This is a genomic window from Trinickia mobilis (assembly GCF_017315705.1).
GTDB lineage: Bacteria > Pseudomonadota > Gammaproteobacteria > Burkholderiales > Burkholderiaceae > Trinickia_A > Trinickia_A mobilis.
Map to the genome: position 1 here is coordinate 288,358 of NZ_JAFLRF010000002.1, position 191,190 is coordinate 479,547.

General features: G+C 61.9%; 171 protein-coding genes and 7 pseudogenes (1 of these 178 only partly in view). 104 read left to right on the forward strand and 74 right to left on the reverse strand.

Annotated elements, in window-relative coordinates; translation table 11 throughout:
* The 4 genes from J3489_RS04145 to J3489_RS04160 all read right to left on the reverse strand — a co-directional run.
* Window positions 1-283 carry the 5' portion of a cupin domain-containing protein gene (locus J3489_RS04145; protein WP_206996428.1) on the reverse strand. Its footprint begins 149 nt before the window's first position, so only the first 283 of its 432 coding nucleotides appear in the window; its start codon is at window positions 281-283; the stop codon falls past the left edge of the window.
* Window positions 284-493: 210 nt separating this feature from the next.
* Entirely contained in the window at window positions 494-874 is a 381-nt protein-coding gene (locus J3489_RS04150) for a BON domain-containing protein (protein ID WP_206996429.1), read from the reverse strand.
* A gap of 152 nt (window positions 875-1,026) precedes the next feature.
* On the reverse strand, window positions 1,027-1,329 hold the full coding sequence (locus tag J3489_RS04155) for a Dabb family protein (protein WP_206996430.1): 303 nt from the start codon (window positions 1,327-1,329) through the stop codon (window positions 1,027-1,029).
* A 326-nt stretch (window positions 1,330-1,655) separates the two neighbouring features.
* Window positions 1,656-2,807: a porin gene (locus J3489_RS04160; RefSeq protein WP_206996431.1), complete on the reverse strand. Its 1,152-nt coding sequence runs from the start codon at window positions 2,805-2,807 to the stop codon at window positions 1,656-1,658.
* Between the two features lie 275 nt (window positions 2,808-3,082).
* Here J3489_RS04160 and J3489_RS04165 point away from each other — a divergent pair, with 275 nt between their 5' ends.
* The 7 genes from J3489_RS04165 to J3489_RS38530 all read left to right on the forward strand — a co-directional run bounded on the left by J3489_RS04165 (window position 3,083) and on the right by J3489_RS38530 (window position 9,938).
* Window positions 3,083-3,637, forward strand: coding sequence for a bacteriohemerythrin (locus J3489_RS04165; protein WP_242539760.1), 555 nt, complete (start codon window positions 3,083-3,085; stop codon window positions 3,635-3,637).
* Window positions 3,638-3,667: 30 nt separating this feature from the next.
* Window positions 3,668-4,660, forward strand: coding sequence for a PDR/VanB family oxidoreductase (locus J3489_RS04170; protein WP_206996432.1), 993 nt, complete (start codon window positions 3,668-3,670; stop codon window positions 4,658-4,660).
* Between the two features lie 45 nt (window positions 4,661-4,705).
* Window positions 4,706-6,007, forward strand: a complete 1,302-nt coding sequence (locus J3489_RS04175) for a Rieske 2Fe-2S domain-containing protein (RefSeq protein WP_206996433.1) — start codon at window positions 4,706-4,708, stop codon at window positions 6,005-6,007.
* Window positions 6,008-6,031: 24 nt separating this feature from the next.
* Window positions 6,032-7,300 (forward strand): Rieske 2Fe-2S domain-containing protein, encoded by a 1,269-nt coding sequence (locus J3489_RS04180; protein WP_206996434.1) that lies wholly within the window; start codon window positions 6,032-6,034, stop codon window positions 7,298-7,300.
* A gap of 10 nt (window positions 7,301-7,310) precedes the next feature.
* Window positions 7,311-8,138: an SDR family NAD(P)-dependent oxidoreductase gene (locus J3489_RS04185; RefSeq protein ID WP_206996435.1), complete on the forward strand. Its 828-nt coding sequence runs from the start codon at window positions 7,311-7,313 to the stop codon at window positions 8,136-8,138.
* A 5-nt stretch (window positions 8,139-8,143) separates the two neighbouring features.
* Window positions 8,144-9,091, forward strand: a complete 948-nt coding sequence (locus J3489_RS04190) for an alpha/beta hydrolase (RefSeq protein WP_242539761.1) — start codon at window positions 8,144-8,146, stop codon at window positions 9,089-9,091.
* Window positions 9,092-9,158: 67 nt separating this feature from the next.
* Complete coding sequence (locus J3489_RS38530) at window positions 9,159-9,938, forward strand: MarR family winged helix-turn-helix transcriptional regulator (protein WP_309491326.1); 780 nt, start codon at window positions 9,159-9,161, stop codon at window positions 9,936-9,938.
* A gap of 128 nt (window positions 9,939-10,066) precedes the next feature.
* On the opposite strand, the gene J3489_RS04200 is transcribed toward J3489_RS38530, so the two are convergent.
* The 4 genes from J3489_RS04200 to J3489_RS04215 form a co-directional block, all read right to left on the reverse strand.
* Complete coding sequence (locus J3489_RS04200) at window positions 10,067-10,489, reverse strand: DoxX family protein (protein WP_206996436.1); 423 nt, start codon at window positions 10,487-10,489, stop codon at window positions 10,067-10,069.
* Window positions 10,490-10,537: 48 nt separating this feature from the next.
* Entirely contained in the window at window positions 10,538-11,236 is a 699-nt protein-coding gene (locus tag J3489_RS04205; protein WP_206996437.1) for a pirin family protein, read from the reverse strand.
* Window positions 11,237-11,591: 355 nt separating this feature from the next.
* Complete coding sequence (locus J3489_RS04210; protein WP_206996438.1) at window positions 11,592-11,894, reverse strand: DUF4148 domain-containing protein; 303 nt, start codon at window positions 11,892-11,894, stop codon at window positions 11,592-11,594.
* 268 nt (window positions 11,895-12,162) lie between these two features.
* Entirely contained in the window at window positions 12,163-13,128 is a 966-nt protein-coding gene (locus J3489_RS04215) for a LysR family transcriptional regulator (RefSeq protein ID WP_206996439.1), read from the reverse strand.
* A 132-nt stretch (window positions 13,129-13,260) separates the two neighbouring features.
* Here J3489_RS04215 and J3489_RS04220 point away from each other — a divergent pair, with 132 nt between their 5' ends.
* The 3 genes from J3489_RS04220 (at window position 13,261) to J3489_RS04230 (ending at window position 16,109) form a co-directional block, all read left to right on the forward strand.
* The gene (locus tag J3489_RS04220; RefSeq protein ID WP_206996440.1) at window positions 13,261-14,145 is read left to right on the forward strand and encodes an intradiol ring-cleavage dioxygenase; all 885 of its coding nucleotides are present in this window, start codon (window positions 13,261-13,263) and stop codon (window positions 14,143-14,145) included.
* 98 nt (window positions 14,146-14,243) lie between these two features.
* On the forward strand, window positions 14,244-15,311 hold the full coding sequence (locus J3489_RS04225; RefSeq protein WP_206996441.1) for a maleylacetate reductase: 1,068 nt from the start codon (window positions 14,244-14,246) through the stop codon (window positions 15,309-15,311).
* Window positions 15,312-15,422: 111 nt separating this feature from the next.
* On the forward strand, window positions 15,423-16,109 hold the full coding sequence (locus J3489_RS04230; RefSeq protein ID WP_206996442.1) for a TetR/AcrR family transcriptional regulator: 687 nt from the start codon (window positions 15,423-15,425) through the stop codon (window positions 16,107-16,109).
* Here the strand turns inward: J3489_RS04230 and J3489_RS04235 are convergent.
* The 8 genes from J3489_RS04235 to J3489_RS04270 form a co-directional block, all read right to left on the reverse strand.
* Window positions 16,102-17,049, reverse strand: coding sequence for a hydroxymethylglutaryl-CoA lyase (locus tag J3489_RS04235; RefSeq protein ID WP_206996443.1), 948 nt, complete (start codon window positions 17,047-17,049; stop codon window positions 16,102-16,104). The two genes, J3489_RS04230 and J3489_RS04235, sit on opposite strands and share 8 nt — an antisense overlap.
* Window positions 17,050-17,137: 88 nt before the next feature.
* On the reverse strand, window positions 17,138-18,892 hold the full coding sequence (locus J3489_RS04240; RefSeq protein WP_206996444.1) for an FAD-dependent oxidoreductase: 1,755 nt from the start codon (window positions 18,890-18,892) through the stop codon (window positions 17,138-17,140).
* Window positions 18,893-19,014: 122 nt separating this feature from the next.
* Window positions 19,015-20,736, reverse strand: coding sequence for an AMP-binding protein (locus J3489_RS04245; RefSeq protein WP_206996445.1), 1,722 nt, complete (start codon window positions 20,734-20,736; stop codon window positions 19,015-19,017).
* 93 nt (window positions 20,737-20,829) lie between these two features.
* Window positions 20,830-21,618, reverse strand: coding sequence for an enoyl-CoA hydratase/isomerase family protein (locus J3489_RS04250; RefSeq protein ID WP_206996607.1), 789 nt, complete (start codon window positions 21,616-21,618; stop codon window positions 20,830-20,832).
* 65 nt (window positions 21,619-21,683) lie between these two features.
* Window positions 21,684-23,423 (reverse strand): CocE/NonD family hydrolase, encoded by a 1,740-nt coding sequence (locus J3489_RS04255; protein WP_206996446.1) that lies wholly within the window; start codon window positions 23,421-23,423, stop codon window positions 21,684-21,686.
* A gap of 225 nt (window positions 23,424-23,648) precedes the next feature.
* Window positions 23,649-25,064, reverse strand: a complete 1,416-nt coding sequence (locus J3489_RS04260; protein WP_206996447.1) for an MFS transporter — start codon at window positions 25,062-25,064, stop codon at window positions 23,649-23,651.
* Between the two features lie 214 nt (window positions 25,065-25,278).
* Window positions 25,279-26,373: a porin gene (locus J3489_RS04265; protein WP_206996448.1), complete on the reverse strand. Its 1,095-nt coding sequence runs from the start codon at window positions 26,371-26,373 to the stop codon at window positions 25,279-25,281.
* 401 nt (window positions 26,374-26,774) lie between these two features.
* Window positions 26,775-27,563, reverse strand: coding sequence for an enoyl-CoA hydratase/isomerase family protein (locus J3489_RS04270; RefSeq protein ID WP_206996449.1), 789 nt, complete (start codon window positions 27,561-27,563; stop codon window positions 26,775-26,777).
* A gap of 448 nt (window positions 27,564-28,011) precedes the next feature.
* Here J3489_RS04270 and J3489_RS04275 point away from each other — a divergent pair, with 448 nt between their 5' ends.
* A complete protein-coding gene (locus J3489_RS04275; protein WP_206996450.1) occupies window positions 28,012-28,776 on the forward strand; it encodes a TetR/AcrR family transcriptional regulator in 765 nt (254 codons plus the stop codon).
* 130 nt (window positions 28,777-28,906) lie between these two features.
* Here the strand turns inward: J3489_RS04275 and J3489_RS04280 are convergent, their stop codons facing one another.
* On the reverse strand, window positions 28,907-29,650 hold the full coding sequence (locus J3489_RS04280) for an SDR family NAD(P)-dependent oxidoreductase (protein WP_206996451.1): 744 nt from the start codon (window positions 29,648-29,650) through the stop codon (window positions 28,907-28,909).
* 359 nt (window positions 29,651-30,009) lie between these two features.
* Between J3489_RS04280 and J3489_RS04285 the strand changes: the two genes are divergently transcribed.
* The 4 genes from J3489_RS04285 (at window position 30,010) to J3489_RS04300 (ending at window position 34,123) form a co-directional block, all read left to right on the forward strand.
* Window positions 30,010-30,882, forward strand: coding sequence for an ABC transporter substrate-binding protein (locus J3489_RS04285; protein ID WP_206996452.1), 873 nt, complete (start codon window positions 30,010-30,012; stop codon window positions 30,880-30,882).
* Window positions 30,883-30,969: 87 nt separating this feature from the next.
* On the forward strand, window positions 30,970-32,499 hold the full coding sequence (locus J3489_RS04290) for an amino acid ABC transporter permease/ATP-binding protein (RefSeq protein ID WP_206996453.1): 1,530 nt from the start codon (window positions 30,970-30,972) through the stop codon (window positions 32,497-32,499).
* A gap of 8 nt (window positions 32,500-32,507) precedes the next feature.
* Window positions 32,508-33,191, forward strand: coding sequence for a GntR family transcriptional regulator (locus J3489_RS04295; RefSeq protein WP_242539762.1), 684 nt, complete (start codon window positions 32,508-32,510; stop codon window positions 33,189-33,191).
* A 77-nt stretch (window positions 33,192-33,268) separates the two neighbouring features.
* Window positions 33,269-34,123: an urea carboxylase-associated family protein gene (locus tag J3489_RS04300; RefSeq protein ID WP_206996454.1), complete on the forward strand. Its 855-nt coding sequence runs from the start codon at window positions 33,269-33,271 to the stop codon at window positions 34,121-34,123.
* 136 nt (window positions 34,124-34,259) lie between these two features.
* Here the strand turns inward: J3489_RS04300 and J3489_RS04305 are convergent, their stop codons facing one another.
* The 5 genes from J3489_RS04305 to J3489_RS04325 are packed head-to-tail and all read right to left on the reverse strand — an operon-like array spanning window position 34,260 to window position 38,244.
* Window positions 34,260-35,042, reverse strand: coding sequence for an amino acid ABC transporter ATP-binding protein (locus J3489_RS04305; protein ID WP_206996609.1), 783 nt, complete (start codon window positions 35,040-35,042; stop codon window positions 34,260-34,262).
* A 14-nt stretch (window positions 35,043-35,056) separates the two neighbouring features.
* Complete coding sequence (locus tag J3489_RS04310; protein ID WP_206996455.1) at window positions 35,057-36,016, reverse strand: agmatinase; 960 nt, start codon at window positions 36,014-36,016, stop codon at window positions 35,057-35,059.
* A 32-nt stretch (window positions 36,017-36,048) separates the two neighbouring features.
* On the reverse strand, window positions 36,049-36,711 hold the full coding sequence (locus J3489_RS04315) for an amino acid ABC transporter permease (RefSeq protein ID WP_206996456.1): 663 nt from the start codon (window positions 36,709-36,711) through the stop codon (window positions 36,049-36,051).
* A complete protein-coding gene (locus J3489_RS04320; RefSeq protein ID WP_206996457.1) occupies window positions 36,701-37,381 on the reverse strand; it encodes an amino acid ABC transporter permease in 681 nt (226 codons plus the stop codon). Before J3489_RS04320 ends, J3489_RS04315 begins: the two co-directional genes overlap by 11 nt.
* Before the next feature lie 8 nt (window positions 37,382-37,389).
* Complete coding sequence (locus J3489_RS04325) at window positions 37,390-38,244, reverse strand: transporter substrate-binding domain-containing protein (RefSeq protein WP_206996458.1); 855 nt, start codon at window positions 38,242-38,244, stop codon at window positions 37,390-37,392.
* A 109-nt stretch (window positions 38,245-38,353) separates the two neighbouring features.
* Here J3489_RS04325 and J3489_RS04330 point away from each other — a divergent pair, with 109 nt between their 5' ends.
* Entirely contained in the window at window positions 38,354-39,247 is an 894-nt protein-coding gene (locus J3489_RS04330; RefSeq protein ID WP_206996459.1) for a LysR family transcriptional regulator, read from the forward strand.
* 16 nt (window positions 39,248-39,263) lie between these two features.
* Here the strand turns inward: J3489_RS04330 and J3489_RS04335 are convergent, their stop codons facing one another.
* Complete coding sequence (locus tag J3489_RS04335) at window positions 39,264-40,313, reverse strand: type II asparaginase (protein WP_242539763.1); 1,050 nt, start codon at window positions 40,311-40,313, stop codon at window positions 39,264-39,266.
* Window positions 40,314-40,552: 239 nt separating this feature from the next.
* Window positions 40,553-40,795: a hypothetical protein gene (locus tag J3489_RS04340; protein ID WP_206996460.1), complete on the reverse strand. Its 243-nt coding sequence runs from the start codon at window positions 40,793-40,795 to the stop codon at window positions 40,553-40,555.
* A 434-nt stretch (window positions 40,796-41,229) separates the two neighbouring features.
* Between J3489_RS04340 and J3489_RS04345 the strand changes: the two genes are divergently transcribed.
* Entirely contained in the window at window positions 41,230-41,679 is a 450-nt protein-coding gene (locus J3489_RS04345) for an ester cyclase (protein WP_206996461.1), read from the forward strand.
* 649 nt (window positions 41,680-42,328) lie between these two features.
* Window positions 42,329-42,898, forward strand: a complete 570-nt coding sequence (locus J3489_RS04350; RefSeq protein WP_206996462.1) for a hypothetical protein — start codon at window positions 42,329-42,331, stop codon at window positions 42,896-42,898.
* Window positions 42,899-43,074: 176 nt separating this feature from the next.
* Here the strand turns inward: J3489_RS04350 and J3489_RS04355 are convergent, their stop codons facing one another.
* Window positions 43,075-43,470, reverse strand: a complete 396-nt coding sequence (locus tag J3489_RS04355; RefSeq protein ID WP_206996463.1) for a hypothetical protein — start codon at window positions 43,468-43,470, stop codon at window positions 43,075-43,077.
* Between the two features lie 300 nt (window positions 43,471-43,770).
* Here J3489_RS04355 and J3489_RS04360 point away from each other — a divergent pair, with 300 nt between their 5' ends.
* The 9 genes from J3489_RS04360 to J3489_RS04400 all read left to right on the forward strand — a co-directional run bounded on the left by J3489_RS04360 (window position 43,771) and on the right by J3489_RS04400 (window position 53,882).
* Window positions 43,771-46,170: a bifunctional salicylyl-CoA 5-hydroxylase/oxidoreductase gene (locus J3489_RS04360; protein ID WP_206996464.1), complete on the forward strand. Its 2,400-nt coding sequence runs from the start codon at window positions 43,771-43,773 to the stop codon at window positions 46,168-46,170.
* Window positions 46,167-46,961 carry an SDR family NAD(P)-dependent oxidoreductase gene (locus J3489_RS04365; protein WP_206996465.1) on the forward strand — a complete coding sequence of 265 codons (795 nt, stop codon included), beginning with the start codon at window positions 46,167-46,169 and terminating at the stop codon, window positions 46,959-46,961. The genes J3489_RS04360 and J3489_RS04365 overlap by 4 nt, the downstream gene beginning before the upstream one ends.
* Complete coding sequence (locus tag J3489_RS04370) at window positions 46,958-47,521, forward strand: MarR family winged helix-turn-helix transcriptional regulator (protein WP_309491327.1); 564 nt, start codon at window positions 46,958-46,960, stop codon at window positions 47,519-47,521. Before J3489_RS04365 ends, J3489_RS04370 begins: the two co-directional genes overlap by 4 nt.
* Window positions 47,522-47,566: 45 nt before the next feature.
* Window positions 47,567-48,418, forward strand: a complete 852-nt coding sequence (locus tag J3489_RS04375; protein ID WP_206996466.1) for an enoyl-CoA hydratase family protein — start codon at window positions 47,567-47,569, stop codon at window positions 48,416-48,418.
* Between the two features lies 1 nt (window position 48,419).
* A complete protein-coding gene (locus J3489_RS04380) occupies window positions 48,420-49,625 on the forward strand; it encodes an acyl-CoA dehydrogenase family protein (RefSeq protein ID WP_206996467.1) in 1,206 nt (401 codons plus the stop codon).
* Window positions 49,622-50,086 (forward strand): acyl-CoA thioesterase, encoded by a 465-nt coding sequence (locus J3489_RS04385; RefSeq protein ID WP_206996468.1) that lies wholly within the window; start codon window positions 49,622-49,624, stop codon window positions 50,084-50,086. Before J3489_RS04380 ends, J3489_RS04385 begins: the two co-directional genes overlap by 4 nt.
* Window positions 50,083-50,478, forward strand: coding sequence for a RidA family protein (locus tag J3489_RS04390; protein ID WP_206996469.1), 396 nt, complete (start codon window positions 50,083-50,085; stop codon window positions 50,476-50,478). Before J3489_RS04385 ends, J3489_RS04390 begins: the two co-directional genes overlap by 4 nt.
* 33 nt (window positions 50,479-50,511) lie before the next feature.
* Window positions 50,512-52,149 carry an AMP-binding protein gene (locus J3489_RS04395; protein WP_206996470.1) on the forward strand — a complete coding sequence of 546 codons (1,638 nt, stop codon included), beginning with the start codon at window positions 50,512-50,514 and terminating at the stop codon, window positions 52,147-52,149.
* 725 nt (window positions 52,150-52,874) lie between these two features.
* Complete coding sequence (locus J3489_RS04400; RefSeq protein WP_206996471.1) at window positions 52,875-53,882, forward strand: hypothetical protein; 1,008 nt, start codon at window positions 52,875-52,877, stop codon at window positions 53,880-53,882.
* Between the two features lie 50 nt (window positions 53,883-53,932).
* On the opposite strand, the gene J3489_RS04405 is transcribed toward J3489_RS04400, so the two are convergent.
* Complete coding sequence (locus J3489_RS04405; protein ID WP_206996472.1) at window positions 53,933-54,676, reverse strand: LytR/AlgR family response regulator transcription factor; 744 nt, start codon at window positions 54,674-54,676, stop codon at window positions 53,933-53,935.
* Window positions 54,661-55,737 (reverse strand): sensor histidine kinase, encoded by a 1,077-nt coding sequence (locus tag J3489_RS04410; protein ID WP_309491329.1) that lies wholly within the window; start codon window positions 55,735-55,737, stop codon window positions 54,661-54,663. The genes J3489_RS04405 and J3489_RS04410 overlap by 16 nt, the downstream gene beginning before the upstream one ends.
* Window positions 55,738-56,195: 458 nt before the next feature.
* Here J3489_RS04410 and J3489_RS04415 point away from each other — a divergent pair, with 458 nt between their 5' ends.
* A complete protein-coding gene (locus J3489_RS04415; RefSeq protein ID WP_206996474.1) occupies window positions 56,196-56,708 on the forward strand; it encodes a hypothetical protein in 513 nt (170 codons plus the stop codon).
* 89 nt (window positions 56,709-56,797) lie between these two features.
* On the opposite strand, the pseudogene J3489_RS04420 reads toward J3489_RS04415, so the two are convergent.
* The 5 genes and pseudogenes from J3489_RS04420 to J3489_RS04440 all read right to left on the reverse strand — a co-directional run.
* Window positions 56,798-57,051, reverse strand: a pseudogene (locus J3489_RS04420) (DDE-type integrase/transposase/recombinase); the annotation flags it as partial.
* 1,399 nt (window positions 57,052-58,450) lie between these two features.
* Window positions 58,451-58,972, reverse strand: coding sequence for a DUF3331 domain-containing protein (locus J3489_RS04425; protein WP_206996475.1), 522 nt, complete (start codon window positions 58,970-58,972; stop codon window positions 58,451-58,453).
* 157 nt (window positions 58,973-59,129) lie between these two features.
* On the reverse strand, window positions 59,130-59,378 hold the full coding sequence (locus J3489_RS04430; RefSeq protein ID WP_206996476.1) for a hypothetical protein: 249 nt from the start codon (window positions 59,376-59,378) through the stop codon (window positions 59,130-59,132).
* A gap of 30 nt (window positions 59,379-59,408) precedes the next feature.
* Entirely contained in the window at window positions 59,409-64,565 is a 5,157-nt protein-coding gene (locus J3489_RS04435; RefSeq protein WP_206996477.1) for a trifunctional serine/threonine-protein kinase/ATP-binding protein/sensor histidine kinase, read from the reverse strand.
* A 675-nt stretch (window positions 64,566-65,240) separates the two neighbouring features.
* Window positions 65,241-65,798 (reverse strand): response regulator transcription factor, encoded by a 558-nt coding sequence (locus tag J3489_RS04440; protein WP_309491330.1) that lies wholly within the window; start codon window positions 65,796-65,798, stop codon window positions 65,241-65,243.
* Window positions 65,799-66,715: 917 nt separating this feature from the next.
* Between J3489_RS04440 and grxC the strand changes: the two genes are divergently transcribed.
* The 3 genes from grxC (at window position 66,716) to J3489_RS04455 (ending at window position 69,425) form a co-directional block, all read left to right on the forward strand.
* The gene (gene grxC, locus J3489_RS04445; RefSeq protein ID WP_206996479.1) at window positions 66,716-66,982 is read left to right on the forward strand and encodes a glutaredoxin 3; all 267 of its coding nucleotides are present in this window, start codon (window positions 66,716-66,718) and stop codon (window positions 66,980-66,982) included.
* 601 nt (window positions 66,983-67,583) lie between these two features.
* Window positions 67,584-68,489, forward strand: coding sequence for a LysR family transcriptional regulator (locus tag J3489_RS04450; protein ID WP_206996480.1), 906 nt, complete (start codon window positions 67,584-67,586; stop codon window positions 68,487-68,489).
* A 267-nt stretch (window positions 68,490-68,756) separates the two neighbouring features.
* Window positions 68,757-69,425, forward strand: coding sequence for a response regulator transcription factor (locus tag J3489_RS04455; protein WP_206996481.1), 669 nt, complete (start codon window positions 68,757-68,759; stop codon window positions 69,423-69,425).
* A gap of 119 nt (window positions 69,426-69,544) precedes the next feature.
* Here J3489_RS04455 and J3489_RS04460 read toward each other — a convergent pair whose 3' ends face one another.
* Entirely contained in the window at window positions 69,545-69,919 is a 375-nt protein-coding gene (locus J3489_RS04460) for a VOC family protein (RefSeq protein WP_206996482.1), read from the reverse strand.
* A 203-nt stretch (window positions 69,920-70,122) separates the two neighbouring features.
* On the opposite strand from J3489_RS04460, the gene J3489_RS04465 reads away from it, so the two are divergent.
* The 4 genes from J3489_RS04465 (at window position 70,123) to J3489_RS04480 (ending at window position 72,325) form a co-directional block, all read left to right on the forward strand.
* On the forward strand, window positions 70,123-70,716 hold the full coding sequence (locus tag J3489_RS04465) for a phospholipase D family nuclease (RefSeq protein WP_206996483.1): 594 nt from the start codon (window positions 70,123-70,125) through the stop codon (window positions 70,714-70,716).
* A gap of 109 nt (window positions 70,717-70,825) precedes the next feature.
* On the forward strand, window positions 70,826-71,590 hold the full coding sequence (locus tag J3489_RS04470; RefSeq protein ID WP_206996484.1) for a DUF169 domain-containing protein: 765 nt from the start codon (window positions 70,826-70,828) through the stop codon (window positions 71,588-71,590).
* Between the two features lie 184 nt (window positions 71,591-71,774).
* Window positions 71,775-72,125 carry a hypothetical protein gene (locus tag J3489_RS04475; RefSeq protein ID WP_206996485.1) on the forward strand — a complete coding sequence of 117 codons (351 nt, stop codon included), beginning with the start codon at window positions 71,775-71,777 and terminating at the stop codon, window positions 72,123-72,125.
* On the forward strand, window positions 72,125-72,325 hold the full coding sequence (locus tag J3489_RS04480; protein ID WP_206996486.1) for a hypothetical protein: 201 nt from the start codon (window positions 72,125-72,127) through the stop codon (window positions 72,323-72,325). Before J3489_RS04475 ends, J3489_RS04480 begins: the two co-directional genes overlap by 1 nt.
* A gap of 64 nt (window positions 72,326-72,389) precedes the next feature.
* Here J3489_RS04480 and J3489_RS04485 read toward each other — a convergent pair whose 3' ends face one another.
* The 7 genes from J3489_RS04485 to J3489_RS04515 all read right to left on the reverse strand — a co-directional run bounded on the left by J3489_RS04485 (window position 72,390) and on the right by J3489_RS04515 (window position 79,463).
* A complete protein-coding gene (locus tag J3489_RS04485) occupies window positions 72,390-72,899 on the reverse strand; it encodes a DUF1697 domain-containing protein (protein ID WP_206996487.1) in 510 nt (169 codons plus the stop codon).
* Between the two features lie 152 nt (window positions 72,900-73,051).
* A complete protein-coding gene (locus tag J3489_RS04490) occupies window positions 73,052-74,551 on the reverse strand; it encodes an efflux transporter outer membrane subunit (RefSeq protein ID WP_206996612.1) in 1,500 nt (499 codons plus the stop codon).
* 82 nt (window positions 74,552-74,633) lie between these two features.
* The gene (locus tag J3489_RS04495; protein WP_206996613.1) at window positions 74,634-76,217 is read right to left on the reverse strand and encodes a DHA2 family efflux MFS transporter permease subunit; all 1,584 of its coding nucleotides are present in this window, start codon (window positions 76,215-76,217) and stop codon (window positions 74,634-74,636) included.
* A 243-nt stretch (window positions 76,218-76,460) separates the two neighbouring features.
* Window positions 76,461-77,564 (reverse strand): HlyD family secretion protein, encoded by a 1,104-nt coding sequence (locus J3489_RS04500; RefSeq protein ID WP_206996488.1) that lies wholly within the window; start codon window positions 77,562-77,564, stop codon window positions 76,461-76,463.
* 87 nt (window positions 77,565-77,651) lie between these two features.
* Complete coding sequence (locus J3489_RS04505) at window positions 77,652-78,068, reverse strand: MarR family winged helix-turn-helix transcriptional regulator (RefSeq protein ID WP_206996489.1); 417 nt, start codon at window positions 78,066-78,068, stop codon at window positions 77,652-77,654.
* Between the two features lie 99 nt (window positions 78,069-78,167).
* Window positions 78,168-78,590, reverse strand: a complete 423-nt coding sequence (locus J3489_RS04510) for a MarR family winged helix-turn-helix transcriptional regulator (protein ID WP_206996490.1) — start codon at window positions 78,588-78,590, stop codon at window positions 78,168-78,170.
* 135 nt (window positions 78,591-78,725) lie between these two features.
* Window positions 78,726-79,463: a Crp/Fnr family transcriptional regulator gene (locus J3489_RS04515; RefSeq protein ID WP_206996491.1), complete on the reverse strand. Its 738-nt coding sequence runs from the start codon at window positions 79,461-79,463 to the stop codon at window positions 78,726-78,728.
* Window positions 79,464-79,666: 203 nt separating this feature from the next.
* On the opposite strand from J3489_RS04515, the gene J3489_RS04520 reads away from it, so the two are divergent.
* Window positions 79,667-80,212: an Mpo1 family 2-hydroxy fatty acid dioxygenase gene (locus J3489_RS04520; RefSeq protein WP_206996492.1), complete on the forward strand. Its 546-nt coding sequence runs from the start codon at window positions 79,667-79,669 to the stop codon at window positions 80,210-80,212.
* A gap of 150 nt (window positions 80,213-80,362) precedes the next feature.
* Here the strand turns inward: J3489_RS04520 and J3489_RS04525 are convergent, their stop codons facing one another.
* The 4 genes from J3489_RS04525 to J3489_RS04540 form a co-directional block, all read right to left on the reverse strand.
* Window positions 80,363-80,659 (reverse strand): DUF6587 family protein, encoded by a 297-nt coding sequence (locus tag J3489_RS04525; protein WP_206996493.1) that lies wholly within the window; start codon window positions 80,657-80,659, stop codon window positions 80,363-80,365.
* On the reverse strand, window positions 80,656-82,509 hold the full coding sequence (gene feoB, locus J3489_RS04530) for a ferrous iron transporter B (RefSeq protein ID WP_206996494.1): 1,854 nt from the start codon (window positions 82,507-82,509) through the stop codon (window positions 80,656-80,658). The genes J3489_RS04525 and feoB overlap by 4 nt, the downstream gene beginning before the upstream one ends.
* The gene (locus J3489_RS04535) at window positions 82,506-82,751 is read right to left on the reverse strand and encodes a FeoA family protein (RefSeq protein WP_206996495.1); all 246 of its coding nucleotides are present in this window, start codon (window positions 82,749-82,751) and stop codon (window positions 82,506-82,508) included. Before J3489_RS04535 ends, feoB begins: the two co-directional genes overlap by 4 nt.
* Window positions 82,752-82,870: 119 nt before the next feature.
* Window positions 82,871-83,167 (reverse strand): acylphosphatase, encoded by a 297-nt coding sequence (locus J3489_RS04540; RefSeq protein WP_206996496.1) that lies wholly within the window; start codon window positions 83,165-83,167, stop codon window positions 82,871-82,873.
* A 268-nt stretch (window positions 83,168-83,435) separates the two neighbouring features.
* On the opposite strand from J3489_RS04540, the gene J3489_RS04545 reads away from it, so the two are divergent.
* The 3 genes from J3489_RS04545 to J3489_RS04555 all read left to right on the forward strand — a co-directional run bounded on the left by J3489_RS04545 (window position 83,436) and on the right by J3489_RS04555 (window position 88,397).
* Window positions 83,436-86,588 (forward strand): sensor domain-containing protein, encoded by a 3,153-nt coding sequence (locus J3489_RS04545; protein ID WP_206996497.1) that lies wholly within the window; start codon window positions 83,436-83,438, stop codon window positions 86,586-86,588.
* A gap of 135 nt (window positions 86,589-86,723) precedes the next feature.
* Window positions 86,724-87,731 (forward strand): hopanoid-associated sugar epimerase, encoded by a 1,008-nt coding sequence (gene hpnA, locus J3489_RS04550; protein ID WP_206996498.1) that lies wholly within the window; start codon window positions 86,724-86,726, stop codon window positions 87,729-87,731.
* A gap of 162 nt (window positions 87,732-87,893) precedes the next feature.
* Window positions 87,894-88,397 (forward strand): hypothetical protein, encoded by a 504-nt coding sequence (locus J3489_RS04555; RefSeq protein WP_206996499.1) that lies wholly within the window; start codon window positions 87,894-87,896, stop codon window positions 88,395-88,397.
* A gap of 73 nt (window positions 88,398-88,470) precedes the next feature.
* On the opposite strand, the gene J3489_RS04560 is transcribed toward J3489_RS04555, so the two are convergent.
* A complete protein-coding gene (locus J3489_RS04560; RefSeq protein WP_206996500.1) occupies window positions 88,471-89,643 on the reverse strand; it encodes a glycosyltransferase in 1,173 nt (390 codons plus the stop codon).
* The gene (gene hpnC, locus J3489_RS04565) at window positions 89,640-90,506 is read right to left on the reverse strand and encodes a squalene synthase HpnC (protein WP_206996501.1); all 867 of its coding nucleotides are present in this window, start codon (window positions 90,504-90,506) and stop codon (window positions 89,640-89,642) included. Before hpnC ends, J3489_RS04560 begins: the two co-directional genes overlap by 4 nt.
* A gap of 268 nt (window positions 90,507-90,774) precedes the next feature.
* Here hpnC and ispH point away from each other — a divergent pair, with 268 nt between their 5' ends.
* The 3 genes from ispH (at window position 90,775) to pepE (ending at window position 93,723) form a co-directional block, all read left to right on the forward strand.
* Window positions 90,775-91,719 (forward strand): 4-hydroxy-3-methylbut-2-enyl diphosphate reductase, encoded by a 945-nt coding sequence (gene ispH, locus J3489_RS04570; protein ID WP_206996502.1) that lies wholly within the window; start codon window positions 90,775-90,777, stop codon window positions 91,717-91,719.
* A gap of 10 nt (window positions 91,720-91,729) precedes the next feature.
* Window positions 91,730-92,881, forward strand: a complete 1,152-nt coding sequence (gene hpnH / locus J3489_RS04575) for an adenosyl-hopene transferase HpnH (protein ID WP_206996503.1) — start codon at window positions 91,730-91,732, stop codon at window positions 92,879-92,881.
* A gap of 86 nt (window positions 92,882-92,967) precedes the next feature.
* Window positions 92,968-93,723, forward strand: coding sequence for a dipeptidase PepE (pepE, locus tag J3489_RS04580; RefSeq protein WP_206996504.1), 756 nt, complete (start codon window positions 92,968-92,970; stop codon window positions 93,721-93,723).
* Window positions 93,724-93,784: 61 nt separating this feature from the next.
* Here pepE and J3489_RS04585 read toward each other — a convergent pair whose 3' ends face one another.
* Entirely contained in the window at window positions 93,785-94,393 is a 609-nt protein-coding gene (locus tag J3489_RS04585) for an MlaC/ttg2D family ABC transporter substrate-binding protein (RefSeq protein ID WP_206996505.1), read from the reverse strand.
* Window positions 94,394-94,628: 235 nt separating this feature from the next.
* On the opposite strand from J3489_RS04585, the gene hpnN reads away from it, so the two are divergent.
* Both hpnN and J3489_RS04595 read left to right on the forward strand, forming a co-directional pair.
* Entirely contained in the window at window positions 94,629-97,256 is a 2,628-nt protein-coding gene (hpnN, locus tag J3489_RS04590; RefSeq protein ID WP_206996506.1) for a hopanoid transporter HpnN, read from the forward strand.
* Complete coding sequence (locus J3489_RS04595) at window positions 97,253-98,059, forward strand: MlaA family lipoprotein (protein WP_206996507.1); 807 nt, start codon at window positions 97,253-97,255, stop codon at window positions 98,057-98,059. Before hpnN ends, J3489_RS04595 begins: the two co-directional genes overlap by 4 nt.
* Before the next feature lie 28 nt (window positions 98,060-98,087).
* On the opposite strand, the gene J3489_RS04600 is transcribed toward J3489_RS04595, so the two are convergent.
* The 7 genes from J3489_RS04600 to J3489_RS04630 form a co-directional block, all read right to left on the reverse strand.
* Window positions 98,088-98,777, reverse strand: coding sequence for a phosphorylase (locus tag J3489_RS04600; RefSeq protein ID WP_206996614.1), 690 nt, complete (start codon window positions 98,775-98,777; stop codon window positions 98,088-98,090).
* A gap of 50 nt (window positions 98,778-98,827) precedes the next feature.
* On the reverse strand, window positions 98,828-100,870 hold the full coding sequence (gene shc, locus J3489_RS04605; protein WP_206996508.1) for a squalene--hopene cyclase: 2,043 nt from the start codon (window positions 100,868-100,870) through the stop codon (window positions 98,828-98,830).
* Window positions 100,867-102,195: a hydroxysqualene dehydroxylase HpnE gene (gene hpnE / locus J3489_RS04610; RefSeq protein WP_206996509.1), complete on the reverse strand. Its 1,329-nt coding sequence runs from the start codon at window positions 102,193-102,195 to the stop codon at window positions 100,867-100,869. Before hpnE ends, shc begins: the two co-directional genes overlap by 4 nt.
* A complete protein-coding gene (hpnD, locus tag J3489_RS04615; RefSeq protein ID WP_206996510.1) occupies window positions 102,195-103,043 on the reverse strand; it encodes a presqualene diphosphate synthase HpnD in 849 nt (282 codons plus the stop codon). The genes hpnE and hpnD overlap by 1 nt, the downstream gene beginning before the upstream one ends.
* 181 nt (window positions 103,044-103,224) lie before the next feature.
* Window positions 103,225-104,166, reverse strand: a complete 942-nt coding sequence (locus J3489_RS04620; RefSeq protein WP_206996511.1) for a sensor domain-containing diguanylate cyclase — start codon at window positions 104,164-104,166, stop codon at window positions 103,225-103,227.
* Window positions 104,163-104,786 (reverse strand): chemotaxis protein CheC, encoded by a 624-nt coding sequence (locus J3489_RS04625; protein WP_206996512.1) that lies wholly within the window; start codon window positions 104,784-104,786, stop codon window positions 104,163-104,165. The genes J3489_RS04620 and J3489_RS04625 overlap by 4 nt, the downstream gene beginning before the upstream one ends.
* Window positions 104,779-105,147, reverse strand: coding sequence for a response regulator (locus J3489_RS04630; protein ID WP_206996513.1), 369 nt, complete (start codon window positions 105,145-105,147; stop codon window positions 104,779-104,781). Before J3489_RS04630 ends, J3489_RS04625 begins: the two co-directional genes overlap by 8 nt.
* A gap of 522 nt (window positions 105,148-105,669) precedes the next feature.
* On the opposite strand from J3489_RS04630, the gene J3489_RS04635 reads away from it, so the two are divergent.
* The gene (locus J3489_RS04635) at window positions 105,670-107,916 is read left to right on the forward strand and encodes a hybrid sensor histidine kinase/response regulator family protein (protein ID WP_206996514.1); all 2,247 of its coding nucleotides are present in this window, start codon (window positions 105,670-105,672) and stop codon (window positions 107,914-107,916) included.
* Window positions 107,917-108,178: 262 nt separating this feature from the next.
* Complete coding sequence (locus tag J3489_RS04640) at window positions 108,179-109,192, forward strand: hypothetical protein (protein WP_206996515.1); 1,014 nt, start codon at window positions 108,179-108,181, stop codon at window positions 109,190-109,192.
* 122 nt (window positions 109,193-109,314) lie between these two features.
* On the opposite strand, the gene J3489_RS04645 is transcribed toward J3489_RS04640, so the two are convergent.
* Window positions 109,315-109,869 (reverse strand): NADPH-dependent FMN reductase, encoded by a 555-nt coding sequence (locus J3489_RS04645; protein ID WP_206996516.1) that lies wholly within the window; start codon window positions 109,867-109,869, stop codon window positions 109,315-109,317.
* A gap of 359 nt (window positions 109,870-110,228) precedes the next feature.
* Here J3489_RS04645 and bufA1 point away from each other — a divergent pair, with 359 nt between their 5' ends.
* From bufA1 to J3489_RS04675, 6 genes are all read left to right on the forward strand, one after another.
* Window positions 110,229-110,495 carry a BufA1 family periplasmic bufferin-type metallophore gene (gene bufA1 / locus J3489_RS38735; protein WP_206996517.1) on the forward strand — a complete coding sequence of 89 codons (267 nt, stop codon included), beginning with the start codon at window positions 110,229-110,231 and terminating at the stop codon, window positions 110,493-110,495.
* A 159-nt stretch (window positions 110,496-110,654) separates the two neighbouring features.
* A complete protein-coding gene (gene bufB, locus J3489_RS04655; RefSeq protein WP_206996518.1) occupies window positions 110,655-111,512 on the forward strand; it encodes an MNIO family bufferin maturase in 858 nt (285 codons plus the stop codon).
* Complete coding sequence (locus J3489_RS04660; protein ID WP_206996519.1) at window positions 111,512-112,261, forward strand: HvfC/BufC N-terminal domain-containing protein; 750 nt, start codon at window positions 111,512-111,514, stop codon at window positions 112,259-112,261. Before bufB ends, J3489_RS04660 begins: the two co-directional genes overlap by 1 nt.
* A 165-nt stretch (window positions 112,262-112,426) precedes the next feature.
* Complete coding sequence (locus tag J3489_RS04665; protein ID WP_206996520.1) at window positions 112,427-112,717, forward strand: DoxX family protein; 291 nt, start codon at window positions 112,427-112,429, stop codon at window positions 112,715-112,717.
* The gene (locus J3489_RS04670) at window positions 112,714-113,325 is read left to right on the forward strand and encodes an RNA polymerase factor sigma-70 (RefSeq protein ID WP_206996521.1); all 612 of its coding nucleotides are present in this window, start codon (window positions 112,714-112,716) and stop codon (window positions 113,323-113,325) included. The genes J3489_RS04665 and J3489_RS04670 overlap by 4 nt, the downstream gene beginning before the upstream one ends.
* Window positions 113,312-113,515, forward strand: a complete 204-nt coding sequence (locus J3489_RS04675; RefSeq protein ID WP_206996522.1) for a zf-HC2 domain-containing protein — start codon at window positions 113,312-113,314, stop codon at window positions 113,513-113,515. The genes J3489_RS04670 and J3489_RS04675 overlap by 14 nt, the downstream gene beginning before the upstream one ends.
* A 47-nt stretch (window positions 113,516-113,562) precedes the next feature.
* On the opposite strand, the gene J3489_RS38270 is transcribed toward J3489_RS04675, so the two are convergent.
* From J3489_RS38270 to J3489_RS04685, 3 genes are all read right to left on the reverse strand, one after another.
* Window positions 113,563-113,682: a GntT/GntP/DsdX family permease gene (locus tag J3489_RS38270; protein WP_309491331.1), complete on the reverse strand. Its 120-nt coding sequence runs from the start codon at window positions 113,680-113,682 to the stop codon at window positions 113,563-113,565.
* Between the two features lie 61 nt (window positions 113,683-113,743).
* Window positions 113,744-113,947 (reverse strand): GntT/GntP/DsdX family permease, encoded by a 204-nt coding sequence (locus tag J3489_RS37390; protein ID WP_242539765.1) that lies wholly within the window; start codon window positions 113,945-113,947, stop codon window positions 113,744-113,746.
* Window positions 113,948-114,167: 220 nt separating this feature from the next.
* Window positions 114,168-114,524, reverse strand: coding sequence for an arsenate reductase family protein (locus J3489_RS04685; RefSeq protein ID WP_206996615.1), 357 nt, complete (start codon window positions 114,522-114,524; stop codon window positions 114,168-114,170).
* Window positions 114,525-115,718: 1,194 nt separating this feature from the next.
* Here J3489_RS04685 and parA point away from each other — a divergent pair.
* Both parA and J3489_RS04695 read left to right on the forward strand, forming a co-directional pair.
* Window positions 115,719-116,381: a ParA family partition ATPase gene (gene parA, locus J3489_RS04690; RefSeq protein WP_206996523.1), complete on the forward strand. Its 663-nt coding sequence runs from the start codon at window positions 115,719-115,721 to the stop codon at window positions 116,379-116,381.
* A 24-nt stretch (window positions 116,382-116,405) separates the two neighbouring features.
* Window positions 116,406-117,467 carry a ParB/RepB/Spo0J family partition protein gene (locus tag J3489_RS04695; RefSeq protein ID WP_206996524.1) on the forward strand — a complete coding sequence of 354 codons (1,062 nt, stop codon included), beginning with the start codon at window positions 116,406-116,408 and terminating at the stop codon, window positions 117,465-117,467.
* Between the two features lie 52 nt (window positions 117,468-117,519).
* Here the strand turns inward: J3489_RS04695 and J3489_RS04700 are convergent, their stop codons facing one another.
* Entirely contained in the window at window positions 117,520-118,869 is a 1,350-nt protein-coding gene (locus tag J3489_RS04700) for a replication initiation protein (RefSeq protein WP_206996525.1), read from the reverse strand.
* A gap of 2,228 nt (window positions 118,870-121,097) precedes the next feature.
* Between J3489_RS04700 and J3489_RS04705 the strand changes: the two genes are divergently transcribed.
* Window positions 121,098-122,282, forward strand: coding sequence for a DNA-binding protein (locus tag J3489_RS04705; RefSeq protein ID WP_206996526.1), 1,185 nt, complete (start codon window positions 121,098-121,100; stop codon window positions 122,280-122,282).
* A gap of 165 nt (window positions 122,283-122,447) precedes the next feature.
* Here the strand turns inward: J3489_RS04705 and J3489_RS04710 are convergent, their stop codons facing one another.
* The 3 genes from J3489_RS04710 to J3489_RS04720 all read right to left on the reverse strand — a co-directional run bounded on the left by J3489_RS04710 (window position 122,448) and on the right by J3489_RS04720 (window position 124,853).
* Window positions 122,448-123,467: a tyrosine-type recombinase/integrase gene (locus J3489_RS04710; RefSeq protein ID WP_206996527.1), complete on the reverse strand. Its 1,020-nt coding sequence runs from the start codon at window positions 123,465-123,467 to the stop codon at window positions 122,448-122,450.
* Window positions 123,468-123,548: 81 nt separating this feature from the next.
* On the reverse strand, window positions 123,549-123,944 hold the full coding sequence (locus J3489_RS04715) for a DUF2471 family protein (RefSeq protein WP_206996528.1): 396 nt from the start codon (window positions 123,942-123,944) through the stop codon (window positions 123,549-123,551).
* 291 nt (window positions 123,945-124,235) lie between these two features.
* Window positions 124,236-124,853, reverse strand: a complete 618-nt coding sequence (locus tag J3489_RS04720; RefSeq protein WP_206996529.1) for a helix-turn-helix domain-containing protein — start codon at window positions 124,851-124,853, stop codon at window positions 124,236-124,238.
* 160 nt (window positions 124,854-125,013) lie between these two features.
* Here J3489_RS04720 and J3489_RS04725 point away from each other — a divergent pair, with 160 nt between their 5' ends.
* From J3489_RS04725 to J3489_RS04735, 3 genes are all read left to right on the forward strand, one after another.
* The gene (locus J3489_RS04725; RefSeq protein ID WP_206996530.1) at window positions 125,014-126,213 is read left to right on the forward strand and encodes a glycine C-acetyltransferase; all 1,200 of its coding nucleotides are present in this window, start codon (window positions 125,014-125,016) and stop codon (window positions 126,211-126,213) included.
* Between the two features lie 11 nt (window positions 126,214-126,224).
* Window positions 126,225-127,253 (forward strand): L-threonine 3-dehydrogenase, encoded by a 1,029-nt coding sequence (tdh, locus tag J3489_RS04730; protein ID WP_206996531.1) that lies wholly within the window; start codon window positions 126,225-126,227, stop codon window positions 127,251-127,253.
* A gap of 159 nt (window positions 127,254-127,412) precedes the next feature.
* On the forward strand, window positions 127,413-127,889 hold the full coding sequence (locus tag J3489_RS04735; protein ID WP_206996532.1) for a VOC family protein: 477 nt from the start codon (window positions 127,413-127,415) through the stop codon (window positions 127,887-127,889).
* A gap of 122 nt (window positions 127,890-128,011) precedes the next feature.
* Here J3489_RS04735 and J3489_RS04740 read toward each other — a convergent pair whose 3' ends face one another.
* Window positions 128,012-128,674, reverse strand: a complete 663-nt coding sequence (locus tag J3489_RS04740) for a YceI family protein (protein WP_206996533.1) — start codon at window positions 128,672-128,674, stop codon at window positions 128,012-128,014.
* Between the two features lie 163 nt (window positions 128,675-128,837).
* On the opposite strand from J3489_RS04740, the gene J3489_RS04745 reads away from it, so the two are divergent.
* From J3489_RS04745 to J3489_RS38275, 11 genes are all read left to right on the forward strand, one after another.
* A complete protein-coding gene (locus J3489_RS04745; protein WP_206996534.1) occupies window positions 128,838-129,479 on the forward strand; it encodes a TetR/AcrR family transcriptional regulator in 642 nt (213 codons plus the stop codon).
* Between the two features lie 20 nt (window positions 129,480-129,499).
* Window positions 129,500-129,979: a nuclear transport factor 2 family protein gene (locus tag J3489_RS04750; protein ID WP_206996535.1), complete on the forward strand. Its 480-nt coding sequence runs from the start codon at window positions 129,500-129,502 to the stop codon at window positions 129,977-129,979.
* 169 nt (window positions 129,980-130,148) lie between these two features.
* Window positions 130,149-130,616, forward strand: coding sequence for a hypothetical protein (locus J3489_RS04755; protein WP_206996536.1), 468 nt, complete (start codon window positions 130,149-130,151; stop codon window positions 130,614-130,616).
* Between the two features lie 396 nt (window positions 130,617-131,012).
* Entirely contained in the window at window positions 131,013-131,894 is an 882-nt protein-coding gene (locus J3489_RS04760) for a hypothetical protein (protein WP_206996537.1), read from the forward strand.
* Window positions 131,895-131,999: 105 nt separating this feature from the next.
* Window positions 132,000-132,389, forward strand: a complete 390-nt coding sequence (locus J3489_RS04765; RefSeq protein ID WP_206996538.1) for a helix-turn-helix domain-containing protein — start codon at window positions 132,000-132,002, stop codon at window positions 132,387-132,389.
* A gap of 472 nt (window positions 132,390-132,861) precedes the next feature.
* Window positions 132,862-134,058: a PIN domain-containing protein gene (locus J3489_RS04770; RefSeq protein WP_206996539.1), complete on the forward strand. Its 1,197-nt coding sequence runs from the start codon at window positions 132,862-132,864 to the stop codon at window positions 134,056-134,058.
* Window positions 134,059-134,095: 37 nt separating this feature from the next.
* On the forward strand, window positions 134,096-134,611 hold the full coding sequence (locus J3489_RS04775; protein ID WP_206996540.1) for a hypothetical protein: 516 nt from the start codon (window positions 134,096-134,098) through the stop codon (window positions 134,609-134,611).
* A 715-nt stretch (window positions 134,612-135,326) separates the two neighbouring features.
* The gene (locus J3489_RS04780; RefSeq protein WP_206996541.1) at window positions 135,327-135,524 is read left to right on the forward strand and encodes a hypothetical protein; all 198 of its coding nucleotides are present in this window, start codon (window positions 135,327-135,329) and stop codon (window positions 135,522-135,524) included.
* Between the two features lie 242 nt (window positions 135,525-135,766).
* Window positions 135,767-136,336 carry a phasin family protein gene (locus tag J3489_RS04785; protein ID WP_206996542.1) on the forward strand — a complete coding sequence of 190 codons (570 nt, stop codon included), beginning with the start codon at window positions 135,767-135,769 and terminating at the stop codon, window positions 136,334-136,336.
* A 170-nt stretch (window positions 136,337-136,506) separates the two neighbouring features.
* On the forward strand, window positions 136,507-137,250 hold the full coding sequence (phbB, locus tag J3489_RS04790) for an acetoacetyl-CoA reductase (protein ID WP_206996543.1): 744 nt from the start codon (window positions 136,507-136,509) through the stop codon (window positions 137,248-137,250).
* A 28-nt stretch (window positions 137,251-137,278) separates the two neighbouring features.
* Window positions 137,279-137,404, forward strand: coding sequence for a hypothetical protein (locus tag J3489_RS38275; RefSeq protein WP_255554921.1), 126 nt, complete (start codon window positions 137,279-137,281; stop codon window positions 137,402-137,404).
* Window positions 137,405-137,681: 277 nt separating this feature from the next.
* On the opposite strand, the gene J3489_RS04795 is transcribed toward J3489_RS38275, so the two are convergent.
* Window positions 137,682-137,960 carry a hypothetical protein gene (locus J3489_RS04795; protein WP_206996544.1) on the reverse strand — a complete coding sequence of 93 codons (279 nt, stop codon included), beginning with the start codon at window positions 137,958-137,960 and terminating at the stop codon, window positions 137,682-137,684.
* A 602-nt stretch (window positions 137,961-138,562) separates the two neighbouring features.
* On the opposite strand from J3489_RS04795, the gene J3489_RS04800 reads away from it, so the two are divergent.
* A complete protein-coding gene (locus tag J3489_RS04800) occupies window positions 138,563-139,000 on the forward strand; it encodes a ribbon-helix-helix domain-containing protein (RefSeq protein WP_206996545.1) in 438 nt (145 codons plus the stop codon).
* Between the two features lie 31 nt (window positions 139,001-139,031).
* Window positions 139,032-140,163: pseudogene (locus J3489_RS04805) on the forward strand (extracellular catalytic domain type 1 short-chain-length polyhydroxyalkanoate depolymerase); the annotation flags it as partial.
* Between the two features lie 19 nt (window positions 140,164-140,182).
* Here the strand turns inward: J3489_RS04805 and J3489_RS04810 are convergent.
* Window positions 140,183-141,781: a SagB/ThcOx family dehydrogenase gene (locus J3489_RS04810; RefSeq protein ID WP_206996546.1), complete on the reverse strand. Its 1,599-nt coding sequence runs from the start codon at window positions 141,779-141,781 to the stop codon at window positions 140,183-140,185.
* Window positions 141,782-141,861: 80 nt separating this feature from the next.
* Window positions 141,862-142,176: pseudogene (locus J3489_RS04815) on the reverse strand (hypothetical protein); the annotation flags it as partial.
* 586 nt (window positions 142,177-142,762) lie between these two features.
* Here J3489_RS04815 and J3489_RS04820 point away from each other — a divergent pair.
* Window positions 142,763-142,939, forward strand: coding sequence for a hypothetical protein (locus J3489_RS04820; protein WP_206996547.1), 177 nt, complete (start codon window positions 142,763-142,765; stop codon window positions 142,937-142,939).
* A gap of 414 nt (window positions 142,940-143,353) precedes the next feature.
* Here J3489_RS04820 and J3489_RS04825 read toward each other — a convergent pair whose 3' ends face one another.
* From J3489_RS04825 to J3489_RS04835, 3 genes and pseudogenes are all read right to left on the reverse strand, one after another.
* A complete protein-coding gene (locus J3489_RS04825; protein ID WP_206996548.1) occupies window positions 143,354-143,509 on the reverse strand; it encodes a hypothetical protein in 156 nt (51 codons plus the stop codon).
* Between the two features lie 654 nt (window positions 143,510-144,163).
* A complete protein-coding gene (locus tag J3489_RS04830) occupies window positions 144,164-144,523 on the reverse strand; it encodes a hypothetical protein (protein ID WP_242539766.1) in 360 nt (119 codons plus the stop codon).
* Window positions 144,483-146,227: pseudogene (locus J3489_RS04835) on the reverse strand (methyl-accepting chemotaxis protein). The gene J3489_RS04830 and the pseudogene J3489_RS04835 overlap by 41 nt, the downstream one beginning before the upstream one ends.
* Before the next feature lie 652 nt (window positions 146,228-146,879).
* Between J3489_RS04835 and J3489_RS04840 the strand changes: the two are divergent.
* Complete coding sequence (locus tag J3489_RS04840) at window positions 146,880-147,794, forward strand: helix-turn-helix domain-containing protein (protein ID WP_206996549.1); 915 nt, start codon at window positions 146,880-146,882, stop codon at window positions 147,792-147,794.
* Between the two features lie 266 nt (window positions 147,795-148,060).
* On the opposite strand, the gene J3489_RS04845 is transcribed toward J3489_RS04840, so the two are convergent.
* Window positions 148,061-149,137 carry an AI-2E family transporter gene (locus J3489_RS04845; RefSeq protein ID WP_206996618.1) on the reverse strand — a complete coding sequence of 359 codons (1,077 nt, stop codon included), beginning with the start codon at window positions 149,135-149,137 and terminating at the stop codon, window positions 148,061-148,063.
* Between the two features lie 990 nt (window positions 149,138-150,127).
* Between J3489_RS04845 and J3489_RS04850 the strand changes: the two genes are divergently transcribed.
* Both J3489_RS04850 and J3489_RS04855 read left to right on the forward strand, forming a co-directional pair.
* Window positions 150,128-150,886, forward strand: a complete 759-nt coding sequence (locus J3489_RS04850; RefSeq protein ID WP_206996550.1) for a TetR/AcrR family transcriptional regulator — start codon at window positions 150,128-150,130, stop codon at window positions 150,884-150,886.
* 20 nt (window positions 150,887-150,906) lie between these two features.
* A complete protein-coding gene (locus tag J3489_RS04855) occupies window positions 150,907-151,107 on the forward strand; it encodes a cupin domain-containing protein (protein ID WP_206996551.1) in 201 nt (66 codons plus the stop codon).
* 93 nt (window positions 151,108-151,200) lie between these two features.
* On the opposite strand, the gene J3489_RS04860 is transcribed toward J3489_RS04855, so the two are convergent.
* On the reverse strand, window positions 151,201-151,965 hold the full coding sequence (locus tag J3489_RS04860; protein ID WP_206996552.1) for a TetR/AcrR family transcriptional regulator: 765 nt from the start codon (window positions 151,963-151,965) through the stop codon (window positions 151,201-151,203).
* A gap of 552 nt (window positions 151,966-152,517) precedes the next feature.
* Between J3489_RS04860 and J3489_RS04865 the strand changes: the two genes are divergently transcribed.
* From J3489_RS04865 to J3489_RS04880, 4 genes are all read left to right on the forward strand, one after another.
* Complete coding sequence (locus tag J3489_RS04865) at window positions 152,518-153,612, forward strand: efflux RND transporter periplasmic adaptor subunit (RefSeq protein WP_206996553.1); 1,095 nt, start codon at window positions 152,518-152,520, stop codon at window positions 153,610-153,612.
* Window positions 153,609-156,782: an efflux RND transporter permease subunit gene (locus tag J3489_RS04870; protein WP_206996554.1), complete on the forward strand. Its 3,174-nt coding sequence runs from the start codon at window positions 153,609-153,611 to the stop codon at window positions 156,780-156,782. Before J3489_RS04865 ends, J3489_RS04870 begins: the two co-directional genes overlap by 4 nt.
* 2 nt (window positions 156,783-156,784) lie before the next feature.
* Window positions 156,785-158,254 carry an efflux transporter outer membrane subunit gene (locus J3489_RS04875; protein ID WP_206996555.1) on the forward strand — a complete coding sequence of 490 codons (1,470 nt, stop codon included), beginning with the start codon at window positions 156,785-156,787 and terminating at the stop codon, window positions 158,252-158,254.
* A gap of 425 nt (window positions 158,255-158,679) precedes the next feature.
* On the forward strand, window positions 158,680-159,003 hold the full coding sequence (locus tag J3489_RS04880; RefSeq protein WP_206996556.1) for a hypothetical protein: 324 nt from the start codon (window positions 158,680-158,682) through the stop codon (window positions 159,001-159,003).
* A 72-nt stretch (window positions 159,004-159,075) separates the two neighbouring features.
* On the opposite strand, the gene J3489_RS04885 is transcribed toward J3489_RS04880, so the two are convergent.
* Window positions 159,076-159,831 carry a TetR/AcrR family transcriptional regulator gene (locus tag J3489_RS04885; protein WP_206996557.1) on the reverse strand — a complete coding sequence of 252 codons (756 nt, stop codon included), beginning with the start codon at window positions 159,829-159,831 and terminating at the stop codon, window positions 159,076-159,078.
* Between the two features lie 206 nt (window positions 159,832-160,037).
* On the opposite strand from J3489_RS04885, the gene J3489_RS04890 reads away from it, so the two are divergent.
* The 13 genes and pseudogenes from J3489_RS04890 to J3489_RS04950 form a co-directional block, all read left to right on the forward strand.
* Entirely contained in the window at window positions 160,038-161,660 is a 1,623-nt protein-coding gene (locus J3489_RS04890; RefSeq protein ID WP_309491337.1) for a bifunctional 3-(3-hydroxy-phenyl)propionate/3-hydroxycinnamic acid hydroxylase, read from the forward strand.
* Between the two features lie 12 nt (window positions 161,661-161,672).
* Complete coding sequence (locus J3489_RS04895) at window positions 161,673-162,743, forward strand: VOC family protein (RefSeq protein WP_206996559.1); 1,071 nt, start codon at window positions 161,673-161,675, stop codon at window positions 162,741-162,743.
* Window positions 162,744-162,780: 37 nt separating this feature from the next.
* Window positions 162,781-163,737, forward strand: a complete 957-nt coding sequence (locus J3489_RS04900) for a fumarylacetoacetate hydrolase family protein (RefSeq protein ID WP_206996560.1) — start codon at window positions 162,781-162,783, stop codon at window positions 163,735-163,737.
* Window positions 163,734-165,710 carry an acyl-CoA synthetase gene (locus J3489_RS04905; RefSeq protein ID WP_206996561.1) on the forward strand — a complete coding sequence of 659 codons (1,977 nt, stop codon included), beginning with the start codon at window positions 163,734-163,736 and terminating at the stop codon, window positions 165,708-165,710. The genes J3489_RS04900 and J3489_RS04905 overlap by 4 nt, the downstream gene beginning before the upstream one ends.
* Window positions 165,711-166,159: 449 nt before the next feature.
* Window positions 166,160-166,900, forward strand: coding sequence for an OmpW/AlkL family protein (locus tag J3489_RS04910; RefSeq protein WP_206996562.1), 741 nt, complete (start codon window positions 166,160-166,162; stop codon window positions 166,898-166,900).
* A 155-nt stretch (window positions 166,901-167,055) separates the two neighbouring features.
* Complete coding sequence (locus J3489_RS04915; protein ID WP_206996563.1) at window positions 167,056-170,034, forward strand: molybdopterin-dependent oxidoreductase; 2,979 nt, start codon at window positions 167,056-167,058, stop codon at window positions 170,032-170,034.
* A gap of 10 nt (window positions 170,035-170,044) precedes the next feature.
* Window positions 170,045-170,908, forward strand: coding sequence for a 4Fe-4S dicluster domain-containing protein (locus J3489_RS04920; protein ID WP_206996564.1), 864 nt, complete (start codon window positions 170,045-170,047; stop codon window positions 170,906-170,908).
* 2 nt (window positions 170,909-170,910) lie between these two features.
* Window positions 170,911-171,954 (forward strand): alcohol dehydrogenase catalytic domain-containing protein, encoded by a 1,044-nt coding sequence (locus J3489_RS04925; RefSeq protein WP_206996565.1) that lies wholly within the window; start codon window positions 170,911-170,913, stop codon window positions 171,952-171,954.
* Window positions 171,955-172,349: 395 nt separating this feature from the next.
* On the forward strand, window positions 172,350-172,757 hold the full coding sequence (locus tag J3489_RS04930) for a hypothetical protein (RefSeq protein ID WP_206996566.1): 408 nt from the start codon (window positions 172,350-172,352) through the stop codon (window positions 172,755-172,757).
* Window positions 172,758-172,915: 158 nt separating this feature from the next.
* Window positions 172,916-173,515: pseudogene (locus tag J3489_RS04935) on the forward strand (TetR/AcrR family transcriptional regulator); the annotation flags it as partial.
* 263 nt (window positions 173,516-173,778) lie between these two features.
* The gene (locus tag J3489_RS04940) at window positions 173,779-173,982 is read left to right on the forward strand and encodes a hypothetical protein (RefSeq protein ID WP_206996568.1); all 204 of its coding nucleotides are present in this window, start codon (window positions 173,779-173,781) and stop codon (window positions 173,980-173,982) included.
* 118 nt (window positions 173,983-174,100) lie between these two features.
* Window positions 174,101-174,949, forward strand: coding sequence for an enoyl-CoA hydratase-related protein (locus tag J3489_RS04945; protein ID WP_206996569.1), 849 nt, complete (start codon window positions 174,101-174,103; stop codon window positions 174,947-174,949).
* Window positions 174,950-175,136: 187 nt separating this feature from the next.
* Window positions 175,137-175,364, forward strand: a pseudogene (locus J3489_RS04950) (IS5/IS1182 family transposase); the annotation flags it as partial.
* Between the two features lie 1,203 nt (window positions 175,365-176,567).
* Here J3489_RS04950 and J3489_RS04955 read toward each other — a convergent pair.
* Both J3489_RS04955 and J3489_RS04960 read right to left on the reverse strand, forming a co-directional pair.
* The gene (locus J3489_RS04955) at window positions 176,568-176,816 is read right to left on the reverse strand and encodes a hypothetical protein (RefSeq protein ID WP_206996570.1); all 249 of its coding nucleotides are present in this window, start codon (window positions 176,814-176,816) and stop codon (window positions 176,568-176,570) included.
* 219 nt (window positions 176,817-177,035) lie between these two features.
* Entirely contained in the window at window positions 177,036-177,425 is a 390-nt protein-coding gene (locus J3489_RS04960; protein ID WP_206996571.1) for an HAD family hydrolase, read from the reverse strand.
* Window positions 177,426-177,670: 245 nt separating this feature from the next.
* On the opposite strand from J3489_RS04960, the gene J3489_RS04965 reads away from it, so the two are divergent.
* The 12 genes and pseudogenes from J3489_RS04965 to J3489_RS37395 all read left to right on the forward strand — a co-directional run.
* Entirely contained in the window at window positions 177,671-178,390 is a 720-nt protein-coding gene (locus J3489_RS04965) for a GntR family transcriptional regulator (RefSeq protein ID WP_206996572.1), read from the forward strand.
* Between the two features lie 271 nt (window positions 178,391-178,661).
* Window positions 178,662-180,404 carry an oxalyl-CoA decarboxylase gene (gene oxc, locus J3489_RS04970; RefSeq protein ID WP_206996573.1) on the forward strand — a complete coding sequence of 581 codons (1,743 nt, stop codon included), beginning with the start codon at window positions 178,662-178,664 and terminating at the stop codon, window positions 180,402-180,404.
* 25 nt (window positions 180,405-180,429) lie between these two features.
* Window positions 180,430-181,680, forward strand: coding sequence for a formyl-CoA transferase (gene frc, locus J3489_RS04975; protein WP_206996574.1), 1,251 nt, complete (start codon window positions 180,430-180,432; stop codon window positions 181,678-181,680).
* Window positions 181,681-181,802: 122 nt separating this feature from the next.
* Window positions 181,803-182,237: a PAS domain S-box protein gene (locus J3489_RS04980; protein WP_206996619.1), complete on the forward strand. Its 435-nt coding sequence runs from the start codon at window positions 181,803-181,805 to the stop codon at window positions 182,235-182,237.
* 93 nt (window positions 182,238-182,330) lie between these two features.
* Window positions 182,331-182,585, forward strand: coding sequence for a hypothetical protein (locus tag J3489_RS04985; RefSeq protein ID WP_242539767.1), 255 nt, complete (start codon window positions 182,331-182,333; stop codon window positions 182,583-182,585).
* A 106-nt stretch (window positions 182,586-182,691) separates the two neighbouring features.
* Window positions 182,692-183,939, forward strand: coding sequence for a formyl-CoA transferase (gene frc / locus J3489_RS04990; RefSeq protein WP_206996575.1), 1,248 nt, complete (start codon window positions 182,692-182,694; stop codon window positions 183,937-183,939).
* A gap of 113 nt (window positions 183,940-184,052) precedes the next feature.
* Window positions 184,053-184,832 carry a fumarylacetoacetate hydrolase family protein gene (locus J3489_RS04995; RefSeq protein WP_206996576.1) on the forward strand — a complete coding sequence of 260 codons (780 nt, stop codon included), beginning with the start codon at window positions 184,053-184,055 and terminating at the stop codon, window positions 184,830-184,832.
* 1 nt (window position 184,833) lies between these two features.
* The gene (locus J3489_RS05000) at window positions 184,834-186,426 is read left to right on the forward strand and encodes a Re/Si-specific NAD(P)(+) transhydrogenase subunit alpha (protein WP_206996577.1); all 1,593 of its coding nucleotides are present in this window, start codon (window positions 184,834-184,836) and stop codon (window positions 186,424-186,426) included.
* A 9-nt stretch (window positions 186,427-186,435) separates the two neighbouring features.
* Window positions 186,436-187,827 (forward strand): Re/Si-specific NAD(P)(+) transhydrogenase subunit beta, encoded by a 1,392-nt coding sequence (pntB, locus tag J3489_RS05005; protein ID WP_206996578.1) that lies wholly within the window; start codon window positions 186,436-186,438, stop codon window positions 187,825-187,827.
* A gap of 120 nt (window positions 187,828-187,947) precedes the next feature.
* Entirely contained in the window at window positions 187,948-189,360 is a 1,413-nt protein-coding gene (gene pyk, locus J3489_RS05010; protein ID WP_206996579.1) for a pyruvate kinase, read from the forward strand.
* 279 nt (window positions 189,361-189,639) lie between these two features.
* Window positions 189,640-190,965 carry an oxalate/formate MFS antiporter gene (gene oxlT, locus J3489_RS05015; RefSeq protein WP_309491333.1) on the forward strand — a complete coding sequence of 442 codons (1,326 nt, stop codon included), beginning with the start codon at window positions 189,640-189,642 and terminating at the stop codon, window positions 190,963-190,965.
* An 86-nt stretch (window positions 190,966-191,051) separates the two neighbouring features.
* Window positions 191,052-191,190: pseudogene (locus J3489_RS37395) on the forward strand (formate dehydrogenase); the annotation flags it as partial.

Sequence of the window (191,190 nt, forward strand, 5' to 3'; positions counted from 1 at the left end):
CGACGGATTCGCCATCCAGCAGCAACTCGAGTTCACCTGCGAGACAAATCACGTAGTCGATCGAGTCGGTGCGATGAAGACTATGCGGTTGGTTTCCTGGTTCGAACTCCACCACACTGAAGCGCGTTCCTTGCTCCGGCGGCGAGACCCCGAGATTCTGCTCGCCGGCATCACGGGCGCCCATGAAATCCGCCGGCGTTTCATTCGTCGCCCATATCAACGTTGCAGCGGTTTTCTCGGACGGATATTTGCAGTTCGATGCATTGCCGTCACGCCATACCATCTCTTATCCATGTCCATGACGCAATGGTCCGGGTCGAACCATATATCACGTCGCGGCAGCAGCGTGGTGCTACCGCGACGCACTTCCTGAATCCCTTCCCCGACCGTGCGAATTGATACGCCCGGAAGATCCATCACTGCGTCAAAGAACACAGGGTGGATGAAATGCGCGTGAATATCGACTTTCATTTCAAAGTAAAGCTGGAACCCGTCAAAGCTGCGGTCGCAGCACTATTTTGCTGGTGACCGACTTGACGCCCGGCACCTTGCCGGCGGCTTCCGTTGCAATGTGTTCCTGGTCTTGGTTATCGATAAAACCGCCCAGAATCACGTCACCCGTTCGCGAGTTCGCAAAAACCGCGATGTCCGCACCTGCCAAGCCCTTCGTCTTGTTCAACGCCTGGTGCACTTTCTTCGCAAACAAGCGGTTCGCGGCGCGCTCGGCTTTCTTCGAGACGCCAGGCTGAGACGCTTCACTAGCCACTGTGGCGCCGTTTTGCGCAGCCGCGTTGGACGCCGGTTCTTGAGCAAGAGCAACCGTTGACAGCCATCCCGCTAACGCCCACAACACCGCTTTATATGTCGTTCTCATTGGCTCACCATGGTGTTTCAAAGGTTAAGGTCGTTCGGCGCACGCACCGGATCATCTTTCAGTGCACACGGCCGACTCCGATGTCGTACACGCCCCGTCGCCGGGGCCCCATCGTCTACTGCTAAAGATGCAAACCACAAACCGAGGCGTGCTCAGCCGGCAACGTAGTCAACCTGGTGACGTGCCTCTCGCATGCCGGAAAGGGCCGCGCGAACCCGAAGGTGTTCCGGGTGGTTCGCATACGCGTCGAGGGCAGCGCGTGATTCGAAATCCGCCACCAGGACGACGTCGCACGCGTAGTCGGCCTCGCTGACATCGAGCCCCACATCGAGCCCCAACAAGCCGGGAATCAGGCCTCGAAGACGCTCGAACTCCTTTTTGACGCACATGGCCGTTTCACGACGCTCGCTTGCTGTTTGGCCCGCAACACGCCACATCACGATGTGCCTGATCATTGCTCTGCCTCATGAAGTGGATTCAAAACGAAGTCGTAGTCGAGGGAGGAGTATTCCGTTTCCGGGTCGTCGCGCGTCCCGTTTCCTGCGCGTCGAATCCAATCTGCAGTCAGGCTCGACCTCACCCCGAACCATGTTTTGCACGGCTTCACCTCCGCCAGCACGCCATCGCTTTATATTTTCCGACCGCCAAATTTTATCGTTTACGATAGATGCCTGAGCCACGAAGAAAAATGCGCTCATGGAAAAAGTGATTTCCGCTCGGTGGAAGAATGGACTAAAAGCCTTCCAGGCCATGCGCCTGGCACGGGTTCATGTCGTGCCGTTTAGAACTGGTGGCGAATACCCACCATTGCACCGGTTTGATTCGCACCGGGCAATGGCGTCGAAGCGGGTGGGATCACGCCGCCGTCAATCGTGAACGCCCCGTTGCGCTGGTTGAACACACGCCCTGCGGTGACGTACACCGAGGAACGCTTGGACAACCAGTAACTCGCGCGTGCTGCGATCAAGGAGGCTCCCGCGGAGCTACCGCCGTTCACGGATATATGGCCGAACTGGGCGTCAAGGGCGATTTCCGGAGTGGGCCAATAGGTCCCGCCAATCCACCAATAATTGCTGGTCGCGTCGAATAGGGTCGGCGTCTGCTCCCCGTGATTGATTCGATGAAGGAACCCCGCACCGATAGTCGAGGCGCCAAACTTCACATAGCCGTCGAAGACGGCACGGGTATCGGTTTGCGAACTGCTGGGCAGAGGCGAGCCGGGCCCGCCACCGCCGTAGTTGCGGTCGATGGCGGTCGCTACGCCCCACGTCGCGGCCTCATACTTCACCATGGCGGACATCGCCTTGCAGGCCCGCCAGTCCGTCGGCGATTGGCCGGCGCAACCTCCGGCGACCGGATCATCCACCGCGTCACGCCCGAGCGAATACGTCACGCCCACGGTCAGCCCTGATGACGTGAAGCTATAGGCGATCGCGTTGTCGACTCGCGGTTGGGCCAGGTATGGGTCCAGATCGCCGGCGGCGTAGATATTCGGCCCCATCGTGTCGCCCGGTAACGCCCAGAAGATCTGCGAATATTGCCGGCCGACGGATAACGTCCCCCACCGTCCCGAAAGCCCGACATAGGCCTGCCTGCCAAACAAACGACCACCTTGATTCAGCGTGCCCTGTGCCGGGGCGAAACCCGACTCCAATACAAAAACCGTGCTAAGACCACCACCCAGGTCCTCCTTGCCACGGAAGCCCCACCTTGAAGGGATGGATCCCGTGAGCGACGGCATGCGGACTACGCTGGCGTTCTTCGGACCGACGTTTGTCACATACTCGACACCGGTATCGATGATCCCATACAGGGTGACGGAGCTCTGCGCCTGCGATGCGCTCGACGCACATGCCGCAAGCGACGAGAGCCCCCAACAAACCACCCGACGCCGTGCGAAACCACCCCTGGACCGATTCAACCGTACGCCCATTCTCCTGTCTCCATTTTGGTTATTACCTTCCACAGAAGATAAGTATTAAATATCTTCCACGTCAAACGAATTGAGTTCAGGAGTTACCCGTAGCCGGGACGTCGGTGCCGCGCTTCTTCAAGTTCCAGCTTGATTTTCTGCCTGATTCTGCAAACTGATCTCGCGTCTCATTCAGATCGGCGTTTGCCCTACCTCGACAACCTTCACGCCAAACATTATCTTCGCAGGAAGATGTTATGTTTCGACGTGTCAACTGAGTAGGAATTGGAAGACAGATGAGTAATTTGGAAGATCACCGGATCATGAACGGCCTCGCTCCGGCGCCGTGGCCGGGCCCGGCTGCCGGGTCATCCATGGCGGAGTCGGCGGAACAAGCCAGGGCACAGGATCGTGTGCCCGCTGGCTTCGCCTGGCACGACGACTACGTCCTTGGCCATGGGACGATGGACGAGACCCACCACGAGTTTGTCGCGTGCGTACACACGCTGCTGACTACGGAAGACCCCAATCTTGGGATCGCACTCGAAGCGTTTGCCGAGCATGCGCGTCGCCACTTTGGCGACGAGGACGCCGCGATGCGCGAGACTGCCTACGGTTCAGCGGGCTGCCATATCGAGGAGCACGCTGCCGTGCTCCGCTCGCTCGACGAGGTACGCGCCCTGCTGGCCGAGGGGCGAACGGAGGTCGTCCGCTCCTTTGCCCGAGCGCTGGTGGATTGGTTTCCCGAGCATGTGCGGGTGATGGACCAAAGTCTCGCGCGCTGGCTCGTTCAGCGGCAACTGGGTGCCTCGCCGGTCGTCATCCGGCGTCGACTTCCGATCGCAGCCTGACTCGCTCTCCCGTGTACGCACCTGCCCCCTATGGAAGACCAATCGAATCCCATGAACAACCTGCTGCAAGTCAAAGTCGCCGCCAAGATCTGGCTGGCTGACGACATTGCCGGCTACGAGCTCACGCCGTTGTCGGATAGCACGCTGCCTGCCTTCGAAGCCGGTGCGCACATCGACCTGCACGTGCCCGGGGGGCCCGTGCGTCAGTATTCCTTGCATGACTTGCCGGGCGAACCGTCGTGCTACCGGATCGGCGTGCTGCGTGATCCCGAATCCCGAGGGGGCTCCATCAAGCTTATCGAGAACGTGCACGCGGGAGACACGCTCACGATCAGCGCCCCGCGCAACCACTTTGCCCTGCACAACGGTCAAAGGGACCGCTCGATTCTGTTCGCGGGCGGCATCGGCATCACGCCCATCCTCTGCATGGCGCAGCAACTCGCGCGCGAGCACCGCCCATTCGAGCTGCACTATTGCGGACGCACCCTGTCTCGCATGGCATTCATCGACCGTCTGCAACAAGCGCAATCCGGCGACGAGTCGCAAGTGCACGTGCACGTCGACAATGGGACTTCGGGCCAGCAACTCGATGCCCGCTCCGCGATCGGTGCGCCGGCATCCGACAAGCATCTGTACGTGTGCGGGCCTGCCGGCTTCATGAATCACATCCTGCAGACTGCGCGCGAGATGGGTTGGGACGAAGGACACCTGCATCGCGAATATTTCGCTGCAGCGCCACTCGAGTCTTCGGAGGACGAGCGCTTCGAAATCGAGATACGTAGCAGTGGCGAGGTCATCGAGGTCGCCGACGGCCAAAGCGCCGCGCACGCCTTGCTCGATGCCGGGTTCGATCTGCCGCTGTCCTGCGAGCAGGGTGTCTGCGGCACCTGCATGACGAAGGTGGTGGCCGGTGTGCCCGACCATCGCGACCTTTATCTGACGGACGACGAGCACGCACGCAACGATTGCTTCATGCCGTGCTGCTCGCGTGCCAAGACTTCCCGGCTGGTGCTCGATCTTTGATGCCGTCTGTCACTTACCGCCAAACACTGTAGCGAGGGGATCAACATGTTGACCAAGCAAGACAACGAACTGATGTGCCGTATCGGAGCGGGGACGGCCATGGGCGACGCGATGCGCCGTTTCTGGCTGCCCGTGATCCAGTCGTCGGACATGCCGCAGGCGAATGGAGAACCGCGGACGATCGAACTGTTGGGAGAACGGTTTGTCGTGTGGCGCGACCAGCAGGGCCGGCCTGGCCTCTACGCAGAAGGCTGCCTGCACCGGGGGGCGTCCATGCAGCTGGCCCGCTCCGAGGGCGATGGCCTGCGCTGCATCTACCACGGCTGGAAGTTTGCAGTGGACGGGACGGTCCTGGAAACACCGAACGTCGAGGATCCGAAATTCAAGGAGCGCATCAAGGGCCGAACCTATCCGGTGCGGGAAGCGGGGGGCCTCCTCTGGGCTTATCTGGGCCCACAGGGTGACGCGCCGCCCTTCCCGCACTGGGCCTTCATGGACCAGCCGGACGCGCACCGCATCAACGCCTGCGCAGTTCTCAACGCCAATTTTATTCAGGTGATCGAAGGTCTGGTCGACTCCTCGCATTTGACCGTGCTTCATAGTTCCGCACTGGCCAGGACCCATGACTCCAATCTCGACTATGCGAAGAAGACGTCGCATATGCAATTCGACGCGGCGCCCAAGATCGAAGCCGACGAGACGGACTTTGGCTTCCACTATGTCGCAATCCGCCAGACCGGGGGCAAGCGCATCGCTCGAGTCACGGCATTCATCACACCCTGCTTTATCGCCAATGCGAACGGAGATATTTGGCTCGCGATCGTCCCGGTCAACGACGAGCGCTGCAACCTGTATCACGTATGGTGGGATGCCGACAAGCGCGTCGGCGAAGAGCCGTTGCGCAGCGAGCAGCTTGTGTTTGTGGGCCTCGATGAGCCGACGCTGCGCAAGTACGGCATGACGGCCGACACCTGTGACTCGCCGGCGGCCATGTCCGTTGCCAATGGCTTCCGCCAGGACCGCGCGCAGCAGAGAGGCGGCCACTTCACCGGCTTCGACAGCATCACGCAGGAAGACGCCGCGTGCAGCGTTTCGAGCGGCGCGATCCGCGACCGATCGCAGGAGATGCTGTGCCCCGCGGATATCGCGATCAGCCGCCTGCATCGCAGCCTGTTGGCGTGCGCCCGGGCGATACGCGACCAGCGCGACATGCCGGCGCTGCGCGCGGAAGTGGGCCGAGCCATCGGCATCTCCGCCGAGATCGGCCTGGATGAGGACTGGCGCACCCTGGTTCCGCACCATCGAATCGTTTCGTCCCATGGCGCACGTGCAGAACGCAGCCGATAACGAAAGTCAAGTAAGGAGTGTTAAATGTTGAGCCGCGAAGATAACGAGATTCTGAGCCGTGTCGGCCCGGGTACGCCGGGCGGCACCTTGATGCGACGCTTCTGGCACCCGGTGTGCACGTCGGCCCAGTTGCCCCATCCGGACTGCGCGCCACTACGCGTACGCCTGCTCGGCGAACACTATGTGGCGTTCCGGGATACGAAGGGCCATGTCGGGTTTTTGGAAGAGCTGTGCATGCACCGGGGAGCGTCGCTTGCACTTGGACGGGTCGAAGAAGGCGGCATCCGATGCCTCTATCACGGTTGGAAGTTCAGCGCGTCCGGCACCGTGATGGAAACGCCGAACCATGCCGACCCCAAGTATGCCGCGCGCCTGAAGGCGCCCGCCTTTCCCGTGCGCGAGGAAGGCGGCATCGTCTGGGCGTACGTGGGCCCGCCCGAACTGCTCCCCGCGTTTTCGCGCTACGCGTTCATGGATGCCGAGCCGGGCCACCGCGTCGTCCTGCGCATCAACGTCGCCTGCAACTACTTGCAGCTGGTCGAGGGCGGAGAAGACAGCTCGCATGTCGGCGTGCTGCATACCAACATGGCGCGCCCGGGCTGGAAGGATAACGAGTTCACTCGCAACTCGGACGCGGTCAATCCCGCCGCGCTGGCTTCCAACGACCTGGAGCCGGTACTGAAGATCGAGGATACGGCGTTCGGCTTCCACTATGTCGCGTTGCGTAAGACGGACGACCCGCAGCTCCGCAATGCGCGCGTGGTCCCGTTCATCGTGCCCTATGGCCGCATCATCCCCGCCCCTGCCTTCCTGTTTACCGTCCTCGAAGTTCCCGAAGACGACACGCACACGAGCACCTACATCGTCGTGCACGGCAACGCGCCGGTCGCCGAAGAGAAGATCATCGAGCTGCTGGGACTGGACGATCCACGGTACTACGACCGCAAAACCAGCACCTTTTCGGCGAGCTGGCTGGACACGTTCGGTCAGAGCCGCGAGTTGATGAAGGAGAATTGGACCGGCTTGCGCGGCGTCGAAGTGGAGGACGCCGCGATCGGGCTTTCCCAGGGGCCCCTCTACGACCGTTCGCGCGAGCACCTGGTGCCCGCCGACCAGGCGGTCGTGCGCGTGCGCCGCGTGCTCCTGGAATCGATCAAGCGGGTCATGGAGAACAAGCAGCCGGCTGCGCTCGGCCTCGACCTGCGCGGCGTGAGCGCCTGCGACAGACCGCTCGAAGAGGGTGCCGCCTGGCAGGATCTGCTGCCGTCGCATCGCCAAGCGGCGCTAGCCTGAGGAGGAACACATGACCACCCATCACATCAGCAACACCCTTCCGGACTACTTGTCCCTGTTGCGGCTCGACGGCCGTGGCTTTGTGGTGCTGGGCGCCGGCCAGGGCATCGGCGAGCAAACCGTCCATGCGCTCGCGCAAGCGGGTGCCCGCGTGCTTTGCGTCGACAAGGAGGAACCACTCGCTCGAAACATCGCCGAAGCCGCGGGCGGCATCCCGTGCGCCGCCGACGCGACATCGCGCGCCGACATGCAGCGCGTGTTCGATACGGCGCGCGAGCACTTCGGACGCGTCCATGGGGTCGTCGACATTATCGGCGTGGCGGGCATCAAGCCGCTGTCGGCCGTCGACGATGCCTCGTGGGACCAGCAGTTCGACATCGTGGTGCGCCATGCCTACCTGGCCATTCAGATCGGCGGCGAGATGATGAAGGCCGATGGCGGCGGCACCTTCGCCTTCGTCGGCTCGCTCGCCGGCGATCGCGCGATACCGAATGAGGTCGCGTATGCATCGTCGAAGGCAGCATTGCACCATCTGGTGCGTTGCGCGGGAGCCGAGTATGCCCGCCACAACGTGCGCATCAACGCCGTGTCGCCGGGTTTCGTCCGCACGCCGCGGCTGCGCCAGCGCCTGGACGAAGCGACCTGGGCGGCCATCGATGGCGCGATCCCGATCGGACGTGCCGCGACCCCGGCGGACATCGCGGGCCACCTGCTATTCCTGGCCTCCGACCTGAGTGCCCATATGGCCGGCGAAATCATCAACGTCGATGGCGGCATCGGCGTGCTCGCAGCCATTCCCAACCTCACGTTCGCACCGTCAGCGACGCCGACCCCCTGAGTCCGATGAAGCCTTCTTCTCCCCCAAATCAGACCCACCCATCGCTTCGGGAAATCGCCGCGGCTGCCGCGGTAAAGCCAAGCCTGGCAGAGGTGAGCCCCGAGCAAGCGCGCGCCGGCATCGCCGCGCGCACGGCCGCCCGGGCGCCCGGCCCCCGTATCGACCAGGTCTTCGACCTCGTCGTGCCCGGCCCTCGCGGCGCAATCCCCGTGCGCATCTATCACCCCGCTGGCGCCGCCGGGGTGACGATGGCCTTCCACGGCGGCGGCTGGTTAATGGGCAACCTCGACAGCTTCGATGCGGTGTGCCGGCATCTGGCCAACGACTCCGGACTGGCGGTGGTCAGTGTCGACTATCGGCTGGCGCCCGAGCACCCCTTCCCCGCGGCACTGGACGACGTGTGGGCAGCGACCTGCTGGACCGCCGAGCACGGCCATGAGCACGGGCTTCCGTCCGCGCGCCTGGCCGTGTTCGGCGAATCGGCCGGCGGCAATCTTGCCGCAGTGGCATGCCTGCTCGCACGCGAGTACGGCGGGCCGCGCATCCTCGCCCAGGCACTCGTCTATCCGGCTACCGATGCTCGGCAACAAGGGGAGTCGCTGTCCACCTATGCAGAAGGCTTCATGCAGCGCAAGGCCGACGTCGAGCACGCCTTCCGCACGTATGCCATCGATCATGGTGTGACGCCGTCGACATGGAAGCTCTCGCCGTTCCTCGCCGATCACCATGCGGGCCTGCCCCCGGCCATCGTGATCACCGCCGAGTGCGATGCCCTGCGCGACGATGGCGAAGCCTATGCCCGGAAACTGGCCGAAGCGGGCGTCCCCGTGACGTGCGTGCGCTACCTCGGCATGCTGCATACCTTTTACGGCATGCGCGGCCAAGTCGATGCCGCGGCACTCGCCCAGCGCCAGTTAGCCGACATGTTGCGCACCGCGGTGCAGGCCGCCTAGCCGCATCGAAGAGGCGCCCGCAGCCGAGCGGGCCCTGCCCATTCTCACCGAAGCAATACGGCGCGCCGTGCAACGGCGCGCCGCCATCGCGTTGGAGAATTTACGTACAATAAATAGTGCACGGTTGTATGGGAGCCCATTCCGATCGGCCGGGATCGCACGTTCTTCCAAGGAAGCCATCGAGATGAGCAGCGCCGCGAAGCAACCCGCGTCTAACCGAACCCGCAAGAATGCAGTGCTGGAGCAGCCGGAGCCCGTCAGGAAATCGAATCTTCGTAGCAGCAGCCACATCGAGTTCATTACGCTGCAGTGGCAGCATGAACACAGCGAGCTCGATCTCTCCAACTTCCTGCTCGCAATCTATATGATGCGGATCGGCACGCTCGTGGAACAGGCGTTCGACAAAATGTGCCAGGGCCTATGCGGTATCAGCGGGTCGGACATGCGAGTGCTGCTGGCACTGCGCCGCGGCGGCCACCCGTATGCGAAGCGCCCGACAGACTTGTATCGAGCGTTGCTCGTGACCTCCGGCGCGATCACCAAGAAGATCGACCGGCTCGCGAGCCTCGGCATGGTGGAACGCCAGCCTGACCCGAGTCACGGCGGCGGGTTCATCGTCCACCTGACCAAGAAAGGCCTCGACATTGTCGAGAAGGCGATCGTGAAGCTCGCCGAGGAATCGTCGATCGCGCCTGCGATGGCGCACTTTTCAGAAGCGGAACGCGCCGCCGGCAATGCGTTCTGTCTGCGGACACTGGCGTTGATGGAAGAATTGGTACTGCCGGGTCTCGAAGAGCCCGACGACACCTCGTCGAAGCCTCGCATCAAAGGCACACGGCGCAAATGAATATGCAGAACGTCCAGGTGGGTGATGCCTCCAACTGCCCGCCCCTCCGCTTGCGCTCAGCGTGCACCCGGAGGGTCCGATGACGAAACGGAGGGCGTTGCCGCCGACGACACTATCGCGTCGCTGCCTTAGCGCGCATCCAGAGACGGCACGTGCGAACCGCCCCGTCCGGACCGCGCGTCCAGGCTGAACGCGCCCGCACCGAAATAGGCGATCTGCAGGAGGCCACCAGCCATCATCACGTTCTTGAGGAAGTGGATCATCTGGTTTTGATCTGCGAAGTTGTGGTGAAAGAAAATCGCAGTGACCACGCAGAACACCGCCATCGCCAGCGACACGAAACGCGCCCTGTAGCCCGACAGCAGCAGCAGGCCGCCGCCCAGTTCGGTCAGCACGGCAACCATGAACGCGAGCGGCGGCACGGGCAGGCCCATGGCCGCGATATAGCCGACCGTCGCAGCGTACGATCCGAGCTTGCCCAGCCCGCTCATGACAAACGGCGCCCCGATCATGATGCGACCCAACAGCGGAAGAAATTTGAAACGTTCCATTACGTTCTCCTGAAATGAATTTGCGTAGGTGGAATGCGAAAAAGGGAATTAGCCGGCGTCCACCATCACCAGCTCAGAATCTTCAAGGGCCGAAATCTGCGCCGCAGCGACTTTCGTGATCGCCACGCCGTCTAGCGGCCCAATGGGCTCGCCATTCACTTCGATGCGTCCCGAGGCCGCGACGAGATAGGCACGACGCGCTGGACTCAACTCGTGCCGAACGCTTTCGCCTGCCTTTAGCATTGCGCCAAGCACACGCGCATTGGCGCGGATGGGAAGCGCATCTTCATCGCCGGCGAACCCGCTGGCAAGGACTACGAAGCGACCCGACCGGTCGCTTTTGGGAAACGGCTTGGTATCCCACGCGGGTTCACCACCGGCTTCACGAGGTAGCAGCCAGATCTGGTAAACCTTGAGCGGCAGCTCGCCCCGGTTGAACTCGGCGTGGCGTATGCCCTTGCCGGCGCTCATGACCTGGACATCGCCTGCGTGGATCGTGCCCTCGGATCCCAAGGTGTCTCGATGCCCGAGCAGGCCCTGGCGCACATAGGTGATGATCTCCATGTCACGGTGCCCGTGCATGGGGAAACCGCTGCCAACGGCGATCTCGTCGTCGTTCCAGACAATCAGGGGACCCAACGCGGCGTGCGCGGCATTGCCGCCGGCGCTGACCGCGAAATGGTATTTCGCGCGCAGCCAGCCGAGTTCCGCACTATCCAATGATTCCCAACGCCTGTGTGTGAGCATGTCCGCCTCCGTTTCCCGTCCCCGCCAATGCGACGTTTGTCACCTGTGCGATCGACCGAATTCGGCGCTGGTGCGGGCAATGAGACGAATGCTATATTCGCAACGAATTCCCGCATATCTCCTGAATTGAAACGCATCGTTGCCGCTGATAGAACGTTCAGAAGACCTCACGGCGATGACCAATGGCGATACCGTGGACAAGCTGAGCAGCCGCTGCTGGCTGGATACGCCAGTGGTTTTTAACAGCTGAGCAGCGGCTCTGGCCGCGCCGGGATTCCCGCTCCGCACGGATGCGGGCAGGAAATGCGCGGTCGCAGAGCGGGCAGTTCGGGATCTGCGGTTCGACTGCCGCAGTTCAGTGCACGGCGGGGAGTGACTGGCTCGGGGTGCGTCCGGATTGGGACGATGCGTCGGATTGGCCGCCATAACTCACTTCGGCGGCTTGAGCCATAGCGCGTTGCGCGCTGACTTTTGCCTCGGCAGCCTGAAGATTTTCCGGATAGTTAATCCACTCGTGGGGGTCGTAGCCGGCTTTCTCGAGTTCCGCCAGCTCGGCACGCACCTCCGCGCGGCTGACCTGCGGACTGGACTGGCCGAACGATACGACCGGCGCTGAAATGACGGCAGCAACGATGACCGCCCTCGTGATCGACTTCATGCTCATTCTCACTGAAATTGTTGTCAACGGCGCCACGAACCCACTTTTGGCCACGGCGGGACGCAGTGTAAGAGAGCAAGATACCAGGGCAAACCCCTAGCCTGATTGATTCACCGTTGCACCACTGCAACAATCGACACGCGACTTACCCGGCCACTCCGGCGCTCTACCCGACTCGCACACACCGGGTTACACAGCATGCCTGGTGGCGATCGAGAGCGTCGCCATCGCGGTGGAGGACACCGTTCCTGCTGTGCGCCGTCCGTCGTCAGCGAGCCTGGCTTCCCTGGGCGGTTCGTGCGGTGAAGGCATTTTTCGGCACTGCGTTCCAGCGATTCTCCAGATCCAGTTTCCTGACATGCTCGCTCAACGCATCGGCAAATACCCGAATCTTCGCAGGCTGGTTCCGACGGCTCTGGTATGCGAGGTTGATCGTCAGCGGCGGTAGCTCCCAGTCGCCCAACAGCGGCATCAGCCGGCCAGCGACGATATCGTCGTGCACGATGTAGAGCGGCTGAACCACAATTCCCAAGCCCGCACGGCCCGCTGCGCAAATCACCTGCCCCTCGTTCGACTCCAGCACCGCGCGGATTGGAATGTTGCGTCGCTCGCGGCCTCGCTTGAATTGCAGTAAATAGGGGTCCGCCGCGTGGCTATAAACGAGCACATTCTGATTTGCGATGTCTTCCGGCGTCTCCGGCACGCCATGCTGCGCAAGATACGCCGGCGACGCGGCCAGCACGCGGCGCGTATGCGCCAGCCGCCGCACGGTAATGCCCGAATCCGCCTCATGTTCGCGCGTGCGAATCGCGCAATCGATGCCTGCTTCAATAAAATTCGGGTAACGGTTCGCTGCTGTAATTTGCACCGACAGCTCAGGATACTGTTGCCTGAATTCCGGCAGCCACGGCGCGATATGCAGGACCGCGAATGACACCGAGCTCGTCACGCGCAGCACGCCCTTTGGGCGCCACGCCATGTCGCTGACAGCGGTATCCGCTTCCGCGATGTCCGCGAGGATTGACGCGCAGCGCCGCTGATACTCGCGTCCTGCATCCGTGAGCCATAGTCGGCGCGTGGTCCGCTCGACCAGACGTGCTCCTAATCGGTCTTCGAGCGCGCTCAACATGCGGCTCGCCGCTGCGTTTGAAATACCCAGGCGTTCCGCTGCCTTGGACAGACTGCCGAGGTCGGCCGTCAACGCAAAAAACTCCATCTGCATGTAGCGATCCATGCGACGATTCTTCCGCTCAGTGGAAATATGTTTTCACTATAGCGCATATTTTTCCTTCTCGAACGCCGCTAGAGTGCCCACATGGCCGCTCCTCCGGAGTGAAGTCAGCAAGCAGGAACTCGGAGAGAGATCATGCGCAACATCAGCGAAGACACCATCACCCAGGCAGTGCTTGCAGCGATGTCTGGCAGTAAAAATGACAGGCTGCGCACTGTAATGACCAGCCTTGTCCAACATTTGCATTCCTTCGCACGAGAGGTCAAGCTGACCGAGAGCGAGTGGCTGTACGCGATCAACTTCCTCACCGATGTCGGCCATATCACTGACGATAGACGTCAGGAGTTCATACTCTTGTCGGATACGCTCGGCCTATCGATGCTGACCACCACGCAGAACAACCGCAAGCCGCCCGAATGCACGGAGGCGACGGTACTGGGTCCGTTCTTTGTCGAAGGGGCACCCGAATTCCAGAACGGCGAAGACATATCCAATGGTGCGGCAGGCTTGCCGTGCTTTGTCGCTGGCCAAGTTCGCGGTCTTGATGGCGAACCATTGCCGGGCGCGACGATCGAGGTCTGGCAATCGGACGAACATGGCTACTACGACGTGCAGTATGCCGACCCGCAGCAAACCGAAATGGAACATCAGGCCCGCGGCCGCCTGCGCACGCTTCCTGACGGACGCTTTCACTTTCGCTCGATTCTCCCCGAGGCTTATCCAATCCCGCACGACGGTCCGGTGGGACGGATGCTCGACGCGCTCGGACGACATCCTTGGCGCCCAGCGCACTTGCATTTCTGGATCAACGCGGCCGGGTACCAGCCCTTGATCACGCATGTTTTCCGCAACGGAGACAAGTACCTCGACTCGGACGCCGTCTTCGGCGTGCGCTCAACCTTGGTATCGGACTGGATCGAGCACCCCCCGGGCGCGGCACCGGATGGTACGCAGATGGGCACGCCGTTTTACACGCTTGACTATGACTTCGTCCTCAATCCCGTCGGGCATACGCCATGACCCGGCGCGTCGAAATTTGCGCTCGAGGCTAAGACGCCGGCCTTGACTGAGCCAGCCAATCAGCGTTTTGCTCGATCAACCCGTCTTCGAGGTCCACCGTGTCCACATCTGACTTTGTCTTTAACGGTCGCGCCACGCGTGTTGTATTTGGTAATGGATCACGCAGCTATCTTGAACGCGAATTGCTGGCGCTGGGCGCGCAGCGCGCGTTAGTTCTGTGCAGCCCGGAACAGCGTACGCTCGGCGCAACGGTCGCCGAGCAGTTGGGGAGCCGCTCTGCGGGCCTGTTCGATCGTGCTGTCATGCACGTACCGCTCGAGTTGGCGGTCGAAGCGCGAACGGCCGCCGTTTCGTCGGGCGCCGATTGCATAGTCGCCGTCGGTGGCGGATCGGCGATCGGCCTTGCCAAGGCGATCGCACTTGAGTCGAGCCTGCCCATTCTCGCCGTGCCCACCACTTACGCGGGCAGCGAAATGACACCCATATACGGGCTGACAGAAGCGGGCCTGAAACGGACTGGAACCGATATTCGCGTTCTGCCCAAGACGGTCATCTACGATCCGGACCTGACGCTGACCCTGCCTGTCGGCATGTCGGTCACAAGCGGCATCAACGCCATTGCGCACGCGGCGGAAGGCTTGTATTCACGCGACGCCAATCCGCTTACGAGCCTGATGGCGGAAGAGGGCATCACGGCGCTCGCGCGCAGCTTACCCAACATCGTTGCAAATCCGAACGACCCGTCCGGGCGCGCCGATGCGCTATACGGATCCTGGCTGTGCGGTGCGGTGCTCGGAAGCGTCGGCATGGCGCTGCATCACAAGCTCTGTCATACGCTTGGCGGCAGTTTCAATCTGCCGCACGCGCCGACCCATACCATCGTGCTGCCGCACGCACTGGCGTACAACGCCGAGGCTGCACCTGACGCGATGAAACGCATCGCGAAAGCAGTGGGACATGAAAACGCCGCGCAAGGTCTGTTCGAGCTCGCGCGTGAAAACGGCGCGCCCATTGCGTTGAAAGAAATCGGCATGCGCGAAGACCAGCTGGACCAAGCCGCCGATCTCTCGTGCAGCAATGCGTACTGGAATCCCCGGCCGCTGGAACGCGACGCGATTCGTGCGTTGCTGCAACGGGCATTCGAAGGGAGTGCGCCAAAGCCGTGAATCTGAAAGTTCACGGCCATTCTGCAGGTAAGCGATCCGCTGGCTGCGATATGGCCAGATATGCTAATGTGCATAGAGCTATCTACTCGTGTGTCGCAACAGAATCACGGCATGGCGCAACGTATCTTCACCGCTGCAAAATCCGTCCGGACACGTCGCCCGGCGGAGCTGAAGCGTGCCGAGCAGCAGCGAGCACAGGAAACCCGTTCAGCAATATTAGACGCCGCGTTGGCGGAATTCGCGTCCAAACGTTTCGATGCTGCAAGCATTCGCAGCATTGCAGACCGGATTGGTTTGCAGCATCCGCTAATCACATATCATTTCCGATCCAAAGAGATCCTTTGGCGGGCCGTTGCCGAATATGTATTCGAGCGCGTCCGTCTGGAACGCGATGCCAACCTGTCGGGCTCGAGTTCGGCAAGTGCAGTCGATCGGCTCAAATTGGCTTATCGAGCGCTATTCCGTTTCACTGTAGAGTATCCTCAGTTTCATCGTTTCATGCTTCAAGAATCGCTAAGCTACAGTCCGCGGTTGCAATGGATCGCAGATACGATTCTTAAGCCGCTGATAGATTGGCTCTTGCCGCAAATCCGCGCCGCTCAAGACGAGCAGGCTTTGCCGAGGGTCGAACCTATCGTCTTTCACTACATGTTGATCAGTCTGACGTCGACGCTATCGGGCTTTGGCCCTGAAATCTCGGCGACCAGCAATCTTTCGCCGTCCGATCCGGCGTTGGCCGATGCCTGGTGGCGTACCGTCGAGCAGCTCGTGTTTGAGAAATTTCCGGCAATCAGTTGATGGACTTGCGCGCCATCAGCGCCTTACCTGCACGCGCGCCGTTTTCCTTGCCCATTTTCCGACTCACCCACTCACCTGTCGATACGATTGCGTCGAGGTCGATTCCGGTTTCGATACCCAAGCCGTCCAGGAGGTACAGCAGATCTTCGGTGGCGACGTTACCGGTGGCACCTTTCGCATAAGGGCAGCCGCCGAGTCCGGCGACGGACGAATGGAAAACCGACATTCCAACCTGCAGTGCGCCAACGATATTTGCCAGTGCTTGGCCGTAGGTATCGTGAAAGTGGCCGGCCAGACGCTCCAACGGAAATACCCTCGAAGCGTCTTCGATAACGCGTTGGACATGTGTCATCGTACCTACGCCGATCGTATCGGCCATGTCGATTTCATCACACCCGAGGTCACGGAAGCGCCCTACCATATCGACGACGGCATCAACCGGCACCTGCCCTTGGTACGGACATCCGAACGAGCAGGAGACGCTACCGCGCAAACGCAGTCCCGCTTCCTTCGCCAACTGCGCCACCGGAGCGAAGCGTTTGACCGATTCGTCGACGGAGCAATTGATGTTGCGCATGGAAAAGGCTTCGCTTGCCGCACCGAAGATGACGACCTCGTCCACTTTGCTCTCTATGGCGGCTTCGAGCCCTCTCATGTTAGGCGTGAGCGCGGCATATGAGACACCCTGCACTCGCTCGATTCCCTCCATCACAGCGGCACCGTCCGCCATTTGCGGAACCCATTTTGGCGAAACGAAGGAGGCCGCTTCGATTCGCTTGACGCCCGCGCCAATGAGCCGATTGATGAGTTCAATCTTGACCTCGGTTGGCACAAGTTTGCCTTCGGCCTGAAGACCGTCTCTAGGTCCCACCTCGACAATTTGTACCCGCTGCGGAAAGCCACCCGCCCCACCCGGCGCTCGCGCTGTTAGCTCCTTCACTTTTCTCTCCCATTCCGTGCCTTAGGAACATAAGTCAACCTGTGTATTCGGCGTCTCGCGGACCGGCGCAAGACGCAGTCAACAGCACCTATTTTGCGAGCACGCTCCGCATGATGCGGCGAAGCTCGGCCGCCGGATCAGCCGCCACTTTGAAGCTCCGCCAAGCCACATGATGGTCCGGGCGGGTCAGCACGCAGCCACTGTCGCTGATCTCCCGTACGCGAGCCCAGTCGCCGGTATGGTCCGCGTACTTCTGTCGCGGGCCAATGACGTGCACGTCGATTCCGACTCCAAGTTCCTCGCCGACCTGTGCGGCGGCCTCAGCCCATGCCTCGCCTCCGAGCCCGGTGAAAAGAGTGAACCGTCCATGCCCGGCGAGGTCCAGCGTCGATTGCTGCCGTCCCCGTTTGTCGAACACCCAGGCGTGCGGCAATCGAGCGCCTGGCCACGTCGTCGACTGGTAATACAGTTCGGGGTCGCGCTCGAAGGCCGGTTCAGCTTGACCGTCCGTGACAATTGCACTCGAGCGATAGCGTTGATTCATCTCGACCCCATGAGCGTCAAGTTCATATCGCTTGAACGCCAATGCCTCGCGAATTTCCTCCCGTTGCTTTTCCGCGGCCGCAGTCGCTTGGCTGCGAGCATGCATGTTGGACTGCATGACCTCCGCATCGGTTGTTTCGTCAATCCCAAGCGCACGATAGAGCGGCGCGAATTCGGCAATCGATTGATTGGCGCGGTTGACGATCTGCTTCGCGATCGGGGCGCGCTCCATCGAATAGCTATCGAGCAGCGCTTCACCCGCTTTCCCTTTGATCACCGCTGCGAGTTTCCAAGCAAGATTGAACGCGTCCTGGATGGAAGTATTGGAGCCCAGCCCGCCGGACGGCGGGTGCCGGTGCGCGGCGTCGCCCATGCAGAAAACTCGCCCGTCTTGCATGCGAGTGGCATACATGTTGTTGACGGTCCACGTGTTCGCCCCTAGCAATTGGATCTCGAGATCCGGCTTGCCGACCAACTGACGCGCTATTTCGGTGGCCTTGGCCTCATCGACGACCGGAGTCGGTTCGTTGATGTCATAGCCCCAGACGATCAACCATTCGTTCCACGGCCGCACCATCCGTATCAGGCCCATCCCGATACCGCCGACTTCCGCGCCCGGCTGCATGATCGGGTAGAGCACCGCAGGACGATGCGCGACAAATTCAGAGAGGTCGGCGCGGAACCAGATGTTCATCGAGCCGCGCACACCCATCTTCCCTTCGAAAGGCAGCCCCGCGTTCTTTGCCACCCTGGAGTTCCCGCCATCCGCGCCGACCAGGTACTTTGATCGGACCGTGAACTCCTCTCCGCTCAATCGGTCGCGGCATAGCGTGATCACGCCGTCGTCCGTCTGCGTGTGGCTCAGGTATTCCGTACTCATCCGCGCCTCGGTGCCACGTGCGCAAGCCGTCTTGAATAGGAGCGGCTCCATGAACGTCTGCGGCAAATCGTTCATCTTTGTGGGACTCGCCAATCGGCGCTCCGCTCTCGACGTGGGATGCAAGCCCCAACTGGGCGCCCGGCCGATCTCCTCGCCCGTCAGACTTTCGCAGAAAACCGTTCCGCCCATGAGATCCTCATCGGTCGCGTGCAGGTAAGCCTCCTGCTCCACTTCCCGGCCGAGATCGCGAAGAACCTCCATCGTTCGCTGGTTCGTGATATGTGCCCGCGGCGTGTTGGCCAGCCAACGGTACATGTTGACGACCATATTCTCAACGCCGTAGGTCGAGAGCAACGCGGCACAGGCGGAGCCCGCCGGCCCCGTTCCCACGATGAGCACGTCTGTAGTAATTTCTGCCATTTCGAATCTCCTGATATCAAAACCTCGTCATCCGATGACATTCGCATTTTGATACGGATAACTAATTACATTGAAAGCCGGAACAGCCTTATCCAAGAATCTGCGCGGCTGTCATGCACCTATCATGCGGTCTTTTTCTCGCTCAAATTCAGAAAACGAATCATCTCCTCGCGCATCGCGAATTTCTGCACCTTCCCCGTGACGGTCAAGGGCATTTCATCGACAAAGCGAACATACCTAGGCACTTTGTAATGAGCGATTTGTCCCCGGCAAAAATCGCGGATGTCTTCCTCGCTGGCATACTCGCCTTGACGAAGCACTATCCACGCACACAGCTCCTCCCCGGTTTTCTCGTCGGGTACGCCGAATACCTGAACATTTTGAATTTTCGGGTGCCTGAACAGATACTCCTCTATCTCGCGAGGATAGATGTTCTCGCCACCGCGAATCACCATGTCCTTGAGTCTGCCGACAATATTGCAATAGCCGTCGGCGTCGATCGTTGCAAGGTCGCCCGTATGCATCCATCCATCAATGATGCTTTCACGTGTCCTCTCCTCATCTTCCCAATACCCCAGCATCACGGAGTATCCTTTCGTGCAGAGTTCTCCGGTTGCGCCGACGGGCACGGTATTGCCAAGGGGATCGACGATCTTCACTTCCAGGTGAGGTTGAATCCGCCCGACGGTGGTCGTGCGCTTATCGAGCGGGTCCGTGGTTGCGCTCTGAAACGAAACCGGGCTGGTCTCCGTCATTCCATACGCAATGGTGACCTCCTGCATGTGCATTTTGGCCAGCACTTGCCTCATGGTCTCGATGGGGCACGGCGAACCGGCCATAATGCCGGTGCGGAGACTGCTTAGGTCAAACGCAGCAAATTCCGGATGCTCCAGCTCGGCGATAAACATCGTCGGCACTCCGTGAAGCGCCGTGCAGCGCTCTTGTGCGATTGACGCAAGGGTCGCGCCGGCATCGAATCCCTCGCTTGGGAAGACCATCTGCGCTCCGACCGATACGCAGGCGAGGACGCCGAGAACCATTCCGAAGCAGTGGTAGAGCGGGACGGGGATGCAGAGCGAATCGACTTCGGACAGCTTCATCGCCATCGCCACAAAACGCCCGTTATTGACGATGTTTCGATGCGTCAGCGTGGCGCCCTTCGGGCTGCCGGTCGTGCCGCTCGTGAACTGAATGTTGATTGGATCGTGAGCGGACAGCACGATCGTCGTTTGACCTTCGTCGCGCAGGATCGCCTCGCCCTTCAGCATCACGGCGGAGAATGGCATCACGCCCCGTATGCCCGGATCACCGACGGATATCACGGTACGGAGTTCCGGCAGGCGCGCGCAATGCAGATCGCCGGCTTGCTGCGCCGCGAGCTCTGGGGCGATGTCTAGCAGCATCGAAATGTATTTCGACGTTTTGAATTGCTCGGCCGTCACGAGCGCTTTGCATCCCACCTTGCGCAAGGCATATTCGAGTTCTGAAACCCGGTAGGCGGGATTGATGTTGACCAACACCGCACCGATGCGTGCCGTGGCGAACTGCGTGAGCAGCCATTCGAATCGATTGGGCGACCAGATTCCGACGCGGTCGCCTTTTGCTATGCCTAATGACAAGAGGCCCGCGGCAAATCGATCGACGCGTTCGTCAAATTCCTTCCATGTCCAGCGCACGCCCTGTTCGCGGAACACCACGGCTTGCCGCTCGGGAAAACGTTGCGCTGTATCTCTTAGAAACTGGCCGATCGTGGATTCGCTCAATGGAACATCCGACGCACCGCGAACGTATGCAACGCCGCCGGCAGGTGCGGTAAGCTCAAGGGAATCGGGTAAGGTTTGCATAAAGCCATTCTCCAACGCTGCTGCGGATTCCTAGTCAGGAGTGCGATGAACCAAGGTCACGTCGCTGTTGTAGCCGCCACCGGAAGCGTCCAGCTACTTGCCGTAAAACACGAGATCACCAGGCTCCTGGTCGTGATCGAACGCTTCGGCCGTATTGGCAAAACCCCGCGTGGCGTCTTCCGTCTTGTACAAGCCCATGCAAACATCCAGCATGGCGACGTCGGCACCCGCCACACCGCCGCTTGACCACGTCTTGAGCAGGGTGCGCGTCGCCGCATACGAAAGCGTCGGGCCATCCGAAAGTCGCATCACCAGTTCCTTGGCGACATCTTCGAGCTCGCCCGGATCGGCAACGTGAGTGGCAATCCCGAGCTCCCCGGCCACGCTGCCCGGAATCGGTTCACCCAGCATGGCGAAGCGTGAGGCGCGACCACGCCCCACGCGCTCAGCCAGCCGCTGCAGCGCGCCGGCGATGGGTAGCATCGCGGTGGTCACCTCGACGCATCGGAAGACCGTATCCGTCGCCGCCACGATGAAGTCGCAACTCAATGCGAGTTCGAGGCCGCCGCCGAATGCCAAGCCCTGCACCACCGCCACCGTCGGAACACGCAGGGCCTCGATCGCGCGATACGACGTATTGATTTCCGCAACGAACGTGCGGAACCAGTTCAGGTCCTTTCCTGGCCATTCGCGAACCTCGCCACCGAGACTGAAATGCGGCCCCTCTGCGCGAACGACCAGCACCCGGATATCGCTTTCGCTAGCCTCGTGAACCGCCTCCCGAAGGCATTGGGCAAAACGCAGGTCAAGCCGGTTGTAGGGCGGATTCGCCAGTACGATATTCCCGACCTTGCCTTCGCGCTCAAAACGTATGCTTTTCATTTGCAAACCTCATGTTGTCGGTCAAATTCACCGGGCGCCCACGGCGCCCTTCAAGGATCCGCAATTCAGGATGGCTCCCCATTCAACGGAATGATGGGAAGCAGCAAATGTGAAGGGCGGTCGGCGTCGCGGTAAATTTTGTGAGTGACCGTATTGCTACTGCATACGTGATACGGAATGTACTCGACGTCGGTCATCGCACCGGTTCCCGTGGGCACGTCAAGACTGCAGATCTCGACACAGATTCGATGACCGGCCTTGAACTGGTTGGCCGTCGCCAACACTTGGATTTCATACTTGACAACCTCCCCCGGCGTGACCGGTTCGATCGAATCCTTCGTCAGCTTGTAGAAGGGTTCCGCAGGCTTGGAGCGGTCAGGATCCGTTGCTCGGTACGAGGCTTTCAGCCAGCCGCGGGTCAGTTCACGTTCGGGCAACGTCTCCGGAACGCTCCGTTCACCGACGCGCGCGGTAACGACCGACACGTCCGGACCCACGTCCTTGAGTACGACGATCCAGTTCGTGTCCGCCTGGTCGATCTCGGCGTAGAGCGTGAGCGAGATCGGACCCGCCACCAAGACGTCCTGGGGGAGCGGATCAGTCATGTAGCGCAGGCGCTCAACCTTGGCCGTCTTCTTGAGCGGCATTTGCGTAAAGACATCCGGCTCCCGCTGCGCATTGCCGACCTCAGCCGACGGTCGAGGCGCGTCCGTGGAAAGCCGCTCCCAACCGCCGAGGTAGTACTTGGCCCATTGCGTCTCGGGCAAGGGCCAGTCGCTACCCGTGCGCCATTCGTTGGCGCCCATGACCCAGTAACGGACCGGGGGCTCATCCATGATGCCGGTGTCGACACCCTTGAGCCAGTAGTCGTACCAGCGAATGACCTCGTCGTGGTACTGGTGGAACGGTCGCTCCAGATGCGCCGGACCGGTAAAAATCAGCTTGCGCGGCTGCTTGACGTTTCCGAAGTAGTGCTGGGCACCAAGCCAATGCAATTTGTATGTGTACGCATAGGCACCGGATCCCGTATAGAACGGCACCTTGATCGACTTGAAGATTTCTTCGGCTCGTTCGACGGTCCCGTCCGGCTCCCAAGGGTTCGTCATGATGTGGTACATCACCCACGTTCGCTGACCCTTCTGCGTCAGAATGTTGTAGAGGTTGATGTACATCTTGTAATCGGGATTGCGCATGGCCGCGCGCCAGAGCGCCTCCTGCTCGTCGGGTAGCGGCCCCGGCACACTGCGTGACTCATGCACGGTGCTGAAAACGTCAAGCAAGTAAGGGAACGTATGGATGACGCCGCCAGGATTGAAATCCCGAAACCCGAACATGCCTCCGTATGCGCTACAGGCGTCGTAAGGGAAGATCGCCTTGAGCGCCGGATGCCCCTGCGCGGCCGCGCGCCATTGTTCCCCGGCAAAACCCGAAATGCCGACCATCCCGACTTTGCCGTCCGACCACGGCTGTTGCGTGATCCACTCGATCATGTCGTAATGATCGGTGTTCTCCTCGCCATAGTGACCTTCCGACTTGGCCGACCCTCGCGGCTGCGCAATGACGTGTACATAGCCGTTAGCAACAAAGCGGCGAGTGTCACCGGCTTCCACCGGCCCGAACCACAGCGGAGCATGCGCGGGTTGCGGAGGCAACACGTCGGCAATATCCGGGCCCTGAAGATCCTTGTTGTGCAGAGCCGAAGCATAGAGCACCGGATACTTTCCCTTCCCCTCAGGTCGATAGACGTCGACCGCGAGACGAGTGCCATCCCGCATCGCTACGATGACGTCGCGTTCTTCAATCATGTCCCCTCCAATTTCATTGGTACGTTCGGCTTCAACGGGCGGCCGCCGCTGCATTCGAAGGCGGCCCATACTTTCGGATGTCGGACTTCGCGCTTGCCGTTTGGCGATGTCCGCGATCATTCAGGTTCTGCAAGTTACTATACTTCACGTCCGTAAAGTATGCAAGACGAACAACGCCCAATAGCAGAATCCCGCCGCCGTGACACGTTTCGTCGACGACTTGACTCAGCCGCCTGGCCCGCTCGTGGTGCTATTCGATAACGTCCTGTCATGGGCCGATACCGTATCGATGATTTCCACGCGTTCGCTCGGCAACCGCGGTTGTGCCGAGAGAACGCGTGCCATGACGACCATGCAAGCGCTGGCTATCACGAGCGGTATCGACAACAACGCGCATACAAGCACATAGGGGTAGCCTGATATGACTATCAGACCAATCAACGACGACCCGATGATTGAACCGAGCCGTCCAATTGCAACCGTCCATCCTCCGCCGGATGCACGAAGCGCTGTCGGATAGAAGATGCCTGGAATCGTATTGACACAGGTCAGCGGGCCACCGATGGCCAACCCGGCCAGGAAAACCACGTTCGCGTGCCACGATGCGGTCTCGGACAGACCCAGGCCTATGACAAGCAATGAACCTGCGCCGAATGCGCCGCAAATGACCGAGGCTACGTTATAGCGGCGCACGAGGAATGCGAAAAGTACCGAACCGCCAAGAGCGCCGAATTGGAACATCGACGATACTTGTGAAGCCTCATGCATCGACAGGCCGACTTGCTTCAAATGCGTCGGCAACCAGCTTCCAACCAGAAAGAAGACCAAATACCCCGCAAATTCCGCGATCCAAGTCAGTACGGTTCCCAGCCGATATTCCTTTCCGAGGAGCGCCAGGCTTCCTCTCTTCGAACCGCCTGGTGCCGCAATGACAAAATGCAAATCGGAACAATCGAACGCCGGGAATATTTTGGCCACGACTCGCTGGACAGCTGCGTTGGTCTTACGGCTCGCTACCATGTAGAGCGGCGACTCGGGTACTTGCCATATAAATAGGCCCGCGACGCAAAGCGGCAGTACGCCACTCAATACCAGCATTCCCCTCCAACCTAAGACGCCTATTGCAAACGAAGTGACGAAACCAGCTGCAGCAGCGCCGAAGAGAAACCCGCAAAATATCGAGGCGAGCATAGCGGAGCGGGAGCGGTCCGGGCTATATTCAGCGACAAGCGACGAGGTTGCCGGCATCGCTGCGCCAACACCCAGACCGGTGATAAAACGCAACAAAACGAGCTGCACTAGTGATTGCGCCTCGCTGGATGCGAGAGCCGCTATGCCAAACCATGCGATCGCCGTAATGCCCACCGCCCTGCGACCCACACGATCGGCCATCGTCCCACCCACGATCGACCCGACCAACAATCCGGACAACCCTAAAGCGACCAAAGGCGCCAGCGCTGCGGGAGGAAGTTGCCAATCGTGACTGACGACAGGCGCAATAAACGCCATGACGATCGTATCGAACCCCTCGATCGCGATCGCCGCAAAGCAGACGAAAAACACCATCCACTGCTTCTTCCCCATCGGAGAATCATTGAGAAATTGGCGTATGTCGCGACGAATGTAGCCTGTGCGTTCCATTAGGTTTCCTTGAAGCTGGCGAGGCGGGGTTTCAATGGAAATTCAATTCAGGTTGCTTCTGCCTCGCGGCCGAGATCCGAAGCACCTCATCAACCATGTTTGGTTCGCGTATCCGAGAGGCAGCCGCAGTGAGAGTGACGTTGTCGCCTGAAACGATCACGACGCGCCACCCGTCTCTCCGGGCTTTCCAGCCCAAGCGAACCTCCTGACTTCGTTAAAAGCGATGACGAAGCCCGACGCGCAAGAGACCTTGAGATTGCCCGTTTGACGGACTCGTCACATACGTCATTTGCGCTTGCGTCGCCGAACCTGCGGCCTTCATCAATTGAGCGGCGAAGTAGACGTCCGTTCGCTTGGACAGGTAGTAGTCCGCAAAGAGACCGAGCGCGCGGTAGATCGGGGTTGCACCGGTTGCGTCGACCTTGCCATGTGTGTACACGTACACGATGCCGGCCAGAATGTCGGGCCTGATCAAGTAACCAAAGTTGGCCTCATAGTTGTCAAAGCGAACGTCATTGCCTAAGAAGGCGTTCTTGAAGCGCGTGGAGGTATATTCAAGGCCGATCGTCGCGTTGCCTAGTTTGTATTGTCCGCCGACGCCTGCGAGCGTCTGGCTCTGTGCGTTGGGCACATAGGCAGCAAACGTGACCGCGTTGGGCGCAACGCTGTTGAACACGGCAGCAAAAGGATTCTTGATATACGTATAGGCGGCGGCGACATACACCGGTCCGCCGGCGTAAGTGACGCCAACCGATTTGACGCTATTCGTGGAAAATTGGCCCGCCTGTCCGCCAAAGCTATACAGTCCGGCGAACGAGAATCCTGCCACTGGGGGACTGACGTATTTGACGGCGTTGTTGATACGGTTGGTCCCTGCGGTGTTATCGATGTCGCCGGCATGAGCGAAGTAGACCGACCAGTTCAATCCGGCATTGATTTTCGACAGCAAATCAGCCATCTCTTCGTACTGACGCCCAAGTGTCAGCGCCCCATAGTTGCTTGTGATGCCGACGTACGCCTGCCGACCAAAAAGGGCTCCGTTATTGCCGACGTTGCCTGTGGATGGATCAAAACCGTCTTCCAGCACGAAAACGGCTTTCATGCCACCACCGAGATCCTCTGAACCCCGAAGTCCCCATCTCGAGATCGACGCTCCGCCGCTCTGAAGTTGCCAATTCGAGGCTCCCTTCTGATTGGTGGTGTAGGTGATGCCTTCGTCAACTATTCCATACAAGGTCACGCTGCTTTGCGCATATGCGGAAGCGGATGAGACGCAAAGCAATGCGATGGCGCACGACAATCCCTTCATCTCCAATCTCCTGACCTTTTAGTTCTGCTTGCGATTGAACATCGCTGATAGTTGTATGAAGAAGCTTTATATTTTCCGATCGTACAGCTTTAGTTTAGAAAAAACCTTTCCGCACGTAAAGGATTATGAGACTGGGACTATCCCTATGAGGCGGAGTCTTGCGATCTAACCGCTGCCACGCCAGACGTGATCGAGAAAGTCAAGGGAAGGGGGGAAAGAGCCGGGAGGGTGCTGTGGCAGTGGTGCGGGTTGCGAATGCCCGTCTCATCCAGGTTTCGATAGGAATCCAACAGCGCTTTTGGGTCGGCAGCGCAACCATGACGAGGCCGTCTTTGACAAAAGGCGTTCGGCAGTTGGCCCATTTGCCGATTCCTTGGTCCGGTCAAACGGGGGGTTCGCCTTTAAGTTGACGAGTTTCTTGGCGAACCCGATCGTCCAACGAACCCGGCGACTCGCTGATAAAACGCTTCCGTCGAGGCGCATCTCAAGAACGCCTGCTTTTCATTCTCGAGATGTCGCTCAAGTCCGTCCTCCGATGCCATGCCAACGAGCGATTTCATCTCGCTGACCGCCGACGGCGGCAAGTCCATTACATTCCGTGCCATAGCGAGGGTGGCTTCTTCCAGCGAAGCTGGATCAGCAACACATTGCACAAGTCCCAATGAACTCGCTTCTTCTGCATTCAACGAATCGCTCACCAGCAGAAGTTGCAGGGCGCGCGCCGCCCCCAGGCGGCGCGCCAAATGGAAAGAAAGTCCCCCGTCGGTCGAGGTCCCGAGCTTGCCGTATCCGACGACAAAGCGAGCCGCACGTGACGCTACGACCAGATCGCACGCCATTGCCAACGAGAAACCTGCGCCTGCCGCAGCCCCCTGCACGCTCGCGATCACAGGAATCGGCAGACGCCGTAGCGTCAGAATGACAGCGTTGAGCGCACTGATTAGTGCTTCGAGAAAGCCATCGGATCTTTGCAGCCCATCCAGGATCTGAACGAGATTTCCACCGGCCGAAAATATTCGGCCCGTGGCTCGCAAAACGACCGCGCGATACTTCTCGCGCGCCTCAATGTCGCTGAGAGCTCTCAACATGCCATCGCAGAACTCCAGGTCGATCGCGTTTGCCTGCGCTTCGTTTCCCAAGGTGATGACGGCGAGATCGTCACGGGAGGTTAAGGTGATGTTGTTCTGCATTTGGCGACGCCTGCATTCACGAAATTCAGATGGTAGAACTCAGCTCTCTTCAGGTGCGATTCGGCGCCTAGGTCACGGTGCGCTTGACGCCTCGAATTTAGTGATCGATTAATTAGTCGCCGGACCCAGGTGCTACGTTGCGGTCTTCCTCGCACCAGCCGAACCATTATACTTTACCGCCGTTCAATTTAAAAGGCGTGATGCGGCTACCTCGCTTGCCTGTTTGGGAACACTCCCGCATGGCCGCGACCCCTCAGCGCCTTACCCGGCTTATCATCGGATGAATTAGCACGCCTATTCCGTTGTATTATACTTTTGTATAGTTTTTTGCCGCCACGCCCGCGACGCGGGCATTCAATACAGCTCGCCGAAACCGGTATCGAATGCCGTCTTGCCAAGCCCCCGAGCGGGCGCGCTCCGGCAACGAAATTCCTATTCGAGAAGCCAAATGGTGCAACGTACAGTTTCCAGCAAAAACTCCGGCAGCAAGGGTCGTCCGACAGAACTCCGACGCGCGGAGCAGCAGCGCGCGCAGGAAACGCGGGCTGCGATCTTGAACGCCGCGCTCACGGAATTCGCCGCGAAGGGCTTTGAGGCTGCAAGCATCCGCAGTATCGCGGACCGAGTCGGATTGCAGCACCCGCTCATCACTTACCATTACCGCTCCAAAGATGTTCTATGGCAGGCGGTGGCTGAATATGTTTTCGAACGTATCCGTCACGAGTGGGACGCTTATCTGGCGGATACGCCCCCTAGCAGCGCTGCAGAGCGTGTACGAGTGGTGTACAGGGGCCTGTTTAGATTCACGGTCGACTATCCTGAGTTTCATCGCTTCATGCTTCAGGAATTCCTCGGATATAGCCCGAGGCTGCAGTGGCTCGCGGACACGGTGCTCAAGCCGCTGATCAATTGGCTGCTGCCACAGATTCGTGCCGCACAAGATGAAGGCGCGTTGCCCCAAGGCGAGCCCATCATCTTCCACTATCTGTTGATCAGTCTGACGTCGACCCTTTCCGGCTTCGGCCCGGAGATGCAGGCGACCGCCAATGTTTCCCCGTCGGATCCCGCCGTGGTGGATGCCTACTGGCGAACTGTTGAGGAACTCGTCTTCAACAAGCAGACGTCCTCCAGCCGGTCCGAAGAGGCCGAATCGCGTTCGAGTCATGTCGAGAGGCGGCCGCGCGTGTCGGGTCGTTCGAAGAGCGACAGCTAAATCGGCAGGCGCTTCTGCCGACGCACGTGAGCCCTGGCCTCTCTTAAAAGGACATGTCCTTGACCGCTGGTCAGCGATAAAGCCAGAACAGTAACCCTGACCGCGCGGCGCGCGGTCGAGGCGCTCCCGTTCAAAAGGGCTCCTTGAAGGGCCGCAGATCGATCTCATGCGTCCACGCTGACGGATGCTGCAAGTGAATCTGCCAATACGCCTCGGCAATTGCATCGACGTTGAGCAGCCCGTTTTCGCCGCGCTCGGCGGACGCTTGCGGACGCGCACTGCGCAGGCGCTCGCCGTCGATCCCGCCGTCGATCACCACATGCGCGACATGCAGCCCGTGCGGCCCGAACTCGCGCGCCATGCTTTGCGCGATCATGCGCAGTCCCGCTTTTGCCGCTGCAAAATGCGCGAAGCCGGGCTTGCCGCGCAGGCTCGCTGACGCACCCGTGAAGATCACCGTGCCGCGACCGAGCGGTCCAAGACGCCGCGCCGCTTCGCGTCCGGCGATAAAGCCGCCTACGGGCCCCGAGCGCAGAAATTCCTGCAACTGTTCCGCGTTCAAATCGAGAAAAGGAATGCGCCGGTTGTTGCCGACGTTGTAGACGACGAGCGACGGGGCATCGATGCTGTCCTCGGATGGAGACATCGCACTGTCGAAGAGCCGCACGATATCCGCTTCCGACGTGCCGTCCATCGCGAACGATTCCGCCGAGCCGCCGCGGTCCGCGATGGTTTTCGTCACCGCGTCGAGCTTGGCCTGCGTGCGGCCCGCAACATACACGTGATATCCGTTCGCCGCGAACTTTCTGCACAACGCCCCGCCCAGTCCGAGCTCGGCACCCACGCCGATCACCACTGCGCTATTCCGCTTCATCGCGTTTCTCCGTTGTCTGTGCGCGCGTCGCAGCGCGCCAAGTTGAGATCGTCGCGTGATTATAGGCATCGACCGCGAGCGGCTGCTCGCACGCTGCCCAATTGCGATTCGGACCGCGGCTGTACGATTTTCGCGGTGGCGAGACGGTCAAACGTCCGTGTGGGAGCGCGAGCCGACTGTCGGGCATCGCGCGGGCGTTTTTGCCTCTATCAACAGTCCCGCCGATCCCTGACTTCCCTTCGTTCTCGTATCGCGCGCCGCGTCGTGGCACAAAAAAGCGCTTGCATTCCGGATATTGTTCAACAATAGTTTGCTCATTGTTCAACAATCAATCAGCGCAACAAGACGAGCGAGACCCTATGAAAGCCCTCACATTTCCGAAGTCGGCCCTCAAGGGCCTTTCGCACACGATGAAGATCGCCGTCGCGATCGCACCCATATTCGCGGCGACGCACGTGGACATTGCCGCCGCGGCGGGGACGGTCGCGGCCGAGCGCCTGCAGATCGGCGCCGATCTGACCTATCCGCCGTACGACTATCTGGACAACGGGACGCCCGCCGGCTTCGATCCCGCCTTCATGAATAAGCTGTCGGCACATCTGAAGCTCAAGCCGTCGTTCGTCGATACGCGCTTTGCGAATCTGATTCTCGGTGTCGACGCGAATCGCTTCGATGTGATCGCGTCCGCGCTGTATGTGACACCTGAGCGCGCGAAGCAGATCGACTTTCTGCCTTACCTGAAGACGGGCGGTTCGCTACTTGCGCTCAGCGGCACGGGCTTCGCTCCGAAGACGCCGGAAGACCTGTGCGGCAAGCGGGTCAGTTCGATCAAGGGCGCGTCGTGGATTCCGAAACTCAACGACGTGTCGAACAAGGTGTGCGTCCCGGCCGGGCGCGGTGCGATCGATGTGCGCGAGTTCGAGACCTCGCCGGAAGCAGCTCAGGCCGTGCTGTCGCATGCCGTCGATGCGCAATTCGAGGATTCCGCCGTCGCCCAGATTACAGCAACCCGACTAGGCGGACGTGTGGAGATCACGTCGACGGCGCCGCTCTATCCCGTGGTGATCGGTCTTGGTGTGAAGAAAGGCAACGACGTGCTGCTGTCGCAGTTGAAGACGGCGCTGGCATCGATGAAGTCGTCAGGCGAGTATGCGGCCCTGCTCAAGCAATATAACGTCGCAGAACCGACGGGCAGTGACGTCGCGCTCGCGCTAGGCAGCACGCAGAAATAACGTCCCGTTTCCGTACTGTCCGGCGGGCCGTTACGGCCCGCTTCGCCACGCGTGCTTTGCATCGCAGCGCGCGGGAAGGGGAACCCCATGTTGTTCGATTGGCATTACGCGGCGTCGCTGCTCGTCGACGCTGCATTCTGGAAGGCCGCGTGGCTCGTCGTCGAATTGAGCGTGGCGACGTGGCTGATCGGTATCGTCGCCGGATTCGTGCTTGCGCTCGGCAAGCAGTCGGCGTTCGTGCCGTTGCGCGCCGCGTGCGGCGGGTATATCTGGCTGTTTCGCAGCTTGCCGCTGCTGGTGCTGTTGATTTTCGTCTACAACTTGCCGCAGGTGTTGCCCTGGTCGAGTGGCGTGCTGTCCGATCCGTTCTGGGCAGGGCTGATCGCGTTGTCGATCAGCGAAACCGCGTATATCGCCGAGATTCATCGCGGCGGCCTGCTCGCGCTCAACAAAGGGCAGCTCGAAGCGGGCAAAGCGCTCGGCATCGGATTTGTCGGGCTGCAGCGCCTGATCGTGTTGCCGCAGGCATTTCGCGTCGCGCTGCCGTCGCTGATCAATGAGTACATCACGATCGTCAAGCTGACGTCGCTGGTGTCGGTGATCTCGCTGGCTGAAATCCTGCTCGTGGGCGAGCGGCTCTACACTCAGAACTTCAAGGTGCTGGAGACGATGCTAGCGGTGTCGTTCTATTACGTGCTGATCATCACGGTGTTCGGCCATCTGTTGAAGATGCTCGAAAAGCGCCTCGACGTGACGCGCCGCAAGCACGCCGTGATGATCGACGTCGCGGTACCGCCGGCGCAAGCATCGAATGGCGTTGCGAACGCCGCCAGCGCAACAGGTGACGCGCGAAGCGACGCTCGCGCACTCGAAGCGGTCGGCGTTCGCAAGCGCTATGGCCACCACGAAGTGCTCAAGGGCATCGATCTGAACGTGAGGGCCGGCGAAGTCGTGTCGATCATCGGGCCGTCGGGGTCCGGCAAGACGTCGCTGATCCGCACGCTGAACGGCCTCGAAACGCTCGACGACGGCGAAGTGCGCCTGCACGGCCGCGCGTTCCTGCATTCCGCGCATCGCGGCCACGGCAAGGCGCCGCGCGGCGACTACCTGCGCGGCATTCTCGACATCGGCATGGTGTTTCAGAATTTCAATCTGTTTCCGCACAAGACGGTACTGCAGAACGTGACGCTCGCGCCGCGCTATCACAGGCGCCTGACGGGCAGCGCGCTCGACGAGTCCGGCATGCAGCTGCTGGCGAAGGTCGGCATGGCGGCGCATGCGCACAAGTATCCGCATCAGCTGTCGGGGGGCCAGCAGCAGCGCGTGGCGATCGCGCGCGCACTTGCGATGCAGCCTTCGATCGTGTTGTTCGACGAGCCGACCTCCGCGCTCGATCCGGAACTCGTGCAGGAAGTGCTGAAAGTGATCGAACAGCTCGCGCGCGACGGAATGACGATGATCATCGTCACGCACGAAATCCAGTTCGCGTTTCGCATTTCGGACCGGGTGGTTTTCATGGAAGGCGGTACGATCCTCAGCGATGGTCCTCCACTCGAACTGGCGAATCAGAAGACCTCGCGCATCGCCCGTTTTCTCAAAGACGTCCACATCGCCTGAGCCGACGAATGACAACAGCACACATGCCCGCCAGTTCCACGCCTGCCGCGACAGCCGTCGAGACCGACCAGTCCGTGACCGACCGCATCCTGACGACGATCCGCGACGAGATCATCGAGGGCAAGCTGCTGCCCGGCACGGCGCTCGTCGAAAACGATCTGACGCAATTGCACAACGTGTCGCGCAACACGCTGCGCGAGGCGTTGCGGCTGCTGTGCCGTGAAGGGCTGGCGGTGCACTACCGGCACCGCGGTGTGGTCGTGCGCACGCTGACGCGCCACGACGTGCGGGATATCTACCGCGTGCGGCGCACGCTTGAGCTGCAGGCGCTGGCGCGCGAAACGCCCATCGAAGCGGACGAACTCGCGTTGATGTGCGAAGCGATCCAGTGCGCGCACGAGGCTGTCGAACGTGAAGACTGGCGCGCCGTCGGCACGTGCAGCCTGCTGTTTCACCGGCATATCGTGCGCCTTTTGCACAGCGCGCTGTTCGATGCGTTCTTCACGACGATCCTCGCGCAGCTGCGGCTCGTGTTTGCGTCCGCGCCCGACGAAAAGCGCTTTCAGAAACCGTGGATCGCGAAAGACCAGCGCATTTTCGCACTGATCGAGCGCGGCAGTTTCGACAAGGCGCAAGCGGCGCTCGCCGACTATCTGACGGAGTCGGAACAGGCGATGCTCGATTATCTGTGACACATCCCGCGGCCGGCCGCATCGACGGAAACGACTAGCGTGTGGGCGCGTCGGCCGCATCATCAAGGAGCGATCTCATGTTGAATTACCCAGCCGCTTACCAATCGACCAAGGGTTCCGCGCTCGATGTCGACAAGGCATTCTATGGACGCATCGCGGCCGAGCACGATGGCCGCGAACTGATCGAGTCGATCGTGATTCCGATCCGCTCGGGGCAGGCGTGGACAGTGCCCGCCGGACATGTCTTCCGTATCGTGACGATCGAAGGGCCGCAGGTCGCGGACGTGAACATGTGGAACCTGCACAATCCGCGCGAGCGGATGTGGGCGTCGCGCACGCGCCAGCTGCAAGCCGCGCACGTCAGCACGTTCGACCGCCTCTGGTCGACGCTGCCGTTCCTTCGTCCGATGGTGACGATCACGGACGACAGTCTCGCCGGTTACGGCATCGACGAACACGGCGGGCGGGTTCACGATCTGCTCGGCACGCGGTGCGACCCGTACGTGAACCGGATGCTGACGGGCGAAGACTTCCACTTCCATTGCCATTCGAATCTCACGCGTGCGATTGCGCCGTACGGCCTGACCGAGTACGACGTACACGACGTGCTCAACGTTTTCCAGTGCACGGGTCTGAATCTCGACGACAAGTACTTCATGAAGGCCTGTCCGGCGAAGAAGGGCGATTATCTGGAATTCTTCGCGGAGATCGATTTGCTTTGCGCGCTGTCGACGTGCCCGGGCGGCGATCTCTCGTTGCCGATGTGGGGCCCCGATGCGCGCGACCCGCTGGAAGTGTGCCGACCGCTCGGCGTGGAGATCTATCGGCTTGCGCCGCGTCTGCTGGAAGGGTGGTCGCAGCCGTCCGTGGCGGCGTACAAGGGGCTGCACGGAGCGACGGTACAGAAGCCGGAATGGGTTCAAGCTGAGTGAATCCTTAACTGGAAACGTATCGGCGGTGGCGATACGAAAGACGCCGGCAGGCATCGTCTAAACGGCAGCTTGCCGGTAAGCCGCGGACCCATGCCCACGTGCGGGCGATAAGTGCTCGGCGGCCGTCAATTACCCGTCAATGAGAGAATATTTTCGATAAGAACAGTTGGGCTCGCTCCGATGAACGTCCACCAAAGAAATGATCGACGGAACTATCCTCGACAATAGCGCCCGCTTCCATGAAGATCACCCGATCGGCGACACGTCTGGCGAATCCCATCTCGTGCGTCACCACCATCATGGTCATGCCGTCGTTTGCCAGTTCGCCCATCACGTCCAGTACTTCGTTGATCATTTCCGGATCCAGCGCCGAGGTCGGCTCATCGAACAGCATGACGACGGGATCCATGCACAGCGATCGCGCGATCGCTACACGCTGCTGTTGCCCGCCCGACAACATCCCCGGATATTTGTCGGCGTGGGCACGCAAACCGACTCGATCCAGCAGCGCCAACCCCCTCGCCGCGGCGTCATCCCGTTGTCGCCCCAACACCGCGGTTTGCGCCAGCATCAGATTCCTGACGATCGACAGATGCGGAAATAATTCGAAATGCTGGAAGACCATCCCTACGCGCGCGCGAAGGCTCGGCAGGTCGGTTCTTGAGTTGCCTACCGAGACTCCGTTCACGAGGATTTCGCCATTCTGAAACGCCTCCAGTCCGTTGACGGTCTTGATCAAGGTCGACTTGCCAGAGCCCGACGGCCCACAGACCACGACGGTTTCACCCTCGTTGATCCGAGTCGAGCATGCGGACAGAACCTGATGCTTGCCATACCATTTGCTGACCGCACGGATCTCAATAGTCGGCCGTGACAAGACCGTCGCGGATGTGGGCGGCACTCCGGCGGTGCTCGCCATGGCCTGTGCGTCATTCATCGGTCAAAGTAGCCGGCCTTGATGGCGGCCCCAATCAGATTGAGAACCAGGCGTCCCGCGGTCACACAAGTGAGTTTGCTTGCATTGTCCTTGGACGGCTGGATCTCGACGATGTCCATGCCCACGACGCGGCCTTTCCTGACCAGGCCATGAATAAGCTGCCGCGCTTGCACAAACGTAACACCGCCGGGCGCCGGTCCGTCTACCGCTGGCATGATCGTGGGGTCGAGCCCATCCGCGTCAATCGTCAAATAGTAATTGCCGCCGTCCGGAATACGACTGAGAATCGCGTTCATACCAACCTCATGCAACTCGTACGCGGTGACGAGTTCGGCTCCATACCGGCGGGCCGCCTCCAGATCTTCAGGGCGTCCGCTGCCCTGCGCGCGCAGGCCAATCTGGATGATGCGCTCAACGTGCGCCATCTCGGAGGCACGCCGGATCGGGCTTGACAGGCCATCCTTGATGCCATTCACCTCGTCGCGCCAGTCCAGATGAGCGTCTATGTGGACCAACGTGACCGGCGTCTTGCTGTCAAAGGCGCGCAGTATCGGTGTGGTTATGCCATGATCGCCGCCCAGCACAATCGGAAGCGCGCCGCCCTTAAGAATCTGGCGCACGGCGAGTTCCCCACGTCGATAGTGGTCACCCGGCCGGGTAACGTCGGGCATCACGTTGCCGCAATCGACGAACCGGATGTCGGAGCGTCCCTGAAGCATCGGGCCGTCGATATCGAAGTCGTAGTGGCTTGGCGCGCGCACGATCCGGTCGGTAACCGCGCGGATTGCCTGCGGCGCGTTGGTCTGGTCGTTGGTAAACGCCTTCGCTGTATAAGGCGATCCGAACGGCATGCCAAGAATGGCGATGTCCGCCTTCAGATTTTCCAGATCGGTGTCCAGATCGGAATATAGCAACGTAGCGTGTCCGACGGGCGGTGCAACGGTCAGTGGTTCCATTGATACTCCAGTGTAAAAGTAGCGATAAACGGTCAGCGATGACTCCAACGCCTAACGCGTAGCTCTATGAATTGCCCGCAGGCGTCAATAAGTACGCTGCATCCCCAATAAATCAGTGCCGTGGTGCCCAAGACTTCGACGTAGGCAAAAGTATCAGCGGTCAATAAATTGCTTTGATAGGTCAGCTCCGGCAGACTCATGACCGAAAAGATCGATGAGTCCTTGAACATCATGATGGCCAGGCTGGTAGCGGGTGGCGTAACAAAGCCGAAGATCTGCGGCACGACAACGTGGAGCTGCACCTGCCAGCCGCGCATGCCAAGCGACTGGGCAGCACGGACCTGCCCCCTTGGAACGCTTTTGAAAGCCGCGCGCAGGATTTCGCAAAAATACCCACCGGTGTAGAAGACCGTCGTACCGATCGCCACAGCAAAAGCGGACGCATGAATCCCGAGTTTCGGCAAACCAAAAAACGACAGGTAGACAACAATCAGGAACGGTATGTTTCGCACGAGGTCGACATAACCCAATGCAACACTTCGTAGCCACCAGGTTTTCGAATCAGCCATGTATGCGGCCACCGTGCCCGCCAGTGCCCCGAGCGGAACGCCGATCGCACTGACCGTTGCGCTAACCTTCAGGCCGCGCAATAGGACAGGTACGGCCTCGCTTACGACATTGAGATCAATGGACATTGGGCAATACTCGGGAAATTCTCCGTTCGAACATGCGTGACACCGACGATGCACAAAACAGGATGATGAAATAGACAACTGCTGTGGCAGCAAATACCTGCAACGGCAAATCGCTTTGCAAAGTCGCGTTCCGTGCGACTGTTGCAAGCTCGGTTACCGCAATGATCGAAAGCAGGGATGACGCTTTCAGCAGCACCGTGAACTCGCTCGTGAGCGGTGGGACAGCTCGATAGAACACCTGCGGAAGCAGGACATAACGCCAGATTTGCAAGGTACGCATACCCAGCGCTGACGCCGCAGCACGCTGACCGTCTGGTATGGTGCCCAGCGCGCCGCGAAGAATCTCGCAAATGTATGCAGCGGTATTCAGTGACAGCGCCAGGATGCCAGCTGCGGCCGGCGTTATCGATAAGCCGATCAGCGTCGGCAAAACGTAGTAGGCAATCAGCAACTGGATGAGCAACGGCGTACCGCGAATCGCGCTCACGTACAACATCACGAGCGCGCTCCCGACGCGACCGGTCCCCACTCGCACGGCCAGCAGCATGACGCCGAAAGCCAGGCCGAGCAGAAATGCGACGCAGCTGGTATAGAGGGTGGTGCCGGCACCTTGGAGCAAACCGTCGAAAAGAGGCTTCAACGCACCGTGCGCGGTCAGGATTTCAATCATCGACGACCTCACAACGCTCCTTGGGGAAGATAGCCCGAAGCCGGCAGATCCATTGCTTCTCCGAACCACTTCTTCTGCAGTTCCGCGAGCTTGCCGTTCGCGCGCATCTCATCGAGGGTGCTGTTCACGAACGTGAGGATTTCCTTGTCGTTGGGGTTCACGACCCAAGCCAGCAGCTTAGGCTGACCGATTTCCCCGATGACCTTGAATTTACCTGGCTGCTTGCGCATCGCCACAGCCAGTACGTTCGACGGCACGACGCCGACATCCAGCGTTCCATTTTCCAGTGCCGTTTCTACATCAGGATAGGACTGCAGCAACTTGACGTTGGCATAGCCCTTTCCTTTCTTGGCCTTCAACACCTGTTCATAATCGTTGACCATCGGCTGCGCCGACGACCCCATCTGGGTTCCAACTATCTTGCCGGCGATATCCTCCGGTTTGGCGATCGATTGATTGCTGCTGCTCACAACGATAAGCGAATGCACAACGCCGATCGGCCGGGTAAACGCGAAGCGCTTCGCGCGTTCTTCAGTAATGCCGACACTCGTTGCAACCAGATCGAATTTATGAGTCAACAAACCCGGTAGGAGACCCTGGAAAGGCAGATTGAGCTGATTCAGGCGCACGCCAAGTTTGCGAACCATATACTCCAGAATGTCGTGCCCGTAGCCGACGACCTTGCTGTCCTCGACAAACTCATACGGCTCATAGGCAGCCTCGGTCCCCACGGTCAACATACCTCTTGCTTTGATATCGGCGAGGGTTCCACCTTCCGCGAGAGCCAATTGAGGCGCGAATCCAGCGATTGCAGCAATAACCAGCGTAGTTTTGATGAAGGTGCGTCGCAGAGAGGCAGCCATGGTTTGTCTCCGTTTATCGTGTGGTGATACCAATTTAGTGGGTCAAATTGGTTGTGAAAACTGATTTTTTTAGTGATATGGTGGCGAAAAACGAGACCTTTTCATCGTCATGACCAAACTGGATTTTTCCGAGCGGGACCTTCGATCATTGCGTATCTTTTGCGCCGTTGCACGGGCAGGCGGCTTTGCTGCTGCGGAACATCAACTCAATATGTCCAAAGCCTCGATCAGCCGCCACATCCGGGAAGTCGAGGAGCGGCTTGGCGTGCGCCTGTGCGATCGGGGCCCGGCCGGCTTCGAACTGACGACAGCGGGTCACGTCGCCCTCGAGGTTGCTTCGAAGGCGCTCAAATCGCTCGAATGCATCAAACCGGAAATCGACGCGGTGCGCGGAGTTCTCTCGGGCACGCTCGTCATTGGTATGGTCGAACAGATCGTGACGCACGAAGGATGCCGGATTCCGGAAGCGTTAACCGAATTGAAACGCCGGGCACCGAACATTCGTCCGGAGATCAACGTGATGACGTTCAGTCAGTTGAATCAGGCGCTACGTGAGCGAAGCGTCGAGGTGGTCATTCGGGGCATGTACAAGAAGGAGCGTGCGTTCAACTATTTGCCGCTTTTTGTCGAGGTTCAGCGTGTCTACTCCATGGCGCATTTGGTCGGGGAAAAAACGTCGTCGCCGGTGACGTTGGTCTACCGGCCGCACCCGTTTGTGGAAGATACGCTGACTCTCGACGGGTTTGAGCGAGGACCGGACGCCACCGGCCTAGAAGCGATTGCGTTGTTGATCTCGACGGGTCACTACGCCGGCTTGTTACCGGAGCACTATGCGGACCTTGTGACGCATCGCTATCCACTCAAGGTCATCCCCGGGACGCCTGTCTACCGCAATGAGATATGTGCGATAACGGAAGCGTCCCGTCCGATGACGCGCAATGTCGAGTTGTTTCTTGAAGTGCTAAGGGATCTCGCTGAGCCAAAGCGCGGCACGCGCAGGTAACAGGACTCCGCATCACTCAATAGGTATCGAAATACGCCTGTATCGCGCGGAAATCGCTGGTCCGGGTCAAGGCAAGCATCAGCAGGATGCGGGCCTTCTGTGGATTGAGGGAATTAGCGGCGACCATATGAAGCATCTCGTCGTCCGCCAGTGATGTCACCACGCCCTGAGCGACCCGGGTCGAGCGCACGAACCTCACGTCATGATGAAGCGCAGAACGTGCGCCCGCTCTGGCAGTTCGGGACAGGCTTCCGTTTCCAGTCGCCGCCAGCACGATTCCCCGAACGCCTGCGCGAATCGCAGCATCGTATAAATGCGTTCCCGCATTCTGGTGATCGTAGATGATATCGACCAGAGGTAAGTCATCGCCGACCCCCTGAATCGGAAATTCAGTCGCCTGCGTGTGGATACCCGTTGGCATATTGTAGAAATGGATTTTACCGCCCGCTATCTCACCGATACAGCCCTGCTCAAATGATCGGAACGCGTCGGTCGCCGTCGTGCTGGTTTTGCTGACATAGCGTGCTGCGCCGATTCTGTCGTTCAATACGACCAGTACGCCCTTTCCTGCAGCTTGTGCCGAAGTGGCCACGCGAACCGCGTTATACAGGTTAAGTGGTCCGTCGGCGCTGAGCGCGGTGGAAGGCCGCATGGCACCGACAACGACGATCGGCTTGGAACGCTTGATGGTGAGATTCAGGAAGTACGCAGTTTCTTCCAGCGTATCGGTGCCATGAGTGAGAACGACACCCTCTACGTCCGGCTGGGACAAAACGGCGTCAACGCGTCTCGCAATTGTCAGGAGCATCGCGTTGTCAATGTCGTGGCTGTCAACGCTGACCACCTGTTCGGCGCGAAGCTCAGCAATCCTACGAACTTGCGGCACAGCGTTCAGAATCGCGTCGATATCGCCAGTCAACTTATAGTCGTGCAACTGGGTGGCACTGGCCGCCGTCGAAGCGATTGTGCCGCCAGTACCAAGGATCGCAATATGAGGCAACCTTTTGGCGCCGACGCCGACTCCGTTGGCGCCCATTTTTGATTGCTCCCCAGTGTCGATTTCCATTGGCTCGTCTCCGTTACGATCTGTGTAGTGACTAGATGCGCCGCAATTATATGCTGCGTGATTCCTCCGCCAATGACCGGCAGGATTGCGTCGCGCTGCACCCGAAGGTCCGTAATCTTGGCGGGGCCGGCGTTCGAATGTCCGTGTGGAGGCGCAGGCCAGCGGCTGTAGATGGCCTGCGTGGGCCTGCTGGTAATCGGCCGTACGCGACCCGTTTGAGTCGCTCAGAAGCGCGTGCCTTACTGACCGCTCCGGCGGAGGCGTGAGACGCTCGCCGACGGCCCATCGGCCCCGCACTCCTTCACAGAAATGTCGGCAACTACGCCTGCCACCTGGGAAGGAAACTCTGTTTCGACAGACTCGATGGCAGCGGCGAGCCCGGTCGCCAGCCTGGCATGGTGTTCGAACAAGGCTTTAAGTTCAGGACGCAATCCGTCGCCGCGTTGGGCTGCGAGCGCATGAAGCGAGAGAAACGGCAACATGGTTGGACTCCAGTCAATGAAGGACAGGCGCGCCCTACGCCGATAACCGAACTGGCGACCGGTCGCCCGCGAGATACATGGGATTCGAGCGCACCATTCTTCGTCCGTCGACCTCGTCTACTGTGCGATCGCATGGACAAGATATGGCAGCGAGTCGGTGCCGGCGCTCCGATTCTTGCTGCCTAATTGCTGTGAACACAAGGTAGCGCTTAACGCAAACGGCTATGCCGTCTTGTCGTCCTTACTTAATCCGGCGAGATGCACTACAGCCGAATCGACACGTGTAGTGACCATCGTCGCCATCAGCCGCCCGTTGGTTTATCGAGTATTCCAGCAAGAAACGGGGGGCGGCGGAATGCTTGCACCAATATTGTTCATGCAGAGGGAAGCGATTGCGTTTCCCTCTCTCAATCACAGTCAATGAGGAATTCACCATGTCCAAGGAAGATGACAACAAGGCCGTCGTGGGCCGCTGGTTCACTGATTTTTGGGGCAAGACATGCAACCTCGACATCGTCGATGAGCTTGCTGCTCCCGACATGCTGCTTCAATACTCGCTGCACGAACCGCGCCGTGGCCGCGAGGACATCAAGGCATTCATGACCGATTTCCGCGAAGCGTTTCCGGACCTCAATTTCTGGGGCGCCGCTGATCTTATCGCCGAGGGGGACTATGTAGTTGGCCGCTGGGAGGGTGGCGGCACACATACCGGTCCGGCATTCAACGATTTCCTCATTGGATCGTTACCGGCTGCAACCGGCCGGAAAATGCGCTTCACCGGCACGACCGTGCTACGGCTCAAAGACGGCAAGATAGTTGAAGAAATCGGGCTGGACGACGGTGTGACCGCGCTGCAACAACTTGGACTCATCAACGCAGCGTGATCGAAGGCGCAGCGCTTCCGCAGTCACGCGACGCTGTGCGCATCCAACACCCCAACAGGCCGGGTGCACCCCGGCCTGTTCTACGGACATGGAGCTAACCGTGAAGGTCGGTCTTTGGGGCAAAGAGGGGTCGTTCTAAGCGACAATGTCGACCGTCGCCTCCTGTTCAGGGTTATTCGACGCCTGCTCTCATTTACAGGTAGGCGAGAGCGCATGATTCGCACCGCGCGATTCTGAACGCGCCTGTCATTTTGTCCGAAATCTACCTGGCACCTGCGAAGATCGTGGATTACACTATTTTTTGCTATGCGACCTTAATGCGTGGCTGACTCACGAAGTCACAATTGCGCGGACTTTCGTGCACCTCTTCTGCGCGTGTCTGCCGACGCCAAGCGAACAATAACTGCTTGGTGAAGCGTTTCGCAGTTCATTGCTTGGCCCGCACCTCGGCTTTCTCGCCCACACTCCAGAACACTCGGCCGCACTGACGGCCATTCGTTCTCTCATTGCTTCCTCCGCAAACGGCGGCAGCCAGGATTCACTGCGGCCTTTTTGAATGTCATTTTGAATTGGGTGCCCAATCCAGCCAGGCAATAGACCCCTGCGCGCCGTGATGTTAAGCGCCCGATTCGCTGGCAAGGAGATGACCGTGAAGATCAAGCATTTAAGCATTGCGTCGGCAACAGCCGTTGCACTTCTCTCGCTCAGTGGTGCCGCGCAGGCCGGCGGCCTTTGCTCGAACGCAACGCTAAGGGGACCGTTTGAGTTTATCGGTCACGGAGAGATTCTTGGATTGATAGGTGCCGATGGTAAGGTGCATTCGTACGCCGCAACGTCGATCCTCGATGACGTCGCCCTGGTGACGTTCGACGGTATGGGCCATTTCTCACGCACCGACTTCGGGGTTATCGGCGGGCTGCCGAAAGGGGGGCAGATTACATTCAATCCGAACCAGATCGGCACCTACACGGTGAACTCCGATTGCACCGGCACCATGAAAACCGTCTATACCGCCGGCGGAGCCGTGCCGGCCGGCGTCGAGACCGATCTGAACATCGTCGTCGCTGCCGACGGGACACTCATCGAATCCGTTGTCTACAGGGCGGTCACCGTGTCAGGCGAGAGCGCGGACGGCACAGTAAAGTGTCCGACGTATTGCGAGCAAGGTGTGCAAGAAAGCTTTGAGGGGAAAAAGGTCCTGGTCTACGGCTTCCGTTAGCGGAGTCCCGGATGGGCTCACGCTCGCTAAGGCGCTTGCCATGAGTGGCGCTGAGCCCGGCCTTGGGCGCAGGTTTTCGGTCCTTTAATTCCCGCGTGACTGGCGAGCCCTACCTGCTGTGGCGTGCGGTGGACAAGCATGGCGCCGAACTCGACATCCAGGCGCAAACGTTACGCCTAGCGCCGCGCGTCGGCGTCGAGCGCGCGTTCGGCCGCTTCGCCGATAAGGCCGTGGTAATACAGATGCACGCCGATCGCGAGCGAATCGTTGCGGATTTCATGGAATGCCTTCCACGCCTTTAGCGGCTCCTTGAACAACAAGTAATGCGCTTCCTGAGCGATCAGGCCGGCGACTTCGTGCAGACCGTGTCCATGCAGCACGTCGACGAGCGCGTCGAGGCTACGGTGCGTGCGCGCATCGGTGCGCGGATAAAGCATGTGCAACACAGCGACGTTCTGCGCCGACAGCGCCGCAGACAACGCGACGACAATGTCTTGATGGTTGAGGGCGGTGACGATGCTGTCCTCGGCCTGGTTCTGGTTCGGGAACAGCGTTTCAAGCGACGCGTTCATGTGCACACTCCTGCTTTTCCGATCTGGATAAAAAAGCCCGCCGCAGAACGGCGGGCAGGGACGACTATGTGTTTTGCAGGGGAAGCAATTCACGACACCAGTATCTCAGACGAAACGCGCTCGCGCTGCATTGGCGAAAGCAAAACATTGTTGCGCTTCCCGCGCTGCTTTTTGATTCGGCTGGCAACCGCTCCCCATTTGCGATTCCCTGTCTAATCGCTGACAGGCCTTTTCCAATATTTACTTGACACCTAAAATATCAACGACTAAATTAAGTCCAACACCACGCAAGGAGCGAGCATGCGCATCGTCTGCATCGGGGGCGGTCCGGCCGGGCTGTATTTCGGGTTGTTGATGAAGCTGCAGAATCCGGCGCATGACGTATCGGTCATCGAGCGCAACCGCCCGTACGACACGTTCGGCTGGGGCGTCGTGTTCTCCGACCAGACGCTCGGCAACCTGCGCGCCGCCGACGCCAAGAGCGCCGACATGATTCTCGACGCGTTCAATCACTGGGACGACATCGAGATCAACTTTCGCGGCCACAAGGTGCGCTCGTCCGGCCACGGCTTTTGCGGCATCGGCCGCAAGCGTCTCTTGAATATCCTGCAGGCGCGTTGCGAAGCGCTCGGCGTGAAGCTCGTCTTCGAAACCACTGTGACGGACGACGACGCCTACGACGCCGACCTGATCGTCGCCTGCGACGGCGCCAACAGCGCAATCCGCCAGAAATACGCGGCAACCTATCAGCCGGAGGTCGACCTGCGCGACTGCCGCTTCGTGTGGCTCGGCACGAACAAGCTGTTCGACGCCTTCACGTTCGCATTTGAAAAGACCGAATGGGGGTGGTTTCAGGCGCACGCATACCGCTTCGACGATCAAACCTCGACCTTCATCGTCGAAACGCCGGAGCGCGTGTGGCGTGCCGCCGGCCTCGACACGATGAGCAAGGAAGACAGCATCGCGTTTTGCGAGCGGCTCTTCGCGAAGTATCTCGACGGGCATCCTCTGATGTCGAACGCAGCGCATCTGCGTGGTTCGTCGCAATGGATCCGCTTTCCTCGCGTCGTCAACCGGCAATGGGTGCATCGCAAGCCGCGTATCAGCGGCCCGCAGGGCGCTGACGGCGGCACCACGCCTGTCGTATTGATGGGCGATGCTGCGCATACCGCGCATTTCTCGATCGGCTCCGGCACCAAACTCGCGCTCGAAGACGCGATCGAGCTCGCGACCAGCATCGCCGCACATCCCGGCCATCTCGATGCCGCGCTCGATCACTACACCGACGTGCGCAGCGTCGACGTGCTGCGCATCCAAAACGCCGCGCGCAATTCGACGGAGTGGTTCGAGCATGTCGAACGCTATGCATCGTTCGAACCGGAGCAATTCGCGTACTCGCTGCTGACTCGTTCGCAGCGCATCTCGCACGAAAACCTGCGCACGCGCGACGCGCACTATCTGTCGTCGTTCGAGAATTGGCTCGCGTCGCGCGCCGCCGGCGCAAGGCACGACGCGCGCCGCGCCGCGCGTTCGATTCCGCCGATGTTCACGCCGTTCACGCTGCGCGGCGTCACGCTCAAAAACCGCGTGGTGGTGTCGCCGATGGCACAGTATTCTGCGGTCGACGGCATCGCCGGCGACTATCACCTGATGCACCTCGGCGCGCGCGCAATGGGCGGTGCCGCACTCGTCATGACGGAGATGACCTGCGTGTCGCCGCAAGCGCGCATCACGCCGGGATGCCCCGGCATGTATGCGTCCGAGCATCTGCACGCATGGCGCAGGATCGTCGACTTCGTGCACGCGAACTCCGACGCGAAGATCGGCATGCAGTTGGGCCACGCAGGCGCGAAGGCATCGACCCGCGTGAGCTGGGAAGGCATCGATCAGCCGCTCCCCGAAGGCAACTGGCCGCTCGTGTCCGCGTCGCCGCAACAATATCTGAAAGACGTCAGCCAATGGTCGCGCGAGGCGGGCGGCGCAGAACTGCGCGAAATCGAGCAGCAATTCATCCGCGCCGCGGAAATGGCCGAAGAAGCGGGCTTCGACTGGCTCGAATTGCACTGTGCGCATGGCTACTTCCTGTCGAGCTTTCTCTCGCCGCTCACGAATCGTCGCACCGACGAATACGGCGGTTCGCTCGCAAATCGACTGCGTTACCCGCTCGAAGTGTTCGCGGCGATCCGCAAAGTCTGGCCGCAGCACAAGCCGATTTCGGTGCGGATTTCCGCGCACGATTGGGTCGACGGCGGCACGACGCCCGACGACGCGGTCGAGATCGCGCGCGCCTTCAAGGCGGCGGGCGCCGACATGATCGACGTGTCCTCGGGCCAGGTCAGCAAGGAAGAAAAGCCCGTGTTCGGGCGCATGTTCCAAACGCCGTTTTCCGATCGCATCCGCAACGAGGCCGGCATCGCGACGATTGCGGTCGGCGCGATTTCCGAAGCCGATCACGTCAACAGCATCATCGCGGCGGGCCGCGCCGACTTGTGCGCGATCGCGCGGCCGCATCTGGCAAATCCGGCGTGGACGCTCACCGAAGCGGCCAAGATCGGCTACTTCGACGTCGCGTGGCCGAAGCAATACGCCGCGGCGAAGTCGCAGCTCGAACGCAACTTCGAACGCGAGCGCGCCATGGCCGAGCAGAACGCGCGCGCGACGCCGCTCGAACGTGCGCAGCGCGCGGAGGAATTGGTATGAACTCCCCCCACGCTCACTATCGTTCGCTGGAAAGCAAACACGCCGTCGTCACGGGCGGCGGCAGCGGCATCGGCGCGGCGACGGCCGAAGCGCTCTTGCGCGCGGGCGCCCGCGTCACGCTGATGGGCCGCGACGCTGCCCGGCTCGACGCGCAACGCGCGCGTCTTGCCGAGTTCGGTGAAGTTGCGTGCGTCAGCGTCGATGTCACGCAAGCGGTGTCGGTTGCGGATGCGTTCGCCGCGGCGAGCAAAACGTCCGGCAGCGTCGACGTGCTCGTCAACAATGCAGGGCAGGCGAAAGCCGCGCCGTTCGCGAAGACCGACATGGCATTGTGGCAGCGGATGCTCGACGTCAACCTGACCGGCGTGTTTCTGTGCACGCAAGCCGTGCTGCCCACGATGATCGAGCAGCGTGACGGCCGCATCGTCAACGTCGCAAGCACGGCGGGACAGATCGGCTATCCGTACGTCGCCGCCTATTGCGCGGCGAAGCACGGCGTGATCGGCCTCACGCGCTCGCTCGCGCTCGAAGTCGCGGCGAAAGGCGTGACCGTCAACGCGGTCTGCCCCGGCTATACCGAAACCGAATTGCTGCGCGAATCGCTCGATCAAATCATCGCGAAGACTGGCCGGAGCGTTGAGCAAGCACGCGCGTCGCTCGTGCAAGGCAACCCGCAGCAGCGCTTCGTCACGCCAGGCGAAGTCGCGCATGCGGTGCTGTGGCTTTGCCAGCCCGAATCCGCATCGATCACCGGCCAGTCGATATCTGTCTCAGGCGGAGAAGTCACGTGACCAACCACACCAACGCGACCGCAAAGAAGAAAACCGGCACGCCCGCAAGCGACGTTCGCAACGGCACGCCGAAGCCGGCCGACAACGTCGTCGATCTCGAGATGAGCACCGGCGCCGACAGCCACATGGGCCTTCGCCTCTGGCTGCGGATGCTGACGACGACCAACCTCGTGCAAGCCGAATTGCGCCGGCGGCTGCGCGCCGAATTCGATACCACGCTGCCGCGCTTCGATCTGATGGCGCAGCTCGAGCGCCATCCCGAAGGCCTGAAGATGAGCGAGATCTCGCGCCGCCTGATGGTGACGGGCGGCAACGTGACCGGCATTACCGATCAATTGGAAAAGGAAGGGCTCGTCGCGCGCGATGCCGATCCGAACGATCGCCGCGCGTTCAGCGTGCGCTTCACGCCGGCGGGACGCGAGCTGTTCGACCGGATGGCGGTCGCGCACGAGCAATGGGTCGTCGAGCTGTTCGGCGGCCTCGGCCTCGACGAGAAATCGAAGATGCATCAGCGCCTCGGCAAGCTGAAGAAACATCTGATCGACAACCTGAAGAGCTGAATCGCGAGCTTCGTTGCGTTCACAACGAAGCCGCTTGGAGAAACCATGACAGCATCCACCGCAGATGGCCTCTTTGCGGGCAATCGCACGACGCTCGCTCAATATGAAGCGCGTCACTTCGGCTGGTCGGTGCGCGATCGCGTCGCGACCATCACGCTGAATCGCCCCGAGCGCAAGAACCCGCTCACGTTCGAATCGTATGCGGAGCTGCGCGACCTGTTTCGACAGCTCGCCTACGCGACCGATATCAAAGCCGTCGTGATTCACGGCGCGGGCGAGAACTTCTGCTCCGGCGGCGACGTGCACGAAATCATCGGCCCGCTGATCGGCTTGCCGATGCCCGAACTGCTGATGTTCACGCGCATGACGGGCGACCTCGTCAAGGCGATGCGCCATTGTCCGCAGCCGATCATCGCGGCAGTCGACGGCGTTTGCGCCGGCGCCGGCGCGATCGTCGCGATGGCTTCCGACATGCGCTACGGAACCGCGCGCAGCAAGCTCGCGTTCCTCTTTACGCGCGTCGGCCTGGCGGGCTGCGATATGGGCGCGTGCGCGATCTTGCCGCGCATCATCGGTCAGGGCCGCGCCTCCGAGCTGCTGTTCACGGGACGCTCGGCGAGCGGCGAGGAAGGCTACGCGTGGGGGTTCTACAACCGCTTGTGCGAGCCGTCCGAATTGGTTGCTCACGCAACCAAAATCGCCGCGGACATCGCTGCCGGCCCGACGTTCGCACACGGCGTCACGAAGAAAATGCTGCATCAGGAATGGAACATGGGCGTCGACGAAGCGATCGAGGCCGAAGCGCAGGCGCAGGCGATCTGCATGGCGACGCACGATTTCGAGCGCGCGTATCGCGCGTTTGCAGCGAAGACGCGTCCTGTGTTCGAGGGAAACTGACATGGGCACGAACGACCCTTCCTCCAACGCGCTCGACTGGCCGTTCTTCGAAGAGCGCCATCGCGCACTGGCCGCGGATCTCGATGCTTGGGCCGTCAAGCATCTGTCGCACGTCCCGCACGATCCGGCATCGGTCGACGACGCCTGCCGCCACCTCGTGCGCGAACTCGGCGCGGCCGGGTGGCTGCGCTACGGCATCGGCGGCAGAGCCTACGGCGGCCACGGCGACACGATCGATACGCGCGCCGTCTGCCTGCTGCGCGAAACGCTCGCCAAACATTCGGGCCTCGCCGACTTCGCGCTCGCCATGCAAGGTCTCGGCTCGGGGGCGATCTCGCTCGCCGGCACCGGCGAACAGAAGCGCCGTTATCTTCCGCGCGTCGCGAACGGCACCGCGATTGCGGCGTTCGCGCTCTCCGAACCCGATGCAGGCTCCGACGTCGCCGCGATAGCGCTCGCCGCGCGCGCCGACGGCGACGCCTACGTGCTCGACGGCGAAAAGACCTGGATCTCGAACGGCGGCATCGCCGATTTCTACGTCGTCTTCGCGCGCACCGGCGAAGCGTCCGGCGCGCGCGGCATCACGGCATTCATCGTCGACGCCGACACGCCGGGCCTCACGATCGCCGAACGGATCGACGTGATCGCACCCCATCCGCTCGCACGCCTGAAGTTCGAAGGCGCGCGCGTGCCGAAGAGCCAGATGCTCGGCGTGCCGGCCGAAGGTTTCAAGCTCGCGATGCGCACGCTCGATATTTTCCGCACGTCGGTCGCGGCAGCGTCGCTCGGCTTTGCGCGGCGCGCGATGCATGAAGCGCTTGCGCGCGCTTCCTCGCGCCGCATGTTCGGCCAGATGCTCGGCGACTTTCAGTTGACGCAGGCAAAGCTCGCGCAGATGGCGCTCACGATCGACAGCGCCGCGCTGCTCGTCTACCGCGCCGCCTGGCTGCGCGATCAGGGCAAGAGCGTGACGCGCGAAGCCGCGATGGCGAAGTGGCACGCGAGCGAAGGCGCGCAGCAGGTGATCGACGCGGCCGTGCAGCTCTGGGGCGGCAAGGGCGTGCAAAGCGGGGTGACGGTCGAGCAGTTGTATCGGGAGATTCGCGCGCTGCGCATTTACGAAGGCGCGACTGAGGTCCAGCAGCTGATCGTCGGCCGCGATCTGTTGAAGGCGTACCAGGCCCGCCAGCAGGAGGCTTCGCAATGAGCGGCGACGCGCACGACGCACCCGGATTCGAAAGGCCGGTGCGCATCCGCTTCGCACACTGCGATCCGGCGGGGATCGTGTTCTTTCCGCAATACCTGACGCTGACGAACGGCCTCGTCGAAGACTGGTTCACCGACGAACTCGGCATCGACTACGCGCACATGATCGGCGCACGCCGCGTCGGCCTGCCGATCGTCAAGCTCGACTGCGAGTTTTCCAGGCCGAGCCGCATGGGCGAAACGATCACGCTCGCACTGACCGTGAAGACCATCGGACGGCGCTCGATCGGCATCGAAATCGCCGGCCGGCTCGGCGATGAAATCCGCTTTCGCGCGACCCAGGTGCTCGTGACGACGTCGCTCGAAACCGGCGCGTCGATCGACATCCCCGGCGATATCCGCGCGGCGCTCACGCGCTTTGCGGCGGACGCATGGTATCTCTTGAAGGAAGAATCCTCATGAAAAAACCGCTCTTGCCGCCAGGCTGGATCAAGCCGCGCGGCTATGCCAACGGCGTCGCCGCACGCGGCACGCAGGTGTTCATCGCCGGGCAGATCGGCTGGGACGAAACGGAGACGTTCCAATCCGGCGAATTCGCGGCGCAGGCGCGGCAGGCGCTCGAGAACATCGTCGCGGTGCTCGGCGCAGCGGGCGGCCGCCCCGAGCACATCGTCCGCATGACGTGGTACGTGACCGACAAGCGCGAATACCTTGCGTCGCTCAAAGACATCGGCCAGGCGTTTCGCGAACTGATCGGCGACTACGACATCGCGATGAGCGCGGTGCAAGTCGCGGCGCTGATCGAAGACAAGGCAAAAGTCGAAATCGAAGCCACCGCGGTGATCCCTGATTAGTGTCCTGTTCACGCCAACCCGGAGGCGATAGCCATGGAACCGTCAGCCCACGTCGATACGTTTGCTCGCGATAACCTGCCGCCGCAGGACCAATGGCCGGAATTGCTGCTCGACAACCCCGACGTCGCCTACCCTGCGCGCTTCAATTGCGCGACCGAGCTGCTCGACCGCACGATCGAGGCAGGTCACGGCGATCGCGTTGCGATCTGGTCGGATGCAGACGGCATAACGCATGCCACGACCTACCTCGAGCTGCTCACAGTGGTCAATCGCACCGCGCACGTGCTCGTCGACGAGATGGGCTTGCAGCCGGGCAACCGCGTGCTGCTGCGCGGACCGAACACGCTGCAGATGGCGGTCGCGTTTCTCGCGAGCCTGAAAGCGGGCCTCGTCGTCGTGCCGACGATGCCGCTTTTGCGCGCGAAGGAACTCAAGCAGATCGTCGACAAAGCGAAGATCAGCGCCGCGCTGTGCGACGCGCGCTTGATCGACGAATTGGCGAAATGCCGCGAACCCGGCAACGAATTCTTTTGCGCCGATCTCGCGCAAGTTCGCTTGTTCCACTGCGACACGCCCGATTCGCTCGACACGCTCGCCGCCGGAAAATCCGGCGTTTTCACGGCCTGCGATACCGCGGCCGACGATGTCTGCCTGATCGCCTTCACGAGCGGCACGACCGGCGCGCCGAAGGGCTGCATGCATTTTCATCGCGACGTTCTCGCGATGTGCGATCTGTTCCCGCGCCACGTGCTGAAGCCGACAGCGGACGATGTGTTCTGCGGCACGCCGCCGCTCGCGTTCACGTTCGGACTGGGCGGCCTCTTGTGCTTCCCGCTGCGCGCCGGCGCGTCGACGGTGCTGATCGAAAAGCTCACGCCGGAAACGCTGCTGCAGACCGTCGAACGCTTTCGCGCGACGATCATGTTCACTGCGCCGACGTTCTATCGCCAGATGGCGCCGCTCGCCGGCCGTTTCGATGTCTCGACGCTCGCCAAGACGGTATCGGCCGGCGAAGCGCTGCCCGACTCGACGCGCCAGCTCTGGCGCGACACCACCGGCATCGAGATGATCGACGGCATCGGCGGCACGGAGATGATCCATATCTTCGTCTCGTCGGCGGGAGCCGAGGTGCGCCGCAACGCGATCGGCAAGGCCGTGCCCGGCTATGCGATCCAGGCAGTCGACGACGCGATGCAACCGGTGCCCGCGGGCACGGTCGGCAAGCTTGCGGTGCGCGGGCCTACGGGCTGCCGCTATCTCGCGGACGAGCGCCAGATGAAATTCGTGCGCGACGGCTGGAATCTTCCCGGCGACGCGGTCTATCTCGACGACGACGGCTACGTCTTTTATCAGGCGCGCGCCGACGACATGATCGTTTCGGCGGGCTACAACATTTCCGGGCCGGAAGTCGAGGGCGTGCTGATGAAGCACGAGGCGGTTGCGGAATGCGGCGTGGTCGGCGTACCGGACGAAGAGCGCGGGCAGATCGTGAAGGCGTTCGTCGTCGTCAAGCCGGGGTACACGGCGAGCGAGGCGCTTGTCGCCGAGTTGCAGGCGTTCGTGAAGAACACGGTCGCGCCGTACAAGTACCCGCGCGTGATTCGCTTTCTCGACGCGCTGCCGCGCACGGAGACGGGAAAGCTGAAGCGGTTCGCGCTGCGGTCGATGTAAGGGTGAACGACCCCCACGCTCACTATCGTTCGCTGCCCCCCGAGGGGGCGGATGCCTCCCTTGGGGCGGCCCGGCGGAAGGCATCATGAACGACCCCCACGCTCACTATCGTTCGCTGCGGGAGGCCTCATGAACTGCCGGCCCGCGCGCAAGGCGCCGGCCGGCTGGACCGCTGGCTGGAGGGAGGTCAAACCTTTGTGCGCATAAAGTGTGCATACGCCCCGCCTCGCCAGCCGACGCCGGCGCCGTGAGGAAGCACTAACTTTCGTGCTCGAATCGCGCCCGCCTCGCGTTTCCTGCACCTGCTTGAACAACCCTTCATACGCGCGGCTCACCGGCAGCACGAACGCGCATTTCGATGAACACGCGGCGCGCCATATTCAACAACAGTTGAGAATCGTTTGCGCGCATCGCGATGTGCGCGACACTCGCTCCGTTTCGAATGCGCGTCGATCGCATCAGGCCGCCGACGCCACAGTGAGCGCTCGCTGCGCAGCAACGGCACAAAACGCTGCGCGCTCAAACACTTGCGCGGTTGTCCGGCAGGTTATCAACAGGGCTGTCAACACGATCTGTGCATAACTGGGCGCCGTGCGGGGCATCCATCGCACCGCGATGCGCCCGATCGCGACGCAGCCCGTGCGCCGGGCCGGGACCGGCAGTCATCGATACGGCGGTTCGGCAAATCGCGAACGGATTTCAAATCACAGTCTTTACGAACAACCATGAAGCACGTCAACCCAATCACAGCCCTCCTGAAGGCACTGGCTGCGCTTGCGGCCGCGGCACCCGCGCTGTCGAACGCGCACGTCAAATGGTTCAATGAATACGACGTCACCGCAGCGCCGCTACACATCGGGTCGGTGATCGGCAATCCGCTATTCCTGATCCTGCTTGCGCTAAGTGCCATCGCCATTTTCGCGGTCATCTCGATCGACAACCGGCTAGCACCGCCCCCGTTCGTCGACGCGATCGACGAACGGGGGATGCGCCATGCCGGGCCGTTCATGCGCTATTCCGTGGCGCTGTTCTTCATGACGCTGCAGGTCACGGACCTGCGCGTGATCCTCACGCCGGAACTCGAGATCGACTCCACTATCGTCACGCTGCTGCAGATCGCGATCGCGGGCCTCGCGCTCTTCAAGGCGACGGCCTTTCTGGCCGGGCTCGGCATGATCGCGCTGTACGGCATCGCGGCGCACCATTACGGGCTGTTCCATCTGCTCGACTACACGATTTTCGTCGGCATCGCGATCTTTCTGATCATCGAATCGCTGCGTCCCGGGAAGTACACGTTCGCGTCGCTGATGGTGCTGCGCGTCGCGACGTCGTTCACGCTGTTGTGGGGCGCCGTCGAGAAGTTCGCGTATCCGGACACCTTCTATCGGCTGCTCGATCAGTATCCGTATCTCTCGTTCGGGCTCGATCGCGAATTCTTCCTGCTCAGCGCCGGATTTGTCGAGTTCGCCTGCGCGTACCTGATCCTGTTCGGCCGCCTGTCGTCGAAGCTGGGCATCGTCGTGTTGCTCGGCTTCTTCGTGCTGGCCGTCATTCCGTTTGGCGCAGTCGATGCGATCGGGCATTGGCTGTTCGCGGCTTCGCTGCTGGCGCTGCTCGCCACCCGCAACCGGTTCGAGGTCAAGGCGCCATCGCGCGTCAACACGGCGTTGTATCTGTGCGGGATGCCTTCGATGTTCACGTGTTACTACGGCGCGCAGTACGTGCTGCACTGAATGCGTGACCGACAACAAGCCGCGCCCCAAGCGCGGCTTTTTTGTCGGGTTTACATCTGCTTGAACAACCCGACATACGCGCGGCTCACCGGCAGCACGTCCGTGTGATTGCGCAAATGAATGCGCAGCCTTCCGAGCAGATCGCGCTCGACGCGATCGATCGCCGCATACGACACGATGACGCTGCGGTGCACCTGAGCGAACTTGGCGGCATCCAGCCGCTGCAGCAATTCCTTGAGCGGCGTGCGGATAATGTGGCGGCGCTCGGCCGTGACGACTTCGGTGTATTTGTCGGTCGCCTGGAAATACAGCACGTCTTCGATCGACACCAGATGCGTCGTGTCCTTCAGGCCGACTGTCAGCCATTGGATCGGCGCGTGATCCTTCTCCGGCGAAGCGCCGGCGCCTGCGGATGCGGATGCGGATGCGGCCTGCGGCGCCAAGCCGCCGCGCTGCAGCTTGGCAATGCAGCGCAACAGCCGCTCGTCGTTAAGCGGCTTGAGCAGGTAGTCCACCGCCGAGGTTTCGAAGGCTTGCACCGCGTATTCGTCGTAAGCCGTCACGAACACCACGCGCACGGCCGGCAGCAGCCGTGCGATTTCCAGGCCGTCGACGCCGGGCATGCGAATGTCGAGGAAGGCGAAATCGGGCTGTTTCGCGTTCAGCTCGGCGAGCGCTTCCACGCCGTTGCGCGGCATCGCGACGATCTGCAGCTCCGGCCAGTATTTTGCAAGGCGCGAGGCGAGTTCGGCAGCGAGGTTCGGCTCGTCATCGGCGATCAGGGCGGTCGGCATATCGGAATTCGCAAAGTCGCGGTGACGCCCCGCGCGGCGTTGAATGTCGTGATGCCTCTCGCGCCGGCCGGAGCATCCGGCGTCATACCGCTCCCTGCGCCACATGCACTCGCCATCGCACCGGTATTGTTCGCGATCGTCAAACGGCCCGCGTCACCGTACAAGCTGTGAAGCCGCGCCCGCACGTTCGACAGCCCTACCCCGCCGTGCAGATTCCGGTTGTGGCCCAGCCCCATGCCGGTATCGATTACGCTCAGCTCGAGCATGTCGCCGTCGCGCTTGGCCGTCACCAGGATCTCGCCGCCGTCGATGGCCGGCTCGATGCCGTGGAGCAGCGCGTTCTCGACGAGCGGCTGCAGCAGCAACGGCGGCAATGCGAGCTGGCGCAGCGCGTCGGGCACCGAAATTCTATAGCGCAGCCGGTCGCCGAGCCGCATCGACGCGATATGGAGCAATGCGTCGACGAGCTCCAGTTCTTCGGCAAGCGCCGAAACAGGCTTGCGCGTGCGTCCGAGGCTCGCGCGCAAATAGTGGTTCAGGCTGTCGAGCATCGCGCAGGCGCGCGCCGGGTCGCGTTCGATCAGGCTCTGCACGTTCGCGAGCGTGTTGAACAGGAAATGCGGCTCGATCTGCGCCTGCAGCAGCGCGAGGCGCGCGGCTGTTTCCGATTGGCGCAGCTCGGCGGCTTCGCGGCGTTCGGTTTCAAGCGCCGCGCGCATCTGTGTGGACTGGTAGAACAGCGAAAACAGCGAAATACAGGCGGCCGCCACCAGAAACGACGGCGCGAAGTTGAGCCAAGTTGCGAATTTCGCGTGCTCGACGAGGCTCGGCACGTGGCCAACCGTCCTCGCCGTCAACTCGACGCCGATCACGACGGCCAACGGCGCGACGATCAAGACCCGCGGCACGAGCCCGATTCGCTGCTTCGTGATCCGGCTCAACAGCCCGCTGATCGAGTGGGCGGAAAAGCCGATCGCATTGCTGATCACCAAATATGGCAGCACGGGATCCTGGCGCGATTTCGTCCAGAAGGCGATGCCGATCAGGCTGGTCACCAGCACGAACCCAACCCAGTACAGAACCTTGCTCCTGTACCCGGGTTTGGCGAATCGCGTCGACGCAAGCTTGCTTTGCATGGTGTGAAGAAAGAACGGCCGATGACGCCACTGTAAATGCAGCTTGGCGCTCGATGGGAGCCGAGCGACGAAACGCGCGACCTGCCGATCAGCCGCGCGGCGGCGCGACGGACGGTGACGGCCGGCGCGATGCCGGAAGGCCGGCCCCCGCGGCGAGGCGCCAAACGGGGCCGCGAAACCCTCCCTGCCCAAGCGCCGCACGCCGCGTTCGCGTCATCCGTCCCTCGAAAGCCGCCGCGTTCCATCAGCGAACGACACCAATTATCGGCGTCCGGCGCGCTTCGTCGCAAACTTCTGCCGCCCCGCCGCCGCGCCGCTAGAGTCACGATCAAGCAAGGTCCGGCGCCATCCGGCGCGGACGCCAACCGACCCGAGGTGTTTCCATGCGGCACATCACCACGTCCGCCATCGCCATGCTCGCCGTTGCGATCGTCGTTGGCGTTCAACGCCTTTATCCGCGCACCGTGCGCCCCGAGCGCATGATCGTCTTTCCGCTGCTGCTGGTATTCTTCGGCGCCGACAGCCTGCACACCCTGTTTCCCAACGCCGATCCGGCATACGCGGCAGCGGCCGTGCTGGCGTGCGGCGTCGGCGTGCTGCTCGGCTGGGCGCACGCCGCGCGTTGGCAAGTGCAATTCGACGCGGCGAAGCGGCTCGTGCGCGTACCCGGCGACCCGAGCCTGCTCGCCATTCTGATGGTGACGTACGGTACGCATTTCTTCCTGCACTATTCGGTCGAAGCGCATCAGCCGTGGGCTGTGAGCGGCGTGTTCGAATTCTTGGCGTTTGCCGCGTGGGGCCTGCTTGCGGGCATGCCGCTCGGCCGTTCGACGAATGTGCTGTTGCGCTGCATGCGACTCGAAAACGAGCGCGGGTCGACGCCGACGCTCGGGTGATACGGATGCCCGCGTGCGCTCGTGCATCGGGAAAGGTTCTGTCGCAGTAAGGCAAGCGAGTCTAGCAAAGGCGATATGCTAAGGAAGACTTATGAAACCAACGAGCAAAATTGCCGGACGGCAGATAGCGGAGTTTTACCCGGACATTTCACCTGTCCTTTCTTGATCATGTGCATCAATTCGATGCCGCCCGGAATGACGCGCGCGCAGTTGAAATCCTTGAACCCGAGCATCGGCGGGTTCGACGTTTGATGGCCCGATGGTCCTGCTCGACGATGTCGTTCAAATACTCGACCTGGCGAACCTTGATGGGCGTCTCGCGCTCGGCATTCACCGCGTTAATGCGACAGAGCCGCCATCTCACCGAGCGGTTTGGGAGAACTATACGTAGGTGTAAGCCACACACTCGATAGTTGGCACTAGGATGCAAGGGCATCCCCTGCTGGGAATCGTCAGGTTCTTTTGAAGAAATGAAACGAATGAATTGTAGTCGCTCAACTATTCACTCGGCTATTTCACCTCGTATCTTTACGCATATGCCACGCTTAAATGAAAATTATCTTCGAAACATAGATTCAATGCGGGCTGCTGCGTTGGCCGTGTTCTGTCGTGCGCTTTTATTGCTGCTCGCAATTGCAATGTTTGGCGGCGACTTGCTTGGTCTGCTTGTGGGAGGTTGAAATGAGTGCTTTGACGCGATCTCACGTGCTCATTCTGGCGCACGAAATGCGATGCGCACGGACGACACGCCGTCAGAAAGCAGCGAAGGCGGCACTGGTGAGGCAAGGCGTGATGCCGCGTGTGCGGATCAGTGGGAGCTGGGTTCCGCCGCGCGTGAGCCCGCGTCTGCCGGCCAATGAGCTTCGGCGGTATGAATTCACCGGCCCCATCGACAGTCTGGATGGGAAACACCCACGAATCACCCGGCGCGCTGCGATCGTCATCGCTCTCGTCTGTATCTGTCTCGCGAACGCCCAACATTTTCCGAATTTCGAACTTGGAATTACGGCAGAAGCAGCTCCGCGCGCATCCGATGCCCACCAACGCACGTTTGGTGTATCGCGCGCCGGTGCGGGTTCGATACCCGCTTCGGCGTCGGACTCGACTAAAGCGAAGATGAGACGGCCACCTTCCTCGTGATCGCAAGCTCACTGATCGATCGTCGTGGCGTATTCCGCCTGCCCGAGCAAGTGGTCCGCCCGCGTCGCGGCTGCCGGCTTACTGCGAAAGATACAGGTCATGGAAATGTGCATTCAACAGCCTCGATAGACAAGATTTAGAGCCCGTGTCGGACTGGCCGCGCGGCGATACGCAGACGTCTCTGCGGGAAATGTCAGCAGGAGGTTTCACTCATGTTTCAGCCAATGTGCGCAATATGCCGATCCAGGCCAAAGACCGCGCGTGTAACCGTATTGCACGACGGGCAGCCCGTGTGTGTTGACGTCTGTTCCCTCCACTGCGGGCTATTGGTTCAACATCCGTGGCATATCTTCAGCGTCGAGCTTCAATCGAAAAGCCATCGCGTAAAACCCGTGAAATCTACTGATCTGCGAGACGGAGGCGTTACTCGATGAGGAAATGCTGATCACATCTCGTCGGCTACTGCACGGCCGCCCTGGACCGCCCTTTCAATGCGCTCGCCCGCCGCGCAGTCGGCGGACTGCTGTCCACGAGCCGGTGCGACACCGCACACCGACTCGCTCATCGATCGAACTTGCACATCCGGCGGGGCCCAGCCGAAGTCACCCACGCGACGTCCGTCGAGGCGCAAGTTGAGGACGATCGATGTAGGCGGCGAGGATCATCGCGGACCGATTCGACGTTCCGCCGCTCTTCATACACGGCCGAAAGATTGCATCACCGCGTCGTATCGGCGTGCCGCTCAGCACGCAGGTTCCCATTTGCTTGGCGATCCCCTTGTGCCAGAGCTGATATCCGTAACTGCAGCCGGTCGGGTCGCGCCACGAGAGGACAGCCGACGCGGAGCTCGGGCGTTCCAGAATCTCGATCGTGGCATTCATCCCGTAGCGGTCGTCCGAAGAACGGTCGCAGGGCGAAGTCGGGCGGCGTCGCATGCGACCCGCGGCGTCATCCCCTTCGCCGTCGCAAGCAGCGAGCGACCTCGTAATGTGCCCCCAGCGCAACGCCTGCTCGTTGTCCGACATGGCGACGCTGCGCGCGTCCGGATACGAGAAGTGACGGCCGGCTGGCCGCACGGAAGCCGGAGCATCGGTGGTCGACGAGACATCCGCCTGTTTAGCCATTGCACTCTCCGTCAGTTGGAAGAACCGCGTAAATAGACAGGCCCCGTTGCCCGCTTTGCGGTGACGCTATAGGAATTCGTCAAACTTCATTCCGCCGCCGCAAGGAAGCGACGAGCAGCGTCAGGCACGCGGCTAGCAAAGCGAGGTCATTCAGAAGTCACTGTTCGAGCAACGTCGAGATGATCGGAAAGCTCGACGGGCTCGTCAGCGTGATACCCGGCGTGCTGAAGACGAACGACGTCGTGAGGATGAACGTGCCGCCCGCAATCGCCGCGCCAAGCGCTTCACAGCCGAATATTAGTGACCCGCCGCGGACGCAACAACAATACATTGGTATCACGCGGCTCGAAGCGAAACGCTTCGCCGAATCCCTCGCCGGCATAGCCTTCGTCATGGCGATAAACACGCTATGAACTGCGCGATCAAATCCGTCGCGCTACGCCTGCTCGCCGCCGCACTTTTCCGACTCCGGGGGAATCGTGAATTCGAAAGCCGTTCCGTACGGCTCGAGCGAAATGAAGTGCAGCCGGCCCCCATGGCTTTCGACGATCGAGCGGCAAATCGAAAGCCCCATGCCCATGCCGCTTTGTTTTGTCGTGACGAAGGGCTGGAGAATGCGCGAAGCGAATGTCGGATCGATTCCACACCCCGTGTCCACGACTCGGACGAGAACGCCGCCTTCGCCGCAGCGGTCGGTCGACAGCGACAGCGACCGCGCTCTGTCTGTCACATCCGCCATTGCCTCGACGGCGTTCATCACCAGGTTCAAGATGACTTGCTGCAGTTGAATGCGGTCGCCACACGCCTCGCGCGAGTCGACGATGCGGCTCGCATCGAGAACGATGCCTCGGTCTTTGAGCTCGCGCGCCGTCAGGGCAAGCACTTGGCGAATCGCTTCATTGATGTCAAAGCGCGTCCGCTCGGGTACGGCCTTTCGCGCCATCGCACGCAATGCGTGGATGACATCGGCTGCGCGCGTGCTGTCGATGTCGATACGCTCGAACATTGCGCACGCTTCGGCGAGTTCGGGGGTCTCCCGCTGGAGCCACCTCAAGCCGGCGTTCGCGCAAGTGGCCATCGAAGAAAGCGGCTGATTGATCTCATGCACGATCGACGCGACGAGCTCGCCCATCGTCGTCAGGCGAGCGGCGTGCTCGAGGGCCGCACGCGCCTCTCTCAACGCGCTCTCGGCCGATTCGCGCCGTTGATTCTCTTCGACGAGGTCGGCGTATAGACGTGCATTCTCTATCGAAATGGCGGCCTGCGATGCGATCAACTGCAATATCGACGTCCGCTCGGCTGTGAATGCCCCCGAAGCGAGCTCGTTTTCCATGTACAGGATACCCACGAGCTTCGCCTGCTTCACCAGCGGCACGCACAGAACCGACCGCGCATGCCGACGGCGGAAGTACGCATCCCCCGCGAACGTGCTGTCGCTGGTAGCGTCGTCCAGCACGACCGAATTCAGCGTACGGGCAACCGTTTGCACGAGCGAGTTTGGCAGCTCCTCTCCGTTGACCGGATCGTGCCTGAGCACGACCTCGATAGGACCCAGACCGATCGAGGCCTCGGCCCGAATGGCGAGCGCAGCGCCCTCGGACAGTATCAGCAAGCAACGACAGGCGAGGGCATGCTCGAGCGAAATCGCCATGAGCGTCTCGACGAGCTTGTCGAGCACCATCTCGCCCGAGAGCGCTTGCGAAGCCTTCACCACCGTGCCGATGTCGAACAGTGGCGAAGCACCCGCGATCCACGCGCCTGACGCCTCGGTACCCGGCCGCGCCCGCATCTGAAAATAGCGACAGTCGAATTCCTTCACCTTGGCGTCGGCACCCCAAAGGGAATAGGCGTGCTTGGCGTTGCGCAGATAGGCACCCGCGATCGTGTCGAACCCGCGATCCGCGTAGAACTGTCCGGCCAATTCGGATGCGAGTGCCTCGTTGTGCACGAACTCCTGCTTGCGGGCATGCTGAATGGCCTCTTCATAGAGGCATTCCGCATCGATGAGCCGGCCCTCGTTCCTCGCGAGCTCAGCTTCCACGAGCGCGGCCCTGCCGGCGAAGTTTTCCGCACAGGTTTTGCGCCATGTGCAAAGTCTCGCGTAGTGCACCTTCAGCGCGCTCAGGTGCGTGTCTTTCTCGTTTTCGGGTGCCAGGCGCCACGCCGCAGCTCTCGCAAGCGAGCCGTAAAAATGGAAATCGGCCGACTCGAGAAACGAGCGGGACGAGCAATAGAGACCGCCGGCGGCCGTCTCCGCTTCTATCGCTCCGCCGGTATCGCCAAAGAGGACCCGTGTGGTCAGCACATGCGTCCAGAAGGCAAACGCGGCGATCGCCCTGTGCGATGTCGCCGCACGCCGGAAATGCGCGACCCATCGCTCGTCATACCCCGGATCGGCAGGTGAGCCGTCTCCCTCCGAGACGCCGCGCAGGCGCCGAAACATGAGAAGCTGAGCGAGAAGCGCATCGACGACGAGCACGAACTGCTTTTCTTTTGCAAAGGCGAAGCCTTTTTCCGCTGCTGCCTGCATGTGGTCGATCGGCTCACCCGCGAAGATCAGATTCGTCAAGAGATTGCGGTGCGAGTAGGCCTCGAAGGTCAGATCGCCGCTCTCCGCCGCAATCTGCAACGCCTGCTTCATGAACGCCTGCCCTTCCTTCGCCGGCCTTTTCCAAGGCAGAACGAGCGCGCCGAAAGACATCTCGACGCGAGCCTTGAACCTCGTCATGCGCTTTTCGTTGATCAGATCACGCGCCAGTTCGCCAAGCTTGAACGCGGTGTCGTAATCGGCGTAGCGGTACCCGAAAATCGCACAAACGTATGCATAGCACGACGCGTCGCAATGCCCATACTCGAGGCTCAGGTTGATCATTCGCAGCCGCACGAGATCGTGAAGGTTCACATCGGTGAACAAGGCAGCGGGGACAAGGTCGGCAAGGACGTTCATTGCGCCGATCCAGGCCGGCTCGTGCATCGCGGGCAAGTCCCTCAAATCCTCGATCGTTTGCCCGCCCAATTGCTCGAGCACGCGTGTGTGCTCGCGATCCACGTCATCGTCGGCAGGATGCAAAGGCAAGTGCATGCCCACTTGCCGGCAGAAATCGAGGCCCACTTCCAACGCCATTTTGGGGCGATCGACAGTGATATAGAGCGCCGCGCGCAGACGGGTCAACTCGGCGCGCAACGGCAGCGCGATCGGTCGGCGCGACAAGGCGTCGAATCGCGCTTCCGCGGCCTGCATGGCGCCGGTCAGGAATTCGCACTCGGCACGGTGCAGCTCGATCGCATGCGCCGTCTCGTCGAACTCGATGCCGGCATTGCCCTCGATGAGGCGTTCCGCGGTCGTCAGATAAACCAGGGCGCACGAATAGGCCGTCGCCGATTTGGCCCGCTGGCCCGCCAGCAGGTTGAGCCGCGCGAATTGCCGGCGTTCCTCCGCTACCGTGACAAGTGCGGCGCCCCGGTTGATCTGATTGACGGTTTCGAAAAGACGGTCACCGGCATGCGCCGTCGAGCCGAGCACAAGCAGGCGCCGCCCGATCTCCAGATGTCTCGCATCCCGTTCGACGTCGTCGATGCTGGCATACACCGTCTCCTGAATCCGGTCGTGCCAGAACGAATATCCGTCGTTCACTTGATGAACCAGATTGACGCGGCACGCCTCCTCGAGTACAGCGTGAACCCGCTCCTCCGGCTCGCCGGCCGCGGCGCTGAGCGTATCGCATGCGGCCCTGGTGCCGAGACAGGCAAGGCGCTCGAGCATGCTCCTCGTTTCCTCCGACAGCAAGTCCACTTTGCCGAGCATCAGATCGATAACGTTGTCGGCATACCCTTTTGCCCGAATCCTCTCGAGGTTCCAGGTCCAGACCTGCTGAGCGTGATTGAACGCGACGAGACGCTCGTCGGCCAGCGTGCTCAGAAATTGGACGGTGAAGAACGGGTCGCCGCCGGTCTTTTCGCTAATGAGACCTGCGAGCGGCATCGCCTCGTCGACCCGGCATTGCAGCGTTTCCGCGACCAGCTTCGCCAGATCGTCGAGCCGCAGGGGCGCGAGTCGAAGCGAACGGATTGGGGCTCCCGCCGATTCGAGCGTGCGCCATACTGGGTGTGCCGAGTCCACTTCATTGTCCCGGTACGCAGCGACCAGCAGGAAATGACGAATCTCCGAGTGGGTAAGCAAATACTCGACGACTGCCCAGCTTCCGCGATCGACCCATTGAACGTCGTCCAAAAACAGGACCAAGGGACGTTCGCGCGTGGCGAAGGCGCCAATCAGCCGCGCGGCGGTCCGCAGAAAGCGTGCCTTTTCAGCCGGCGGAGGAAGGTCGGCAGGCGCCGAGTGAGCCCCGACAATCAGCTCGAGGTCCGGAGCCAACGCCGCCAATATTGCCGCGTTGGGCCCGAGCGCCTGGAGCAGCCGCTCGCGCGACGCCTCGAAATCCGACTCCTCTTGAGCAAGCACGAAACGCACGAGGTCTCGCAGCGCCTGAGCAAAGCTCGCGTACGGAATGGTGCGTTTGACAGGATCGCACTTGCCGGCGGCGAACGCATACCCAGCGAGACGCACGTGATTGCCGAACGCCTGAACGAGCGTGGATTTGCCCGCGCCCGAGTAGCCGGATACAAATACGAACTCGGCCCTGCCCTCCTCGATCGTGCGGGCGAAAGCCGCTTGCAGCGTCGATACTTCGGTCTCCCGGCCGTACAGCTTGTCCAACCTCTTGAGTCGGTAAGCAATGTCGTATGCGTCGAGCGCGAACGCGCCAATGCTGCCATGTTCCCGCCGGACACGCTGGCAGCGCAGCAGATCGTCCAGCAGCCCGTCGACCGTCTGATAACGGCCCTCGGGTGTCTTGGCCAACAACTTCATGACGATCGACGAAATTTGCGGCGGAACGCTCGACACCACTTCGGACGGCGGCGTGGGCAGCCTTGCCACGTGCGAGTGGATACAGGTCATCGGATCCAACGCCGCAAATGGCGGCTCGCCTGTCAGCATTTCGTAGAACGTGCATCCAAGGGCGTACAGATCGCTGCGCGCGTCGACCGCCCGATTGATGCGCCCCGTTTGCTCCGGTGCCAGATAGGCGAAGGCACCCCGGGTTGCCCCCAGCGCGTCCGTTCCCTTTTGCTTGTCGAGCGCGCATGCGGTGAAGCCGAAGCCAGTCAGCCAGGCCCAGCAGTCGTCGCCTTGCATTCGCACAAGGACATTCGCCGGACGAATCCCGCCATGAATCAGCTCGTTATCGTGCAACGCCTTGACCGCTTCGGCGAGCGATATCGCCGCGGCAAGGAACTCGCGCGTAGCCAGTCCCCCGCCGCATGAAGCGCGCAGCGGCACGCCGCCGGGATCGTGCAGAACCAGCGCAATCTTGTCGCTCCACCGGGTCAGGCCAACAGGCAGCGCCGCCCGGCGAGGGTCGAGCCGGTCGCGGATCGCGAGTTCGTTCTGCAGGCACGCCAGGCTTCGCGCGCTTGGCTCGTCATCCGACGGTACGACGACGAGTATAAAGTCATCCCTGCGGCTACCACGATAGAGAACGAAGTCCCCTTCGTCGATGATTGAAAGGTGGTAATCCGAAATATCTAGCATGGTGAGCCGCGATTGTTTCGTCGCAATGAAGAAGACCGGCAGCGCCGTCCCTGGCGCTGCCACCCGCTGTAGGATGGCCTCCTATTACCGTTGTCGCCGACCGATCGTCGAAAGACGCTCATGCAAACGAGCCCGCTTCGAGCGGCTTTGACTCAGCCGCCCTATACATTGAATGCACAAGAACTTGCTGCCGCATAGCCCACCTTCACAACGTAAAGCAGTCGCTGCGGCTGGGCGGCCGATCACGACGTAGGCGAATGCGCGACTCAGCAATCGCGATGCCGCACCAAGTGAGCACCGAAAACTATTTCGGCGTGCATCGCACTTGAGATGACAGAGCGGCCTCGTGCGTGGTCCACCCCGTGATTGAGGAGTGAGGCGGCTCAAGCGGGTTCCTGGACAAAAGGCAACCGATACGGCTTGGTGTGAGTCGCGCTGGTGCTTCCGATGGTCAACTGAAGCGCCGTGCGCTCTCATTGTCACATGTGAATTCGGCATAGCGGAAGTTCGACGCGCGGCATAATTCTTATTCCTGTCGGGCATAATCGGGACGAACCAGACGAGCACGCCGTGAATCGTGCCGCCCGACGCGCTGGGCAAACGTGATCCGCACCTGCAAGCGCGCAAGGCGAACTGGTGCGAACGATGCGGCACCCTCTCGTGCAACCCCGGCCTCTACGCGCCGTCAAGTGCGACCGAAAGCCAATGCGCGATTACGGCAGTCGAGTACGGTTTCTCAAGCAGCACTAGCGCGCCATTGCTCATTACCTTCGCTTGCAGCGCAGGAGTCGGATATGCGCTGATGAAAATCGTAGGCGGCGCGACGCTTTGAGCGACAAGGTTCGCATGCATTTCCACACCCGACGCGCCCGACATAAGAATGTCGGAAATGAGGCACGCGGTATTGGCCGCCTCCCCGGAATCGAGAAACGCCTCCGCGGACTCGTATAGGCGCACTTGCCACCCCATGGACCGGACGAGGCTACCCAAGGCGAGACGAATTGCATCGTCGTCGTCGACAATCGACACAATAGGCGAAGTGTGCAAAATGGTACCCCCATCGACGAACGACGACGGCCGGTGCGCTCGTCCATGTCGTTTCTTACAGAGTACGCGCTGGCAGGATTTCCTGCGATGATACGTACGTATATATGGATTCGGCCGATAGCAGTGACAGGAAAAAAAAGAAACCCGTGATTCCCCGGTCGACGGCAGTACGGCCCGCTGCCGCACAGGAGGTTGATGTACGGGCGGCGGAAGGCGAAACGAAACACCGTTGGCTAGTAGAGCCGTCGAGACTGATCGAACGATGACAACGCTTCGAGGAGGCGATCACCGAGGGCGGTGATCCGCGTGGATCTTTCGTCCGGGTCAATGGAGACGAGCCGGCGCTGCACCAGCGCGTGAATCTCCTCTCTCCTGAGATCAATCGATTGTGACGCATGTTTGATTAGCATTAGGGTTGCGTACTCGTGCGGACTAAGCATGGTTGTTCACGGACCTTATTGGTTGCGTATGCTGCTCAGTCGGCACATAGATTGCCGACGCAGATGTCGCTGAGCTCCAAACGCGGCTGGCAGAAAGACTCAGCCGCGCTTTCGACTTTATATCTAGTAAGTGTTCCTAATCACATAATGAATTCGCGGGCATTCGCTTATGACGACGCTCGCCGATTTTGGAAATGCCACACCAAGAAAGCGGCGCGCCTTCTCTGGGCCTGGGCGCCGTGAAGAGCGCAATCCAATATTAGTGAACGGGAGACCGCCCCACAACATACTTAGGTATCGACGCGATCATCGAAACGAATCAAGGCATAAATGGCGAACTCGTCCCTCGGCCCGCTGATCGAGCCGTGAGAAAGGACGCACGATGAGTGAGTTGCGGATCGAGCGGCTCGCATGGCGACACTATATGCAGCGCGCCGCCGGATCGGAATCTTCGATCGACTCGAAAGATTGCTTACGCGTCTCACGCGGCAAGCGACGCGACGTTCGACGAGACGATCGAGGATGTTGTTGAACCTTCGGAACATTTACGGACGCGAGTCGCGCGCCTACAGTGTAGTCATGCCGCCGCTGGCGGCACACCTCACAGGCGGCAATCGATGCGTCGACGGCCGTTGACCAGACTTGAACCGGAGGAGATTACGTATGGCTTCGATCACGATCTACACGAAACCGACATGCCCTTACTGCGTCGCGGCCAAAATGCTGCTGCAAGCCAAAGGCGCGCAATTCATTGAAATCAGCGTCCAGGGCGACCGCGTTTTGGGTGAAGCGCTCCGGCAACGCACGGGGCGCCGCACCGTTCCGCAGATCTACATCGACGATCATCACGTGGGCGGTTTCGACGATCTGCGCGCGCTCGACGACGCGGGACGACTCGACGGCATGCTCGTGCGCGAGGCGCTCGCTTGAGTGGAGCGGCGAAAGCGCTCGCCGCTTCGCACCGCCTCTCGATGGGGTACTGAAGCGGTCATCAAGCCGCGCGTTTCGTCCGTGGCCTCGGTGCGAAGCACGTTGCCCATCGGCAGATTCGCAATCGCGCAACGAACTGCGCGCTCAAATGTTAGTGAGCGGGTGAACAACCCACAACGTACATAAGTATCGAACCGCTATAGGCGGTGAAAATGGCGACTTTCCGCCCCGCCACGTTTCGGTTCCGGGCTTGCTTTGAAAAGCACTGTTCCGAGAGATGTCCGCCGTTATCTCGACCCGACACATAGGTAGGTTGTCTCCAATGGCTCGCCTTCTTCGCCCCAAGCATTCCGGCGATCCCCGGGACATATCTGTGCTTGCGATCGGCAAGCTTGCGTCGCCGATGTAGCCGCTCGCTCCGCGTCCGGTACGCACATACGGATCCGATGTTAATACCGCCCCGCGCTCGCACGACATAGTGCGTATCGGCTGGCTATACCTGCGCACGAACGCCTTCCTGCGGCTCACTGTCATTCCCGTACGCGTTGACGACGCAAAAATTGAACCCCTGCTATTCGCTTTCTAAAAGAAGGACACGACAATGGACCGATTGACGGCGATGGAAACCTACGTATGCGTGGTAGAAACCGAGTCGTTCTCGGGCGCCGCGCGATTGCTTAACGTAGGACAGCCCGCCGTATCCAAGGCGATCGCGCAGCTCGAAGAGCGTCTGGGCATTCGACTGCTGCTTCGATCGACACGTGGGCTGACGCCCACCGATGCCGGCACGGCGTTTTATGAATGCGCGAAACGTGCGATCGGCGAAGTTGAGCAGGCCGAACTGGTGGCGCGCAGAGCCGCGACCAATCTTGCAGGCCGTGTACGCGTAAGCGCATCCGTCACATTCGGGAGACTGCACATCAACCCGGTGATTGGCCGGTTTCTTGACCAGCACCCGCATCTCTCGCTCGACATCATCCTCGACGATCGCAATGTCGACTTGCTCGAAGAAGGCATCGATATCGCGCTGCGCATGGGAACGCTCGACGTTTCGAACCTGACGGCGCGCAAGCTCGGCGAAGCCCCGCGGCTCGTCGTTGGCACGCCCGCCTACTTCGAGCGGGCGGGCGTGCCCGCCACACCCGCGGATCTGGCTTCCCATGAATTCATTACCTACAGCCAACCCCGCGGCGGAGGCACATGGACCTTCCGCCGCGACAGCTCCGAGGTGTCGGTTTCACTCTCCGGGCGGTTGTCCATTAGTGCAGCGGAAGGTGTACGCGAAGCGGTCTTGGCTAACCTCGGTGTCGCGGTGGCCTCCGAGTGGATGTTCGCGCCCGAGCTGAAGAGTGGCCGAATCAGGCCCGTCCTGACGGACTGGCGCCTACCGCCGATCGAGCTGTGGGCGGTCACCCCTGAGGGCAGGATGGTCAGCGCGAAGACGCGCGCTTTCATCAGCTTCGTCGAAGAGACGCTCGGGCTCACGAGATGCACCGATGCTGCGTAACCGCCACGGTTGCTTGCACGTGATCGTTGCACGGAGGTAAGGGCTCGTCGAACCCGGGATTTATGCCTGGCAGGAATGTATTTATGCCGCGCACCTGTCTTCTACTAAGCCGCGTCCGGATGCGACACTACTCGGCACACATGCCGCAGTCGGGCGTAGCATTGCGGCCGGAAACGTACCTCCGTCCCGAGCTTCGCGGCCACACGTCGCCCGACCATCAAGCCCGCCCTCGCCCCCTGTTGCTTCAACAATTCACGAGAAACCGAGATGCTCCCGAGATTCGTTTCGACGCAGACCAACGACCGGAAAAGGACATCGATCGTGTATGTCGTCGACGACGACGAGTCGACGCGGGTCTCGTTGAGCGGCCTGCTGCGCTCGGTCGGCTTGCGCGTCGAGACCTTCGGATCGTCGCAAGAGTTTCTCGCTTTCCCGAAGGATGACGTGCCCAGTTGCCTGATCCTCGACGTCAGGCTGCGCGACGAGAGCGGCCTTGCGGTCCAGCAGGAGCTTGCCGAGCGCGGACTGCGCATGCCGATCCTGTTCATGACCGGGTACGGCGACATCGAGATGTCGGTCAAGGCCATGAAAGCGGGCGCGGTCGATTTCTTCCCGAAGCCGTTTCGCGATCAGGACATGCTGGGCGCTGTCGCGCAGGCGCTGACGCGCGACAGCGAGCGGCTGGCGGCCGAGGAATCCAACGCGTCGTTACGCGCCGCTTACGACTCGCTGACGCTACGAGAGCAACAGGTGATGGCCTTCGTGGTGACCGGCCTGATGAACAAGCAAATCGCCTCGGAAATGCATCTGAGCGAGATCACCGTGAAGGTCCACCGTGGACACGCGATGCGGAAAATGACGGCAAGATCGGTCGCGGACCTTGTACGCAAAGCGGAAGCCCTCGGCATCAGGCCGCGTGAGACGAAAACGCGCTGATTCGGGTTCTGTCGCAGCGGACAGACGGAGCGCGCATGAAAAAGCCCCGTCCGTTTCCGGCGGGGCTTTGGGGTGATCGTCGCCGCTATCGGCTAATTTGGAGCGCGCAACCGGCGAATTCACGCGCCGCCGCAATACGCTTCGAGCCGATAGCCGTCAGGGTCGATCACGAACGCGGCGTAGTACGTCGCGTCGTATTCCGGGCGCAAGCCCGGCTTGCCGTTGTCGCGCCCGCCCATGCGCAACGCCTGCGCATGGAACTCATCGACGCGCTTGCGGCTCGCCGCGGCAAAACAGAAATGCAGGCCCGAGCGCATGTCGGCCGGAACCGGATGCTCGGAGGGCGTGATCCAGAGCCCGACTTCGTCGCGCCCGTACCCCAGCATGTCCGGCGTGTCGCGCAGGCACCGGTAGCCGAGCGGTGCAAGCGCGGCGTCGTAGAACGCCTTGGTCTTCGCGAGATTGCTAACGCCGATGGAAATGTGGTCGAACATGTTCACTGTCTCCTTGCCGTCAGAAAAGTGGTCGCGATCGGAACATCGCATTGGGCGCATACTCGCAAGCTCGGCGAAACGCCTCGCCGCATCGAGATGCACGCCGGACAACGATTCGATTATCGGCTCCATGCGACGTTGGCGCTTGGGGAAAATGGCTCAAGCGAAGCTATACTTTCGCCCCTTTCGTTGCCTCGCCTGAAATGAAATCTCACAAGAGCTTTGCCTACATCCTTGCTGCGATCATCGCCGTCAGCGCCGCTCATGCCATCGACGCAAAAACACCTTTTGTGGACTCGTTGCGGCTTTGGGCCGATTCGCAGGCAGCCCCGAGGCAGTTCGAGGCTGGAGCGACATACAAGCTTTGTTTCGTGCCGGACGGCAATAGTTGCCAAACGCTCATCGTCAGTGCGATCGAACAAACCCGGACTCGCTTGCGAGTGCAGGCGTACTCGTTCACTAGTTCTCCCGTCGCAGCGGCAATCAAGCGCGCGAAGGACAGAGGGGTCGACGTGAAGGTGATCCTCGACAAAAGCCAAGTCTCGCAACGGTACAGCAGCGCGACATTTCTTCGCAATGCCGGCATCGACGTCGTCATCGATTCCAAGCCGGCGATCGCCCACAACAAGGTGATGATTTTTGACGATTCCGCCGTGTTCACCGGCTCTTTCAACTTCACGAAGTCCGCGCAAGAACGCAACGCAGAGAATGGGATTCTGATTCGCGGGGATCGCGAACTCGCCAAGCTCTACACCGCAAACTGGAACGAACGCTATGCGGTTTCAGAGCGCTACTAGAAGCGACACCCGTGACTTTCAACCGACTTCTGAATTATCTTGCGAGCTGGCGCAAACTCGTACGGCGACACCTGTTTTTATCCGCGTGCAAATTTCCGGGAAGACGTCGATGAGAGAAGACCTTGAAAGGATTGCCTCCGATCTCGAGCGGCTGCTCAAGCTGCGCAGCCTTCCGTTCGGAATGACGCTTTGCGAACGGCGCGAGGATATGGAGGCGATTCCTCGTATCCGTCGGCCGAAGGCCATCCATACGCTGGACCAAATCGTCGGGCAAACTGCTCGATTGGGTTTTACTGTCGGGGTCACGGCCGAAGATTTGGTCGGATCGCAATGCCGAGCGGTCGTTGGCTTAGGAAGGGCCAAGGACGCCGAGTGGATCTCAGGCCGGCAGATGGCGGGCGTTTGGTACGCCACCCTTGAAGACTCCCGCGCGCATCAAGCAGCGATGACCTGCGTCCCGGACGGGAAGTACGAAGCACTCGTCGTGTCCCCACTGGCGGCCGGCCGTATCGACCCGGCAATTGCCTTGTTCTATGCGACACCCGGCGCAATGATGTACTTCATTAACGGATTGCAGTGGTCGGGCTACAAGCGGTTCGACTGGAGCGTCGTCGGCGAATCATCGTGTGCGGACTCGTGGGGGAGAGCGCTGAAGACCGGACTGCCGAGCCTGTCGATCCCCTGCTATGCAGAGCGAAGATACGGCGGGGTCTTGGACGACGAGATGTTGATGGCACTGCCGCCGGACACCTTGACGCAGGCCATTGCGGGCATGGAGGCCCTCGCGAAAAATGGTCTTCGGTATCCGTTCGCGCAGTACGGAATCCAGCAGGACGCTCGCGCGGGGATGGAGGTGAGCTATCCCAAGAAGTAAGCTGTATGGCCTAATATTGCCTGACCCGACGTGGGGAGCCGCGACCGCGGGGCTCGCCACAGCGACGAGCGAATTTCTTCGGCACCGACTCGGACAACGGACATCGGAAAAACATGACGCCTGTATATTTATACAGTATGCTACACGTCATTCGCCGAATTTGCCTTAAAGGTGGGGAGATAAGATGTTGCGAGTTCTGGGCGTAATGCTGCTGGCAAGCGCTTCCGTTGCCAACGCGGGCGAACACTACGTGGAAGTCTGGAACCCGCCCGAGGCCCGGCAAGCACTGCACGCCGGCAACCACGCCGCGCCAAAACCAAAGCCACATCGCGTGTCGGCACCCGCGCGTGCGGCAAAGGCGAAGCCGAGCCGCCCCGCAACGAGCACGGCAAAGGCAGCGAAGCATGTCCAGGCGGCGCATGCCGTATCTGTCAACACCGCTCCCCAAGTGCGGGACCTCCCGCCTCTGCTGACGCCAGAAGGCAATGTGCTGCGCGTCGGTTCGCAAGGCGCTCGGCCACAGGTGACCCGGTGATGGAAGCCGAACTCTATAACGGCTATTCGATTTGGGGGCATGCCATCCGGCAGGGCCAGGGGTACGTCGCCAGCGGCACGATTACGCGGAACAACAAGCTCGTTGAAACGTCGGGCGTGCTGGGTAGTTTCGAATCGGAGACAGACGCGGAAATCATGGGGCTCAACTGGTGCCGCGCCTGGGTAGACAACCACAGTTGATCTGAGAAGACAGTCGAGCCGCGCGGCCGCTCGGACGGCGAATACCCGTATCGATGGCGGCCGATTACGCGGCCGCCCACTCTGCAAGCGTCGCCACGGTGTTCATGTTGCGGGCGGTCCCGGTCTTGGCGGCCGGGATCTTCAATTTCGATTCGCCGATTCCGTTCGGATAGTGCACGTAGATCTCATGCGTGCCGAACGCCATTTCTTCCGATTGCAGGCCGCTTACGTTGGCGAGCGCATCGGCTGGCGGCGGCCCGTCGAGGAAGAGGGCGACCGTCCGGTTCGGCGCCGCCGACTTGAACGGATTCGCAGCGACAACCGCAGCCATTTCCTTTCCAGTGCGAATCAGCACGCCCACCGGCTTGCCCGCATAGTCCTCCAGACACCGCTCGAGTTCGGCTTTGACCGAAGCCTTCGAAAGCGCGCTTTCGAAAACCACGTTGCCGCTGGCGATATACGTCCTCACGTGAGCGAATCCTGCGGATTCGCACAGACTCCGCAGCTCCGACATGGGAAGCTTGCCGGTACCGCCGACGTTCACGGCGCGTAGCAGGGCGATATAGGTGGTCATGCGGGCATTCTATCGCCCCTTGTTCAAGCGCGGCTTGCCTCGAAGCTTTGGCTTGGATGAAACACCCCCACGCTCACCGCTTGCTTTGCATGGGACCGGAGTAAGCGCTAAAGCGCTAACTCCGGATCGACACGCTGCCCCCCGAGGGGGCGTCAGTACGCTTGCGGCGGCCGGGCGCGTACTGAGTTCGCGCCCGGCGCTTGCAAAGCGACTGTCGCCGGCCCAGCCGATGAAGCCTGATCTGTCTGCCCAGCCTCCCACCCGCCGCCAAGCGAGCGGTAAAGCGCGACCGCCGCCAGCGCATGCTCGCGCTTGGCCTGGTTGAGCGACTCCGAATCGCGCAGATACGCTTCCTGCGCCGTCAGCACGTCGAGAAAGTTCGCCGCCCCGCCCCTGTAGAGTTCATCGGAGAGATGCAACGCCTGGTTCGACGCATCGAGCGCGCCGCCCAGACGAACGACCTGATCCGAGCTGCTCACGATATCGCTGCGCGTGTCTTCCACTTCCTTGAGCGCTTGCAGCATCGTCTGCCGCAGCGCGAGTTGCGACTCGCGCATCTTGCTCTCGCTCTCGTTGATGTTCGCGGTGATCCGTCCGGCGTTGAAGATCGGGCTTGCGGCACTCAGCGCCGCGCTGAACAAGTTGTCGGTCAACGTGGGCAAGCCGAGATACGACGCCGCAAGCAAGCCGTCCGCGAGATTCAATTGAAATTGCGGATAGCGCTGCGCTCTCGACACGCCCACTTCATCGGCGCGCTGCTCGACGAGCGCATAGGCCTCGCGCACATCGGGGCGGCGCAGCAGTGCTTCGGACGGCAGCACCTGCGGCGCGCTTTGCGCCGGCACCGGAATCGGCCGCGCTTCGCCCAGCAGCAGACTGTCGACGCTTTCCGGTGTCCGGCCCGAGTACACCGCGATCAAGCTCAACTGATGCACGACATCGGACCGCACGCGCGGAATCTGCGCTTGCAGATCGCTCAACTGGTTCTGCGCACGCGCGACATCGAGCTGCGTCGACAAGCCGAAGTGCAAACGCTCCTGTGTGAGCTTGAGCGCGCGCGCCCGGATTTGCTCGTTGTCGTTGAGGATCTGCAGCTCCGCTTGCGCCCAGCGCAGATCGATGTACGCGGCGGCCGTATTAGCCGCGAGCGCGAGCCGCAGCTCGTTCAGCGCTTCCTCGCGGCCGGTCGTCTGCGCCTCGGCGGCCAGCACCGACAGGCGCTGGCCGCCGAACACGTCCGGCGTCCAGCTCGCCGCAAGGCCGAAGCCCGCCTCCTTGACGTAGCCAAGCGGCGGAGGCGTGTTGATGCGCTGATACGCGGCGTTCGCCGTGGCGTCGAGCTCGGGCAGCAGCGCGGCATGGCGCTGCGCGGCCACTTCTTGCGCCTGCTTCGCACGCTCCGCGGCCGCCTGCACGTCGAGATTGTCCTTGAGCACGGACGTCACGAGCTGGTGCATGACCGGATCGCCGAACTGCTGCCACCATTGATCGGCATTCGCGGCGTCCTGCGGCGCGGCGACATCCCACGTGTTCGGCGCTACCGTATGGACGGTCTGGGAAAGGTTGTCGTGGGCCGCAGGCGGCACAGCGCAGGCGGCGAGACTCAAAGCCGCGACCGCAGCGGCGATCGCATTGGCAAGCTTCGATTTCATCTCACCGCCCCAAGCGTACTGAAACGCCCCCTCGGGGGGCAGCGAACGATAGTGAGCGTGGGGGTTGTTCATATGGGATATCTCAGTGGGCGTCAGGCGGCGGAGCGGTGTCGATGCCGAACGGGCGCATGAAAATCACGCTCACCAGCGCCACCACGAAACACAGCGCCAGAGCAAAAAACGTGTCGGAAAACGTCAGGACCAGCGCTTCGCGGATCAAAAGCGAATGGAGCACGTCGAGCCCGGCGTTCGCGGCATTGAGCGCGTCGCCGCCCACCGCGGCCAGATGCGCAGTCTGCGATCGAAGGATCGATTCGACGACGGGCCGCCCGGCGCTCACGTGCTCGTCGAGCCGTTCATAGTGCAGGTTCAGCCGATCGTTGAGCATCGTGCTCGCCACCGCGATGCCGATCGCGCCGCCGAGATTGCGCATCAGATTGAACAAGCCGCTCGCCGACTTGAGCCGCGCCGGCGGCAGCGAGCCGAGCGCCATCGTGACGATCGGCGGAATGCAGAACTGCTGGCCGATACCGCGCAGCGCCTGCGGAATCAGCAATTGCTCCCAGCCCCATTGGTTCGTGAGCGGCACGTAGAGATAGCAGCCGACGCCGAATAGCACGAGTCCGATCGTCAGCAGCCAACGCATGTTGATCACTCGCGTAAGCAGCGCATACGCAACGAGCCCGAGCAACTGGAAACAGCCGACCGAAAGCAAAGCCATGCCGATCTGCAACGAATCGAAGCCGCGCACGCGTGCGAGAAATTGCGGCGTGAGGAACACCGTGCAGAAGATGCCGATGCCGGTGATGAAAGAAAGCAGGCTGCCGATGCCGAAATTGCGAATGACGAGCGCCTTCAGGTCGACGATCGGCTCTTTAGCAGTCAGCGCGTGGACGAAAAACAGAAAGCCGCAAATCGCCGAGATCCAGGTGCAGGCGAGAATCACGTCGTCGCCGAACCAGTTCTTGCGCGGCCCCTCTTCGAGCACGTACTCGAGGCAGCCCAAAAAGCCCGACATCAGCGCGATGCCCAGGTAGTCGCCTTTTTTCAGCAGCGAAATATCGGCCCGATCGAAGTCGACATAGCGCGGCACCATGACCGTCACCACGAGGCCCGGCACGAGGTTCAAATAGAAGAGCCAATGCCACGACCATTCCGACGTGATCCAGCCGCCGATCACCGGGCCGATCGTCGGCGCGAGGGTCGCGAGCGCGCCGATCGCGGTCGAGGCAATCACGCGCTGCTTGGGCGGGAACAGGACGAACGCGGTAGTGAACACCGTCGGGATCATCGCCGCGCCGAGCGCGCCTTGAAGGCCGCGGAAGAGGATCATCGAATTGATGTCCCAGGCGAGTCCGCACAGCATGCTCGTGATCGTGAAGCCCAATGCCGAGAACGCAAAGACCCAGCGCGTCGAGAACACGCGCGTGAGCCAGCCCGACATCGGAATCACCAGGATCTCGGCAATCAGGTAGGACGTCTGCACCCATGACAGCTCGTCCTGGCTCGCGGACAAGCCGCCGCCGATGTCGCGCAGCGAAGAAGCGACGATCTGGATGTCGAGCGTCGCCATGAAGAACCCGAGGCACATTAGCGTGAACGCGAAGACTTTGGTCCGCATCGGCAGATCGGCGGGGTTGATGTGCGCGGGTCGCGTCGCGGTCATGGCCGGGGTCGCCGCTGTGCTCATGATGCCTCCCGTCCCCTAAGGGGACTTCCTTCAGTGCGCCGGGCTGCCCCCTCGGGGGGCGCTTTGCATGGGACCGGAGTAAGCGCCAAAGCGCTAACTCCGGTCGACAGCGAACGAATGTGAGCGTGGGGGTCGTTCATGATGCCTCCCGCCGGGCCGCCCCAAGGGAGGCATCCGCCCCCTTGGGGGGCAGCGAACGAATGTGAGCGTGGGGGTCGTTCATGACGCGCGGCCTTGCGTGCCGCCGGCATCGACGTGAACCTTCACCGTCGCCGACAAGCCCGGACGCAGCACGCCTTGCATGTTCTGCGGCACGTCGAGCCGAATCCGCACCGGCACGCGCTGCACGATCTTCGTGAAGTTGCCGGTGGCGTTTTCGGCGGGCAGCACGCTGAAAGTGGCGCCCGTCGCCGGCGCGAGGCTCTCGACCACGCCGCGAATCGTGCCGCTCGACGCGTCGAGCGAAACCTCCGCCGCGTCGCCCACGTGCATCTTCTTCAACTGATCTTCCTTGAAGTTGGCATCGACCCACAGACCGTTCGACGGCACGACGGTCAAGAGCGACGCGCCCGTATTCGCGAGCAGGCCGACACGCGCGGTCCGGTTGCCGACATAGCCGTCGACTGGCGAGCGGATCGTCGTGTATTCGACGTTCAGCTCGGCGACGCGCTCGGCCGCTTGCGCCGTGGCGACCCGCGCCTCGCCATCGTTGATCTGCGCATCGAGCACTTCAAGCTGGCGCTGGGCCGCGATGAGCGCCGCTTGGCTGCCGTCGACGGCGGCATGGGCTTTGCCGAGGTCGGCGTCGGCACGCTCGACGACTTGGTTCGAAACGGCCTGGTCCTTCACGAGCTCGCGATATCGCTGTGCATCGGAGACGCTGCGCGTCAACTCGGCTTGCGACGAACGCACGTCGGCGGCCTGCACGTTGATCGTCGCCAACTGCAGCGCCTTCTTCGCCTGCAATTCGACGACCGCCGCCTTCGCGCCGGCGACGTCCGCTTGCGCCTGCGCGAGACGCGCGTCGTAGTCGCGCGCGTCGAGCCGGATCAGCACCTGGTTGGCGCTCACGTGCTGGTTGTCCTTCACGAGCACGTCGGTCACGAAGCCGCTCACGCGCGGCGCCATGACCGTGACGTCGCCGCCGACATACGCGTCGTCAGTCGATTCGATGAACCGGCCGACCACAAACCAATACGAGGCCGCTGCGGCCAGCACGACGACCACGGACAACACGGCGAGCAGCATCCACGGAATGCGGCGCGGCGCTTTGCTAACATGGGCAGCGCCTGCGGGCGCAACGGTGGACGGGGTTGTCGACATGATTAATGTGCGTATGCACTCCGTTGAATTGAAATAAAGCGCGACCGAGCGCGTCGAACCGAATTGCGATGTTTCAAAACGACCTTGCTATCCCTGCGTCAACGCGAACAACTCCCGCCGTAACGACGCCGCACGCTGCGTGCCGAAGCGCTCTTCGAACTCTGCTTGCGCGGCCTGCCACGGAATCACCGCGCTCGCGAGCCTTTGCACACCGAGTTCAGTCAGGCGGATCGACAGCGCACGCCGGTCGGACTCGGACGGCGCGCTCGCAATCAAGCCATCGCGTTGCAGCGGCTGAAGCGCCCGCACCAGCGTGGTCCGCTCCATCACCATCGCCTCCGCGAGGTGCGAAGCCGTCGACGGTCCAAAGCGCTTAAGCTTCGCCAGGATCGAGAATTGCGTCGTCGTCAATCCGACCCGCGCCAAATGCTTATCGTAGATATGGGAGACGTATCGGGCAGCTTGCCGAATCGCGAAACAATCGTCATCGGTAAGGGTCGGCATGTTTTCGAGCGAAGTTTATTAGTGCATATGCACACAGTCAAGGAAAAAATTAGCGGCCTGCGTAGGAATCATGGACCGCCTCGATCGGTGCGCGGCTTATTAGACCGTCATGCTGAACAGCTCCGCGCGCAGCGTCTTCGCACGCGCACGGCCGAACTTCTTCTCGAACTCGTCTTGCGCCGCGTGCCACGCGATCACCGCCTGATCGAAGATCTTTTCGCCGGCAGCCGACAAGCTGAGCACGAACGTCCGGCTGTCCTCCTCCGATGGCTTCGCGACGACCAGCCCGTCGCGCTGCATCGGCTTTAGCGCACGCACGAGCGTGGTGCGGTCCATGACCATCTGGTCGGACAGCTCCAGCATCGTGGACTCCGGCTTGCGCGCAAGCTTGGCCATGATCGTGAATTGGGCTGCGGTCATGCCGACCTGCGTCAGATGCCGCTCGTAGATCTGCGTGACATAGCGCGCCGCCTGACGCAGCGCGAAGCAATTGCATTCGTCGTAAGAGAGGGGTCTGTTCATGTCGGTACGTGCCGCGAACGCGGTGAACGCAGGGGCTGTTTCAATTCAGGCAGTTTATATGTGCGTACGCACATAGTCAAGGAGGCGCGCGGCGATACATGGCAAGCCTCCGCCATGGCAAACGGCGAGCAGCGCTCAGCGATGAGGCCGCGCGACCGCGTCCGGCATTGCCAGCGCCGTCAGCAGCACCGCATCGACGATCTCGATCTCAGCGTAGCGCAGCGTCAACGCGCCCTGCGTTTCGAATTGCCTGAGGATCTGGTTGATCGTCTGGCGCGACAACGCGAGCATCATCGCGAGGTCTTCCTGCGGCACCTTGAGCACCCGCCGCGCTGCGCTCGCGTCGCCGTATCCGCCCGCCATCAGCAAAAGCCGGCGCGCCACGCGCTGCGACGCGGGAAGCAGCGCCGTTTCCTCGATCCAGTTGAACATGAGGCGCAATTTCTGCGTCAGCAGCAGGCCGAACGCGTGCCAGTATTGCGGCGCGCGTTCGAGCAGCACGGCTAGCGCCGCGCGCGGCACGTGAAACAGTGCGGCATCGCGCTCGGCGTAGGCGTCGTGCGTGCGCGGCCTGCCGTCGAACAGTGCGATTTCGCCGAACCAATTGCCCGGCTCGATGAGCGCAAGCAACGCCTCTTTGCCCGCGAAGCTGGCCGCGCCGATCCGGATGGCCCCTTCCAGCACGCAATAAATGCCGTCGTCTGCGTCGCCGCGGATGAAAAGCCGGGCGCCGGCAGGCAGCCGCACGACGCGCCCCTCTTCGAGAAGTGCCGCGCGCAAGTCCGCGGGGCTCGCGCGGAACCACGCGCTCGCCGCCAGCGCGGAGGCAAGCGCTTCGCGATCGGCAGGCGTGTTGGCGCAATGGAATGTCATAGCATGGAGGCGGATGGAGGCGGAGACTGTCGGCTACCCGAATGTGTCGACGGACAATTGAACGCGATTATGAGCACTTTCGAGGAGGGGAACAATGACCACCCCCACGCTCACTTACGTTCGCTGTCGACCGGAGTTAGCGCTTTAGCGCTTACTCCGGTCCCATGCAAAGCTCCCCCCAAGGGGGCTGATGGGAGGCATCCATGAGAACGCTGACGGACCAACTTGCGCGGTACGCGGCCTACCATCGCGACCGGCGCAACATCGCCACGCATTTCGTCGGCATTCCGATGATCGTCGTTGCGCTCGCCGTGCTGCTGAACCGGCCGGCTTCGAATTTCGGCATGCTGCCGTTCGCCCTCTCGCCGGCCTGGGTCCTGTTCGTCGCGGCGACCGTCTACTACCTCGTGCTCGACGTGCCGCTCGGATTGATGATGGCGGTCATTTCCGCACTGTGCCTGTGGCTCGGCCATTGGCTCGCCGAGGCCGCGCTCCGCACGTGGCTCGGCGCTGGCATCGGACTCTTCGTCATCGGCTGGGTGTTTCAGTTCGTCGGCCATGCGGCGTACGAGCATCGCAAGCCGGCTTTCGTCGACGACGTGGCCGGCCTCTTGATCGGTCCGCTCTTCGTGCTGGCCGAAGCGCTGTTCGGGTTCGGCTGGCGGCCGGCGCTGCGCGAGGCGATCGAAAGCCGAGTCGGCCCGACGCGCATCAACGCGCCACATGCGAAGCCGCGTCATCAGGGCTGAACGGAAGATCCGATTGAACTGCCCCCACGTTCACGATCGTTCGCTGTCGACCGGAGTTAGCGCTTTAGCGCTTACTCCGGTCCCATGCAAAGCTCCCCCCGAGGGGGATTGGGGGACGGGAGACATCATGACGCCCGGCACGCCTTCCTGCTACCGCGAGCGGAACTCGATCGGCTGCCCATCCGGATGCTCGGCCGATCGCCGCGGCGCATCGCAACTGCCGCAGGTTCCGCAGCCGTCGCCGCAATTGCCGGTAGCCCCGCGGGGACGCAGCCAGCGGCCCAACGCCTGCGCAGCACGCGATCGCCGGGGCTGCGTCAGCGCGATCGAAGCCGCAGCCTGCCAGCGGGCCGCAAACTGCGGCGCCACTTTTCGCAATGTGTAGACGAGGCTCGCCACGACGAGAAGCGCGATCACCGCGTACTGCCAGCACAGACTGGAATTCACGTGAGCCACCTCGCAATCTGGTACGTCGAGAGCGATGCCGCGTAGGCCATGACAAACATATAGCCGAAGGCGATCGCCACGATGCGCGACGAACGGGTCTCACGACGAATCACGGCGAGCGTCGACATGCATTGCGGCGCGAACGCGAACCAGACCAGCAGCGACAGCGCGCTTGCCAGCGAAAAATTGGCGGCCAGCGCGTGCCCGAGGCCTACGATGTCGCCATCGCCGCCGCTCACCGCGTAGACCGTGGCAAGCGCAGCGACAGCCGTTTCGCGCGCAGCGAAAGCCGGAATCAGCGAAAGGCTGATCTGCCAGTTGAAACCCAGCGGGGCGAAGAGGTACTGCAGGCCCCGCCCGATGTAGCCGGCGAAGGTGTAATCGATGGCTGGCCCCGTGGCGCCTGCCGGCGGCGACGGAAACGTCGAGAGAAACCACATGAGCACGGTCAGCGCGAGAATCACGCCGGTCAGCCGCTTGAGAAAGATCGAGCCGCGCTCCCACAGGCCAATCGCGATATCTCGCAACTTCGGCAGCCGGTACGACGGCAGCTCCATCAGCAACGCGTGTTCGACGTGCTCGCGGCGCAGGCGCTTCAAGATCCACCCGACCAGCATCGCGCCGCAAATTCCGGCCGCATAGAGCGCGAAGAGCACGAGGCCCTGCAGATTGAATACGCCGAGGACGCGATGGGTCGGAATGAATGCGCCGATCAACAGCGCGTAGACCGGCAGACGCGCCGAGCAAGTCATGAGCGGCGCGACGAGAATCGTCGCTAACCGGTCGCGCGGATCTGTGATGCTGCGCGTTCCCATCACGCCGGGAATCGCGCACGCAAAGCTCGACAGCAACGGGATGAACGACCGTCCGGTGAGCCCCACCGAAACCATCACGCGGTCGAGCAGAAACGCTGCGCGCGGCAGATAGCCCGATTCCTCCAAGAGCAGAATGAACAGGAACAGCACGAGAATTTCCGGCAGAAATCCGAGCACGGTGCCAAGACCGCCGATCAAGCCATCGGTGATGAGGCTGCGCAGCGGCCCGTCCGGCAGCCACGCGCCGGCCTGCGTGCCGAGCCACGCGAAGCCGTCGCCGATCGCATCGGTCATCGGCTTGCCCACCGAATAGACCGCCTGGAAGACGAGAAACATCACCAGCGCCAGGATCATCAGCCCGAACACCGGATGCAGAGCGATGCGATCGATCGCGTCGTCGCGCGCATCGGTCGCACGCGGCATCGTGACGGCGGCGGCCAAAAGCGCGCGGACTTCGGCGTGCAAGTCGGCGTAATCCCGCTGACTGCCCGGCACGGATGCGGACGCCCGCTTCGCGACGGAATCCGTCCGGTCGATCGAATCGATCAGCGCGCGGGCGCCGCCGCGCCGCACGGCCACGGTCTCCACGACCTGCACGCCGAGCCGGCGTTGCAGTTCCGGCACGTCGACGGCGATCCCGCGCCTTGCAGCGGCGTCCATCATGTTCAGCGCCAGCAACACGGGATGCCCGAGCCGTTTGACCTCGAGCACGAACCGCAGATGAAGACGGAGGTTGGTCGCATCGGCGACGCAGACGATCAGATCCGGCACCGCCTCGCCGGGATAGCGCCCGAGCAGGACGTCGCGGGTGATACGCTCGTCGGGACTGGTGGATTCGAAACTATAGGCGCCCGGCAAATCGAGCACTTGAACGTGGTGGCCGGAAGGCGTGGTGAACCGGCCCTCCTTGCGCTCCACGGTGACACCGGCGTAATTGGCGACCTTCTGGCGGCCGCCGGTGAGTTGGTTGAACAGCGCGGTTTTGCCGCAGTTCGGATTGCCGACGAGAGCGACACGCAGGTTGGCCGCGCTCATAGGCTCGTCGCCTCCCGAACGCTCACGCGGCTGGCTTCCGCGCGACGCAACGCGAACCGCGTGGAGCCAATCTGGATCAGGATCGGATCCGCGCCCCACGGCCCGTGCGCGACCACCCGCACCGGCTCGCCGGACACGAATCCCAGGTCGCGCAGGCGCTGCGCAATCGAATCGGACGCGTGGACATCCTGAACATGCTCCACAACGGCGGGAGCACCCTTTGGCAAGTCGGACAAGCGCATCGGAATTTCAACTTGAAATAAGAACCGTTCTCATTGTAATGGATTGATCGGTCCCGATGCACCTCCGATGCTTTGATGTGGATGCTTAGAGGCGCTAGTCAGCCAGCCGTCCAACCTTGTCAGTGTTGTTCGAAACGTTCGAAACGCTTGCCGGTATGGCGCTCCTCGCCTGCGAGATCGGTCACGCGGGCCGACGGCGGCCCGCGCCGCATCCATTCGAGCATCAGGTCGACCTGATTGGCCGGTCCTTGCAGCATCGCTTCGACAGACCCGTCATCGAGATTCGCGACCCAGCCGGTGATGCCGAGCGAATGCGCCTTGCGCACCGTCGCGTGCCGAAAACCCACACCCTGAACGATGCCGCGCACGCGGACATAATAAGTTTCGATTCTTGTGTTTAAATCGGGCCCGGTCATACCTGCATCTCCTGCGCATTCATTTCGCACCGCATTCTAGTCGTGCCGCTGCAATCGTGCCGGCGGATGAAATAAAGCGAGCGGCGCTGTCAATAACGGGGGCGCTGTTGAAACAGTTAGAGCGATTAATACAAGCAGAGCAACCGCATCAACCCATTCAAGCAGCAAGCGAAAAGCAAAATCATTTCGACTAGCACTTAAGTAAATCAGAGCGGCGGTCGTAAACAGTTTACGCATCTTCTTATCGATCGCGCGGGGAGACTTCACGGTGGCTGCACTAGACCACGCGGTAGGTGTCAACCGCATCCGGAGGGTCAAAAGCTGGTTCGAAGCGCACAACACGACCATTCTGACGGTCGGCTTGTGCGCCATTGCCGTTGGCATGGTCGCGTTTTGCGCGAGCCAGATCTTCGCCGCGCGCGAAGTTGCGGACGCCCAGTTGACGCAAGTGCTGGATGTGCGCGACGACGTCCAAGGGCTTGAAGCGCTCTATGCGGAAGCGGACGTCGATTTCCTGCGGCTGCTCGACAATCCTTCGTCGCACGCCGTGCCGTGGACCGTCGAGCGGCTCGAGCGCGCCACACGCTATTTCAGCAAACTTTCCGACGCTTTCGCAAAAGACCCGCAGCGCGCGCGTGAAATCGACGCGCTGCGCGAAGCGACCCACCAATGGCAACGCCAGCTCGCCCAGACGACGCTCACCGCGAGCACCGACGGCCACACGGTCTCGGTCGAGCGGGAGAGGCTCGGCGAGGTCAACGAAACGCGGCACCGCCTCGCCGTCGGCATCGAATCGCTCGATCCCGCACGCGAACTCTCCACCAGCGCCCGCGCGAGCATCTCCGCGCGCCGCCTCGCCTCGGAACGCGTCGCGTTCGCGGCAGCGGCCGCGGCGGCGTTCGTGCTGCTCGTCTACGGCTTCCTCGCGAACCATCGCCTCGGGCTCGAACGCGCACGCGCGCGCATCGCCGCCGAGGAAGGCGAGGCGCGCTTTCGCGAATATTTCGAAGAGCATCCGCTGCCGATGCTGATCTACGACGCCGCCACGGCGACGGTAGCGGCGGTCAACGACGCCGCAGTGCGCCTGTACGGCTACACGCGCGACGAATTCGAAGGCCTCAGCGTCGCCAAGCTGAGGCCCGCCGAGGATGCCGACGATTTTCTCGCGCGCTTCGCCAAGCAGGCAGAGGCGCCCCGCACGATCAGCGGCACGAGCGGCGTGCGCTGCCACGTAAGGAAGAACGGCACGCGCTTCTTCGTCGAACCGTCCTTTCACTTTCTCAATCATGCGAATCGCCGCGCGTGCTTCGTCGTCGCGGTCGACGTCACCGAAAAAGAGCAAGCGAAAGAAGCGCTGCAGCAATCGAAGCAGATGCTCGAAGCGGTGATCGACAGCGTGCCGCAGCGCATCTTCTGGAAGGACACGGGCTCGCACTACCTCGGCTGCAACCGCGCGTTCGCCGACGACGTCGGCATCGCCGATGCCTCGAAGATCGCCGGCCTTACGGACTACGACCTGCCCTGGCAGAGCTTCGCGTCGACGGCACGCATGCGCGACAGCGAAGTGATCGCGAGCGGCAAGCCGTTGAACGCCTACGAAGAATTCGCGCCCGCGGCGGACGGCACCCGGCGCTGGTATAGAAAGACCAAGGTGCCGCTCAAGAACGCGCGCGACGACGTCATCGGCCTGCTCGCGACCTACGAAGACATCACCGAGCGCAAGGATGCCGAGCTCGCGCTGCGCCTGCGCAGCCGCGCGCTCGACGCGATCGTCAACGCCGTGCTGATCACGCGCGCGGCCGACACGGGCAATCTGATCGAATACGCGAACCCCGCGTTCGAGCGCATCACCGGATACCGGACCGATGCGGTCATCGGCTCCGATTGCCGCTTCCTGCACGGCAGCGATCGCGACCAGCCGGGCATCGAATCGATCCGCCGCGCGCTCGCCGCCGAACGCGACGTGACGACGCTCGTGCGCAATTACCGGCGCGACGGCACGCTGTTCTGGAATCAGCTCTATATCGCGCCGGTGCGCGACGAGAACGGACAGGTCACGCATCACATCAGCGTCGTCAACGACGTGACCGAGCTCGTGCAATCGCGCGACATGCTGCGCCACCAGGCGAATTTCGATTCGCTCACCGCGCTGCCGAACCGCGCGCTATTGAACGAGCGGCTCGAACAGGCGATCCGGCACGGCGCCGAGCGCGGCACGCGCGTGTCGCTGATCTTCATGGACGTCGATCATTTCAAGGACGTCAACGACAGCCTCGGCCACGGCATCGGCGACCGGCTGCTGCGCGAGATCGGAGCGCGCCTGGCCGGATGCGTCGGCGCATCGGACACGGTGGCGCGCTACGGCGGCGACGAGTTCGTGCTGGTGATCGTCGAACAGGAAGAGACCGACCGCCTGACCGACGTGCTCGCGCACGTCTCGCACGCGTTCTCGCGCCCGGTGTGGATCGACGATACCGAGTTCCACGTCGAGGCGAGCGTCGGCATTGCGAGCTTTCCGTCCGACGGCGCCGATGCAGAAACGCTGCTGCGCCGTGCCGACCTCGCGATGTACCGTGCGAAGTCGAACGGCCGCAACGCGGTGCATCGGTTCGAGCCTGAGCTTGGCCGCCTCGCCGACGAACGGCTCGCGCTGTCGCGCCGGATGCGCGCTGCGCTCGCCAACGGCGAATTCCGGCTCGATTACCAGCCGCAAGTCGATTTGCATTCGAACCGCGTGACGGGCGTCGAAGCGCTCTTGCGCTGGCGCGATTCGGAGCTCGGGTCGGTGAGTCCCGCGACCTTCATTCCGATCGCCGAAGAAAACGGCCTGATCGTGCCGATCGGCGAATGGGTGATGCAGCAGGCGTGCTACCAGGCGCAGGCGTGGCAGTCGACGCTGCCCGCGTTGCGGATGTCGGTGAACATCTCGCCGCGGCAGTTCGCGCGCGGCGACATCCTGCGCGTGATCGAGCGCGCGCTGACGCGTGCGGACTTGTCGCCGTCGCTGCTCGAAGTCGAGATCACCGAGGGCGCGCTGATGGCCTACGGGTCGATCGAAATGCTGCGCGCGATACGGGCGACGGGCGTCGATATCGCGATCGACGATTTCGGCACCGGCTACTCGAGCCTTTCCTACATCCGCACGTTCCATGCGGACCGCTTGAAACTCGATATGTCGTTCGTGCGCGGCATCGGCGCGCATCGCGAGGACGAAGTGATCACGCGCGCGATTCTGTCGCTCGGCCGCGCGCTGGGCTTCAAGGTCGTAGCCGAAGGCGTCGAGACCGATGAACAGCTCGCGTTCCTGCGCCGCCACGGCTGCAGCTTCGTGCAGGGCTACCGGTTCGCGCGGCCGATGCTCGCGGCGCAGGCGCATGCGTTCATTCTGAACTTCAACGAGGGCGTGCCCGAATACAGTTGACGCTGTTTCGAGTGCGGCATCGTTCGCCGACGCCAAGCCGCGCCCCTGCCTTCTTCAAGGCAAGTAAAATCGCGCAACGTCCAGAACGGCGCATGCGGTTCGTCCCGCGTGCGCCGTCGCCATTCTGAGGAACCCATGGCAGATCAATCGCGAGACCTCGTTCTCGTCACCGGCGCGTCCGGCTTTGTCGGCTCGGCCGTCGCACGCATCGCGCAACAAAAAGGCTTCGCCGTTCGCGTACTGGTGCGCGCGACGAGCCCGCGCCAGAACCTCGAAGACCTCGACGCCGAAATCGCCGTCGGCGACATGCGCGACGAAGCGTCGATGCGCGCCGCGCTGCGTGGCGTGCGCTATCTGCTCCACGTCGCCGCCGACTATCGCCTGTGGGCACCGGACCCCGCCGAGATCGAACGCGCGAACCTCGAAGGCACCGAAGCGACGATGCGCGCGGCGCTTGCCGAGGGCGTCGAGCGCATCGTCTACACGAGCAGCGTCGCGACGCTCAAGGTCACGAGCGCCGGCATTTCCGCCGATGAAACCGCGCCGCTCACGGCCGAGCAGGCGATCGGCGTCTACAAGCGCAGCAAGGTGCTCGCCGAGCGCGCGGTCGAGCGGATGATCGAGCGCGACCGCCTGCCCGCCGTGATCGTCAATCCGTCGACGCCGATCGGGCCGCGCGACGTGAAGCCGACGCCTACCGGCCGCATCATCGTCGAGGCGGCGCTCGGCAAGATTCCGGCGTTCGTCGATACGGGGCTGAACCTCGTGCACGTCGACGACGTCGCCGCCGGCCACTTCCTCGCGCTCGAACACGGACGCATCGGCGAGCGCTACATCCTCGGCGGCGAGAACCTGCCGCTGCAGCAGATGCTCGCCGACATCGCCGCGCTCACGAGCCGCAAGCCGCCGACGATCAGCCTGCCGCGCTGGCCGCTCTATCCGCTCGCGCTCGGCGCCGAGGCGGTCGCAAAGATCACGAAGCGCGAGCCGTTCGTCACCGTCGACGGCCTCAAGATGTCGAAGAACAAGATGTATTTCACGTCCGCCAAGGCGGAACGCGAGCTGGGCTTTCGTGCGCGGCCGTATCGCGAAGGCTTGCGCGATGCGCTCGACTGGTTCCGGCAAGCGGGCTACCTGAAATGAAGGCGTGAAGGCATGACAGGATGACGCCGCCGCACTTGTGCGGCGGCACGGCATGGCACATGCGCGGCGACGAGCAATTTGTTACAACCTGTGTACGCCACGCTGCGATCAAAGCCCGCGCGCAGCGAGTAAAATCGCGAGTCTTACGTAGAGAAGCCTCGCATGAACCTCCAAGAACAGATCGGCGCGCTCGAAACGGGGGTCGATCAGCTCACCCAGCTCATTCAAGCCGCGCTCGCTCAACAAGCGGCGCCCGAAGCGTCGGCTGAGCGCGCGTCGGCGGCGCCCGCCGCCGACGCCGCGCTTGCCGAACCGGCGAACGCGGTAGAAACCGTCGACGAAAAACCCACGCTGCATGTCGGGCGCCCAGCGCAAAACGAGATCGTGTTGACCGTCGGCGGGAAGTCAGTCTCGCTGCATCCCGAGCAGTTGGGGCAACTGATCGAGGAACTGGCGAACGCGCGTGCGTCGATGGTGCCGGAGCCGCCGATGGCCTTGGCGCCCGGCTGGCGCTTCGTGTCGACGAAGAATCCGGTGATGGCGGTGCAGAAGCAATCGAACGGCGACCGTCTGCTGGTCCTGCGGCACACGGGCCACGGCTGGGTGCCCTATACGTTCTCGCCGGACATGGCCATCCAGCTCTACATGATGCTGACCCAGCGCTGATGGTGTTGAAACGGCGGCAGCGCGTTACGCGCCGCCGCGCCGTCAGCCGCACGACGCGTGCGGTGTCAAAGGCCTACCGCTCCTGCACCGGCGCCTGCACGCGCGCCTTCCATTGACCGCCCTTGCCGCGCCAATAGCGCACGGCAGACGCCAGCGTCGCACCGACATAGAACAACGCAACCAGCGGCAGCGCCGGCGCCCACAACGGCGAGCGGCCGTAGTAGCGCAGCATCGGCGCATACGCGCAGCACATCGCAACCCACGCGGCCCACGCCGGCCACGCATGCGAACCCAGCCCGAGCGCGACAACGGGCGGCACCAGATAGATCAGCGTCATGCCGATCAGCATGCCCGCAAGCAGCCACGGCGAATAGCGCAACTGCGTGAACGCGGTGCGCGCGATCATGTTCCAGATCTCCCGCCAGTTGTCGTACGGACGCAGCGACACGCTGTACGCCGCAACGTCGAGCCGAATCGGATGATGCCCCTCGCCGCGATGCTTGATCCGGCTCGCGAGGCTGCAATCGTCGATCAATTCGCCGCGGATCGATTCGATTCCGCCCGCCTCCTCGAGCGCCGCGCGCTTCACGAGCATGCAGCCGCCCGCGGCCGCAGCGGTCTTGTTGCGCGGATTGTTGACCCACGAGAACGGGTAGAGCTTCGCGAAGAAGAACACGAACGCCGGGATCAGCGCTTTCTCCCAGAACGAATCGCAGCGCAGCCGCACCATCAGCGAGACCAGGTCGCGCTTCTCTTCGATTGCGCGCGCAACGAGTTGCGTGACGGCGTCCGCGGGATGGCCGATGTCGGCGTCGGTGAGCAGCAGGTAGTCCGCGGGCAGGCCGAGCGATTTCACCGCTTCGATGCCCTGCGACTGCGCCCACACCTTGCCCGACCATCCCGGCGGCAGCGGCTTCGCGGTCAGCACCGTCAGGCGCTCGGGACGCTGCAGCGACAGCGCGGCGGCCCGCGCGGCATCGGCGGTGCCGTCGGTGCTGTGGTCGTCGACGACGATCACATGGAACGCGCCCGGATAGTTCTGCGAGATCAGCGTCGCGACCGCCTTGCCGATCACGTCCGCCTCGTTGCGGGCGGGCACGACGGCGGACACGGCCGGCCACGCGTCGCGCGGCCCGACAGGCAGCGGCGGCGCCGGACGCGTACGCCAGAAACCGCCGCGAGCAAACAACAGCACACACCAGATCACAAGCGATATGGCGGACAACACAAACAGAATTGCGATCATGCGTGGCCCTCGGACGAAAGTGCGCTGACACCGACGCTGCCAAAAAGACGCATTTTCGCCGTGCGCGCCGCGATGATGCACCAATCGAGCGTATCCAGCACGGGACGATGGCGAAACACGTCGTAATCGGCCTGCTCGATCCGCTCGAGAATGCGCAGCCCGCCTTGCACGACGCTGCAGAGCTCGAGGCCGAAGCGCCCCGGCAGACGCCGCGCGAGCGGCGCGCCGCGGACCATCAGCGCCCGGGCGTAGGCGACCTCATGCGCCATCAACGCACGCCATGCGTCGTCGCAAATGCCTTGCGCGATCTGCGATTCGGTCACGGCAAAGCGCCCGATATCGGCGAGCGGAAGATACAGATGCCCGTTGTTCCAGTCGATCGCCACGTCCTGCCACAGGTTGATCAGTTGCAGCGACGTGCAGACCGCATCGGAATCGGCGAGGTTGGCGGGGGTGGCGGCGCCGATCAGGTGCAGCAGCAGATGCCCGATCGGACTTGCCGAACGGCGGCAGTATTCGGTGAGCGCGGCCCGGTTGTCGTAGCGGGCGGTGTCGATATCCTGCTCGAACGCCGCAACGAGGTCGTAGAACGGCGCCAGCGGCAAACCCTGTTGCGCGCTCACGACAGCCAGTTTTTCGAACAAGAGCGGGTGTACGGGGGCGGCACGGCCGTTCGCGACCGCATCGAGCCCGGCCCGGATGTCGGCCAGGCGCGCGCGGCGTCCGGCGGGGCTCCCGCCGCCTTCGCCGGCGATTTCGGCAGCGGTGCGGACAAAGTGATAAATCACGCCGGCCGGCGCACGCAGCGCCTTCGGCAGCAAGATGCGCGCGACCGGATCGTATTCGTAAGGATCAACTTCCATACAGCAAATTCAGTAATACAAGCGAAAGATTCGCCCGCGACCCAGTAGTTTACTGGCTTCCGGCGCGCCCTTGAACGCGGCGTAACGACTGCTTGCAAAATGTGCGACGGCCCCAATAAAGCGCGCCGGACCCGATAGCGGTAGAATGCGCGCTTGGATTCGGTTTGCCGGGGATTGCACCCGCTTTCTAATACCTGGATTCGGGGCGATGCAGCCGTGGCTACCGGCTTGTTTTCGAGACCCCGCGTCAGTCGGAGTTCCCAAACATATGCGAGTCATCCTTGCTCAGCCCCGCGGCTTTTGTGCGGGGGTCGTCCGCGCAATCGAAATCGTGGATCGCGCGCTGCAACGACACGGTGCACCCGTTTATGTGCGCCATGAGATTGTCCACAATCGGCACGTCGTCGAAAACCTGCGCAGCAAAGGCGCCCGCTTTGTCGAAGAACTCCACGAGGTGCCGCATGGCGCCGTGGCGATTTTCAGCGCCCATGGCGTGGCGCAAAGCGTCGAGCGCGACGCCGAAGACCGCGGCCTCGACGTGCTCGACGCCACCTGCCCGCTCGTGACGAAGGTGCACGTGCAAGGCCGCCAGTACGTGGCTGCCGGACGCACGCTGATCCTGATCGGCCATGCGGGACACCCGGAAGTCGAGGGCACGATCGGCCAGATTCCCGGCAAGGTGCTGCTCGTGCAAAGCGAAGCGGAAGTCGCGAGCCTGCCGCTCGCCAACGATACGCCGCTTGCGTACGTGACGCAGACCACGCTGTCCGTCGACGACACGCGCGGCATCATCGAAGCGCTGATGCGCCGTTTCAAGGACATCGTCGGCCCGGATACGCGCGACATCTGCTACGCGACGCAAAACCGCCAGGCCGCGGTGCGCGAGTTGAGCAAGGAAGTCGACGTGCTGCTGGTCGTCGGCGCGACCAACAGCTCGAACTCGAACCGCCTGCGCGAAATCGGCACCGAAAGCGGCGTGCCGAGCTACCTCGTTGCGGACGGCTCCGAAGTGAAACCCGAATGGTTTGCCGCCGCGCACACGGTCGGCATCACCGCGGGCGCATCGGCGCCCGAGGAAATGGTCGAACACGTGATCAATGCGCTGCGCGCGTTGGGGCCCGTCGACGTCACGACGATGACGGGCCGTGAAGAAAAAGTCGAATTCAAGCTGCCGTCGAAGCTGGCCGAGCCAGCCGTCGCGCGCGAAGCCTAAGGAGCACACCTTGTCTATTCCGCTGCTGCAAAAAGTTCGTGTTGGCTCCTACATCTTTCGCCAACACTTTTCAGGCAACAAGCGCTACCCGCTCGCGCTGATGCTCGAGCCCCTCTTCCGCTGCAATCTCGCCTGTAACGGCTGCGGCAAGATCGATTATCCCGATCCCATCCTGAACCAGCGCCTGTCGCTCGAAGAGTGCCTGGGCGCCGTCGACGAGTGCGGCGCGCCGGTCGTGTCGGTCGCCGGCGGCGAACCGCTCCTGCACAAGGAAATGCCGCAGATCGTCAAGGGCATCATCGAGCGCAAGAAGTTCGTCTACCTGTGCACGAACGCGCTCCTGATGGAAAAGAAGATGGACGACTACGAGCCGAGCCCGTACTTCGTGTGGTCGGTGCACCTCGACGGCGATCAGCAGATGCACGATCACTCGGTGTCGCAGGAAGGCGTCTACGACAAGGCCGTCGCCGCGATCCGCGAAGCGAAGCGCCGCGGCTTCCGCGTCAACATCAACTGCACGCTGTTCAACGACGCCGTGCCCGAGCGCGTGGCCGCGTTCTTCGATACGCTCAAGCCGATCGGCGTCGACGGCATCACGGTGTCGCCGGGCTACGCCTACGAGCGCGCGCCGGATCAGCAGCACTTCCTGAACCGCGACAAGACCAAGCAGCTGTTCCGCGAGATCTTCAAGCGCGGCAACAACGGCAAGAACTGGTCGTTCAGCCAGTCGGGCCTGTTCCTCGACTTTCTGGCCGGCAACCAGACCTATCACTGCACGCCGTGGGGCAACCCCGCGCGCACGGTGTTCGGCTGGCAGCGTCCGTGCTACCTGGTCGGCGAAGGCTATGTGAAGACCTTCAAGGAACTGATGGAAACCACCGACTGGGACCAGTACGGCACCGGCAACTACGAAAAGTGCGCTGACTGCATGGTCCACAGCGGCTTCGAGGCGACGGCGGTGATGGATACCGTCGCGCACCCCCTGAAGGCGCTTGGCATGGCCATGCGCGGCCCGAAGACGGAAGGGGCCTTCGCGAAGGACATTCCGCTCGACAAGCAGCGGCCGGCCGAATACGTGTTCTCGCGCCACGTCGAGATCAAGCTCGACGAAATCAAGCGGACGAGCAGCCCGAAGAAATCGCCGGCAGTCGCCGCGCATTGAGCAGTTGTAGCGCACGGCTTCGTGCGCTACAAAAAAAGGGCGCAACAGGTCATGCTGTTGCGCCCTTTTTTCGACCAGAGAAAACCATGACCCAACGCATTTTGCTGATGAGCAGTTCCCGCAAAGACGGCCTCGGCTATCTGGAGCACGCCGCCGAACAGATCCATACGCTCTTCAAGCACGAAGCGCGCAAGATCGTCTTCGTGCCGTTCGCGGGCGTCACGTACAGCTTCGACACGTACGAAGGCGTCGTCAAACCGGTATTCGAGAAACTCGGCTATACGCTCGAGTCGATTCATCACAGCGCGAATCCGCGAAAGACGATCGAAGAAGCCGAGGCGATCGCCGTGGGCGGCGGCAATACGTTCGCGCTTTTGAAGCGCATGTACGAGGCCGATATCGCCGCTGCAATTCGCGCGAAGGTGCGCGCGGGCACGCCTTACGTCGGCTGGAGCGCGGGCAGCAACGTGGCCTGCCCGACCATCCGCACGACCAACGACATGCCGATCGTCCAACCCCCGACGCTGCGCGCGCTCGGCCTCGTGCCGTTCCAGATCAATCCGCACTTCATCGGCGGCAAGCCCGTGGGACATAACGGCGAAAGCCGTGAAGAACGGCTTGCCGAGTTCCTCGAGATCAATGCGCCCGAACAGGTATTCGCGCTGCCCGAAGGCTCCGCGCTCTACTCGGACGGCACGCACGGCACCGTGCTGGGCGAGCGCGGCGCGCTGCATTTCAAGGGCAAGGACGCCATCGACAAGATCGCCGGGGGCGAGACGTTCCCGCTTGCGCGTATCGCCGGACCTGCGGACCTGGCGAACTGGCCGGACTTCGGCATTTAAGCGTCGCCAAAGCGGTCTGCCCGCCTAACTGGGGCTCGCGACCAGCCGCCCGCCTGTCGCATTACCCCGCGCTGCGCGCGTTGTGCTCGGTCAGGAACTTGATGAGGCCGTCGACGCCACCTTTCGAAATCTGCTCGGCGAACTGGCGCTGATAGACCTGGATCAGCCAGGCGCCCATCATATTGATGTCGTAGATTTTCCAGCCGTCTGCGGTTTTTTCCATGCGGTAACCGATTGCCTGGTCATCGCCGTTGTTGATCACGTGCGTCTGCACGACCGTGTCCTTGGCGCCCTCGGGTGTCGACGACGGCTCGAACTTGAAGCTCACGTCCTGGGTGCGCAATTGCGACAACGACGCGGCATAGGTCCGCACGAGCAGGATTTGAAATTGCTCGAACAACTGCTTTTGCTGCTCGGGCGTCGCCTTGCTCCAGGCATCCTGCCCGACCGCGATGCGCGTCGTGCGCAGGAAGTCGGTGTACGGCACGAAGCGCGTCTGGACGAGGCCGGTAATTTTTGCCATGTCGCCGCTCTTAGCCTGAGGGTCGGCCTTCATCGCGTTGACGGTGCCTTCGACGGCCGACTTCACGGCCGAATCGGGGCTTGACTGTGCGAAAGCCGTGCCGGACACGAATGCAGCTGCGAGAAAAGCAATCAGATAACGTTTCATACGCTCGTGAGAACAGTGAAGAATTGAGCGGCCGCGGCTATGAAGCCTGCGGGCATCGGGCCAGTATACCGGCTTTACCGGATCGCTTTCCCGCACCTTGCGCGCCAGGACCGCGCCGGCAAGTCGTGAGCAACCGTCGGCACGAAGAGCAGCATCCTGTGCCCTTCGGCAGCACGCCGGTATACTTGCGCCTCTTGCCAAATGCAATCCCCTCTGACAAGGCGCCCCTGCCTACATGCTGAAGTCATCCGTCGTTCGCCTCGTCGCCTGGTCCGTGCGCTTTCCGGTCTGGGTCATCGTCGTCTCGCTGCTGCTCGCCGCGGTGAGCGGCCATTACGTCGTCAACCACTTCAAGATCAACACCGACGTCAGCCGGCTGATCGAAACCGATGAGACCTGGACGGCGCTCGGCGACGCCACCGACAAGGCCTTTCCGCAGCGCGGCCAAACGATACTCGTCGTCGTCGAGGCGGCCGCGCCGGAATTCGCGGACGCCGCCGCCAACGAACTGACAGCCGCGCTGCGCAAGCAGCCGAACGAGTTCGCTTCGGTCTCGCAGCCGTCGGGCGGTGCGTTCTTCGAGCGCAACGGTCTCTTGTTCCTGTCGCCGAAAGAAATCGACGACACCACCTCGCAGCTCGTCAAAGCCAAGCCGCTCATCAACACGCTCGCGAAGGACCCGAGCCTCACCGGCCTCGCCGATACGCTCACCACGACCCTTCTGCTGCCGCTGCAGCTCGGCCAGGTCCAGCTCGGCGACATGGCGAGTCTGCTGAACAAAAGCGCGACGACGCTCGACGGCGTGCTCGCCGGGAAGTTTTCGGTGCTGTCGTGGCGCGGGCTCGTCGACAAGGACCCGGTCAAACAACCGGTGTGTGCGTTCATCACCGTGCAGCCCGTGGTCGACTACGGCGCGCTCGAAGCGGGCGCGCGCGGCTCGGAAGCGGTCCGCGCGACCGCCACCGTGCTGAACCTGTCCGGCCGCTACGGGGCGAAGGTCCGCCTGACCGGCGAACAGCCGCTCGCCGACGAGGAGTTCGCCTCCGTCGAGCAAGGCGCGCTCGTCAACGGCATCGCCACGTTCTTCGTCGTGCTGATGATCCTGTGGCTCGCGCTGCGCTCGGGCAAGCTGATCGTCGCGGTCTTCATCACGCTGTTCGTCGGGCTCGCGATCACGGCGGCGCTCGGGCTCTTGATGGTCGAATCGCTCAACATGATCTCGGTCGCGTTCATGGTGCTGTTCGTGGGGCTTGGCGTCGACTTCGGAATCCAGTTCGGCGTCAAGTACCGAGAGGCGCGCTTTCACGACGACGACCTGAACCGCGCGCTCATCGCGACCGCGCGCGAAGTGGGCATCCCGCTCACGCTCGCCGCCACGGCGGTTGCCGCAAGCTTCTTCTCGTTCCTGCCGACGGCCTATCGCGGCGTGTCGGAGCTGGGCCTGATCGCGGGCGTCGGCATGTTCGTCGCGTATCTGACGAACATGACGCTCCTGCCCGCGCTCATCAAGCTGTTCAAGCCGGCCGGCGAAGAAGCCTCGCCGGGCTTTCCGCGTCTTGCCCCCGTCGACGATTACCTCGACCGCAACCGCAAGCCGGTGCTGATCGGCACGCTCGTGGTGATCGTCGCCGCGTTGCCGCTGCTCTTGCATCTGCACTTCGACTTCAACCCGCTGCATTTGAAGGACCCGCACAGCGAATCGATGGCGACGCTGCTCGCGCTGAAAGATTCGCCGGAAGCGGGCGTCAACGACGTGACGGTGCTCGCGCCGTCACTCGCCGCCGCCGACCGCACCGCCGCACGGCTCGCGAAGCTGCCGGAAGTCGGCCGGGTCACGACGCTCTCGAGCTTCATTCCGAGCGATCAGCCGCAGAAGACCGATGTCATCGACGCCGCCGCGGAGCAACTGACGCCCGCGCTCACGCAGCCCGGCGCGCCCCCATCGAACGACGCGCTGCGCGTCGCCTCGCTCAAGCGCGCGGCGAACCAGCTCTCGCTCGCTGCCGACGACCACCCCGGCCCGGGCGCTGCCGAAGCGAAGCACTTGTCCGCCACGCTGGCGAAGCTCGCCGCCGCCGATGCGGCCACGCGCGACCGCGCCGAAACGGCGATCTCCGAGCCGCTGCGCCTCGCGCTCAGGCAGCTCACGCTGCTGCTCGAGCCCGAGACCATCACGCGCGCGACGCTGCCGCCCGAGATCGTGCGCGACTGGGTGTCGGCCGACGGGCGCGCGCTGGTCAATATCTCGCCGAAGGTGCCGGCGGGCGCCGATGCGAACGACGACACGATGCTGCGCCGCTTCGCCCACGCCGTGAAGCAGGCGGACCCGTCGGCGATCGGCGGCCCGATCTCGATCCTGCATTCGGCCGACACGATCATCAAGGCGTTCGCGGAAGCGGCCTTGTGGGCGGTGCTGTCGATCACGCTGTTGCTCTGGCTTACGCTGCGCCGCTTCGGCGACGTGCTGCGCACGCTGATCCCGCTGCTGGTTTCCGCGGTCGTGACGCTCGAACTGTGCGTTGTGTTCCACATGCCGCTCAACTTCGCGAATATCATCGCGTTACCGCTCATGCTCGGCGTGGGCGTCGCGTTCAAGATCTACTTCGTGATGGCTTGGCGCGCCGGGCAGACCAGCCTGCTGCAATCGAGCCTCACGCACGCCGTCATGCTCAGTGCCGCGACGACCGCGACTGCCTTCGGCAGTCTGTGGCTCTCGCATCACCCGGGCACGGCCAGCATGGGCAGACTGCTTGCGTTGTCCCTGTCCTGCACGCTGATCGGCGCAGTGGTTTTCCAGCCCGTACTGATGGGCAAACCGCGCGTTAAGCGCACACCGAAGAAAAAGATACTAGGCACTCGATGAAAAAGCTGCGAAACACTGCGCTGGCGCTTGCGGCCGCGGGCGCGCTCTCCGGCTGCGCCACCGGCCCGAACGCCACGCCCGGCGACCCGCTGGAGCCGATGAACCGCGTCATCTTCAAGGTCAACGATACGGTCGACCGGACCATCGCCCAGCCGGTCGCGAAGGGCTACCAGAAGGTCACGCCGCAGCCGCTGCGCACCGCCGTCAGCAACTTCTTTTCGAACCTCGGCGATATCACCAACTTCGCGAACGATCTGCTGCAGCTGAAGATCACCGACGCGACCGAAGACCTGATGCGCCTCGCGTTCAACTCGACGTTCGGCCTTGGCGGGCTGCTCGACTGGGCGACGCCGGCGGGGCTGCCGAAACACCATCAGGACTTCGGTCTGACGCTCGGCCGCTGGGGCGTGCCGTCCGGCCCGTATCTCGTGCTGCCGCTGTTCGGGCCGAGTTCGTTCCGCGACGGCGTCGGCCGCGCGGTCGACGTCAAATTCAATCCGCTGAACTATGTCGACCCGGCGTGGCGCAATCCGCTTTATATCGCGCAATTCGTGAGCGCGCGTGCCGATCTGCTCGGTGCGACGAACCTGCTGGAAGAGGCGGCGCTCGACAAGTATTCGTTCGTCCGCGACGCCTACGTTCAGCAGCGCAAGGCGATGCTGAACCAGCCCGGGTCGGCGCCGCCCGCGCTGCCTAACTATGGCGATGAGAACGAGGCCCAGGCGCCGGCCGCGGCGTCGTCTGCAGGTGCGTCGGCGCCCGCGGGGGCGTCGGCCCCGGCGAGCGCGCCTAGCGGGCAATAGCCAGCGGCCAATTCACGCGCCGGGCGGCTTACGCCGGCCGAAGCGCCCCGGTCGCGCCGAGCGCCTGGCGCGCCTGGACGAGCGCCGTGCGGGCCGAGCGCGCATCGGCGGCGAGCCGGATCAGCGCGCCGAGCTGGGACGGCTGGCGCGCCAGTTCGCGCAGAACCGGGCCGAGCGCCGTGGTGCCGTCGTCGCGCAAGCCGGCCGTCGCCGCGCGCGGCAGCGTGCGCCATGCGGGGTCGACGATCGCGCGGCACACGATGAACGGCAGCCCGCGCGCCGCGGCGATCGCGCCCGCGATATGCGATTCCATATCGACCGCCAGCGCACCCGTCGAGCGATGGAGGCGTTCCTTGTCTTGCGCGCTCGCGACGGGCGCCGTCACGCCGGCCATCGTGCCGCGGTGCACGCGATCGCGCAGCGGGGTCGCCGCGAGGGCCTCTGCGCAGCGGGCCGCCCACGCAGTGTTCGTCGGGATGCGGCCCACGGGGCCATCGACGGCATCCGCGATGATCAGCGAGCCGGGTTCGAGACCCGGCGCCAGGCCGCCCGCAGTCCCGAAGCTGACGATGCCCGCGCAGCCGCGCGCCACCGCCTCGGAGAGCGCACGCTCAAGCCAGTCGGCGCGCGCCGCGTAGACCGTTTCGACGCCGTCGCCGCGCGCGATGCGCGCTTCGAACGCCATGCCGGTCACGGCAATGATGGGCGGGGCCGCCATCGGTTGGGCGATGCCGCCGCCGATCGCAGCCGCCGGATCGCGCCGCACCGTCACATCCCGACCGTGACGCGCGTGCTCGCGGCACGCTTCAAGTTCCGGTAGCGGGCGAGCGCCCACAGCGGGAAGAACTTGCGATAGCCGTGATAGCGCAGATAGAAGACGCGCGGGAAGCCGGTCGCCGTGAAGCGGGTTTCGTCCCAGAGCCCGTGCTCGCGCTGCGTGGTCGTCAGATACGCGATGCCGCGCTCGACAGCCGGATGATCGACGACGCCCGCCGCCATCAGCCCGATCAGCGCCCAGGCGGTCTGCGACGACGTGCTCGCCGCCTTCTCGTAGCCGCGGTAGTTGAGCTTGTAGCTCGTGCCGTCCTCGCCCCAGCCGCCGTCTTCGTTCTGAATCGAGATCAGCCACTGTGCCGCGCGCCGGATGCGGGGGTCCTCGTGCGACATGCCCACGGCGTTCAGCGCGCACAGCGCCGTCCACGTGCCGTAGATGTAGTTCATCCCCCAGCGGCCGTACCAGCTGCCGTCGGCTTCCTGCCCTTTCAGCAGATAGTCGTAGGCACGGCGCGCCGGCTCGCTGTTGGCCGGCATTTCGCCGAGCTGCGCGAGCATCGACAGACACCGGCCCGACACGTCGGCGGTCGGCGGATCGAGCAACGCGCCGTGATCGGAAAACGGAATGTTGTTCAGGTAGTACTGCGTGTTTTCCGGCTCGAACGCGCCCCAGCCGCCGTCGCTGCTCTGCATGCCGACGACCCATTCGCGCGCCCGCGCAATCGCTTCGCGGTCGACGTTCGATTGCGTGAGCGTCGCGGCGCGGTCCATCGCCATCACGACCACGGCCGTATCGTCGACATCCGGATAATGCGGGTTCGCGTACTGGAACGCCCAGCCGCCGGGCCGCACGTTCGGCCGGCGCGAGATCCAGTCGCCGCGCACATTCAGGATCTGCAGCGGACGGAGCCACTGCAGGCCGTGCAGCGCCGCCTGCTCGGCGCGCGGGTCCGCCGTTTCGAGCAGCGCGTGCGCGGCAAGCGACGTATCCCAAACCGGCGACAAACACGGCTGGCAATACGCTTCTTCCTCGCCGATCACGAGCAGCTTCTCGATCGACTGGCGCGCAATCGCGCGATTCGGATGATCGGGCGGGTAGCCGAGCACGTCGTACATCATCACGGCGTTGGCCATCGCCGGGAAAATCGCGCCGAGCCCGTCCTCGCCGTTCAGACGTTCGTCGACGAACGCGACAGCCGCATCGATGGCCTTTTGGCGCGTGCGCCGCGGAAAGAGGCCGTCGATCGCGCGCAGGATCGCGTCGACGCCGCGGAAGAACACGAACCAGCCCTGGCTTTGGTGCTCCGCGCGCGGCAGGAGCCCGGTGGAAACCGGGGCGCCCTTGAAGATCTCGTCGATGCGCACGCCGCGCGGATTCTTCGCCTTCGGCCGCTTCGCGTTCAAGACGAGCAGCGGCACGATCACCGTGCGCGCCCAGTACGACACCTTCGACAGGTGGAACGGGAACCACATCGGCAGCAGCATGATTTCGACCGGCATCATCGGCACCGCATGCCACGGAATCACGCCGAAGAGCGCGAGCAGGATGCGCGTGAACACGTTCGCGCCTTCAGCGCCGCCGTGCGCGAGAATCGCGCGGCGCGCGCGCTGCATGGGCTCGGCGTCTTCGGCGTCGCCGACCATCTTCAGCGCGAAATAGGCCTTCACAGTGGCGCTGACGTCGAGCTTGCCGCCGGTGAAGAGCGGCCAGCCGCCGTCGGCAAGCTGGATGCGGCGCAGATAGCGCGCGATCTTCTGCTCGAGCTCGGGGTTCGGCGTTTCGCCGAGGTAATGCACGAGCAGGATGTACTCGGCCGGGATCGTCGCGTCGGCCTCGAGCTCGTAGACCCAGTGGCCGTCGGGACGTTGCGCGGCGAGGAGCGCGTCGACCGCGCGCGTGACGGCGGCATCGAGCGCGGGGGTCGCTTGCGCGCGGGCGCCTGCGCCCGCTTGCGGCGCGGCGCAAGGCGCTGCTTCGGTCGTGGCGGCGTCGGCGGCGGTCGCGGCGGCGGGGGGTACGGCGGTCAAATCGTTCATCGGCGGTTCATCGGTTGATTGAGGAGCGTCTCGGCAGCCTTCTGCCCCGAGCGGATCGCCCCTTCGATCGTCGCGGGCAGGCCAGTGGCCGTCCAGTCGCCCGCGAGTACAAGATTATTCCAGCGCGTTCGGGTTGCCGGCCGCAGCATTTCCTGCGACGGCAGCGCGGCGAACGTCGCGCGTTTTTCGATCACGATCTGCCAGGTCGGCATCGGATCGGCGGGGAGGCTCACGGCTTTCGCGACCTCGGCCCAGATTGTTTTCGCCAGCGCGTCGCGCGGCGTGTCGAGCAGGCGGTCGGCGCCGCTCACCGTCACCGACAGGCGCCCGTCGAACGCAAAAATCCACTCAGCCGTCCCGTTCACGAGGCCCGTGAGCGGCGGCAGGCCGTGCGGCGGCTCGACCGCGAAGTGCGCGTTGACGACCGAGCTGAACCGATCGGGCACGCGCACGCCCGGCACGAGCGTTTGCGCAACCTCGGAAGGCACGGCCAGCACGACCGACTCGCCAGGTTCCAGCGCGATGCTCGTCCCATCCGCGAAGTTCAGCGCGGCCACGCGGGCGTTCGCCGTCAATCCGTTGGCCGTGCTGCTCGCGGCGCCAGTCGCGGCACCCTCCTTTGCGGCGTCGGCAAACACGATCACCGCAAGACGCGAGCCGAGCTTGATGGCCGCGCCGCCATGCTGAAGCAAACGCAGCGCCGGATCGACGAACGCGCTGCCGAGCCCGTTTCGCGCGACGAGCGGCCGGCATGCCTGACCGCCTGCCGCGAGGGTCTCGCGCGCCACCGCCGCTGCGAGCTCGGCCGTGCCCTGGCGCGGCTCGACGTTCAACGCCGCGAGAAAGAGCGGCCTCAGCAAACGGTCCCACAGGATGCCGTCGCAGCGCATCGTCTGCGCCATCGTGCGGCCCGGCTTCGCGAAGAAGAGCGGCGCGAGCGACAGATAGTCGGCCGGCTGCGTATCGGGCACGCGCGCGGCGGCGTCGAAGATCCACAACGGCAGGCGCCCGGGGGTCAAGCGCACGGTCCAACGGCGGCCGTTCGCGAGATCCACGAACGGGAACTCGGGCTGCGACGGGCCGACGAGCTCGCCGGCCGCGCCGATCGCGCGCGCGTAACCGAGCGTCGCGTGGTTGCCCGACAGCACGAAGTGATTGCCGTTGTCGATCGTCGCGCCTAACGTGCCGTCGTAGTACGAGCGGCAACGCCCGCCGGCATGCTCCGCCGCTTCGTGCAGCACGACTTGAGCGCCGCGCTGCTGCAATTGAACCGCGGCCGCGAGGCCCGCCAGCCCCGCGCCGATCACATGAACCCGCCTCGCCATCAGAACAAGGCGTAGCGCGCGACGATCCAGAGAAGCCGGCCTTTCGGCTTCACGATCGGCGTGCGCGGCAGGTCGAAGCCACGTTCGAGAGTGCGTTCGAGCAGAACGCGGTAGACGCCCGACATGATGCGCGGCGCGCGCACTTCGCGGCGCGGCGCGGCGTCCATGATGGCGTCGGCATGCGCGAAGTGTTCGAGCGCGCGCTCGGCGAGCGTCGCGCAGACGCGCGGCAGCGAAGGATCGTCCGCGATCACGGCCGGATTCGTTGCGACGATCCCTTCGCGCGCGAGCAATTCGCGCGGCAAATAGCAGCGGTTGATCGCGGCGTCTTCGTCGATGTCGCGCAGGATGTTCGTCAATTGCAGCGCGCGGCCGAGGTGGTGCGACAGCCGGATGCCGGGTTCCTCGGACATCCCGAATATCCTCACCGATAGCCGCCCCGCCGCGCTCGCGACGCGGTCGCAGTAGAGATCGAGCGTGGCTTCGTCGGGCGCGCAGATGTCTTCGGCCGCGTCCATCGCCATGCCGTCGATCATCGCGTGGAAGTCTTCGCGCTGCAGATCGAACGTACGGATGTGGCGCGTCAGTGCCACGAGCGACGGGCGCGGCGCGCCGGCATAGCACGCGTCGACGGCCTCGCGCCAGCGCGCGAGGCCGGCGCTGCGTTCGGCGTGCGGCGCGTTGCTGTCGGCGATGTCGTCGACGGCGCGGCAAAAAGCGTAGACCTGATACATCGCGTCGCGCTGCGCGGCCGGCAGAATGCGCATCGCGAGATAAAACGAGCTGCTCGATGTGACGGCAGCGGCGTCGGTTTCTGGATCGTCCACGACGAGATTGGAAACGGCCAAGACGAACTCCGCTGTGGCGCCCTCTTGGGCGATTGATGTCTGAATGCCAGGCGGCGTGCCGCTCAGCGCCGCGCTGGAAGGTGCGCAGCGCGCCGGCATGGCTGCCGGAAACGGCGAAAAGTATAACAATCTTTGCGGCGGGCCGCCCCGCGCGATAAAAGCCGCCGCGCCAGCCGGAAAATCAGACGAATGCCACCGACCGGTTGCGCCCCTGGCGTTTCGCGCTGTAAAGCGCGGCATCCGCATCGTTGATCAGGACCTCGTACGCGCTCACGCCGGCGCGCGCCGCCGCGCCGCCGACGCTCGCCGTCACCGGCACGCTCACGCCTTCCACGTCGACCGGCGTGTCGCCGATCGTCTTGCGGATCTTTTCCGCGACGACCATCGCCTCGTCGAGCGTCGTGCACGGCAAGAGCAGCGCGAACTCCTCGCCGCCGAAGCGACCGAACGTATCCTGCGCGCGGACCGCTTCGCCGACGCGCTGCGCCATCACGCGCAGCACCGTGTCGCCGACCACGTGGCCGAATTCGTCGTTGATCTTCTTGAAGTGGTCGAGATCGAACAGCAACACCGAAAAGTCGCCGCCGTAGCGCTGCCAGCGCTGGTGTTCGTCGCGCAGGCGCGCCTCGAAGAAGCGCCGGTTCGCGATGCCGGTAAGGCCGTCGCGGTTCGCATATTCCTGCAGCTTGACGACCGCCTCTTCTCGCTCGCGCTGCATCACGCTGACATGGGTCACGTCCGAGATCGTCACGCAGACGGCCACCACGTCGCGCCCGCGCATGAGCGGCATGAACGTGCAGTCCTGCTGCATGAAATCGACGCCGCCCGTGATCGGCCGGTCATGCTCGAATTTGAACAGATACGGCCGCTGCTCCCACGAGCTGAACGCGAAGTTGCCGAGCTGGAACACGCTTTCGAGCTTGCGCGTGAACCAGACGCGCGGCAGTTCCGGAAAGTTGTCGAAAATCGGCTTGCCGACCACGTCGGCGGCCGGCCGGCCACTGTAGTCCTGCATGAACCGGTTCCACATCAGCACGTTGAAATCGCGGTCGACCACGAAGATGCCGAATCCGACCCGCTCGATCACGAGGTCGGAAAGAGAGGGCTCGGTAGGGACGTTCATAGGCTGGAAAGCAGCGCGGCCAGCGCATCGTTCACGCGGCGGATCGAGTCTTCGGTCATCAGCATGACGAGGTGCGCGCGGAAGCTCTGGTCTTCCAGCGCGAAGTTTACTTCGAGCAGGAGCGCGACCTTCCATGCGAGCACGTCGGCCTGGAACACGTCGTCGAGCGAAATCTTTTCGCCAAGAAGACCCGGCGGAGAGAAAATCGGCGTGCGGTCAAGCTGGTCGAGAATGCACGACACGCACGCGCCCGTCAGCACGTTGGCGACGTCGAACATCAGCTCTTTCTGGCTGACCGCTTCGTACGAGGATTCGATGTAGGGATCGTTGACGAACGAGCACAGTTGACCGACGCCGCTGCTGCGGCAGATCACGAGCGCCTCGCCCTTGATGTCGGAGCGAAAGCCCTGGCGCACGGCCGTCACGGTTTCGTCGATGCCCGTCATCTCGCGCAGTGCCGCCGCCGCGTCGCTCACCTCGACCACGCGCATGCGCGGCACCGACAGCTCGATGAACGTATCGAGCAGCCGGGCAAGACGTGTCGCCGCCTGGCCCATCGCCAGGTTGGCGATCTCCTGCAACGCGTCGCGCTGTTCTTCGGTGAAGACGTTCTCAGGCATACAACCCGTACTCCTTGAGGATCGGCACGAGGGCCTCGGGGGTCACGGGCTTGGCGACGAACGCCGCGGCGCCGAGGGCGCGCACGCGTTCCTGGGCCAGCGGCTGGATGTCCGCCGAGACGACGATCACGAACGTGTTCAGGTCCTCGTGCTGGAGCGCTTCGAGCACCTGGTAGCCGGTCATGTCGGGCATCGTCAGGTCGAGAAACATCACCGAAGCCTTGCCGGCGCGATACAGCGCGAGCGCTTCGCGGCCGTTCGACGCATATTCGATTTCGACGTCCCAATCGCCCGGCAAGGATTTCGTAAGAACCTTGCGGGCAAGCAGGGAATCGTCGGCGATCACAATCGGCAAAGGCATGGCAGCGTGACAATAAACGGAGTTTTCTATGTCGCGTTAACGGCGGCTCGAATCTGTTCTTTAGCGGAGCGAGGACGTCAACAGGCTGCGACGCGATAGGCGGCGCACGTGCGGATTGCCCGGGCCCGGTCCAGGGCGCGGTTCGCGTGCGCAATGCGCGAAGCTCGCGCATCTGGTGGCGCCCGGACTTCGCGGGCGTCTATGTCGTGGAAGTGAAGTGGGATTTTCGGAGGAAACCGTTCGAAAAGCAACTCGCCAATTTTCCGGCGATCAAACAAAAATAATATCGTATTCCCGCTTTCGCGGAATACTTCATATCTATTCGTCTGAAAAAAGCGTGAAGTATTCTTTTGTGTACGTTTGCGCTACCGAATTCGTCGCTGTTTGCGCGCGCGCCCCGGCCACGCTGGAGGAAAGCCCCGATTTGCGGGCGCCGCCCGCCGGCCGGCCGGGCCGCGCCGGTCAATCCAAGTCGTTTATGATGGCACGCACAGCTTTCCTATCGCTCATACGATTCCGACGATGACGCCTTACCGGCCCGACGATCCTCGCACGAGCCAATCCGCTCCGAATTGGCAAGAAGAGTCGCCGTATCCGGCCGTCCCCGAACCCGACTTCGCCGTACGGCGCTTCACGCTGATCGCGCTCCTGATTGCGGCGATCGTGCTGCCGTGCGTGTATGTGGCCGCCTCGGCCTACGCCAGTTTCCGCGCCCGCGTCGCCGAAGCGACCGACATCACGCTGCGCACCGTGCGCATCGGCGAGGAGCACGCGCTCAAGGTGTTCGACCTCAACGAAACGCTCGACGCCCGCATCGACGACCTCGTGCGCGGCCTCGACAACGAAGCCGTGCGCGCACAGGAAGCCACGATTCACGAAAAGCTCAAGACGATCGGCGGCGGCTATCCGCAGGTCGCGTCGGTGTCGATTTTCGGGCCCGACGGGATGCTGCTCGCGAACAGCCGCTATTACCCGGCGCCGCACGCGTCGATCGCCGATCGCGACGATTTCACCGGCATCCGCGACGGCAAGGTGATCGAGCACGTGTCGAAGGTGATGATCGGGCGCGTCGGCGCGGGAGAAACCGTGTTCAACACCGGCATCGCGCGGCGCAATGTGGACGGGTCGTTCGCCGGGCTGGTGTCGGTCGCGCTGGAACAGTCGTACTTCGACGCGTTCTACCGCGAACTCTTGGGCAGCGAAGGCGCGGCGATGACGATGATGCTGACGCGCGAGGACGGCGCCGTGCTCGCGTCGTACCCGCCGCTGCCGGCCACGCAGCGGGCGCTGGCGGCGCCCCGCTCGGCGCTCGCGGCCGCGCTCGCCTCGGGCAGCCGCGACGGCGTCCTGCACACGCGCGCGGACGGCAACGGCGAGATCGTCGCCTACCGGCGCGTCGGCTCGTATCCCGTGTATGTGTCCTGCGCGTACCGCGAATCCGCGATCTGGGCCGACTGGTACCGCCATCTGACGGTGCTCGTGGTGTCGGTCTTCACGCCGTCGATCGTGCTGTGGCTCGTGATCGGCCTGTCGCTCAAGCGCCTCGGCGCGGAGGAGCAGGCGTGGGCGCGCTGGCAGGCCGAGGCGTCGATGCGCCGCTCGATCGAATCCGCGTACCGGCAATCGCGCAAGATGGAAGCGCTCGGCAATCTCGTCGGCAGCGTCGCGCACGACTTCAACAACCTGCTGATGATCGTCTCCGCGAATGTGCAGATTGCGCGCCGGCGCGGCGTCAAGGCGATCGACAGCGAGCTGTCGGCGATCGAGCGCGCGTTGAAGGGCGGCCAGTCGCTCACGCGGCAGCTGCTCGGCGTCGCGCGCAAGCAGCCATTGCGCTCCGAGACGATCGAATTCGCGCGCTGGATGGCGGCGAGCCGCGAGCTGCTGCGCGCGTCGCTCGGCGCGAAGGTCGAGCTCGTGATCGACGTGAGCGAAAACGCGTGGCCGATGCTCGTCGACGTCGCGGAGCTCGAGCTCGCGCTCATCAACATCGCCGTCAACGCGCGCGACGCGATGCCCAACGGCGGGCGCTTCACCGTGCGCGCGAACAACGTCAGCCTGCGTCACGGCGACGGCTTTCCGCTGACGGGCGACTTCGTCCAGATCTCGCTCGACGACACCGGCTCCGGCATGGGACGCGACGTGCTCGCGCACGCGTTCGAGCCGCTCTTTACGACGAAACCGAAGGGGATGGGCACCGGCCTCGGCCTGCCGCAGGTGTTCGCGTTCTGCGAGCGCTCCGGCGGGCTCGCCACGATCGACAGCGCAATCGGCGCGGGCACTTCGGTGCGTCTCTATCTGCCGCGCGGCAGCGCCGTGGCCGCGGCGGCGCCCGCGGTGGAGCCGCGCCGCGAAGAACCGGCGGCATCGGGCGGCCTGCGCATCCTGCTCGTCGAGGACAACGACGAAGTCGCCGCCGGAACCGAAGCGCTCCTGGAGATGATGGGCCACACGGTCACCTACGTGTTCAACGCCGACGCCGCCTTGCGCCTCGTCGAAGACCCCGCCGCACCGGTCGATCTCGTGATTTCGGACATCCACATGCCCGGCGCGATGAACGGCATCGATCTCGCGGAAGCGATCGAGACGCTGCCCGCGCCGCTGCCCGTGATCCTCGTGACCGGCTATGCCGAGGAGCTCGAGCGGGCGCGGAATGTCAACGCGCGCGTGCTGTCAAAACCTTTTGATATCGCGCTGCTCGAAAAAATACTGCAAACGATCCGGCACGAACGCGAGCAACGCGTGCAGCCCGCCAGCAAGCCGGGCTGAACGCAGTCGAAGATGGAAGCGAGCGGCACGGCGCTTGCTGCCCGATGCATTGGAGCCTGTTCACGCTCTCAAGAAAACGCCGGGCCGCCCCAAGTTTTCCGCCCCGCGGCCCAAGGCCACTTCCTTCGGGGCGCAGGAAGTCCCCCGCCCCGTAGGAAGTCCCCTTGGGGGATTGGGCGATTGCCCCCCTCGGGGGGGAGCTGTCGCGCAACGGCAGGTCTGGGGGCGCTATTAACAGGCCCTGAAAATCGAGGAGAACGTCATGCAACACACCGTTATCGCGTTGTTCGACACCTACCCCGAAGCCGAGGCCGCGCGCGACGCGCTCATCCGAGCAGGTTTTGACCGCGACGGCATTGCGCTGCAGGCCCGCTGCGAGCCAACCTTTGCCAGCGACGCCACCTCCGCCGCCGATACCACCCTCCCCGCCGACGAAGGCGTGATCGCGAGCATCGAGCGCTTTTTCGAAGCACTGTTCGTGACCGGGCCGCGCCCGCACGAAGTCGCCCAGTACGCCGAAGCCGTGCGGCGCGGCGCCGTGATGTTGAGCGCCGACGCGGCCACCGACGCCTACGCCGAACTCGCACGCTCGATGCTCGAGCGAAGCGGCGCGATCAATATCGACGAGCGCGCGGCGACCTGGCACGCGCCCGACGATACGGCCGCCCCCGCCTGGCGCGCCCCCGACGACGAAACCGCCCGCGCGCACTCGCCGCTCGAGGAACTCGGCATTCGTAGAGCCCCGGCGCGGCGGCGGGGCGCGGTGCGCAGCTACATGCGGGGCGCGGCGGCCCCTCCGGGCACGGAAGCGACCGCCGCCGACCGCCCTGCGACCGAAGCCGCGGCGACGGCCACGGCGGCCGGCTCTGCGCCGGGCATGGGCGCGATCTTTTCCGCCGGGCGCAGCGAGCCGAAGCATGCGGGCGCGGCGGCGGCGAGCGCGAGCGCCGCGGCCGAAGGTGCGGCAAGCATGCCAGCGGGCGCCGCCGCTCCCATTCCCGACGAATTCCTGCAGTACGAAGAGGACTTCCGCGGCGACTACGAGACCAAGTACGCGAGCGGCGGCTCACGCTATGAGGATTACGAAAGCGCGTACCGGCACGGCACGACGCTCGGCCGCGACGCTCGTTACGCCGAACACCGGTCTTGGGAGGACGTCGAGCCTTACGCTCGACGCGATTGGGAAGATGCGCATCCGCACAACGCATGGGGGCGCTTCAAAGCGGCGGTGCGGCACGGGTGGGAACGCGTCACGCATCACGATCACCACGCGTGACAACCGGCGCTTTGCCATTGTCCTCGGATGAACGCGGCGCCACATGCAAGCGGGGACGGCAAAAACAAACGGCGGCGTCCTCATTCGGACCGCCGCCGTTCACTGTTGCGCGCGACGCGCGATTACTTGTGCACGTGCCGCTTCACCCAGCTCTCATAGCGATTGACGAAGGTTTGCAGGTACTTGCGGGTGTCGTCGTTGGTGACGTTGCCGTCGGCCTCGATCAACCCGTCGACATGCTTGATGAACATTTCAGGCTGGCCGAGCGTCGCCACGTCGAGATAGGCGAGCACATTGCGCAGATGCTGCTGCGACAGCGCGGTGCCCGTGGCGCCCAGCGACGTTCCCAGCACCGCGCCCGACTTGCCGCCCCACGAATTCTTGCCCCACGGGCGTGAGCCCCAGTCGACCGCGTTTTTCAGCACGCCGGGAATCGAACGGTTGTACTCGGGGGTCACGAAAAGGAGCGCATCCGCGGCTTCGATCCGCTGTTTGAAGTGCCGCGCGACCTCGGGAAAATCGGCGTCGTAGTCCTGCGAATACAGGGGCAGCGAGCCGATGTCGAGAAATTCGAACGCGAAGTCCGCGCTGGCGAGCTTGGTGACAGCATGCGCGAGCGCTTTGTTGAACGAGTCGCGACGCAGGCTGCCGACGATTACCGCAATGTTGTAAGCCATTCCTGTTCCCTCACTGGTGGTGGTTGGACGAAACGCGCAAACGATACAAGCTTTCAATAGTGCAGGCTAAATTCAAGACACAGGCTTGTTTTTCATGCAATCCAGCTCATGGCCTGCCCGCGGTGGGTTTCGGCCACATTTTCCACAAAGTTCTCCACAGAAACTGTGGATAACTTGCCGGCGACCGGCGTCGGTTACTCGTGGTTACATCCGTGACGTTTCCGTGGCCGATACGTGACGGTGCCGCTTGGGGAATTGCGAACGTCGGCGCCGCGTCGCGCCACTCGATGATAGGCCGTGTCGTTTGCATCCACAGGGCTCCCTCCGGACGCGGACGTATCGAAGCCTGCAAGAATCGAATGTCCTGGCGATGGTTCGGGCGCACGGGAAGCCGTAAGAAAATATTTCCGACGGCGCGTCATAACCGCTCGCAAGCGCCGACTCAAGCTCCCGGACGCCAATCTCACGGCTCCGTTTCCAACCCAAGGAGAGGTCAGAACGATTGCACGGGCAATAATCACGCGTGCGCCGGTCAAGGCACGAAGGGCATGCACAAGGGCGAGTTCGGGGCAGTTCACGCCGACACGTGCCGGCAGATGGGCGGCTCGCTTCAGCCCGGCGTGTAAGCGGCGCCAGGCGCAGCCAACCTCGCCGATACTAGCGAGATGCGCGGCCGTCGCCGCCTTCATCGGCACCCAATCAGCGCCAAAGCGGCACAAGGACAGGACGCTCACCTTGAACCACCCCCACGCTCACACTCGTTCGCTGCCCCCCAGGGAGGCAACATGAATCCCCAGCCTCAGCTTGGCGCAGGTCTCGGCCTGCGCGGACCGCACGTCGCCGGCGTGCTCGCGGCGTGGCCGTCGGTCGGATGGTGGGAGGTCCATAGCGAAAACTATTTCGGCGGCGGGGAGCCGGTTGCCGCGCTCGAACGCGTGCGCGAGCGCTACGAGGTCAGCTTGCATGGCGTCGGCATGGGACTCGCAAGCCATGCGGCGCCGGATGTGCAGCATCTGCAGCGTTTGAAAGCGCTCATCACGCGCATCGAGCCGGCGCTCGTCTCCGAACACCTCTGCTGGAATCGCGGTGCGGCCCGGTTCTTCAACGACCTGTTGCCGGTGCCGCGTGTCGACGGCGCCGTGCCGCTGATCGCCGCGCACATCGACAGCGTGCAGGAGGCCCTGGGGCGCCGCATTCTGATCGAGAACGTATCGGCCTATGTCGCGTTCGAAGGCGAGACGTGCAGCGAGGCCGAGATGCTGGCCGAGCTCGTCGCGCGCACCGGCTGCGGCGTCCTGCTCGACGTCAACAATCTCTACGTGAATGCGCTCAACCTGAAAACCGATCCGCTCGCGGAGATCGCGCGGCTGCCCGCCGGTTGCGTCGGCGAGATGCATGTCGCCGGTTTCGAGTGGCTCGACGGCGTCGCGATCGATACGCACGGGGCGAGCGTCAGCGATGCCGTGTGGAAGCTGCTCGACGCCGCGCTCGCGCGCTTCGCGCCGACCCCGGTGCTGCTCGAGCGCGATACGCACCTGCCGTCGCTCGATGCGCTCGCCGGCGAGTACCGGCAGCTCGAAGCACGCGTCGCCGATGCGCGCGAGCGAGCGATGGCGCACTCGCCCGCGCAAGAGGTGCGCTGATGTCGAGCTACAGCGACCTCCTCGACAGCTTCGCGGCCTCGCTTGACGACGAGTCGCGCGCGCCCGCAGGCCTAACCGACGCAACGCGCACGCACATCGAGGTCTACCGCAACAACGTGCGGCTCAACCGCATCGCGGCGCTCGCCGATGCGTTCACGCACGTCGTCACGCTCGTGGGCAGCGACTACTTCCGCTCGCTCGCGCGGGCCTTCGTCATCGCGACGCCGGCCGCATCGGCCAATCTGCACGACGACGGCGCCGCCCTGCCCGCCTTCATCCGAGGCTTCGCACCCGCCGCCGACCTGCCCTATCTCGGCGACGTCGCCGAAGTCGACTGGCTGATGCAGCGGGCCTATTACGCCGACGACAGCGCGCCGCTCAATCGCGCCTCGCTTGCCGAGCTCGGACCCGATCGGTTTGCCGCTGCTTCGCTGCGGTTTAGCGCGTCCGTGGGTGTCGCGCGCTCGGCGAAGTGGCCGATCGCCGACATCGTCGCGATGCACGAAGGCGGTCCGGCGGCGTCCCTCGATGCGGGCGGGCAAGCGGTCCTCGTCTGGCGCGAAGGCTTCGCCGTGCGCTGGCGCGCTATCGACGGCGACGAAACGCAAGTGGTCGCCGCGCTATGGAAAGGCAGCAGCATCGAAAACGCCCTGTCGCACGCCTGCGGCGATCCGAATTCGTTGCTCGCGCATCTATTCAGTCATGGGCTCGTCCATGCCATAGTGGAACCTGAAAATGGAAAACACTAATCTCGCCTGCCGCTTGTACGGCCGCTTCGGGGCCATCGCTGTCGCTCTGCAGCCGCTCATCGCGCTGGCCGTGCGGCTCTACTTGTTCCGCGTGTTCTTCGTATCCGGGCTCCTCAAGCTGCGGGACTGCGGCAGCCCCCGTATCTCTTCACGAGCGAATATCATGTGCCGGTGTTGCCGCCGGCTGTCGCCGCCGTGATGGGCGCAGGCGGCGAGCCGATCTTTCCGATCCTGCTCTTGCTCGGACGGCGCGGACACTTCGCTGCGGCGGGGCTGTTCGTCGTCAACCTGGTTGCGGTGATCTCCTACCCGGGATTCGAACCTGTGATGATTAAAGACCATGTGCTGTGGGCCGTGCTGATCGCCTATCTCTTCTTTCGCGGCACCGGACGCTGGTCGCTCGACGGCCCGCTCAATCGTCCCAAGTCCGCAAAGCTGCGGGAGGAGCCCGTTTGACGCGGGAGGCGGCGCGCGCCGCGCACGACGATCCGATCTATCTGGCGCAATTGCGTCTGGATTTGTTGCGCTTTGCGCGGCTGCAACTGCGCGATGCGGCCGCGGCGGAAGACGCGGTGCAGGAGGCGCTCGCCGCCGCGTGGACGCAAGCCGAACGGTTTGCGGGGCAATCGGAGCACAAGACATGGGTGTTCGGCATCCTGCGTCACAAGCTGATCGACACGCTGCGTGCGCGGCAGCGGACGATCAACCTGTCGGCGCTCGAATCGGAATTGGACTGCGAGGCGTTGCTCGATAAAGAGCTATTCAAGGACAACGGCCATTGGACGCCGCATGCGAAGCCGCGTCCGTGGGCGACGCCCGAAACGGAATTGCAGCGACAGCAGTTCTGGCGTCTGTTCGAGGCTTGTCTCGAGCACCTGCCCGAGCAGATCAGCCGCGTATTCATGATGCGCGAATTCCTCGACCTCGATACCGAGGACATTTGCGCCGAGCTCAAGCTCACCGCGAATCACTGCAGCGTGTTGATCTATCGCGCGCGGCTCAGGCTGCGCACGTGTCTGTCCGAGAAGGGGCTGCGCAGGGAGGACGCGAATGGGGAAGTGTAAGGACGTGACTCGTCTGTTGTCGGATGCGCTCGACCGGCGCCTGAGCCCGGGGGAATGGCTGGCCATCGGCGTCCATTTGCCCGTTTGCAGCGGATGCCGCAATTTTCGCAAGCAGATTGCGCTGCTGCGCAGTGCATCGCAGGAAGTCAGCGGCGGAGAACGCGTCACGCCCGACGAGCCGCAGGACTGATGCTTCGTCGGGCGGGGGTTCTCGCGCTTGCGATTGGCAAAGCGTCCTTAAGTCAACGCGCCCCACAGCACGAGCGTCAACGCGAGACCCGCCACAGAGACGATCGTCAGCAATATCGACCAGACGGACACGGTTTGCTTCAGCGTCAAGCCGAAGTACTCGCGCACCAACTAGAAGCCCGCGTCGTGCACGTGGCAAAAGAACACCGACCCCGCCCCGATCGAAAGCTCAGGATGGTGACGAGCGAAATCGCAAAACCGGGCGGCTCGCCATGACGAAGATGATCGGCACCATCATCACAAGAGCGGCTTCAAAGAAGAGCGGCAAGCCGAGGATGATCGCGACGAGCGTCATCATCCAAGGCAGCGAGCGTGGCGTCGAATGCTTGAGTATCGTCGAGACGAGCCGGCCGGCCGCGCCGGATTCGGCCATCAAGGCGCCTAGGGCGCGCTCACGCTAATAACAAGCTTGCGAACTTGTCTTGCCGGCTGTCCCCCAAGGGGACTTCCTGCGCCCCGAAGGAAGTGGCCTTGGGCCGCCGGGCGGGGGACTTCCTTCGGGGCGCAGTGCAAGGAGGCCGGAGCGCCGTTTGGCCTCGCCAAACAAGCGAGAAGCGACGCCGCAATGCGGCCGGCAAGACACGTTCCCGTGATTAAAAGGCTCCTTCTTCGGGCTGGCCGCCAGAAGGGCCGATCGCCGCTTTTCCGTTGCGCACGACGATCGGACGCTGCAACAAGATTGGATGGGCGGCAATTGCTTCGTATAACTGATCATCCGTCAACGTCTGGTTCACGAGCCCGAGTTCTTTGTATGGCGCTTCGTTATCGCGAAGCATATCGCGCACCGAACCGCCCAGCATTCGATGCAATTCCTTAAATTGCACGACGGTCGGAGGTTGTTGCAGGTACTCGACGATATCGACAGAGTCGCCGGATACGTTGAAGGTGTTGGCGGCGAGATCGCATGCGCCTCTCGACTTGGAACAACAGGGATTGTGATAGATCGTGATCGTGAAGTCGGGGAGTCGACGCGTGGATTTGACAGGCGATTCATTGTAGCGGGTGATGGGTTGGGGTGAGGTCGGGGTTGGTATGACGGGGTTGTCTGGAATGGTGGAGTCGGTGCTCAAGGAAACCTGTTGGTCGCCGGCCAAGGGGAGATGGGATCTGTGGTCGGAAGGGATTTGTCTACAACGCGGGTTGCGCAATTTTTTTGGGGGGTCGCTTGCGAACGCTTAAAGCGGCGGAAACCATTCGCGATATTTCTGTGCTGCCGGGTTAGCGTCGATTTGCACCTCGATGGGTTTGAGGGGCGGCTCAGGAAAATTGCCGCTAAATCCGGTGATTCAGCCATTCAAGTCATCGCGAAATGCGACATGCGACATGCGACAAAATAGGCCCAAAACAAACAAGGCCAGCTAATTGACGCATGAATTGGACTATTCGAAGGCTGGGGCCTGTTCACGCTAAAAGCAGGCTTGCGAATGTGCCTTGCCGATCGTAGAACAGGCCCCGGGTTGCTGGGCACGCACGCGATTAGGTCTCGCAAATCGCTGGTTAAGACTTAAGAGCGTAGGGAGCAGAAAGCATCGATAGGATGCGTCGGCGTAGGTAACCGATTTCGCTAGACGTCTCGAGTTAGAGAGATCATCGAGTGCCACGCCAGATAGCGATCACTTGTCGGCCAATCTTCCGCGAGCAAAGTAGGTCCATCCTTGGCGGCGCGAGGCCTCGCTAGTTCTCACTGCTCGAAAACCAAGATACCCCCGCCGGGGGCCGCCGCCAGATTTATGCGCATAAATCTGGCGGCACATCGTCCGCGGCACGAGTAACCGAGACAACGTCCGATCGCGTCTCGTAGCCGCACCGGCGGATTCGAATCGCAGCCGGAACGGCCGGTGCGATTAGAACTTGTCACCGCAACGGCGGACCATAGACCTAGACCTCTTGCGCACGCACTCAAACTAGCGATCGCGGCCGGGATGCGATTTGTTTTCGACGCTGGTATAACGGCGCCCATTGAATCGAACGGATAAGGGGCACTGGTTCTACACATGCCGATGGACACCTCGCCGTAGCCTCCACCCGCTTTATGCGCATAAACATCCCCCAAACGGTTATTTCGTAGCGCTGCCACGACGAAATGATTGAAATGAAAATATTTCCCGGTAGAATTCACCAACCTCGATAAGGGAGCAAAAAAATTGGCAGCGGAAATCGTCGCGGTAACTCAACAAAAGGGTGGGGTCGGTAAAAGCACCATTGCCATGCATCTCGGGGCGGCTTTCCACGAAAAGGGCAAGCGAGTGCTCGTCGTAGATGCCGACGGTCAAAACACGCTAGTTCATTGGGCTAGCGCCTCTTCGGAAGGTGATTCGGGCATCCCGTTCCCGGTCGTGAACCTCTCGGAAGCAGGCAGCCAGATCCATCGCGAGATCAAGAAGTTCATTAACGACTACGACATCATTGTCGTTGATTGCCCACCGTCCATCACCGAAAAGGTCTCCGGAGTCGTCCTGCTCGCGGCGACGATCGCTGTCATTCCAACCTCCTCATCGCCAGCCGATTATTGGTCGAGCGTCGGACTCGTCAAACTCATCCAGCAAGCGCAAGTGATGAACGAGGACCTTCGTGCGGTGTTCCTGCTCAACAAGACCGAAGAAAAACGGATGTTGACGCGCGAACTCAAGCGCGCATTGGAAGAACTCGGCTTCCCCTTGCTGAAAACACAAATCCCGACGCGCGAAGCCTATAAGCAGGCAATGGCACTCGGGCAGACGGTGCTCCAAATGAGTGACCGTGGCGCGAGGCTCGCCGCCGTCGAAATCCGTGCATGTGCGGACGAAATCGCCGCCTTGCTACCCTGAATTTATGCGCATAAAGGACCCTGAATGAAACCTTCCCAATTCGCCAAAGGCTTCCAAGCGCGCCCTGAAACGACTAGCAGCGAGAAAAGAACCGCGCTTGATCGCTTGAATGCGATCGACGGCATCGTCAAGAGTGATGGATCTACCCCCGCCGGAAAGGCACCCGGTCGTTCGAGCCAGCCGCTCGTCGCCGTGCCGCAGGCCGACGATCAAGCGCATGACAGCGAATCGCCGCAATATCGCGCTTGGCGCATCGAGCACGGATATGGTCCCGGCCAGGTCATCGAACTTGCGCTCAAAGCGATTAAGCCGAGTCCGTTTAACCCACGGCACTTCTATTTGAAGTCGTCGATCGCCGAATTGGCAGTCAACCTTGCGAAGCAAGGACAGCAGCAGGCCATTCACGTCATTCCCGATTACGACAATCCCGGCACCTACTTCGTCAGCGACGGCGGACGACGCGTTCGAGCACTCAAGGAGGCCAATAAGGAAACAGTCAAAGCCATCGTCATCGATTTGCCGATCGGCATCCAGAGCTACAAGCTCGGCTATGACCTGAACGTTCAGCGCGATTCACAAACCGTTTTTGATAACGCGGTCGTCTGGAAGCGTTTCCTCGACGATAAGCATTTTCAAAGTCAGAAGGAGCTCGCCGAGCACCTCGGCCTCGATGAATCAACCGTCGCCGTCGCGCTTTCCATTGCAAAGTTGCCGGAAGTCGTGATGCAAGAAATGGTCGCAAGGCCGGACCGTTTCGGATCAAACATGGCCTATCAGGTTGGCCGATATCATTCGGCCCGGGGAATCGACTCTACGTTACGTCTGATCAACAAGATCCTGTCGGACGATCTGAGCACGCGGCAAGTTGCGGATATCGTGAAGGGCAGGGCCAGCACGCAAGAAAGCGCGAAGCCCGCGGGGCGTCAGCGCTACGCGCAGCGGATGGAGATCAAGCTGGACGGCGTATCTGTCGGTGACTTGAAATCTTACGGCGACGACCGTCTCGAATTGCGGCTGCGCGGGTTGTCGAAGGAAAAGCGGGACGACATCTTGCGGCAGATTGAAAATATGCTGCTGCCGAACTAAGCGGCACTCGTTGCGATAAAGAGAGGAAAAGAAACGCCGCGCTTACGCGGCGTTATGCGGCGCGCGGTTGGCTTAGCGTGAACGAAAGCAGATCGCCATCGGTCGGCTCACCCCATGTCTTGCGCGCGAGCCAATCGAAGAAAGCCGTTTCCGCCAGCTTCGAGTCCAATCCGCGCCGGCGCCAATCGTCACGCAAATGGGTGCCGAGTTCCGGGAGCATGTCTTCCTCGAACGACTGACGCGCGAGTTCCTGTTCGGAATCGCCCTGCTCGTCGTAAAGTGCGCGGGCTTCCTTGCGCCGATAGGCCGCGTACTCGCCGAGCAGACGCGCCTTCAAATCATCGGGCGGTGCCGCTGCAGCCTTGCCGCTGCTGGTAGCCGACGGCAACGCATCCAGCGGGGGCGCATAACCCTTCTTCAATGCGTCCTTGAAGAGCGCCGGCGCGCTGCGCACCGGCGGGAGCGTCGTGCTGCGCATACGCTGCTCGGTCATTTGCAGCGCCGCGCGAATCCGGTTTTCTTCACTATCGGCGTAAAGCGTCTGCGCTTCCTTGAGCGGAATGCCAATCTTGACCATGCGATCGACCAACGTGCTGTCGAACACATTCGGATGCTCATCGAGCGCGAGCATCGGCTGCTTGCGCTCCGTCACTCGGAACTGAATTTCAGCAACACGCCGTCCTTCGCGATGCTCGATCAATTCGACGAAAATATTCGTCACTGCGTTGACTTCCGCGATGGCCGGACGCAGGTAGTCACGCTTGAAGTATTTGTACTCGCGCTTGGCTTCATCGCCGGCTTCGGTATCCGGCGTACCCGATAAAATGGGCCGCCACCATTCCCACGACTCGCGCATTGTCAAGTGGCTGGGATTGGTCAAGTACCGCACGCAGATTTCGTAAAGCGCGAGGCCGGCGCTGCTGCGCAATTGGCTCTGGAATTGAAGGCTCAAACGCGCGTATTGGACCGGGTCCAACAGCTTCTTCTTGATCTTCGGCGCAAACGAGAATTCGACCCACACCCGGCGCGTCGTTGGGTCTTCAAGAATTTCGGCGTCGGCGATGAGCGTCGAGATGCCCCATTTGCGCCCCGGCTTCTGGCTCGACGTGCCCTGGCTCCATTCGACCTGGACCGACACCATGCGCCGCAAGTGCTCCTTGACCAGCGCAGTATCGTTCGAATCGAACGCGGAGTTCGCGACGATATCGGAAAGCAGCGCACGATACGTGTCTCCCGACTCGTCGGCCTGCTGGGCAACGGCCAGGAGCACGTTGAAGAGCTTGCGCGTAAGGAGCGTGATTTTCCCGCTCTTCGGCTGAATCGCGATCGCTTCGACAGCTTTGCGCAATTCGGCGGAGCTTGGGCTCACCACATCGGTTTTCTTCGCGCGCTTCGTTGCCATGCGTCGGGTCGAAATGAGATTTCCGGAGAGGATACCGACTGCGGTGAAGCACGTCTATAGGCACACCCTCACCGTTTTCTGGTGAACCGCGTTTACGAACCGCGACTCACTTCGGTGATCTCCTGGAAAAGCTCACCTCACCAAACATCGGTCCCAACCGAGCATCGTTACCAGCCAGAGGATGGCAAGGTATACAGCCTGTCCACGATCGCTAAAGCCGCCGCAATCCGCTCCTGAATTGGCTCACCATAAAGATTGTCGCAAATTCACGACGCGATTTTGCCGTCGACGCCGCTTCGTAGGGGGAGATCGCACCACTGCGCCGATCGCCCTTCTGATGTCGCGCCTTTGATCCACGATCAAAAATCTCCAGCAGCCCGGAGTTGAGATGACGACGCTGGCACGAACGCGCGGCACCGCGACAAGACGAGTTGGGCCTCGCGTCGCCATTCGCCGGAAAATCCGAGTGCGCCCCTAGGCGCCACGGCTCAACCTCGTTCGAAGTAGTCGCATTCAACGAGCCACTAAAGCGTCACTGTGCTGCTTCGTCGAGACCTCGCCCCACCTTCAGCCCGTCAACCGCTCACCACGATGCAGTGTCGCAGGCATTGACCCGGCCGAGTCGATGGTCCCGCGTTGCCGAATCTCGAGCCGCCTCAACCCGCCACGGCAAATTGCCGTCCGCCCGAGCCCATGCTGATCCGACGACGCGGCTTTCCCTTCTCCAGGCCCTCGGTGTTCACATTGACGACATTCAAAGCATGAGCCTGGCTTCTTGCAGATGCGCGGAGCATTCGACTCGGACTTTCACGCTCTGCCGGTCCGCGGCGCTTCACGCAAATCGCTCCTGTAAATCCTCACCGATGGCCCCGCCCAAAGCAGCCGCCAGTCCGGTTTCCAAGCCAGATATCCCATGCAAGGCCCTCGGAATACTCCCGAAAAGCCTCACCTTTAGCCCCACCGCCGCCAAATGGACATGGCAGCACCGCACAATCCGCACCTCCCGCAAAAGCTCACCTATTGAAGTGCTCGGCGAAAATATTCAATCGCGTCCGAGACTTATCGCTCGTAGCTCATGCACTTCCGATGTCGAATAGGTCCCGTATCGACTCACCTTTGACGATGCGTCGAGAAGGACCAATGCCAGCGCCGGAGAATTGCCTCCTCCCGTAGAATCTCACCTTAGCTACACCGCAGGATTTTCGACCGCGCTCACCAATCAAGTCTCACGGGCTTTTCAGCGTGAGTAACCGCCAACTATTCCCGAAAAGGTTCACCTGTTGGTGTTTTCGAGCCAAATTCAGGTCCTGTAAACACTCACCGTCGAGGTTCGCGCGACCGAATTCGAACGGCGCCGACCGCGTTAACAGCATCCCCGAATAGACTCACCTTTTAGTGAGAACTGACCTATTCGCCCAATAAATCCGCAGGCGGACCAAGCGAGAAGCCTAGTCCGCCTCCCGGAAATCCTCACCTTAGGCATCGATTTGCACAATATTTAAGCAAATCCGACCTCCAGCTCCCGAAAACTCTCACGTCCGAGCGCCGTTTCCTCCTGCCGCCTCTCACCTCTTGGGATTTCAGCCGGTTAACGGGCCTCAAAAACAGGGACCGGGACCTTCCCGAAAGCCCTCACCGACGGGGTTTCGTTCTCGAAGCCGGCCCTATCGTCGTGAAAGGGCTTACGGAACAGCCAGCTCCCGAAAAGCTTCACCTTGGCAAAGGGCATACCTGACGCGGTCTTCCTGAACCCGCTCACGTCCTTTCCCGCAGCGACTCACCGGCCGCCCCGAACCCCATCACTTGTTCATCCTGCAAGTCCTCACCAGACGCCCCGTAAAGCCTCACCCTATCGAGCTGTCTCCCTTGTCCCATAAAGGTTTGGCGTGGCGTTAACGTTTTTAACAAGGTTCAATGGTGTTTACTTTTATTACTCTCAAGCGCGCCCCGCGAGTTTCTCCCAAAAATCGTCTCAGCAAGCAAGATCCCACGTCGTGAAACACTCACCGAAGCGGAAAATTCGGATAGAGTCCTTTTAAAACAAAGATTTATCGTCGGCTCTTCGCTTTGTTTCACGAAATTCTGCCGGAGTGGCACCCATGGCAGTCCGTCTAAATCGAGAAAAAGCGCCAATTCAACAAAAGCACAACAGACCCCCTCAAAAGCGTAGCAAATGATACGTATGTTGTTATTATTTCTTCACCCAAACGATACCAACGTACACAACTATGACGCTAGACGAAGAACGGCAAGCCATCCGAAGCGAGCTCGAAACGCTACGTGCAAATGGCGCCCGTCGGCAGGAGTTGTCGCTCCATGCGTGCAAGCGTCTGTTTTTCGACCTCGGCATACGCCCGTCGATGGCCGCTGTGCGCGACTTGACCCAAACGGGAAGTGCCAGCGATATCCCGAAGGACATCGATCACTTCTGGGAGCGCATTCGCGAGACATCGAAAGTTCGAGTCGGCGCAGGAGCCATTCCGAAGGCGCTTGAAGAAAAAGCGGGTGAATTGCTCGGGGAGCTCTTCGAAGCGGCCCGCGTCCAAGCGCGAGCGGCACTCGACCATGAACGCAGCGAAACGCTGACGTCTATTCAAGCCGCCGAAGAGCAGGCCCGAAAAGCCGAAATACTGCGCGAGGCCAGCGAAGAGGCGCTGCGCCGAGCGGAAGCACGCATCGATATCGCCTTCGCCCGCGTGCGCGAACTCGAGGCTGAATTGAGCGCGTCGGTTACCCAGCGCTCCACGAATCATGAAAACGCGCAAAGTGCCGTGCGCCGGCTAGAAGCTGAAAAAGAGAGCCTCGCCAAGCGACTCGAAACCGAACAGGCGGCCAACGCCGCCTTGCGCGACCGAATCGACGCATTGCATGCCGAGATGCGTCAAAGCACTGAGCACTACGCGCAGCAGATCAAGGACGCGATCGCCGAGGCCGAACGGCGTGTCAAGCCGATGCTGGTGGAACTCGACTCACTGCGTAGTATGGCCGCCACGTACCAGTCCGGTATTCGCGATGCGAGCCGCAAGGAATTCGATTTCATTCAACAGCTTAGCGTTGCCAAGGCGCGCGGTGACAGGCTGGATGGCCAAATACGCGCCCAGTCTGAGGAGATCGACGCGTTGACTCGAGAAGTCGGCGCCTTGCGTGCCCAACAAGGCGTCGATCCGGCACTCGCGGAACTGCTTTGTTCATTGGCGACATCGGGCCGTCTCGGCGCGGATGAATTGAATTCGATCGGTAACGTGCTTGACGGGTACGTCGTGATTCCGCCGCGCTGCCCTAAATGTGAAGACGGCGAACCCGAGCTATCGCAAACGGGCGCCGGTTATGAATTGCAGTGTCCTGAGTGCGAGCATTCATCCGGAGCCGGGCGGTCCCGAATTGAAGCCATTGCGCGCTTTTTGAACGATTAGGCAACGCTGTCGGCGCGAATAAATCGCGCGAAGGCTCCGCAAAAGCGGTACTTGCCGCGACAGGTGAGGAAATTCGGGAATCAAAAGGTGAGCCTTTGCGGGGCCTCATAGCGCACCGAACCGCCTCGCACCGGGCTTGTCCGCGCCACTTATGCAACAGCCAGATCACGCCTTATTGTCTCGATTCGACTCCCGCATCGACTCGGCCTCGTCGTGCCAGCTTTTCCATGCTCGATGCAATCGATTGACGGAGACCATCTGCACGAACCCGAGCCACGCGCCGACAAGCTCGATGGAGGCGCCGCTTTCGAACAAATCGGCCGCGAACGTATTGCGCAACGTCTGCGGGCTTGCCCGGGCGGTCCTCGTTTGTGCAATGCCGGCCTCGTCGATCAGCACGTCGACTGCGCGCAGCATCGTCGCTTTATGCATGGGACGCCCGGACGGCGACGCCGGAAAGACCAGATTGCCGGCGAGAGCGGACAAACGGCGTTCCGCCAACCAGGAATCGAGCACCGCGACTGCGAATGGCGAAAGCCGCGTGCGCCGGGTGAATGCTGGATTCGCCGACTCGATCGTGACCCACGGCTTTCCCGGTTCTACGCAACTAATCGTTAGATCGCGAGCCTCGCCCGTCTTCAAGCCGCCGCCGAGGAAGACCGCGATCAGCGCGCGGTCGCGCTTTTCGCGCCATCGCTGAGCGGGTGATAGGTCGCCGAGCGGCGAGAACAAATGGCCGACGAGCGCGGCGCGTTCAGCTGAGGTCAGAAACCCCGTCGGGTCGTTGTCGCGTGCGTTGCGCCACGCCGCTTCGCCGTCTTGCGCGATGAATCGGGCAGGATTCGTCGACGCAATTTCGATTTCCCGTACGTGATCGAGCACTCGTTCGATGAGCCGTAGATACCGTACGCGCTGGGGCTTCCGAATCGGCAGCTCGGCGACGAAGTTGGCGATGGTCGCGCTGTCGACGGTTTGAAGGTCCTTGTGGCGCATCTTCAGCCAATCGAGGAAGGCGCCCCATTGCGCGCGGTAGACGTCCGCGGACGAACGGCGGAAATGTTGCTTGGCGAGCCATGCATCGAACGCGATGCTTGGGTTGCGGCGCCAGTCTTCCCGCTGCTGGTCGAAGAGATCAGTATCGGATGTGCGCGGGCTGGGCGAACTAGTCGAACGTGAAGCGACCATCGCTATTTTTCCGTTAGTTGCACGAAACCGAAGTATCGCACGGTAGGACGAAGTCACCGTACGGCCAAGCAAGGCGGTCCTTTATCCGCCCCAGGCCGTTTCCCGACGCGCACGCGCACCGCCTGCCGTCTCATGCTTGGACGACCGCCTTTCGTGGGCATCGCATTGCGCCTCTTCATAGACCGCGACAGCGAACCCAAACGCGGCTGGCAGCGCGTTCGACTGCCCGAAATTCACGACATCGTCGGTTTCGGGATAAGCCATGTCCGCCGGGCGCTGAAACAGCGAGAGCATGAGCGCGTCGTGCCGGCTCGCGAAGCCCAGATCGGCGAGCGCCTCCGCCTCGATCGCGTGCAGCAGGCGCCACGTCAGCGGAACACCTTGCGCGATGTAGCGCGTTGCGATGTCGCGGACGATGTGTTCGAGATCGCGCGCCGCAGACTGAAAGCGCAGCGCGGCCAGTTTTTGCTCTTGCATGGATGCTTCCCGTCCCTCAATCCCCCATGGGGACTTCCTGCGCCCCGAAGGAAGTGGCCTTGGGCCGTGGTGCGGGGAACTTTCTTCGGGGCGCCCGGCCGCCCCAAGGGAAGCATCCGCCCCCTCGGGGGGCGCTTTGCATGGGACCGGAGTAAGCGCTAAAGCGCTAACTCCGGTCGACAGCGAACGAACGTGAGCGTGAGGGGCGGTCATACCATCTCCTGTGGACCCGTATACTGTACAAATATACAGTAGTCGGCGCAACCTGGCGGAATTGCCGGTTGCCAGGGCCTACCCGTGGATCACGACCAGCAGGGCTCTCGCTTCGCCCTTTCCGGCGTTGCGGATGGCATGCGGCACGTCAGCGAGATAGCGCGCGGTATCGGCGGATTTCAAGCGTTTCATTGTGTCGTCGGCTTCGATTTCGATCGTGCCTTGCAGCACCGTCAGATGCTCGCGCGTCCCCGGTTCGTGCGCATTCGATACCAACGCACCGCCCGGCTGCAGCGTCAACTCGTACCATTCGAAGCGGCCGGCCAGCTCGATCGGCCCCCACACGCGCAATTGATATTTCGCGTCGTGTCCGTCGAGCGTGGGAATGTCGTGCGGCCCGGCGACGCTGATCGCCTCCGGCGCTTTGGGTGCCGCAAACAGGTGATCGAGGCTGACGCCGAGCGCATTGGTCAGGCGCCAGGCGACAGCGATCGTCGGATTCGCCTTGTCGCGTTCGATTTCGGAGAGCATCGACTTCGACACGCCTGCCGCGCGCGACAAGTCGTCGAGCGTCATTTTGCGTTCGTTGCGCAGCCGCTGGATCTGCTCGCCCACCCGTGGAGGCGTGGCGGGCGCGGCTAACGTCGTAGCGGCGGATGCAGGCGGCGCCGCGCGCCGGTTTCCCGAGCTTGCCATTTGATTTCCAATCGCTTAGAGTTGTTCGACATACCGAACTTTAGTTCGGAAAAACGAAATTGTCCGGTAAATTCGACGAGCGACTATAACAGCAACAGGCCGCCGGACACGCCGGAGATCCCGGCGCGTCCGGCACATCGACCCTATCAGGAGCTATTCGATGCGTGAACCCTATCTCGCCCACCTGCGCAACACGATCGACCAGATCCGCGCAGACGGGTTCTACAAAACCGAGCGCGTGATTGCGAGCCCGCAGTCGGCCGACGTGCGGCTCGCGAGCGGCGACGGCGTGCTGAACTTCTGCGCGAACAACTACCTCGGCCTCGCGAACGACACGCGCCTGATCGCCGCCGCAAAGGATGGACTGGATCGGGACGGTTTCGGCATGGCGTCCGTGCGTTTCATCTGCGGCACGCAGACCGTGCACAAGGACCTGGAGTACGCGCTTTCGAAATTTCTGCGCACCGACGACTGCATTCTCTATTCCAGCTGCTTCGACGCGAACGGCGGCCTGTTCGAGACGCTGCTCGACGAGTCCGACGCGATCATCAGCGACGAGCTGAACCACGCGAGCATCATCGACGGCGTGCGCTTGTCGAAGGCGAAGCGCTATCGCTACAAGAACAACGACCTCGCCGATCTCGAAGCGAAGCTCTCCGAAGCCGACGCGGCCGGCGTGCGCTTCAAACTGATCGCGACCGACGGCGTGTTCTCGATGGACGGCATCATCGCCAATCTGAAGGGCGTCTGCGATCTGGCCGACCGTTACGGCGCGCTCGTGATGGTCGACGATTCGCACGCGGTCGGCTTTATCGGCGAGCACGGACGCGGCACGCCGGAGTATTGCGGCGTCGAAGGCCGCGTCGACATCATCACGGGCACGCTCGGCAAGGCGCTCGGCGGCGCATCGGGGGGCTACGTCGCGGCGCGCAAGGAGATCGTCGAGCTGCTGCGGCAGCGCTCGCGTCCGTACCTGTTCTCAAACACGCTCACGCCGAGCATCGCCGCGGCGTCGCTCAAAGTGCTCGAGCTGCTCGCGAGCGGCGAAGGCGCCGAGCTGCGCCGCCGCGTGCGCGCGAACGGCGAGCATTTCCGCGGCAAGATGAGCGCGGCGGGCTTCACGCTCGTGCCGGGCGAGCACCCGATCATTCCGGTGATGCTCGGCGACGCGCAAGTGGCGTCGCGCATGGCCGATGCGTTGCTGCATGAAGGCGTCTACGTGATCGGCTTTTCGTTCCCGGTCGTGCCGAAGGGCCGCGCACGCATCCGCACGCAGATGAGCGCCGCGCATACGAGCGAGCAGATCGATCGAGCCGTCGATGCATTCACGCGCGTCGGCCGCAATCTCGGCATTATTTGAAGGGAGCGCAGATGAAAGCACTAGCCAAACTCGAACGCGCTCCGGGCCTGACGCTCACGCGCGTGAAGAAGCCCGAAGTCGGCCACAACGACGTGATGATCCGCATCAAGCGTACGGCGATCTGCGGCACCGACATCCACATCTGGAAGTGGGACGACTGGGCGCAAAAGACGATTCCGGTGCCGATGCACGTCGGCCATGAATATGTCGGCGAGATCGTCGAGATGGGCCAGGAAGTGCGCGGCTTCGAATTGGGCGACCGCGTGTCGGGCGAAGGTCACATCACCTGCGGCTTCTGCCGGAACTGTCGCGCGGGGCGGCGGCATTTGTGCCGCAATACGGTCGGGGTCGGCGTGAATCGCGAAGGCGCGTTCGCCGAGTATCTCGTGATTCCCGCCTTCAACGCATTCAAGATTCCGCCCGAGATCTCCGACGATCTCGCGGCAATCTTCGATCCGTTCGGCAACGCGACGCATACGGCGCTGTCGTTCAATCTCGTCGGGGAGGACGTGCTGATTACCGGCGCGGGGCCGATCGGCATCATGGCGGTGGCGATCGCGAAGCACGTCGGCGCGCGCAACGTCGTGATCACCGACGTCAACGACTACCGGCTCGAACTCGCGCGCAAGATGGGCGCAACGCGTGCGGTCAACATCGCGCGCGAGTCGCTGCGCGACGTGATGACGGATCTCCATATGACCGAGGGTTTCGACGTCGGCCTCGAAATGTCCGGCGTGCCGAGCGCGTTCACGGGCATGCTCGAAGCGATGAATCACGGCGGCAAGGTCGCGCTGCTCGGCATCCCGCCCGCGCAGACCGTGATCGACTGGAATCAGGTGATCTTCAAAGGGCTCGAAATCAAAGGCATCTACGGACGCGAGATGTTCGAGACCTGGTACAAGATGGTCGCGATGCTGCAAAGCGGCCTCGATCTGTCGCCGATCCTGACGCACCGGTTTGCCGTAGACGACTACGAAAAGGCGTTTGCGACGATGCTCTCGGGCGAAAGCGGAAAGGTCATTCTGGACTGGACGGCTTGATCGATTAAGCGTCTGCATGACAGCGCCGCGAGTCCGGCAAAAATTTATTTGGGGCGCTTGTCGATTCCGCAGTCGCTTGATCGTCGTAGTGATGTGACCATGCTGTTTCAGCAGAGGTTACCGATACGCGAACTTCACACCCTCCAAGGAGCCGCCGCCATGTCCACGTCAACCGTCAAGCCGATCCCCGAAGGCCACCATTCTCTGACTCCCCACTTGATCTGCGCCGGCGCCGCCGAGGCCATCGAGTTTTACAAGAAGGCATTCAATGCCGTCGAAGTCGCGCGCTTGCCCGGGCCGAACGGCAGGCTGATGCATGCGTCGCTGAAAATCGGCGACTCGACGCTCATGCTCGTCGATGAAATGCCGGAGCATGGGGCGCTGGGGCCGAAGGCCCTGAAAGGCTCTCCGGTCTTCGTTCATCTTTATGTAGAGAACGCGGATGCGACGGTCGAGCGCGCCGTGGCCGCGGGCGCCAAAGTCACGCTGCCCGTCGCCGACATGTTCTGGGGCGACCGTTATGGTCAACTGGAAGATCCGTTCGGGCACAAGTGGTCGGTCGCGACGCATGTGCGCGATGTCAGCCCGGAGGAATGGCCGAAGGCCATGGCCAACGCGTCTTGCGGCCAAGGCTGAAGCGCATCTGAAGAAGTGAAGCAAGCGGGCGCGGATTTCCTCACCTGGAAGTCCGCGCTTTTCATTGGCACACCGGCTCCCGTTAAAGCTCACCTTTCCCGCGGCGCGCGCAACTCGCCGCCTCAACTTCCCGCCTTGGGCTTCACGAACTCGGCCTGGATGCGGACGTGAACGTCGTCCCCCACGGCCGGATACCACGTCCCGAGACCGAACTGCGAGCGGCTGAAACGCCCCTCGGCCGAGAAGCCGAGCTTGTCCTCCTTGGTCAGCGGATCGGGTGCGAAACCGTTGAACGTCACGTCGAGAGTGACCGGACGCGTCGTGCCGCGAATCGTCAGGTCTCCTGTCAGTGTCCCGGTAGCCTCGCCGGTGCGCTGAAAGCGCGTGCTGACGAAGCGGATTTGCGGATAGCGCTCCACATCGAACATATCCGGGCCCTTCACGAGCTTGTCGAGAATCGGCACGTTCGTATCGACGCTCGCCGCGTCGATCGATGCCGCTACCGTGCTCGCATCGAGACCGCCTGCGTTCCAGTCGAGCGCGGCGCTTGCGCGATCGAAGCGTATCGTGAAGCGCGAATACTTCAAGTGGTCGACGTCGAAGATGACGCTCCAATGGTGCGCGTCGAGTTCGTAGTGCCCAAGCGGCACGCGCGCTTCATTCGCGCTGACCGAGTGCGTGACCACCTGCAACGGCGTGCACCCCGAGAACAGCGCGGCCGTGGCCGCGATTCCCAGGGCCATGGCCCTGCACGCGGCCGCCTTGCGAATTGCGAGTTGCGTCATCGTTTTCGGATTCGCGGGTTCGAGATGGATTCAACGTCGATCATGCCGCGTCACGATAGCGCAGATGTAAGCGCCGCGATAGCCGGCGGAAAAACCTCACCGCGATAAGGACTAATGCTTCTCGTCGTTGACATGGGAGAACGAGCATTCTACCTTGTAGCCCATGACGACATCGACCGAACACGCCTCATCGCCGAGCGCTCGCGAGCGCTTGCTCGACGCAGCCGAAGCGCTCATCTACGCGGGCGGCATCCACGCGACGGGCGTGGATGCGATCGTTCGCGAATCGGGCACGGCGCGCAAGAGCTTTTACACGCACTTCGAATCGAAAGATGCGCTGGTGGCCGCGGCGCTCGAGAGGCGCGACGAGCGCTGGATGAACTGGTTCATGCAGGCCGCGAGGAAAACCGGCAACACGCCGCGCGCCCAACTGCTCGGCATGTTCGAGGTGCTGCGCAAATGGTTTGCGTCCGAGGATTTTCACGGCTGCGCGTTTCTCAATGCGGCCGGCGAGATCGCGGATGCCGCCGATCCGATCCGCGTCGTCTCGCGCAAGCACAAGGCGCGTCTCTTGAGCTTCATCCGCGAACTGTTCGACGAGTACGCCGCCGCAATCGGTCATGACCGCCGCTACGCGGCCAATCTGTCGCGCCAATGGCTGATCCTGATCGACGGCGCGATCGGCGTTGCGCTCGTCAGCGGCGAGCCCGGCGCCGCACGCGATGCGCGCGCCGCGGCCGAGCGGCTGATCGGCGACGAACCCGGATCCTCGCGCTCGCCGTCCCGGCGCGCGTCGTCACGTTGACTCATCGATAGGAGAATCGCATGTCCGCCGCCCCCGAATCCCGTCCGCCGCTTCCGCCGTTCACGCGCGAAACCGCGATCCAGAAAGTCCGCGCAGCCGAAGACGGCTGGAATACTCGCGACCCTGAGCGCGTGTCGCTCGCTTATACGCCGCAAAGCGTCTGGCGCAATCGCGCGGAGTTCGTCACGGGGCGCGCCGAGATCGTCCAGTTCCTGAGCCGCAAGTGGGCGAAGGAACTGGATTACCGGCTGATCAAGGAACTGTGGGCTTATACCGAGAACCGCATCGCCGTGCGTTTCGCTTACGAGTGGCACGACGATTCGGGCAACTGGTTTCGTTCGTACGGCAACGAGAATTGGGAATTCGACGAGCACGGGCTGATGGCGCGGCGTTTTGCGTGCATCAACGACCTGCCGATCCGAGAGGCCGATCGCCTCTATCGCTGGCCGCTCGGACGCCGTCCCGACGACCATCCCGGCCTGTCCGATCTCGGACTCTGACCCGCTTGTCCGCCACCCCGCACGACAGGCTGCGCGCGTGCGCCGCGCGAGTCTGTCCATCCGAGCAAGCCCTCCATACGCCGCGTCATTTCGTTGAGGTAGAGTGCGCGACGGGCAGTCTTATTCAAGACAAATACTGCTTTGGCCAGAAGCCGATATCGGAGCGGACATGCGGTTTGGGGTGGGAGCGAAAAGAGCGGCGCGCGGGTGCGCGCTACTGCTGGCGTTGACCGGATTGACGGCTTCGAGCGCCGACGCTGCGGATTGGTGCGGCGGCGGCATCTGGGTCGATGCGATGATCGGGTCGCAACACATCCATCCGAAGCAACAGTTTGAAGACTTCAATCCGGGGCTCGGCGTCGAGTGCTGGCTCAATGGCCAGTGGGCGCTGACCGCGGGCGGCTATCGCAATTCGCTGTCGCGGCCGTCGTGGTACGGCGGAGGCGTATGGGCGCCCGAGTTCGCGCATTGGGGCTTCGTGCGGCTTGCCGTGATGGGCGGCATCATCTCGGGCTACAACTACGGCGACTGGGGTCTGGGCCGCAATCACACGATCGGCCCGGTGGCTGCGCCGATCGTGATGGTCGACTACAGCATAGTAGAAGGCACGTTCGACTGGGTTAAAAGCAACAGCTGACGTATTAACGACGTTCATTGATAAGTTGGCGAGTGCAGTAGGTCTTGTATGCCGCATCAAGTTGCTCGTGGCGCGGATCTACTACCTGTAACGACGGGTTTTATCCGGCGCCGTAGCGAATCCAAACGTAGTGGAGGCGTGGCCGTGCTGCCCCAACCACTTGGCATCCCACGCACCTGGGTACAGAGTCAAAGTTCGGGAATGGCACAACGGCAGGTACTACGCGCGCAGCCGGTGTGTTTGATCTTTTACGTATTGTGCGGTGGGGCAGAGGGAACCCAGGGGCATACCGCGGTCACGTAAAATGGCGTAGCCACGCTCACCGGCAGGAGTCGTGCCGGTGGCGGCGTCCAACCCAGCGATATCCGGTCAACCTCTCGGGTAATCAAAGAACTCGTGATCAGCAACGAAAAAGAACAAGTGCATCTGGCGCACGCCTATGACGAGGCACGCGGCTATCTCGCCATGAGCCCACACGCCCAAGCGCAGTCCTCCTGGCTGAAGAGCATTCGAGACGACCGGGACACGCGGACGTTCTTCGCGGGGGAGGCGATCCGGAGCACCACGGGTTTTGCGGTTGCCGTGGCCGCGCTGGTGGCTAAAGCCTACGTCGTCTGCGTCGAAAGCGGCGAAGAGGCACTGGCGCCGACGGTCAAACAGGTCGAAGGCCTGAAGGCCAGCGCCAGCGCGTTGGCGTCTAAGCTGGAGTCGGCCGGCGGGTGGGTCGTTCCCGACGCGCGACGGTCGGAGTTTCGCGAGCCCTTGCGCCGCCTGGCGTCGGCGCCGTCGACCCTGGCGCCCCGTGCGGTGGGTCGCCCGCCCCTGCTCAAGCGGCGGCAATTCGTCCTGTCGCTCGCCGAGTCGCTGTACGAGTTGAGCGCCACGTTCCCTATCAAGCTGCTGATGATTGCGGCCATCAAGGGATGGGAGGACACGGGCGAGCGGCAGATTCGCGACATTCTGACCGAAACCGTCAGATCCTCGATTGCCTCGACGGTGCGCGCGCGGCGTGCGGCGCAGGTTGGATATGAGAATGCCACCTTTGCGCTGCTCAACCGTGTCAAGGTGGCTCCCCCGACGCTGGTCGCCGCCAAGCGAACCGACACGCGCAGCGACGCCGAAAAGATCGCCGCTGGGCTCGAGCTGTTTCGCAGCCTCACGGACCCGACGGCGTCGATCTTGATGGTCGACGCCGTGCGCGGCATCGCTGACGAGCTCGGTATCTTGCCTGAGGCGCAGACCGAAGCCGACGGCGGAAATGGCAGCGTTTCGGAGTGAATTTCCGCCGGCGCGAATTCGCCGCCGGGCGGCAGGTTTTTCGTAGCAGCAAACGCGGGGCGGTCGCCGACCATAGCGTCCATCTTGACCACCCTGAGAAGTCGCATGGACGCAGAACTCAGCAAAAAGAACCGAGCCGCATTTACTGCCATTCTGGATCGCATTCCCGGCAATAGCGCCGCGTGTCAGCGGGCGCGCATGCTCGCCGCGATGCGCCAGTTTGAAGAAGTCACGACGCTCGAGGCCATGCGCTTCCTGGACGTCTACGATCCGCGACCGCGCGTCTATGAATTGCGCCGCGAGGGATACTGGATTCGCACGACCTACGCGATGCAGCCGACCGAAAGCGGAGTGGTACATGCCGTCGGTGCCTACTCGCTCGCGGAACACAACAGCGCGCTTACGCGACCCTCACGAAACGAAGGGTGGATGCAAATGGCACTTCCGTGGAGTCCGGCATCCCTCGAAGGCTGGGTGGCGAGCGCCCCTGCATGACGTCGGCCCCGACCCGTGAACTTCTCTTTGTGCCGGGGCGGTATCTCGGGCCATTTACGGGCCTGGAGTAGCGCACGACGGATGACTACGCTCATTCTCAGCAATGTGAGCGTGCCGAAGCACCAGCAAGCCAACGTCGGGTCTTCCTCCTGCCGCCCGACGGCGAATTTCATGGTCGTTGGAGGGTGATGCGAGGCACTCACTCAGGTGGGACGGCTCGCACCAAGCGAAGCTCGGTGCCGAGCATGGCGCGCCGCGAAGCATTGACACGCTTATCGTCGCCAAGGCGGCGGGCATCCGAAGTGCGTTCCGCGCGGCATATTTGCATGAGCCACACTGCGGCAGAGCCGGATCAAAACTACTGAACATTGGCGGTAATGTTCAGTAGCGGGAAAAAGATCACAAAAACTGTCTAAAAATGATCCGGCGTATGGAAGAATCGGCTGCATTTCCATTACCGTGCATGCGCTATATGGACCAGGCAATTCTCGACGACCTTCAGCATGGCCGGATAGGGGCGATCGCGCTCGACACCGAAGTATTCGACGCGAAACAGCTCAATCTGGAAACGGGGCTGCTGAAGCGAGTCGCACAGTTTGTCGACAGCGAAATCACCGTGTTGCTGCCCGATGTAGTCGCCAGCGAGGTCGAGGCCCATCTGAGGCAGGCCGCAAGCGAAGCGCAGGGCAAGCTCAAGCGCGCGATGCGTCTGATGGAGCAGGCGCAGCTGCTGTCGCTGGTCGATGGCGCGACGCCGGCGAAGCAGCTACTCGAGCGGATCGCCGAACCGGCGGCCGCAACCGAAGTGGCGAGCGAGCGCCTGGCGGCCTGGATCGAACGCTCGGGCGCCGTGGTCCTCCACGCCGGCGAACATGTGACGCTGGATCAGGTCCTGCTCCGGTACTTCGATGCGAAGCCGCCTTTTGCGGCAAGCGGTCCGAAGAAGAATGAGTTTCCGGATGCGGTCGCGCTGCTGACGCTTGAAGGGTGGGCCGAACAGCAGCAGCGCAAGGTGCTGGTAGTCTCAAACGATCCCGACTGGGTCCGGTACTGCGCAACGAGCCCGGGACTCGTCGTGGTTCGCGATCTCGCGGACGCGCTGGGTGCGTTCCAGGGCGAGACCGCGCGTTATGCGTGCCGCTGGGTGTGTGAGTCGCTGGCCCTGGGCGGGGTATCCCGCGTACGCGATCCGCTCAACCTGGAAGCGGCCCTGCTGTACGCGCTGCAGATGCATAGCGAGCGGATCGAATTCGCGATCGAGGCGGACTCGCAGTTCTACTTCCAGGAAGACACGGTAGAGCCAGACTTTGAGGACGTCGAGCTGCCCGATCCCGTGAAGGCGGAAGAGTTGTTCGAAGCGGTGGACTATGGGAAAGGGTACGTGGTGCTGCAGGTCGAAGGCACGGCACGCGCCCGTGTCGCGAGCTACTTCAAGTTCCAGCGCTACTACTCATCGGACGGCGATTACCTTCCGATGGGTCATGGCTCAGTCGTGCGAAATGAGCAGATCCGGTTCCGCGCGCTCGTAACGCTCACCGGCGATATCCCGGCCCGCATGGCAGTAGATGAAGTCGAGATCCTGACCGGACTCCATCACATGGAGCTTGGCACGATCGGGCCTGACTGGCTCGGCGACCCCGACCATTCTGATGCGGGCGATACGGAGTGAGTGCAGTGTCGCAGGACGGCCGCGGACGCGAGCCGTCGTGGACGAACCTCAAGGCAAAAACGGTATGACGGGCTGGCAGGATTTTGCGGTGGTGATGCTGTCGTCGGCCGGTGTGAGCGTTGTCTTGACACCTGCGTTGGTCTGGCTGTTGCACACCTGGATCGGTGAGCGCGTGCGCGGGGCGATCCAGGCCGAGTACGCGGAAAAGCTCGAAAGCCTGAGAGCACAGCTGCAGGCCGATGCAGCGCTGAAGCTGGAAACCTACAGGGCGACGCTGAAAGGGCAAGGCGACGCCGAGCTGGAGAAGCTGCGCGCGTCCCTGGCGATCGCCGAACCGGGAACAACGAAGCTTTCCAACGGTTCAAACAGCAGTGAAAGCGATGCCGTTGAATTCGCGTCCGCAGGTACCCGCGCAGAACTGGAACGGCGGAGACGATCCAGCAATCCTGGCGGGCATCGGTGGAATCGTAGAAGCAATACGGCGCTGCCACCCGACCGCGCGGCTCGAACCATTATCCAGCAAGGCTCTCCCGTTCCTCTGCGAACTGCGTGACCGCGAAGTGGCACATTTACCGTCGCGACGGTAACAAAAGTATTGCGGTCTACGTTAATACGCGAATCTTTCGCGACACTCGAACAACATATCAAGGACTACCTATCGATGCATCTCGAAGCAATCCCGTACTGCGGCGACGGAATCGGGCATGGGGAAGCGTAGTGATCCGATTTGGTTTTGCCGACACCCCTTGGTCCGTCGCGACAGCCGGGAAAAGTCAATACTTCTTGAGCATTTTCGCTGATCAGAATTATAAAAATAAACGACTCGCATGGGGCGTTGTAAATATCTCTAAATATCAGGTCATACGCGGCTATATCTGAAGAAGACAATGCTGACCTATAAACGCCATATTCAGATATGAACAGGCGCGGCTGCGCTGCGTCCTGGCTGCGCTGTGTCCTTGATTGAGTGCTAATTCAGACATGGCGTGCGCCCCAGATCGGCCCGGCCCCCGCCGATCAAGGCTTACATGGCCCCCGCACTGGCAGGGGCGACGGCAAGGCGTTGACTCAATACTCAGGCTAAATAAACACACAAATCAAAAATGTACGCCGCATATTGCAATTGAAAATTGTGCGGTTATGATGACGTCTCTGTAAGGATTTCCTGAACGTTTGATTTGCAAAGGCAAAGGAAATGTTTGCCGCCATTTGCCGCGAAGACGGTAATTAATGCTCGCGGCGCAGACGGACTAAATCGAGGAGACGACATGCTGAGTCCCCATGAATTCGCCACCTTAATGCTCATCAAGGACGCGCCGGATCGGATCGGACTGGACCGCGCCGAACTCGACACGCTGCTGGAACGTCAGCTCATAACACTGGAACGTCTCGCGTCGGGCCACCGACGTCCTCATGTCACAAGCGAAGGCGCTTCCATTCTCAAAGCTGTCGCGCGTAGGCGCTAGGGAATTGCGGCGCGTGTCGCTGCAGCACGTGGCGAGTGCGCCGACGAAGAAGTAAGCGAAGTAGCTTTTGTTGGACTTTAATGTGTAGTGCCTCTTGCTGTAACGACCCTCCGAAGTATTCGCGACGCATGCTGCCTGGCAGGCGTCCTTGCACTTCGGTCCATCCATCATCGTCATTCGCCGCGCGACATCCGGTCGATCGGGGTTTCGCGCGGCGGACTGCATCTTGAGGAATTTCAATAATGGCTCTATCGAGTCCCGAGCAAATCGCCGCATCGCAGAAGGCCAGCCTCGACGCATTCTTCGGATTGACCGGCAAGGTCTTCGAAGGCGTCGAAAATCTGCTTGCGCTGAACGTGCAGGTCGTCAAGTCTACGCTGGCGGAATCGCACGAGAACCTGACGAAGACGCCCGGCACAACAGACCCGCAGCAGTGGTTCACGCTGCAAGCCGGTTTCACCGCGCCTTTCGCGGAGAAATCACTGTCATACGGCCGTCAACTCTTCGACATCGCGTCAACTACGCAGGCTGAGGTCGCGCAACTCGCACAGACGCAGTACGAACGGTATAACGCACGCATGCAGGAATTCATCGAGGAAGCGACGAAGAGTGCTCCCGCGGGTTCCGAAGCGGCGATCGCCGCGTGGAAGTCCGCGATCAGCGCCACCACCACGCTGTGCGAATCGCTGCAGAAGACGGGGCAGCAGGCCGTGGAAATGGCCGGGACCAATCTCGAAGCCGTCACGGCCTCAGCGTCCAAGGCCGCCAAACGTAGTGCCACCGAGTCGGCTGCCGTAGCCGTGAGCGCGTAGCACTAAGACTCACGCGGGCAGCGATGCCCGCGTTATCGGTTCCATACTTATATGTAGGATTCCTTTTATTCAATGCGGGTAAGAGTCCGGCATTTCAATGCATCCAATTTTTCACTGAAGGCAGTGTTGCTCCAGACGAGCACGCCGCCGGTATTTGTGAGGACGATTCGATGGCAAAGCAGATCGCGGTAGTAACGGGTGGCATGGGTGGACTGGGCGAGGCGATCAGCATCAAGTTGCATGACGCGGGTTATGCGGTCGTAGTCACCTATTCGCCCGGCAACACCGGTGCGAATGAGTGGCTCGCACGCACGGAAGCCGAGGGACGACAGTTCCGCGCGTATGCGGTCGACGTCGCCGACTACGACTCGTGCGAAAAATGCACGGCGCAGATCAAAGCGGAAGTCGGACCCGTCGACATCCTGGTCAACAACGCCGGCATCACGCGCGACGCCAGCTTCAAAAAACTGGACAAGGTCAATTGGGACGCGGTAATCCGCACCAACCTCGATTCGGTGTTCAACATGACGAAGCCGGTGTGCGACAGCATGGTCGAGCGCGGCTGGGGCCGCATCATCAACGTGTCGTCGATCATCGGCTCCAAAGGTGGGTTCGGCCAGACCAACTATGCGGCGGCAAAGGCCGGCATGCATGGGTTCACGAAATCGCTGGCGCTCGAGGTGGCGAAAAAAGGCGTCACTGTCAACACGATCTCGCCCGGCTATATCGCGACGAAGATGGTGATGGCGGTGCCCGAGGAAATCCGCGAGACGAAGATCATCCCGCAGATTCCGGTCGGCCGGCTCGGGCACCCGGACGAAGTTGCCGCACTCGTGCTGTACCTGTGTTCGCGCGAAGCGGGCTTCGTGACCGGCGCCAACATTGCGATCAACGGCGGCCAACACTTGCAGTGAACCCGAGAGATCGGCAATGGAGATTCCGATGAGTGAAGCAGTGGCAATCGTCGTAGCTCGTTTACCCGAGGCCGCCGTTTTTCCTTCGGTAAGTCTGCGCCAGCTGTTTGTGCTGTGGAAGTTAGCGACGCCGGATAGCTCGCGTAAGCGCTGAAGAGATTCCGCGTGTAAAAAAGCCGCAGACATTGTCTGCGGCCTGAAGCACACGTTGCGCAAGGAGCGCTGACGTTGGTCCCATCGTTCGCATCCCCATTGTTGGTCCCATCGTACACATCCGCGCCTCTCAATCAATCAGGTATCTCGTCTGAATATATGAGAGAGGCTGCATTGCCGCATCTACGGCGGGGCGGGGCGTAAGTTCATCGTGACCGCAGGCGTTGCAAAATGGGCGCAGCGCCGCTCGTCTGGCCCGGAATGATGTATCCGGACCTTCACTTGACCAGGGTCTTGGTCTGTATAGTTGAACCAGTATCCGGGTTGGCGATGTTGCATTCGCGTGCGTCGATCCACTCAATCGACCATTCGTGCGCTACCTGAACCGCCTCATCTTCATTATCGAACCAGGAAAGATTGCGCTCGATGTGCATCTCAGCGTCCGCACCATCGTCATTGTCAGTTGACGCGCGGATCAGTCGCGCGTGCGCAAAAAACCGACCAAGCGAGAAATCCGGGGTTGGGTCAATGACCCAGCCGCGGTACTTGAACTCCATGATTACCTCCAATACTTAGCAAATCGAAATTCCAACAAGCAAAGCATGGATTCATCAGGCCTATTCGCTAAACCTCCAAGGTTGAATTGCCGGCGTCGGGGCCGGCGAGCAAGCGGCACGTCGTCTTCGGCCGCAATACTGTTATAGATCCGCGCCAGTGCTCTTGCCCATCGAAAATCAGAGGATGCCGTGCCAGACAGACGGGGCCGAAGCGCCCATGCGGACCAGCCGAAACACAGCCCCTCGGGGCTGTGTTTCGGCAGCCAACGCACCTGTAACGAGACATTTATTAGCGCAATAGAGGGCTCGGTTTGGCCGACGGCTGCCGGTCGCAACTTTCACCTCACGACTGACCCGCAGCGGCTGTACACGCGTGGGAACCATCGCGAAGGGCACTTTTCTTCAGATGCTCCCACCGGCAAGAACCGCTGGCCGCGCACACCGACGCGCTAAAGGTCGTCACGTGGCGTCGAATAAGCCGCTTGTCGCCCCACGGGGCGCGTGCCTTAGCGCAACGCACCTGTCGTGACCCCATATCTGGAGATTGACGTGGCGAGTTCGCCATCCTATAACCATCCATATGGATGGCGTATGGATGGAAAATGGAAGCGCGCAAACCCCCGCATGCACTCACCGTACCGCTCCGTCCGAAGGGCGGCGAGACGGAAAAGATCACCATTAATCTCGGTCCCGTCGACCTCGGCCAGATCGACCTGCTGGTCGAAGAAGGCTTTTACTCGAATCGCACCGATCTGATCCGCACTGCGATCCGCAACCAGTTGGCGGTTCACGCCCAGACCGTCAGTGAAACGGTTACGCGCCGGGCATTGGTGCTTGGTCTGCAGCACTTTTCCAGACAGGATCTGGAGGCGGTGAGGGCCGCTAGACAGCAGCTCAACATTCAGGTGCTGGGGCTCGCCAGCATTGCCTCCGATGTCACCCCTGAGCTCGCGCTTGCCACGATCGCGTCGGTCGTGGTGCTGGGCGCATTCCACGCTTCACCTGCGGTCAAGGCAGCGTTGGCTGAACGAATCAGCTAGCCCGGCCTGCTGCCTGAACAGGACTCCGATGATGAAGATGAACGAAGATTTCCTGTCGTCCATGCGGGAGGCGATGCACCTGTTGCGCACCGCTGGTCCGCTCGAAGCAACCGCAGCGATTCAACGAGCGCTGCGGGGCACCGACGGCACGCCAGGTGCCGCGGCGCCCCGACCGCCCGCTGACGTAGGCGACGCGCAGTATCCTTCGCGATGGCGTGTTCCACCGGAATTCACCGGCCCGCGCGAGAGCGACGGACGCGTCTTCCCACCCACATGTCGTTCGGGAGACCGATGTCGAGGACCGCGGGCATTTCAGCGCGAGGACGTACGCCAACGACGCCGGGCGGCGGAACTATAAGCTCTACGTGCCTAGCGGATACACGGGCGCGCCGTTGCCGCTGATCGTGATGTTGCACGGGTGCACGCAGGACGCCGACGATTTTTCGGCAGGCACCCGGATGAACACGCTCGCCGAGCAGCACGGCTGCCTCGTCGCATACCCGATCCAGCCGCGGCGGGCGAACCCGTCCAGGTGCTGGAACTGGTTCAAGCCAAGTGACCAGCAACGGGAGCGAGGCGAGCCTGCGCTGATTGCGGGAATCACCCGCTACGTGATGGGCAGCCACGGTGTCGACCGGGCCCGCGTGTACGTCGCCGGTCTATCGGCTGGTGGTGCGATGGCCGCAGTGATGATTCACACCTACCCGGAACTCTATGCAGCGGCAGGAATTCACTCGGGTCTGCCATATCGCTGCGCTCACGACTTGCCATCGGCACTCGCAGCGATGAAAGGGGGCAAACAGGCCCGGCGTGCGCCGTTCGCCAACGGTAACGATAGGTCCACCGCGCCGAAGCGGCCGTTGATCGTCTTCCACGGCGACGCTGATGCGACGGTTCACCCCTCCAATGGCATCGAACTCCTGCGGGAATTCGGCCCGAGCACGCCTCCCCTCGCTGAGGCACTGTGGAGCCAGGCAGGCGGGCGACTGTGCACGCGGCAATGGCTGACGGCCGTCAACGGCGTTGAAGCGGAGTATTGGATCATTCACGGTGCATCGCATGCATGGTCCGGTGGTAGCGTCGGCGGAACGTACACCGATGCCAGTGGCCCCGACGCCAGCGCCGAGATGGTGCGTTTCTTTCTCGCGCATCCACAGCACCAGCAGCTTTGGGGCCCTCGCTTCAAGGTTGAACCACATACGGCGGGAATGCGGACAGACGGAGATCGTCCACCGCGCCACCGACGGTGAAGTGATACAGGCTTTGCCAAGTGTGATCCTCCATGCCGAGCAGTGCGTGCATTTCATCATCGAAAAAGCAGCCTATCCCCGTGGCGCGCACGCCCGCGGCTTCCGCTTCGAGATAGAGCGTCTGGCCGAGCATGCCGCATTCCCAGAAAAGATGGCGATAGCGCCATGGTTGCTTCAAGGCGATTTCGAATCTCGCGATCATCCCCAGCGCAAAGCAGGAATCGGCGCCGATATCCTGGTGGCAGCAGATCAACTTTGCCGCGGCTCGCAAATCGTAAGGCAGCAGAAAATAGAGCGGCAGAGGGTCCGGTCCGGCCTTTAACCACAGCCATTCTGGACGCATGGACAGCTTGAGATCCGGCAGTGCGCGCGAATTTCTCACGAGCATATACAGGCCCGGCTCCAGTCCTTCCACGCGGTGTACCAACAGCGCCGCATGCACGGCAGCAGGACACGTCAGCGCATTCCACGGCGGCGTGTCTGGACGTGTCAACAGACACGCCAGCATGCTGAAAAAAGCCGCGTCGGTGACGCGCGTCGTACCATCGAAATTCACAGCGCTGCGACGCTGTCTGGCGATTCGGGCGAAGCTGAGATCGAGGGCGGGCGTGGGGGGCGCCGGGCGCCGTTCCGGATTCGGCGGGGGCGGTTCGCGAGTACGGGACTTATGCGTGGCGCGACGGATCGAATCGATTTGCGGCCACCTCACATGTCCCGGGCTTAGCTGATTCGCGCGTCCGTGCCACTGCGCCGTATCCAATGCAATCAGCATGCGCTCCAGATCAGGCCGCAATTCAGAGTTGCCGATCCAAAGTAAAGCATCCGGCGCCTCAACTTCGGCCACTCCGAAATCGTCGCCGCGGTCCAATCCAAGCAAGTTGGCCACAGCATCATCCGCAGCCGCCTCCACCAGTCGCGTCTGCCAGCCGAGAGCTGCCGCTGCGTAACTCAGCGCGGCGATGACATGGCCGCAATCGTGCTGGCAGTAGCGCCAGGCGCGCATGCCGTATTTCCACGCCTCGCGCCAGTGGATCGAACTGATGCCGACCAGGACGCCGTTGCTCGAGAACGCCTCAGTCCATCGCGGATCATCCACGGCAGCACGACGTTCAAGCAAATGGTCCCGGCTCAGGTAGTGGTAGACCCCACCGGATAAGCCGGGCAAAGCCGGACACAGAAGATAGCCCTCGGTTGGATGCAGATTTCCGCTCGAAGGGTTGCAACGCAGTGCCCATCGCTGGGCGCCAGAGGATTTCCACGCCGACAGGCCGAGCGAGAGTTCGAACAGGATTGCCACATCGGAAAGGTCGAATCCGTGTGCGGGCGGTAGGGCGCCGCAGCGCAGCTCGTTGTAGCGCGTAGCCAGTGTGTCCGCGGCTAACGGCAGACGAATGCGCGGTGTGCCGTAAAACTCTCGGAACGGATCCGGCTGGTTTGTCCAGTCGAGTTCCCTAGGGCCGGGAGCATAGCAGTTGACGCGGTGTTTGCTGTGTTCGTGATATTCAAGCAGCGCGTGCTTTAACCGGTCCATGTTCCATTCTGCCCAGAGATGCCCGCCACTGCGCAGGTACAAAACAATAAGGACACCCGTCGCGCGCCGCGCGGGATTCTGCGCCTGGGTCCCTTCATACCCTCGGTTTCCATGGCAGCATTCCGCTCCTCGCTGGCCTCAATGGGTTCCATCGCCTCGTCGATGGAAGCTGTCGCGCGTTGTGTGGCCGCCCGCGTTTCGTCGACGGTGGCGCCAGGTCCTCCGTCGTCGTTGCTCGGGGGCTCCAGCATGTCTCTAAGCATGGCAGCCAACTCCGGCGTGTCCCACGGCGCGCCTTGCTGCCTTTTCCTCTTCACGTAGTGCCTGACTTCTGCGTCCTGCTCCGGCGTCAAGGGAAGACCGCGAAAAGTGCTTTGGGGGGTTGCGTCGGCCATGATACTGCTCCGGGACTTGTCCTGTTTAAAGTGTAGCGCCGTTGTAGAGAGGAAGCCTTAACTATCGGTCTGTGCGTCGGCTGATCCGTGGGCAGATGGCGTGGTTGAGCAAAACGGCTGGCCGCGGAAGAGACATACTCCGAACGTCACATACGTCCTTCGATTCATCTGCCGACGGCCCCGGCGGTTCACGGTCGCGCGCGAAACCGACGCAAATTGCCAGGGGTCGTGAAGGATGGCATGAGCCATGACCAAACTATCCGGGCAGTTCACCGTCGCGCGCGCGCTCAAAATCTGTACGCTCGTAGTTCCCGGCTGCGACCGGATCGGACATGGATGAGAGTATCGACTCAATTCGGATACCCATCGGTTACGAAACCGACTGAGCGCGGCGTTTCAGGCCAGATCTCGAAGCTGGCGTCTTCGACAAGCCGGAATGAAATCGCTCGTGTTACTGCGCTGCAGGTACGAGTTGACGGCTGCCGCAAAAGATGCGGGCGATGTCCACCTGAAGGGGAAGGCAGAAGGAAAATAGGTCTACGATTGATTTTTCCGTCTTGTTGCGGCGCTGGAACCGGAGGTCTTCATGCAACGAACAGTCGAATATCGCGGATTCGAAGTTCACATTGATCTGCTTCCCACATCGACGGATATGTTCGATGTCTGGTTTCGCATCGAAGGACCCATCAAGCCTCCTGGTGTGGCAGCGCTCGGCGAGCGTATCAAAATCCGAGGTGGCCCGTTTTCCCGTCGCTGGGCCTAACAGTTGCCTATGCGCAAGCACACGTGTGCGCCGCTCCTCGACCCAGTAGGGACAGCATCACCGGTGAGCATGCGCCTGCGGCGAGGATGGCATTTCATTCACGGCCATCCGGTCAACGCTTATGGTGGATCCAGTCTCGCATGGGAGGATGCGCGTCCAGCCAGCGGAGTTGCTGATTCCTGTGGTACCCGCGCCTGTAGTGTTCTGCCACCAATATCGCAGCCATGATCAGTACGATCACCCCAAACAACACTGCCGTCATTAACTCGGGCATGGCAGTCTCCTCTCAGCGTTTTTCGCAGCCCCCCACGACCAGGCGAACCGCAGTGCGCGCCGCGGCTTATTCAGCGGGGCGCGCAACCGTAGTCACGGATTTGTAAGAGTGGGATCGGAACAGCATCGTTGACCGCACCGTCAATGCTTATGGTGCATCCAACCCATGTGATGTGCATCGAGCCACTGAACCATCCCCTCGCCCTTGTGGTCGCGCATGTAACGTTGCGCCAGCATGAACGCGACGACCAACAGGACCGCCAGGCCGACCACAAAGCTAATCATTGACTGAGTCATGGCGGCCTCCTTGCTGGGTTGCGACCATCTTTACATTGTAGGTGATGCGCTCACGGAAACCGGCATCCCGCCCGGCTCCTGTCCCTCAGGAAAAAAACAGCGTTTCCCTGGCCCGGCGGTCGAATGGAGGCCGCCCGCTCCGCTTCGGTTCCGGCCAATTTTCTAGTACGCCAGACAAAAAAGCCGGCATTTTTGCCGGCTTCTTCTGACTGCTCTTCAGCAGTCGCGCGACTGACGCTTATCCGACGCGCTGTTCCGTGGTTTGAGGTGCATTGGGCGTTCAAATTTATGTTCGGCGCCGTCATTTTGAGCTTCGGCTTGCTTGCGCTTGCTGTGCCCAACTTGCTGTGCGCGCCGCTAATTCGCGATGCTTGGCCTCGTCGCGGTTGTTCTCGGTTTTCAGTCGGTTCCGTTACGAACTCCGGCGTGTTGCAAAGACGATTGGGTCGCCGAACGACTAATCCGCAATCCTAAAAGTTGGACTCGGGAAGCGCGACTGCGTTCAGAAATGAATTGTGACGACGGGCCGAAACGGCCAATGACTTGTATGTTGGGACGGCATATATCATCAATTACGCGCCTTTCGGGGCCACGTGGCGCCCGTAAAGCATCTTGGTGATCAGGTTAAAGCTGACGTGCATCTGGCTGGCCTCACTAATCGGATCGACTCCCTGACGATCCGTGACTGAGCGCGGCCAGGATGGAATTTGTGAATTGAAGCAGCGTCGAGTGATATTCGGCGGGGAGGGGCACATCGTCCATCAGTGACATAGCATCTTCGATGCCGTGCCGGAACGACTTAGCAATCTCGGCTCGCTGCGACGTTGCCAAGTGCGGCAAGGCTGCATCAAAAAATTTGCCCAGAACCATCGCTCGAGCGCCAAGCGCGCTCACGACCTTCGCATTGGCGGTGACGAGCTTGCCCATTTGTGCAAGCACCTCGTTTGCATTGTCCAATTTTTTTCGGCTCCGTTCAGACTTCTTGCCAGTTGCCGGCACCGGTGCCGGTTGCATTCAATGTGTTCCTGTCAGGGGTAATCCGAGCCGTTGTATCCGCTCTTGTCAACACCGCACGGCGCGATGTGTGAACGTTCGTTGCCGAGCGCATTTCGCTACTCACGGCAATTGTGCGTGACGTGGTTGGCGTCCTGTCGCCCACGTTGAGGAAGGCCACCGCGTCGCGTAGGTCCTGGGCCTGCTGCGCCATCGCCTGGGCAGCGGTTGAGGCTTCCTCGACCAGGGAGGCATTCTGCTGGGTTACCTCGTCCATTTGACTTACCGCTCGGCTCACCTGCTCAATCCTGGTGCTCTGCTCTTCCGATGCCGATGAGATTTCGCCCATGATGTCGGTCACATGCTTGACCGATTCGACGATTTCGCTGATGGTGCTGCCCGCTTCCTCGACAAGCTTCGAGCCAGTGTCCACTCGTTCGACCGAATCGCAGATCAGGTCTTTGATTTCTTTTGCAGCAGCAGCGCAGCGCTGCGCTGCGCGAGCGTACGAACTTCACCGGCCACGACCGCAAACCCGCGACCCTGTGTACCGGCGCGAGCCGCCTCGACCGCTGCATTGAGGGCGAGGATGTTGGTCTGAAAGGCAATCCCTTCGATCACAGCGATGATCTCGGACATTTTTGCGGAGCTTGTGGAGATCTCGCGCATCGTTTCGACTACTCGTCCAACCACTTCGCCGCCGCGCTGCGCGACTCCCGAGGCCGTGCGAGCGAGTGTTGCCGCTTGCTTCGCATTGTCCGTGTTATGACGGACCGCAGCAGTCAGTTCTTCCATGCTCGAGGCGGTTTCTTCCAGGGATGCCGCCTGTTCCTCCGTACGGCTCGACAAATCCAGAGTGCCTTGAGCAATCTGAGCGCTCGCCGTCGCCACACCTTCAGCGTTCTCGCGTACTTCCGACACCACCTGCAACAGAGCATCGCGCATCGCCTTCAGCGATGCCATTAGACTACTCGTGTCGCCGGGCCGAAGGTTGATGCTCACGCTGAGATCGCCGGCTGCCACGCTTCTGGCCAGGTCGGCGGCTGTCCCTGGCTCGGTTCCCAACTGCCGTGTCAGGCTTCGCGACATCCAGATGCCGAGTCCCAAGCCTACCGAGGCAGACAAGACCACCAACGCAAGCATCAATTCGCGACTTTCTTCGTACACCCTGTCATTTGCTTCGGCCGTGTTTTGCGCGACGCTCCGTTTCACTTCAACCAGTGTGTTCATGAGGCTCAAGGTCCTGAAACCCTTTTGGTGGTATTCGCCTAATAGATATTCGGTCACGGCACTTCGATCCTGTGACCCAGAGGCGACAATCCTGCCCTTCATTTCGTTGAAGGCTTGCATGTATTCCTGCCAGCTCTGATCAAGATCGGCGAAGGCAGCCTTTCCCTTCTCGGTATAGAGGAGGGGGTGCACTTGGTTAAGGTGGTCGCGCGCTGAGGCCAGGGCCTGTTCGGCTTCGCCCAGGGATTCAGTTTGCTGCTCGGCGGTGGAAACCAGAATGGCGTTGCGTAAATATGTACCCGCTTTCAGTACGTCGGTGTTCGCCTCCTGTATTAAGTTAAGCCCCACGAGGTCCAACCGATAGGTCCTATCTGCGTTTGCGCTAATCTGGGCCATGTCGTGAAGACCTACCCCGCTGACGATGGCGCTGATGCTGGATATCAGGATAAAGGCGCTGACTAGTTTGACGCCGAGTCTCATATTGCCGAAATTCATAGTTTGCTCTATCAAGCTGAGAGAGCCAGCACTGAGAAATAGATGCAGCGGCGCTGGAGTGGCTGCGACAGCAGGCTATGTTCTTTGACCCCGGCGCTAACTAGTGCAACGCCCTCGGCTGGCTCCTGTCAGAATTCGAGCCAGTTTTCAGAGGCGTCTGCTGTGACGACGCTCGCCGTTCTCCTTGTCGCGTTAGCGAGGAGCTTAGAGTCGCGAATAGGTATCTCTTCCGGTTCAGGGTCATTCACGTCATTTGGTCTCAGTCTTGTCGATGAGGTATGTCCGTCAGTCCACTTACCCCTTTAGGGGGCTGGCTAATCTGAATTTGGTCGTGCTGCTATGGCATCCGGCAGCGAGCCACATTTATGATCGAATGCTCATGGATGATATATTGGTCAATAATGGCGGCAACAAACTGTTGCGAGGGTGAGGCGTCGACGCCGTTGTTTGCAACCGACAACTGTACGAATGGCATACAGAGTCTGGATCAAGAGAATCGCGTAGAAGTAGCATTCAGGGTGTTTTGGCCGCGGGTATTTGTCATCGTTTTGTGACATTTCTAGCAAGTGCTTAGCTAGCTAGTGTCGCCACGTTGGACTAAACCGGCTCAACGGCGATCGGAACTGCACTACCTTTTTCCGGGGAAAGTCAAATGGAGTGCTTTGCTGAATTCCATGGAATGCCGGTTATGCCGAATACGCACGCGACAAAGCGAATCGGCATAGCGCTGTTCGACCGCTTTGCGTTGCTGGGCGCGGCCACGATCGCGGAAGTCTTCCACTCGGCAAACGCCCTCGCCGCCTCGGCGGAGCAGAGTGGCGAACGTTACGAAGTCTGTCTCTTGTCCGCGGCTGGCGGCAGAATCGCAAGTTCGTCGTCCATGTTCGTGTGGACCGACAGCGTTGAATCGCAGCGCAATGCGGACAACTTCCACGCCCTGTTCATCGTCGGCGGGACCGGCGCGGCCGACGCCTTGCGCGACGGGCGCTTGACCATCTGGCTGCGTCGCGCTTATTCCCGCTCGGAGCTTATATTCCCGATCGCTGAGGGCCGCCTGCTTCTCGAAGTGGTCGGATCCGACCAAGCTACCGACGGACGAGGTTACGGCGGACGCCTCGCAGACTCGTTGCGAAGCTCGACCGGATCAGCACACGTTCCCGAACCGGCTGAAGCTTTGCGTCTCGCGCTGTCGGTCGTCCAGGCGGATCTCGGCGATGAAACGGCCCGTCAGATCTCCAATTGGATCGCACCGCGGGCAGAGACGCCGTTCAACTCGATCGTGCGCAAGAATGCTTCAGTTTGTGTCAGTGAAAAGATCCAGGAATCGGCCCGCTGGCTCGAGGCGAACGGCGATCAGCCCGTCGCCATCGACAGCGCCGCCCAGATTGCTGCCATGAGCGAGCGAAACTTTCTGCGCCGCTTCAAGATGGAAATGGGCATGACACCCTCTGACTATCTGTTGCACGTGCGGCTCGAAATGAGCTGCCGGCTACTCGCCGAAACCGATCTGCCCGTGGACAAAATCGCGAGGCGCTGCGGCATCGGTAGCGGCGGACGGCTTCCGTAGCTATTCCGTAGACACCTTGAGACCACGCCCACGGAGTATCGCGCAAGCAAGCGACCGGTGGCGACCGAAGTTCGGCGTGGATTCGACGTCGAATATAGATCTACGTCCTTTAAAGAGAACCGCTCAATCGCTTGAGATTTGGACTTCTCTTGAACGTTGGTTATCGCGCTTCGAAGTGCGTGTCAAGTGAGGCTGTTACCGCGCGTGTCGATGGCGACGTCGCGCGTACCTCGTCCGTCAGTTAGCGTCGCATGGGATGAAACCGATCAATTTTGATAGAGCGCGCTTGCCAAATAGCGGCGGCGCAATTCGCGCAACGCCGTCGCAAGTATCGCGCTGACGGGCAGCGCCAGCAGCACGCCGAAAAAACCAAACAGTTGTCCGAACGCGAGTAAGGCAAATACCACCGCGAGCGGATGCAGGCCGATGCGCTCGCCGATGAACCGCGGGGTAAGAAAAAAGCTTTCGAGGATCTGGCCGGTGCCGTATACGACTGCCACTACACCGAAGCCGTACCAGTTGCCGAACTGCATTAGCGCGGCGAGTAACGCCAGTGCGAGCCCGGTTGCGAAGCCGACGTAAGGAATGAACACGGCAAGACCGGTGACGACGCCAACGGGCAGCGCGATTTCGAACCCGGCAATCATCAGCGCGATCGGATAGAACGTGGCGAGCACGGCCATCACGAGCATTTGGCCGCGAAGGTATTGCGAAAGCATCTGGTCCATCTCGGTCACGAAGTCGCGCGTCTTAGCGAGCCAGCGGCGTGGCACTAGACTCTCCATGCGGGCGAACATCTGTTGCCTGTCGTAGAGCAGATAGAACAGCACGAGCGGCACTAACACGACGTTGCCGACTACGGTGATCATCGCATTTCCCCCAGAGCGCAAGTAGCGCCACACGGCGAAGGCGACTGTCTGTCCACTGCCTTCGAGCGGGCTCGTCAGCATAGTGCGGACATTGGCAAGGTCGAACGAGCGACTAAGGCCGAGCGAGGCCAGCTTCGGCTGCAGCCATGCGTTCAGCGTCGCAGTCAAGGCGGGAATCTGCATATGGAGCTCAGGCCCTTCCTTTTGGATTACGGCGAACACGAGCAAGGCGAGTGACGTAATCAGCGAAGCGAAGAAGAACATCATCACGAGGGCAGCGAACCCGCGTGGCACGCGTTTGCGTACCAGCCACTCGACGCCGGGTTGCAACACGTATGCGATGAGTCCACCGAGCAGGAACGGTGTGAGGACGGGCCGCAAGATCCACATTAGGATGCCGATCCCGAGGGCGACGGCACCCCAGAACAGGGTCTGTCGATGGTATGGAGTGAGGAGTGGGGCGTTCTGCGACACAGCGGCTAAATCCAAGATGTGGTGGGAACGGGGGGCTATCCAACCAAACCGGTCGATATCGGGCAAATTGACGGACGGCAGTGGCAGTCCATATGTAAAAGGTACGAACCTCGTTTTGCAACGGTCACGGAGTGGCTAGCTGCAGTAGTCCGAGCCTTTACTCCGTACCGCCGGAATTAAAGGCAGAGCCGCGTCCAAGTGGGACGGCGGCTCCTGCGCTCAACGCGGGATGGTTTATTGCTTGAGGGTTTTCAGCAGCGGCTCAATGTCGGGCGCTTGGCGGTAGGGGGAACGACGCTCCATGAGCCGTCGTCGTGACGAAAAAAGAAAATTGTCACCGTGCGGTCTCGCGCGGTCGCCGCGAGGCAAATGCAGCGCACAGCTGATGATTGAAAACCGCGTGAGCGGGTCAGGCGAACTGGCGTTCCGGGTGCGTAACCACCCCACTTATCGACGAGCGAACGCAAGCTACGTACGTCTCCTTCCACTTCTGTCTCCTGAGCTGAATCCGGACCGTTGCTCGGCCCGAAACGTTCCGCGCAGTTTTATCGACATTTGAAGTCCTCGTTCTTTTGCTGTCGGTACCACTTCGCGACGGCAAGTACGCGATGACCATCCGGCTTCAATCGATCATCACAGTGATATTAAACTCTACACTGATCAAAATGTCAATAATGACGATGGAGGATGAAATATTACCGCTGTTGGTTACCCGTGAGACGAAGCACGGTGAGCGTGGAACCTGCAAGACGGGGGCAATGGGGCCGTGTTCTCGACCGCGTACGGCTAAGGTACGCGATGTGCACCAAGAGCTAAACCAGACATGCGTGCAATCTTTCCGAACACTGAGGCAGACCAGATGGCACTTGGCACAGTTGGCCGACCTCAGTCAGACAACGCTGTTTTTGTGATCGAATCTCCAAAAATGATTAAATAGTCATTTACGATTTTGTAATCTATACTGGGGAATAAACACAGATCGGAGCTGTCATGTCGAACAATACCGAGAGCCGCCGGACACCGAAGCGCTCCATCCCAGAGGCCGCCACCGTTTCCGCGCCAGCTGTCGAAGAGCGCGAGCCGCGCGGCGCGCGCCGCAAGCGAGAGACCCGTACCCGCCTGCTCGACGCTGCGTTGATGCTGATGGCCGAAAAAGGAATGGAAGGCGTAGCTGTCAATGAAATCACCGAGGCTGCAGACGTCGGTTTCGGCTCCTTCTACAATCATTTCGAATCGAAGGAGGCAATCTATTCCGCACTCATCGACCGCGTGTTTGAGGACTTCGCCGATATGCTCGACCGCCTCGCCGACAGTTTGTCCGACCCCGCCGAGGTCGTCGCGGTCTCGGTGCGTCACACCTTGATACGTACCCGGCGCGAGTCGGTATGGGGGCGGCTCTTGATACGTGAAGGCTTTTCCGCGCACGTTCTCAGCCGTGGCCTGGGGCAGAGGCTGCTGCGGGACGTCCAACGCGGTATCGCCGCCAAGCGCTTCGTACTCGCCGATCCCTACATCGGCTTCCTTTCGATAGGGGGGACGGTGCTGGCGGCAATCGCCGCCGAACTGCACTTCGTCGGGCCCGGCGCGTCGGCGGCCGGAGTGCTGGAGGAACTCGGCTTCAGCGGCGAACATTTCGCAGAGCGCACCGCTGCAGGCCTCTTGCAGGTACTAGGCCTGCAGCGTGCGGAGGCAGAGGACATCGCAAGGCGCGCCCTGCCAGGTACGGAACTGAAAGTCAAATCAAGCTGAGCGCGGCCGGGGCGGCTTCGATGATGATTCAGCAGACCGCGCGTCGTGGGCACAGCGGCGCCACGCCGGAAGGGCAGTCACGTACCGAAACAAGAGTTCACGTAAGCGAAGAATTTCTGTGCGTGATCGACGGAGAACTGCAATTGGAACATGAGCAGAAAAGACTCACGCTGAGGGCTGGTGATTTGTCTCCTTATCAGTCGGCGGGGCGGCACCGCTGAACAAATACGGGCAAGAGGGAGGTGGTCGTGATCTGGTTTGAAACGCCAGGCGGATGTGCGTGGCTTGATATCGCTATTATCGGCGGGGATCCCTCAACCGGTTTTGACTTCCGAGTTGCCCATTGGCAACGGAAGTCCAGCGATTTTTTCCGCCTCTTCACCATTTAGACCAAGCGCCTGCAGTACATATGCCGCGGTGCGCTCCGCGAATTTCTCCCCGCCCCAGTCAGGCTCCGTTTGCCCACGCGTCGCTGCCACAATTGAAGTGGCAAAGTGCAGCTCAACCGCGATGCCAGCGAGAATGATGCCAGTGGCGGAGATAAGGCACAGGAAGGGGTCAGCGACGACGAAGCGTCCTGCGGCGATGCCTCGTTTGCCATCTCGCAGCAGCCGAGGACCGAGGCCCCAGTTGAGAATTCGTGCCGAAAACCCTTCACGTATCAACAACTGTCCCCACACCGGTTCTCGCCGCGCGCGCATCAGGGTGTGACGCACGGACACGGCGATTACTTCAGCTGGGTCCGACAAGCCGCTGGCGAGGTGATCGAGCGCGTCAGCGAACTCGTCGAATACCCATTCGAAGACTGCTGCGAAGATCGCTTCCTTCGATTCGAAGTGGTTGTAGAACGAGCCGGAGCCGACGTCGGCGATTTCGGTGATGTCATTAATAGTCACGCAGTCCATACCCTTGTCAGCCACCAGCCTCAGCGTGGCGTCAAGCAGGCGGGCGCGCGTCTCCCGCTTGCGACGCGCGCCGCGCGACTGGCGCGCTTCAGTCACTTCGGCCGCCTCGGTGGATGCGGAAGGCACTTTCGTGACGCGCGGCCGCGTCGTGCGGCGGTTTGGCAAGTCCTTCATGTCAGCTCCTGTTTCTTCATACTTCAATTCTGAATCTAAATGTCATGGTTGACAATGATATCAGTTATGGGTCTAATGTCACCGTATCAGGCCGGTAGGAGTCGACTAGTCCGAGGGGTGTTTTGCAGTGCTGCCGCCGTGGCGGGGTGCTGCTCAGTGAAGTCAACTCGACCTTTGCGAGTCGAAGCACGTTAGTCCGATAGCGGTGAGCATGGGGGGCAGTGGATCGAATGTCGTTGCTGAACCTCGCCAACGCCGCATTTCGGCGCGGCAGCGAGGACGCGGTGACGTGCGGTAAAGCATGCGACGACGAAGTCTGAAAGATTGCCAAATGTCTTAATGAAATAAAAACGTAGGATTACTACGGAAAATAGAATCTTGTGCGTTTGCGCGAAGTGCGAGCTGTGCTCGGTAACACCGAGCCTTGCGGAAGCGTCGCGAACCTATTTCTGGACCACCACCTGCATTGGGAACATCGTGAAACTTTCTGGTCTAAGCGCGCCTAATCCCGCGCGCCAAATCTTGTCTTCCATCGCGCAGCCGCCACAGCGGATGCGGATCCTTATCGTGGCTTGTGGCGCAATTCTCCTTGCGGCGTGTCACCAGCGCGAAATTGTCGCGCCGGAACCCAAGCCCGTTGTCGCGCTCGTGGTTCATCCCGATGGCGTCGCGCCGAATGCGTCGTTGCCGGCTCAGGTACAGGCGCGGTATTCCACGCCCCTTTCGTTCCGCGTAGGCGGCAAGATAATTGAGCGACGCGTCAGAATTGGCGATACCGTGAAGGCAGGCCAGGTCGTCGCCTTGCTCGACGAGACCGATCTGCGCATCAACCTGACCACCGCCCGCGCGCAGCTCGATGCAGCCGAGCACAATCTGGTCTACGCGAAGCAGCAACTCGATCGCGATACGGCCCAGGCAAAGGCCAACCTGATCGCCACTGCTCAGCTGGAACAGTCACAGAACGCGTATGCGTCCGCCCTCGCGCAGCGCGATTCAGCGCTTGCCCAAATGGCGTTTGCCACGGACCATCTGCGCTATGCAACGCTTACGGCGGATCATGACGGCGTAATCGCGTCGGAAGATGCCGACACGGACCAGAACGTACAGGCCACTCAGGCCGTCTATCACCTCGACTGGACCGGTGACGTGGATATCGTCTGCGACGCACCGGAGGGGACGCTGAACTCGCTGACTATCGGCAGCACCGCGCGCGTGAGCCTGCCCGCGCTGCCCGGCAAGACCTTCGAGGCGCGCGTGCGTGAGGTATCGGGCGCGGCCGACCCAGAAAGTCGAACTTGGCGCGTGAAGCTCACGCTCGTTGCACCGAGCCCGCAAGTGCGCCTCGGCATGACGGCGAATGTCACGTTCGACGCCGTCGGCGATGCTCCGGCGAGCGATCCGTACACGGTGCCGGCGACAGCGCTCTTTCACCGCGGCGAGGACCCCGCCGTCTGGGTGGTGCGCTCGGGCGGCGACACACTCGAGCTGCGCTCCGTCACCGTCCAGCGATACGATGAGCGTACTGTCTCGATCTCCTCGGGCCTGCACAACGGCGAGCGCGTTGTGGTGCAAGGCGTGCACGCGGTCGGCGCTGGCCAACATGTGCAAGTAGTGCCCCCCCTGCATCCCGAGGATCTCGCATCATGAGCAGCGTCGACCGTGAAAAAGTGCGCGACGATGCACCGCTCAGTTCGCCAGACGCCGAAGCGAAGAGAGAAGGCCGTTTCAATCTGTCAGAGTGGGCGTTGCGCCATCAGCATCTCGTAATTTACTTGATCGGGCTCATGACACTCTTTGGTGTCATCGGTTACACCCATCTTGCGCAGTCCGAAGACCCGCCGTTCACGTTCCGGACGATGGTGATTCAAACCTATTGGCCCGGCGCGACCGCTCGCGAGGTGCAGGAGCAGATCACTGACCGCATCGGCCGCCAGTTGCAGGCTGCGCCGTACGTCGACAACATCAAGAGCTACTCGCGTCCAGGCGAGTCGATGATCTTCTTTGCGATGAAAGACACGGCGCCCGTCAAGGACGTTCCCGAAACCTGGTACCAGGTGCGTAAGAAGGTCGGCGATATCAAGGCGACGTTGCCGCCGGGGACGGTCGGGCCGTTCTACAACGACGAGTTCGGCGATGTCTATACCAACATCTACGCACTGGAGGGCGATGGCTTTAAGCCCGCGCAAATGCACGACTACGCCGATCAGTTGCGTACGGTACTGCTGCGCGTGCCCGGCGTCGCCAAGGTCGATTACTTCGGCGATCCGGACCAGCACATTTTTGTAGAAGTATCGAATACGCAGCTGACGAGGCTCTCGATCACGCCGCAGCAACTTGCTCAGGCCATCGACGCGCAAAACGCAGTTGCGCCGGTCGGCACGATTACGACGGCGGACGACCGAGTGTTCGTGCGACCGAGTGGCGAGTTCAAGGACGTGCAGGCACTCGCCGACGTTCTGATTACGGTCAACAAGCGCACGTTCCGGCTCGGCGACATCGCGAAGATTACGCGCGGCTATGACGATCCGCCCCTCGCCCAGATGCGCGCCAACGGTCAAGCGGTGCTGGGCATTGGCGTGACGATGCAAAAGGGTGGCGACGTGGTTCGCCTCGGCAAAGCGCTTGACGCCAAAAGTGCCGAACTGCAAGCACAGTTGCCCGCAGGGCTCAAGTTGGTGCAAGTCTCCAGCATGCCGCACACGGTCAAGCATTCGGTCGACGATTTCGTTGAGGCGGTTGCCGAAGCGGTAGCCATTGTGCTTGTCGTGAGCCTTGTTTCGCTCGGTCTGCGCACTGGGCTTGTCGTCGTCATCACAATTCCGATCGTGCTGGCCGTGACGGCACTCGCTATGCATCTGTTCGGTATCGGGCTGGACAAAGTCTCGCTCGGCACGCTCGTGCTCGCGCTGGGGCTTCTCGTCGACGATGCCATCATCGCCGTTGAGATGATGGCCGTGAAGCTCGAGCAGGGTTACAGTCGTATGCGCTCGGCCGCCTTCGCCTATACGAGGACTGCGTTCCCGATGCTGACCGGCACCCTCGTCACGGTGTCGGGGTTCCTGCCCATCGCGCTCGCCAAATCGAGCACGGGCGAATACACGCGGTCGATCTTCGAAGTGTCAGCAATTTCGCTGATCGTTTCGTGGTTCGCAGCCGTGGTGCTGGTGCCGGTGCTCGGTTATCACCTGCTGCCCGAGCAAAAGCGGGACGGTAGCGCGGGACACCATCACGAGCACGATGTCTACGACACAGGCTTTTACCGTCGCCTGTCGGTCTGGATCACGTGGTGTCTCGAGCGCCGCTGGGCCGTACTAGGCGTCACTGCCGTGCTCTTCGCAATCGCGATGGCGGCCTTCACGCGCGTTCCGCAGCAGTTCTTTCCGAACTCGGAACGGCCGGAGTTGATTATCGACATGCGGTTGCCGGAAGGCGCCTCATTCGAGGCGACGCTGCGTGAGGCGAAGCGCCTTGAAACTTCGCTCAACGGTCGCCCGGAGATCGATCACTTCGTCGATTTCGTCGGTACCGGCGCGCCCCGCTTTTACTTGCCGCTCGATCAGCAGCTTCAGCAGCCCAACTTCGCGCAGTTCGTGATCACGGCCAAAGACCTCGAAACCCGCGAGAAGCTCTTGCACTTGCTTGATGGCGCGCTCGAGAAGCAATTTCCCGGTGTGCGCACGCGCGTGGCGCGGCTCGAGAACGGTCCGCCCGTGGGCTTTCCGATCAAGTTCCGTGTGAGCGGTGGTGACATTGCAACCGTGCGTAGCATCGCAGATAAGGTCACCGAAACGGCGCGCGCCGATGCTCGCACGCGCAACGTGCAATTGGACTGGGACGAGCCGGCGGAGCGGTCGGTCTCGTTCGAGATCGACCAGGACAGGGCGCGTCAGCTCGGCGTAACGTCACAGGACGTATCGAACTTCCTGGCCATGACGCTCTCGGGCTACACGGTTACCCAATACCGTGAGCGCGACAAGTTGATCAACGTCGAATTGCGTTCGCCGAAGAGTGAACGCGTCGATCCCGCGAAGCTAACGAGCCTCGCGATTCCGACGCCGAACGGACCAGTACCGCTGGGCTCGCTCGGACACATCCGGGACACGCTCGAATACGGCGTGATCTGGGAGCGCGACCGCCAGCCGACGATCACCGTGCAAGCCGACGTTCGGGGCAGCGCACAAGGCATCGACGTGGCGCGCGACATCGATCACTCGCTCGCTGCGGTACGCGCCAAGTTACCGGTCGGCTACCACATCGACATTGGCGGCTCGGTCGAGGAAAGCGAGAAAGGTCAGGCCTCGATCAATGCGGAGATGCCGATCTTGATCATCGCCGTGGTGACACTGCTCATGATTCAGCTACAAAGTTTTTCGCGGACGTTCATCGTCGTACTGACCGCTCCGCTCGGGCTGATTGGCGTGGTACCCGCGCTGCTTCTGTTCGACAAGCCCTTCGGCTTCGTTGCCCTGCTAGGGGTGATAGCGATGTTCGGCATCATCATGCGCAACTCAGTGATTCTGGTTGACCAGATCGATCAGGACATCGCCGCGGGCCATTCGCGCTTCGAGGCAATCGTCGGTGCAACTGTGAGGCGCTTCAGGCCAATCATGCTGACCGCCGCCGCCGCTGTGCTCGCTCTGGTTCCGCTGCTGCGGTCTGGCTTCTTCGGGCCGATGGCGACAGCGCTGATGGGCGGCATCACGATTGCCACGGTGCTGACCTTGTTCTTCCTGCCGGCCCTCTATGCAACGTGCTTCAGAGTCCGCCCCGGCGAGCCCCGGCTGCAACAGGTCGTCGCTGAGCATACGGAGATTTGATCATGAACCTTGCCTGTAAGACATCTGTCGTCGCCGTGGCCGCGACGCTTGCATTGACTGCCTGCACGTTCGGGCCCAGTGGTGCGGCGCCGGCGATGCCGTCGCCCGCGCACTATGGCGCCGAGGCGCAGCCGTCTAAAACCGTCACTGCGGGCGGCGTTGTGCAGCAGTTCGACGTCGGAGCTGCGCTGGTGCCGCAGTGGTGGCGCCTCTACCGCTCCGACGCTCTGGACGCGCTCGTCGAGGAAGGCTTGCGCGACAGCCCGACACTTGCAGCTGCGCAGAAACACCTTGCCGCGGCACAGGAGGACCTTCGCGCGCAAATCGGCGCCTCGACCCTGCCTTCCGTCGACGGACAGGCAGTGGTCGCGCGCGAGCGCAACCCTGTCGTCACGCCGACCGGAACGGACAGCGTGCGCTACAACGTGTTCGTCGGGCAGATCCAGGCGCATTACACGTTCGACCTGTTCGGCGCGACGCGCTACGCAAACGCGGCGGGCGCCGCACGCGTGAACGTGCAGGCATATGAGCTCGAAGCGGCACGCCGCGCGCTCGCCGCCGATATCGTCGGCTCGGCGATTGACGTGGGTTCGCTCGACCTTCAGGTCGCGCTTACCGAACGGCTCGTCGCCGTGGCGAACGAGCAAGCCCGTGACGATCAGCAACGCTATACGCTCGGATCGGTTTCGCGAGCGCAGGCGCTTGCCTCGACGCAAAACGCGGCGTCGATTGCGGCGAGTCTTCCAGCCTTGCGCCAGCAGCGCGCGGCGGCGATCCATGGGCTGGCGGTGCTGATGGGCCGCACGCCCGATAACGCCCCGACCGTTCCCGACATCGACAGTCTGTCGTTGCCCGATCATGTCCCTGTCGCTGTACCGTCTGATCTGCTGCGTTCGCGTCCTGACATTCAGGCCGCCGACGCCGCCGTGAAGGCCGCGGCAGCCGACGCAGGGGAGGCGACGGCACAACTCTTCCCGAGCCTGTCGCTGACGGCTTCAATGGGTCGTGGCGGCTTTAGCTGGCCTATGTTGCTTTCAGGGGCCGGCGGACTGTGGGCGCTCGGCGCGGGCCTCTCACAGCCGATCTTCCATGGCGGAGCGTTATTCACGCAACGCCGAGCGGCGATCGACAACTACGATGCGGCGGTCCTGCAATACAAGTCGACGGTGCTGTCGGCGTTCGAGAACGTCGCCGATACGCTCGCGGCGCTGGATAACGACGCGCAAACCCTCGCGTCTACCCAAACGGCGTCGGACGCAGCGCGTGTGGCATTCGACGATACGGCGTTGCGTCGCCGCATGGGGTCCTTGCCATTAACGGCAGAACACGTGAGCGCGCAGCAATACCTGGATGCCCAGCTTGATGTGGTTCGCGCGGCGAGCCGGCGCATGACCGATACCGCAGCGCTGTTCCAGGCCATGGGCGAATTGCCGGGCTCGGTCGCTGACCCGCGAACGGCATCCAGAGAATGAGTCCATCAGCGTGAGGGGGCGGAGCGGCTCAAGTCGCAGCGCATTTGGCAAGCTCGCCACGCTGCTCATTTGGGAAGTAAGGCTGCACCTGATTCGTGACCGCTGCAATCTGCCAGGACCCGTTGATGAAGCCATCTTGGGATCCTCGATTTCGAGCGTGATGTCTGATAGCCGGTGCTTGCCGCACTTGTTGTGCGAAGGTTGCCGGCTGCCTACGCTGCTTACCGGGGTCGAGGCGGCATTGATAGGGGTTGCGGTCGCACGGGCCGCAGCTTAGGCCCTGCTTGCCGCAGCGATGACGGACGGGCTGAGGAGCCCCACATACATCGCGGTCCGTGAGCATTTCATTTCGACGCTCAATGTCGGTTCGCAGCCGCACTAGACGTCACTGCATAACCCTGAAGTCGTATCGGATCGAAGAAAGAATGGAGAGAACCCGCTGCCGCGAAACGGCAACCAACCTAACCTGCGTTCAGGCCAAAACAGTCACTAGCAGTGTTGAGGTCGATTTCGATTTGCACCGACAAATCGATGAACTTTGCATCGCGCTTTTCGACCGGTGGTGTGAGCGCCGCGAGCTCACACCACTCATCTATCTGCTGCATGCGTGGCCGTTTTATCCGGCGACACTTCGTCCTATCGAGACGCTTTCAGCAGCCCTGCGCGAACTGCTGATCTTCCACGCAGACACAGTTGACGAACTAGATCGCCAGTTGATTGGCGACATCCATGCGATAGGCCGCTGTTGAATCGAGATCGTCGGCGCGAGACTCGGTTGCGCTTTCACGAGCATGCGCTAGTCGCAAACCGCGCTTCTCGCATCACTCCACATTGACTTCCGACTCGACGACCGGAAGGCGGCGGTGGGCGACCTTTTCGGCCTCGGCTCGCTTGAGCCCGAGCGTTTGCAGGAGGCCTGCGGCAGCACGCTCGGCGAAATGCTCTCCGCTGAAGCTGAATTTCTTCAGGGCGTCTGCCGCCGGCGCGCCAGGGGCGACGAAGTTCAACTCGGCGGCGATCGCGGCAAGCACCATGCCGCCGACCGAAAGGAAGGCAATGAAGGGGTCGGCGACGACGAAACGTTTCGCGGCGATGCCCCGTTCGATATCCCGCAGTAGCCGCTGACCCAGGCCGCGGCTCATCATTCGCACCGAAAACCCTTCCCGTATCAGGAACTGTCCCCACACCGGCTCGCGCCGGGCACGCATCAAGGTGTGACGCGTGGAGACGGCGATGACTTCGGCCGGGTCCGCCAGGTCGCCGGTAAGGCGGTCGAGCCAGTCGGCGAACTCCTCGAACACGGAATCGACGAGCGTGGAATAGATCGCCTCCTTGGATTCGAAGTGGTTGTAGAAGGAACCGAAGCCGACGTCGGCGGCTTCGGTGATTTCGTTGATGGCTACGCCTTCCATGCCTTTTACGGCCATCAGTCGAAGTGCGGCGTCGAGGAGACGGGCACGCGTCTCACGCTTGCGGCGCGCGCCGCGCGGCTCGCGCTCATCGGCCTCCACGGCGGGGGGGACAGGCGCCTGCGGGATGGGGCGCTTTTTTGTCTGGCGATTCGGGGTGCTCGGCATGACGGTTCCGGTCTCTGGTTTTTCCCAAGTATAGATTCTATTGTCTATATTGACAAAATCATCAGCGATGACTCTAATGTCACAAAACCCGGCCGATCGAGACCGGACGAATAAACAAAGCGATGAACGGAGTCAGAGTGGAGACAGGAACACAAACCGGAGCTGAGCCGGTCGAGCTAAATGAGCCCGTTCAGTCAGGGACGGGTGTGCTGCCGTCGGCGGTGGACGTCCTCGTGGTCGGATACGGTCCGGTAGGGGCCGTGATAGCCGTGCTGCTGGCGCGTCACGGCGTGCGTGTAATGGTGGTCGACAAGGCCACCGGGATTTTCATGGCGCCCCGCGCAATCGCGCTCGACAACGAAGCGTTACGTATCCTGCAACTTGCCGGCATAGCGGAGCGCGATTTCGATACCGTTGCCATACCGTACGTTCGCATGTGGTCGCCCACCCTGGGTCAGTTCGGCAAGGTGAATTCGCTTGGCAGTCTGGACGGCCATCCGAAGCTCGTCACGTTCTATCAGCCCGACCTCGAGCGGTGTCTGCGCGAGCGGCTACAAACCTATGACTGCGCGCATATCGCCCTCGGCTCCGAACTACTCGCCTTCACCGAGGAACGCGACCACGTGCTCGCCACGCTGGACGTCGGGCGAGGGCGCACTCATACCGTCCGGGCTCGTTATCTTGTCGGTGCCGACGGTGCGAGCTCGCTCGTTCGCCAGCTCATCGGGCAGGAATTCAAGGGCAAGACCTTCGCTGAGGACTGGCTCATCGTCGATGCCCGCAACGTCCCGAGGCCCATCGATCATATCGAGTTCATTTGCGATCATCGCCGACCGATTCCCCACATGGTGGCGCCCGGCGGACGGGAGCGCTGGGAGTTCATGCTGCGCCCTGGCGAGCGTCGCGAGGAAATGGAATCCGACGCCCGCGTCCGAGAGCTGCTCGCGCCATGGGGCGACGTCGACGGCATGATCATCGAGCGCAAGGCCGTCTACCGTTTTCACGCCAGGACCGTCGATGCGTTCAGCAAGGGCCGCGTGTTTCTGGCTGGCGACGCTGCCCACATCACGCCCCCGTTCGTGGGACAAGGGTTGGTCGCCGGACTGCGGGATGCGGCCAATCTCTGCTGGAAGCTGGCCTGGGTCATTCAGGGACGCGCGGGGCCGCGGATTCTCGAAACCTACGACGAGGAACGGCGCCCTCATGCGAAGGCGATGATCGACCTTGCGAAGTTCATGGGAAAGCTCGTGATGCCGCGCAATGCCGCCATCGCGTTCATCACTCACGGGTTGATGCGTCTGTCGCGGATGGTGCCGCGGTTGCGCGCGCAGTTCGAGGAGCTCGAAATCAAGCCGAGGAACGCATTCCGCCGCGGACTCTTCGTCAAGGGGCGCTCGGCCACGCGGCTCGTTCGCGGCGCTGTCTTACCGCAGGGCTGGGTGAGAGCGCCCGACGGCAGCACGTGCCTGAGCGACGAGGCGCTCGGGCAAGGACTTGCGCTGATTGGCTTCGGCCGCGACTTGAGAGCGTCGCTTGACTCCGCCACGGCGGCAGCCTTTGCTCGCGCGGGCGGCACAGTCGTCCATATCGCCCATCGGGGACAGCGGCTGCACCCGGCTAGACAGGAAAGCTGGGAGGACCTCGACGGCGTATTCATGCCCGGTCTCGTGCCAGTCGGATGGGCCGCAGTCGTCCGGCCCGACAGGACAATTGTTCACGACGGACCGGTGACTGATGTTTCCCGGATCGTGCGGGAGAGTCTCGCGTTGCTGGGTACCCCAGTGAGCGTGGCGACGCCCGCAGTCGAAACCGCTCTTCGAATCGCCTGACCTCTTCTCGCCATGAAAATGACCAATGTACAGCCGGCCCGTCATCCGAATCCCACGACCAAAGCGTCGGCGCTGGCCTACCTGATATTCGATCGTCCGGACCTCGAGAAAGCCGAGCAGTTTCTCGCTGACTTCGGACTCCAACCTGTCTCATGGGATGAATCGCAACTACTTTTGCGGGGCACAGGCGCCGCGCATTTCTGTTACGTGGTCCGCAAGGCGCCAAAGGCGCGGTTCGTCGGTTTCGGACTACAGCTCGACAGCAAAGCCGATCTGGACGCGCTTGCAAGGATCTCTGGCGCTTCGGGGGTGGAACCGTCCCCTTGGCCGGGCGGCGGCTACTACGTGCGACTCACCGATCCCTCCGGCTTTCGCGTCGACGCCATAGCGGGACAGACGCCTGCCGTGTTCTTGCCGCATCGTCCGCCGTTGCGATTCAACTCCGTTGATGCGACGGTCCGCATCAACGGGACGCAGCGGCCACCCACGGGTGCGCCGGAGGTCATCAAGCTGGGACATGTCGTACTGGAATTGGCGGACTTTCAGGAGACTTGCGCATGGTACACGCAGCATTTCGGGTTCATCCCGAGCGATGTGCAGGTGCTTCCGGACGGCTCGCCGGCCGTTGCTTTCATGCGGCTCGATCGTGGTGATCGGCCCGCCGATCACCACACACTCGCACTGGCCCAAGGGTTCGTGCCGACTTATAGCCACAGCGCCTATGAATTGGTAGACGCCGATGCGCTCGGTATGGGGAACCGCGTTCTGCGCGAGAAAGGGTGGACGCACGCTTGGGGAATCGGGCGGCACATCCTTGGCAGCCAGGTCTTCGATTACTGGCAGGACCCGTGGGGCGACAAACACGAGCACTACTGCGACGGCGACCTGTTCACGGCTGACAAGCCGACGGGCACGCACGACGTGAGCCGCGAAGCAATGGCCCAATGGGGGCCAACGATGCCACGCACCTTTACGAAGCCAAAGTTCACGCCGTCCAGCTTGATGGCGCTGTTTCGCAACCTGCGCCGTAGCCCTGACTTGACGGTAAGAAAGCTTTTGACGCTGGCCAAGATTTTTGCCTGAAGGCCAACCGATTTCCTGACACACGAGAGACGCACATATGTCACTGCACGTTCTGCATTACAAGCACCAAGGCCGCGCCCAATGGGGTGTGGTCAGCAAGGGTGTCATTACGCCGATCCCGGGCGACTTCAAGACGACCGCCGATTTTGTTGAAGCCAATCCGGTCGAAAGGCTGAGCGTGCTCAGCGGTCCAACGATTCCGGAATCCGAGGTGGAATGGCTGTCGCCCGTCACCGCCAATCAGCAATTCATTTGCCAAGGGGCGAACTACAGGCAGCACATGATCGAGTCGGGCATGGACCCGGATGCGAAGAAGTTCAACATGATCTTCACGAAGGCGACAAGTTGCATCGTCTCCGCCGACTCGCCGCTCGTGAAGCCCAAGCATGTGAAGTTCCTCGACTACGAGATCGAACTGGGCCTTGTGCTGAAGTGCGACATCACGTCCGGACGGACCATCACGGAAGAGGGCCTGCACGAGTACATCGCCGGCCTGGTGATCGTCAACGATTACTCCGCTCGCGACATCCAGATTCCCCAGATGCAGTTCTACAAGGGCAAGAGCTATCGCACGTTCGGGCCGGTCGGCCCTTACCTGTGCTTGCTCGAGCAGCGCGATATCCCGACGCTCAAGGCGCTCGACCTCACCTTGACAGTCAATGACGAGGTTCGCCAGAAGGACTCGACGGCAAATCTGGTCTACGGCCCGGCGGAGACCTTGACGGAGCTTTCCAGCGTGCACGATCTTCGCACCGGGGATCTGATCGCAACGGGCACGCCCGCCGGTTGCGCACTGAGCATTCCGTCACCCGAAAAGATGCGCGCGGCGGCGCAGTTGCCTGAAGCGGAAAAATGGCGGCTCTTCATAGAGATGCAGGCGCAAAGGCCGCAGTATCTGCGGGCGGGTGACCTCGTGGAGGCGCGTATCACGAGCGTCGACGGGTCGATCAATCTCGGTGTCCAGCACAACCTTGTCGTAGACGAGGCAGCATGAAAGGCATCGCGACCCGGAAAGACGTTCTTGCGATCGAAGCGCAAGGGCTGCCGGCTGACCTCCCGGTCAGCACATACGTGATGATCCGTCGCGCCGCGGCTATCGATCCGTCGGCGCCTGCGCTCTCGTTTTTTCTGACCGCGGACGCTCATCGGGATGCGGAGTGTTGGACCTACGGCGAACTGGTACGTGATATTACGCGTACCGCGAACATGTTCACACGCCTTGGTGTACGCCGGGATTCCGTAGTTGCATATGTTCTTCCGAATCTTCCAGAAACGCATTTCGTGATCTGGGGAGCGGAAGCGGCCGGCATCGTCTGCGCGATTAACCCTTTGCTCGAAGGCGGGGCGATTGCCGAGTTGCTCAACGCATCGGGGGCCAGTGTACTGGTGACGCTCGCGCCGTTTCCGGGAACCGATATTTGGCAAAAGGTGCACGCAGTCATCGACAAGATCACGTCTTTGCAACATGTGGTGCTCGTGAATCTGGCCGAACGCGTCCCGGGGGCAGCACGTTTCGCAGCGCGGATGCTGCAACGTGGCGAGTGCTTGAGGCTGCACGGAAAGGGGGGGATGCGCAGCGCGGTTCCAGCGCACATCGAGATCCACGACTTCGGCACTACCATTGCGCAGGAGTCTGGGACAGCGCTCCGTAGTGAGCGGCACTTCCTCGCCGACGATGTGTCGTCGTACTTCTGTACAGGTGGGACGACCGGGCTGCCGAAAATCGCGATGCGCTGTCACGGCAACGAAGTGGCCAACGCCTGGAGCACGGGTCAATTCTTCGGCGAAAGCATCGGGCCAGGCAAGACGCTTTTCTGCGGACTCCCACTCTTTCACGTGAATGCCGTGATGGCGACGGGTCTGTTGCCTTTCTCCAAAGGCGCGCATGTTGTGCTCGGCACGCCACAAGGCTATCGAGGCGATGGTGTTGTCAAACATTTCTGGGAAATCGTCGAGCACTACCGCATCAATTTCTTTAGCGGTGTCCCGACGCTTTATGCGGGGTTACTCGATATTCCTGTCGGCGAGCGCGATGTGAGTTCGCTGGAGTATGGGCTGTGCGGTGCGGCTCCCATGCCGGTCGAAGTTTTCCGGTCCTTTCAGGAAACGACGCGGATCCGGATTCTCGAGGGCTATGGCCTGACCGAGGGGACCTGCGTGAGCAGTGCCAATCCGCCGTTGGGGGAGCGGAGGCTCGGATCGATTGGGCTTCGCATCCCTGGCCAGGAGATGAAAGCCATCATTGTAGACGCTGACGGACGATATGTACGGAATTGCGAGACCGACGAGGTCGGTCTGCTTGCTATTTCCGGCCCGAACGTCTTTCTCGGATATATCGAGCCAGAGCAGAACAAGGGCCTCTGGCTGGACCTTGGCGATGGTAGGCGCTGGCTTAATACCGGCGACCTCGGGCGTTGCGATGCTGAAGGGTATTTCTGGCTGACTGGCCGCAGGAAGGACTTGATCATTCGCGGCGGTCACAACATCGATCCCGCCGCAATAGAGGAACCGCTTCATCGCCATCCCGCCGTCCAGATTGCTGCGGCGGTAGGTCGTCCCGATGCACATGCTGGCGAGTTGCCGATTGCTTATGTCCAACTCAAGCCGGGTGCAACCACGACTGTAGACGAACTCATCGAGTATGTGCGACGCGAGATTGGCGAGCGTGCAGCGCTGCCTAAGCAGATCAAAATCCTCGACGTGATGCCGCTTACCGGGGTGGGCAAAATTTTCAAGCTGGAACTGAAGCGGCGCGAAACGGTGGACGCACTACGCTCGGCACTCTCGGAGGCCGGTGTCGAGGGGGCAACCGTGAGTGTCAGTGAAGACACGTCGCGTGGAATTGCACTTCATGTCGAATTTTCCGACCCGGCGCTCGTGGCACTAGCGACGTCGGTGCTCGGCCGATTTCCGTTTGCATTTTCGATTTCCATCAACCCGGCGCATTCCGTTGCACCCCTAGATTAAAGGTTAATCACCGCCTATGCGTCCCCGCTCGGCATTCAAAATGTAATTTCATAGAGTTAGTAGTGCAAAATTATTTAAACGAGAGGAAGTGGGTGTTGCATTAACAAGGTCCTCGCGTTTGCTGATCGAAAAATGGCTCGGGCCAGCTCGTTCATGGCCGATTGGGGTTGCCCGATTCGGTCGTGCATGTGCGGATCGGGGGCTATGTACGTATTGAGATTTCGCTGCCGACAAGCCCGATTGGTTTCTTTTTCTCTCGACACCGCGACGGTGCGTGATGCCTGTTCTCGGGCGAGGCAGAACACTCGGCCATGCACGCTTACTAGAGTTCAGGGCCTTGGAGGCATGCGGTACCCGCTACAAGTCGCGGAGCACGAGTGAGTGCCCGGTTCGAACGGTATCCCCACGGATTTATAAGAATTTTCACACCAAGAGACAGGACGAGACACATGAGGATCTATAGGAGAACGGTCAGCTCTGCTGCCGTGGTGGCTTCCATCTGCGTGGCTGCATTTACCGATAATGCAAATGCTCAGTCGGCCGGAAGCGCGACGCTATCAGTAGGTTGGCTCCACGTCGCGCCGCAGGGCGATGCAACGCCGCTGACGGTGGAAACTGTTGGCGGCGTGCCGGTGAATCAACAACTGGTCGGTAGCGGGGCGCACGCGACCTCCACGGATACGATAGGGATTACCACGGAGTACTACGTCACGGATAAAATCGGTGTCGCGCTGCTTTATGGACTCCCACTCAAAGTAAATCTGGTTGGCAATGGGACGCTCCAGAAGTACGGCACCCTCGGCTCAACGACGCCGATGCCGCCCGCCCTCGACCTTCGATACCACCTGTTTTCGGCCGAGTCGAAATTCCGTCCATTCATCGGACTAGGTGTGAACTACACGTGGTTCACACAGGTCCGGGCGACCAACAGCCAGTTTATTACCGATAGTTTTGGTCCCGGCGGTTCCGCACACGCGACGCTCAGTTCATCGTGGAATCCGGTATTTGAACTTGGGGCAAATTACGCGATTACAAAACACTGGTCTGTCGGTGCCTCTCTTAACTACATTCCGGTGAAGACAAACCTTACGCTATACGGGCAGACCGCAATGGGAACGCAGATCGTGTCCAAATCGACGCTTCGACTCAATCCCCTTAGCGTCTTCTTGAACGTTGGCTATACGTTTTAGCCACGCTGCTCCAAAGCGACCCGACCTTCCCTGGACTCTAACCCGCAACCCCGCAAAACCCGCGTTCTCCCGAGCTGCTCACCACCTCGGGAGAAACGGTCGGTTATTCCCTGATACCACCGTCTACGCACCAAAGCTTCATTTTGGATCGAACGATGAAACGACAGGTCCTGAAGACCATTCTCTATGCCTTGCCAAAGATCCTTGGCCTGACGGCACGCCGCTTCCCCGCCTATCGTGATCGCCTTAAGGAGCGTGATCTCGTCGCCTGGATTGGGCTCATGGATGAAAGCGTCGGCCGCGTCATCGAGATCAAGAATGGCCGCATTCGGTCACGCGCCGGCAAGCGTTCGCGGCCCGACGTGCGCATGGCCTTTAAGGATGTCGCCACCGCCCTGAAGTTTCTTTCGCCCAATCCGGACCCGGGCGAAATCATCCACGCCGCCAAGAACTTCAAGGTGGTGACCGACGGCGAGGACGAGTTGTTGGTTTGGCTCATGCAAACTCTGGGCATGATGAAGACCGTCGGTCTGCCGATGGGCACGCCCATGCGTGACGGCACCCGCCGCTACACCACCTGCACCAATGGCGGACCGCTCTTCGTCTACGTCAAGGATGGCCGCATCGTCCGCGTGACCCCCATCGAACTGGACAATACTGATCCGCCAAGTTGGGTGATCGAGGCGCGCGGACGCCGCTTCAGTCCGCCACGGCGTGGATTGGTCGCGCCTCACGCCTTGACGCTCAAGTCGCTGGTTTACTCTGACAAGCGAATCCTTCATCCCATGAAGCGGGTCGACTTCGACCCCGACGGTGAACGCAATCCCCAGAACCGAGGCAAGTCCGGCTACGTGTCTATCAGCTGGGATGAGGCTCTGGACATCGTTGCCAAGGAGATTAACCGACAGAAGCGCGTTCACGGTCCCGGTTCGATCACATTCCCAATGTCGTCCCACCACCAGTGGGGCAACGTCGGCTACTACCTCAGCGCGCTGACGCGCTTTGCTAACCTGATTGGCTTCACCCGCGTCGCCGCGAATCCAGACAGCTGGGAAGGTTGGTACTGGGGCGCCATGCATCATTTCGGCAACTCGATGCGCATCGGTGTGCCCTCCGGCTATGGCGGCGTCGAGGATGGTCTCAAGGAAGCCGACATGATCGTCTTCTGGTCCTGCGACCCCGAGAGCACCAATGGGGCCTATGCGGGATTTGAGGGGACGCCGCGACGTTTGTGGGCCAAGGAACTCGGCATTGAGTTCGTTCATATCGACCCACACTGCAACCCTACCGCCCAGCTGCTGGGCGGGCGCTGGATTCCGATCCGACCGCAAACCGATGCCGCCTTGGCGACCGCCATCATGTACGTATGGGCGGTGGAGGGTCTGTACGACAAGGCTTATGTTGCCACCCGCACGACAGGATTCGATGAGTGGAGGGCGTATCTTCTCGGTGAATCCGACAGTATTCCCAAGACTCCCGAGTGGCAGGAAAGCGAGACCGGCGTGCCCGCCAAAGACGTTCGCGCGCTTGCGCGCCTATGGGGAAATAAGAAGGTCCATTTGGCCGTTGGGATGACCGGCGCGGGATTTGGCGGCGCGGGCCGCGGGGCGACTGGAGCGCAATGGGCGCGCTGCATGATCATGATGATGGCCATGCAGGGCTGGGGCAAGCCGGGAGTCAATTTCGGCTGCCTCGAGGTCGGTGCCCCCCACGATCTCCAATTCTACTTTCCGGGCTACGCGGACGGCGGCATTTCCGGGGACCTGGCGTGGACCGCCAACGCGGTGAACAACTATCAGCGCATGCCGCACATCTTGACCATGAATCCGGTCAAGCAAATGGTGCCGCGGCAGCAATTGCCCGATGCCATCCTCAACGGGCACGCCACCGGCTACCTCTGGGACGGGATGTCCCAGGAAGCCCAGTTTGCGCCGTTCAGCTACCCCATGCCCGGCTATTCGCCGATCCATATGATTTACCGCTACGGTGGGTCCGCCTTCAGCACCGTGACCAATTCCGGACGCTGGGCCGACGCCTATCGGCACACGAGCATCGAGTTCGTCGTCAACCAGTCGATCTGGATGGAGGGCGAGGCTCCGTTCGCCGACATCATCCTACCGGCGTGCACTCCGCTGGAGCGCTGGGATATCGGCGAATGGGCGAATTCTGGTGGCTACGCCCACCATGGGTTTGGCACAGTGAATCATCGGATGCTGACGCTGCAGCACAAGTGCATCGAGCCTTTGGGCGAGTCCCGCTCCGATTATGACATTTTCACTGCCATCCTGACGCGGCTGGGCCTGGGCGGGGTGTTCACTGAAGGATGCGGCGAGCTGGACTGGGTCAAGCGGGTGTTCGACTCCTCGGATCTGCCTGATCACATTTCGTGGCGCGAGTTCTGCCGCAAGGGCTATTTCGTCGTGCCGCCCGAAAAGCCAGAGTTGCGCCATCCCGTGGACATGCGTTGGTTCGCGGAGGGCCGGCGAAAGGACTTGCAAGAACCTCATCCGCTGCCGTCCCAGTTCGCCGAAAAGTTCGGCGTGGGCCTGCAGACGCCGAGCGGCAAGATCGAGTTCGTGCCGGAGTTACTGAAGCGGCACACTGCGGACAATCCCGATCGGCCACCGCTCAACCGATATATCCCATCCTGGGAGGGCCTGCGCTCGGACCTGGCCCGGCGCTATCCGTTGCAGTTGATCGCCACGCACAGCCGCTACAGCTTCCATACCCATTGTGACGGCAAGAATTCCTCGGTCAACAGCGTCGAGGACCACCGCGCCCTGATAGGCGGTCACTGCTTCTGGCTACTGAGGCTCAGTCCGACCGACGCGGCCATCCGAGGCATTGCCCATCGCGACCTCGTCAAAGTGCATAACGACCGTGGAGCCGTGATCTGCGCGGCCGACGTCTCGCCGTTGGTTAGCGCGGGAGTGGTCAAGTCGTACGAGGCGAGCGCCGAATTTCAGCTAATCGAAATCGACGGCGAGCGCGTCGAGATCGGCGGTTGCATGAACGTGCTCACACCCGACCGGCCTCAAACCGCCGGCACCAGCAGCATGAGCCCGAATTCCTGCCTGGTGCAGGTCGAAAAGTGGCGAGGCGCCGAGGCGTTCATGCTCGGTCGCGCAGCGTGAGGAACATGGAATGAGCAAGTGGAATCTGGTTATCAAAGTCGGGCGTTGCGAGAACTGCCAGAACTGTGTCATTGCCGCGCGGGACGAGCACGTCGGCAACGACTTCCCCGGTTATGCCGCGCCAGCCGCGGCTAACGCCGACAGCCCCGTGCGCATCGTGCGCCGTGTTCAGGGCGACTCGCATATGGTCGAGACCACGTATCTGCCGGTCATGTGCAACCATTGTGACGAAGCGCCGTGCATGCGTGTGGGCGGTAGCGCCATTCGCAAGCGGGCCGACGGCATCGTCATTATCGATCCCGAGAAGGCGCGGGGCCGGAAGGACATCGTGAAGTCGTGCCCGTACAAGGCGATCGTCTGGAATGAAGAGCTGCAACTGCCGCAGACCTGGATCTTCGATGCCCATCTGCTCGATCAGGGTTGGCGCCAGCCGCGTTGCCAGCAGTCCTGTCCCACCGACGTTTTCGAGACGGTCAGGCTCGATGACGCGGCGATGGCCGAGAAGGCTCGGCGCGAGGGACTCAAGGTATTGCGGCCCAACCTGGGCACGAAGCCGCGCGTGTGGTACAGCGGCCTCGAGCGCTGGGAAACCTGCTTCATCGGCGGAAGCGTCAGCGCGCGGATGGGAGATGTGGTCGAGTGCGTCACGGATGCGGTCGTTGCCCTGTACGTCGGCAATCGGAAGGTGGCCGAAACCGTCTCGGATGGCTTCGGCGATTTCCGGTTCGGTGGCCTGGCCAAGGAAAGCGGCATCTACAGAGTCGAAATTCGTCATGCCCTCGGCAACGCCTGGCGCAATTGCGAATTGGCCGAAAGCGTTTACCTGGGCGAGATCAGGCTGGCCCAGTCGACAAACGGCGCGGGGGGCGCGTGATCATGAGCACCGCAACGAAGCTGCTTTGCCTGAGACCGGCGGACCCTATCCCACTGGAGACACGAAGAACCGCGATGCCCCGACCGGGCAAGGGCGAGGTTCTGGTCCGGGTCGAGGCGACGTCGGTCAATCCCATCGACGTTAAGCGCGCCAAGGGGTACGGCCGGCGTCTCCTGAGCCTCAAAGGGGCAGGAAAGTTTCCTCTGTCCCTCGGCAACGATTTTGCCGGAGAGATCGTTTCAGTGGGCGCCGGTGTCAGCCCGTGGCTACCGGGCGACCGGGTCATGGGGTTGGTGCCTACAGGTAAGAAGGGCGGTGCGCATGCCACGCACCTGACGGTGAACGCTCGCCTAGTGCGGCCGATGGTCGGCGGGCTCGCTTCCAACGAATTGGCGGCTTTTCCCTATACTTTTACCACGCTCTGGCTGGCGCTACGCGGCGCTGGCATCAATGAAGGCAATGCAAAAGGGCGGAACGTGCTGGTGCACGGTGCATCGGGTGGCCTCGGCCAGTTGGCGCTTCAGGTCCTTGGGGCGTGGGGAGCTTCAGTCACCGCCATCTGCAGCAAGGCAAACATCGACCTCTGCCGGAATCTCGGCGCGACCAGAGTATGGGACAGGACCCGCGGCCGCTTGGACGAACTGCCCGATTATTTCGACGCCTGCCTGAATTTCGGCGCCTGGGAGGATGAGGCAGCCCTTCTCGGCCGGCTCCGGCAGGGAGCCCTGGGATACGCCACAACCGTTCATCCGCTCCTCAGCAACATCGACCGCTGCGGTCTTCTATTGGGGGCTTGGCGCTCGCGCCAGGACTGGCGGCGTATGCAATCGCTGGCCGACGCGAAGGGCGCACAATACCGCTGGATCATATTCCAACCGGAAGCAAACGCGCTCGACATGCTGCACCCATTCCTCACGAAGGGCGCGTTGACGCTGTCCGTGGGCGTGTCGGTGCCATTTTCCGATGCAAAGCTGGCGTTCGAACACGCCGCCCAACACAAGAAGGGGCGCGCGATTTTGCTTCCCATGGAGGCTCCGGCAAGTTGACGAGCGCGGAGTCCCTGCGCGGCTCAAGAATAGCCGGTTCGAGCTGGCTCATCGCACACTTCGATTTCCTCTGCGCGTTCGAAAGATGCGTCGCCCGCTACGTTCTCGTGCTTTTAATATTGACATAAATATCAATGTTGAGTTTAATGTCACGATTGTGGCCTGCCCGGTGTCACGATGGAGGGCGATGTCGTGGGCGCAGCCGCGCGGCTCGTGGTGTTGGGGCGTGTGCCGATGCAGCTTCCCGTGGGCGCGCGACGTGAACTCGTGCGCGTCGTCGACTGACGGCATATTCTCACCGTCGAATACGAAGGCAGTAAGGCGGGCTTCATCAAATTGAGTAGGTTGATAACGCTTGCCGAGGCAGCACTTTGAATGCAACGCGCCTATCAGCAATGGCGGCACTGTTCGGTGCAGCGATCGCCGGCCTGACATCCGTTGTCGCGCAACGAACGCAGGCCAAGGCTGAGTGGCTTGCGCACGACCGCATCCGCCGGCAGGAACTCTATAAGGAGTTCATCGAGGAGTCCTCGCATTGCTATGTACACGCGCTTCAGCACAATGAGCCGGACCTTGCTGCTCTCGTCAGTCTGTTCGCGAAGATAAGCCGTATGCGTGTCCAATCCTCGACTGAGGTTGCGAACGAGGCCGATTTGGTTGGGCGAAAGATTGTGGATACCTATCACGCGCCGGAAAAAACATTTATGCAACTGCGCGAAATGCTCGGCGACGGTTCGATGGACATCCTCGGTCGATTCAGCGACGTTTGTCGCGCCGAGTTCGCTTCGCTGCGGGAGCGGTAATTGTGAGTGAAGAGTCAACGCGGGGGTTGCACGAATTGGTCGGGGTCGGCCGGGACACTGTCAAATTCTGTGTCGAGAGAACCAATGCGAAACCCGTCATCTGACATGCGCGCCTATGTGGTGGCACTACCGATGGTGATCTCATTAGTACGGGTTCCATGAAGCGGGAACGCATGACACATGCACAGCGCGGAGAACAGACGCGTGAGCACCTACTTGAGGCTGCGCGGACGATGTTCGTCAAAAAGGGATTGGCCGCCACAAGCGTGGAGGACATCGCTGCCGCGGCCGGCTACACGCGCGGCGCGTTCTACTCGAATTTCGACGGTAAGCCGGAACTGCTGCTTGAGTTGCTGCGCCGGGACCACGACAGCGCGCAGGCCAATCTGCGAGCGATCATGGAAGAGGGCAGCACTTCCGCTGGAACGACGGCGTGCGCCATCGCTTACGACAGCCGATATTTTCGTGATCAGGACTTCTTTCTGCTTTGGGTCGAAGCGAAACTACTCGCGTATCGAGACGCGGGTTTTCAGGAATGCTTTAACGCCTTGCGGCATGAAAAGCTCGACCAGGTCAGCGCGTACATCCGCGCATTTTCGGAGCGCGACGGCAGATCATTGCCCCTGCAGGCGGATGCCCTCGCACTCGGCTTAGTGAGCTTGTGTGATGGAGTGCAGTTCTTCAGACTCTGCGATCCGCAGATGGTGAGCGACCAGGTGATGCAGACCGTGCTTGCCGGATTTTTTTCCTGCGTATTGCGGCGGGGGGCGGAAGAAGCACCGCAGGCCGATTATCGGGAGGGCGTGCCCGACCGAGGCCACGGACGTTGGACGCCCACCGCGGGCGCCGACAATACCCATGACCCGGGCCCAGCACGGTGAAATTGAAGGCAACTGCCTTGCCAACGCGCTGTACCCCGATCACCCTGGCGGCCGTCAGAACTCGAAGCCCCACAGAGGTCTTTAGTCTCGTACGGTTGGCGCCGGTAGTTGTGTATGTGAAGCTGAAAAGGAGACTGTCAATGTATTACGACCGTACGAATTCCCAAATTATCGATCACAGAAGCGGCACGAATGATCCGAGCGACGTGGGTTCGGCTTCGAACAATGTCGTCGAGCTGATCAATGCCACTCCGGCGAAGAATTGGGCATGGGCGCACCATAGCGACTTATACGACTGGATGGACTCGCATAGTCCGTTTCCTGCATCAGGCTCGTCGGAGTGACCGCGGAATGGCGGCGCAAGCTATCGGCGATTCAGGGAACTCGAATCGCGTCGGTCGTCCATTGGCGACCGGCTGGGAAAATCGCCGCAGACTTAAGCCAGACTTCTCGAGGTTACCCGTGCATAACGAATACTTTCAGATCAGCAACGAATCCGGCATCGCACATCTCCAGCTGAACCGTCCCGACCGCTTCAATACGATGGGCCAGGCCTTCTTCACCGGGTTGCGCGACGCTGTACTGACGCTCGATGGCACGGGCGATACTCGCGCCCTTGTCATCAGTTCCACCGGAAAGCATTTTTCGGCCGGAATGGCGCTCGACGTGTTCACCGGCACGATGGATGGGTTTGACAACAGCAGTCCACGGGCCCGGTTGGGCTTCCAGCACGCATTGAGAAATCTGATGGATTGCTTCGATACGCTCGATCAGGTCAGGTTTCCCGTCATCTGCGCAATTCAGGGCGGCTGCATCGGCGGAGGCCTCGATCTCGCCGTCGCCTGCGACATTCGCATTTGCACGACCGATGCATTCTTCGCATTGCAGGAAACTCAGATCGGCATGACGGCTGACCTCGGTGTGCTCCAGCGCCTGCCGAAAATCATTCCCGCCGGCATGGCCCGCCAGATGGCCTACACCAGTGAGCGGTTGAGCGCCGAGCGTGCATTGGCAGTGGGCCTGGTGAATGCCGTGTTGCCCGATGCCGAGGCGCTGCTCCAACACGCGATGGAACTGGCCCGAACCATCGCGTCGAAGTCCCCGCTGGCCGTTGCCGGGTGCAAGACTGCGATCAACTTCGCGCGCGATCATAGTACGTCCGAATCTCTGCGTCATATGGCCTTGCTGCAGAGCGCGATCTTCGACACCCAAGATCTTGCCGAGGCAATTTCGGCCTGGCATGGAAAGCGACAGGGTCGCTTCGACGCATTGTCGCCGCTGGTAACCCGCGAGACGGGCAATCCGCGGTGACAGGGAGCCGCTGCAGGCCAGTCGCGCACTCGCTGGTTTGCAGCCGTCCCGCTGGGAAGGTCAAAATCCGACGGGAAAGTCCTGTTCCATTGAATCGACCGTCCTCGACTCGCTTCCCGGCCGCGCTAACTCGCAACGGATCTGATGCAAAGTTCTGGCGCGAGCCAGCAAAAGGCCTGCAAGGTATCCCGACGGTCGGTCCATGGCAACACGCGGAAGAGGCTCCGGCATAGTCGGCTGCAACGTTCAGGCCGCCGTGGACACGAAGCATCACCTGATCGTTGAACACGAGGTAACTAACGTCGGAAACGATCACGGACAACTCAGTAGGATGGCACTGTCTGCGAAGACCGCGATGGGTAAGACAAAGCTGAAGGTTATGGCGAACCGGGGTTACTTCACCGGCCCGGAGATATCCTTCAGCGCAAGGACGGCGTCGCTCACGATGGACCACATAAGAAAAGTCGCGCACGACGACTCCGACGGTTGAAGCGGGGCTGCGCCTCGGCGGTGTCCCGCTGCGCTCTCTCGCTCTTCGGTGGCTACGATGCACGCTCGCGCAGGATTTGCGGGAAGTTAATCCATCGAGGTAGTCTGACCACAAGGTCAGCATTTCGCGGCGTGCCGTTAGGTACACGGCCCGGTTGTACGCGCCGCGGACGCCCGTCGGCGCGTGCACGAATTGGCTTCGCCGACGTCGTTCAGAAAATCAGCCGCGTGCAACGTGGTGCGTCCCATGACGCGAAGGCCATCTGCGACCGTCACGTTGTTCGAGTAGAACATATTGTCCAACGCCTTGAGCAGCGATGACGGGGTCATTGGAATGTCCGGTGATTTCCCGTCGGGAAATACCAAATCACTCTGCTCCCCCAGGTCGTGCAATTAGGTGAATACTGTAACCGTCCGGTCAGTCAACGGTACCTCATGCGCCCGGCACAGCTTGGTCCCCGCAGCACGTATGGACCATAATCGACCGTCAAGGTCGATCTCCACCCGCTTTTGCTGCCGGACCGAAGCGATGCTCAACACGACAAGTGATTCAGCCCTATTTTTTCCGTTAAGCTCCAACCTTACTCGGCAACTAAAATCGGAACTCTGTGCGCGTGTAAGTGCGGCAAGGATCTGAGGCAGGAGTCGAAAGTCGTAACTCGATTTTCCGCTGGTTTACGCGTGAACACGCCAGATGCCCGCTATATCGGTCTCTGAGAGTCGGAACTTAATTGTGCGTTGATAGCGGTTCTCAACCGGGAATATCGTTCCTACTCGGTCAAATCGCGCCAATTTCGGGAAGAAAGTCCTTACCTCGCTTGTTGGTGAGGACTTTCCGCCGGTGGTCGAACTCGCTGCCGACGATATGAACGCTCTGTAGGTGAGCATTTTCGGGACTCGGAGGGCGCCTGAGTTCTGCAGCACTCCACCACCGCCATTCAGAGCGGCACGTCCTCGATCAGGGCCCCAATCGATGGGCAATATCGTAGCGCACACGATGCCTGTATTGGCCTGGATGATCGACGATAAAGCGCTCGAGCCGCACGTTCCAGTCTGGGAAAAGTCTGCGCGCACACGGCACGGTCCGTTTCACCAGACCGGGTTCGGCTTTTAGGAACTTGCATGCCATTCAAGTCCCAAGCCGATACGCGGTCATCGAGGGACGCTGCATGCGCGGCGGAAATACGCACCAGCCGCCATCGCCGTGTCGAAAGAAGAAGATTGCTCGCGGGCCGGTTCTAGTTGACGCTTCGACGTGCGCGTAGCGCCCCGCGTCTCCGCGTATATGCCCAAACCGAACCACGCGGATCCGTCCGCCCGGACCGGGTGCAAGCCACTTCTCGACCAGATAATGCAGCGACTTCTCGGCGGTGTTCATGGTCAACTCCTGCGACCTTGTCCCTTGGCTCTTCGTGCCGGCGCTCGGGTACGGCGACCTTTGCACGGTGCATCGGGATGATCACAAGAGTAGGGCTGTTTATATATTCGCGATAGTTAATGTTTTTTATATTTAAGATAACTAATAGATAATCGATCGAGGATGTCCGGCGCCATCGACGATTGGGCGGATAGCGCCGCGCTCCGCCTCGATCCGCAATCATGCGCCGACAAGTGCAGGCAAGCTCAAGTCACCCGAGACGCGCGTTGCTGGCGAGATCGCTTGCGGCACGTTCGCGGCGCGACTCCCGGTTGCCGCAGCCCCGGCTAACGTCGGGAGACATTGCGGCATGCGAGCGGTTTTCTTTTCGAGAATGGCCCGACTCAAGAATTCCGCGCTGTACGCGTGGAGCAGGTGCTTATGGTGGTCCTGGATGTACGCCGTGATCCGTGCTTGTTCACCGTCGATTGCTGCGAGCGAGATGAGGGTTTGCGCGTCCCAGCGAAAGCGCAGCCCGAGCTCGGCGAAGGCCGTGTTGTACGCGCAGAGCTGTGCTTGCACCTCACGATCATGCGCGAGTTCGTGTCCCTCACTATGTACCTGACCCATGTTCGTCTCCTTCGGTTGAGAGGTTCAACCGAAGAGTAAGAACGGCAGTCAATAAATGATAGTTAAAGTTTTATTTGAAAACCATAAGCTATTGACTATGCATCGTTCTCTCGCGGAGCTCGCTTGAACAACAACTGGTGTGTGATATACAGTATAAAAAATATGTTTTGACGAGCCGCTGCACCGCAACATACCGTCAGGCGGTCCTATGTAGGAATCTTTCAAGAATAGGGGACACATTACCGATGGCTGCTGATTCGCATGAGGATGCTCGTCCGACGCCTGTCGCCTTGGTGTTGACGCCGATCAATGCTTCGGCTTCGTTGCGCAATCAAGCGTACGCAAGGCTGAAACAGGCCATAGCCGAAGCCGATATTTATCGCTCGCATGAGGAGTTCCGGCTCGACGAAAAGGAGCTGACCGAAGCGCTCGGCGTAAGCCGGACACCGGTGCGCGAAGCCATGACGCTGCTCGAGCAGGAAGGATTCCTGCGCACGGTACCGCGACGCGGAGTCTACATTCTGCGTAAGACGAAGAAAGAAATCGTCGAGATGATCTATATGTGGGCGGCGCTTGAAAGCGTGGCCGCGCGGCTTGCGACGCTGCGCGCGTCAGACGCGGACATCGCGGCGCTACGCCATATGTTTGACTATTTCAGCGAGACGACGCCGGCGGACCACATCGAAGAGTACTCAGACGCGAACATTGCCTTTCATCAGGCAATTGTCCAACTGTCCAAGTCGCAGATCATTGCCGACACGATCAAGAACATCTTCGTGCACGTGCGGGCGATTCGCCGGACGACGATCGCGCGGAGCGACCGTGCGTCACGCTCGATCGGGGACCACATGCGCATCATCGAAGCGCTTGAACGGCGCGACACGGAACGGGTCGAGGAGCTCGTGCGCCAGCACTCGCTGGATCTCGCGGCGTTCGTCGAAGCCAACTGCGATTTCCTCGACTAAGCGATGCGTCGGGCTTCCGCATAAGCCTATGCGCTGCCCTCCAGCCCCCATCGCCGACTGACTCGGCCTCGCGCGGCAGCGACCGGTGCCGCGTTGTCCCTTTTCATCCCCATCCGGTATTTCACGTCCGAAGGGCGATGCCGCCTTTGGATCGGTGGACGCCTCCTTTTTGCTGCGACGCCGCATCAAAAGATCTACGAGTACTGTTGACAAATACTGTGTGTAGTATATGGTATATCACAAATCACACCGCCCCTTAGGAGGAGACGTCATGGCAGAAGTCGTTGGGATCGTCCAACCGCAGGCCGCCACTGCAGAACACCCGCATGAAACGACGGACGGGTTCCATCTCGTCATCGATGCGCTGAAGCTGAATGACATCGACACGATCTTCGGTCTGGTCGGCATTCCCATTACCGATCTGGCCCGCCTTGCGCAAGCCGAGGGCATGCGCTTCATCGGCTTTCGTCACGAACAGAACGCGGGCAACGCGGCAGCCATCTCCGGCTACCTGACCCAAAAGCCCGGGATCTGCCTGACCGTGTCCGCGCCAGGTTTTCTGAACGGCCTGACAGCGCTCGCCAACGCCACCACCAACTGCTTTCCGATGATTCTCATCAGCGGCTCCAGCGAGCGCGAGATCGTCGATCTGCAGCAGGGCGACTACGAAGAGATGGATCAGCTCAATGCCGCCAAGCCCTATGCGAAGGCGGCCTACCGTGTCTTGCACGCCGAAGACATCGGCATCGGTGTTGCACGTGCGATCCGTGCGGCCGTGTCCGGCCGTCCTGGCGGTGTCTATCTCGACTTGCCGGCGAAACTGCTGGCCCAGACGATCGATGCAGCGAAAGCGAAAAAGTCCCTGGTACGTGTCGTCGACGCGGCCCCGCGTCAAATTCCGGCGCCGGATTCCGTCAAGCGCGCGCTCGATCTCCTGAGGAGTGCAAAGCGGCCGCTGATTCTTCTGGGCAAGGGCGCTGCCTACGCCCAGGCCGACGCGCCAATCCGCGATTTCGTCGAGAAGACCGGCATCCCGTACCTGCCGATGTCCATGGCCAAGGGGCTGCTGCCCGACACGCATCCGCAATCGGCATCGGCTGCGCGCTCGTTCGTGCTGGCGGAAAGCGACGTCGTGGTGCTGATCGGCGCGCGCCTGAACTGGCTCTTGTCGCACGGCAAGGGCAAGACCTGGGGCGGGCCGAAGCAATTCATTCAGGTCGACATTTCGCCGACCGAAATCGACAGCAACGTGGCCATTGCGGCTCCGGTTATCGGCGACATCGGATCCTGCGTGTCGGCCATGCTCGCCGGCATCGATTCCGGCTTTGGCAAGCCTGACGCCACATGGACGGGGGCCATCGAAGAGCGCAAGACCAAGAACCTCGCGAAGATGGCGGCAACGCTCGCCCAGAATCCGTCGCCCATGAATTTCCACAGCGCGTTGCGCGCGATCCGCGACGTCCTGAAAGCGCGTCCGGACATCAACGTTGTCAACGAAGGCGCCAACACCCTCGACTACGCTCGCAGCATCATCGACATGTATGAACCGCGCAAGCGCCTCGATTCCGGCACATGGGGAATCATGGGCATCGGGATGGGTTATGCGATTGGCGCGGCAGTCACCAGCGGCAAGCCGGTTGTTGCGATCGAGGGCGACAGTGCGTTCGGGTTCAGCGGGATGGAACTGGAAACGATCTGCCGCTACGACCTGCCTGTTTGCACCGTCGTATTCAACAACAACGGCGTGTATCGCGGCACCGACGTGAACCCGACCGGAGGCAAAGACGTCGCGCCCACCGTTTTCGTCAAGGGAGCGCGCTACGACAAGATGATCGAAGCATTCGGCGGCATCGGATACCACGCCACGACGCCGGAAGAACTGACCCAGGCCCTGCTCAAGGCCATCCAATCCGGCAAGCCGACGCTCATCAACGCCGTTATCGACGAAGCGGCGGGCACCGAGAGCGGCCGCTTGACGAATCTGAACCCGCAAAGCGCGGCGATGAAGAAATGACGCCAGCAACTCCAGGAGAATTGAAGTGACTAAGCCCCTCGACGGTATCAAGATTATCGACTTCACCCATGTTCAGGCGGGTCCTGCCTGTACGCAAATGCTGGCCTGGTTCGGTGCCGATGTGATCAAGGTCGAACGTCCCGGCGCGGGCGATGTGACGCGCAGTCAGTTGCGCGACATCCCGAACGTCGATGCGTTGTACTTCACGATGTTGAACAGCAACAAGCGCTCGCTTACGCTGGATACGAAGAAGCCCGAAGGCAAGGAAGTGCTGGAACGGCTGGTTCGCGAATCCGACGTGCTGGTGGAGAATTTCGGTCCGGGCGCGCTGGACCGGATGGGTTTCTCCTGGGAGCGCCTCAAGGAACTCAACCCGAAGATGATCGTCGCGTCGGTCAAAGGCTTCAGCGACGGGCATCACTACGACGACCTGAAAGTCTATGAAAACGTCGCCCAATGCGCCGGCGGCGCCGCATCGACCACCGGCTTCTGGGACGGCCCGCCGACGATCAGCGCTGCAGCCCTCGGCGACAGCAACACCGGCATGCACCTTGCGATCGGCATCCTGACTGCGCTGATCGGACGGGCCAAAACCGGAAAAGGTCAAAAGGTGGCCGTATCGATGCAGGACAGCGTGCTGAACCTGTGCCGAGTCAAGCTGCGCGATCAGCAACGTCTCGAGCGGGTCGGCTACCTCGAGGAGTATCCGCAATATCCTCACGGCACGTTCAGCGATGTCGTGCCGCGCGGCGGCAATGCCGGCGGCGGCGGCCAGCCGGGCTGGGTCCTGAAGTGCAAGGGCTGGGAGACGGACCCCAACGCGTATATCTACTTCACCGTCCAGGGCCACGCATGGGAGCCGATCTGCCGGGCCCTCGGCAAGCCCGAATGGATCAACGACCCGGCGTACATGACCGCCGAGGCCCGTCAGCCGCACATCTTCGAAATCTTCGCGACGATCGAGGCATGGTTGGCCGACAAGACCAAATTCGAGGCAGTGGACATCTTGCGCAAGTTCGACATTCCGTGCGCGCCGGTGCTGACGATGAAGGAACTTGCCGACGACCCTTCGCTGCGCGCGAGCGGCACGATCGTAGAAGTTCCACACAAGGAACGCGGCACCTATCTTACGGTGGGCAGCCCGATCAAGTTCTCCGAGCTCAAGCCCGAAGTCACCGCTTCGCCGCTGCTCGGAGAGCACACCGAAGATGTGCTGGCGGGGCTCGGATACACCAAACAGCAGATTTTCAACTTGCGGGAGGTCAAGGCTGTCTAGCGGCGCAGGCCTGCAGAGCCCGGCCGGTACTGGTACTTTATTCCGAACCGGGCATGAACGGCGCCCAGGCCGGGCGCCGTCCTGCTCCGAACCCAGCAGCCCTTTCCAACTCAGGTACCGCCATGCAACAAGCAGACATCGATTTCGAGCAAATGGTATCGGCCATCGGCGATGCGATCATCGTCTCGGATTCTCACGGAAGCATCACGCTGTGGAATCCTGCCGCCGAGCGCATGTTTGGATTCACGCAGAACGAGGCGCTCGGACAGTCGCTCGACCTCATCATCCCGGAACGCTTGCGCGGCCGTCATTGGGACGGGTATCACAAGACGATGGCCACCGGGCAGACCCGCTACGGCAACGACGTGCTGCGGGTGCCCGCGGTGCATAAGGATGGGCGCGCCATGTCGATTGCATTTACCGTAGCCCTGCTGCATTCGCCACAGGACGAGCTGACCGGGATCGTGGCGGTGATTCGCGACGAAACGAGCCGCTTCCAGGAAGAGCGCAATTTGCGCAAGCGCCTGGCGGAACTGGAGGCCCAAGCCGGAGCATGACGCGGCGCGCAGCCTTGCAGGCTTGCCCATGCCGCCAAGCTTCGAGAAGGACTGCAAAACAACCCGCGCCGAACGCTCGCGTGACGATCAACCATGAGGTATCCCATGCTCATAGAGGTTCTTGGACAATACCGGCTCGAGTTGTCCGCCATGCAATTGATCCATAACGGCGGCTGGGTCGCGTATGCAGCGATTCGCACTCTTGCACCCGATTCCCAGGTGCAGGCGGATCTCTTCCCGTACCAGCGGGTTGTCGATGAGGCAGTCTTTGAAAGCGAAGCGGCGGCCATAGCCGGCGCCCGCGGTGTCGCAATGGCTCTTTTGCGATCGAGCCATCAGGAACGGTAACAACACCGATCTCGCGCTGTCGCCTTTGCTGCGCTCGCGATCGGTTGACCTCGCCCCGGCTGGTTGTCAGGCGTGGTCCCATAAAAGTCAATTTTGGAGACGGGAAATGGGCAAGGCTTTGGACGGTGTGCGCGTCCTCGATTTCACGCATGTGCAATCAGGCCCGACATGCACGCAACTGCTCGCGTGGTTCGGCGCGGACGTGATCAAGGTCGAACGGGCGGGCTCGGGCGACATCACGCGCGAGCAACTGCGCGATATCCCCGATGCAGACAGCCTCTACTTCACGATGCTCAATCACAACAAGCGCTCGGTCACGATCGATACAAAGAATCCGGAAGGCAAACGGGTTCTGGAAGCATTGATCGGGAAATGCGATGTGCTGGTGGAAAACTTCGCGCCGGGCGCGCTCGACCGGATGGGGTTTACGTGGGAGCGCATCCAGGAGCTCAATCCGCGGATGATCCTCGCGTCGGTGAAGGGCTTTGGCCCGGGGCCGTACGAAGACTGCAAGGTCTACGAGAACGTTGCGCAATGCGTGGGCGGTGCGGCGTCGACCACAGGCTTCGACGACGGCCCGCCCGTCGTGACCGGCGCGCAGATCGGCGACAGCGGCACCGGCCTCCATCTCGCGCTGGGCATTGTCACGGCGCTGTATCAACGGCAGACGACCGGGCGCGGGCAGAAGGTGCTCGCCGCGATGCAGGACGGCGTGCTCAATCTGTGCCGCGTGAAGCTGCGCGACCAGCAGCGGCTCGAACGCACCGGCGTGATGAAGGAGTATCCGCAACATCCGAACGGCGCGTTCGGCGAAGCGGTGCCGCGCGCGGGCAATGCATCGGGCGGCGGGCAGCCGGGCTGGATCCTGAAGTGCAAGGGCTGGGAGTCGGATCAGAACGCGTACATCTACTTCATTACGCAGGCACCGGTCTGGCCGAAGATCTGCGGCTTGATCGGCAAAGAAGAGTGGGTCACCGATCCCGACTACGCGACGCCCGCCGCCCGCTTGCCGCGCCTGAAGGAAATCTTCGCCGAGATCGAGCGCTGGACGACGACGAAGACGAAGTTCGAGGCAATGGCGATCCTCAACCAGTACGACATTCCGTGCGGGCCGATTCTGTCGATAAAAGAGATCGCGGAAGAACCGTCACTGCGCAAGACAGGGACGATCGTCGAAGTCGATCACCCGGTGCGCGGCAAATATTTGACGGTCGGCAATCCGATCAAGCTTTCCGACAGCCCCACTGAAGTCACGCGCTCGCCGCTCCTCGGCGAGCACACCGACGAGGTGATGGCCGAGCTCGGCTATGCCTCGGAGCAGATCGCGCAATTGCGTGCTGTTGGCGCGATCTGACCTGACCGCAGGGCCGATGCATTGCTGCGCGGTCGACGCGCAAGACAAGCCGCTGCGGCGCGATTGGCTGTATCGCGCCGACGCCTGAAAAAACACATCTAGGAGACGTCCCGATGACTTCGTGGACACGCTTTCAGCTGGCTCACGGCCATATTGGCTTTGGCGTGCTGGAGAACGATCGCATCACCGAGTACGAAGGAGACATGTTCGGTGACCCTGTTCGAAGCGGCAAGGTATTGAGGTTGGACGACGTGACGTTGCGTAGTCCTTGCCTGCCCACCAAGGTCGTCGCGCTTTGGAACAACTTCCATGCGCTGTCCGAGAAACTCGGCAAGGCGGCGCCATCCCATCCGCTGTTTCTGATCAAGCCGCCGTTGTCGGTGATCGGTCCGGGCGAATCCATCCGGCGCCCGAAGGGCTACGCAGGCAAGATCGCGTACGAAGGCGAACTCGGCATCGTGATCGGCAAGCGTTGCAGCAACGTGCCGGTCGAACAGGCAGCGGGATACATCTATGGCTTTACTTGCGTGAACGACGTGACAGCGATCGAACTGCTGAACGAGGACCCGAATTTTGTTCAATGGTGCCGCTCGAAGGGCTTCGATACGTTCAGCTGCATCGGACCTGTCATCCAGCGCGATCTCGACTGGCGTGCCGCTCGCGTGGTGACAAAGCTCGATGGCGTCGAGCGTCAGGACTATCCGCTGTCCGACATGATCTTCTCGCCCGAAGAGCAGGTGAGCCTGATCTCGCACGACATGACGTTGATGCCCGGCGACGTGATTGCATGCGGCACGTCAATCGGTGTCGGTTCTATCAGGGATGGCTCGACGGTCGAGGTCTCGATCGACGGTGTCGGCGCGCTGTCAAACGCGCTGCCGGCAGGGAACTGACATGGCGAAGACGATTGCAGTACCGCGCGAGATCCATGCTGGGGAGTGCCGGGTCGCGGCGACGCCCGAGACGGCGGGTCAGCTGCTGAAGCTAGGCTTTGCGGTAAGCGTCGAAGCGGGCGCGGGCGAGCGAGCGGCGTTCGACGACGACGCGTATCGCTCGGCTGGGGCACAGGTCGTCACCGACACCCGGGCGTTGTGGGCCGGTGCCGATCTCGTGATCAAGGTGCGCGCGCCCGAGTTTCATCCTGTGCTCGATGTCGATGAAGCGACGCTGCTGAAAGAAGGCGCTACGCTCGTCGGCTTCATCTGGCCCGCGCAGAACCCGGCCTTGCTCGAGCGGCTCGCCGCTCGCGGCACGAACGTGCTGGCGATGGACTGCGTGCCGCGCATTTCCCGTGCGCAGAAACTCGATGCGCTCAGTTCGATGGCGAACATGGCGGGCTACCGCGCGGTGATCGAAGCCGCGCACCATTTCGGGCGCGTCTTTACCGGACAGATCACCGCGGCTGGCAAGATGCCGCCCGCGAAGGTCATGGTGATCGGGGCAGGTGTCGCTGGACTCGCGGCCATCGGCGCGGCGCGGGGCTTGGGTGCGATCGTGCGCGCGTTCGACACGCGCCCCGAGGTCGAGCAGCAGGTCGAAAGCATGGGCGCTGAATTTCTCAAGCTGGACCTCGATGAGGAAGGCAGCGGAAGCGGCGGGTACGCCAAGCAGATGAGCGCGGAGTTCATCGCAGCGGAGATGGCGCTCTTTGCCGCGCAGGCGAGGGAAGTCGACATCATCATCACGACCGCGCTGATTCCAGGCAAGCCGGCGCCCAAGCTGATTACCGCGGCGATGGTGGACAGCATGCGACGGGGTAGCGTGATCGTCGACATGGCCGCCGAGCAGGGCGGTAACTGCGAGCTTACGCAGCCCGGCCGAGCGGTGGCCGCAAGCGGCGTGACGATCGTCGGCTATACCGACTTGCCAAGCCGGATGGCGACTCAGTCGAGCCAGTTGTACGCGACCAATATTCGCCATCTGCTGACCGACATGACGCCGCAGAAGGACGGCGAGCCCCGCTTCGACATGGATGACGACGTGATGCGAGGCGCAATGGTGGTGCATCAAGGGGCCATCAGCTGGCCCCCGCCGCCGCCGAAGCAGCCTGCGATCGCGGCGCACCGGCCGCCGCCTGCGGCGAAGCACGCGGCGAGCCCCGCCAATGCGGGGACGCCCGCCGAGGCCACGCGTCGCTCGGGGTTCACGGCGCTTCTGCTGCTCGCGATCGCGGCTCTCGCGCTGCTTGCGCTAGGTGCGGTCGCACCGCCGGCGTTCGTCGCTCACCTGACGGTGTTCGTGCTGGCGGTGTTCGTCGGCTATCACGTTGTCTGGAACGTGAAGCCCGCCCTGCACACACCGTTGATGAGCGTGACCAATGCCATCAGCGGGATCATCGTGATTGGCGCACTGATGCAACTCGGTGCGTCCGGCGCGCGCGTGGGCGTGGGCGTGCTCAGCGGAACCGCGCTGCTTGTCGCCATGATCAACATCGCGGGCGGGTTTCTCGTGACCCAGCGCATGTTGAAAATGTTCCAGCGCAGCTGAGGAGATTTCATGCTGAACGGAATTGGAAACATCGCGTATCTGGGGGCGAGTGCGCTATTCATCCTGAGCCTGCGCGGACTGAGTCATCCGACAACCGCTCGCCGCGGCAACGTGTACGGCGTGACCGGCATGCTGATTGCGGTCCTGGCGACGCTGTTGATCGCGCAAGGCGCCGGGCTGGAGATCGTGCTCGCGGCATCGGTTGTCGGCGCGGGGGTGGGCGCATTGCTGGCACGGCGCGTCGAGATGACGCAAATGCCGCAACTGGTTGCCGTGCTGCATAGCTTTGTCGGTTTGGCGGCAGTGCTGATCGGCTTCACAAACTACGTGATGCCGTCTGTCCAGCTTGGAGGAACGGAGCGGATCGTCCACGGCTCGGAGATTTACCTGGGCGTCTTTATCGGCACCATCACGTTTGCAGGTTCGATCGTCGCGTTCCTGAAGCTGAATGGCACGGTCAGCGGCAAGCCGCTCGTGCTGCCGGGCAGGCATCTGCTGAACCTGCTCGTGCTGGCGATCTGCTTCGCCGTTGGCTACCGGTTCCTCACCGCGGCGTCGAGCGAAGACGGCATCCGCGCCTTGCTTGAAATGACGGTGCTTGCTGCCGCGCTGGGCGTGCATCTCGTGATGGCCATCGGCGGCGCCGACATGCCGGTTGTCGTGTCGATGCTGAACAGCTACTCGGGCTGGGCGGCCGCGGCCACAGGCTTCATGCTGAGCAACGACCTGTTGATCACGACAGGCGCGCTCGTCGGCTCGAGCGGTGCGATCCTCAGCTACATCATGTGCCGAGCGATGAACCGCAGTTTCATCTCGGTCATTCTCGGCGGCTTCGGCGCATCGGGCACGACGAGTTCGACGGATATCGCGGGCGAGGTCGTGCCCACCACGGTCGACGAAGTCAGCGCGATTCTGCGCGATGCGGCCGACGTGATCATCGTACCGGGTTACGGCATGGCAGTTGCCCAGGCACAGACGACGATCAGCGAAATTACCCGCAAGCTCAACGGGTTCGGAGTCCGGGTTCGGTTCGGCATCCACCCCGTCGCCGGACGGCTGCCGGGGCATATGAACGTGCTGCTGGCCGAAGCCAAGGTGCCTTACGACATCGTGCTCGAAATGGATGAAATCAACGACGATTTCGCCAGCACGGATGTTGTGCTCGTGATCGGCGCGAACGACATCGTCAACCCCGGCGCACTCGAGGATCCGGCTAGCCCGATTGCCGGCATGCCGGTGCTTGAAGTGTGGAAGGCGCGTACGGTGGTCGTGTCCAAGCGCAGCATGGCCACCGGGTATGCCGGGGTTGAAAATCCGCTGTTCTATAAGGACAACACACGGATGCTGTTCGGCGACGCGAAAGGGAGCGTCGACGCATTGCTCAAGCAGCTTGACGCTTGAGAGACCTGCGCCATGACAACGGCGTTCCATTGTCAGAGGGGCTTGGGATTGCGCGGCGTGACCGGTTGGGTGCGCCGCCAGATCTGTCGCCCGCCATTCATTTCTTACCGGTGATCGATCATGCTCCGTCGACGTAAAGCCAAGATTGTTGCCACGCTGGGCCCCGCAACTTCCGATCTCCAAACGGTTACGCAGCTGTTTCGGGCCGGTGTGGATGTGTTTCGGCTGAATTTCAGCCACGGCTCGCACGAAGATCATCGGCGACGCTATGAGATCGTGCGCGAGGTCGAACGTGCGACGGGCAGGCCCATATCGGTGCTGGCCGATATGCAAGGTCCGAAATTGCGCGTCGGCACTTTCGCTGCCGGCAAGGTGACGCTGGCGGCTGGCGGGCGCTTCGCGCTCGATCGGAATCCGGCCCACGGCGACGTCGACCGCGTGCACCTGCCTCATCCGGAACTGTTCGAGGTGGTCGCGGCGGGGCAGTCCCTGCTTCTCGACGACGGCAAACTGCGACTGGAAGTGCTCGACAATGACGGCGAGAGAATCAGCACCCGCGTGATGCACGGCGGAGTCTTGTCGGATCGCAAGGGCGTGAACGTTCCCGACACCATCCTGCCGATTCCCGTGCTGACCCGAAAAGACCGGATCGATCTGGAATTTGCGTTGTCGCTCGGCGCCGACTGGATTGCGCTGTCGTTCGTGCAGCAACCGGAAGACCTGGTCGATGCGCGCGCGCTCATCGGCGAGCGCGCGGGACTCATGGTCAAGCTCGAGAAGCCTGCGGCGCTCGATCGGCTCGACGAGATCGTCAGCGCGGCGGATGCCGTGATGGTCGCGCGCGGCGACCTCGGCGTCGAGCTTCCCCCGGAGCGCGTGCCAGGCGTGCAGAAGCGCATTCTTCGCTCATGCCGCAGTCGCGGCAAGCCCGTCATCATCGCGACGCAGATGCTCGAATCGATGATAGCTGCGCCGGTTCCCACGCGTGCCGAGGCATCGGACGTCGCGACGGCGATCTACGACGGCGCGGATGCCGTCATGCTGTCCGCGGAATCGGCCAGCGGCGGCTATCCCGTGCAGGCCGTCGAGATGATGGACCGGATTATCCACGAGGTGGAGCGTGATCCGCTGTATCGGAGCCTGCTCGACGCTCAGCACGAACTTCCTCTGCACACGCCGGGGGACGCGATCTGCGCGGCACTTCGGGACGTGGCGCAGACAATCTCCGCAGTCGCCACGGTCACCTATACGACTTCCGGGCACACCAGCCTGAGGGCAGCCCGGCAGCGTCCGAGCGCCCCGATTCTCAGTATCACGCCGAAGCTGTCGACGGCGCGGCGGCTTGCATTGGCATGGGGCGTGCATTCCACGGTCAGCCCTGACGTTGAAACGGTCGACGAGATCGTGAGCGCCGCGTGCGGTATCGCTATGACGCAAGGCTTGGCGAGTTCCGGCGATCAGGTGGCCATTGCCGCCGGCATGCCGTTCGGCGAGCCGGGCACCACCAATCTGTTGCGGATTGCCAGAGTATGACTCGGTTCGGCGGACCGTTCCTCCGGGTCGCCGAACTGAGGCGCTTGCATCGGGGGACATGGTGTATTCGCCTTTGCGGATCTCGAATGCATAAAGAAGAGGTGATCGATACGATAAAAATTATTACGTTTCACTAATTGATGAGAGAGAGCACTATGTTTTGCATCCGCTACGTCGAGTTCAGGACGCACTTTAGTTGATACGTTGCCCGGATCGGGCGACAGGCGGGCAGAGCTTTAGTTAAGCAAGCAAATAGATCAATGGACGGAGACAGAGAACGTGGCACAAAGCGAAACGGCCTTCAGCGCTTATACCGCGAGGCGTCATAACCGTTGGGTCCAGTTGGCAGCCGGCATCGCCTGTATGGGTTTGATCGCCAATCTGCAGTACGCGTGGACTCTCTTCGTCGTCCCTATGGACGCCAAACATCACTGGGGACAGGCAGCCATTCAGTTGGCGTTTTCGATTTTTGTCGTCACCGAGACCTGGCTGGTGCCCGTCGAAGGTTGGCTGGTCGACAGGTTCGGCCCTCGTCCCGTCGTGATCGGGGGCTCGATCTGCGCGGCGCTGGGCTGGATTCTCGATGCCTATGCACCGAGCCTGCCGGTGCTTTACGTTGCCGCGGTGATCGCCGGCGTCGGAGCAGGGTGTGTTTACGGGACTTGTGTGGGCACCGCGCTCAAGTGGTTTCCGGACAAGCGCGGTCTGGCCGCCGGCCTGACCGCCGCCGGGTTCGGCGCCGGTGCCGCGCTGACGGTGATCCCGATCTCCAACATGATCCAGCATTCCGGGTACGAGCATGCGTTTGTCTTCTTCGGCGTGCTCCAGGGCGCCTCAATCCTGCTGCTCGCGACTTTGCTGGTGCGTCCGAAGGCGCCGGCTCATGCTGCCGGCGTGAAGCGCATCGTCGCAACCAAGACCGACTACACCACGAAGCAGATGGTCCGCGCGCCGCTTTTTTGGGTGATGTACGCGATGTTCGTCTGCGTCGCTGCGGGCGGCATCATTGCCACCGCGCAGATCGGTCCGATCGCCAAGGAATATGGTTTTGCGGCGATGCCGGTGAGCGCGCTGAGCGTCACGTTGCCGCTGCTGACGATGACGCTGTCGATCAACAATCTGTGCAACGGCTTCACGCGCCCGCTGTGCGGCTTCATTTCCGATCGAATCGGCCGTGAGAACACCATGTTCATCACCTTCATAGGCGAAGGCCTGGCGCTGCTGGGGCTGATGTACTTCGGGCACAACCCCTATATGTTCATGATGTTTTCCGCAATCGTTTTCCTCTGCTATGGCGATATCTTCTCGAACTTTCCGGCGACCTGCGCCGACACGTTCGGCGCCAAATACGCTGCGGGCAACGCCGGCACGCTCTACACCGCAAAAGGGACGGCCGCCATTTTGGTGCCTGTGGCTTCGCTGTTGTCTGCGCACGGCGGGTGGGGCGGGGTCTTCGTCTTCTTCGCGTGTCTCTCGATGCTGTCGGGCCTGTCGGCGAAGTTCATTCTGTATCCGCTGCGGCGCCGCTGGATTCTGAATTCGGCTGTGCCCGACAAGTCGCCGGCAACGCACTTTCAGGCATCGCTTGGCGGTTCACATGAGTGAGCGCAGCCGAAGGCGCGTTCGTGTACGGATTGCGATGTGCAATAGGAAAGTGAAGTTTTCCCAACGCCGCTCGGCAGGAAAAGATCATGGTCCATCTCGATGAATTGATTGAACGGCATATCGGCTGCCGGAGTTCGCTCCTCGCAATCCTCCACGCGATTCAGGACGAAGCCGGCTTCATTCCGCCGGAAGCCGTTGCGCCGTTGGCGCGCGCGCTGAACCTCT

Bases quoted from the DNA above. Each gene is read 5' to 3' on its own strand.
- J3489_RS04150 (WP_206996429.1), bottom strand. From the start codon at position 874: ATGAGAACGACATATAAAGCGGTGTTGTGGGCGTTAGCGGGATGGCTG.
- J3489_RS04155 (WP_206996430.1), bottom strand. From the start codon at position 1,329: ATGATCAGGCACATCGTGATGTGGCGTGTTGCGGGCCAAACAGCAAGC.
- J3489_RS04160 (WP_206996431.1), bottom strand. From the start codon at position 2,807: ATGGGCGTACGGTTGAATCGGTCCAGGGGTGGTTTCGCACGGCGTCGG.
- J3489_RS04165 (WP_242539760.1), top strand. From the start codon at position 3,083: ATGAGTAATTTGGAAGATCACCGGATCATGAACGGCCTCGCTCCGGCG.
- J3489_RS04170 (WP_206996432.1), top strand. From the start codon at position 3,668: ATGGAAGACCAATCGAATCCCATGAACAACCTGCTGCAAGTCAAAGTC.
- J3489_RS04175 (WP_206996433.1), top strand. From the start codon at position 4,706: ATGTTGACCAAGCAAGACAACGAACTGATGTGCCGTATCGGAGCGGGG.
- J3489_RS04180 (WP_206996434.1), top strand. From the start codon at position 6,032: ATGTTGAGCCGCGAAGATAACGAGATTCTGAGCCGTGTCGGCCCGGGT.
- J3489_RS04185 (WP_206996435.1), top strand. From the start codon at position 7,311: ATGACCACCCATCACATCAGCAACACCCTTCCGGACTACTTGTCCCTG.
- J3489_RS04190 (WP_242539761.1), top strand. From the start codon at position 8,144: ATGAAGCCTTCTTCTCCCCCAAATCAGACCCACCCATCGCTTCGGGAA.
- J3489_RS04200 (WP_206996436.1), bottom strand. From the start codon at position 10,489: ATGGAACGTTTCAAATTTCTTCCGCTGTTGGGTCGCATCATGATCGGG.
- J3489_RS04205 (WP_206996437.1), bottom strand. From the start codon at position 11,236: ATGCTCACACACAGGCGTTGGGAATCATTGGATAGTGCGGAACTCGGC.
- J3489_RS04210 (WP_206996438.1), bottom strand. From the start codon at position 11,894: ATGAAGTCGATCACGAGGGCGGTCATCGTTGCTGCCGTCATTTCAGCG.
- J3489_RS04215 (WP_206996439.1), bottom strand. From the start codon at position 13,128: ATGGATCGCTACATGCAGATGGAGTTTTTTGCGTTGACGGCCGACCTC.
- J3489_RS04220 (WP_206996440.1), top strand. From the start codon at position 13,261: ATGCGCAACATCAGCGAAGACACCATCACCCAGGCAGTGCTTGCAGCG.
- J3489_RS04230 (WP_206996442.1), top strand. From the start codon at position 15,423: ATGGCGCAACGTATCTTCACCGCTGCAAAATCCGTCCGGACACGTCGC.
- J3489_RS04240 (WP_206996444.1), bottom strand. From the start codon at position 18,892: ATGGCAGAAATTACTACAGACGTGCTCATCGTGGGAACGGGGCCGGCG.
- J3489_RS04245 (WP_206996445.1), bottom strand. From the start codon at position 20,736: ATGCAAACCTTACCCGATTCCCTTGAGCTTACCGCACCTGCCGGCGGC.
- J3489_RS04250 (WP_206996607.1), bottom strand. From the start codon at position 21,618: ATGAAAAGCATACGTTTTGAGCGCGAAGGCAAGGTCGGGAATATCGTA.
- J3489_RS04255 (WP_206996446.1), bottom strand. From the start codon at position 23,423: ATGATTGAAGAACGCGACGTCATCGTAGCGATGCGGGATGGCACTCGT.
- J3489_RS04260 (WP_206996447.1), bottom strand. From the start codon at position 25,064: ATGGAACGCACAGGCTACATTCGTCGCGACATACGCCAATTTCTCAAT.
- J3489_RS04265 (WP_206996448.1), bottom strand. From the start codon at position 26,373: ATGAAGGGATTGTCGTGCGCCATCGCATTGCTTTGCGTCTCATCCGCT.
- J3489_RS04270 (WP_206996449.1), bottom strand. From the start codon at position 27,563: ATGCAGAACAACATCACCTTAACCTCCCGTGACGATCTCGCCGTCATC.
- J3489_RS04275 (WP_206996450.1), top strand. From the start codon at position 28,012: ATGGTGCAACGTACAGTTTCCAGCAAAAACTCCGGCAGCAAGGGTCGT.
- J3489_RS04280 (WP_206996451.1), bottom strand. From the start codon at position 29,650: ATGAAGCGGAATAGCGCAGTGGTGATCGGCGTGGGTGCCGAGCTCGGA.
- J3489_RS04285 (WP_206996452.1), top strand. From the start codon at position 30,010: ATGAAAGCCCTCACATTTCCGAAGTCGGCCCTCAAGGGCCTTTCGCAC.
- J3489_RS04290 (WP_206996453.1), top strand. From the start codon at position 30,970: ATGTTGTTCGATTGGCATTACGCGGCGTCGCTGCTCGTCGACGCTGCA.
- J3489_RS04295 (WP_242539762.1), top strand. From the start codon at position 32,508: ATGACAACAGCACACATGCCCGCCAGTTCCACGCCTGCCGCGACAGCC.
- J3489_RS04300 (WP_206996454.1), top strand. From the start codon at position 33,269: ATGTTGAATTACCCAGCCGCTTACCAATCGACCAAGGGTTCCGCGCTC.
- J3489_RS04305 (WP_206996609.1), bottom strand. From the start codon at position 35,042: ATGGCGAGCACCGCCGGAGTGCCGCCCACATCCGCGACGGTCTTGTCA.
- J3489_RS04310 (WP_206996455.1), bottom strand. From the start codon at position 36,016: ATGGAACCACTGACCGTTGCACCGCCCGTCGGACACGCTACGTTGCTA.
- J3489_RS04315 (WP_206996456.1), bottom strand. From the start codon at position 36,711: ATGTCCATTGATCTCAATGTCGTAAGCGAGGCCGTACCTGTCCTATTG.
- J3489_RS04320 (WP_206996457.1), bottom strand. From the start codon at position 37,381: ATGATTGAAATCCTGACCGCGCACGGTGCGTTGAAGCCTCTTTTCGAC.
- J3489_RS04325 (WP_206996458.1), bottom strand. From the start codon at position 38,244: ATGGCTGCCTCTCTGCGACGCACCTTCATCAAAACTACGCTGGTTATT.
- J3489_RS04330 (WP_206996459.1), top strand. From the start codon at position 38,354: ATGACCAAACTGGATTTTTCCGAGCGGGACCTTCGATCATTGCGTATC.
- J3489_RS04335 (WP_242539763.1), bottom strand. From the start codon at position 40,313: ATGGAAATCGACACTGGGGAGCAATCAAAAATGGGCGCCAACGGAGTC.
- J3489_RS04340 (WP_206996460.1), bottom strand. From the start codon at position 40,795: ATGTTGCCGTTTCTCTCGCTTCATGCGCTCGCAGCCCAACGCGGCGAC.
- J3489_RS04345 (WP_206996461.1), top strand. From the start codon at position 41,230: ATGTCCAAGGAAGATGACAACAAGGCCGTCGTGGGCCGCTGGTTCACT.
- J3489_RS04355 (WP_206996463.1), bottom strand. From the start codon at position 43,470: ATGAACGCGTCGCTTGAAACGCTGTTCCCGAACCAGAACCAGGCCGAG.
- J3489_RS04360 (WP_206996464.1), top strand. From the start codon at position 43,771: ATGCGCATCGTCTGCATCGGGGGCGGTCCGGCCGGGCTGTATTTCGGG.
- J3489_RS04365 (WP_206996465.1), top strand. From the start codon at position 46,167: ATGAACTCCCCCCACGCTCACTATCGTTCGCTGGAAAGCAAACACGCC.
- J3489_RS04375 (WP_206996466.1), top strand. From the start codon at position 47,567: ATGACAGCATCCACCGCAGATGGCCTCTTTGCGGGCAATCGCACGACG.
- J3489_RS04380 (WP_206996467.1), top strand. From the start codon at position 48,420: ATGGGCACGAACGACCCTTCCTCCAACGCGCTCGACTGGCCGTTCTTC.
- J3489_RS04385 (WP_206996468.1), top strand. From the start codon at position 49,622: ATGAGCGGCGACGCGCACGACGCACCCGGATTCGAAAGGCCGGTGCGC.
- J3489_RS04390 (WP_206996469.1), top strand. From the start codon at position 50,083: ATGAAAAAACCGCTCTTGCCGCCAGGCTGGATCAAGCCGCGCGGCTAT.
- J3489_RS04395 (WP_206996470.1), top strand. From the start codon at position 50,512: ATGGAACCGTCAGCCCACGTCGATACGTTTGCTCGCGATAACCTGCCG.
- J3489_RS04400 (WP_206996471.1), top strand. From the start codon at position 52,875: ATGAAGCACGTCAACCCAATCACAGCCCTCCTGAAGGCACTGGCTGCG.
- J3489_RS04405 (WP_206996472.1), bottom strand. From the start codon at position 54,676: ATGCCGACCGCCCTGATCGCCGATGACGAGCCGAACCTCGCTGCCGAA.
- J3489_RS04415 (WP_206996474.1), top strand. From the start codon at position 56,196: ATGCGGCACATCACCACGTCCGCCATCGCCATGCTCGCCGTTGCGATC.
- J3489_RS04425 (WP_206996475.1), bottom strand. From the start codon at position 58,972: ATGGCTAAACAGGCGGATGTCTCGTCGACCACCGATGCTCCGGCTTCC.
- J3489_RS04435 (WP_206996477.1), bottom strand. From the start codon at position 64,565: ATGCTAGATATTTCGGATTACCACCTTTCAATCATCGACGAAGGGGAC.
- grxC (WP_206996479.1), top strand. From the start codon at position 66,716: ATGGCTTCGATCACGATCTACACGAAACCGACATGCCCTTACTGCGTC.
- J3489_RS04450 (WP_206996480.1), top strand. From the start codon at position 67,584: ATGGACCGATTGACGGCGATGGAAACCTACGTATGCGTGGTAGAAACC.
- J3489_RS04455 (WP_206996481.1), top strand. From the start codon at position 68,757: ATGCTCCCGAGATTCGTTTCGACGCAGACCAACGACCGGAAAAGGACA.
- J3489_RS04460 (WP_206996482.1), bottom strand. From the start codon at position 69,919: ATGTTCGACCACATTTCCATCGGCGTTAGCAATCTCGCGAAGACCAAG.
- J3489_RS04465 (WP_206996483.1), top strand. From the start codon at position 70,123: ATGAAATCTCACAAGAGCTTTGCCTACATCCTTGCTGCGATCATCGCC.
- J3489_RS04470 (WP_206996484.1), top strand. From the start codon at position 70,826: ATGAGAGAAGACCTTGAAAGGATTGCCTCCGATCTCGAGCGGCTGCTC.
- J3489_RS04475 (WP_206996485.1), top strand. From the start codon at position 71,775: ATGTTGCGAGTTCTGGGCGTAATGCTGCTGGCAAGCGCTTCCGTTGCC.
- J3489_RS04480 (WP_206996486.1), top strand. From the start codon at position 72,125: ATGGAAGCCGAACTCTATAACGGCTATTCGATTTGGGGGCATGCCATC.
- J3489_RS04485 (WP_206996487.1), bottom strand. From the start codon at position 72,899: ATGACCACCTATATCGCCCTGCTACGCGCCGTGAACGTCGGCGGTACC.
- J3489_RS04490 (WP_206996612.1), bottom strand. From the start codon at position 74,551: ATGAAATCGAAGCTTGCCAATGCGATCGCCGCTGCGGTCGCGGCTTTG.
- J3489_RS04495 (WP_206996613.1), bottom strand. From the start codon at position 76,217: ATGACCGCGACGCGACCCGCGCACATCAACCCCGCCGATCTGCCGATG.
- J3489_RS04500 (WP_206996488.1), bottom strand. From the start codon at position 77,564: ATGTCGACAACCCCGTCCACCGTTGCGCCCGCAGGCGCTGCCCATGTT.
- J3489_RS04505 (WP_206996489.1), bottom strand. From the start codon at position 78,068: ATGCCGACCCTTACCGATGACGATTGTTTCGCGATTCGGCAAGCTGCC.
- J3489_RS04510 (WP_206996490.1), bottom strand. From the start codon at position 78,590: ATGAACAGACCCCTCTCTTACGACGAATGCAATTGCTTCGCGCTGCGT.
- J3489_RS04515 (WP_206996491.1), bottom strand. From the start codon at position 79,463: ATGACATTCCATTGCGCCAACACGCCTGCCGATCGCGAAGCGCTTGCC.
- J3489_RS04520 (WP_206996492.1), top strand. From the start codon at position 79,667: ATGAGAACGCTGACGGACCAACTTGCGCGGTACGCGGCCTACCATCGC.
- feoB (WP_206996494.1), bottom strand. From the start codon at position 82,509: ATGAGCGCGGCCAACCTGCGTGTCGCTCTCGTCGGCAATCCGAACTGC.
- J3489_RS04535 (WP_206996495.1), bottom strand. From the start codon at position 82,751: ATGCGCTTGTCCGACTTGCCAAAGGGTGCTCCCGCCGTTGTGGAGCAT.
- J3489_RS04540 (WP_206996496.1), bottom strand. From the start codon at position 83,167: ATGACCGGGCCCGATTTAAACACAAGAATCGAAACTTATTATGTCCGC.
- hpnA (WP_206996498.1), top strand. From the start codon at position 86,724: ATGGCAGATCAATCGCGAGACCTCGTTCTCGTCACCGGCGCGTCCGGC.
- J3489_RS04555 (WP_206996499.1), top strand. From the start codon at position 87,894: ATGAACCTCCAAGAACAGATCGGCGCGCTCGAAACGGGGGTCGATCAG.
- J3489_RS04560 (WP_206996500.1), bottom strand. From the start codon at position 89,643: ATGATCGCAATTCTGTTTGTGTTGTCCGCCATATCGCTTGTGATCTGG.
- hpnC (WP_206996501.1), bottom strand. From the start codon at position 90,506: ATGGAAGTTGATCCTTACGAATACGATCCGGTCGCGCGCATCTTGCTG.
- ispH (WP_206996502.1), top strand. From the start codon at position 90,775: ATGCGAGTCATCCTTGCTCAGCCCCGCGGCTTTTGTGCGGGGGTCGTC.
- pepE (WP_206996504.1), top strand. From the start codon at position 92,968: ATGACCCAACGCATTTTGCTGATGAGCAGTTCCCGCAAAGACGGCCTC.
- J3489_RS04585 (WP_206996505.1), bottom strand. From the start codon at position 94,393: ATGAAACGTTATCTGATTGCTTTTCTCGCAGCTGCATTCGTGTCCGGC.
- hpnN (WP_206996506.1), top strand. From the start codon at position 94,629: ATGCTGAAGTCATCCGTCGTTCGCCTCGTCGCCTGGTCCGTGCGCTTT.
- J3489_RS04595 (WP_206996507.1), top strand. From the start codon at position 97,253: ATGAAAAAGCTGCGAAACACTGCGCTGGCGCTTGCGGCCGCGGGCGCG.
- J3489_RS04600 (WP_206996614.1), bottom strand. From the start codon at position 98,777: ATGGCGGCCCCGCCCATCATTGCCGTGACCGGCATGGCGTTCGAAGCG.
- shc (WP_206996508.1), bottom strand. From the start codon at position 100,870: ATGAACGATTTGACCGCCGTACCCCCCGCCGCCGCGACCGCCGCCGAC.
- hpnE (WP_206996509.1), bottom strand. From the start codon at position 102,195: ATGGCGAGGCGGGTTCATGTGATCGGCGCGGGGCTGGCGGGCCTCGCG.
- J3489_RS04620 (WP_206996511.1), bottom strand. From the start codon at position 104,166: ATGAACGTCCCTACCGAGCCCTCTCTTTCCGACCTCGTGATCGAGCGG.
- J3489_RS04625 (WP_206996512.1), bottom strand. From the start codon at position 104,786: ATGCCTGAGAACGTCTTCACCGAAGAACAGCGCGACGCGTTGCAGGAG.
- J3489_RS04630 (WP_206996513.1), bottom strand. From the start codon at position 105,147: ATGCCTTTGCCGATTGTGATCGCCGACGATTCCCTGCTTGCCCGCAAG.
- J3489_RS04635 (WP_206996514.1), top strand. From the start codon at position 105,670: ATGACGCCTTACCGGCCCGACGATCCTCGCACGAGCCAATCCGCTCCG.
- J3489_RS04640 (WP_206996515.1), top strand. From the start codon at position 108,179: ATGCAACACACCGTTATCGCGTTGTTCGACACCTACCCCGAAGCCGAG.
- J3489_RS04645 (WP_206996516.1), bottom strand. From the start codon at position 109,869: ATGGCTTACAACATTGCGGTAATCGTCGGCAGCCTGCGTCGCGACTCG.
- bufA1 (WP_206996517.1), top strand. From the start codon at position 110,229: ATGTCCTGGCGATGGTTCGGGCGCACGGGAAGCCGTAAGAAAATATTT.
- bufB (WP_206996518.1), top strand. From the start codon at position 110,655: ATGAATCCCCAGCCTCAGCTTGGCGCAGGTCTCGGCCTGCGCGGACCG.
- J3489_RS04660 (WP_206996519.1), top strand. From the start codon at position 111,512: ATGTCGAGCTACAGCGACCTCCTCGACAGCTTCGCGGCCTCGCTTGAC.
- J3489_RS04675 (WP_206996522.1), top strand. From the start codon at position 113,312: ATGGGGAAGTGTAAGGACGTGACTCGTCTGTTGTCGGATGCGCTCGAC.
- J3489_RS37390 (WP_242539765.1), bottom strand. From the start codon at position 113,947: ATGGCCGAATCCGGCGCGGCCGGCCGGCTCGTCTCGACGATACTCAAG.
- J3489_RS04695 (WP_206996524.1), top strand. From the start codon at position 116,406: ATGAAACCTTCCCAATTCGCCAAAGGCTTCCAAGCGCGCCCTGAAACG.
- J3489_RS04700 (WP_206996525.1), bottom strand. From the start codon at position 118,869: ATGGCAACGAAGCGCGCGAAGAAAACCGATGTGGTGAGCCCAAGCTCC.
- J3489_RS04705 (WP_206996526.1), top strand. From the start codon at position 121,098: ATGACGCTAGACGAAGAACGGCAAGCCATCCGAAGCGAGCTCGAAACG.
- J3489_RS04710 (WP_206996527.1), bottom strand. From the start codon at position 123,467: ATGGTCGCTTCACGTTCGACTAGTTCGCCCAGCCCGCGCACATCCGAT.
- J3489_RS04715 (WP_206996528.1), bottom strand. From the start codon at position 123,944: ATGCAAGAGCAAAAACTGGCCGCGCTGCGCTTTCAGTCTGCGGCGCGC.
- J3489_RS04720 (WP_206996529.1), bottom strand. From the start codon at position 124,853: ATGGCAAGCTCGGGAAACCGGCGCGCGGCGCCGCCTGCATCCGCCGCT.
- J3489_RS04725 (WP_206996530.1), top strand. From the start codon at position 125,014: ATGCGTGAACCCTATCTCGCCCACCTGCGCAACACGATCGACCAGATC.
- tdh (WP_206996531.1), top strand. From the start codon at position 126,225: ATGAAAGCACTAGCCAAACTCGAACGCGCTCCGGGCCTGACGCTCACG.
- J3489_RS04735 (WP_206996532.1), top strand. From the start codon at position 127,413: ATGTCCACGTCAACCGTCAAGCCGATCCCCGAAGGCCACCATTCTCTG.
- J3489_RS04740 (WP_206996533.1), bottom strand. From the start codon at position 128,674: ATGACGCAACTCGCAATTCGCAAGGCGGCCGCGTGCAGGGCCATGGCC.
- J3489_RS04745 (WP_206996534.1), top strand. From the start codon at position 128,838: ATGACGACATCGACCGAACACGCCTCATCGCCGAGCGCTCGCGAGCGC.
- J3489_RS04750 (WP_206996535.1), top strand. From the start codon at position 129,500: ATGTCCGCCGCCCCCGAATCCCGTCCGCCGCTTCCGCCGTTCACGCGC.
- J3489_RS04755 (WP_206996536.1), top strand. From the start codon at position 130,149: ATGCGGTTTGGGGTGGGAGCGAAAAGAGCGGCGCGCGGGTGCGCGCTA.
- J3489_RS04765 (WP_206996538.1), top strand. From the start codon at position 132,000: ATGGACGCAGAACTCAGCAAAAAGAACCGAGCCGCATTTACTGCCATT.
- J3489_RS04770 (WP_206996539.1), top strand. From the start codon at position 132,862: ATGGACCAGGCAATTCTCGACGACCTTCAGCATGGCCGGATAGGGGCG.
- J3489_RS04780 (WP_206996541.1), top strand. From the start codon at position 135,327: ATGCTGAGTCCCCATGAATTCGCCACCTTAATGCTCATCAAGGACGCG.
- J3489_RS04785 (WP_206996542.1), top strand. From the start codon at position 135,767: ATGGCTCTATCGAGTCCCGAGCAAATCGCCGCATCGCAGAAGGCCAGC.
- phbB (WP_206996543.1), top strand. From the start codon at position 136,507: ATGGCAAAGCAGATCGCGGTAGTAACGGGTGGCATGGGTGGACTGGGC.
- J3489_RS38275 (WP_255554921.1), top strand. From the start codon at position 137,279: ATGAGTGAAGCAGTGGCAATCGTCGTAGCTCGTTTACCCGAGGCCGCC.
- J3489_RS04795 (WP_206996544.1), bottom strand. From the start codon at position 137,960: ATGGAGTTCAAGTACCGCGGCTGGGTCATTGACCCAACCCCGGATTTC.
- J3489_RS04800 (WP_206996545.1), top strand. From the start codon at position 138,563: ATGGAAGCGCGCAAACCCCCGCATGCACTCACCGTACCGCTCCGTCCG.
- J3489_RS04810 (WP_206996546.1), bottom strand. From the start codon at position 141,781: ATGGACCGGTTAAAGCACGCGCTGCTTGAATATCACGAACACAGCAAA.
- J3489_RS04820 (WP_206996547.1), top strand. From the start codon at position 142,763: ATGCAACGAACAGTCGAATATCGCGGATTCGAAGTTCACATTGATCTG.
- J3489_RS04825 (WP_206996548.1), bottom strand. From the start codon at position 143,509: ATGACTCAGTCAATGATTAGCTTTGTGGTCGGCCTGGCGGTCCTGTTG.
- J3489_RS04830 (WP_242539766.1), bottom strand. From the start codon at position 144,523: ATGCAACCGGCACCGGTGCCGGCAACTGGCAAGAAGTCTGAACGGAGC.
- J3489_RS04840 (WP_206996549.1), top strand. From the start codon at position 146,880: ATGGAGTGCTTTGCTGAATTCCATGGAATGCCGGTTATGCCGAATACG.
- J3489_RS04850 (WP_206996550.1), top strand. From the start codon at position 150,128: ATGTCGAACAATACCGAGAGCCGCCGGACACCGAAGCGCTCCATCCCA.
- J3489_RS04855 (WP_206996551.1), top strand. From the start codon at position 150,907: ATGATGATTCAGCAGACCGCGCGTCGTGGGCACAGCGGCGCCACGCCG.
- J3489_RS04860 (WP_206996552.1), bottom strand. From the start codon at position 151,965: ATGAAGGACTTGCCAAACCGCCGCACGACGCGGCCGCGCGTCACGAAA.
- J3489_RS04865 (WP_206996553.1), top strand. From the start codon at position 152,518: ATGCGGATCCTTATCGTGGCTTGTGGCGCAATTCTCCTTGCGGCGTGT.
- J3489_RS04870 (WP_206996554.1), top strand. From the start codon at position 153,609: ATGAGCAGCGTCGACCGTGAAAAAGTGCGCGACGATGCACCGCTCAGT.
- J3489_RS04875 (WP_206996555.1), top strand. From the start codon at position 156,785: ATGAACCTTGCCTGTAAGACATCTGTCGTCGCCGTGGCCGCGACGCTT.
- J3489_RS04880 (WP_206996556.1), top strand. From the start codon at position 158,680: ATGGAGAGAACCCGCTGCCGCGAAACGGCAACCAACCTAACCTGCGTT.
- J3489_RS04885 (WP_206996557.1), bottom strand. From the start codon at position 159,831: ATGCCGAGCACCCCGAATCGCCAGACAAAAAAGCGCCCCATCCCGCAG.
- J3489_RS04895 (WP_206996559.1), top strand. From the start codon at position 161,673: ATGAAAATGACCAATGTACAGCCGGCCCGTCATCCGAATCCCACGACC.
- J3489_RS04900 (WP_206996560.1), top strand. From the start codon at position 162,781: ATGTCACTGCACGTTCTGCATTACAAGCACCAAGGCCGCGCCCAATGG.
- J3489_RS04905 (WP_206996561.1), top strand. From the start codon at position 163,734: ATGAAAGGCATCGCGACCCGGAAAGACGTTCTTGCGATCGAAGCGCAA.
- J3489_RS04910 (WP_206996562.1), top strand. From the start codon at position 166,160: ATGAGGATCTATAGGAGAACGGTCAGCTCTGCTGCCGTGGTGGCTTCC.
- J3489_RS04915 (WP_206996563.1), top strand. From the start codon at position 167,056: ATGAAACGACAGGTCCTGAAGACCATTCTCTATGCCTTGCCAAAGATC.
- J3489_RS04920 (WP_206996564.1), top strand. From the start codon at position 170,045: ATGAGCAAGTGGAATCTGGTTATCAAAGTCGGGCGTTGCGAGAACTGC.
- J3489_RS04925 (WP_206996565.1), top strand. From the start codon at position 170,911: ATGAGCACCGCAACGAAGCTGCTTTGCCTGAGACCGGCGGACCCTATC.
- J3489_RS04930 (WP_206996566.1), top strand. From the start codon at position 172,350: ATGGCGGCACTGTTCGGTGCAGCGATCGCCGGCCTGACATCCGTTGTC.
- J3489_RS04940 (WP_206996568.1), top strand. From the start codon at position 173,779: ATGTATTACGACCGTACGAATTCCCAAATTATCGATCACAGAAGCGGC.
- J3489_RS04955 (WP_206996570.1), bottom strand. From the start codon at position 176,816: ATGAACACCGCCGAGAAGTCGCTGCATTATCTGGTCGAGAAGTGGCTT.
- J3489_RS04960 (WP_206996571.1), bottom strand. From the start codon at position 177,425: ATGGGTCAGGTACATAGTGAGGGACACGAACTCGCGCATGATCGTGAG.
- J3489_RS04965 (WP_206996572.1), top strand. From the start codon at position 177,671: ATGGCTGCTGATTCGCATGAGGATGCTCGTCCGACGCCTGTCGCCTTG.
- oxc (WP_206996573.1), top strand. From the start codon at position 178,662: ATGGCAGAAGTCGTTGGGATCGTCCAACCGCAGGCCGCCACTGCAGAA.
- J3489_RS04980 (WP_206996619.1), top strand. From the start codon at position 181,803: ATGCAACAAGCAGACATCGATTTCGAGCAAATGGTATCGGCCATCGGC.
- J3489_RS04985 (WP_242539767.1), top strand. From the start codon at position 182,331: ATGAGGTATCCCATGCTCATAGAGGTTCTTGGACAATACCGGCTCGAG.
- frc (WP_206996575.1), top strand. From the start codon at position 182,692: ATGGGCAAGGCTTTGGACGGTGTGCGCGTCCTCGATTTCACGCATGTG.
- J3489_RS04995 (WP_206996576.1), top strand. From the start codon at position 184,053: ATGACTTCGTGGACACGCTTTCAGCTGGCTCACGGCCATATTGGCTTT.
- J3489_RS05000 (WP_206996577.1), top strand. From the start codon at position 184,834: ATGGCGAAGACGATTGCAGTACCGCGCGAGATCCATGCTGGGGAGTGC.
- pntB (WP_206996578.1), top strand. From the start codon at position 186,436: ATGCTGAACGGAATTGGAAACATCGCGTATCTGGGGGCGAGTGCGCTA.
- pyk (WP_206996579.1), top strand. From the start codon at position 187,948: ATGCTCCGTCGACGTAAAGCCAAGATTGTTGCCACGCTGGGCCCCGCA.